The following is a 162,141-nucleotide window of genomic DNA, read 5'->3' on the forward strand; positions in this document are numbered from 1 at the left end:
TACAATTTTAGGCTCCAGGAGTGACCAGTGAAAAATCAGCATGATCTGGGCCGAAGGGATGGAGACTTCATTCTGTCCAAACCTACAGAAATTGAAAATGAACTTCCGTTTCAATTAATCGGTGCCGGTTGTGATTTTTACCAATACCCCATTGAGCGCCCCTTCGGCTTTCCGGTGTTTCAATGGATTCAGACTATCCGGGGAAGGGGAGCACTGGTATCACGGGGAACAACCTATCCAGTCGATCCCGGTCAGGGCATGCTGCTGTATCCCGGAAAACCCCACAGCTATTATGGAGTTGAAGATTCCTGGTATGTGCACTGGATCACCTTCAGCGGAAACAGTGTGGAAAGCATGCTCCACTATCTGGGAATGACCGAAACCGGTGTGTACCAGCTTAGTCACCCCAATGCGGTGGAGACCCTTATTCGCCGGGCCCTGCAGACCCTTGGAAGCAATGCCCTTATGCGGGGCATTGACGGATCGGCCATTGTGTACGGCCTACTTCTTGATTTTTTGAAATATCTTGAACGGGACGGGGAAGATTCCCATATCGGAAGCATACACCGCCTCCAGCCGGCCCTGGATCTCATAGAGCAGGAACTTCACCGCCCGCTGGGGCTGGAAGACATGGCCAAGAGTATCGATGTGACCCCCCAGTACTTTTGCGAACTCTTCAAATCGGTGACCACCCAGCGCCCGGTGGAATACATTAATCAGCGCAGGATCGACAAAGCAAAGGAACGTCTTCTTAAAGAGCCCCACAGCCGAATTCATGACATTGCCGCCGGCCTGGGGTTTGAAAGCGACAGTTACTTCGGAACGGTGTTTAAACGATTCGAAGGGATCAGCCCCCGGGAGTACCGGGAAACCAACGGCGCATCCTAGCCGGAAGACCCCCGGCTTCTTCTGAGCGCTGGCTCCGTTTGAGTAGAAAACCGGCGGCTTGTTCTGACCGGATGACCGCCGGCTCCAGCCTGCCCTCTGTCTCTTTCCCCTCTGTTTCATTCCCCTCTATCTCTTTCTCCGAGATTCTCCCTCCCAGGCTTTCTTCCTCAGTCCCCTGCAATCTCCACGGTAAGATGCTGCAGGTCGAACTCTTTCATAATATCACCCCGAATCTGTGCTGTAAGCTGGGGGCTGGAATTTTTCTGCTCCTGGGGGGAGGGTATTACGCTGAGAACCATGGCCCGTCCCGCTGGGGATGTTTTCCAGATGTGGAAATCCTGCAGCTTCCGGTTTTTGGATTTCAGGATGGTCCGCACTTCATTCAGTTCCTGTTCTCCGTCATAAAAGTCAACCAGGATTTTGCCGCTTGAGATAAGCAGGTCGTACGCCCATTTGAGAATCACCATGGCCGCAAGAATTGCCACCGCCGCATCCGGCCAGGTCACCGAAAAGATTCTCCCGCTGAGCAGTGCCAGGATGGCCAACACCGAGGTGAGGGCGTCGGTGATCACATGAAGATACGCAGCTCTGAGATTTTGATCCTTTTCCCCATGGGAATCCCCTTTCCATGGAGGAGAGAGAATGAGCGCACTGGCAATGTTGATGAGCAGACCAATGAGTGCAACCCCCAGGGCCAGGGTAAAATCCACCTCTTCCGGCGAGATGAGCCGCTCCACCGATTCAACGGTCATGATGATGGCGGTGATAGCCAAAAACGCCGCATTGCTGAAGCCCCCGAGAACTTCCACCTTGCCTGAGCTGAATGTGAATTTTCTATTTCTACTGTGTTTCCCGCTGATGTAATATGCAATAAGGGTCACCCCGAGAGCGAGTCCGTGGGTTCCCATGTGAATTCCGTCCACCAGTAGAGACATCGAACCGGTGAGCAATCCGAAGATTATCTCGCCGAACATTGCTGTGAGGGTTATTCCCACCACTATTGCCGTACGCCTCATGTTCGATGCTCTTGATGCCTGCCGATGCTCCTGATAACAAAGCCGCCGATTCATCTGTTCTCCTTAAATATTTCTGTGGTCCCGGTACGGGCTGCGCCTCGCTCGGACCCACTCGGACCCGCTCCGACCCGGTCCGCTTTACAGTACATCCATGACCGCTTCCATGGTCCGGAAGAACCGTTCGCTCTCCTGTTCACCCAGACGGTTCATCAGTTCGCCGATAAGATCGTCATGGAGGCTGTGATGCCGTTGATACAGTTCCTCTCCCAGGGGACTCAGTGTAATAAAGCTGGATCTCCTGTCCTGTTCATCCTGGATGCGCCGGATCAGATCCTTGTGCAGGAGACGCTGCACCATCACCGTGAGGGTCCCGGTGGTGACTCCAAGCTTCTCCGCCAGTTCCTTCATACGCAGCTGCCTGTGGTTGCCCAGCACCTCAAGGGTATGCATCTGGGCCAGGGAAATTCCGCTTCCCTCAACCAGCCCCTGCTCCCAGGAGCTCATGCGTTCAAAAAATTCAGTGAGAATCCGGGAATAATCCTGCAGTTGATCCACAGCAGCCTCCGAAAAATGGTTTGATACTCAAAGTAATATCAATGAATACTTTGATAGTCAAGGTAAGTATCCGGGAAATATAAATTCTGTGCTTTTGAAATTGCCTCAAAGAAGGAATTGCTTCATATTATACAGAGATGTAAAAATATAGCCGGGCATCCGTGTAAACCCGAACGATGATCGCCGGCCAAGTAGAAAAGGAACCCGAATGAGTGATAAGCGACCCAACGGACAAAGTGCAGCCGCTGCAAAACGTATCGACCTACTGGCCAACGGCCCGGTGCCCAAAACCCTGTTCAGTCTCGCGGCCCCCGCAATTGCCGGAATGCTGGTTTTGGCGGTGTACAATGTGGTGGATACCATTTTTGTCAGTTTTCTCAGAGATACCACGGCAATTGCCGCCACCGGAGTGGTTTTTCCCCTGTTCCAGCTTATCGGCGCGGTGGGGCTCACCTTCGGCATGGGTGCCGCCAGCGTAATCAGTCGGCGAATGGGTGAAAATAAATATGATGAAGCCGAGCAGTCCGGAGCAACCGCTTTTTACTCATCCCTTGGAGTGGGGCTGCTCCTTTCCATTACCGGGGCGATCTTTATTGAACCCATCCTCCGGGCCTTCGGAGCAACCGATTCCATTATTGCCCAGGGTAGCCTCTACGGGCGGATCATACTGGGCGGTTCGGTGTTTCAAATTCTGAATATGACTCTGAACAATCTTTTGCGCTCCGAGGGAGCCTCCCTGTACAGCAGCATGGGACAGATCCTCGGCGCAGTTCTGAATATCATTCTGGATCCTATCTTCATTTTTGTTCTGGACATGGGTATTACGGGAGCCGCAGTGGCCACCATTATCGCCCAGTCTGTCTCCACGGTTTTTCTTCTCAGTTTCTATTTGCGGGGCAGGGGAGCGATGAATCCCCTCCGTCCCGGAAGTGTGCGAATCAATTTACCCACCTACCGGGCGATTATGGCTTTGGGCGCTCCAACCCTGGTACGGCAGCTTTTGGGCAGTATCTCCTTTGGAATTCTGAATAATGCTGCGTCGGCGTTCGGAGATGCTGCAATCGCGGCCATCAGTGTAACCATGCGGATTTTCATGCTGCTGCTTATGGCCCTCATCGGACTGGCCCAGGGGCTTCAGCCCCTTGTGGGGTATAACTACGGTTCGGGAAATATTCCCAGGGTGAGGGAAGGAATCCGTGTGGTGTACATTACCGCTGCGCTGGTGGGCTTGGTAGCGGGAATCATCGCCATGATTTTTGCTCCTGGGATCATGCGCTTCTTTGCGCCCCAGGACCCGGATGTAATCAGAATGGGAAGTATGGCTATGCGCTATATGGCGGTGGTGATGGTTCCTACCGGGCTGCTTCTCATGTTCGGGGGGATATTCCAGGCTCTGGGTGACGGCAGGTCGGCGATGATCCTGGCGGCCGGTCAGCAGGGCGGCTTTCTGATTCCCCTGGTGATCCTTCTGCCGAAGCTGTTGGGAATCCATGGAGTGTTTTTGGCTCAGCCTGCGGGTTTTCTCTTCAGCTTTTTTATCGGGTTGATACTGATCCGCAAAAGTTCCCGGGCTCTCAGGAAGGCGGAGAGGGATCTCTCCGCTGCCATCCCATGATTTTCCAGCCGTAGAGACTCAAACAGGTCCCTGGATTGCCATATCGGGGAGAAGATTCTTCATCTTTGGAAAATAGTGTCAGCCCATTACCTCCCATGCGGATATACTGTATGAAGTGAGATTAATTCAGTGCAGGGAACATGTTCAATTTCTCCCGTATCTGCAAGGTCATCTGGGTGTACTGCGCACAGGCGCAGCAACCCTTTTGCACAATGAGAGCAGCAGGGTATCTCATGCTCCATGCCTGCTGCTTATCCCGCCGTCCAGAAAAGAAAAAATTGAACTAATGGGTGAAAACCGCTTTCTTTCCCTACCAGGACCGATATGGCGGGAAACCATGGATGAACTGGCGGAGGCGGGAATATATTATACCAGGGGAACCCAGCAGGTGGAAACCGGATCTGGAGACTGTGATTATGTCTCCCGGTGCATAGAACACAGTGCCGGAGAGGTATGGGCGGAATCAGCTTCCGGCGAACATTTGCTTCGCAGCATTGCCGTTCACCTGATCTGTCTCTTTCACTCCAGATTGTATGTCCGCTTGGAAGATAAATCGCCCTGGAGCATGGAAGATGCCATGAATTTCATTCAATTGAAATATGACAGTCAATTCACTCTTGAGTTTTTCTGCCGCAGGTGTGCCATGAATACCAGCAGTTTCAGCAGGGAATTCAAAGCCCGCAGCGGGTATTCGCTCTTTGAGTATATTAACCTGGTACGGGTAAAAAAGGCATGCAAAATGCTCAAACAAGGGGAATCAAGTATCCTGGAAATCAGCATCTCCCTGGGATACAACAATATTTCCTTTTTCAATCGATATTTTAAAAAAGTCATGGGGCAGACTCCCGGAGAATTCCGGCGGTCCAGCTGACACATTATTCCACAACGTGGATGTCCGCGAATCAAGCGTTCAAAACACTGCGTCACTTTCCAACCCGTCGGCACTCTCCAATCCATGGAATTCAAAATCGTGTAAGCCTTCTGCCTCCTGTCGGGACACAATAGAAGAGTAAGTATTGAAGGAGGCAGAATGGGAAAAACAGAAAAAAAGCAGGGAAGGTCTCCCGTATCCAACATACGACTGCAGCCCCGGATCCGTATTGCCGAGTTTACCGCACGGGCGGGAGAGCTGGAGCATCTGTTTCCCGGACCGGGAAACAGAGAGTTGAAATGGGATTCCCGGGAATGTCGGCTGATGCTGAACGACAGCGTGATAGCCGTGGGTGAAGTGGAAGCCGATGAGCATGGAATGCGCTTTGTTATACGGCGGATGAAAGAGGAGTGAATATGAAACTGGACGGAGTGAAGGATGTGACTGTTCCGGTCACCGTGGTGCTGGGAGAAAACAGAATCAGAATTGAGGATCTGCACCGGATGGGGGAAGGATCTATTGTGGAATTAACCTCCATTGCCGGAGAACCTGTGGAGTTGTATGCCGCAGGTGAAAAGGTCGCAGAGGGCGAAGTTGTGATTATCGATGAAAACTTCGGTCTTCGAATTACCAAGATCAGTGACGAAGGAGGCAGCTATGCCGGAATACCCCGATTATTATGATCCTGATAAGATATTGGGCCACAAGGGGGCGGCGGGGGAAGCGCTGAGGATCAAGCCCTATGATTTTAAACGGCCGGACAAATTCAGCGTGTTCCAGATTCGTACCATTTCTCTGGTACATGAAACTCTTTCCCGGAAGATCACCGATCGGCTGAATTCTATTCTGGAAGTAAAACCGGAAATATCTGTATCCCTGGTGGATCAGGTGAATTTTCAGGAATTCATGGACCTGGTTAATCCCCTCTCCCTTTTCGCCGTGTACCGCTTTCATGAATCTTCCGGAACCTTCCTGCTTCAATGTGATCCGCAGGGTAACAATGTGCTTCTCGAGAGTTTTGCCGGGGCGGCATATCCAAAATCTGAAAACGACGGTATGGAACGCCCCGATACCGCTGAGAACGGCCGTTCCCTTACGGAACTGGAGTCTCACATTCTTTCACCTCTCTACGATTCCCTGGCCGTGGATCTGGGTTCTGCCTGGTGGTTTTTTGATGAGAATCATATCCGTCTTGAAGAGATGGAAACTGACGCCCAGTTTGCCCGGATTATTCCTCCCAATGAAATGGTGGTGTATGCGGAATTGGAAATCAGTACCTCTCTTGGCAATTGGAAAATTCGCTGTGTCTATCCGTATATCACTCTGGAACCCAGACTGGAACAGCTGAGCTTCAGCTACTGGTATACCCGGATACGGCCCGGGGGCAGCAGTCTGGGGCGAGACCGGATAAGCCGCCTCCCCGTGCAGGCGGGGGTGGAGCTGCTTCTGGAGCCTGTCACCCTGAGTGAACTGGAACGGCTGAAACCCGGCGACAGCCTTGAAATTCCAATTGAAGCGAAGGAGCAATGCCGCATCCAGGCCAATGGGCGGGATGTGGAAATCTGCTCTGTAGCCTCGCTGCTCGGGGAGCGGCTTGAAATTGCTCCGGTCTTCCCAGACGACGCCGGTAGTGAACAGGACCGACAACTTCTGGCCATGATACGACGGGAAATCCGGGAAGGCTTGGAACACCGTATTCCTCAGCTTCAGGAAATGACTGAAGCTGGCGTTGTCCGGGGAAGTGGAAAACAAAGCGGTGAAAATGAGGATACCTCCCTGCAAAAACCCGGCGACAGGGCGGCTATGAAACACTGGGTTCAATCCAGCCGGGGCCTGCAGAATGGATCCATGATGGACCGGGAGGATTATTTTGAAGAATCCCGGGGGATAATCCAGACGCTTACGGTGAATAAGGGAGCCTTTCTTCATCAGCTAATGAGCTTGGAGCGGGAGAGCATTCAAGCCGCCCTGCTCATGCATCTGGGGCATGCCCTTGGCGCGGATTATCTGGCCCGCTGCGAACCGGGTTTGAGGGAACAGATTGTGCGCAGGCTGAGCACCTGCCGATCCCAGCCTGATTTTTTCCATGCAGCCCTAAACGGCTATATCGGGAGTAAGCTGGAGGATTACCGGAATCCTGTGGACATGAACTGCAACGGTATTGAGAAAACGGTGGAAATTCTCAATTACTCCCCCCGAACGGTTGAAATGGAGCTGATAACCGACCTTGAGAGCAGTGATCCAGATCTGGCGGAGGAAATTAAACGGCGAATGTTTGTGTTTGAAGATCTGGTAATACTTGATCCCGCTGCGTTGGGAAAACTTCTTTCCCAGGCAGACCCCGGGGATCTCGCCCTGGCGGTGAAGCGCATACCCGAAGAGTTGGCCGCTCATCTCAGGAATGTGATGGGGGAGGCGGAATTTACTTCCCTCAAGGAAACATCCGACGGGCTTGGAGCGGTGCGGGTACAGGACGTGGATGGGGCCCGTATGCGGATTATTCAGGTATTGAAGGAGCTTGAAGAGGCCGGTGAAGTGCTGGTGGGACGGCAGGGTGAAATGATCGATTAAGCAGTTCACGGACCGGCATACTTGACCGCCCCAAAAAACCAGTGGCATTCAGGAACACCCCGGGCGAGGGCAGGTGTTGTATATGGTAAGCCACGGCCCTCCCATGCCCCTGGGGAGGCCGAAGGGCATGTTTCTGGAGGCACTTATGAAAAAAATAGTAGGCGGGCTCACTGTCGCTGCTCTTCTGCTCAGCTCCTGTGTAACGGTGAATAATCTTGACGAGTTCAGTTTTACCGATGCGGAGATGAATCAACGGGTTAGCGTTCCCCATGCACCCGAAGTACATCTTTCCCGAACCAGCATTCCAGGTTCTTCCAATGACGGTATTCTGCAGGCGGTGGAAATCGGGGCGAATATCGTAACCGGTTTGAAGGAAGCCGAATATGAGCAGAGGCTGTATGAAACCCTGGACTCCCGACTGGTTGAGGCGGCATTACGGGATGAATTTGTCCCCCCTAGCATGACGCTCCTTGGAGCCAGGGAGGCGATGGAGGGAGCAAGAGGCGAATATCTGCTGGAAGTGGAGGTGAGAGAATACGGAATCCACAGCTCCGGCGGAGGAATATACTTTCATCTCACCCTGGAGGCCAGGATCCATCATTTTGCCAGCGGGAATCTGGTGTGGAGACGGAGAATCAGCGAAGATTATGCCGCCAGTCCCTCCTTCTTCGGCTTGAATGATGTCATATCAACGGCAATCACAATCCGCACGTTAGATACCCTCAGCGATGAACAATTAAGCGAGGGCTTCGACCGTCTGGCAAGAAACAGCGCATACGAGATGTCCAGGCGATTGCGGAGGGATTTGTTCAAGAAGCGTTCCTGAAACTGTCATCCGGATACTTACATGGGAGGCACTCCGGTGCCCCGACGTGCCCCGATGTCCCCGGAGTGCTCCGATACCCTCGACGTGCCCCTTTGCCCCTGGGTGCTCCCAGCCTTGCGAATGCCTGAGGGATTCCGGATGAATGCTGTATGTCTCTTGCAGTTCATGATATGATATTCGTATGCAGTCTATGGCTATACAGAGCATGGAAATGAACCGCCTCATCAGTTATGATGCCCTCTTTGCCACTCTGGTGGTGATGGTGCTGCTTCATGTTCTTTTAATCCGCTCCAAGCGCTGGAGAGCCCTGGTTCTCTTTCACTCGGTAGGTGCGGTAAATACTCTGGTGGAGTTTTTCATGGTTAACCGGGGTATCCGTGTACTCCAGGGAGAGGGGTGGGCGCGGGCTCTGGCTCTTTTTGAACTGGCCTGGCTGGATTCGGGCTGGTTCGTGATGCTCAGCTATTTGAACAGTCTTTTTCTCTTCCGCCTTCTCGCAAGGGTCCGGAATCATTCGGCAGCCCCGGGGCAGTCGCTGCCATCCGGGCCCGATCAGGCTCTCCGACGGCCGGACATTAATTTCCTTCTGTATGTAAATCTTCTGTTTTTTGCCGGAATGGTGCTGGCAAGCATTAATTACGGCATGTTTGACGGATCAGTGCTGGCAAAAAGAATTTTTCAGCGTCCCAGACTTGTGCAGACCTACCAGATACTATCGGTGGCCATACCATTTATGGGAATGATTTTCCTGGGCTTTAAGAGGGTCGCCCTGGCTGTTCTGGTCCAGGGGGTTGTGTACGGGTCGGCGTTTCAGTTCCGGCTGCTTCTCGGCGGCATCCGTCAGGCATCGGTGGCCAGGCCCTGGGATCTGATGGTGGACGCAATGACGCTGGCATCGTCCTTAATAGTCACCATTGCATTCTTCTCCGTGCTCATGGGAATTATTGATATGGACCGTCACGGCGACCGAAGACGTCTGGGACCTGCAGCCCGATGGATCCGAATCAGGATTGCGGCGGTCCAACAGATGCGCCGGAGCGGGCAGGGTGTTCTTTTGTGGCTGCCGGTACTCTCTTCAATGTATCTGCGAAAATTTCTGGGACGGCTGTGGAAGAATGTTCCCCCGCCGAAAGGCTGGAAAGACCGCCAATCCAGGGGACTTATATCCGATGCGGTGCTCATGTACCGGGAACTTCTCAAGCGGCTTCCCGCCGCCCGCGCCCTGGAGATCAGTCGGGAGATTATCTACGTCTCCGCCATGCGCTTTCTCAGCGACAGCATACCGGTAATGGGCCGGGATTTTTTCAAAAAGAGCGAACGCCGGCTTGAGGAGGATGTAATCTCACTGGTTGACCGCTTCCCCAACACCGACTACCGGCTGGATACGGTGCGCTATCCCCGGCTGAGGTACCTTGTAACCCGCTGCCGCTTCGTGGAGCTGGTGCAGCAACTGGGGCATCCCGAGCTGGCCACCGCCTTCTGTGCCGCCGACGGCGCATACTTTACTGAGCGCCAGCCCATGATTTCCATGGACCGGCCGAAAACCATCGCCGAAGGCTACGATATTTGTGATTTCGATTTTACCGTTGTGGATTAAGCAGAACAGGTGTGCCTGATATCTGTACCCGAGTATTCGCCCATGCAGCTGACCACAGCCGGGGGTGGGGAATGAGTATGCCCCGGGATACGCGCCCCCTCAGCAAAACGCGCCCCCGGAACAATCCGCCCGGCGCTGCCGTGTATACTCCTGTACTCCCCGGCGGATAAAAAAACGCCCTCCGTCCTGGCGCCGGTGGCGCTGCAGGAAGGGGGCGTTTTTGTTTGAACGTCTGCTCCGGTCGCTTACCCGGCGGTCAGTTTCGGGTCAGTCCCGGGTGAGACTGCGGTACACAATCCGGTGGGGACGGTCGGCCTCGGCTCCCAGCCGTTTCCGCTTGTCTTCCTCATATTCGCTGTAGTTTCCGTCGAACCATACCACCTGGCTTTCCCCTTCGAAAGCGAGAATATGGGTGCAGATCCTGTCCAGGAACCAGCGGTCATGGCTGATCACCACCGCCGAACCGGCGAAACTATCCAGTGCTTCTTCCAGCGCCCGCATGGTGTTCACATCCAGATCGTTGGTGGGCTCATCCAGCAGGATCAGGTTTGAGGCGCTTTTTACCATCATGGCCAGGTTCACCCGGTTTCTCTCACCTCCGGACAGATCGCCGATTTTCTTCTGCTGGTCCGAGCCGTTGAAATTGAACCAGCTCACGTACGCCCGGCTGTTGATCTGCCGTTCGCCCAGCTTGAGCATATCGTTGCCTCCGCTGATCTGCTCCCAGACGGTCTTGCTTCCGTCCAGTTCGCTGCGCATCTGATCCACGAAGCCCATTTTTACCGTTTCACCCACCCGGATATCTCCGGAGTCGGGCTGTTCGTCCCCGGTGATCATTCTGAAAAGGGTAGTTTTCCCCGCACCGTTGGGTCCGATTACCCCGATAACCCCGCCGGGGGGAAGCTCAAAGTTCAAATCGTCGTAGAGAAGCCTATCTCCATATGATTTTTTCACGCTTTTGGCTTCGATTACGATGTCACCCAGTCTGGGACCGGGAGGAAAAAAGAGCTTTATGTCTTTCTGCTGTTCCCGGCCTCCCTGACTGAGAAGCTGTTCATAGCTGCTGATCCTGCTCTTGGCCTTGGCATGCCGTCCCTTGGGAGTCATGTTGATCCACTCAAGTTCCCGCTGAAGAGTCTTTTGCCGCTGACTTTCGCTTTTCTCTTCCTGGGCCAGCCGCTGACGCTTCTGTTCCAGCCAGCTTGAGTAATTGCCCTTCCAGGGGATACCCTCGCCACGGTCCAGCTCGAGAATCCAGCCCGCCACGTTGTCCAGGAAGTACCTGTCGTGGGTTACCGCGATAATGGTGCCCGGGTACTGTTGCAGATGCCGCTCCAGCCAGGCGATGGATTCTGCATCCAGGTGGTTGGTGGGCTCATCCAGGAGCAGAATGTCGGGCTGCTTCAACAGCAGACGGCAGAGAGCCACCCGCCGGCGTTCTCCCCCAGAAAGGGTGTCAACTGTCTGATCCTGAGGCGGGCAGCGCAGAGCGTCCATGGCCAGTTCAAGCCGGCTGTCCAGGTTCCAGGCGTCAAGTTCATCTAGGCGTTCCTGCACCTCCCCTTGGCGTTCCAGCAGCTTCTCCATGTCCGCGTCGGGATCGGCGAAGGATTCATTAATCTTGTCATATTCGGCCAGAAGGTCTACAGTTTCCTGAACGCCTTCGGACACAATCTCCTTGACGGTTTTCCCAGCTTCCAGCTGAGGTTCCTGTTCCAGGTAGCCCACAGTGAAGCCCGGGCTGATGGAAATTTCACCGTTGTACTCGGTATCCACCCCGGCCATGATCTTTAAAAGGGTGGACTTCCCCGATCCGTTGAGACCGATCACTCCGATCTTGGCGCCGTAAAAATATGATAGACTGATATCTTTAATAACCTGCCGGGTTCCGTGGTGCCGGCTCACCTTGTGCATCGAATAAATTACTTTTTTGTCTTCACCATTGCTCATTACCCGGCAGTATAACGAAAAACGCTTCCCGGAGGAAGGTTCCATGTCCAATATCGTACTTACCAGCGTGAATGCCGGGTACAGCCATCCCAACTTCGGTCTCAGATACATTCTGGCGAACATGGGCGAGCTGGAATCTTCCACATATATTGTGGAGGGTACCCGCCGGGGCGGCCTTGAACCCATGATCCGGGAGATCGTGAGCTATGCTCCGGCGATCATCGGCATTTCCGTTGCGGTGTGGAACCATCAGGATTCCCGGGAGCTTACCGCCGAACTCAGGAAGCTGATGCCGGATTCGGTAATCGTGATGGGCGGTCCGGAGGCAAGCTATCTGGCCGGGGACGGCCCGGGCTATGCCTCCCCCCCCCTGTTTGAACATGCCGACCTTGTGCTCAGGGGTGAGGGGGAGCTTCTGTTCCACGAGCTGTGCAGGAAGATTTTGTCCGAAATTGATAAGGCTGGAAGGCCCGATCAAACAAGCTTGAGAGGGCGTGCAAAAGAGCTGATTCCCGAAACCCGGCGGATTCAGCAGTTGAGCCCCCGGCAGCTGGAGGAGATACGGCTTCCCTACCATTTACTCAGCCCCCACGATATTGTTCACCGCCGGCTTTACATTGAAACCAGCAGGGGATGCCCCTTTCGCTGTGAGTTTTGTCTTTCCAGTGTTCAGGGGGCGGTACGCGACATTCCTTTGGATGAAATATTTTCCGCAATCCGGCGCTACTGGGAGGCCGGCGGACGCTTTTTTAAGTTTATTGACCGGACATTCAACCTGGATATTTCCCGGGCGTCGGCGGTTTTGGATTTGTTTCTGGAATTGTTCAACGGGGAGCGGCGGAAGGACGCCTACGTCCAGTTTGAGGTGGTCCCAGACCGGCTGCCGGATGAGCTGAGGGACCGGCTGCGCCGTTTTCCTCCGGGGATGCTCCGTCTGGAAGTGGGAATTCAGACCTTTAACCGAGAGGCCGCCGCGAGGATAAACCGCCGTCAGGACTACGAACGGAGTGTGGATAATCTTAACTTCCTGGTGACCCAAACCCATGCGGTGATCCATGCCGATCTTATTGCAGGGCTGCCGGGGGAGGATATGGAGAGCTTCGGTTCGGGTTTCAACCGCCTTTGGGACATTCTCATTCAGCCGGGAGCAGGGAATTCCGCGGAACTTCAGCTGGGGATTCTGAAATATCTTCCCGGTACCACCCTCGGGCGGCATATTGAGGGCTGGGAACTGGATTTCTCGCCGGATCCTCCCTATGCGCTTCGTTCCTCTTCCAGTATTTCATCGGATGATATGCAACGGATTGCCCGGGCGGCGAAGTATTGGGAGCTGGTGGTGAACCGAGGCCGCTATCCGGCTGAGGTAGCACGGCTTTTCCCCGCTGGAGGCAGAAGCTTCGAAACGCTCCTTGCATTGACCGATTACCTCTTCGACAGTCTGGGGCGGACCTGGGGGATAGACGCCTCAGAGATGGGCGAACTGCTGGGGATTTTTTTGGGAGATGAGTCGGTACGTGGGCAAAACCTGTAAAATATATTAGAATTGTACATATGAACTATCTGGGTGTTTCCCGCCGCAAGCTTTCGATCTCGGTTTTCGTGGTACTCTCAGTCCTGTTCAATGCTCTTCTGAACTATCTCACCCAACTCGCCGGCCTGCCCATTTTTATGGACAGCATTTTCACCGTTCTCGGCACCGCAGTCCTCGGTCTGGGCTGGGGGCTGGTAATCGGGACCGCCACAAACCTGTTTATGGATTTTCTCCAGGGCTTCCCCGGCATTCTCTGGCCTTTTGCGGCGGCGCAAATTGTCAGCGCTCTGGTCACCCATGTGATGGTCAGAAATAAAGCACTGAAAACCGTCTCCGGGGTCACCCTGTTCATTTTGATCCTCGCCCTGCTGAATGCCCTTACCGGCACGGTGGTGGCGGTGTTTGTTTTCGGCGGCTTCACCCTGGAACGCTTCGATTTCATCGTACATGCCCTCATACAGTCAGGACAGAGCATCTTCTCCTCCGCGTTTCTCACCAGGCTGGTGATAAACATTGTGGATAAGGGAATTGCGGTGCTGGTCCTTATGGCTCTCTTTCCGAAACTTCGGCAATATGGAAGTACCCCCGGAGAGGAGCAATGAGAAGGAATCGTCCGGTCTCTGAACGCACTGAAGTCACAACATTGGGGTCAAATATTTTGTTAATGCTCGTATTCCCCCTCCTTCTCATATCCTTTGCCAGCAGTATGGTTTCCACCGGTAGAATGGAGCGTTCTCTCAAGGAGAGTATGGAAAAAACCATGGTGGGTCTGAGTCGAGATATCGGAATGGATATGATGCTTCTGCTGGAAAGCATGGAGGATGGCGCTGAAATTCTTGCCGGAAGTGTGGGCGCTTCCTTCAGCCCCGCCCAGGCCGATTCCGAAGCATACCTGCAGAGTTTCCGGAACTCCCACGCCCGCACACTTCTTAGCACAGCACGGAGCAACTCCAGCATTCACGGGGTATATTTCATGTCCGCACCGGCCTTCGGGGATCCGCCGGGGCAAATTTGGTATTACCGGAAGGAGGGACAATGGGTGCGGGGGCCGGAGTATCCAAATCCGGATCATATGGATCCCTCAGACCCCGGGATGCAGTATTATTACCGTCCCCTGAATGACGGCACAGCATATTGGAGCGAACTGTACCGGGATATTGATATCCAGGTCGATATGTTTTCCTATACCGTTCCCGTATACCCCGGGACATTTGAGTCCAACAGCAATGAAGACCCTATCGGTGTAGTGGGAATAGATATCGCTGCGGCCGACATCTTGGATGAAATTCGGGAATACCGGCTGCACACCAGCGGACATGCCTTTCTCATGACCGATAATATCAGCATCTATCCCGAATCGAGATTTGCGCCGGGTAGATTGAGTGAAGAATCATGGAGGAGATTACGGAATACGATTTTCAGCCCCCAGCAACCGCAGAATGAGCAATTTCTGGAATTTGAGGCAGATGGACAAAATCATCTTATCGGGTACTCCCGGCTGCAAAATTCATGGGTTCTGGGGGTGATCGCCACGGAGACGGAGGTGTATGCGGAAATCGGTCTCACATGGTTCACGGTGCTCTCCATTAACGGAATGGCGATTTTCTTTTCCATCATCTTCTCGATCTTTATCGTCCGCTATATCAACACTCCCCTTCAAGTGCTGAGCCGTGAAATGCGGAAAGTGCGGGAAGATCACCGTCACAGGGTGCCCCGCATCCAGCTGTATTACCGGCAGGATGAAATTGGAGAACTGTACCGCACCTTCTATGGCCTGCAGAGATTCACCACAGAAAGCCTGAGCCGTCTCATTGAGGAAAATATTGCCCAAGAGCGTCTAGCATCCATGGGGGAACAGCTGGCAGGCTTTGCCCATGAAATTCAGACACCCATCGGCAATATCAATCTGGCGGTTTCCTCTCTACGGGACGGAATCATCAGTCTGGACCGGGAATTCCAGAATCAGAATCTGACAAAGAGTCAATTCAACGAATTTATCGGCCGCAGCAACGAAATGCTCGGCAGCCTGGTGTGGAACATCAGTCAGGTCCGGAGAGTTGTGCAGGGCATTAGAACCAGCGCCAACGCACAGCTGAACATGCAGCTTGAAGAGTTCTCTCTCCGGGAGATCGTTGAAACCACCTATGAAAACGGCCGCTACAGCCGAAAATCCCTGGATGTGGAACTCAGCCTGGACATACCCGGGGAACTGAAGATGCGCAGCTACCCCGGGCTGCTCATACAGGTATTCAGTAATCTCATACAAAACTCAATTCTTCACGGGTTTCAGAAAAAACACGGGGGAATCATCAGCATATCGGCAAAAAAAATCGCCTCAGGGGAAGTGGAAATTCTGTATTGCGACAACGGAAGCGGAATACCCCGGGAATATCAACAGCATATATTCACCCGCTTCTTCACTACCGCCAAATCCCGGGGGGGGACAGGTCTGGGATTGTCGATTATCGATACTATTATCCGGGAGTTACTGAAAGGCTCGATTATCTTTGTGGATGGTGAAGCTCAGGGAGTTTGCTTCACCATCCTCCTGCCGGAAAACCTGCAGGATAGTTCAGGAGAGCACACAGAAAAACAGGAATAGATCCGGATTATGCTTGACCTTGTATTGAGGAATCGGTATTATTTTATCGATTCCCCATCTCCAGACCCAGTATCCCGGGTTTGGCGATGGTGACTCTGACACGGATTGTTCCGTGTTCTTCCTGTGAATTTGTCCCGGTTGCTGGTACGAGCATCCGGGACGCTTTTTATAAAAAAATCCCTGAGACTCTGCCACTGAATTAGCAGGCTCTAAGTATTGGAAAGAAAAATCTCTCACCGTGTGCTGCACACCTCGCGGGTAATGGTCTTCAGATCCCGGGCATCATTGGCGATAATTTCGTCATCCTCCACCCGTTCCCGGATACTCACAAGAAGGTTCCGAACCGAATTGTCCTTCAGATCATATTCGATCCATTTCCCCTCCCGGCGGCTTTTCACGATTCCCGAATATTTCAGAATTTTCAAATGGTTGGAGAGTGTTGCTCCCGAGATGTCCAGAAGCTGATGCATTTCGCATACGCACAGCGGTCTGCTCAAAAGCATCATGGCAATTCGAAAGCGGTTATCTTCACCCAAAGCTTTGAGCTGGTCAATTAACATGCGCATAGAAGCATATAATATCACGAAGCGGCTGACACCGCAATTTGTCCTGCCTGACTATGAATCGAGTCCGCCGAAAGGCAGAGACTCTGCTTTCCCTACCGGTGCCTAAGGGAGGTATCACGGATTTCCCGGAAGAAATTCTCCAGATGGTGCGTTCCCGTTTCCGAATAGCTATACCCGTCCCCGTTTTGCCATATCCAGAAGATCCTTCATTTCCGAGAAAAAGCCTGTGGTGCGGACAAGGAGCGAGGAGAGCGGGGCTGCGGCCGGTTCCAGGAAAAAGCGTTCCTTTGCGGCAACCAAGCCGGACCGGGTAAATTCAGCTTCGCCGAAAACCGAAATGTAAGGGAAGCTGTGGACTCTACCATTATTTTTCCAGCAAGGAGGAGCTGTTCTCATACTGAGAGCGTCAGCTGCTGAATGAAATTGACCAGATTTGCCCGCCTGAGCCTTCGGCGGATGATCCGGCGGCTTATTTTCTGCCAGTCAGTTTGATAATATGAAAACCAAATTGAGTTCGTACAATGCCGCTCAGTCTTCCGGGGCTCAATTTGCTGCATGCCTGTTCGAATTCCTTCACCATTTTCCCCGGGCCGAACCAGCCAAGATCACCGCCCTTGCTTTTTGAGGGGCAGGTGGAGAAGTCTTTCGCCAAGGCTTCAAATCGCGCGCCCCCTTTCAGCTGTTTGAGCAGTCGTTCGGCCAGTGATTTATCTTTTACCAGTATGTGGCTTGCTCTGTATTCCATGGTTGGAAATATATCTGTCCCGGGAGAGTGAATCAAGGGCTGAACCAGGATACGGCCGGGTGCATCGCGGCAGGACGCGGGCAGCTGCCGGAGCTAAAGGGAGATGCGGTAACCAATATCCCCTTCAAATTTGAAGATGCTGAAAATGGCAACAATCAGGGTGGCAAAAAAGCTTTCCAGGGCATCTTCGCTTTCCACAACCGGGACATCCGTTATGGAGAGATCCAGGCTGGCCCCCAGCATGAATTTCCCCGGTCCCAGTTTGAATGAGGGGTGAAGTCCGGCGGATATGTAGAGAGGCAGATCATCTCCGTCGTAGGATGCGCTGTTGATGTTGCTTTCCCTGAGTCTCAGGCTGAAGCCCAGGTCGGCGGAAAACCAGCCCAGTTCGGCGGTGGCATAGGGCACAATGTACGCATCCCCCAGGGTGAGTCCTGCATATCCTTTCACCCCTGCACCGATGCCCCAGAATGAGGGACGGTAGAGCACGGCGATATCCGGGCTGAGTAGAGCCGATCCGGTGGACAGGGCAAGGCCGGTCTGGCTGCGGAGAGTGATGGCCTTCTTCTGCTCAGGCTCTTCTTCTGTGGTGTTTTCTGTGATTTTTTCCGGGTTTTGGGCGTCCTGGGCAAAGAGGGGAATTGATACGGCCATTAAAAAGATGAGAACTGCAAAAAACACATGGCGAAAATTCATATGTACCTCCTGCAGATACCGGCGGTATGACCCCGGCAGCAATGTGTTTATAAGTATATCAGTCGGAGGGTGAAATTTCATTGCTATTGGGGCTCATTTCCCGATGCCCGGGGGGAAGATGGGTCTCCAGCCATGGGGTTATGGAGCTGTGAGCCTTTAGGTCGGCGAAGGGATCTCCCCGGGTGGCCCCCCGGTTCACGATAACCACCGGCGTTCCCGCTTTGTCGGCATATTCCACGAAGCGCAAACCCGAGCGCACCGCAAGGGAGCTGCCCAGAACCAGAAGCAGGTCGCAGTCATCCACCATGGCGTAGCAGCGCTCAACCCGGTCAAAAGGCACGTTTTCTCCGAAGAACACCACATCCGGCTTGAGAATACCTCCGCATGTGAGGCAGCCGGGAGTACGGAACTCCCGGGTCACCTCCTGAGGAAGCTGAGCATCTCCGTCGGGGGAGTAATTACTGCTGAGCCGTTCCCAGCGGGGATTGTCCCGAAGCATTCGTCTTTGAAGCTCATCCCTGCTGGAAATTCGGCCGCAGTCCATGCACCTGATCCGTTTCAGATTACCATGAAGCTCAACCACATTACGGCTTCCTGCTTTAAAATGCAGGTCATCCACATTTTGGGTGATAATGCCGTTGATGTGTTCTGCCTGTTCCAGCCCGCCGAGTATATGGTGTGCCCGGTTGGGTTCTCTGTCCCGGATCCACGGCCAGCCCAGGGCGCTGCGGGCCCAATAGTGCCGCCGTTTTTCCACACTGCCCATGAATTGCGCATATGTGACCGGGCCGGAATCACCGTCATTTCCCCTGCGCCGGGTGCGGTCTTCCCCCCGGTAATCGGGAATCCCCGAATCGGTGCTGATCCCTGCGCCGCTGAGTACGGTAATAAGACCTTCGGCTAATACCCTATAGATATCTTCCATAGGCTGAAATATAGCCCTCCGCTCCAGTTCGGGCAAAGACCTTCACGGATTTTACACAGGGAATTCTCTCCGGTGGAACAGACCGTGTTGACCCCCATACCATCCTGCCGTATGCTCCAGCTACCATGTATCTTTCAAAGACCCCTTCACCGCGGAATTACCGCTACGACCATCATCTGAACCTGAGACAGACCTGGTACCGTGCATCCGGTTCATTGCTCGCTCTGGAGTTCAGCGACGACCGCTGGCCGGCTGAACCGGCGGTTATTAATTTTTCCCCCGGGGAAATTCCCGGGTTTCTGGAGCTGCAACCCGGGGATGCCACTCCGGATTCAGGAGGTCTCCATGCTGCGGCGGGGCAGCCCGAGCTTGAGCCCGAGCTTGAGCTTGTGCACAGCCCGGAGAATGTCGGGGATTCGGATGCTCCCGTGCCATGTCGGGGAGGGTTCTCCCTACTTTGGCGGGGGCATTCGCTCCTGGAAGCCGGTCCTCTGGGGCTGGGGGGAGAAAATCTCCGTTCATGGATTCTGAATTTCAACCCCAATCCCGAGTTCCGCTTCTACGGTCTGGGGGAAAAAAACGGCGGGCCCGAGTTCAGCGGCAGAAGGGTGGGGTTCCGAAATACCGATGTGCTGGGGGACTTCCCCTGGCAGCAGGTGATCAGCGGCGAACCGGACCCCATGTACATTTCCATTCCTTACATTCTGATTCACAGCCACGCCGGATGGCTGGGGGTGTTTTCCCACACTCTCTACAGAAGCTGGATGTCCCTGGGGAGCAATCCCCATATTGAAATTATGGACAGCGGCGACACTGAACGGCAGCTGTTTATCGCAGCCGAGGACGGGGCGCCGGTATTGTTCTTTTTTGCCGGTGACACTCCTGATGAGGTGACCCGGCAATTTCACCGTCTACTTGGCACCCACCCCCGACCTCCGCTTTGGAGTCTGGGGCATCATCAGAGCCGCTGGGGGTACGCCGGACCGGAAGATCTGGATCATGTCCGGGGGAAGTTCCTGCAGTACGGCATACCCAACGATGGCCTCTGGCTGGATATTGATTACATGGACGGATACCGGGTTTTCAGCTTCAATCCGGAACTTTTTCCCGATCCCCGGCAGGAGATTCAGCAGCTCCAGTCCGGGGGGCAGCGGGTGGTGCCGATCATTGATCCCGGGGTGAAGCTTGATCCCCACTATGCTCTCTATCGGGAGGGCAGTTCCCGGGAATTATTCTGCAAGAACTCCGCCGGCGGGGAATATGTGGGTTATGTGTGGCCCGGTGAAACGGTGTTCCCTGATTTTTCCATGCAGGAAACCCGGGACTGGTGGGCGGATCAGATCTCGGAAATTGCGGATCTGGGAATCCAGGGTATCTGGCTGGATATGAATGATCCGGCCACCGGAGACGCTTCTCCCGATGATATGCGTTTTCAAAACGGACGTCTGCCCCACGGCTACTTCCATAACTCCTATGCTCTTGGGATGCAGAAGGCCAGCCGGGAAGGCTTTAGCAGGAGGGCTCCGGACATGCGGCCGTTTATTCTCAGCCGCAGCGGCAGTCCGGGAAGCTCCCGCTATGCTGCGGTGTGGCTGGGAGATAATGCAAGCAACTATCATCATCTCGCCCAGACAATCAAGACCGGAATGAATCTGGGGCTTTCGGGAATTCCCTTCTGGGGGGCGGATGTGCCGGGGTTTATTGAAGATGCTGATGCCGGGTTGATGATCGACTGGTATAAGGCGGCCTTTCTGCAGCCGTTTTTAAGAAACCATTCCTGCAAGGGGACAGCCGAACAGGAGCCATGGAAATTCGGCTCCAGGGTGAGAAACATTGTTTCCCGATATATTCGGCTGAGATACCGTCTGCTTCCGTATCTATATAATCTTCATGTTACCCACCAGCAGCATGGAGGCCCCATTCTTGCCCCTTTGTGGTACCACTTTCCCGAAAGCATGGAGGAGAGCTGGAATATCGGCGATGCATTCATGGTCGGCCCTAATATTATGCAGGCTCCTGCGACCCGGGAGGGGCAGGAAAAACGGAGCGTATATCTACCCCCGGGTGGATGGCTGGATGCGGGAGACGGCAGCTGGAAAAAAGGGGGGCGGTGGATCCAAAGCTCTCTGGATGAGGAGGGTACCCCCCTCTATTTCCGGGAAAACGGCATTATTCCCATGCTTCATAAGGAGCCTAAGAACAATCAGAGTGATATCAGTAACGTGGAATTTCATGTGATCATCCGCTCCAACTCCAAGGCGACCCTTGAATACGCCTATGTCAGCGATGACGGTCTTACCAGGGGATATACCCGTGCCAACCAGACGCAGATCAGCGTAAAAGCCCATGTGAGAAAGCAGGCCCGCGGCGGCTCCGGGAAGGGAAAAAAAGAGACCACCCTTCAGCTGTATCTGGAGCATATTCTTCAGGGCTTCGGGCCGGTGCGTATTTCGTTTTTCCTCTACGATCATTTCGACGGAGTGGAGCTCTATTCATCCAGCGGGAAGCTTCACGGCAAACGTTTGGATCTGAAGAGTACCACCAGGCGGTTCAGCGGAGAATCGTTGAAACTGTATAAGACCAAGAATATCACCTTCAAATTGCAATAGCTGTCCGTGCGAAGCTTGACATCATTGAGAGACAGCGGTAGGCTGTTTCTAACATAGCAAGGGGAGCTGGATAGTACCGGCTGAGAGGAAGCAACGCTTCGACCCGTGACCTGATCTGGATAATGCCAGCGTAGGGCCCGCAACGGTCTGATGCAGCGGTGAAACGCTGTATCTGCTCAATCGCAAATCCCCCAACGACTGTTGGGTTTTTTTGTGCCTGCCGGATTTTTCCTTCATCCCCGAAGGAAATGGAATATGCAAGCGAATACTTCTCATGCCGCGGCCGGATCTCAGGAGCCGGATATTCACCTCAGCCTTCAAGTTCTGCCCAGGGTTGATGATGAACGTCTCTATCCCGTTATAGATAAGGTGATCGCCCACATTGCTGCCTCAGGATTTAAAAACTGGGTGGGCCCCATGGAGACCACCATCCAGGGCCCTCTTACAGCCCTTTTGAACCTGGTAAAGGAAGCTCAGCAAATCTGTGTAAAAGAAGGTGCCGAGAGGATCGTTTCCTACGTGAAAATCGATTATAAGACCCGGGGGGTGGCCTATGAAGAAAAAATGGCCAAGTATTCCTGATTCCCGGCTCCTGCGCTTTCTGCTGCCCGCCGGAATTCTGCTGATACTGATTGCACTCTGGCAGATGCTCTCGCCTCTGCTGCCCCCCTATGTTCTTCCCAGCCCCGTTGCCATCGTGGGCTCATTTGTCCAGGTGTTCCCCACTCTCATGGAGCATTCGGTGAGCACCCTTCATGCTGCGGGGCTGGGACTGCTCATTGCGGTGGGAGCCGCCCTGGTATTCGCCCTTCTCATGGATAGTCTGACCCTTTTCTACCATCTCTTTTACCCCATGGCGGTTGCAAGCCAGACCATTCCCCTTATTGCAGTCGCCCCGCTTTTTATTCTGTGGTTCGGGTTCGGGATCGTGCCGAAAATTCTTGCGGTGGTACTGGTATGCTTCTTTCCTATTCTGGTGAACCTTTTGAAAAGTTTTACCGCCCTGGACAGGGATTACATTGAATTAATGAAGAGCATGGGTGCAGGAAGGCTGCAGATCTATCGGCATGTAAAGCTTCCCGGTACTCTGCCGGCGTTCTTTGCAGGAATGCGGATAGCTGCAACCTATTCCATTATGGGGGCGGTGATCGGCGAATGGCTGGGGGGAAGTTCGGGGTTGGGAGTGTATCTGATCAGAAGCCAGAAATCGTTTGCCGCCAGCAGGGTGTTTGCCGCAATTCTGATGATCATGCTTCTCAGCGCCGGCTTTTTTCTTCTGGTAAAGCTGATGGAATATCTGTTTCTGCCCTACCGCCGTGAAAACGGAACTGCCCAACCTGCGGCGTGAGACATATGAGCCAGAAATACATGAAATGTAGACAAATGAAATATAGATACAAGAACACAACTGGTGGGTTCACTGGCCGCCCCGTTTTCCAAAAATGGGGAGCAATTTTGGAAAACAAAGCACTACACCCAATGCAAGCATGCAGCATGGATCTGCAAAAATTATAAGGAGTAAAGATATGCGAAAAGACACATATCGACACATCATTGTTGTATTAATAGCAGTTATCGTTTCCGCGTCCCTCTGGGCCTCAGGGAGCAGCGAAGGATCAAGCGCCCAAACTTCCGGAGATTCTACCGAACCGGAAGAAATTGTTCTGACCCTGGACTGGGTGCCCAATACCAACCATATCGGGGCATATGTTGCCCGTGATCTGGGGTTTTTTGAAGAAGCCGGCCTTGATGTTGAAATCATTCAGCCCTCGGAGGCCAGTGCGGAGAGTCTGGTGGCAATCGGCAAGGCCGATTTCGGATACTCCTACCAGGAATCAGTCACATTTGCCCGGACCGGTGAGGATGAACTGCCTGTTGTTGCGCTGGCGGCGGTTATTCAGCACAATACATCGGGTTTTGCCTCCCCTGCAGACAGGGGAATAGAAACCATCGCCGATCTTGAGGGGAGGACCTACGGAGGCTGGGGATCCCCGGTGGAAACCGCCATGCTGGAAACCCTTTTGGAGGGGGAGGGGCTGTCCCTGGACGATATCACTTTGCTGAACAGCGGCTCTGCGGATTTCTTTGCTGCAACCGACCGGGAAGTTGATTTTTCCTGGGTATTCGAAGGATGGACCCTGGTGGAAGCGGACATTCGGGACGTTCCTCTCAACTACCTTGATCTGGCTCAGTTGAATGAAGTGTTCGACTACTACACTCCGGTAATTATCGCTTCGGAAGCTCTCCTGGATGAGCGGGGGGACAGCGCCCGGGCGTTTCTGTCCGCACTTTCCCGGGGATACCAGTATGCGGTGGAAAATCCTGAAGAAGCAGGAACACTGCTGGTAAATGCGGTTCCAGAAATTCCCGCAGAGCTGGCGATTCAAAGCCTTGAGTTTCTGAAGGATGAATTTATTGCGGAAGCACCCCGATGGGGAGAAATGCGCAGCGTTGTCTGGAGCAGGTATGCGGATTGGCTCCATGAAAATCAGCTGATCAACACTGAGCTGGATGTTGAAGCGAGCTTTACCAATGAATATCTCCCGAAGTAATTCAGCTAATCCGGTCCCGGGCATTGAAGTCCGGGATCTGGATTACTACTACGGCGGACTGAAGGTACTGGAAAATATTCACCTTTCGGTTGCCAGGGGCAGGTCGGCCGCCGTACTGGGCCCCAGCGGCTGCGGCAAAAGTACGCTTCTCCACATTCTCGCGGGACTTCTGAGCCCCGAGCAGGGAGAGGTGCAGTTTCAGGGCAGAAGCGTACTGAACCGTCAGGGCTGGATCAGCTACATGCAGCAGGATGATCTGCTTCTTCCCTGGAAAACCGTCGCGGATAATATCGCCCTACCCCTTATTCTCAAGGGGCAGAAGGCCCGGGAAGCCCGGAGGAGCGTTCTTCAGCAGCTGTCCCAGTTCGGTCTGGAAGGCTTTGGTCACCATTTTCCCGATCAGCTGTCCGGCGGTATGCGGCAGAGGGCCTCGTTCATGCGCAGCTGCATGTTCCGCCAGGATTTTTTCCTGCTGGATGAGCCCTTTTCCCGTCTGGATTATCTTACCCGAAGCAGAATGCATGAGTGGTTTCAAAACTACGTGGAAGAGCATCAGCCCGGCTATATTCTGGTCACCCATGATCCCGAAGAAGCACTTCTGCTGGCGGATGAAATTATCCTTCTCAGCAGCCGTCCAGCCCGGGTCATTGAACGCTTTCGTGTGGATCATCCCCGGCCCCGGAGCCGTGAGTTGATTGCCCGGGAGCCCATGCAGGAGATTCTCAGGACTATCATTGCCAAAGCAACCTGATTTTCGTAAGATACATGCATGACACTCCAGTCGGGCAGACTATCACAGGTAAAAATATATATGATCGGCGTCAAGGGTACGGGAATGGCCGCCCTGGCCGAGCTTCTGGTTCATGAAGGTGCAGATGTATCCGGTTCCGATGTGGCGGATGAATTTTATACTGATGCCATTCTGAAAAAAAACGATATTCCGGTGTATCAGGGATTCGATGCTGATCAGGTTCCATATGATGCGGAACTTATTGTGTATTCTTCTGCATATGATCCCAAGACCCATCCGGAGCTTCAGCGGGTTCTCACTCTGGAGCTTCCCATGATGGAATACTCCACGGCCCTGGCTGCCTACGCCCAAAGCATTCCGTTTGCGGCAGTGGCGGGTGTGCACGGAAAAACCACCACCACCGCCATGATCGGCACCATGATCCGGCAGCTCAAACTTCCCGCCAAGGTATTGGTGGGAAGCGGAGTGAGCAATTTCGGCGGCAGCCCCACCTACAGCGGGGGGAACGATTTTTTTGTTGCCGAAACCTGCGAGTACCGCCGGCACTTTCTGAATTTCAGCCCCCAGGTGTGTCTGATCACCAGCATTGAAGCGGATCATCTGGATTATTTCGAAAATGAAGCGGATGTGCGTTTTGCCTTCACCCAGCTTATGGAAAAACTTCCCCCCGGGGGAACCGTGGTCTATTGTGCCGACGACCCCGGCGCAAAACAGACTGTTGAAGCCTACGCCGCCGGGAATCCCGGATTGAACTTCATTCCCTACGGATTCAGCTGCACAGAAACGGAACTGAGTCATCTGAGAAGCTACCGGATTAGCAATCACCTGGTTGAATCGGGAGCTCAGAGCTTCACCCTTGAACGTATTCCCGGCACCCAAGCGCCCATCCAGCCTGAATGGGGCGGGGCATATGTGGACCCGGAGCCTGCCCGGAGAGATATCAGTCTCCAGTATCCCGGGGTTCACTCGGTGCTGAATGCCGCCGGGGCCCTTGCTCTCCTGGAGTCCATAATCTCCCTGGGAGGAGAAAGCGCGGGGAGCATACCCTTCGCCGACCTGGCGGACGCCCTGAGTCTGTTCACCGGCACCACACGGAGAAGCGAAGTTGTGGGTCAGGCAGGAGGGATCACCATCATTGACGACTACGCCCACCATCCCCGGGCGATCGCCGGCACCCTTGAGGGATTCCGGGAGTTTTATCCGGGCAGGCGGATCGTAGCCGATTTCATGCCCCACACCTATAGCAGAACCCATGCCTTGAAGGATGAGTTTGCAGAGTGTTTTACGGCTGCGGATGTTCTGATTCTCAACGATATTTATGCATCCGCCCGGGAAGAGAACAGATGGGGGATCAGTGGCAAGGATTTTGCAAATGCGGTCTCCGCTCATCATCCGGAAGTTCACTATCTCCCGGATTTTTCCCAGGCTGCTGATTTCGCGGAAAAACTTCTGCAGCCCGGGGATTTGTTTGTTACCATGGGAGCCGGGGATAACTGGCAGCTAGGTCGAATGCTCATGGACTCCCTTCGGGACCGGAGCGAAAAGGGCTGATTTTCTGCTTCCCTTTCGTATCCGGTTTCGTATTCGGACCGGTATGCCAATGCCGCCGGGATCTATGCGCCATGCCCTTTTCCGGGTACCCCGGCAGCCAGACAAGGAGTTTCAATGATTCACAGTATGACCGGCTATGCCGGCAGGGAATACAGCAGCGAACGTCACAGCCTGAGCGTGGAAATCAAGGGATACAACAATCGCTACCTGGATCCCCAGATATCCCTTCCCTCGACTCTTGGCAGGCTTGAGCAGGAGCTGCGGGATGAACTGAAAAAGCATATCAGCAGGGGACGGGTTGAAGTATATATCCGCCTCCAGTCAGACTCCGAACAAACACGGGTGAAAATTGACGACTCCCAGGCGGAAGCCCTGGTTGCTGCGATGAAACGGCTGAAACGGCAACACGGATTAAAACACAATCCATCCATTTCCGATCTCATGGCCTTTGAAGGAATTATAAAACTTGAAAAGCAGAGGAGCGGGGAAGAAGTGCTCCCTATAATACGGAGCACATTCTCCCAGGCACTGAACGATTTTAATGCCAGCAGGCAGCGAGAGGGAGAGACCACCGCCCGCGATATTATGGAACAGCTGGAGCGCTTCCGCGGTTCGTTTCAGATAATCCGCCAACAGGAATCCCGGATTGAAGCCCATATTAATACCCAGCTTCGCAGCCGGTTTCAGGAAGTTCTGGGAGATCAGGTGGAAGAAGACCGGATTCTCAGCGAATTGGCCGCACTTCTTGTGAAGCATTCCATAAACGAAGAGATTAGCCGTCTGCTGGCCCATATCCAGCAGTTCAACGATGAATTTGCCCAGGGAGGGGCTGTGGGCAAGAGACTGGATTTTCTCTGCCAGGAGATGAACCGGGAGACCAACACCATTGGTTCCAAGAATCTCTTGAAAGAAATTTCCGCAGCGGTTATCGACATGAAAGATGCTCTGGAAAATATCAGAGAACAGCTGAGAAATATTGAATAGGTTCCCTAAAAGAAGGAACAGAGCATACCGCATATTCCCGGTACCTAGGTCCCGGCAGCGGCATTTGCAGAGGGCGATCCCCGGCACAGGTGACATATGAAAAAAATCGAAACATTACGGAAATCCATACAGGGACAGGATATTTGCATTGCAGTCTCGGGGAAGAGCGGCTGCGGCAATACTACCACCAGCAGTCTCATAGCTGAGAAGCTTGGGCTTACACTCATTAATTATACGTTTCGCAGTCTGGCGGAAGAACGGGGTGTCTCCCTGAAGGAAATTATGGCCCAGGCTGCAGCCAGCGACGAAATCGACCGTATCGTGGATCGGCGGCAGGTTGAGCTTGCCGAGCAGGGCAACTGTGTTCTGGCGTCCCGGCTGGCAATATGGCTTACCAGGAGCAGCGCAGACCTGAGTGTATATCTTCATGCACCGGATGATGTACGGGTTCAGCGCATTCATCAGCGGGAGGGTGGAGAAATAGCTGAAATTCTCGAATTTACCCGGGAGAGGGACAGGCAGGATCACGAACGCTACTTGAAGGTCTATAATATAGATAACGATTCGTATGAATTTGCGGATTTGATCCTGGATGCAGGTTCACACACCCCCCGGCAGCTCCTCGATCAGGTGGTTGATGAACTTCTCAGGAGATTCGGACCCAAAAAGGAGAGACTATGAATCAGGCCGTCTGGTTCGGAATTCTCATGCTGTTACAGCTGAGCGCACAGGATGCGGGGCTGTCCTCCGCACTTTCACAGAGTCTTTCAGACAGTTCATCAGATAGACAGACGTTTGAGCTGGATGTGTATATTAATTCTACGCTTCAGTATTCCGGTTCCATCCGGGGTACGGCGGCGAATGGGGCGATCCGGGGAGAGGAAGGCCTGCTGGGCAGATATGAATCCTCGTCGAATTTTCGTCAGGTATATCTGGTGTTTCCCTCCATGAATCTTCCGACAGCGGGCGAAACTCCGGGGATCTCTACCGGGAATGGGATGACACAAAGGGATTCCGCCCCCCGGGCTCCTTCCGGTCCATACGCCCACGGTTCCATGGCACCCCTTTTGTTCGACTTGACTCCTGCATTGGCGGGACGGTCCCTTTCTCCGGGAAGTAACGGTATTTCCATTCCCCGGGGATATTCTGTGCCGGCGGATCTCGGGGAAGAGAGTTCTCCCATGCCCTCCCGGGAGAGGGAGGACGTTCCGGAGGACAATAAGTCGGAGAATACCGGGCAGGAAGACAATGAGTCGGACGACGCCGGACGGGAAGACAATGAGCCGGAGGATACCGGGCAGGATGTTCCGGATCCCTCCTGGATACTCCGCCGGGGAGCGGAGCGCCTCAGTGCTTCCAACCCCTCCCTGGGCGTATTGGTGATTCTGAATCTTCCCCGATAGGAACCGGTCAATCATGGGATGTTTTTTGTATGTAGAAGTAGAGGTGAATCCGGCAACAGTTCTTCGGATTGCCGTGAAATCTGTGGCACGTGAAGCAGCGAGGTTATGATGTCAGATCCAACAAAGGTACTGTTTGTCTGCACTGGAAATATCTGTCGCAGCCCTTTGGCTCATGCGGTTTTCCAGAATATGATCCACAGCCGGGGTGTGCAGAAGGAGTTTGAAGTGGAGTCCGCGGGAACCCACGGCTATCATGTGGGTGAGAACGCAGACCCCAGAATGCGAAGCACCGCCGCCCGGCGGGGGGTTCCCTTTTCCCACCCTGCCCGGAAGCTGATCCAGTCGGACCTGGAGTATTACGATGTGATATTCGCCATGGACCGAAGCCATTACGATAGGCTCATGCATATGGCTGCATCCGCAAAAAACCCGGCGAAAATCCATATGTTCAGGGAGTTTGATCCCCTGGGAGATGCTGCCATGGATGTTCCCGATCCCTATTACGGCGGTCAGAACGGATTTGACGATGTGTTCGATATTGTTGAGCGCAGCAGTGAAAGACTTCTTGATGCATTGAGATCCGGAGAGACTGCGGGGCGGAAATGAGTACCTTTCGCCTGGAAGATGTGTCTGAGGGACTGGATCCTCGACTGCAATTCACCTCACTGGCCGAGGCGCTAACACAGCTATCCAACGACGCAATTTCGGATCCCGGTGAATGCCGCAGCCGGGATCTTCACGGAGGCTGCATTAATCGGGCCGTGGTGCTCAGCCACGAATCCCTTCCTCCTGTTGTATATAAGTATCAGTCCAGGGCCGACTCCTCCCTGTTCCGGGCCGAGGCCCTGGGACTCCAGGCTCTGAAAGCCTGTGCCGCTGAAGCGGGGTGCAGCAGCCTGATCGTCCCCGAAGTGTACGGGGTAATGGATACCGGAATTCTCATTTCTTACATTGAATCCGGTCGTCCCGGATCAGATCAGGCATGGGAATTCGGCGCCCAGCTTGCAACCCTTCAGAGTCTGGAGCTCTATTCCCGGCTTTCCAAAACTCCGGGAAAGGGCGGTTACGGGTTTTTCCAGGATAATTATATCGGACTGAGTCCCCAGAGCAACGGGGTCGAAGCGGACTGGGTTGAATTTTTTCGCGTACACCGTCTGGAGTATCAGCTGGAGCTTGCCCTCCGGGGGGGATATGCCGACTCCTCCCTCGAACGGCGCGTAAAACAGCTGACGGCCCGGCTTGGCGACTTTCTGCCCCAGCACCCCCGGGCATCCATGCTTCACGGAGACTTATGGTCGGGCAACTACTTGTTCAGCAGCCGGGGGGAAGGGGTGCTCATTGACCCTGCAGCATATGCGGGGCATAACGAAGCTGACCTTGCCATGACCGAATTGTTCGGCGGTTTTCCGTCTGCATTTTACCGGGGCTACCGGAATGTACTCCCTGTGGAGAAGGAGTACGAGACCCGGAGAGATATTTATAATCTGTACCACATGCTGAATCATCTGAATTTATTCGGCGGCGGATACCGCTCATCTGTTCACGGCATTCTCTCCCGCCTGGGGTTTTAATATCTGATGCGGCAAGCAGCCGCTATTTAGAGCCGCGTAAGGATTTCATCCTTTTTTGCCTGATATTCTTCAGGGGAAATAAGCTTGCGATCCAGCATCTTCTTCAGACTTTCCAGCCTCTGCACCAGTTCATCTGATTCCCCGGGAGAGCTTTGCTCTGTTCTGTGTCCACCCAAAGCTTCTTCCCCCCGGTTCATGGCGCGGTCGGTGACAGCTGGGGCGGAATCATGTTCGCTGCTTTCGGCCGAAGCTTCGCCTGTCTGGTTTGCATACACCATTCCTTCAATCCGGGTGTCGTAAATTTCCAGTCCCAGGGGGGCGCATGAGCGTTTCATAACATCTTCAAGCTGTAGGGAAAGTTCCTCCCTGGATTCATTGAAGTCGGTATGACTCAGATCTGCTGTTTTTAAAAAGTTGCCGATAATATCCGGCATTCGTCCGGTCATGGCATTCCGGAAACGGGAGAGGGAGTAAATTCCGATATCCTCCCCCAGGTTCACAAAAAAACTATCGGGTTTTACGAGTTTTACCCGGTAGCTCCCGAAGAGTCTGATCCTCAAGAGCCTGCCTTCCCGCGGTTCTTCGTACCTGAGATACTTGCCGCTGTTCCAGCTCTGAGGGGGCAGTTCACCGGTGCGTGCGAAGAAGAGGGCGGGGGGGGATCCGTTTACTCCCTCTTCCCCGGAAGCATCGTTCAGTGCTCCCTGCACCTTTTCCCAGAATTCGCTCCCGTTCTCCTGAAGATCGTAGAGGCCGGGCTCCTCCAGGATTGCCGTGCACACCGAATTATGAATGCACATAAGGCTTTGTCCCGGAAGGATACGAATCTGCTTTATCTGTGCAATTTCCCGGGCTGAGCCGCTCCAACGAAAAAAGAGTACGTCATTTCCCGGGCGTATCCATTCAACGTTTGAATCGAATCTCTTTTGCAGAGTAGAGCTTCTGTGCATCCTGCCTCCGAAACCGCATCCCATTCTATTTCCAACGTTCCCTGAAATAATGACGGATAAGGTTCAATACATAGTTTAATGCCATAATACCTGCTATGGCAAATCCCGCCAATCCAATTACCGGGACTCCTTTCCAGAGGGGAGGCAGTCCGGAAGAGAATATCAGGGACGAACTCACCAGCACCGCAGTCAAAATTATGCCGTATATGAGCCTGGAGCCAAGTTCGTCCAGGGTCTTCCGCAGGGGCTCTATGCCTTCGATTTTGAATAGAATTCCCAGACGGCCCCGGCGCAGCTGACGGAGAATATCTCTGCTTTCCCTGGGAAATGCTTTTACCAGAGAGGCGTAGTCGCTGGTAACTTCAATCATTGCCCGTCTTGCCCGTTTGGGGTTGAACTGTTGACGCAGAACTTTTCGAACCACCGTACTGATGAGGCCTGCAAGAGTAAAGCCCGGCTCCACCTCTTTGGCCACACCGTCGATGGTGATAATTGCCTTGTTCATGAGAAGATACTTGCTGGGAATGATGAGCTGATGATTACTGATAATACGGAATATTTCCTGTACTGCGGTACTCACCTGGATGTTTTCCAGCGGAAGGTTGATGTACTGATCGATTATTTCGAATAGATCGGTGCGGAAGGCATCGCCGTCCACATCTCCGCTGTGCCCCACCAGGCTTAGTACAATTTCTGCCAGACGCTCATAGTCGTTGCTGGTCACAGAAATAATGGCCTGGTGCAGCTGCTCCTGTTCGCTGGGACTAATCTGCCCCATAATCCCGAAATCCAGAAAACAGAGGCGGCTGTCGGGGAGTACCAGGATATTTCCCGGATGAGGGTCCGCATGGAAAAATGCATGAATGAATACCTGGTCGATAATTGCCCGGCTTCCTTCCCGTGCAATCCGGTGCCGCTCCTCGGCGGAAAGTTGATCCGATTCCCTCAGCAGACCGGTGAGTTTTTTCCCGTGAACAAACTCCATGAGAAGCACTTTCTCCGTACTGATATCAGGATAGACCCGGGGCACCTTAATGCTCTTGGAATTCCGAAAATTTCTGGAAAACCGGATAATATTCTGGGCTTCAACCCGGAAGTTCAGCTCCTTTCTCAAGGTTTTGGCGAATTCCTTCACCAGGTTCACCGGCTGCAGAGGTCGGAGAGCCGGAATGTAGTGTTCCACCTGAGTGGCAATCCAGAGGAGAATGGAGATATCCTCTTCGATGATCTGCCCGATCCCCGGCCTCTGAATTTTCACCGCCATTTCGCCGTACCCGCCGATGCTTACCCGGTGCACTTGGGCGATGGATGCGCTGGCCTGGGGCTCATCTTCGAATTCAAGAAGGCGGTATCGGGAGCCAAGCTCCTCCTTCAGGATTTTTTTGGCCTCCTGTGAGTCTATGGGAGCTACATCATCCTGTAGACGGCTCAGCTCGCGAATATAGGGTTGGGGAATAATATCCTTTCGAATGGAGAGCAGCTGACCGAATTTGATGAATGTGGGTCCCATCTCTTCAATTGCCAGGCGGATCCGTTCCGGACGACTCTGCCCCGTGCCCCTCCCGGGTTTGAGTTTTTTCAGTCCCCGTGGTCTGATGTGTATGGAGGAGAGCCAATCCTTGAAACCGTAGCGTACGAGAATGCTTACAATATCTGTAATGCGCCGTGCTGGTCGTCTCATATTCCCAATATACACTGTTTCGTCCTTATATGTGACACATTTCCTGCCGATCTGTGTTTCAGATACAGGAATATGAAACGTGACCACAGGGGAAACACATTGTTCCGGGGAGGAAATTTATGGAAAATAGAAATAGAAGTAACAAACGGCTGCGTGTTTTCGCGCTCTGCCTTGTATTGCTTTCAGCGGCAGCTCCGATTATGGCCAATGGAGGAGGGGGCATATTTTACGCGGTGAACAGTCCTTTTGCCGATAGCCTGGGCAATTCGGAATTCCAGCCCCGGGCTCTTCAGCAAAGCGGTGGGTTCGGATACGGTATTGATCGGGACGGTACGAAAATCGGCGGATTCGGGCTGAGTTTTTTGGATGCCAGCAGCAATGAGGCGGCCGGAGGCTTTGGAGGCATGCTTCTTGGATCATACAGTACCATCGGCCCATTCAGTTTCGCAGGGAACGGAATGCTGGGGATCGGCGGTCTGCATCTTCCGGGGCTGCTGGACAATGGTGGAGCCCTCTCCTTTCTGGGGCAGCTGGACCTTGAGTTGGGTTTTCCGGTTACCGACTGGTTCCAGATCAGTGCGTTCGCAGGGGTGCAGTTTCTTCTTCCGGTCACTTCTGCGTACAAAGGCAGCATTCATTACCCTATGATGGGGTTGCGTCTTACCTGGGGAAGTTTCCGTTGAACCTGAGCTGAGCTGGACTTCTGAGGATGTCCGGCTCTATTACTTTGCCGCAACGACAATCTGACATCCGATTGCAATTCGCCTGCATTTTTAGTATCTATTTCCCATGAAGCAGAAAACAATTGCGGAGACCCGGGAATATCTTGAAGAAATGGCCGAGGAGTTGAATGCTCTGGCCGAAATGGACCAGATGGAGATGTACCGCATGCTCACTGAAGTGGGTAATGAGATTCCCTCCATCCCTTCGGAGGAAAAGACCGAGGAAAACTACGTCCAGGGCTGCATCTCCAACGTGTATGTGGCGGAAAACATTCAGGATGGTCATATAGAGTTTCGGGGGTCCAGCGACGCCATGGTTGTACGGGGCTATGTATCTATACTTATTCAGGCTCTCAACGGTTTGAGCATCCGGGATCTTCTGAATGAGTCCGAACCCCTGGTATCAAAATTCGGAGAAGATACCAATATCAGGGCCAACCTCACCCCCAGTAGGGCCAACGCATTCGGAAATATCTATGCCCTCATGCGGGAAAAGGCAAAATCAGCCGGCTGATTTCAGTTTCCCGGGCTTGAAAAACAGAAAGATAATTCCAGCCACAACAAGAGCCAAACTCAAAGGAATGCTCCAAAATCGCTGCATTCCCAAAAGGCTTTGGTCCACCCCGTTGAAGGTGATGCCCGCAAGACTGTTCCCCGAGAATCCGGCAAATCCGGTGAAAACCATCGCTATATACTGATGAACCGCAGGTCTGTCCCCGGGACTGGTCTTTTCATCCACGAAGATGGTCAGAGCGGTGTAAAACATGGCAAAGACCGGTCCGTTCATCCCTATGGCCAGTATCACCGCAGGAAGCGCTCCCCCATGGGATCCGGTTGCGATCAACAGCAGCACATATCTGAGCACCAGAAACAGAGCGCCGGTAATAATGCCCCTTCTGAACCCCAGCCTCCTAAGCAGAGGTTTGAGCATCAGCAGCATGAAAATTTCTGTTGCCTGACCCAGACTCAGGATGGGCATAAGAAGGGACTCGGGGATTCCCATGAAATCCAGGTGGGGCCCGGAGCCGAAGATATAATATCTGTCCAGCATGCCTCCCAGAAAATAGCAGAGAATTAATACCCTCACCACAGGAGAGGCGAGGGTGCCCAGGGCACCCTTTTCTTTCCTGGTTTTTTCGGAAAGATTGTCCGCGGCGGTACTTCCGGCAAGCCGGGCGGCGGGATGAGTCCCTCCATCCGCTCCCGGCAGCATTGCGGCCAAAAGGGTGAACAGCAGTGAAGCTGCGGCCGGAAGGGTGAAAATCAGCGAAAGGGAGCTGGAAATTCCCGGCAATAGCCGGACCATTGCGCCGTTGGTCCAGCCCGCCGCCATCCAGCCGATGGTTCCCCAGACCCGAATGCTGCCGAACGCCGATGGATCGCTGAGGCGCTTGAATGTGACTGCGTTCATCAGGCCTACTGCGGGACCGAGAATCATATTCAGTGCGAAAAATGAAAGAAGCATACCGGTAAAACTGCGTTGAACCGAGGTGAGCAGCAGCAACGCCCCGCCTGCAATATAAATAATAATGAGCAGCCGTCGCTCGCTGACCATTTTGCCTGCCACCCTCCCCACCAGAATCGGGGAGATAAGCATGGAAATCTGGGAAACTGAGATTATCAACCCCGCCTGGCCTCCCCCCAGTCCGAGAAACCGGGTAAGATAAAGACTGATGAGGGGGTTGAACGATCCCACCACGAAGAATTGCAGAAACATTAGGCTGGAAAGGAGAAGTCGGATCATGTCATCCTCCCGGGATAGTGGGCGTTGATGGCTTCGGTGGATCCCTGCATAAAATACAGTTTTGAAAGAGTGTCAGTTGACAAAGAGATTCCAATTTGCTACATTCTGCGAGCATTTTCAAGCCATGCCTCTGTAGCTCAGTCGGTAGAGCACCACCATGGTAAGGTGGGGGTCATCGGTTCAAGTCCGATCGGAGGCTCTCTGGATGATTTTTTCGAAGGGCCGGTGCCAATCCGGTCCTTCGCAGCATTGTCCGGGACACAGGCCTATAGCTCAATTGGCAGAGCGTCGGTCTCCAAAACCGAAGGTTGTAGGTTCGATTCCTACTGGGCCTGATCGTTATCTGCGCCGGGAACCGACGGCGCCTACGGGTGATAAACTGTAAGAATTGAGCAAAATACCCCGAGATCGGCTGATTACAGCAGTGATTCCGGGGATTTTTTGTAGAGGGAAAGTACATGAAACGGATTATTCAGTTTTTTAAGGACAGTATCGCGGAGTTGAAAAAAGTTGTATGGCCTACACGTGAAGAAGTTGCTTCCAATACCCGTGTTGTTCTTGTGTCCATAGCTCTTTTTGCGATCGCGCTCGGTGTGGTGGATTTTGTTCTGGCCAATCTGGTTGATCTGATTTTCTAGAACCTGCGGTGTTTCTATCCCCTTGGGGGTGCTGTTTTTCGGACGGGTTTTTGAGGATCAGGAGGTTATATGGCCAAGAGTTGGTATGTTCTGCATACGTTTTCCGGACATGAAAACAAAATTGAGAAGACAATCCGCCGGATGATTGATGACGGTGAGTTCGGGGAAGCTGTGAACGACATCAAGGTGCCTTCGGAGAAGGTTGTCGATGTAAAAGACGGTAAGCGGAAAGAGCGGATGCAGAAAGTGCTCCCCGGCTACATTCTTTTGGAAATGGATCTTCCCGACCTGGGGTGGAAGCCCGTTTGTTCAAAGATCCGCAGGATACAGGGGGTAACCGGTTTTGTGGGTACCAGTCCCAGTGCCAAACCCCAGCCTATAAGTACCGAGGAAGCACGGAATCTCCTGGCTCGAATGGGTGAAATTAAAGGCGATTCAAGCTACCGGCCCAAGCAGACCTATGTTGTCGGGGAGACGGTACGGATTATCGATGGTCCCTTCGAGTCATTTACAGGAACCGTTGAAGAAGTTCAGGACGAAAAAAACCGGCTGAAAGTGATGGTGGGGATTTTCGGACGGAACACCCCTGTGGAAGTTGAATATCTTCAGGTTGAAAAACTCTAAACGTGAGGAGGCAATTTCATAAATCAGCGATTTTGGAAATTGCCAAGACTAATAAAAATCATATACGGAGAGTCCGGGATTCCGGACTCTTCGCATGAAATATATGCTGCCGTAGGCAGTAATTAATCTGGTGGGAGGGCATGCATTGTGTGTGCCCGTTAATACCACGAGGAGTGTACATGGCTAAGAAAAAAGTCACTGGCATGATCAAGCTTCAGGTGCCTGCACAGAAGGCCACGCCGGCCCCTCCAGTGGGTCCGGCCCTTGGACCTCACGGTGTGAGTGCGCCTCAGTTTGTTCAGCAGTTCAATGATGCTTCAAAAGATGTGGAAGCGGGACTGCTGGTTCCTGTTGTAATCACCGTATACGCGGACAGAAGTTTTTCCTTCGAAATGAAGAGCCCCCCGGCTGCCGTTCTGATCAAAAAAGAGATCGGTTTGTCCTCAGGATCCGCCGAACCCCACAAGGTGAAGGTGGGTAAAATTACCCGGGATCAGTTGAAGAAGATTGCCGAGATGAAGATGGCGGACCTGAATGCCAACGATATCGATGCGGCAATCAAGATTGTAGCCGGAACAGCCCGTTCAATGGGCGTAGAGGTTGAGGGGTAATATATGAAGCGAGGAAAGAACTATAGAAACGCCGTAGCCGCCTATGATAAGACACAGCAGTACAGCACGGAAGAGGCGGTGAAAATCATCAAGGAACATGCGTTCGCAAAGTTTGATGAAACTGTGGAACTCTCCATGAAATTAAATGTGAAAAAGAGCGCCACCATCCGGGATACCCTGGTGCTTCCCAATCAGTTCAAGAGTGAGAAGAAAATTCTTGTTTTTGCAAAGGGAGACAAGGCGCAGGAGGCCAAGGATGCGGGAGCGGCATTCGTAGGTGATGATGATCTGATAGCAAAAATCAAAGACGGCTGGCTTGATTTTGATGTTGCCGTTGCAACCCCCGATATGATGAAAGATGTGGGTCGACTTGGACCCATTCTTGGCCGTCGGGGTCTCATGCCTAATCCCAAAACCCAAACGGTAACCTTCGATGTTACCGCAGCAATTAATGAACTGAAAAAGGGTCGTGTGGAGTTCCGTTCAGACAAAACCGGGGTAATTCACCTTGCGGTGGGTAAGGTATCCATGGAGCCGGCTGCCCTGGCGGAAAACATCAATGTGGTAATCGGTGAAGTTGAGCGCAAGCGCCCCGCCGATACCAAGGGTGATTTCGTGAAGAGCCTGGCAATTTCATCCACAATGGGTCCCGGCGTAAAGCTTGCCCAGAGTGCAGAATAAGGGAGGGCTGATTAAATGACTGAATACGTAACACGAGTAAACAGTGCAAAAAAAGAGGCTGTTCAGTCTCTCAAAGACAGTTTCAGCGGGGTGAATGATTATATTTTCACCGATTACCGCGGGCTGACCGTTGAGCAGATCACTGAGCTGCGGACTAAACTCCGGGAACTGGATGCAGAGTATCATGTAATCAAGAACAATTTCGCAAAGCTGGCGTTGAAAGATATGGAAATGCCGGTTGTTGACGATTATCTTGTGGGTCCTACTGCAGTGGCTCTAACCCGGGATGAATCCGGTCCTGTTGCCAAAGAATTGCTGAAGCTTGCCAAGGACTGGCCTTTGGAAGTGAAAGGCGGTATAGTGAACGGCAATGTTTTCGATGCCAACCAGGTTATTGAGTACAGCAAGCTGCCCACACGTATCGAGCTTATTGCAATGCTTATGGGTACAATGAATGCGCCAGTGCAGAACTTTGTATACGGTCTCAACGGAATTGCAACCAAATTGGTTCGCACCCTGCAGGCTGTGGCGGATCAGAAGTCCGGGGAGTAATTTCCGGCGGCCGTTATCCGGGGCTGCAATATGGGCTGCGGGCGGCGTAAAAATGTGAGAAAGCGGCGTTAGTCTTCTTATTGCAAGAGGTGCTATGCTATCGCCGTTAAAAAAACTATATTACAAAAGGAGAAGATAATATGGCACTTTCTACTGAAGAAATTCTCGATGCAATTGCAAACATGACCGTTCTGGAAGTTTCCGAACTGGTGAAGGCTATGGAGGACAAGTTCGGCGTAACTGCCGCTGCTCCCGTTGCCGTTGCTGCAGGTCCTGCAGCTGGAGGCGCAGCCGAAGAAGCTGCTGAAGAGCAGACTGAATTCACTGTTAAGCTTGCCGGAGCTGGAGAAAAGAAGATCAACGTTATTAAGGCAGTTCGGACCATTGTTTCAGGTCTCGGCCTCAAGGAAGCAAAAGAGCTGGTTGAATCCAACGGTGTCATCAAGGAAAATGTTTCCAAAGATGAAGCTGCTGAAATCAAGAAAACTCTTGAAGAAGCTGGTGCTACTGTCGAAGTTAAGTAAGGGGACTGTGTCCAACGAAATCGACAAGCGACTGGAATTACAAGATTCTCACCGTAAGCTCACTGCGGGTAAGGCCTGCATTGAGCCTGCGGTGCTTCTGTGTCTACAGAGGATGACAGTGGTGTAACCCGAGCAATTTTATAAGTCCCGGAGACAGGATGTTTCCAGGATTTTTCAAATTGCTTTGTAATGGAGGCTTTTTTGGAAATGTATTCTGAAAGGGGCTCACTATAGGGTCTAAATCAATATCTGTCTGTATTAGCGGCGGTTAGTGGTTTCTAAAGGCTTTGGTAGTTTCAGTTTTTGAAATTACCTCAACCATTGATTTGGCGTTAAAAATAGACGGACATTTACAGCGAACAACTACCTGGTGCGGGGGAACTGATGTTTAATCGAAATACCGAAATCAAACGAACCGAGGTTGGTACTTCCAAGGGAACCGTAATGGAATTACCGAATCTCGTGGATATCCAGCTCTCATCATATGAGAAATTTTTGCAGCGGGACTGGATGGTCCAGGGGAATAATCCGAATTTACAGGGACTGGAAGAGGTGTTCCAGACCATCTTTCCCATCGAAAGTCAGGCCGGCGATATGGTTCTGGAATATGATCATTATACCCTGGATGAAGAGAATATCAAGTTCAATGAAGCCCAGTGTAAGGCCAAGGGTCACACCTACGCGGTACCCATTAAGGCAAAGATCAATCTTCTGTTTACTGAAACCGGGGAAATCCGCCAGAAAGATATTTACATGGGAGATATTCCCATTATGACTGACCGGGGCACCTTCATTTATAACGGTGCCGAGCGGGTGGTTGTCAGCCAGATTCATAGAAGCCCCGGGGTGATTTTCTCCCATGAGAAGGGGGTTTACAGTTCACGGATTATTCCCTACCGGGGGTCCTGGCTTGAGTTTGAAATTGATCAGAAAAAAGAGCTGATTTTTGCCAAAATCGACCGGAAAAAGCGGATTCTCGGTACATTGTTTATCCGGGCGTTGGGATACGATACCCGGGAAAAAATTATTGACCTCTTTTACCGTCTCAAAACCGTAGCTGTGGAAGATACCGCCGAGTCCAGAGATTTCCTGCGTGGTAAGGTTCTTGGACGGGCCGTCTATGTGGAAGACGGTGAGGAAAGCAAAAAGCTTTACAAAGCCGGTGAGAAAATTCACCCCCATGATGTGGATGAACTGATCCACTCCCAGGTAAGCAGCATCGAGATAATCGATGATGAAAACTCCGAGAGTCTTCACTCGGATATTATTCTCAACTGTTTTGAACGGGAAGAGAGCAAGCACACCAAGGAAGACGGTCTGGACGAACCTTCCCACGAGGCTGCGCTGTCAGCGGTGTATGCGGTAATTATGCCCGGCGAACCCATCACCATAGAGAGCGCCGAGAAAGACTTTAATTCCATGTTTTTCACCTCCCGCCGTTACGACCTTGGAAGAGTGGGGCGCTACAAACTGAACAAGAAATTTGACTACGAAGACGCTCCTGAAGAGCATGTTCTCACCAAGGAAGATATTGTTAACACCATGGGATATCTGATCAAGGTGTACATCGGCGAAGCCAACGTGGACGATATCGACCATCTCGGAAATAGACGTGTCCGCTCGGTGGGTGAACTTCTGGCAAACCAGATGAAGACGGCCTTCAGCCGGATGGAGCGGATTGCCAAGGAACGGATGAGTCTGAAAGAAATTGAAACTATTAAGCCCCAGGATCTGATCTCTATTAAACCAGTTGTTGCTGCGGTGAAAGAGTTCTTCGGTTCTTCCCAGCTGTCCCAGTTCATGGACCAGGTAAACCCCCTCTCGGAGCTTACTCATAAACGCCGCCTGAACGCATTGGGGCCCGGAGGTTTGAGCCGTGATCGTGCCGGCTTTGAAGTCCGGGACGTACATTATACCCACTACGGGCGGATGTGTCCCATCGAAACTCCTGAAGGTCCGAATATCGGTCTGATTGTCAGTCTTGCGGGCTATACCCGAGTGAACGACTACGGCTTTCTCGAAACACCCTACCGGAAAGTGAAAGACGGTAAGGTAACCCAGGATATTGAATACCTCTCCGCCATGGACGAAGAGAAGTACTTTATCGCCCAGGCGAACGCCAATATAAACGATAAAGGTGCATTTGTTGACGAACAGGTTTCGGTGCGGAAACAGGGCGACTATACAACCCGTCCCCCGGCAGACGTGCAGTACATGGACGTATCTCCCAAACAGGTAATCTCCGTATCTTCAGCACTGATACCCTTTCTTGAGCACGATGACGCGAACCGCGCACTCATGGGCTCAAACATGCAGCGTCAGGCTGTACCCCTGGTGAGCCCCGAACCTCCTCGAGTTGGAACGGGAATGGAGTTCAAGACCGCCTATGACTCGGGTGTACTGGTGAAAGCGAAGCGCGGCGGAGTTGTGAGCTATGTGAGCAACGCACGGATTGAAATTACTCCCGAGAAACCCGCGTTTGACGGCGACAAGGATGTGTATGAGCTGATCAAATATCAGCGTACCAACCAGGATACTTGCTATGTGCAGAAGCCCATGGTCGCCTATAAGGATAAGATTATGAAAGGCCAGGCAATTGCCGACGGCCCCTCCACGTTCAAAGGTGAAATGGCTTTGGGCCGGAATATTCTTGTGGGATTTGTTCCCTGGAACGGGTACAACTACGAAGACGCCATTCTCATCTCGGAAAAAGTGGTGAAAAACGATGTGTTTACATCGGTGCATATTAAAGAGTTCACCATTGAGGTGCGGGAAACCAAGTTGGGACCTGAAAAGATCACCCGGGATATTCCCAACACGTCGGAAAAAGCTCTGGATCAGCTGGATGAAGAGGGAATTGTACGGATCGGTGCCAAAGTCGGCTCGGGGTACATTCTCGTGGGTAAGGTGACGCCGAAAAGTGAAACCGAAACAACCCCCGAGTTCAAACTGCTGAACTCCATCTTCGGTGAAAAAGCCAAGGAAGTGCGGGATACCTCTTTACGGGTTCCCCATGGTACCGAGGGCACCGTTATCGACGTTCAGCGGATGCGCAGAAGCGAAGGGGACGATCTTTCTCCCGGTGTGGAAGAGGTTGTGAAGGTTCTGATTGCCACCAAGAAGAAGCTCCAGGAAGGGGACAAGATGGCCGGTCGCCACGGGAACAAAGGGATTATCGCCCGGGTACTTCCCGAGGAAGATATGCCGTTCATGGCCGACGGTACGCCTCTGGAGCTGTGTCTCAATCCCCTGGGGGTACCCTCCCGAATGAATATCGGTCAGCTGCTTGAAACCATGCTGGGCTGGGCCGCCGTTGAGAACGATGACTGGTACACGACTCCCGTGTTCCAGTCCGCAACAGGTGAGGAGATCTCCGGTCTTCTTGAAAAAGGCGGGCGGCCGGGATCATCACAGATTACCCTCTATGACGGACGAAGCGGCGTAGAGTTCGAAAACGATGTAATGGTTGGGTATATGTATGTGATCAAACTTCATCATATGGTTACGGATAAAATGCATGCACGTTCAACCGGACCCTACAGTCTGGTTACCCAGCAGCCGTTGGGCGGTAAGGCACAATTTGGTGGACAGCGTCTGGGAGAAATGGAAGTGTGGGCCCTGGAAGCATACGGTGCGGCGAACACGCTGCAGGAGCTTCTTACCATCAAATCCGACGATATGAACGGAAGGGCGAAGATCTACGAAAGCATAGTTAAGGGCGAACCCGGCACAACCGCCGGGGTTCCCGAATCCTTCAACGTACTTGTACAGGAGCTGCGGGGTCTTGCCCTGGATGTATCAATTTACGATTCGAAAGGTAAGCAGATTCCCCTCACTGAGCGTGATGAAGAGCTGATTAACCGTCAGGGAAGCAATTTCTAAGGAAGGTCAAGGTGCGAGAAATACAAGATTTCGACAATATTATGATTAAGCTCGCCAGTCCGGATCAGGTCCGGGCATGGAGCTATGGTGAAGTGAAGAAACCCGAAACCATCAACTACCGGACCCTCCGGCCTGAAAAAGACGGTCTTTTCTGTGAGCGGATTTTCGGAACCACCAAGGAATGGGAGTGTTACTGCGGTAAGTTTAAGAGCATCCGATACAAAGGGGTGATCTGTGACCGCTGTGGTGTTGAAGTAACCCATCCCAAGGTACGCCGCGAACGAATGGGGCATATTGAGCTGGCAAGCCCGGTGAGCCATATCTGGTACTACCGGTCGGTTCCCAGCAGAATGGGGCTGCTTCTTGACCTGACTGTGGCGGCACTGCGCTCTATTCTTTATTACGAGAAATATATTGTAATTGATCCCGGTGATACCGACCTGAAGCAGATGGATCTGCTCACCGAAGAAGAGTACGCCGAAGCTAAAGAGCGCTACGGAATGAGTTTTTCGGCGGGAATCGGTGCGGAAGCCATCCGAAGCCTTCTGGAAACCATCGACCTTGACGGTCTGAGTGCGGAGCTCCGTGCAAAGATGATCGAGAAGGGCGAGAAGGCCGATAAGCGTTTGCTGAAGCGGATTGAGATTGTAGAAAATTTCCGGGATTCCAAGAACCAGGCAAGCTGGATGATTCTTGATGTGATTCCCGTAATTCCCCCGGAACTGCGCCCAATGGTTCAGCTGGACGGCGGCCGTTTCGCCACCTCCGACCTGAACGATCTCTACCGCCGGGTGATTAACAGAAATAACCGTCTGAAGAGGCTCATGAACCTGAATGCTCCTGATATTATTATCCGGAACGAAAAGCGAATGCTTCAGGAAGCGGTTGATGCCCTCTTTGACAACAGCAAGAAGAAGCGGGTGGTAAAAGGTGCTTCAAACCGGCCTCTCAAATCTCTTTCCGATATGCTCAAAGGTAAGCAGGGGCGTTTCCGCCAGAACCTTCTGGGTAAACGTGTTGACTACTCCGGACGATCGGTAATTGTCGTGGGTCCCGACCTTCAGCTTCATCAGTGCGGGCTTCCCACCAAAATGGCCCTTGAGCTCTATAAGCCCTTCATAATGAAGAAGCTTGTGGAAAAAGACGTGGTGTACAACATCAAGCGGGCCAAGACCCTTGTTGAACAGGAAACCCCCGAAGTGTGGGCGGTGCTGGATGAAGTGGTAAAAGAGCATCCGGTTCTGCTGAACCGTGCGCCTACCCTTCACCGCCTGGGTATTCAGGCATTTGAACCGGTTCTTGTGGACTCCAAAGCCATTAAACTCCATCCGCTGGTGTGTCATGCATACAATGCGGACTTTGACGGTGACCAGATGGCGGTCCATGTTCCCCTTACCCAGGCTGCGCAGATTGAGTGCTGGACGCTCATGCTTTCCGCCCGGAACCTGCTTGACCCGGCGAACGGGAAACCCATTGTATTCCCCTCCCAGGATATGGTTTTGGGAATCAACTACCTCACCCGGCATAAAGAAGCGGGAAAAGGCCACGGTAAGCGCTACTCTTCATTTGATGAAGTGGTGTACGCCATCGAAAACCGGGACGTGGATTATCAGGCACTGATTAAGGTTCCTGTGGACAAGGCTCCCCACAACGGCGAACTGGTGGAAACCACCCCCGGACGGATGATCCTCAACGATGCCCTTCCCAAAGAAATTGAATTTGCAAACTATGCAATGGGAGATAAGGAGCTTCGCGCACTTATCGCCAAGGTGTATTCAAAACACGGGCCCTATCTCACAGTTCTGATGCTTGACCAGGTGAAAAACCTGGGATTCCGCTACGCCACCATCTTCGGCGCCACCATCGGGGTGAACGATATAATCATTCCCAGCAAGAAGCCGGAGATGATTGAACAGGCGAACAGCGATGTAATTGCCATTCAGAACCAGTATCTCCAGGGGCATATTACCAACGAAGAGCGCTACAACCGTGTAGTCGAGGTTTGGTCCAAGACCAACGAAGAGCTCACCAATGAAATGATGCAGAAGCTGCAGAATGACCGGGAAGGATTTAACCCCGTGTACATGATGGCAAACTCCGGAGCCCGTGGTAGCCGGTCACAGATCCGTCAGCTTGCCGGTATGCGTGGTCTGATGGCCAAGCCCAACGGTGAAATTATTGAGCTGCCTATCCGGTCAAACTTTAAAGAAGGTCTGTCCATTATTGAGTTCTTTATCTCAACCAACGGTGCCCGAAAGGGTCTTGCGGATACCGCACTGAAGACCGCCGACGCCGGATATCTTACCCGCCGTCTTGTGGATATCGCCCAGGATGTGGTGGTTAATGAAGAGGACTGCGGCACTATCAACGGTATTGACTACACTGCGCTGAAGGACGGCGAGGAAATCGTAGAAACCCTTCAGGAACGGATCGTGGGCCGCTTTACAATTGAGCGGGTAAAACACCCTATCAGCGGTGAGATTCTGGTTGATGTGAATGAGGAAATTTCAGAAGACACCGCAGAGGCCATCGAGGAAGCGGGGATTGAGTCGGTCCGTATCCGTACGGTATTGACCTGTGAATCCAAACACGGCGTGTGCCGGAAGTGTTACGGCAGGAACCTGGCCACCAATAGGACCGTAGAGATTGGTGAAGCGGTAGGGATTATCGCCGCCCAGAGTATTGGCCAGCCCGGTACCCAGCTCACCATGCGTACCTTCCATATCGGTGGTGCTGCCACCAAAACCAGTGAGGAAAACCGGACATTTCTGCATTATCCGGTGATGATTAACAGCATTCACGGTAATACGGTAACCCTGAAAAACGGTGACCGGCTGTTCACCCGGAAAGGCTTTATCATGGCCAGCAAGGTGCTGGAAGTCCTGGATACCTCGGGCAAGGTGAAGATCCTTGTGGAAGACGGCGGTAAAATCGTTAAGGGGCAGGATGTTATCCAGAAGGGCAAGGAAGTGATCCAGGCCCAGGAAAATGCCTACGCAGTTATCCGGGAAGACAAACTCTATCTTATCGCCCAGGAGCAGAAGATAGAAATCCGGAACGGTGCGGATCTTCTGGTGAAGGTGGGAGATATTGTTCCCGCCGACGAGTCCATAGCAACATTCGACCCGTTCTCCGAGCCGATCCTTGCCGAGCATAACGGTACGGTATTCTACGAAGATATCGACAAGACCACTTTGAAAGAAGAGGTGAATGAAGATACCGGAAATATCGAAAAGAAAATTGCAGAACAGACAACAGAAAGTCTTCAGCCCCGGATTCTCATTAAGGATGACGAGGGTGAAGAACTGGCGACCTATTACCTGCCCGGCGGTTCCTATGTGAATGTAGCCGATGGGGAAAAGGTTGAAGCCGGACGGGCGCTGGCCAAGATTCTGCAGGAATCCGCCAAAACCCGTGATATTACCGGTGGTCTGCCCAGGGTAGGGGAGCTTTTTGAAGCACGAAAACCCAAAATTCCCGCAGTACTCGCGAAGGTCAGCGGTACGGTTCAGTTTGAAGGCATTGTAAAGTCCAAACGGGTAATTATGGTTGAAGATGATTTCGGACAGCGGCAGAAGCATTTGCTGCCCATGGGTCGACACATGCTGGTACGGGAAGGGGACCTGGTGGAAGCCGGAGAACCGATTTGTGACGGCGCCGTGGACCCCCATGATATTCTTCAGATTCTCGGCGAAAATGCCCTCCAGCGATTCCTGGTGAATGAAGTTCAGGAAGTCTACAGGCTTCAGGGTGTAGATATTAACGATAAGCACATCGGGGTAATCATTCGCCAGATGATGCGTAAGGTTGAGATTATTAAGGTTGGAGATACCAACTTTATTTTCGGCCAGCAGGTGGATAAGTACAAATTCGGTGAAGAAAACCGCAAGGTTGAAAAGGAAGGCGGTCAGCCGGCGGTGGCACGGCCTCTGCTTCTGGGAATAACCAGAGCCTCCCTGAACATCGACAGCTTCATCTCCGCTGCATCCTTCCAGGAAACCACCCGGGTTCTGACCAACGCCGCAATTGCCGGATCCGTGGACGGACTCAGGGGACTGAAGGAGAACGTTATTATCGGGCACCTGATCCCTGCGGGAACGGGTATGCGCCAGTATAATAATCTCAAGCTTTACGATGAAAACCGTTCGGATCTGGACGCCCATGTTCAGCAGATTGTTGAACTGAGGGAAAAAGAAAAGGCGGCAGTTGTTGCAACAGAAGGAGCGCCAAACCCGGCTCCGGGCAACGATGAGTAAGCAATTGCCATATCTGTGGTATGCTGCATCCCCCGTGGATGTTGACCCTGCAAAGAAAAACCTGTTATTGTAAGATCCTTCCGCGGCTTTGGCTGCGGAAGGTTTAAGAGATAGTTCGACAGCCCTTCCGGAGTGTGGCGTAAGCCGCTCCTGGCGGTGAAAGGATTGAGCTCAGAGCCCTATGGCTCTCTGCTCAGCCGGGAACCCGACGTGAAGGGGTTGAGTCTGTCGACCCGGAAATGGACAACTACATCAGGCGTTGCCGATGGTCCATCGGGAGATATTTAGGAGTAAGCTCAATGCCCACTATTAATCAGCTTATCCGGAAGGGACGGAAGACCACCTGGAAGAAAACGAAATCTCCGGCGCTTCAGTCCTGTCCCCAGAAACGCGGGGTATGTACCCGTGTAATGACCGTTACTCCCAAGAAGCCGAACTCTGCGCTCCGTAAAGTTGCCCGTGTTCGCCTCAGTAACGGTATCGAAGTAACCGCATACATCCCCGGTATCGGACACAACCTCCAGGAACACTCAGTTGTTCTTCTGAGGGGGGGGCGAGTAAAAGACCTTCCCGGTGTTCGTTATCATATTGTTCGCGGAGCCAAGGATACTCTTGGTGTGGACGGTCGTCGAAAAGGCCGTTCCAAATACGGCGCCAAAAAGCCGAAGGCGTAAGGGGGATTAGAGATGCCAAGAAGAAGAATTGCACCGAAAAAACCGGTTCTCCCAGATACCCGCTACGGTTCCACCGTACTCACAAAGTTCATCAAACGGATGATGCTTGATGGAAAACGCAGTACAGCAACCAAAGTGGTATACGGGGCAATGTCAGTGGTTGAAGAAAAAATCAGTGATGCCAAGCCCATCGAAGTGTTTCTGAAGGCACTGGACAACGTAAAACCTATTATTGAAGTAAAAAGCCGCCGTGTCGGTGGTTCCACCTATCAGGTACCCGTGGAAATCCGTGAAAGCCGTCGTGAGGCACTGGCCATGCGCTGGATTATCGCAGCGGCCAGGGGCCGAAACGGGAAATCCATGGCTCAGAAACTCAGCTCCGAGCTGATGGATGCGTACAACAATACCGGGAACGCCTTCAAAAAGAAGGAAGATACCCATAGAATGGCCGAGGCGAACAAAGCATTCGCCCATTACCGCTGGTAGTCATTTAGATTGTAATGCGTGTAATCTGATATTCGAACCGGTATACTGCTGGAACGGCTCAACGGCCAGCATGTATACCGGTTTTTTTTTCCTGTCACATTTGATACCATATTAATATGAACCCAATCAAAGAATTACTGCGCGGCTTCGCATATCCATTCAAAGCCATTGCCGTGGTTCAGCGCCATGGTCTCTGGAAAATCCTTCTTATCCCCGCCCTGATCCAGCTTGTTCTGCTGGTTGTCTCTGTCTGGTTGGCAATCCGTTTTGGTGATGATGTACGGGACCTGATATGGGCTGCGCCAGGGGAAGATATGTCTGCCCTGCTCAAGGTTCTCCGGTCGGCTCTCAGCGGGTTGTTCACTTTCGTATTTATTAGTATTGGGCTGATATTATTTCTCATTCTCGGGCCGGTGGTGGCCGGACCTTTTTTGGATATTATTAGTGAAAAAACAGAAGGAAGGGTACGCGGTGCCAGTGCAAGTCCACGGGGAATCGCCGGCCAGGTTAAGGTGGCCCTGTTTTCAATGGGAGATGCCGTGCTGCTTCTGTCAATAACCCTAGCAGGGAACCTGCTCATGTTGGTATTGCATCTGATACCGGTTCTGGGCGGCGCAGTTCAGGTAATTCTCAGCTATTTGTTCACCTGGGCAATGCTCACGTTGGAGTACACCGGTTTTTCCGGTAATAGACGGCTGGTGGGAATACGCAGCCGTTTCAGTGTTCTGAGTAAACATCCCATGCTCATTTTTGGATTCGGATTATCAGTTTATCTGATGATGTTTATTCCGTTTCTCAATATTTTTCTGCTTGGTTTTGCTGCTTCAGGATCCACTCTTATGTACCTTGATTATTTTCCGGAGCAGACTGCTCCCGGATAAACTCCTCCAGGGCAATTTTGAGTCTCAGGTGAGCCCGGGATAGCTGTTCTTTTTCTTCCCGGTGGGTTTCGTCCTGTCCCCTTTCCGCATCTTGGTGCTCAGCCAAATGTTTGCTCATACGCTCAAACTCTTCGGCCTTTTCTGCCAGTTCGATGGCCATGAGATTTATTGCTCCGCCCTTTATACTGTGACATTCCCGGTGTAAATCCCTAAGCTCCTGTTTCCCGATTGCCGTTTTTTGAAGAATCTTTTCAATATGATTCATACCGGTTTCCGATGCTGCAATAAATCCGCCGCAGAGCTCAGCGATCAGTCCGGGATCGCCGTATTCCTCCAACAGGCCCTGATAATCAAATACTCTGCTTCGGGGTGATTGTCCGGAGAACACAGCCTGGGAAGAATGGGGCATCACGCCTGAGTTTCCGGTTGCATGGCCCTGCGGGCTATATTCAGTGCCGGGACCGGGTATGGTGGTTTTCTCCTCTGCTTTGTGGGACCGAAGAAGCCAGTACTCCAGCGCGCTTAACAGCGTCTGCTGTCTGATCGGTTTGGTGAGAACATCGTTCATCCCCGCCATGAGACAGTGTTCCCTGCTTTCCTTTAACACGTCTGCGGTCAGTCCCAGGATAACTGTCCGGGAGTTCATGCCGCCGCTGCGCAATCGGCGGGTGACTTCCAAACCGTCCATTCCCGGCATGTGGAGATCCATGAGAATCAGATCATAGTTGTATTGTTCGCTCAGCGATAAAGCCGTGGGGCCGCTCTCGGCGGTGGTGAGCTGGGCGTTAGTGGAATCCAGCAACGCCTGTACGATTGCCTGGTTCGGCAGGTAGTCTTCCACCAGAAGAATTGCCTTCCCTTCAAGATCAATCTGCATGGGGAGATTATTTCCCGGGTCTTCCAGTTGAAGTTCGTTTTCTATCTCATACAGGGGTATTTCTATGGTGAAAACGCTCCCCCGGCCGGGTTGTGAGGTGAGAAGGATTCGTCCGCCCAGTGTTTCTGCAAGTTCCCGGGCGATGGACATTCCGAGTCCCGAACCCGGGTACTCTCTGTTCAGGGATTTATCTATCTGTTCGAAGCTGGAAAATATCTGTTCCTGCTTCTCTTCCGGAATCCCTATGCCCGTATCCCATACAACAAAGCGGAGTGTTTCCTGTGGTAATTCACCCTCCGTAGGGGTGGCCCTGTCTGTCCTTTGCCGGGAAGATTCCACATCCAGCCGGATTTCTCCGGTTTTGGTAAACTTCAGAGAATTGCTTAATACGTTCTCAAGAATCCGGCTGAGATTTACCGGGTCTGTAACCACATAGGGGGGGAGCTTGGGATCGATGCTTGTGGCGAATGAGAGCTGCTTTCGGGCTGCTTTGTCATGGTATGAAGCGGTGATCTCCCTGATAAACTGATCAAGATTTACCGGCCGCAGTTCTACAGGCATTTTCCGGGACTCGATCTTTGAAAGGTCCAGAATCTGGTTAATAAGGCTCAGCAGTTTATTGGATTCGGAAAAAATGGTTGAGGCGTACTCATCCAGTTTGCTCCGGTCCTCCGTACGGCTGATCATTTCGGAGAAACCGATAATGCTGTTCAATGGTGTACGGATATCATGACTCATATTTGCCAAAAATCGGCTTTTGGTTTGAAGACCTTCTTCGGCAGCCTGTCTGGCACGTTGCAGTGCCTTGGTTCGCTCGCTGACCTTCTGTTCCAGGATGCGGTTTATCCGGGCTTCCTCTTTCAGCCGTTCATTATTGAGCTTCCACCGCACCCTGAAGTTTGCGATCATCAGACCAAGAAATACGGTAATAAAGAGAGCTGCGGAAATCAAGGACAGGGGAGACAGATACCAGGGCGGGTTGATTCGGAAGCTGAAAGATGCCGGACGGGGATTCCAAACTGCGTCGTTGTTGGATCCCTTAACCAGGAATCGATACTGTCCGGGGGCTAAATTTGTATACACTGCGAAGTTCTCAGCGCTCACCGGGCTCCAATCCTGATCAATTCCTTCCAGTTTGTAACTGTATCGGTTCTTGTCCGGGTCGCTGAAATCCAGCGCGGCGAAATGGAAGGTAATGAAATTTTCGTTGTAGGGCAGCTCAAGCTGATTACTCCGGGAAGAAACAAGCCGTTCACCGGCTACTTCGATGCCAGTGATCTCCATGTTGGGAATATACTGGTTGTTTACATAATCGATGTTATCAATGCGGTGAATAGCTGCAACAGAGGCAAAATACATATCCCCGTTCCGGGTTTTTTCTGCGGCTGAGGTCATTTCATAATTTATGAGGCCGTCATCCTCATCCAGGTTTACGAAATCTTCTTCCTGGGGATCCAGAATGGATATCCCCCGGGTGGTACTGATCCATAATCGGCCGTCATCATCCACCGTAATTGCGTGAATAGTGTTGCTGGCCAGCCCGTTCTTAGTTGTATAATGGGTGAAATTTCCCTGGTCGGGATTAAAAAGGTTGATCCCTCCGCCGCTAGTTCCCACCCATAACTGACCGTAGCTGTCCTCCTGAATGGAAGTGATTTTGTTACCCGATATGGATCCAGGGTTATCCGGATCGTGAAAGTACCGGGAAAATCCGCCATCATGATAACGGTTCAGTCCGTTGTTGGTTGCCACCCAGAGGTTTTCATTCTCATCTATGAACAGACTGCTTATCAGGTTATCGCTGATGCTTTCAGGATCTTCGGGGTCATTGGTGAAGTGACGGAAATCGCCCGATTGGGGATCATACATATAGAGTCCGTTGTAATATGTCCCCACAATGAGGCGGTTATCCGTATCTCGTATTACGCTTTGGATTATCCGGTCCTGAAACGGGGCCTCAAAAAGCTGAAAAGAGTCGCTCGACGAATTATATTGGTGCAGACCCTTCTGGGTGCCCACCCAGACATTGCCCGCGTCTTCGGTATAGATGCTTAAAATAAAATTATTCCCAAGATATCTTCCATCCTGAGTCTCCCGGGAATAGCGGGTGAACTGTCCGGTTTCAGGATTGTATTTGTTAATACCGCTGTTATACGAACCTATCCAGATATTGCCTTCATGATCTTCCTCCATGCTTGTATAACTGCCTGGTAAAAGTCCGTTGCCGCCCCGTTCATGCTCAAAAACCTGGAAACGGCTTCGTTTAGGATCATAGAGCTGAATTCCTCCTCCCCGTGTACCGATCCAGATAATCCCCCCATGGTCTTCATGAAGGGAATACACAAGAACATGATACTGGTCTTCTTCCATCCACTCCCTTTTGAATTGACGGAAGCTTCCGTCCCTGGGGTCCATGGCGTAGAGCCCGCTGGACCAAGTCCCTATCCACAGTATGCCGTTTGAATCGAATAGCATGGTGTACACGCCTTCGGCGGGAATAGAATGGGTGACAAAATCCTGCTGTTTCTGTCTGAAATGGACGATATGTCCCTCCCACAGACCCAGCCAGATATCTCCCCGCTCGTCCCGGGTAATATCCATAACGAATGAGCCCGGAAGCACCCGATTCTCAGGATCCGCTGTACCGGAATCTGAGGAAGGGACGATATTCAGAAAACCTCTTTGGCTATTATCCCAAATACTAACACCGCCGTAGTGGCCGATCCAAATACGGCCCGATGGACCTTCGTGGATGGCTCTGATCGTATTGTCCCCCAGACTGAAAGGGTCTTCGTCATGATGAAAAAATCGCTGAAAGCTTCGTCCGCCATCGGTGCTCAGGTTCAGCCCATTGGATGTACCGACCCACAAACGCTCCTGACTGTCACGAAGGATGGATATAATCAAATTACTGCTGAGGCTTGTATCATCCTCCGGATCATGTTCGAACCGTGCAATTTCCTCTGTCAGGGTATTCAGCCGGTTCAGACCGCCGTATGTTCCCACCCACAGGTTATTCTGTGTATCCAAATGCATTGTTTGAATCTGACTTTGGCTGAGGGAATTTTTCTCAAAGGGAATATACGAGAAGCTGCGGTACTCGTAGCCGTCATATCTGTTGAGCCCCTCGGTAGTCCCTATCCAGATAAAGCCCCGGTCATCCTGGAGGATGGAAGATACTTTATTGTTTATCAGACCATCCCGGATATCGATGCGCTGAACCCGTGGGGCTTCAGGGAGCTGTGAAAGGGATTGGGAGTATAGCATGCCGGAGATGAGTGCGAAAAAAATAACGAATGGGGCTGCAGCCCACAGCCGGGCACGGCTGAAGGAAATTTCTGTATGTAATCTCATGGTTCTACTGTTGATCCTTATTCTTAAAGTATATGCAATTGGGCAAAAAATTCTCAGGTTTTGATCTCGTATAATGCGAACTCATAGGGTGCAAGAATAGGTGCGGGAGATTCGTCGCTGTTGAGGGAAGCCGCTTCCCCTGAGCTGCTGAGGAAAGAAGCTGAACCGAGAATTTTCCGGAACCCTGCATTGCGGAATTCCCGTGGGAAGGAAATCCGATCCACCGTATGTGTCCGGTCCGAAAAGTTCCCTGCGGCGAGATAGCATTGCTGCCCGTCCAGTCGGAAGTAGGCAAGAACATTGTTTCCGGTTTTCAAAGGAGGGAATACAATACTGCCCCCATGGAGGGCCGCTGTGCTGCGGCGGAGAGCAAGCAGTTTGCGGTACCAATTAAGCAGGGAGCCCGGATCGGCTTTTTGCCCCTCAACGTGTACGGCTGTATGGTCGGAGTTCACCGGCAGCCAGGGTTCGGCGGTGGAAAATCCAGCATGGGAGTCTCCATTCCATTGCATGGGAGTGCGCTCAGGATCTCTTCCGGGATGAAACGGCCAGTATTTCTTTCCCAGTGGATCCTGCAATTGTGTTCTGTGGATTCTGCCGTCCCGCATCCCAATCTCTTCACCATAATAGAGGAAGGGAGTACCCTTCTGTGTCAGGGCAATTCCCGCAAGAAGGGCTGCCTTTGCCCTATCGTGGCCGCAAAGCCGTGTCATGGCACGGCTTTGATCGTGATTGCTGAAAACATGACAGGGCCAGCGTTCTTCTCCCAAAACCCCATACCATTCCGCCAGTTTTTCATGAAACTCCGCTGCGCTGAAACCGGTAAACATGAACGAAAAGTTAAAAGCCATGTGAAGCTCGTCGTTTCCATTCCCCTGATACTCCGCCGGATAACGGGGTTCACTGACTCCTTCATTAGGGTAGACCTCCCCCACCAGCATGCTTCCGTCATACTCATCCATGACCCGTCGCAATTCCCTGAGGTAGGTATGGCTCTCAGCTTGATTTCTGTCGAAGCGATGGTCCTGCTGATCGTGCAGTCTGGGTGGGGCTTTGCGAAGCCGGTAGGGGTTGGATCTGAACTGGGTATCTTTCACAATATAATTGATCACATCCAGGCGGAACCCGTCCGCTCCCCGTTCCAGCCAGTACCGTGCAATGTTCAGAAGCTCTTCTCTGAGCTCAGGGTTTCTCCAGTTGAAATCCGGTTGTTCTTTCAAAAATAAATGAAGGTAGTAGCTCTTTCGCTGTGAGTCCCAGGTCCATGCCCGCCCGCCGAATGCAGCTCTCCAGTTGTTCGGGGGTCTGCGGAACACCAGAAATTTCTTTCCCGGATGCCAGATATACCAGTCCGCTTTGTCTCCGTCGGCTGATTTTCTGGATTCCTGAAACCAAGCGTGGGAGCTGCTGCTGTGATTCAGAACCAGGTCCAGAATTATTTTGATATTCCGTTGATGCGCCTCTTCAACCAGCCGGTCAAAATCGTTCAGATTCCCGAACACCGGGTCAATATTCCGGTAGTCCCGAATGTCATACCCAAAATCCAGCATTGGAGATGGAAAAACGGGTGAAAGCCATATTGCGTCTATTCCCAGCCATTGGAGATAATCCAGGCGGGAGATGATTCCCGGCAAATCTCCGGTACCGTCACCGTCGCTGTCCTGAAAACTGCGGGGATATATCTGATATATAACTCCGTGCTTCCACCAATCGTTTTCGGCTTTGTTCATGTTCTTGCCCTGTGTTTTATAATGATTCCACTATTATACTATGGAAACATGAAATTGTAATTAAGGGAGGTAATATCAAATATCATAAATTCGTTCTATGAGACCCCGTGTTTCCAGTCGCCGAAATTCTGTGCAAGCAGACGGGTTGCAAGCTCGGAGAATACCCGGGCGGCGGGGGATGGGCGGTAGCTTGTCCTCCAAGCCAGAAGCAGGGTTCTTGAGGGAGCGGACTTGCCGCCGGATCTGTAGACAATGTTCCGGTTTCCACACACCATTCTGGGAACCAGGGATATGCCCAGACCGGCTTCCACCAAAGATTGAACTGTTTCTATTTCACTGCTTTCATAGACGACACGGGGTTCAACTCCATTGTTTCGCAACGCCGACACCACAATACTGTGAAAACCGTGTTCCCGCCTCATGAGAATAAAATCTTCATGTTTCAAATCCTCCAGCTTGAGATTCTCCGAATGGGAAAGATGGTGTTCCGGGGGCAGGGCAATATAGAGGGGCTCGCGAAAGAGAAGGCTGGACTGGAGTCCCGGTCTGATTCCCGCCTCATCGATGATGGCCAGATCAATATCAAAATCCAACAATGCCTGGGCGAGAGCCGGGCTGGAACCTTCCCGGAGCTGAACCTTCACATCCGGATAGCTCCGGGAAAATTCCGTAAGCAGAAGGGGCAATACATGTGCGCCGGTGGTTGGCAGGCAGCCAAGGGATATTTTTCCTCTTCCGCTGTTGTCAAACTGATGAACGGCCTCCCGCAGCTCCTCTATTTTATGCTCAATCTCCAGCACATAATCCAGGAAGAGCTCCCCCCGTGCAGTGGTTCTGATGTTTCTCCTGTTCCGTTCGAACAGCTCCCCGCCCATTTCCTCCTCCAGCTTGCGAATTTGAGCAGAGAGTGAAGGCTGGGAAACATTGCAGGCTTCGGCGGCCCGGGTAAACGATTTTTCTCTCTGAACAGCCAGAAAATATCTGATTTGGTGTATTTCCATAGTATAAACCTATGCTGAGTATAGTGAATATATCTTATACAAATGAAGGTTTTTTGAATATACTCTTCAACATATCAGGAGGCGAAAATGGCAGAACGTACCCTTTATAATAAAATATGGGAAAACAACCGGGTGGCCGGGTTGCCCACAGGACAAACGCAGTTGTTTATTGGACTGCATATGATTCATGAGGTGACCAGCCCCCAGGCATTCGATATGCTCAGGGAACGAGGCCTGGAGGTTGCGTATCCACAGCGGACCTTTGCAACCATGGACCACATTGTGCCCACCCACAGCCATCAGCGGCCCTTCGCCGATACACAGGCGGAGAGCATGATGCAGGCAATTGAGAATAATACCCAGGATTACAATATTGAGTTTTTCAATTTTCAAAGCGGACGGCAGGGTGTTGTGCATGTTGTGGGACCGGAGCTGGGACTTACCCGGCCCGGGATGACCATTGCCTGCGGCGATTCCCATACTTCAACCCACGGCGCCTTCGGCGCATTGGCATTCGGAATTGGAACCAGTCAGGTTCGGGATGTTCTTGCCACCCAATGCCTGGCAATGGATGAACTGAAGGTACGCAGAATAGAAATTAACGGAAGCCTGGGTGCGGGTGTTACTCCCAAGGATGTGGCCCTCTTTATTATTAATCGTCTGGGTGTAAAAGGCGGTATAGGATTTGTATACGAATATGCCGGTGAGGTCTTCGACGCAATGAGCATGGAAGGGCGGATGACTGTCTGTAACATGTCTATTGAGGGAGGCGCCCGTGCAGGATACGTGAATCCTGATGAAACCACCTTTGCATATCTGGATGGACGAGAATATGCTCCCCGGGGAGAGGACTGGGACAGGGCGGTTGAGAACTGGAAACAGTTCGCGTCGGATTCCGATGCCGTGTATGATGAGGTTGTGCGTTTCGAAGCATCCGAAATAGAACCCATGGTGACATGGGGGGTTACTCCGGGCCAAAGTGTAGGCATCCACCAAAATCTCCCCGATCCCCGGGAACTTTCCACTGAAGGAGAGCGGAAGTCTGCAGAGCTGGCCTATTCCCACATGAAACTCACCCCAGGGCAGAAACCCTCGGACATATCCATAGATGTGGCCTTTATCGGCAGCTGCACCAATGGGAGAATAGAAGACCTCCGGGCGGCCGCAGCGGTGCTCAAGGGCCAAAAAGTTGATCCTGCGGTGTACGCGTTTGTGGTCCCCGGTTCCATGCAGGTGAGAAAGCAGGCCATGGAAGAGGGATTGGACAAGATCTTCACTTCCGCAGGGTTTGAATGGCGGGAAGCTGGTTGTTCCATGTGTCTGGCAATGAACCCTGATCAGCTGAAAGGAGACCAGATATCCGCAAGCTCTTCTAACCGAAACTTCATTGGAAGGCAGGGGAGCACCACCGGAAGAACCCTTCTTATGTCGCCGGCAATGGTAGCTGCGGCGGCCTGCCGGGGCCGTGTGAGCGATATTCGTAAATTTACCGCCGGAAATGTTTAACAGAGGAGGAGAATTATGAAGAAAATTGAAACAGTACAGGGCAGAGCCGTAGCGGTTGTGGGAAATGATATAGATACCGACAGAATTATTCCCGCCCGGTTTCTCAAGGAAATTACATTCGGCCGGATGGGGAATTATCCGTTTTATGATGAACGCTACGATGGAAAGGGTAAACCCACGAAGGATCATCCGTTTAACAAGGATGAATATCAGGGAGCGAATATTTTGTTCGCCAACTCCAATTTCGGCTGCGGAAGTTCCCGGGAGCACGCCCCCCAGAGTCTGGTACGCTGGGGCATCCAGGCGATTGTGGCCGAAAGCTTCGCAGAAATTTTTGCCGGTAACTGTATTATGCTGGGCACGCCGGTGGTTACGGCCTCCCCCGAAGATATTGAGCTGCTGCAGCGCCAGGCCGGCGAAGAGCCCGACACGGAATTCATCCTGGATATCCGGAAAGGTATCATTAGCTTTGGCAACACCGGGGTGAAGATATCCATGCCCGACAGCCGGCGAAGTGCACTGCTTGAGGGCACCTGGGACAGTACATCCTTGCTCATGTCCAATGCTGACATGGTCCGGAAGACCCATGATCGCCTTTCACATCAGTATATCTAATATAGATTTGAGCAGCTAACACGTGGGAGGAAAAAAACGGGATGTCTGGAGAAACACACAGACATCCCGTACTATGCTTGGGCCGATTTCTCGTCCCAACCAAACCGGATCCCGGAAAAACCCGGGATCGGGGCAGGGCTTTTAGAAAAATGGTACTGAGAAGGGAAGTTCAAACCCGAAGCTGCTTGAAGGCAGATCTTCTTTGGAATGACCCAGGGTGGGAACGCCTTCGGCAAGGGGTTCGGTGTAGCGGATGGCAAGGCCGTTGGCATAGTAGGTGTACACCTTGGTGTGGCCGGTCAGCCACTGGAAGGGGCTGGTATTCCCTTCTTCAAGCACATCCACACGGACATTGATTACATCATCAGCGCCGATTTCCATTGCAGCTGCGATGAGTTGATCGTAGGTAATGGTGTTACCTTCGATGGTGGTATTTATACCCAGAGGCGAAACTGTTTTAGTTTCCGTAGCTTCAACCCGGATATGGCCCACAACTTCATAATCTTTGCTCAAGATTTCCGCATAATCCGACCACCCGGTTTTATTGGTGGTGAGATTTGTGCTTGTACAGCTTGCCAGCAGTACTATAAGAAGCAGTGGTATAACGAAAAAACGTGTTGCCTTTTTCATGGCATCCTCCATAGAAATAGATTCTATTAAATTATGAGAAATATTAAATATGATTACAAGGCAATCCGTGCAAAAAGCTGATAATTTCTCATTGGGGTTTCACCTAGAAGCATCTTTCAAAATTGAATCTTGAAATTGCCTCTTAGTTTTGGAAATCCACCAACTCGCTTATCTGCGTTTCTCCTGATCCAAATCCCCCGGCCCCTTCTCGCTTCAGCAACTGATGGGGAGCTTGGGAGTTGAACCATAGATAGTTCTTGGGTATTGCACCCCGGAAAATTGACATGGCTCCGGGAAGTCGGGTCACCACTTCCAGCTTGTGGGCGGTAAAATTTCCTCCGGGAAGCTCGAGACGTTCCTGTTTCCGGTATTCCACACTCAAACTGAACCCGCTGTCATCCCCTCCCTGGCCGAGAATTTTGATCTGAAGACTTTGGGGATTTTGGAAGGGGTAGCCCCTCAGAATGACCGAAAGATCCTCCAGGCCGATGAGAAACACTTCATTTGCTGCAATCCGGGGATGAGTGTTCACCTTTGTGCTGCTGCTGTATTCCGAGTCGCCGTTTCTGTTGAGTGAGTAGGTTTCCATGGGAATAAGTGCCTGAGAATCCAGGATCAGAGTGCGTTCTCCGTTTTCGTTGAAGCTGGTGATTTCATAGTATAGGCGTTCATCGCGGACAATACGGTTGATCACTGTCCTGCTATAGCTGACCTCATCTCCGGATCGAATAATATAACGGGACTCTTCTCCGTGGATGAATCCCGGATCCCGGATAATCGGCGATCCGCTTTCAGAACTGAGGTTCAACCCTGTGAAAACAAGAAAGAGGGAAAGCAATAATATGCTTTTGGGCAATTGAAATATTTTCATCTGTATAATTTCCTGATTTGACGGCGAAAATACAAGCACTTTCAGCCAGCAGTCAGATTCGAACTGACGACCTGCACTTTACGAGAGTGCTGCTCTACCTCTGAGCTATGCTGGCGGGTACCACGCCTGATGTTCTTAATAGTATCATGTGTACAGTAGACTGTGAATGGATACTGGCGTATACTAAAATATCAATAACATTAAAAAAGGAAGTAGATGTGGACAGCCCGGAAACATATGAATTCAGCTTTGACATTCACTCTCTCATAGACAAAATGCGGGATGTGGGACTCTTCATTCATGATCTTCGTGCCGGACGGGTGTACCCGAACCGGATGTGGGAAAGCTGGGGCTACAGTTCCGACGATATGAGGAACTTCGGGTTTATTGAACTGGTTCATCCGGAAGACCGCAGTGTGGTGCAGCTCCAGCTTGACAATCTCCATGTGGACGACAGTGCATTCAAATCGGTGCTGTTCCGCATTCGCACCAAATCCGGGGAGTGGAGGTGGATCCATTCCACCAGCCTGATTGTTCAGCGGGAAGAGAATGGGGATGTGGCATCATATGTGGGCTTTGACTACGACCTTAGCGATGAGATCCATGCCAGAATGCAGGCGGAAAAATCCGCGAGGGAAATTCGTACAATTCAGTCGGTCGGGCAAATCATCAGCTCCCGCCTGGATTTACAAGAGACCATACAGGCCATATTGGAGCAGGCGGCCAAGGTGTTCGTCTTCAGCAGCGCATCGGTGCAGACGCTCATGGAAGGGCAGCTGGAAATACTCGGGGGTCTGGGGTTTTCCAGCGGCGAAAAGGCAATCCAAGGCGTCCGTTTTCCGATCCCCGGAGATAATCCGAATACACGGGTCATAGAAAGCAGAGCCTCGTTGATAATTAATGAGAACCTTGCGGACAAGTATCCGAGATTCAAGGAAATTGCCAATCCCGATACCAGGCATTGGCTGGGAGTACCTCTGATTTTTGCCGACGAGGTACTGGGCATGATTACCTTTGACCGATGTGACGAGGGGGTCTTCACAGCGGATGACCGACGGTTGGCGGAGCTTTACGCAACCCAGGTTTCTATCGCCCTGAAAAATTCACAACAGTACGAGGAAATACGAAAGCAAAGCATTACCGATCCTCTAACCAATTCCTTTACCCGAAGATGGATGGAGGAGCTTCTGGCAGAACAGATCCCTCTCGCCCTGCGGCATGGTTTTCCCCTGTCTATTGTCATGTTTGATATTGATGATTTTAAAAATGTGAACGATCAAAAGGGGCATCTATTTGGTGACCATGTCCTGAAAGGGGTGGTGCTGTCTGTTCGGGACGTACTCAGAAAAGGGGATACCCTTTGCAGATTCGGGGGGGAAGAATTTCTTGCCATCCTTCCCCACAGCCGGGAGGCAGAAGCAGCTGAAGTGGCCGAACGGATGAGACAGGCAGTAGAGCGTAACCCTGCTTCTGAGGTGACCATCTCGCTGGGCTGCGCCCAGCTGCAGGAAGCGGAAGCTGGAGACCGCAGCAGCCTGATCTTCAGGGCCGACCAGGCTCTGCTTTCCTCCAAAGCCCGGGGGAAAAACCGGGTTACCTGCTATTCATCACTCCCATTTGAACAGGAATGATGCCAGGATCAGAAACACCACCGTCAGACCACCCAGATACAACATGTTGGGCAAAATCTCAATAAGGCCGGCGCCATCCAGCATAATAGAGCGGGCACCGTCTATAAAATGAGTCAGTGGGAATATTTGGGCTACCGCACCCACAAATGCAGGAGCGTTCTCCAGACTGAAGAAGACCCCGGAGAGGATGAGCATGGGGAAGGTTACCAGGTTGAGCAATCCTCCTGCCAGCTCTTCACTTTTTATTCTGGATGCAAATACCAGCCCCAAGGCGATCATGCAGAGTATTGCCATGGTGGTTATCAGCAGAAGATTCAGATAACTTCCGTTCATCATGAAGTTCAGAAACAGATCTGTACCGGCGAACACCACCACCGATGTCACAATGACAATCATGAGACGGGAAGCCGCCTGGGCGGAGACGAAATTCAGGGCGGAAACAGGTGTGGCCTTCATCCGTTTTAGTACCCCGTTTTTCCGGTATCGGACCAGAACAAACCCCACACCGAAGAGACAGCTGAACATCATGTTCATCCCGATTACTCCGGGAACAAGCCAGTCCACGTATCTGATGGGTTCGCCGGAGACGGTGGCTGAGCTGAGAGGTGAATGCGGAGAATCGTTCTGAAACCCGGTGAACAGCTTCAACAGGAGTTGGCTGCCCTGGGCTTCACGGTTCACATAATAGGTCTGGCTATCGAAGTCCAGCAGCATGTCTATCTGATGCCGCCGAAGCCGTTCCACCGCCCCATCCAGCGTTTCATCCCGTTGGGCGTAGTCTATTTGTTCAATGCCTTCGGTTTCCAGAAATTCGTAGTTTTCCGGTGGCTGCCCCAGGGTGCCGACGGTAAAAATTCCTTCAGCATCTCCGGAAAAGGCAAAGGAAAATCCGAACACCAGCAGGAAGGGAAACAGTAAGTTCCAGAAAAAGGTGCCTCTGTCCCGGACGAATTCCATGGTCCGGGCTTTGACCATTGCGGTGAATGATCGAAGAGGAATATTGGGCCTCATGTGTACTCCTATTTTTTTTGGATCAAACCCGTAGAGTTGAACCGGTGAGTTTAATGAAGAGATCTTCCAGATTGGGTTTGTGAATACTCAGTCCGTCGATATTGATGTTCGCTTCCAGAAGCTGTTTAATGGTACGGTCCATTGTGGACGTGATAATTTTCATCCCCCCGGGACCCAGTTCCGCCCCCAGTTTTCCGGCTGCTTCCTCTGCCTCTTTCCGGGTGAAACCCTCTTTCCAGGGAATCTGGATTATCGCTCCTTCAAAATGGCGGTCCAGCAGGGTATCCGGCGTATCCAGTTCCAGAATCTTTCCATGATCCATAATGGCAATCTGATCGCAAAGAACATGGGCTTCATCCATATAGTGGGTGGTGAGTAAAACTGTGGTGTTTTCTCCGCGAATCCGTTGAATCAGCTCCCAGAAATTTCTGCGGGATTGGGGGTCCAGGCCGGTGGTTGGCTCATCCAGAAATACAATTTCCGGCTTGGGCAGAATTGCCAGGGCAAGGAGCATTCTCTGACGCTGGCCGCCTGATAGTTTCCGGTTATCTCTGTCGATTATATCTTCCAGGGAACATAAATCGATAACTTCATCCCGGGGACGGGGGTCGGGGTAAAAGCTTGAAAACAGATCCAGAGTCTCTTTCACGGTGATAAATTCAGGCAATGCAGTGTGCTGAAATTGAATTCCCACTTTCTCCCGGAAGCGCTGATCGGTTGGGTGCCCCCGGAAGCTGATTTTGCCGGAGCTGGGTTTTTGAATACCCTCCATAATTTCGATGGTGGTGGTCTTTCCCGCCCCATTGGGTCCAAGCAGCCCGAAACAGCTTCCTGCGGGTATACCGAAGGAAATTCCCTTTACAGCATGCACGCTGCCGAACTTCTTCTCCAGAGCTTCAACTTCCATTATGTAGTTCATGAATGAGAACATAATGCTCCAGCTGAACCCGGGCAATCAGTTTCTGCGGTTTTACCCGTTCGGCTCAATCGGATTCGTCTGTTTCCAGTGCTGTAAGCTCCTGTGGAGGCTGTTTTTTCATGTCCTCTCCAGGGCCATTTGTGGTATCGGCGGCTTGTTCCCCATCAGCACTATGTTCCCCATCAGCTCTATGCTCGCCATCAGCTCCATCTGTGCCCTTTTCAGTTATGAACTTGTGGGTTTCGATATTCAGCGCCTTTGAGGATTCGGAAAGCCGGTAGCTGACTTCCCGAATATGATCCGAGCTGATGGAAACCTCATTCACTCCTGTTGCAATTTCTGCCATTGCAGAGTTCACCGACCTGCTGATATCTGCAATTTCATTGGTAGATCGGGTCACCATATCCACGGTGCTTTCCATCTCCTTGGCGGATTGCTGAACCGAGGAGGAAACTTCATTCAAGGCCAAGTTGGCCTGGATAATCTGTTCCCCTCCTTCGGAAAGTTCCTGGGTGGAGCTGTTAATCTCGTCCAGCGCCTGAATGGTGGATTGGGTTTCATCCCGCACCTGCTCGAAGGCCTTGCTGGAGTTATGTGCAACTGAGGCGGCAACATCCACCTTGCGGGTAATATCATTTACCACATCGGTTATTTGAGTGGAGTTGGTCTGGGCAACCTCCGCGAGTTTTCTGATCTCCTCGGCCACAACTGCAAATCCCCGGCCCGATTCACCCGCATGGGCGGCTTCGATGGCCGCATTCATTGATAATAAATTGGTTTGACTGGCAATATTTTGAATGACCTCAGACATCTCCGAGATCCTGTCCGCAAGCTGAACAACTTCGTTATAGGCTTCTGCGGCGTCATTCACCTTGGACCCGGCGTCCTCAATAACCTGTTGCAGTTCCGTGGCGGTATCCCGTTTGGCCTGGACTATCCCTGCAACGGAGCGGAGGGAAGCAACCATCTGTTCAATAGATGCGGTGGCCTGATCTACCGCCAGCTTTTGGGTGTCGGTGTTGGAGTTCAGTGAGAGCACGGTGGCCTGAATTTCCTCCATGGCCGAAGAAACCGCCTGAATCTGCTGATCCAGGTTCCCAATCTGGGATTTCACCGATTCCACGTTTGCGGTAATTTGGGTGGCGGCACTGGCCGATTCCTCGGTGTTGGAAAGAAGATCATCCTTTTCCCGGGTAACTGCCCCGGCGGCATGTTTGATGTTCACCACAATTCCGTTGAGTTTGGAAATAAATTCATTGAAGCCCGATGAGATTTTCCCAAACTCATCTTTCCGGTACACGTCGATGCTGCTGGTTAAATCTCCGCTTCCCTGGGAGAGCTCCTTGATGGCGATAGTCAGCTGGTTCAGCGGGCGGAATACCGATCGGCCGATATAAAATACACCAGCCAGCTGGACCAGAATGGCCACAAGAATCCCAATGAAGATGGGCGGAAATACCCTGCTTCGTACCCCTGCAACCACCTCATCAAGACTGCGTCCAACCATAATCCCAATGGGAGCTCCCCGCATTTCCGTGGTCTGAATCATTGATACGCCGAATTGGACGCTGTTCCCTTCGAAATATACTTCTCCGGTGGTCTGAACTTCCTCAACCAGATCATCCACCCCTTCCGGATCGTATCCTAAATCCAGGGCTACATTCCTCAATGCGTTTTCCTCATCATTTGGATCCAGAAATCCGCTTTGCAGGCTGAATATTTGGCTCATGCTTTGTGGATCGTAGAGGGTTATGAGAATTTCATGTTCCCGGGCCAGATCTCCGGCAACCTGGGAAAGTTCTACGATGTCGTAATCCAGGGCGGCAACCCCCCGTATCTGCGTTCCCTGAAGAATGACCGCAGAGGCCGTGACGGCATAGCTTTGTTCTGCACCCTCTTCGGCAGTGGGGTAGGGAGGGGTGAAGAAAAAGAGAGAATTCCTGTCTCCGGTCACCGTATTTCCACCGCTACTGAGCTCCTCGTTGGAAGCGCCGGCACTCCGGAATTGACGGTATTTTTCAACCGCACCGGTATACCATGGCCTTTCCCGGGGAACATAGGATTCGGGCAGTTGGGGTTCCCTGTCTGAAAAGAGAATCTGGGCATTTTCACTGGCAACATAGAGAAGATCAATGGGAGTTCCGCTGGTTATATCGATAAGACGGTTTCTCAAATCCTCATAATTGGGTACCGCATTGCGCATAACTTCATACTCAACGGTATTCGGGGGAAGAAGCTCTATGGCCTCTTTGAATTGTCGGTCGGAGCGGAGGCTCTGAAGAACTTGATATTTCTGTGCAATGGGAATATAGAGTTCTTCGGCCACCAAGTTCGCAAGAGACAATAACCCCTGCTTTTCCTCTTCGTATACCTGATTAAAGGTACTGGTATACAATGCAAAGCCGAAAGCTCCCAACAGCAATACGGGGAGCACGATCACTCCCACAATGATCCTCAGTTTTACGGTTACCGTCATGGTGTGAACTCCTTAGTTAACCGCCGGTCAGTGCAAGTATCTGGAAAATCAGGCTAAGATTTACACTGACGTATATATTATCTCGTTATTCAGTATAGAAGATCACTGCCCTTTTTGCCGGGAAAAAGTTTATGTGTAAGTTGAGGGGAGCAATTGAACAGCTTTTCCATTGGCAAAAACACGATCCGGCTTATCAGCTGCCGCCCAGGGCATCAATTACGTTTTTGAGTTTTTCCCGAATTTCCCGGGCAATGGGTTCCAGCCCCGGGTTTTCCACAGCAGACATCGACTGTAGAGGATCCACGGCGGCAACTTCAATGTTTCCCGGGGAGCGCTCCTGTACGATCACATTGCAGGGAAGCATGGTGCCGATTTTGTCTTCCGCCAGCAGTGCCTTATGAGCATACGGAGGATTGCATGCACCCAGGATCCGGTAATTTCGGAAGTCCACGTCCAGCTTCTTTTTCATGGTTGCAGCCACATCGATTTCGGTAAGTACTCCGAAGCCCTCCTCAGCCAGGGCATCTCCGGTTTGCCGGATCACCTCTTCGAAATCTCCGGTCAATTCTGTATTGATATAGTAGCTCATATCCTCTCCTTATAAAGAAAATCATATATATTATAAGTAAAATACTAAAGAATGGAAGACTTGTCACTAGGTGGATTAGGAGCATTAGAGCTAGAATAGGAGCATAGGAACTCACCAGATTAGAAGGATCGGCTCTGGATCCCGGAGCGTCGAATTCAGGTAACGGGGATGTGGATGGAAAACCGGGTGCCTCTGCCCTCCTGCTTTCCCCCACCATTTTCTTTTGCCGGGAGGGATTCAGTCAGGGCATTGTCTATCGGCAAGGATTCGGACCGGACATTCTCTACTCTGATGCTGCCGTTTAGCTGTCCCACCACGAGGTTATGAACAATGCTCATGCCAAGACCTGAGGAGCCCTGGAAGCGCTTACTGCTGACAAAAGGCTCATAGATCCGGGGGAGGATTTCGGCGTCTATACCTCTTCCGTTATCTTCAACCAGTATTACCAAGCTCCGATTCAAATCTGCGGGGGCCGAAGTACCGTGAATTTCCTCGGTATAGGCGGTTATCTGAATAAGCGGGGAGTCGGGTGTTGCTTCCGGATCACCAAAGGCGTGCACAATTGCATTTTCAAAGAGGTTTGTGAGAATTTGCGCAATTGCCCCCGGACGCACTTCTAATTCTGCATCTTCGGCTTGAAGCCGGTAATCAATGCGGCTCCCCTTCAGGCGGGGAGAAAGACTGAGCAACACCGATTCGCAGTATTCCCGGAGATTGATACTCCGGGCTTCATCCACCGCTTGATCAACGGATATCTCTTTAAATGACTGGATCAGATCCCCTGCCCGAAGCAGATTGCTTTGGATCATTGTGCTGGAGCTCTCGGCCTGTTCTATAAATTCATGAAATGAACCTTCGCTTAATGATTTGTTCCGATAATTCCTGGCCAATTTCTCTACCTGTTCCTGGAGATAGCTGGAGGCGGTAATGGCCACACCCACCGGGGTATTCACTTCATGGGCGATGCCTGCCACCATATTTCCCAGTGCTGCCATTTTCTCCTTCTGGACCAACTCTTTTTGTGAATTTTCAAGGAGTCTGCTCCGCAATTCAATCTTTTCTTCCAGGCGTGCATTTAACTCTTCCAGCCTGCTCTTGCTCCGGCGCAGGGCCAGGGTAAGCTTTCGGACAATCAGCCAGGAAAAAAGGGCGGTGAGAGTGAGAATTATCAGCAGGGCCGTAAGCCAGACCGGAACGACAATTCGTTCAGTCAGCCCGAAATACCGGTTGAGAATTTGGTAATAGGGTGATGGTTCCCCGGCCTTCCATCTCTCAATGAGGCCTGCCATTTCTTCCAAGACTTGGGGGATATTTCCCGAAGCAGTAGCAAAACTGGTGTGAAATGGGTTGAATATGATGGCGCTTCGTCTCAGGCCTGGATACTGCTCCACCTCGGTAAAACTCTGAACAACTCCCGCATCCAGATTATTTGCAGAAAGTGCCGAAAGGATTTCAGGGAAACTATCGTAGAGCTGGAGCTGAGGTGGGGGGATATCAAAACTGTCTATAAATTCAACAAATGCTTCACCATTATTATCTCCCCGCATTATGCCCACCGAAAGCCCCTGAAGATCGATGACGCTTTCCACTTCGGAGTTTTGCGGGATAATTACCTGTGTCCAGCCGGTCAACACATGCTCGGGGACAAAGTCCAGAAATTCATCTCTTTCCGGGGTATAGGTAACACTGGGGAGAAGATCGATCTCTCCGTTCACTGTTCTTTCGAAGCTCTCCGCCCAGCTGCCCTCAATATAGCGTATTGAATAGTTCAGCTCATCTGAAATAGCGTTCAAAAGATCAATATAGAAGCCGGTCCTGTTGCCTTCCGCATCTATAAACGACAGGGGGTACAAATCGGGGATAAACGCCGCACTCAGTTCCTGGGCATGCACAATGGAAAACGAACTGAATGCCAGGAGAAGGAACAAAACGAGTCGGGGGCGGGGTATTTCACGAATCTTTACCGGATGCACCTTAGTCCCCACAACCCTGACTATCATCCCGGTTTCGGGTTTCCTCGGCCTCATTCGTTCTGGCTTTCTGAATATCCCGAAATGCTCTGAGGGCCAGGGTGACCGCATCCTTTAAGTCCTGATAGCGGAGGTTCTCCTTCCTGATAAAGTCATTGATGTCGAACTCCTGGATAATTCTGGATACATTTGCGTAGCCTGCCTGTCCGCTTCGCAGGAGAATCCGGATTTCCTGATTGTGAAACCTTTCCCGTATCTGGCTTACCACATCCAGGCCGGCGGTGTAACTTTCCATTACAACATCAAGCAGCAGCACCGCGGTGTTCGGATGCTCTTCCAATACCTGGAGGGTTTCTTTTCCGGAATAACTGCTGAGAATTTGAACCGGGCGGTTATCGAATCGGAAATTCTCGAGTACCAGTTTGGTAATCATATGTACATCACCCTCATCGTCGGCGATAAGAATTATCCAGGGATTGTCATGCTCATCCCCGGCATTGTACCTTTCCGATTGTTCTTCTGGTTCATTACTAAAACGGATGGTATCCATATTTACAGGGTAACCACCGGAAGGATTTTTTTCCAGTCGAATCGTTATGAGAACCCAGGAAAACCATTTTGAAAAGAGCGGAAATCGGCGCAAAAAAATATGGAGGAACCATGATCTCAGCTGCAGTGTGTCTCTCACCTTCAAAAACACAAAAAGTTCCCCAGGGGATTGCTCATTCACAGCAGTCATTGACTCCCAGGTTTATGAAGGAAGCGGAGAAGATAGCAGGTATCATGAAAGAACGGACCCCTGAATACTTCACCTACGGTTCAAAAATCGGACAGCATAAGGCTGAAGAAATTCATACCCTCTGGCAGAGCTGGGGCAAAAGAGAAGCTCCCTGCCTTCCCGCAGCCAGACTGTATAAAGGCCCCGCATTTTCTGCATTGAATGACCGGCAACCGGAGGGGATCTCCCGGCTCTTTATTCTTTCCGCCCTCTATGGAATTCTTGAGCAGAATAGCTGCATACAACCATACCGGCTGGATTTCACCCACCGTGATGTACGGCCGGAGAAGAAGAGCCTGCTGGAGTTTTGGCGCCTAAGGATCGATGCCTATTTCAAGGGTATGAGGGACGCAGGTAGTGTTAATTATATAATCGACCTGTGCTCCTCTGAATTTTCCAGAGTGATACCCGCTGATCTCCTCCCTGTAACAAGGGTGGATTTTCGACAATGGAAACAGGGGCGCTGGAAGGCGGTAAGTGCCACCTCCAAGCAGCTTCGGGGTCATATGGCTGCATGGATACTCAGCCGGAAGGTGTTGAGTCCGGAGGATTTGAAGTACGCGGAAGTAGAGGGCTATGGGTATAATAACGAATTGTCCAAGGAAAACACTCTGATATTCACTCCGGTTGAGGATCGAGGATTGATGATTGAGGATAACCCGGAAATTATCTTGGAACAGGTGGAATCTGCTCTTGGCCGGCCGGATTCGGCTCTTGGGTGAACGGATTCTTTTCTTGGCTGGCCGGATTCTTTCGGGTAATATATACTCCTGATTATGAACCATTCCCTTCACAGGAACAGCAGGGCGTTTTATTGGCATGCGGCGCTTCTTGCCGTAACGGTAACCTTCACCGATATCAACACCATTCTTCCTTCATTAATTTTGGGACAGGGCGGCAGCGAGGTCCATGTTGGAATAATGACCGCTATTATGGTGGGTGTTCCACTTGGTGCACAGTTGCTGTTTGCCGGATGGCTTCACACCCGTTCCCGGAAAAAGCCCGCTCTGCTGGGAGGCATTTACCTGCGTGTTGCTTCTCTCGCCGGCCTTGCCCTTCTGCTGTTTCTGGGAGGGGGAAGCTCTCTGTCTTTGCTTCTGATCTCGCTATATTCCCTCCTTTTGCTTTTTACCCTGGGCGGGGCATTTGCCGGTGTGAGCTATATCGATTTAGTGGGGAAATCATTTCCATCGGGAGACCGTCAGAAGTTTGTGCTTCGCCGCCAATTGGTCATGAGCATGGGGATTCTTCTCTCCGCACTCCTCACCCGTCACATTCTGGCTTCCCGGGGAGCCAATGACAGCTATCCGCTGTTGTTCGCCCTGTCAGCGGCCAGTCTTCTCCTTGCCAGTCTGGGGTTTTGGTTTCTCCGGGAGAAGCCCGTCGTTCCCGAAGGGGATGGGGAAACAGCCGGGAGTATATTACGGAAGATTCCGGAATATCTGAGAAAAGATCCCACCCTGAGACGTTATGTAATATCCGCAAATCTGTTGGGATTCGGCACCGTACTGCTTCCTTTTTATGTGGCTCTGGCAAACAGGATGTACGATGTAAGTCCACGAATGCTGGGGAATCTGGTGCTCATTCAGATTGGCGGAATGGTTCTCGGGAACCTTATCTGGCACCGTGTGGTGAAACGGTTCGGGTTCAAGGGGATGCTTCGGGTTTGGAGCGCTCTGGGATGTGCCGTTCCCATTCTTGCACTTATTGCAGCTCGTATTTTCCCCTTTCAGGGTTTCTTGCCGGTATTTATCCTTACCGGACTGTATTTGGGGGCTCAGAAAATGACAGATGATGCAGTGCTAATGGAGATCAGTACCGATAAAAACCGGGCCCTGTACAGCAGGATTTTCGGTACGTTCAATATTTCCCTGGCGGTATTTCCTTTGATAATAGGGGGATTAATTTCAGTCACCGGATACACTGTTGTGTTCCTTTTCGTTGCCGCTGCAGCGGCAACGGCACTTCTGTTTATCCAAAAGATGCTGTGCCCGGTGGATGTGCCCCACAACTCTCCATTGAGTGATGATATAGTGAGAGAGTGATCATCGGCTCACACCAGCTCTTAATCCAGGCCGTGATGTTCAACGACCTGCATCATGATGTATTCCAGAAGCTGGATGTCCAGATCTGAATCATACTCCCCTGCAAGCTCCGAAACGTTCTGCCAATCCTCGGTTTTCAACGGGTCGGCGTTATCGTCGTACTGCATGGCAAAGAGATCGGCGATATCGCCCATGAAGTCCGGGCGGTTTCCCCGAACCGCCGTCTCCCAGCTCCATTCGAAAAGCTCATCCAGCAATGCGTCGGGAAGTTGCTGCCGGGACAGCGCAGAACGGAACTGTTTCTCCAGCTGACGGTATTCTTGTAGCTCACCGTCCTCTTCAGGCAAAGAAGGGGGAACTGTAGCTTCCTGCGACGATGGATCCTTGCCGGCGTTTTTTTTTGCCAGGACCCTGCGGGTGTTGTGTACCTGCGGGCTGATACTCTTTGAGGGAATCATTATCTACTCCAGCTGCTGCAGAAAATCATGGGTACGCCGGGCAACTGCCCCGGGGCGTTCTATGACTACAGCATGACCGGCACCAGAGATTATTTCAAGGATGGAACCGGAAATATTTTCATTGATTATCCGGGCAAAGCCCCCATGTTTGAGAATATCCTTCTCTGCCACCAGTACCAAACAGGGTGCGCTGATTCCCTGAAGCCTGGGCGTCAGTCGAATATCTGCGAATGCATCGCAGAGGGAGGCAAAGGCGCGGAAGTAATCATCCGGCAGACCGGCAACCATATCCTCCCGCTCTTTCAGCTTTGACAGATGCCCTTCCAGATACTCTGCCGAGTAGTTCCATGGTATCAATCCCCGGTAGAATACCCGTTTGTCCGACAATGCGGCGCTTTTCCAGCTTTCAACTGCTGCGGACAGGAGGGGGTCCAGCTCACTTACCCCGTCAATAATTACCAGGCTTCTGGTTTTTCCGGGATACTTCAAGGCGAACTCCATGGCCACCTCCGATCCGTAGGATGTTCCGATAATGTCCGCCTTCCCAATTCCTGCATGATCCATCAGTACGGCCAGGTCGTCACTGTGACTTTCCAGAGAGTACCCTCCCTGTGGTTTACCACTGAGCAACTGCCCCCTGAAGTCGTGGAGCAGGAACGACCCTTCCCCGGGAAATGCATCAATGAAGGGCGTCCAGTGACTCATGGACATAGCTATACCGTTGAGAAGAATTTTGGGTACCCCCGGTCCCGGCTGTAACTGATACCCGATACTGCAACCCCGTATGTTGACTGTTTCCGGCATGCTTCCTCCCTCCGGCACAGATAATCCTCGGTATAGATAAGCTCCCATTTCCGCCAATTATCGGATAAAAGCCGCTGCTTCCAGTGTAGATCCCCATGAGTCATCTTGCCAGATATTTTAGAAAATCACAAAATGCAATATTTACTGGAGCAAAAAGTTTATCATTGGTGTAAAATTTTTATTGATTTCAAAACGTGATTTTTGTAGATTCATTCCTAATGACGGAGATTCGTATACCGTCGTGAGAATGAAGGGGTGCAACGACGCCGTTCTGCCCGCTTCTCCACACTGAATATTATGAGGTGAAATATGATACGCAACATACCGAGTTTTCGCAGATCCCTTCGTCCGTCGCTGGCGGCCGTGTTGTTTTTGATTGCATTGATGCTCCTTCTTTCCTGTACGCCGGAAGGCGGAGATAGCGACGCTCTCCAGGTTCAGGATCCGGGATCGGCGGCGGATCAATCTACAGCTGAAGAAGCGCCGGCTGTAGAAACGGCAACCATAGAAAAGGGGCGTCTGAGAAACACCATATATGCCAGCGGAATTATTCAGGGCGTAGAAGAGGTAATTCTCCGTCCGGTAACACCCGGCATTATTACCGATGTGAACGTTGAGCTGGGCCGGGATGTTCAGGCAGGCGAGATGCTGTTGCAGTTGGATGATCGAATTGCCCGTTTGAACTTCCGGCAGCTGGAGCGGGAATACGAGAGTGCGGCGGCAGATCTTGAATCCCAGCGGTCGTTGTATGAACGGGGCTCCATTTCCCAGACGGCGTACAATCAGGTTCAGGCCCGTGTGGACGGCCTTGCTGCAAGGCTGGAGCAGGCCGAAGATGCACTGGATAACACACGTATTTCTTCACCGATTAACGGGAAAATTGCCCAGAAAGGAACCGGCCTCATTCCCGGAGACAGGATCACCGCAGGGCAGCAGTTAGCCCGGGTGGTTAATCTGGACCGGCTGAAGGTGGAGCTTTCCATGGGGCAGGATCAAATTTTTCTGATCCAGGAAGGGCAACCCGCCGGGATCCGTATTTCCAGTCCCCGGGGACAAATACTGGGAGACGGTTTTGTCACCGCGGTTGCAGCAGGGAGTGATCTCCAAACGGGAAGTTGGAAGGTAATTGTTGAGTTTGAAAACCCTGAGCCCTCAGTCCTCAAGGCGGGCATGAGCGCCGGAGTGGAAATTGAAAGCAATCTTGAACTGCTTCAGCCCATCGTTCCCGTGGCAGCTCTGGTTCGTGAGGAGGAGGATTGGATATTTCTTCTCCAGGAAGGCAGGGCAGTGAAACAGGGGGTTGAAGTGCTCGACCAATACGGCTCCATGGCGGCGGTTCGCTCCACGGCGGATGAGGTGCAGCTTCCGGGACGGAGAGTCCTGGTCAGCGGTTTGAGCAATCTCAATGACGGAGATGCGGTACGCGCCGATGACAGGATAGCCCGGCTGGATTGATTCTCAACACAGAGCCCGGATGGGCGGAACCATCGCCCTAAGGGCAGAATACACAAACATATCTTGACTACGGAGACTTGAAATGAGCAAACACGAATCCAATGAAGGATCCGGAGGCACAACATATTCTGACGGTATTGACAAATCCCGTCTGCAGAGAGGAATCGGAGCATTAAGTGTGAAAAATCCGGTTCTGGTGAATATTCTCATGTTCACCGTGATTGCCCTCGGCGCATTCAGCATGCTCCAGCTTCCCCAGGAGCAATTCGCAGAGGTGCCGTTTTACTGGGTGAACATTATTGTGCCCTATCCCGGCGTATCGGCGGAAGATCTGGAAACCATCGTCACTATCCCTGTTGAAAATGAATTCCAGGGTATAGACAATTTGAAAACCATCAGCTCCACCACCAGTGAGGGACTTTCGGTGGTGCGGGTCGAATTTGATGACGGCATCAGCCAACAGCGCTTTGAAACCCTTTTTCAGGATAGCCAGACCCGCTTTAACCGGGTTGATCTGCCTGACGGCGTGCTGAATCCGTTGGTGGATGATTTTTCGTCCGCAGACTTTGCTCCGGTAATTGAGGTGGTGCTCAGCGGGGATCTTCCCTATTCCCAATTACGGAATCAGGCACTCCGTTTTCAGGAAGATATTCTTGGTATCAGCGACGTTTCTTCAGCGGATATTGTAGGGCTCAGGGACCGGGAAATCACCCTGAATGCAGATCCCGCCCGGATGGCATCCCTGGGACTCAGCAGCCGGGAAATACTCCAGGCGGTGCAGGATAGGAATTCAAGCATTCCCGGCGGAACCCTGAATACCGAAAGCAGAGAATTTATTCTGAGAACCGTGGGCAGCATTCAGGAGATAGATGATTTTCAGGATGTGATTATCCGACGAAGCGGGAACGACGGAAGCGGAATGATCCGGGTTCGGGATGTGGCCTCGGTAAGTGACGGATTCAATCCCGATTCCGGCATCAGCAGAATAAACGGAGATACATCCCTGGCGCTTCGGGTAACCAAGGTTCCCGGAGGAAGTTCTCTGGATGTGGTTCAGGGAATCAGGGATTATCTGGGAGAACGGCAAGAAGATTTGCCTTCCCGCCTCAATGTAACCCTGTTGAACGATTCCACGGTGCAGATCAGAGACAGCCTTTCGGTTCTCACCGGCAACGCACTAATGGGGCTTGCGCTTCTGGTGGTTATTCTTGCACTGTTTATCGGCCTGAGAAATGCGTTGATGACTGCTCTGGGAATACCGGTAACCTTTGCCCTTACGTTCATTATCCTGGAGCTGCTTGGGGAAACCATCAATACCAACACCCTTTTCGGATTAGTGCTGGTGCTGGGACTGATAGTTGACCATGCTATCGTAATAATTGAGAACTCCTACCGGATGCAGCAGAACGGGCTTTCCCGGCACGATGCGGCAATTGCTGGAACCAACCAGGTGGTGCTGCCGGTAATTGCTGCAACAGCCACCACCGTCGCGGCATTCCTTCCTCTGATGATCATTCCTGGTACCATCGGCCGCTTTCTCAGGGTAATTCCTCTGACGGTAGCCATCGCCCTGATCGCAAGTACCTGGGAGGCTCTGTATATTCTTCCATCTCATTTTGCCGATTGGGGAAAAGAGAGGAAAAAAGGCAGCAAGCCCCGCCGGGAACCCGGTGCATGGTTTTCCGCAATTCGTACCCGATTCGACCGCTTGTTCAAGCGGATATATCCCCGGAGAGCCTGGCTTCTTTTGACCGCTCTGCTGGTTGCCGGAGGGAGTTTTGCCCTGGTCCCCTTCCTCAACCAGGATCTCTTTGCCGCCGAGGATTTCAGTTATTTTACCATCGATATCACCATGCCCCGGGGAACACCCCTGGAGAAAACCGATTCCATGCTGAGCAGAATAGAATCCCGACTCATGAATCGGGTGGGTGACGGAGAAGTTCTCTCGGTTCTTTCCACCGCAGGGAGTCTGGCTTCCAGCACATCCGTGGATTCATCTTCAAATGTTGGGCAGCTAACGGTAGATTTGACAGACGTGGAGCAGGGGAGAAGCCGAAGTATTGATGCAATCATCGCAGATGTGCAAAGGGATTTGGCGGGTATTGCAGGGCCCGAAGAGCTGGTGTACCGAAAGGCGGTGAACGGACCTCCCACATCCGCCCCCCTTTCTTTTACCTTGAGCGGTGATAATTATCCTCAGATTATTTCCTCATCGGAAGATGTACAGGAGTATCTCCGGGGAATTGAAGGGGTTTTCAATGTCGAGGATAATTATCAGCCGGGAAATCCTGAAATACGCATTCAGGTAAATGAGGAACGGGCAACTGCCCTGGGTCTCTCGGTTTCACAGGTGGGGAATTTTATTCGGGCAAAGTTTGACGGATTGGTGTTGGGCAGGTATTTCGAAGATAACGAGGAGATTGAAATAGTACTCCGATTCGGCAGCCCCGGAACGGCACGCTATGAGGATCTGGTGCAGTCTTCCATACCAACCCAGGACGGAAGGCTTATCCCCTTTTCCTCGGTAGCCTCCGTGGACTTTCCCAGTTCGGCGGGAAGCATCCGCAGGGTGGAGGGCAAGCGTCAGATAACCGTAACCGCAAATGCAGCGGATGGTCTTGATCTTGCCGTAGTTAACCAGGAAGTGGAAGCGTATTTTGAAAACGTACTGGCCCTGGAATATCCCGATGTGGAATTCGGGACCGGGGGCGAGTTTTCCGAGTTTCAGGATCTGATTATTCAAATCCTCCGGGTGTTTCTCCTGGGCATATTTCTCATTTATCTTATACTTGGGGCTCAATTTAAGAGCTATTCCCAGCCTCTGATAATTCTCTTCTCCGTACCCTTCTCGTTTGTAGGGGTGGTGCTGTACCTTGCCCTCAGCGGGACTGCATTTTCCACCACCGTGCTCTATGCAGGCGTGGCGCTGGCGGGAATTGCGGTGAATGATGCAATCGTCCTTATCAGTTTTATTAATGAATTGAGGGAAAAAGGAGCCTCGGTGGCTGAAGCAGTGAAGGAAGCCGCCGGAACACGGCTGCGTCCCATTATGCTTACCTCTCTCACCACTATTGCAGGCCTTCTTCCCACGGCCCTGGGCATCGGCGGCAGCTCGGTGGTATGGGGACCTATGGCCAGTACCATTATTTTCGGTCTGATATTTTCCACCATCACCGCCCTGCTGATTATTCCCGGGCTCTACGGACTGCTTTACGACCGGAAAACCGCTGCTCCCGGACCGGCCAGAGGGGTTTTGACCCTGGCTCTGTTTGCCCTGATGTTTCCCCTTCTCTCACCATCCCCGTTTGCCGGGGGGCTGTATGCACAGGACGGCGGTGCTGCCGGGGACGCCCTTGAGTCCGCCGGTGGCGAGGAGTTCAGTATTATGCTTCCCGCATACCCCATGCTGCCCGCTGCGCCTTCTCCCGGATCCCAGGACGTCTTGCCCGGGGATCCGGAAATCCTGGCCCGCAGGGGCAACTCCATTGTCCGGCGCCTCACCGGTGAGGGCCTTCCGGAACACAGCGACGCTGACGGGCTCCTGGTGGGGATTCGCCGGGGATTGGCCGAATCCCGGGGGATGAAGCTCATGGATTCTTCTGTGGAGTCGGCAAAGGCCCAGTACCGATTCCAGAGAAGCAACGCCTTCCCCGGATTGAGTATCGGCGGCGGAGCTTCTCCCGCAGGGGGAAGCGGTATGGTGGCGTACAGCCAGGGTCCGGATTTCAGCGCAGCACCGGTTCCCGGAAACGACCCCGGAGATGATGAGGCCATCGATTGGTCTCTGAGTCTCTCCGCCGATCAAGCGTTGCCCAGTGGAGGACAAATCTTTGCCACTGCTTCAGCCGGGCTGTCCCAGAACAGGTTGTCCGGGGACGAAGAATGGTCGTACCGTCTTTCTCCAGGGGTGTCTGCGGGTCTTTCCCAGCCCCTTTTTCTGGATGGTAAATTTTTACGCTTCGATGTTCTGGCTGCCGGACTGCAGGCGGCGGAGAACGGAGTAGCGGCGGCACGGCTGAATTATCGGGAGGGTCTGAATCAGCAGAGCCTGTCAATGATGCAGCGGCTGGATCAGCGGCTTCAGTTGATTCAGGAACTCTATCTGCTGGATGAGAGTATTAAAATTCAGGAAACTGAGCTTCAGCAGATCCGCGAGGATGTGTCGTTAGGGCTTGTGTCTGACAACGAACTGAATTTCGCCATCGATTCATTGGAGGTGCAGAATTCCCGGTTTAGAGAACTGGAAAACCGAATAGGCGACATACAGCGGGGCATTGAATCGGATCTGGAAGCATACGGTGATTTTACAGACGAAATTCTCCAGAACCGGCTTCTCCCCTCGGCCGACAGTCTGGCCAGCGTACCGGACTGGGAGAGTCTGCGGCGAAGAATGCTGGAACATGATCCTGACATTCTCCAGAGCAGCTACGATATGGGAAATGCCCGAGCGACCTTGATGGATGCCGGCAGGGCCGACGCACCCAGACTGAATATCAATATCAACTACCAGGCGCCGTTTGAGGAAACCGAAGAGGGGGCAGATTCCGGGGAACTTCTGGAAAACCCCGGCGATGACACACTGACCCTGAGCGCCGGCCTGGATATTCCCGATCCCTTCCGGAGGGGATTTAAGCTTCAAAAACGTCTGTATGAACAAAGGATGAGAAGGAACCGCCTTCAGATCGGCAGGGCAGAGCAGGAGATTGAACTGGAACTGAGGCGGCTGAAAGACCGTTACAGTCAGCTCATATCAACGGCACAGAATGCCGCCGACAGCTTTGACCAGAATCTTGAGGCGTATGAACAGGAACGGATTCTCTATCGGCAGGGGGGAAGCAGTGATATTTCCATGCGAAGAGTTATCAGGAGTTTGCATGCATCAGGATACAATCTCTTTTCTGCGCTCCGGCAGCTGAATATTTTCTATGTGGAAATTTCCCTGCCCGGCGCTTGATTATGTACTGATATACCCTGTAGGGTGAAATATGAACCTCACGATACGACAACGCCTTACAGGTATTTTAATGATCACGTTTATATCCCTGGCGCTTATTGCGTTGGGGATTATTTTTATTGCACAGCAATCGGAACGGGATCTGGTCTTTGAAAAACTCTCCGCAATCCGGGATATCAAGGCATCCCAGGTTGAGAATTATTTTGAGCAGATCTCCAATCAGATCGAGGCAAATGCGGAAAACCTGATGGTGATCCAGGCCATGGAGGATTTCAGGAGAGAGTACGAAGAGCTTCGAGACAGTCCTCCGGACAGACTGCTGGATATGCGCAGGCGGGTATCTGAGTATTTGCGGACCGAGTATCTCATGCGTATTCCCGAAACTGTCCGTCCAAGCGAAACCAGCCGCCTGCTGCCGAGGAATGTGGCATCATTTATTCTCCAGGAAAGATTTCTTGTCAACAATCCCAACCCTGTGGGAAATAAGGAGAATCTGATTGATCCGGGTATTGACGGATACGACCGCTCCCACTCCCGCTATCATCCCGTGTTTAGATCGTATCTTGAAAAGTTCGGGTATTACGATATGTTTCTGGTGGAACCGGAATACGGAACCATTGTCTACTCGGTGGAAAAGGAAGCGGATTTTGCCACCGATTTGAAAAACGGTCCCTACACATCCAGCGGCATAGGCAAGGCATTTCAGTCAGCAATGAGCGGTGAAAAGGGAACCAGCTATCTCATCGATTTCCGCCCCTATCTTCCCTCATACGCCGCTCCCGCTTCATTCATTTCCACAGGGATTTACCGGGGTGAAGAGCTGATCGGCGTACTCATTTTCCAAATGCCCGTTGAGGAGATTGAGCAGGTGATGACCAGAGACCGCTCCTGGGAGCAGGAGGGGCTGGGAGCCACCGGAGAAACCTATATTGTGGGAACCGACCGGATGCTCCGTACCGAATACCGCATGTTCCTGGAACAGCCGGCGGAGTTCTATGAACTGCTGAATACCGAACTGGATAAAGGACCTCTGGCAACAGAAATTGCAAGCTTCGAAACTACCATTCTCCATCTGCCTATGCGGACCGATACGGTGGACCTGGCCCTTCAGGGAGAGAAGGGGGTGACCATAGGCGAAAGCTTCCGGCAGACCAATACGCTGGGGGCTTATGCCCCTCTGGATATTCCCGGGGTTCAATGGGTGGTTGTGGCTGAACAGGATGTGGATGAGGCCCTTGCGGCAGTTTTTAATATGATCCGGCTTGTTGCCGTCCTTGCTGCGGTTGTATTACTGCTGCTTATTCTCCTATTTGCGGCGGTGAGTCGGAGCATCTCCCGTCCCCTAAAGAGTACCGTAGAGATTCTCAGAGAGATTTCCCAGGGAAGGGGCGATTTGACAGTTCGACTGGATATCTCCCGCAAGGATGAACTTGGAAGTATGAGCAAATACTTTAATGTGTTTGTGGGTAAGCTGCAGGAAATTGTCAGCAATATTCAGGCCACAGTGGTTCAGGCGGATAATCTCTCGGATACTCTTCTGGCCAGTTCCGAGGAAAGTTCAGCCGCTGTGTATCAGATATCCCGGAATCTCAATTCTATATCCGATCAGGTAGCCGGGTTAGATGAACATGTGCATTCCAGTTTTCAGGCAGTTGAGGATATCCGGGGCATAGCGGGTACCCTCAGTGAAGCGGTGAACACCCAGAAAGCGGCTGTTGACTCATCCTCCTCTGCAATCGAGGAGATGGTTGCCTCCATTCAGTCGGTGAGCAGCAGTATCCGTGAACGCCGGGAGCGCAGCGATGAACTGCTGAGTATTACCCGGCTAGGGGGAGAGAATCTTGAGTCCACTGTGGATCTCATTACCCAGGTTCAGCAGGCTGCGGATAAAATTACCGAAGCCACCGAAATTATCCAGTCCATATCCGAACAGACAAACCTTTTAGCCATGAACGCCGCCATCGAGGCCGCCCATGCCGGAGACGCCGGCAGGGGCTTCAGTGTGGTGGCTGACGAAATCCGTAAACTCTCCGAAACTACCCGGGAAAACTCCGTGGTGATCAGTGAGAGCATTCATAGTTCCGTGGACCTGATACATCGAGCCATGGAATCCTCCCGGGAGACGGGAGATAGTTTTTCCGGAATACAGCAGGAAGTTGAACAGTTTACCTCTGTGTTTGGGGAAATCGGGGCCAGCATGGAAGAACTGAATCAGGGCAGCACCCAGATTCTGGACACCATCAGCTCGCTCACTGAAGTATCCACCCGGGTGGAAGAGGAAAGCACCCGGCTCAACCGGGGTGCTGAAGGTATTCACCGTAATGTCAGCAATGTTCTTGAAGTTTCAAGCTCCGTCTCCGGAAGCATCAGTGAGATTGATGCGGGCATAAAGGAAATTCGGGATTCAACCAATGAATTAGCCCGGCTGGGTCAGGAAAACCGAACTCAGCTTCAGAACATTCGCAGCCAGGTGGACGGTTTCAAAACCCGGCAATCGGAAACTGATGCTCAGGCCTCGGAACATGACCCTCAGCCCACAGATGGCAGCCAGCCTGAGATAAAGGAGGGCGGCCTGCCTAAAGTGAAGGATGGCATCCAGCCTGAGATAAAGGAGGGCAGCCAGCCTGAGATGAAGAAGGGCGGCCATCCTGAGATGAAGGAAAGCAGCCAGTCAGAAACGGGCCCCAAAGAGAAAACAGAAGCGAAAGCGGAGCCTAGAACACAAAGGAAACCGGAGCCTCAATCAAAAGAAGGGACAGACCCTTCCCCAGATTGATACCGGATGCCCCTTTAAAAAAACCGGGGGCCGCCCCCCATCCTGAAAAAAGCGCCCCCCCACTATACCAGTGGGGTGAAAAATCGGCTTTGAACAGGAGGTGGGTATTCAGCCCCGACCTAACCCTTCATGATCCCCCCGAAGCAGTCCCGGATGGGAGAACGGCATCCGCACCGGTAATTCCTCATTACCCTTTCTGAGGTTCTTTTTTCATGAAGATCAGTACAACGACCAGCGCTGCAAGCGCCAACCCCAGGGTGGGAATGAAGGCCAGACGGTAGGATCCGAAGGCGCTGCGGATCTCGCCGGAAATGAGGGTGCCCAGGATGGCGCCTACACCGTACGCGGTGTACATTATTCCGTAATTTTGGCTGTAATATTTCGATCCGAAAAGCACCGTGGTGGCCGCAGGAGCAATAGCCAGCCATCCACCCAAAAGCAGCCAGAATACCGCAAATGCCAGGGAGAACAGAACGGGCGATCCTTCGGGGATAATCAGCATCAGTCCCGAAGCTGCTGCCACCAGAATCGCTGCCAGAGCGATGCTGTTTCGTGCTCCGAATTTGTCGGTAATGCTTCCGAATAACGGGCGTCCCAGACCGTTGAAAACTGCCATGACACTCACAAGAATTGCCGCCGCCGGGCCGGTGAGACCGGCAATCTCCTGTGCCGCCGGCGATGTTATGCCGATTACCATAAGTCCGCTTAAGGTACCGATGACGTAGAGAGACCAGAGCACGTAAAATGACGGCCGTCTCAGCATTTCGCCGGGGGGCACATCTTCCTGCTGACTGTGCTGGTGGGAAGAGTTCTGAGCATCAGTTTTGGGGTACACCAGGAACTGTCCCAGTACGGCGATGATAACGAAGAATGCCGCCCCAAGAATCCAAAAACTGGAGAGTACCCCCTGCGAAAGAATGAGATACTCAGCCAGAGGGGCGGTAATAAACGGAGACAGCCCGAAGCCCACCAGGGCAATCCCCATTGCCAGACCCTTCCTCCGGGGAAACCACTTCCCTGCAACCGCAAGGGGTGCACCATATGCGAGACCCACCCCAACACCTCCAAGAGCGCCATAGGCTGCTACTATTACCGTGAAGCTGCCGGAGATTCCGGCGATCACCCACGCGCTGCCTAAGAGGACGGCACCGATGACCGTGGTAAGGCGGGGTCCGATCTTTCCAATGACCCAGCCTCCCAGAGGCATGCTGAAGGCAAACATGGCAAGAAATATCATGTAAGGGAGTCCGCTCTGGACTGCAGTGAGGGAAAACAGCTCCTCCATGGGGGTGCGGAATACACTCCATGAATAGATGGTGCCCATGCAGAGATTAATCAACAGGCCGGCGCCTACACGCAGCCAGCCTTCCAGCGATTGGTTTTTCATTGCAAAGCTCCTGTGTACTAAGACCCCTTCAAACCTGTTCTTTGAAAGGGCCTTTGCTGAATGTGGTTCGGGAAAAACTCTGACCACAATACTCGTAATTCCCTCTGAAATCAAGCTTAAAGGAACTGAAAAGCAGAGGAACGCTTCTGTATCTCCAAACAGGTTTTTCGTGAAAAAGGCAGAGGCAATTTTAAAAATGGTCATTGAGAAATTGCCAAAGCCTCGAGAAATCAGGTACTATTGATGGAATACATACATGGTGTATATCGATCCCATTTTGAGACTCTTCCAAATTGCACTGTTGAAAGAGTCTTTAATGTGAATATGTATACGGAAGACCCGAACCTGTTTAAAAAAACGGGAAAATATGGAGGTGGGTATGAAGCGCGTAACAATTCAGACGGCGGCGGTTCTTGCGGCTGTTATTTTGGTTTTCGCCGGTTGTGCCGGGGAACAGAAAAGTGTAACCGTGGGAATTTCCAAAATTGTGGAACATCCTGCATTGAATGCGGTTGAACAGGGCATTAAGGATGAAATGGCGGAGCTGGGTTATGATGATATCAGCTTCGATGTGCAGAATGCAGCGGGAGATATGAATACCGCCGGTCAGATTGCCAGCAAATTCCTCTTCGATGATGTGGATATTGCCGTTGGAATCGCCACTCCCACTTCCATCGCACTGGCAACAGCTATTACCGACCGGCCGGTGATATTCACTGCGGTTACCGATCCGGTGGATGCAGGGCTGGTGGATGACCTTGAAACGGGGAAAAATAACGTTACCGGTGTAAGCGATCTCACCCCGGTGGCTGAGCAGATAGATCTGATCATCGAACTCACCGGTGCACAGAGCATCGGGACGGTTTACACCTCAGGGGAACCCAATGCGGTAAAACTGGCGGAATTGGCGGAAGAAGCGGCAACTAATCGCGGGCTGGATTTCGTTTCCACTACCATTGCTGATTCAGGGCAGGTGAAACAGGCAGCTGAAGCGATCATGGACCGTGTGGACGCGGTGTACGTATCAACTGACAATACGGTGTTCTCCGCACTTCCTGCACTCATTGAGGTGGCGAACCAGAACAATGTGCCGGTAATTACCGCAGACCCTTCAAGTTTCACCGATTATGATGTTCTTGCTGCCTATGGCTTCGATTATTATGCCATGGGCCTGGCCACCGGACGGCTCATCGATGAGGTGCTGGAGGGAGCGGAACCTGCGGATCTTCCCACCCGATTTCTCACCGATCCGGAAGATCTGCTGCTGGTGCTCAATCTGGATGTAGCTGAGCGACTCGGCATCGATGTTCCTGAAGACGTGATCCAACGGGCGGGCTCCATTGTCCGAGACGGTGAAGTGGAATAATGATACAGACCATCCTGGCCGAAGGGCTGGTATACGGAATTATGGCGCTGGGAGTGTTTATCAGCTTCCGGCTCCTTGAATTCCCGGACCTCACCGTCGACGGCAGCTTCCCTCTGGGGGCTGCCATTTATGCTTCCGCCATTGTGGCCGGTCTTCCCGGACCGCTTACCCTGGCGCTGATTATTTTTGGCGGTTTCGCAGCCGGTACGGTGACAGCACTGATTCATACCAAGCTCAAGGTGCCCCATCTGCTGGCGGGAATTCTTACCATGACCATGCTTTATTCGGTGAATTTGCGTGTGCAGGGAAACCGTCCCAACATCAGTTTCCTTAAATACGATACGCTTCTGGATGGGGTGCAGGCTCTCCTGCCGGGCTTAAGCCGGGGTGCGGTAATTCTCATTGTCTTTGCAGTGGTGGTGCTGGTGGTGAAGCTGATTCTCGACCTGTTCTTTCACACTGATATGGGACTCACCATGGGCGCCATGGGGAGCAATGAGCAGATGGTGAAAAGCCAGGGTGTGAATCCAGAGACCCTGAAAATTATCGGGCTGGGACTTTCAAACGCCCTGGTAGCCCTATCTGGGGCCCTGGCAAGCCAGTATCAGGGTTCGGCGGATGTGAATCTGGGGAGGGGAATTGTGATTGCCGGTCTTGCTTCGGTGATGATCGGCGAACTGGTGCTCCGCTCCAACCGGATATGGGTTCTCACCCTCAGGGTGATCGTGGGCTCCATCCTTTTCCGTTCGCTCATGTTTCTTGCCAGACGGGCGGTGTTTATCCAGTTGCGGCCCAGCGATCTCCAGCTGATTTACGGTCTGTTTATCGTGGGGCTTTTACTATATACCCGGGTTCAGGAGGATCGGCGGCAAAAAAAAGCGGCCGGTATTGCCCTGGAACATGCACTGCAGGAAGAATTTCTGCCGGATACCGATGCTAATGGGACTCAAGCTAGACCTTCCAAGGAGACCGATACATGATACAAATCTCCCATCTCAGTAAAGTGTTCAACCCCGGTACTGCCGACGAGCATACCGCCATTCACAATCTGAATCTGGATGTCCGGGAAGGGGACTTCATTACCATTATCGGTTCCAACGGAGCGGGAAAGAGCACTCTCTTTAATCTGATATCCGGAACCCTTCCCCCGTCCCGGGGAACGGTTCAGTTAGGCGAACAGGACATCACCCGGCTTGCGGAACACCGCCGGGCGAAATATATCGGAAGAATCTTCCAGAACCCCACCATGGGTACCGCCGGAAACATGACACTGGAGGATAATATGATGATAGCCTCCACAAAGGGATTCAAAGGGCTGAAAATATCTCTGAACGATACACGCAGGGAGTATTTCCGCAGTCAGCTTAAACGTCTGGATATGGGTCTGGAACATCGGCTTAAGGAAAACGTTGAACTACTTTCCGGCGGTCAGCGGCAATCGGTCACCCTGCTGATGATGGTTCTCAGTCAACCCCGCCTCATTCTGCTGGACGAACATACGGCGGCCCTGGATCCCCGGAATGCCGGCAAGATTCAGGAACTGACCAGGCAGTTCGTCTCCGAGTTCGGTCTCACCTGCATGATGATCACCCACAACATGCAGCATGCCATCGATCAGGGCAACCGTCTGCTGATGATGGACCAGGGGCGGATTATCCTGGATGTTGAAGGTGAAGAAAAACAGCGTCTCACTGTCTCTGATTTGGTTGAGCGTTTTCATGCTGTAACCGGAACCGAATTTGCCCGGGACGATGCTCTTCTTGGAGAATAGGAAATGTAATTCTCTTATTTTGCCCGGAAACGGGTAAATATACTGTAAAATATTGAAATAACTGCAGCATTGGTCTACATTCTCTTCTGTGGAAGGCGGCGAAGCTCTGCCAGGGGCCGCCCTTTCCGAGGAGGGATCAATTCTTCGGGTCGATACACGTCTAAAAAAGCATCTGCTGGATAACTACTCCATAGGCGAACACGAGCTGGATATGCTTGTGGACGATATCAGCGAGTACTGGAATTGCAGCCTTCAGGAGTTTGTGGTTCAGCGGCATGGTGAACTCCAGCGTTCTGGGCTTTCCAACACGGAGATCTACCGCCGGATTGAACAGGAACTGCCCCAGCGCCGATTTACGGCCCCCCCTTTGAGCATCCGGCAGATCCGCCGGATTATTTATGGATAAACCAATCAGGAGAAAGATATGTGCGGAATTGTAGGCTATTGCGGCCCGAGAAAGGCCATGCCGGTGTTGATGCAGGGACTTCGTCAACTGGAATACCGGGGCTATGACTCATCGGGTGTGGCCCTGCTCCAGGGTGAAAGCATCAAGGTGATAAAAAAACAGGGCAAGTTGAACAACCTTGAGCAGGCATTGCCCTCCCGGTCGGCCAGCAATCTTGGCATCGCACACACACGCTGGGCAACCCACGGCAGAGTGTCTGACGAGAACTCCCACCCCCATGAAAGCGCCGACGGCAGCGTTGCGGTGGTTCATAACGGAATTATCGATAACTATGTTGCGTTGAAGGATGAACTGATCGCCAAGGGGTACAGCTTCCTCAGCGAAACAGACTCGGAGGTTCTGGCCCACCTCATTGAAGATTACCTGAAGCAAAACCCGGAAAAACCCGAGGAAGCGGTGAAGAGTGCATTGCGACGGATTGAGGGAACATACGGTATAATCGTTTTATTCCGGGATCACCCGGATCTTTTAATCGGAGCTCGAAACGGAAGTCCCCTGATTGTGGGAGTCGGCGAGAAAGAGATGTTTCTTGCTTCCGACGCCACTGCGTTCATCGGTTTATCCCGTCAGGCCATATATCTGGAAGACGGTGAAATGGCAATTCTTACACCCAAACAGTATAAGACTATCAACCGTCAGGATCGGGAGGTTGAAAAGACCGTCGAACAGGTGGATATTGACGAAACCCAGGCCTTGAAAGGGGAGTATGACCATTTTCTGCTGAAAGAGATATTTGAGCAACCTACAGCGGTGAGCCGGGCCATGGGTGAGGGTGGCCGCCTTCTCCACGATTTCGGCACCGCCAAGCTGGGGGGGCTGAACCTTGATAAGCGGGATTTCTTCGATATTGAACGGATTCATGTGCTGGCCATGGGAACCGGATATTACGCCGGCTGCGTGGGCGGTGCCATGATCGAACATCTGGCAAGGATTCCCGTGCAGGTGTTCGATGCTTCGGAATACCGGGTGAGCAATCCCATTGTGAAACGGGATACCCTCTATCTGGCAATTAGCCAAAGCGGCGAAACCGCCGACACCATTCTCGCGGTGAAGGAAGTTCAGAATAAGGGCGGCAGGGTGCTGGGCATCGTGAATGTTGTGGGTTCAACCCTTGCCCGGCTTACCGAAGGCGGGGTGTACACCCATGCGGGGCCGGAAAAATCGGTGGCCTCAACCAAGGCATTTACCTCCCAGGTAACCGTTATGGCATTGCTGGCGCTGCTTCTGGGGCGGATGCGGGACGTGCCGGTTCGCCGGGGCAAGGAGCTGGTGGATGCCATGATGGAGCTGCCGGATAGGATTCATGAGACCCTGGGTCTCAGGGACAGAATTAAGGAAATTGCGGAGAAATATAAAGGGTACGGCAGTATGCTCTTCATGGGACGGGGTAACTACTATCCCATCGCCCTGGAAGGCGCGTTGAAGCTGAAAGAGATCAGCTATATCCATGCAGAAGGATTTTCCTCCGGAGGCCTGAAACACGGACCCCTGGCTCTCATATCTCCCCACATGCCCTCCCTGTTTATTGCCATGGAAGGGGATTTTCTTGATAAGGATATTGGGAATATTCAGGAAGTGCGGGCACGGGAAGGCAAAGTGATTGTCCTCACCGACTCGGATGATCCCCGGCTCGAGGATCTGGCAAGCGATATTATCAAAATCCCCGCCACCGATGAGGTGCTTGCACCCATTGTGGCAGTTGTACCTCTCCAGCTATTCGCCTATTACGTCGCCCTGGGGCTGGGGCGGGAGATCGATCAGCCCCGAAACCTGGCCAAGAGTGTGACGGTGGAGTAGGCTTCCTATGACAGGAAATTCGGAGAAACTGATTCCCTTGAACTGGAATCAGTTTCCTCTGGATTGATCCTGGAAAGATGTTGTCGTAAAGTTCAATGCCACGGTCACTACACGATCTCTTTCATTGAAACATATTCCGGACAGGCAGGAATATCGATATGAACTCATCATGAGATTTCATGATGAAGGTTTTTCTGACAAAGAAATCTCAGACTATCTCAACAAGAAAACACCTCTCCGACAGGTCTATATTATTACCCGAAAGTCGTTTGGGTTTCCCGGAAGCAACTGAGGGGCCGGAAGAATCGGAAATTAGATTATCATCTTCAGATTGGACCAATGAGGTTCTATTTGATGATAGACAGTTACGCTTTGGTGGTTCCAACGATGGGGCCATCTGTTATTAATTATGTATAGAATTGATGTGTGATTTTTTGTCACGTATAATGATGATACATAAAGGGGGTAATCAGTGGACTTCTCTATTTACACTTCGGCTCAGATTGAAGAAATCAGGAATATGTTTGTTAAAACATTTACAGATTCAGAAGGAGAAAGTGAAGGTAATTTAATCGGCGATTTGACTCACGATTTTATGACATATACAAAAAATGAAGATCTATATGGTTTTGTGGCGATGGATGATAAGAAAATTGTCGGGTGCATCTTTTTTTCACGATTGACGTTCGAAAACAAAACCAAGGCATTTATTTTGGCTCCGGTGGCTATCCATACAGATTATCAGGGGCAGGGAATTGGTCAGGAGTTGATCAATTACGGTCTTAAAAAACTCAAAGATGAGGAAATTGAAATAGTTGTTACCTACGGAGACATCAATTTTTACTCAAAAGTTGGATTTCAAACAATAACCGAAGACATCATTGCGGCACCTGTAGAATTATCATATCCCGAGGGATGGTTGGCTCAATCATTGCTCGGCAATACACTTCATCCGATACCTGGCAATACATATTGTGTGGAAGAGATTAATAAACCCGTATATTGGTAAAATGGAATTCTATATCGGACATCACATGAAAGAAACGGAGATTGAGGAGTCCGGGGCCGGATCCTGCAGCCCCAGGGTAAAGAACGGGGCCGAATTACCCAAGCGTGTTCGGGATAAACAGAAGTCGAAAGGTGATTTTCAATGGGGAGATGAAGAGTGAGCGGAGTCGTTTACGTTCAACTCTGGGGTATCAAAGTCGGTTCCCTGGGATATGCTCCGGACAACCCCGCATAGCTTCGTTCGAATACGAACCGGGGTTTATGGAATCCCGTATCCAAATCGCCCCTGTCCATCTAAAGTATCCTCCGAGCCGTTTTACTTTCGACGGGATTAGTTTTAAATCATTCCAGGGTGTTCCCGGCTTTATTGCGGATTCTCTGCCGGACAAATTCGGCAGCCAATTGATCGACATGTATATGGCCGAAAAAAATATACCGGCATCTGAGGTTACCACGCTGGACAGACTTTCATATATAGCGGACCGTGGTATGGGTGCCTTGGAATATAAACCCGGGGAAACTCTTCCGCTGCAGCGTTCGGCGTTGGATGTACAGCAACTTTCGGAACTGGCCGACCGTATTCAGCAACGTCAATCAGCATTGCATGGAAACCTGCTATCAACTAATGAACGGTCTGCTGCGTTAACCATGATTCGGGTCGGATCCAGTGCGGGAGGTGCCCGCTCAAAAGCCGTGGTTGCGAAATCAAGTACAGGGAAGCTCTTAGATGGGACGGTAAACCATGGACCCCATTACACGTACTGGCTTCTCAAATTCGATTCAAGTTCCAATCAGGATATGGACAAAACGGATCCCAGGGGATTGCCCGTCCTTGAATATATTTACAGCCTGATTGCCCGCAAGGCCGGTATCAATATGCCAAGGACAGAGCTCATTGATGATTCCAAGGACCGACATTTCCTGATAGAGCGCTTTGACCGCATAATCAGAAACGGAAATATTCAGGCGAGCCGTTTTTAATGTTTTTGGAAGGAACCAGGATGATCATACCAAGAACACCGGGTTTCTCATGGATAGGGCCGGGCAGTGGAGCCTTTCTCCGGCTTTCGATTTGACATATGCATATGATCCGGCAGGTAAATTCACAGGTAATCATCAGTGCTGACTGAACCGGAAAAATAATGATTTCCTGTACGAAGATTTCCTGCAATTTGACCGCTATTGTAATCTCAGCGATAAGAAGAGCCGAGAGATAATCGACCGGGTGGGTGAAGCGTTTTCCCGGTTCTCACAATTGGCGGGAGAACATCAATTATCCAGAAATTTGCGTGAAACGGTGGAATCCAACCTACGATTAGGATTACTTTCAAAAAAAGTATGGAAGGGGAGGTAATGGCTATGGACGAACCCGGGGAACATGATTCACATAACAATCACAACGACCATCATCGAATGATGATTCGGGACTTTCGGCGCAGGTTTTATATTACTCTGGTGCTGATGATCCCGGTACTGGGTATGGCGGAACTGATTCAGGAAGCGTTGGGATATTCCTTGAGCTTTCCCTCAGACGGATATGTGGTGTTCGGATTATCCACAGTCATTTTCTTGTACGGCGGATGGCCTTTTCTCTCTGGTTTGGTGCAGGAGCTGAAGGTCAAAACACCGGGAATGATGACGCTTATCGGTCTGGCGATTTCCGTGGCGTATGTATACAGTTCGGCGGTAACCTTCGGTCTTGAGGGTTCTCCGTTTTATTGGGAGCTTGCAACCCTTATTGCCATTATGCTTGCGGGCCATTGGATAGAGATGGCTTCGGTTCTCGGAGCGTCCTCTGCCCTTGAGAAGCTGGCCCAGCTTATGCCCTCTGAAGCCCACCGCAAAACCGATGACGGAGTGGAAGATGTGTCTCTGTCTGAAATCAATAAAGGGGATATTCTGGTTATTAAGCCGGGGGAAAAGATCCCTTCCGACGGTCTGGTAATCGAAGGATCCAGCTACTTGGATGAATCAATGCTCACCGGTGAGTCGAAACCGGTGGGAAAGGAAGCCCGGGATGAGGTGATCGGCGGATCGGTGAACGGCGACGGTTCCCTTGAAGTATGGGTGGAACACTCGGGAGACGACAGTTATCTTTCTAAAGTAATTGCTATGGTGAGGGACGCTCAGGCGGCGAAATCCAGAACCCAGGCTCTTTCGGACAGAGCTGCCTTCTGGATTACCATTATCTCCATTACTGTCGGCCTGACGACTCTCGTTTCCTGGCTGCTGTTGGGACAGGATCTTCAGTTTTCCATCGCACGAATGGCCACCGTAATGATTATCACCTGTCCCCATGCTCTGGGGCTGGCGATTCCCCTGGTTGTTGCCCAGTCCACCACTAAATCCGCACAGAACGGATTGCTTATCAGTAACCGCACTGCCTTTGAGAACGCCAGAAAAATTACCGCCGTTGTATTCGATAAGACGGGAACCCTCACCGAGGGAAGTTTTGAGGTAACATCTGTGGACGTGTACGATTCTTCTTCCAGGAGCGAAGCGGCCGGAGATTCCATGGGCGAAGCGGCCGGAGATTCCAGGAGCGAAGCGGCCGGAGATTCCATGGGCGGGGCAGAAGACCGGACCTCAGAGAAGAGTGATGGGGAAAAAGAGATGCTTGCTATTGCCACAGCATTGGAGGGGGGGTCCGAGCACCCCATTGCCAAGGGCATTGTGTCTTATGCTTCTCACAAAGGGGTCCACATCTCTTCTGCGGAGAATTTTCAGGCCCTGAAAGGGAGAGGGGTCTCGGGTACCGTATCCGGCAAAGATGTGAAGGTGCTGAGTCCAGGGTACCTGAGAGAGAAAAATCTGAGCGTTCCCGAAGGTGCTGAGAAGCAGGGCGGTGTTACCCGGGTATTTGTAATTGTGGATGACGATCTAAGGGGATCCATTGCCCTTTCGGATACTATCAGACCGGAGTCCTATCAGGCGGTGCGGGCTCTGCAAAAACGGGGTATTAAATGCTGGATGCTCACCGGTGACAACCAGGAGACCGCAGGTGCAGTTTCTGATCAGCTGGGCATGGACGGGTTTTTCGCCGAGGTGCTGCCCGATCAGAAGCAGGGTAAGATTAAAGAGCTTCAGAATCAGGGTGAATTTGTTGCCATGACCGGCGACGGAGTGAACGATTCGCCGGCTCTGGCCCAAGCACAGGTGGGAATAGCCGTGGGCTCGGGAACCGATGTGGCCGCCTCCTCCGCAGATATTATTCTTGTGAACTCAAATCCTTTGGATATAACCTCCCTTATTCTGTTCGGCCGGGCGACGTACCGGAAGATGGTTCAAAACCTGATCTGGGCCACAGGTTACAACGTGGTGGCCATTCCCCTGGCTGCCGGGGTGCTCTATGGCACAGGATTTATTTTGTCACCGGAAGCGGGGGCAATCCTTATGTCAATATCCACAGTGGTCGTTGCCATAAACGCAAGGCTTCTTCGGGTGAATCGGGAGGAGCTTCAGGTATCTACGGTATCCGCCAGCCGGAACGATTCCCGCTGAATAAATCGGGGCTGCAGGATCAGCTGTTGGGGAGTTGAGCCCCCGTCGAGCTGACACAGTATCCGTTCGGCTGCAAATTCGCCGATCTCCTGCAGGGGCTGATGGAAGGTTGAAATTGATGGAGTGGTGAAGGGTGTGAACTCTTCATTATTGTCGAATCCGCAAATTTCGTAATCCCGGGGACATATCATCCCCCGTTCAGCTGCAGCACGCATAAAGCCGATTGCCGAAGCATCGTTTACCGCAAAAACTGCGGTGAAGGGCGGAAGTCGCTCCCATATTTCCCTGGTGGCCGCGTATGCGCTGCCGGCGGTGAAATCGCCTCTTATAATTCTCTCCTCGCCGCAAGAAATTCCATGGGTGGCCAGTCCGTTGATGAATCCGGATTTTCGCTGAGAAGCTGAGTATGAGGTTGGGAAGGCATCGATAAACAACGGCTTTCGGTGATGCTTATCGGAGAATGCTTCAGCCATATAGCTGCCGGCACTGTAGTTATCTACTATAATCTGATTGACGTCGGGAGTGTGTACATCCCGGTCGATGATCACCAGGGGGTCTCCGCCTGCCCGGAGCTGATCCATGAGAAGATCATCTTCACGGGTGACCAGGGGAAAATGAATGTATCCTTCTATTAAGTTATTTCGCAAAAAATCGCTCAGTTCATGGAGCGAACTATGATAATTGGCATCCACATCCCGGGTGTAAAACACCGAAGTATAGTACCCTTCTCTGGTTAAGCGGTCCTCGATTGCCTGGAGGATCTCCCAATAAAACGGACCGTTGCCCGGTAGAATTATTCCCACCGTATAGCCCTTCCCAGTTTTCAAACTTCGGGCAAAAAAATCAGGACGGTAATTGAGCTGGGTTATGGCATGCCGAATGGAATCAGCGGTGGCCGGTGCCACCAAATCAGGATTGGAGAGAAAACGGGATACGCTTGCCGAAGATACCCCTGCCAGTGTTGCCACATCTTTTTGGGTTGCCATTGAGGGTAGTGTAAACCAAATGTATGGGAATTACAGCATGTATACGTATACATTTTTTGTTGACAGCTAAATGATGTGGGCCTACAATTATGAAAATTATCCCGAAATACTTGGCATCATCCCGGTAACAATCGGTGATATGGAAGATATTTCGATGTATACGTATACACAAAGCATCCGAGGACCGGCGGGATGGCCGATGCGGTCTTTGCCGATTCCCATCTGCATACATGCCAAAATGTTTGCGCAAACATTTTGGCGGAGTTCTGCCGGTGAATAATTGTATGCGTCACACAGGAGAGAATTATATGAATCCATTAATTACCGCCGCCGGAGGGAAGGCCGCGCATATGCGGATCGGCGGCTATTCGGCATTGCTGGTGTTGCTGCCCGTGCTGGTGCTATCTTCCTGCCTCTCAACCAATGCCACCCAATCAATAGACCCTCCCTGGCTCCCGGAAATTGAGCAGGCGGTTGAAAATCTTGAGCCGCCCAAAGGCGAAGTGGCTCCGGTCTTCTGGCTTGAAGAGGGAGCGAAAATTGACGGTGATTTTTCAGAATGGAACGGCCTGGTGAGCGCTTCGCCCCATGTGGTTGTTTACGGAGGAGGGCATGTTCCCTCCGATGCTTCCGGGGACTTCACCCTGGCTACAGACGGCAGCAGCCTGTTTATCTATGTTGATATTACCGATGACGTACCCAATGAAAACAAGCTTCCTCCTGCAGGTGCATGGAGAAGCGATTCGGTGGAAATTTTCTTCGGTACCGACACGTCACCCCATCAGAATCTCACTGACACGGACAACCATCTCAGATTGGTTCCTGTTTCCAAGACCGACCCTGACGCGTTTTCCTTGGCAATCAATGATGTTGATTTTTCCCAGCAGACTAGCGCCGCCGTAAAATTCCGGGAAGACGGATATCAGATCGAAGCGGAAATACCTTTGACCCTTCTGAATATTTCCGATCTGGAACCGGGGCAAAAAGTGAGGGTGGAATTCCAAATAAACGACGGTGACAGCAGCGAACGGGACCGTCTGATCCATTGGATGGGTGAGAAGGATAACTCCTATTACAACGCCGCCGGCTGGGGAGACGGCGAGATTGTCCCCAGCGGAGAGGAAACAGAATGAAAAAACTACTGATAATTGCGCTTCTTTTAACTATGGCCTCTGTGGCGGGCATCTTTGCCCAGTCCGATTCTGAAGGTGAGGGCACATACAGCGAAATACGTGAAGATGAAAACGGACTGCGTCTCTTTGTGGAAGGAAAGCCCTTTGAAGTAAAAGGGGTGGTCTGGTCCTACATTCCCATCGGGGAGAATTATACCTACAACCTGTGGGATCAGCCGGAGCCCATCATCCGGAGAATGATCGACAGAGACGCCAGGCTGATGAAAGCCATGGGTGTGAATGCGATCCGGGTGTTTTCCGATGTTCCTCCACAATGGATCCGCTACTTTTACGAACAGTACGGAATCTACAGCATCGTGAATCCCCTGTTCGGACGCTACGGTGTGAGCGCCAGGGGTATTTGGTACCCCAATACCGACTACTCGGATGTATACAGCAGGGAAGTGATCAAGGAAGATACTCTTGAGATTGTCCGGACCTATAAAGACGTACCCGGGGTTCTCATGTTTCTTTTCGGAAATGAAAACAACTACGGGCTTGAATGGGACTCGGGAGTTATCCAGGATCTTCCCGTGGGGCAGCAGTCCGAGGTACGGGCAGGGTATCTGTTCAGTCTGTTTGAAGAAGTGATTGCCGAAGCGAAGCAGATCAGCAATAGACATCCCTACGGTCTTATAAATGGTGATATTCAGTATTTGAACCTGATCGACGAACTGGTTCCCAGTCTTGATGTTCTTGGTGTGAACACATACCGGGGCGGTGCCGCCCAGGATCTGTTTTATGAAAGCGTGGAAACCCTAGGAGTCCCGGTGGTTTTCACCGAGCTGGGCGCGGAAGCGTATAACGCCGCAACAGAACAGGAGGATCAGTACAATCAGGCCCGCTATATCTGGCAGCAGTGGCAGGAAATCTACCTCCAGTCTTACGGCAAGGGGAAATCCCAGAATGTTATCGGAGGCTTTGTCTTCGAATGGATGGATGAATGGTGGAAGCATCTTCAGACCGAAAACCTGGATGTACACGATACCGAAGGGACATGGAGCAACGGGGGGTACACCCACGATGCGGTTCCCGGTGTAAACAACATGCAGGAAGAGTGGTTCGGAATTGTGGCTCAAAGCCCCCGGAAAGAGGATGGAATTCACCGAAGGGTTCCCCGTGCCGCATATTATCTTCTTCAGGAATTATGGGAACTGCCGCTGTACCGCTCCGATGCCAGGGAAGTGTACGCCCACTTCGATTCCGTCCAGCCGGGCACCGTTCTTTCCCGGGGTGAATCTGCAGCCATCCGGGAGAATATGGCCTGGAATCCGGTGGAGATTGACCGCTTCAATGCCCGGGTGGAAGGAACGCTTACCGCCAGCGACGAGACCCTTGAAGGCGACTGGAAGGAAAATGGGGAGTTCACCAACGGACAGGAACTGACTCTACGGGTGGGCTTCCACCCCCTGAGTAATCTCAGCGGCTATGCGGAGCTCAAGGCCTGGGCGAACCCGCTGCTCCCCCAATGGGGTGAAGCTCCAGCCTATCTTCAGTATGACGATGTGAGCGGCGAAACAGATGCAAACGTAAGTCTGTACGCCGGAGAATTTACCTATGAGGATCCCCTCTTTGACCTCACCGGATATTATCGCACCGGAAGAGCAGACTGGCTTCTCCAGGGAGATGCTTTCAATCTCATGCCCGAAGCCTGGGATCGAGCCGGTATGGATACCGACGGTTCCGATGCGCCGTTCGGTCTGATATTCGAAGGCTCCAATGCGTTGAAAGGTCTGCGTGTGGCGCTAGGACCGGAAATTTACTGGGGAGCCCTACCCCTTGCGGCGGTGAATTATTACCGGGAGTTCGGCTCTGAGATTGTTCAGGGCTCCGCCGGTCTTGTATATGTGGAAGAATTTTCTGCAGGCGAATCTGCCTACCCCAGCCGTCAGCCCGGCAGAAAGGCCAGTCTTTCCGCAACTCTGGGAATCGGACCCTATGTATTCGCCGAAGCGGCGGGGTTGTTCGCCGGCTCCGAATATGTGGGAGAAACCTATCAAGTTGCTGCTGATGCAGAACCCGGCGAAGGGGTGAACGGATCGGATATCTCCATCAAAGAGGGCGAAATCGGATACCCCAATACCCTGGCGTTCAGGGTGCTGCTGGGCACTGACATTCTCCGTTACACCCGCATATATGCAGAATATCTCCAGGCGGGGCTGGTAGCTTCAGGGGAACCCATGATACCCCGGGCCGGCTTTCAAACCGCCGATTCGGGTTCAGGCAATCGTCGGGAACTCACGGCGGGAACACGCTTTATATACGGAGATTTCACTGCAGAAGGAAAGTTCCGCTGGAGAACTCCATTGGTGGACCCCATGGTGGCAGTGGGAAGCTATGATCTGCGTTCGGTTCTTTCCGATCCGTTCGCTGTGTTCTGGAACCGGGAAACCCTGGAAGGAGAACTGGTGGCAACCTATGATCCCCAGGGCGCTACATGGTTTCACGACTGGAACGCCGAAGAACGGGAAAATGCCCGTATCGCAGCCTCAATCTCCCTGCTCTATACATTTTACGCCGGACCCACGGATGCCGGGGTGTTCAAGGATGCAACAGGTGCATGGATGGCGTTTCCCCAAGGCCTGCCGGAGGCCCGGAATCTCTGGCAGTTAAACGCCTCGCTGCTCAGTAACCCTTTACCCGGACTGAAAGTAAATGCTCAGGGACGGATCGGGACTCAGCAGAGCACAGGATTCAGTGACAGGCTGGTGAATTTCATCGGATACGGCCTTGATCTGCGCTACAGAAAGTTCTCCATGGGGGGAAGCATGGATCTGGGCGCATGGGGACCCCAGGTATGGCAGCGCCAGTTCAACATCACCTATCCCGTTCAATGGGAGGCAGAACTGGCTTACGGTTTCCACATCCCCAGCATGATTACAACGGAAAACCGCATTGGAGTGATGGCCGCAGGCCGCAGTTACGGTGACTACTCTGCGGATGATGATCCGTCCGAAGGAAGTCTCAACACTCTGACACTGTATGTTGATCTGAGTTATTGATGTGCCCTACCGGGGACAGCCCCGGAAAAGACGTTCGGTTGAACGATATAACAAACAAACGTACCGCCTTCCAGAAGAGAGCGGTACAAGGAGGAATTATGAAAGCCTACAGAAATTTACTGTACGGATTGATCCTTGCAACGGTTTTGATTTTCAGCGGCTGTCCAAACCCGGCCCTGGACGATGTGGACGATCCCGATATAAGCGGGGATGGTGTACTGGAATCTATCTCGTTGAACACTGCAAGCATCTCCCTTGAAGCCGGTGCCACCCGGACCCTTACCGCCACCGCCAATTATGACGACGGCTCGGCAGAAGAGCTGGATGCAGCGGATGTGACCTGGAGCAGTGATGCCTCAGCAACCGCCAGCGTATCGGATGGTGTTGTGACCGCGAATGCCGTTGGATCTACAGTGATTACTGCAAGTTATGATGAAGTTGTAGCAACTGTTGACGTAACCGTAACAGCTGCTGGCTCTTCCAGCAATCTTATAACCAATGGGGACTTTTCCAGTGATGTGAGTGCCGACTGGAATCTTTGGTCACATGATGATGGCACTTCAGTGTCGGTAGCAAACGGTGAGGTGGAGCTCGTAATTGCTTCAGTGGGGACCGATTGGTGGGGCGTCCAATTTGATCAACAGAATATATCTGTTTCTAGCGAGGGTACGTATACTCTATCATTCGATGCGCGTTCAGTCATTGCAAGGGATCTAAGGGTTGAAATTGTTCCTGCGGAAGTCGCAGCAAGTCCAACTCAACTTGATTTCATGCTGTCAACAGATATGACCAGCTATGAAGCAACGGTTGATTTCACCGGTCTGGGTACATCACCTGTTATCAAATTGAACTTTGGATTGGGTAATGTGTCAGCCTCCAGCGCAGCAACGACGGTCTATTTGGACAACATTTCTCTTGCACCTCAGGAGTCGGCAATAGCGACTTCTCAATTAACCGTAAATGTTACAGATGGCACAAACCCATTGGAAGGGGCATCTGTTAACCTGAATCCCGGTATGTCTGCGACTACAGATGCCTCAGGAGTAGCAAGTTTTGATCTTGAATCGCGACAATATCCTCTTAACGTGACAATGTCAGGGTATATCGGGGAGTATTCCGTTGTTGATTTCACAGGGGATGCAACTGTAGATATCCAGCTTTCAATTGCCGCACCAACTGAAGATTCCTACCTCTACGGCACCACTGAAGCTATAGATGTAACTAATACCTTGGCCCATTGGGATTCCGGGTCTAGCTTTGATGCTGCATATGCTGATTCTGTCTACGATCCGAGCATCGAAGTGACTACTGCAGCTAGTCTATGGGGGGGTGAACCCGGTTTCGCGGTAGCTTTTACCGGGTATCAGGCAGGTTCAGCAGCCGGTTACGATAATTTGGTTTTCAAGTTCAAAACTACAGAGGTTATAAGCGTATCGGTGAAATTCCCAGGAGCAGGAACCCAGGAAGAGATAGCATTTACCCTTGCTGATTACAGTATCGATCTCGGAAATGGTTGGATTGAAGTGAGTGTACCTTTGGCGGGATTCGGTGATCTGGGGGCGAATTCAGAAGTCGGGCTGCTCACTTTTCAAAGTGGTTTGACAGAATCTGCAGTCTACATAACTGATATTTATTTTGATATTGAGTAATGATTATTGGACCGTAGATGATTCATGACGTATCCCGGCCGGACAGCAGCCCGGCCGGGTTTGTTGGAGAAATATATGAAAAATAAGAATATGCTATATAAGGTCGGCCGGGGAATGATTTTTGCGGTCGTACTGATGGGGGTGACCATGAGCTGTAATTTTGTGAACCCCGATCCTCCGGGGTCCTCGGTGGATGTACGAACTCTGGACGATAGTATTTGGGCGCGGAAGGCAATTGCTTACTCCGGTTATCGGGACGGACAGAGTCCGGATGATCAGATATACCCCTCCGAAGCGGAAATACTTCAAGATTTGAATTTATTGGTAACCAAAGGCTTCGGGTTAATCCGGCTTTATGATACTTCCATCCATGGAAAGCGAACTCTGAAGGTTATTTCCGACAACAACCTTGATCTCAAGGTAATGCTGGGCGCCTACCTTTATGGAGGGGATACCAGCTACGGAAGTGCGAACCGTGAGCAGTTGGATTCTGCGGTCAAACTGGCCAATGATTATCCCGATACGGTTGTTGCGGTCAGTGTTGGAAATGAGGTCCTTGTGGACTGGTCCTTTGTTGCAGTTCCCCCGGATGATATGGTTGAGTACATCCGCTATGTGCGGGAGGCTATTGAGCAGCCGGTAACGGTGAATGACAACTTTGAGCCCTATGCCATGGGTTCTGGTTACAATACCGAGAAGGTGTGGCGGGAAATTGATTTTGCCGCCGTTCATACCTACGCCTACTGGGATGCGGGCTACAATCTGTGGGATTGGCGGCAGGAAGATGCTGCGGAAGCAGACCGGGCCCGGGCAATGATGGATGCGGCGCTTACCTATGCCAAGGCAAACTTTTCTGCTGTTCGCACTGCTTTGGATGAAGCTGGCATCGATATTCCTATTGTTATTGGCGAAACCGGATGGCAGAGCGTACCTAGCGCCACTGTCGGATCCGCCCAGTACACAGGGCATCCGGTGAACCAGGCCATGTACTATACCCGCATGCAGGAGTGGGCGTACGGAAGCGGCGGCGGCAGTCCCGGAGACGGTTTTGAACGGCCCAAAGGCGTGTTCTACTTTGCTTCATTCGATGAACCCTGGAAGCAGGCGGACGATAACTGGGGGCTGTGGGATGCGGAACGACAGGAAAAATACGTTCTGTCCGGGAGCGGCTACGGAAGCAGCGATGCCGTGTACTACATTCCACCGGCTGAGGCCGCAGTGATTACGGAAAACACCTTTGTCATCTTCCGTGATGCGGAAGCCGGTGCCGGAGAGCAAACGGCAACCCACTCCTGGAATCCCTGGGACGGAAGTACCGCTTCCATATCCACCGGAAGCAGCGGAGCCCCTGAAGGTGCCGAGTATGGAATTGTCACTCCCTCTCCAAAATCATGGGGCTGGGGCATGACGCTGAGTCTCACTGATCCGGTGGACCTATCGGCTTTTGAAGACCCGGGCAGCATAGAGTTTGAGATACAAAGCGATTATCCCGGAAAACTGGAGATCGGATTCTTCACCGGTAATACCACGGAACAACAAGGCGTGGATGTGTATCTGGTAGTAGATCCCGCATCCAATGCCTACGGATATGCCAATGACGGAGCTTGGCACACTGTTTCCATTCCGGTGAGCGATATCACTCCAAATGCAACACCTGCATACGAACAAGATGCAACTGCCGCATTGAATATGACAGAGGTGTATGCAAGTTTCGTGATTGCCGACCGATATGCGGAGACTGGAACCACCGGTTCTCCCACAAATGTTATCAACCTGGACAATATCCGCTGGATGAAATAAGCAAATATGTAAAGTGAAATACCCCCTGCCGGTCCGCCCCCCAATGGCGGGCCGGCTTTTTTCTCTGAATGAGGTGATATATGGGCAATACAGACACAGGCTGGAGAGGCGGCACAGGGCGGGCGGCCTTGATCTGCTTATTTTTTCTCATTTCTACAGTGTCCTGCGGCTTTATAGAATTAGAACCGTCTTCTGATGAACCGTCCGGAGAAGACAGCCAGATCCCCGCAACCAATGAAAACCTGGTATGGGCGGATGAGTTTAATGGAACACAAATAGACAGATCCAAGTGGGGCTTTGAGACCGGAACCGGAGCCGAGCAGGGCCTGAACGGTTGGGGCAATAATGAACTGCAGTATTACACCGACCGGACTGAAAATGCACGGATTGAGATGCTTTCCACAGGCGAATCCGTCCTGGTGATCGAAGCCCGGGAAGAGAGTTACGGGGGAATGGACTACAGCTCGGCCAGGCTGCTGACCAGAGATCTTCATAGCTGGACCTATGGACGGATTGAAGCCCGGATGAAACTCCCCGCCGGGCAGGGATACTGGCCTGCTTTCTGGATGCTTGGGGAGAACATTACCCAGGTCGGGTGGCCCGCCTCGGGTGAAATTGACATCATGGAGAACAAGGGGCAGGAACCCACTGTTATTGGTGCAGCGATCCACTTCGGCGATCCCTACATGTACCGGGAGGAGAAGTTCATTCTCAGCGAAGGAAGTTTCACCGATGATTTTCACATCTTTGCCATAGAGTGGGAGGCCGAAGAGATCCGCTGGTATGTTGACGACCGACATTTCGCCACCCAGGATGATTGGTGGACCTCAGCACCTGATGACGAATATCCTGCACCTTTCGATAAACCGTTTTATATACTTTTGAATCTGGCAGTGGGAGGAAACTACCCCGGCTCACCCGACGGAAGTACGGTATTTCCCGGAAGGCTTCTGGTTGACTATGTACGGGTGTATCAATAAAACCTCTAAGGGATGTCTAAGGGATGGATTGAGGCCAGGTCTGGCCCATGTCGAAAGGATTTTGCATCAGTTCCGGGGGGAGGGGAATACGATGAGTTCCATGGGCTTAATCGCTCCAGTAATTCTCAAGATAATCCCTGAGAGCCGGAGATGTGCCGCTGTCCCAGGACCTTCTGTCAGAAGCGGATTGGGATCTCTGAACAGATTCAGGCTCCGTGCCATCACCGCGTTCCGGATCGGCCAGGAAGGGAAAGCGTTCCGCCATCTCCGGGGAGAGGGCACTGAGCTGCCGGTATGCCCGGCGGGCGGAGGCGGTATTGCCTGAAAGCAGGTGTTCTGCGGCAAGACTGAGCTGCACCCGGGGGTTGTCAGGCTGGCGTTCACCCGCCTCCCGGAGATATTCCAACGCAGTGGGGCTGTCTCCCGAGTCCGAGGCAAGACGGGCCAGGTGAAGCAGCGGCTCTATTGAGCTGCCACGGCTGGCCGCTTCCTGAAAATCAGAGGCTGCCCGGGAATTCATGCCGAAGCGGGCATAAATTATGCCCCTGCGGGTGAGCTCCCTGTGGTTTTCAGGGGTTTGCAGGGACCGCAGACTGATCAGTTGCTCCACCTGCCGTTCTCTGAAGTCCTCAATTTGAGATGGCAGCTCATGTTGCCGATCAGCCCAGGTATCGGCTATGGAACTATCTCTCTGTGAAAGTAGCGCTTGAGAAAGTAGCGATTGAGGAGCCTGACCCGGAGGATAGATTTCCCAGGATTCTTCTGATGTGAAAAACTCTGCATTGTCATTCATGCCTGCACTGCGCCACTGTTGAGCACCCTTCTGCCATGCCCGAAAGAAGCCTTCCTGAAGGAGGGTTGTTTCCACAGGAATCCACAGTTTTCCATTCCGCCGGATTACCGTCCCCGGATCTGGGAAAAAGCCGCTCCTATGTTCCGCCGATATCCCGCTGTCCAGGGCAAGAAAAATATGTCCCGGTGTGGTAATAAAAGCGGTGGAAATTGATGCGGATTCCAGAAGGGAGGCGTACAAAACCGACAGATCGTCACAGTCTCCTGAGCGAAACAGAATGGTCTCCCTGGCAAACTGGATGAAGTCAATCTCTCCGGGGTGGACTGATACCCCTGCGTAGGGTGTAATCGGATCCGGGCGGTACACGATTCCCCGGGACCCCATCCATTCAAACAGGGCTGCGGCCCGTTGAATATTGCCTTGGAACATGTCAGTAATATTTCGGGGCAGGGCAGCAAGAACGGAGCCGCTTGTTTCCATGATCAGCGGATCCTGGGATGTGTGAATATATGCGGCAATCTTTCTGTCATCATCCCATTGCAGGGCATTGTTCCCCAGGCGGGTTAGGGGAATTCTGACGGTTTCCTGGCGTTCCCGGCCTCCCCTGCGGTACGAAAATTCAAGGGTGAGTCCCAGGCTGTCAGTAGACTGGTTGTTGATGATTTGCCTGTTGAAATTGATGGTAATCGGAAGATCCAGGTTCTCCCCCGGGGAAATGAGAGCACTGCCGATTACTTCCTCCGAGGAGGCATAACCTTCAATGCCGGCCTGAACACGGAGATTCTGGATGGGGCGATCCCATTTGTTTGATATTTCCATTCTGACAACAGGCTGCCGGGCATAGCTCCGGTATAATATGGGAAAGACCGGTGACGCCTGAATATTCTCCATAAACATTCTCTCGTCAATTGAGAGCCGGGGAATGGTACGGGTTTCGCCCTCTGAGGAAGTCCCCATAATGGGGTCCCGTTCAAAAATTACTGGATACTCCCTGTTCTGAACGGGATGCAGAAGCAGCCATTCATACCCCGTTTCCCGGGAAGGCCTGGCACGAACCGCCGCCTCCTGCCAGTTCATATACAGCTGCTCCGCCTCTGTGGGGGCAATGTGAACTTCTGCGTCTGTGCCCGACACCGGCAGTGTGTAGATCATGCTGTCGGCATTATAGGCTCCCCGTCCCTGGAGGGGAAACAGCAGGCCGCCGCTTCCGTCCCCGCTTCCGTCCTCTTCCTGAGCCTGGAAGTGCTCAAGAATGAGTTCCATGACCATCTTGAAGGCCCTCTCCGCCGCATCCCTGCGCCGAAGATTATATGCGTCGCCGGTCTCAAACATGCCCCGGGGTGCCAGGGCTTCACTCCCCAGACGGCCAAGCAGTTCTCCGGCCTTCTCTTCTGTGAGGACCTCAAGCTGTGCGTCACCGGGGTGTTCGGCCCCGCTGTGAAGCATCAGAAGTTGAGAGAGGGTTCCCAAACTTCCCGGTGAAATGCCCTTCAGTTCCCAAAGTACCACGCCGTTTTGTGAGATGCTCAACGTTGCCAGGCTGTGTCCCATGGGGTGCAGCGCCAGCCCTGCAATATATTCCTGCCCGGTGGAAAAGCCGGACTGATATTCCCAGCCTTCCTCTGCTGCGTCTGCTCCGTTTTCTCCTTCTGGTCCTTCGGCTGCCCTGGCGGCCTCCGTTTCGGGAAGATTCCCCAGCCTCCAGATGCCCACGGTTCCTGCGCCGAACCCGGCAAAAAAGCTTTTCCCGTCGGGGGCGAAACTCAAGGAATATACATACCCGTCATCCAGTTCGGAAATTATCTGGAAGGGTTGAAACCCCGATTCATCTTGCCGGTAGATGGTGATCTCTTCCCGCACGCCGGCTGCCAGCCATTTTCCATCGGGTGAAAATGCAAGGCCGTTGAGATACCCGGTGTTGGAGAAATAGCTGTTTGGACGCAGCTCCCCTTCGGGAATCAGTCTGTGGTGTTCGTCTTCCACCTGGTACAGTTTGATGTAGTCGCTGCTGTTGCCTAAAGCAAGTAATTTTCCGTCGGGGGAGACTGTCATGCTGCTGATCCTGAGGTCGCCGGTATTCAGTTTTTGACTCAGGGTGTAGCCCCTCCCGTTTTGTCTCCAGAGAAACAGTTCTCCCGGTGCAAAACTGATCAGGTACGAGTTATCCGGGGTGAGAATAAGCGAACGAATTTCGCTGCTGTGGCCGTTGAGAATCTGTATCAGCTCGCCGTTTGAGGTGGAAACCATGGCAATGCTCGATTCCGCACCGTAGCCGGGAAAAAACGCGTACTTTTCATTCCTGCTGATTGAGAGGGCGGGCGCAGTACCATGATGTCCCCGTCCACGATATGTCCAGAGAAGCCGGTGCTTTGAATCGTACATTCTCACCCGGTTATTTCTGCTGATGGCGGCGAAATAGTTTCCGAAGGGCGAGTAGACCCCGCTGCTGAGCATATGTTCCTGGTTCAGGGTTTCCCGCTGAATTGATTGAATATATCCTGAAGCCTGAGCACCCAGTACAGAATGAGAGAAAAGTGCCAAGAACAGCACTATGGCCGGCATTACCGTACGGAAGTAGTTTCCTGAAAGCATGAAGTAACTATAGCAGATCTGATGGGTACAATCTGCCATCCATCAGGAAAAAACCTCTTCCAGTACGTAGAAATAGCCTTCATCGGATCCGAAGATAATCCAGGGCCCGGCGATCACCGGAGAGTTGAGAATGCTTCCTTGAATTTCCATGGTCCAGTGGATGCTGCCGTCTGCCGGAGAGGCGCACACCAGCATGCCGGTGTTGGTTTCTTTGTCCGCCTCCAGTCCGAAGTAAATTCGGTCGCCGGCGAGAGTGGGAGCTGTGGAAACCGGACGCTCATAGGATTTTCTCCAGCGCAGTTCGCCGCTGGCGGCGTGGAAGGAGCGCAGCTGCAGGTCTCCCATGGCATATATCACCTGGTTCCGCCATACCACAGGGGCTGCATAATCCAGAAGCAGGCTGTTTTTCAGCAGATAATCCACCGCAAGCTGAGGATCCCCGGCGCCGGGCATATCTGCAGGCTCGGTCCGTTCCCACAGAAGTTCACCGCTGTGCAGTCCGATTGCTCCGAAGTAATGCTCCCAGCCCCGGTCGGGCAGCAGCCCGGTGACCGAGAAGAATAGCCGGTCATTCTTTACCCCGGGAAAACTGTACCAGTAGTACTGATCCAGGCTTTCATCCAGGCTCCAGAGATATTGCTCGGTCTCCAGATCGTACACTGTGAGATTGTAAGGATCCTGGGGGCTTCCGGGAGCGAAGGCCAGAATATCATTGAAGATTTGAAATGAGTTTCTGTGCCATACCTGATTATCCAGAGAGAACTGTAAATTCCCCTGCCGGTCGAGAAAGTACATGGCATCCGCATCTGCGGCGGCGACGATCATATCTTTATAGGGGATCACCGTGGAATTTACCTGTCCCCGGGTGGGGAATCGCCAGGCTTCTTCACCGCTTTCCCGGTCCAGTGCATAGATATTGCCGTCGCTTGAGCCGAAATACACCTGTTCATGGTCGGCATAGGCTACCGAATTAATGGGTCCTCCGCTGCGGAACGTCCAGTTCATATAGCCGCTGTTCAGATCCAGAGAGTAGAAGTTCCCGTCGGCGGAACCGAAGTATATGGTGTTGTCCAGAACCAGGGGCTGGTTGAACAGTCTCCGCTCCCCTTCCTGTTTTTGCAGCAGCAGCTCCCATTTGACGGCGATGGGTGGATTTATGGCGGTTTCCGCCTTGCCGATGCCCCGGTTTCCCCGGAACTCTATCCATTCACGTCTGCCGGAACAGGCTGATATGAGCAAAAGTGATAGGATCACCATGATCACCGGGAGCAGTTTCCGGTGATCATGGCGGGTTTTAAGGAATTTTACCTTAGATTTCGAGGGATGGAACATTACAGATACCTCATATCTTTGAGCCCGAAGAGAAGAACGAAAATCTGTCCCGGGCCGCCGCCCTTGAGCAGCCTGCGGTATTCGTTTTTCAGCCGGGTTTTCAGCTCCGGATCCACACCGGTACCCGAGACCCGGGGTGAGTAGATGGCTCTGGTGTAGAGCCGGGCGAAGGTCTCAAGCTCCGGGTATTCCCGGGCATATTCCATGGGGGTCCGGTCGGGGCTTTTCAGATGCCAGCCCCGTGCATGGAGCCGCACAAGCAGGAGACGGTACAGGGCCTTCAGAGCCGTTTCACTACTTCCCCGGGAGATGATTCCAAGAAGGAGGATCCGGCTCCAGCGGAACCCGTACAATCCCGCTGCGGTAAGCAGGCCGATGATCACTGCCAGCGAGCCGAGCAGCTCCCAGGGAATGGGAACCCGTCTATTATATACGGTGCGTTCCTGAAGGTCGGGAATTACCACATTCAGGGAGTTGGGATCCATGCTGCCCTGGGGGGGAATGGCCTGGCTTGTGGCTTCAAAGTCCACCCAGCCGTACACCGGAAGATAAAATTGCGCCCATGAGTGGCGGTGCACGGTTGTGACCAGATACAGGTCTGAAGGATCCTCCTCCTCAAGGGGAGGGAACTGTTCCCTAAGCTGGGCAAGAGCCTGTTTGTGGGAGTTGGTCTGGAGACCGTCGGAAACCAGGTAGCCGGTTACCACCCGGGAGGGTATCCCCGCCATTCTTGCCAGAATCGCCGCACTGTTTGAGAACTCTGTGCAGTCGCCGCTGCGGTGGTTAAAAAGGAAGTCGGATATTGCGGGGATACTTACATCATCTGTGAATCCCAGCTCATACTGGTACTCCCGGTAATGGTTGAGGATGGCGATAATCCGTTCCATATACTCTGCATCTTCAGGCATAAATGAATCCAGATGCTCCCGGTAACGTGCCAGCTCGGGGGGGCTCAGCTCCACTTCCAGGTACCCGGACAGGTTTTCCCGGTCTTCGCTGGTCAATTCTCCGCTGCGGGGGAATATTCCATGTATGGAAAGATTAGATATAAGAGAACGGGCACGGTAGCTGAAGCTTAAGGGATAGTAGCGGGTGTCCATGACGCTGGGTTCGATCTCCAGGGGCTGGTAGGAACTTACCTTGTCCCGGATGGTGGAGTAAACGTCGATCCACACAGGGCTTCTGTTTCTCAGGGGCACGGGATCGGGGTTTACCCAGCTTTCCAGGTACTGGGCACGGGGAAGCCGGTTGAGCTGGAATTCCGGATCGGAATAGAACCCTCTGGCGGGATCAAGATGGTTATAGTAACGATCGGCAAGATACACGGGACTTGCCGGAGAAGAGACCACCATCACCATGTACTGATTTTGAAGGGAGCCCTCGCCGCTTCCTCCCTGATTACCCCAGCTGTCGGGGGACATGACGTACACTTCACCTTCCCGGCCTTCCTGTCCTTCCTGGCCATCTTCTCCTCCGCCTCCCTGTAGGTTGCCCCCCTGCTCAAGGCTGTTGCTTTCCCGGTTGAGCGGGCGCAGACGGGGTTCGATAATATCATTCAACCCGTTGAATACCCGGGGATTGCTCACTGAATTTCCGGGAATGAGAAGGGCAATGAGAACCGCCATGGTGGTGAAAACCCCCAGGGCTCCGGCAAGCTCAGCCCCCCGGGGGCTGCGGCTGCGGGAACTGAATTGGTGACGATATATTAAGATGCCGTAGGAGATAAATCCGGAAATTAGAATGATAATCCCTCCGGTGTTGAACCCCCGGCTTGCCTGAAGCATTTCATCCGAAACCCGGCCGTACCCCAGAAGCCGTATGAGAATGTACGCGAAGTAAAACAGATCCACATACATTATCCTGAGAATGCCATGTTCCACCGCCAAATACATGCTGATATACCCGTACAGCCACAGCGAGGTGAGCCTCAGAGAGGTGGCGTTGATTCCGAAAATCAGAAATACAAGGGGTATCGCAGCTGCGGCAAGGAGATGACTGACGGCAATTCTGCCGTTGAATATGCGGTTCGGGGAAACCAGGACTTTTTGCCCCAGCCGGTGGTGCAGAAAACCCAAAACAACTGCACCGGGAAGCAGAAGGAATGACTGTACCAAATATGCCGGGTCTGAAAAGCGGAGAATTCCAGGGTGAAAAGCCGGAATAATACCCAGAATCGCGAGCAGGAGCAGCCTGCCGACTAATATTGCCTTCATAGTACCTCCGTTCGCACCAGGCTGCTCTCCTGACCCTCTGCCAGGACCGGGCAGGGGAGAAGATTTCCATGTTGGCGGGCTAGAGGAGAGAACCCCCCTCCGGGGAAAAAGTTGTAGACCGGTGCATCTGTCTGATCTGCAGATGTGCGGCATACACAGAACACCCGTGCACCCTGAAGAAGGGGGTGGGCAAACAATGCCTGCGAGACTCCCTGCCGGGAAAATGCCCCTGCATGGGTGAACACCGCAGAGTAGCTTTCGTAGCCTCCTCCCCCCAGCACGGCGTTGGCCAAAAGGTCCTCCCCGGGATCACCCATGGCGGGGGGCAGCCAGGCAGCCAGCCGTTCAATGCAGGAGTCAAGCTCGTCGCTGTGGTTTACCTCAATTTGCTGCAATCCCAGAACCAGGGTGAAGCTCAACCCTTCATCCCGCTGCAGCCCCTGTTCCATGTATCCCCGAATCAGAGATTTCAGCCTGGCCAGCTCAGCCAGGGTGCTGAAATCGGGACGATTGCCTCCCCTGAAAGCGAGAACGCCCAGCCGGAGTCTGGGGGACGGGCTTTCCGATTCCGGAGGAATGCGGGTCAGCAGGCTATCGATCCTGCTGGATGCCTTCCAGTTGATATCCCGGGCAAGATCTCCCGCCTGATAATCCCTGATAAATATTTTCTCCTCATCCGCAGGTTTTACCCGGGTATTATCATCGCTGCTTTCACTGCTCTGTCTGATATGCATATTGCCTGTTGCCCCGGATAAGGGGAGTACGGGAATGCTGCGGTCCCGCACCTCTCCCAGCCTGCGCCGGGATAGACCGAACATGTCGCAGATGTAGATTCTTGCTTCAAGGTGAAGAACGCCCGGCATGGGGGGCGAGATGAGAATACCGCAGCGTTCTGCGCTGTCCAGACGATATTCTTTCCGGTAGCGGTAGAGAATCTCATCTCCTGCCTCAAGATACCCTCCCAGCTGAACATGCATTCTAAACAGGGGGGGCAGCGGCCAGGCTGCGGCTTCAAGATGGTGGCTGTGGTTTTCCCGGCCGGCATGAAGGGGAGGGGCGGAAAACCAGTTCAGAGAGTCTTCCGTTTCCCGGGCGGGCAGGGCATACAGAACTATGGTGAAGGCCATGCTGAATACCAGGGCCAGAATACCCAGCGCCAGGCCCGGAGGATCGCTCATAAGCATGCCCCGGGAAGTGAGGATAATCCCGCCGATAAAGCTGATCATCCCGAATATCCGCAAAGGAAACCGCTCCATGATCTCCCCTGCTGCTGCCAGGGGCTCGAAATGCCGGGTTCCGGTGAGTCGGGGATTGCCCTTCATGATCACCTCAGCTTTTTACCGAGGAGAGGCCGCCCTGCTTTGCCACACGGGGAGATTTTTTTCCGTCCACGGGCTGGGTGGCCAGAATATCCCGGATAACGTCGCCGGATTCAAGGGACGCATCCTGACATTCAATTCTGTGGGCCATGGCTGGCACTGCAATCTCTTTCACTGTATCGATGCTCACGAAATCCTCCCCCCGTACAATTGCCAGTGCCCGGGCCAGACGTGAAAGTTTCACCCCGGTACGGGGACTTGCTCCCAGTTCAACCTGCCGGTGACTCCTGGTCGCCCGCACCAGGGAGATAATATAATCCAGCACATCCGGATGAAGTTCCATCCCATCCACCCGGTTCATCCAGCTGAGAATTTCCTCCTCGCTGACAACCGGGGCGAAGTTGTCCCAGGCGTTGCTGGAACCGTGGGTGGCCACAATATTCAGCTCGTCTTCAGCACTGGGGTATCCTAAGGATATCTGGATCATAAAGCGGTCAAGCTGGGGGGCGGGAAGGGGAAAGAGATGGTTCCCTTTCAGATTCATGGTGGAAATCAGGAAAAAGAGCCGGGGCAGACTGTAGGTTTTCCCTTCAATGCTCACATGCTTCTCCTCCATGGCCTGGAAAAAGCTTCCCTGGGTTTTGGGAGTAAGAAGGTTGATTTCATCACAGAGTATGAAGTGGCTGAAGATGGGCCCCCGGTTGAAGATCATCTCATATTCCGAGCCCAAAATTCTGGTGAACCCCAAAATATCCTGGGGGAGGAGATCAACCGTACACTGAATACGGCTGAAATAGGATATCTCAACTCCTTCCAGGGTGCGCATCTGCTCCGGCCAGCGGATGCTCCCCGCAAGGGCCCGGGCGAGGGATGTTTTTCCCACACCATGGGTGTCCGCCAGCATTACATGTCCTCCGGCAATCATGGCTGCCACAATATATTCAAGTTTGGTCCGATCTACGTAGATCACTGACTGAATATTATCGATCAGTCTGTCAATTTCCTGTTTCATATACTCAATTATACAAATCGTCGCCGCCGCTGACCACCTGCAAATCCCTTTCATGGATCTCACTGGCCAAAAAGTGCTTCTATCACTATGCTTAAAGTTGGGCGAACTGCGTTGCGTTAGCTGCTGCATCCATTGCAGTCTTTCAACCATGGAAATTGCAGAACGCCCAGGGAGGAATTTCAATGCTTCGCAAACGAGGAAAGAAAACAGAAAAACGGACCGAACCATCGGGCAAAACAGGAGTCTCCGGCTCAGCTACTCCCGGCCCCGGTATTGCCAAGGGCGGCGCATCCAACAGAATAATGATGATTTCAACCCACGGATATGTGGCGGCCGAACCTCCGTTGGGAGCTCCGGACACCGGCGGGCAGGTGGTATATGTTCTTGAGCTTTCGAAAAAAATCAGCCACTTCGGGTATCAGGTTGATATCTGGACCAGGAAATTCGAGGGACAGTCTGAAGTTGAAGAGGTGGATGAAAATGTACGGATTATCCGCATGCCCTGCGGCGGAGAAGATTTCATTCCCAAGGAGTATCTTTACCGTTCCATCCCCGAATGGGTAAAAAATGCCAAAAATTATATTCAGCGCAACGATCTGAACTACAGCTTTGTAAACAGCCATTATTGGGACGCCGGTCTTGCGGGTCAGCTGCTGTCGGAGCAGCTGGAGATTCCCCATGTTCACACCCCCCATTCCATCGGCAGCTGGAAGAAAGAACAGATGCTCACCGATTATCCCGAGGACGCGGACAGTTTCGAACAAAAATACAATTTTACCGAGCGGATTGCCCATGAAACCAGCATCTACCGCACCTGCGACCTGCTGGTGGCAACCACACCGATCCAGGTTGACAAAATTCAGGAAGATTACGATGTTTCCCATACAGATATGCGGATGATTCCCCCGGGATATGACGATAACCGCTTCTTTCCTGTGGGTGAGTCTTCCCGGCAGGCAGTGCGCAGCAGGCTCGGCTGGGAGGGGCCCACGGTATTCGCCGTCTCCCGGCTTGCGGAAAATAAGGGCCTGGACCTGCTGGTGGATGCATTCTCCCTGGTTGTGGAGCGTATTCCCGATGCAAAACTGGTGTTGGCCATCGGTCACGATGATCGCAGCCCGTCTGAGCAGGCCATTTACGATAAGCTCCAGCGGATCAGCAAGGAGGCGGGAACCCAGGACAACATTGAATACCTTGGTTTTATCAGCGATGAAGACCTTCCGGATTACTACCGGGCCGGTGATCTCTTTGTGCTATCCAGCAGGTATGAACCGTTCGGCATGACTGCCATTGAGGCCATGGCCAGCGGTACACCCTGCATTGTGACGGTAAACGGCGGGCTCTACAGGGTGCTGGAGTACGGGGTGCATGCCCTCTTCGCCGATCCCTTCGACCGGCTGGAACTGGGAATTAATATGTTTGAAGCCCTGCATTATCCCGCATTGAGGGACCGGCTGAAACTCAGGGCAGCCCAGCGGGCCCGGGCCCGGTTCACCTGGACGGGAATCGCCCAGCGACTGTTAAACGAGGTGGAAAACCTCACTGATGTGGTGAATCGTTGACGCTCCGTCCGTTCATTCACAGCCGACGCGTATATCCGACGTAAGATACAGGCAACCTTAGGAGTTAACCCAATGGCCGAGCAGAAAAAGGAACACCGAAAGCATCAAAACCGGGAACCGGCGAAAACCGGAAAGGGTACCAGAATTAAGCTGTTTTCCTCAGATCTGGACGGGACCCTCATCGGGAAGCCCGACGCCACCCTGGCCTTCCAGCATACCTGGAAGGCGTTGAGGGATGACAGCGGGGATACCCGGGGACATTCCTCGGGAGATTCCGCACCTCTTCTGGTGTATAATTCAGGCCGCCTTCTTCCCCATACTATTGAGGCCATTAAATCAAGTTATCTCCCGGATCCCGATTATCTGATTTGCGGAGTGGGAACGGTGATCTATGATTACCGGAAGCGGGAGTATATCAAGGTATTTTCCGACACCCTGAATGCAGGCTGGGATCTGAATACGGTTCAGAAGGTGATGCGGGGATTCCCGGAACTGGAATTCCAACCCAGTAAATATCAGAATCAATTCAAATCCAGCTGGTATTTTCATGATGCCCCGCCTAAGAGAATCGATGAGATCAAGAAAGCACTGGAGGAAGAGGGCCTCTCAGTGAATGTGATCTATTCCTCCAGCCGGGATTTGGATATCCTCCCCCTCTATGCCAACAAGGGCAATGCCCTGAACTGGCTTGCACAATGGCTGGGAATTAGAGTTGAAGAGACCCTTGTGGCAGGAGATACGGGTAACGACAATTCCATGTTCCAGATATCCGGAGTGCAGGGGATTATCGTGGAAAACGCCCAGCCCGAGCTGCTTCTGGAAACCATCAAACGTCCCACCTATGTGGCCACCAAACCCTTCGCCGACGGCGTTCTTGAAGGGCTGATCCATTTTGGTGTGATTACCGCAGTGGTAGATGTTAGTGACGAAGAGCTGAGTCACAAAAACTTCGATCCGGTACTTCACAATGTACTGCGCTCCGATTCGTTCAAGGCTCTCAGTTCCGAGCAGAGTGAATATATCAATACCGCATACCGGGAAGCCGTCGAGGTGCTGAAACGGAACATCACCCCCATCGGGTTCTCTGCCTGCAGTCTCAATGACAATACCTTTGATACCACCGATGAAAACTACCGGAGCATCTGGGCCCGGGACGGATCCATTACCGTTATCAACTCCCTCTCGGTGGACGACCCGGATATCCGGCGCTGCCAAAGAGCCACCCTCCAGACCCTTCTTGAGCATACTTCCACCAGAGGACAGGTTCCCAGCAATGTGCGTATTGATTCGGTGACCCCCGACTACTCCGGTGTGGGGGATATTGCATCCATCGACAGCGGTCTCTGGCTGGTGATTGCGTTTTACCATTATATCCGCCAGACCCGGGATTACGAGTATCTACGCAATTGGGAAGATGAGATCAAGAACATTATGAACTGGCTGGAGGCCCAGGACAGCAACAACGATTCCCTCCTGGAAATACCCGAGGCCGGCGATTGGATGGATCTGTTCGGCCGGAGCTACAATGTTTTGTACGATGAGGTGCTCTGGTACTATGCAAATCTCACCCACGGCAGGCTTGCGGAATTGCTGGGGGACTACAACCTCGCAGGCTACCGCCTTCGGCAGGCCCAGCTGATTAAGGAAACCATCAACCGGAAATTCTGGCCTTCAATTCACAACGATCAGGCCAGAAATTTTTCCGAGCAGCAATACACCCTGGGAGACACCCACTATCTCCTGGCGGAAATTACCCCCTTCGATTTTGACTGGCGCTGCGATGTGTATGGAAATATTCTTGCCGGACTCTTCAACGTTCTGAGTAATGACAGGGCAAAGACCGCGTTTAATTTCATGTGGGGGGTTGGAGTGAACGAGCCCTCACCTGTGGTGAACCTTTATCCGCCGGTCCAGTCAGGGGATCCCCACTGGCGGACCTACTATACGGTGAACCTGTTGAACCTTCCCAATCATTATCATAACGGGGGAGCCTGGCCGTTTGTGGGCGCATACTGGGTAATGTTTATTAACCGCCTGGGGCTGCGGGATCTGGCTCAACAGGAACTCTACCGGCTGGCCCAGATGAATCATCTGGGAATTGAGGCTGACTGGGAATTTAACGAGTGGGTGCACGGTAAAACCGGCAGACCCATGGGAAAACGCTACCAGGCCTGGTCGGCGGCAGGATTCATCGGTGCGCACTATAATTTACAGCTGGAGCTCAGCGAGTAGTTCTACCGGGCAAAATCCGCCGCCATGGCTGCGGCCCCGAGCATTCCTGCATCGGGTCCCAGATGGGTGCGGCGGATTTCCAGATCTTTCAGTGCCATGGGCATAAGAAACTCATGAATCCGCTCCTGCACACCCTGAATGACCACATCCCCGGCGGCAAGAACTCCTCCCCCCAGGACAATTACCTGGGGGTTCAACATGTGGGCAACCGCAGCCACTCCCTGGGCCAGACGCCGGGAGCTGGAATCGTGGACTGCCCGGGCCAGAGGGTCCCCCTGTGCCAGGGCTTCATATACCCGGCGGGCAGAGCTGCTTCCCGGGCTGTGGGCCCCGGATTCCCGGCGGCCATGCTGAGATGCGAAATCCTGGGATGAATGATTCTGGGAGGAAGGGGTATGGGCGAAAGAAGTCCATGAGGACGATTTCTGCAAAGTCCCGAAGTGTGAGAGAATGGCCGTTCTCAGCGGGCCGTTCAGCTCTTTTTCCCCCTGTTCTGCCAGGATTTCTGCGCTGAGGGCGATCCCCGAGGCCGAACTGTAGCGCTCCAGACATCCTTTGAGACCGCATTTGCATTGCCGGCCCCCGGGTTCCACCACCAAATGGCCGATCTCCCCGGCCATGCCAGTATGCCCTGCAGCAGGGCGGCCGTTGAGAATGATTCCCGAGCCGATGCCGGTTCCCAGGGAGATAAATACCATGGATTCGCTCCCTCTCCCCGCACCCAGGCGCCACTCTGCGTAGGCGGCCATGTTTACGTCGTTGGCGACCCGGACATCCACTGCGGCGTAGGCGGATACTTCGTCTTTCAGCTGGACGCCCGTCCAGCCGGGAATATTTACCGCATCTCCCCGGAGGTACCCCCGGTTGTCCACCAATCCCGGTGTGCCAATGCCGATCTGCATCTCTTCACCCGACTGTTCCCGAGGGATGATCCCCAGATGATGGTCGATAATGCGGTGGAGCAGATCGAGCATGCTTCGGTAGGATCCGTCGGAGGGGGTGGGGTATCTCAACGCTTCTGCCACCGGGCTGAATGTGTCGGTATCTTTTTCCTGACGGTACAATGAGGCTTTTATACTCGTGCCCCCGATATCAATTCCCAGACTATACATTGAAGTTCTCCGATTCAGCTGGTTTTCAGCAGGGGGGAAGGGGGCTGGCCCAGGATATCAAAGACATGATCCCAGTCGATATGCATGCGCCCCCTGCTGCTGCCCAGTTGGGGGATACTGTAGAGGCGCTCTAGGACCATGCATGCCGCCCCATAGGGCATTTCCATATCTCCTCCCCGGGAGAAACTGAGTTTCTCCCGTTGCCGCGGGTTCCCGAACCAGCTGTCATCCTGGAGAGCTTCCAGTACATCGGGAATCATATCCCGGTATTCTTCCACGTCACCCGCAAGAAATACCTCCGAAGGATCGAGAATGCTGAACGCCTGGGAAAGTTTGCGGAAAAGCTCCTCCAGAAATTTCTTCATGAGTATGGGCTCTTCCTTGATTCTCAGCAGTTCTTCGCCGCTCATATCAAGGTATTCGGTACCCTCCCGGTCCCATAGATTGGAACCCAATTCCCCGGATCTGAAACTTGAGCCATAGTACACCTGCCCGTTGATTACCAGCCCCAGACCCACACCGGGTTTTTCGGTTTTTTCCAGATTATGAAAATGGAAGCGGATTAGAAGATAGATAAAGTTAACCTTTTCATCGTTTCGTCTCCAAAGCTCCCCCCAGGCGCCGCAGTTGGTGTCGTTTTCCAGAAATACAGGGATGGAATACTTGGATGAGATTTTCTCTGCAAAGTCGTAGTCCTTCAGCTTGAAGGTTACACTTTCAATAATCCTGCCTTGCTGCAGATCTATGGACCCGGGAATGGCAACCCCGATACCTGCGGGGGGGACGCCGGTGGCTTCGATATCCTTCCATACCTGCTGAATGATGTAGTCGAACATCTGTTCCAGGGGGAGGGGCGGAACCTCTGCAAAACTGCTCCACAGCCGGTTTCCCGAAAGATCCAGGTAGACCGCCCGGTAAAACCCAAGCTCAATTTCCAGCCCCAGAATTCCTGCGATTCCCGGGCGGATTCCCAGGTAGACAGGTTTCCGGCCGCCCATGCTTGAGGCTTCTCCTTCCTTCCGCTGCTCAACTATTCCCCGTTCCAGCAATTCGGCGATAATATTGGTTACCGTGGATTTCTTCAGACCCAGAAGCCGGGAGAGTTCAACCCGGCTGATCATGCCGTGTTCTCTGATCCGTCTGAGAACAAGTGAAAGGTTTGCCTGTTTTTGAAACGTCTGATTTCCCGCCGTCATTGTTCGCCGCCTTCGTTTTGATCCTGTGGATATTGCAACTTATAGCTTGTCCAGCATGCTTCGGTGGTCCAGGTTGGGTGCTTCAATATCCTTGAAATATTTTACGGTTCCCACTTTCAGCTCATAGGTGGCTTCCTCATCGCTGACAATAATTGCATGGGGATGCAGTTGAAGACAACTCACGGTGCACATGTGATTGACTCCCTGCTGAATGGACTGCTCCAGGGCCCGGGCTTTATTGTGGCCGCTTGCCAGAAGCAGAATCTCCGATGCGTCCATAATTGTTCCAACCCCCACGGTGAGGGCTCTGTCAGGTACCTGATGCACATTTCCGTCGAAAAAGCGTGAGTTCGCTTCTTTGGTATCTTTTGTGAGTGTTTTGATTCGAGTACGGGAACTGAGACTGCTGCCCGGTTCGTTAAACGCAATATGCCCGTCGGTGCCGATACCTCCCAAAAAGAGATCTATGCCTCCGGCTTCCCGGATGGACGTTTCGTAATTTTTGCATTCACGATCAAGATCCTCCGCCATACCGTTCAGAATATGGACCTGCTCTTTGGAAATGTCGATATGGGAGAAAAAGTGTTCCCACATAAAATAGTGATAACTCTGAGGATGAGTTTCTTCCAGTCCCACGTACTCATCCATATTGAAGGTCACCACGTGTTTGAAACTTACCAGACCTTCCTGATGCATGCGTATCAGTTCACGGTACATTCCAACCGGTGAAGATCCGGTGGGAAGACCCAGAACGAAGGGGGACTCGGGTCCGGGGTTGAACTGCCGGATTTTCCGGACCACATAGGCTGCGGCCCATTTACTCATGCTCTCATAATTGTTCTGGACGATCAGTCTCATTTCGCATTCTCCTGTGTCTTTCCTGAGGCACTTTCAAAAATCAGCGATTTTGAAGGATGCCCACCTCTGTTTCAGACTATTGTATCCTGTATATCAGATCTCTTTCTTCAGAAAGCTGCCGTTCACCAGAGTGGCTACTGCGTTGAAATCCCGGTCGAATACCGCCAAATTGGCCTTCCTGCCGGGTAACAGGCTTCCTATCTCTTTATGGAAGCCCAGAATATTCGCCGGGCTGTAACTTGCCATCAGCAATGCATCTGTGGGGCTTATTCCCCATTCCACCATATTCCCCACTCCCCTGTTGAGGGTGAGTGCGCTGCCGGCAATCACATCATCTTTCTTTCGGTGAAAGACCTTGTCTTCTCCAAGATACACTTTTTCCTGGTTGGCAAGGAGGCAGCCGCCATTCTGATTTGTCGGTTTAATGGCGTCGGTAACCAGACAGATCTTGTCCGCCGCCTTTTCCTTTACCAGAAGCTGAACAATGGCCGGGTGCACATGTTCACCGTCGGCGATCAGTTCACAGGTCAGCTCGGGGTGGATCAGAATGGCTCCCACAAGACCCGGGTCCCGGTGATGCATTTTCCGCATGGCATTGAAGAAGTGGGTCGCATGGGTGATCCCCGCTTCCATCCCTTCCCGCATCTGGTCATAGCTTGCGCTTGAATGGCCCGCCTGGAGCACAATTCCTTTCTTAGCGCAGTAGAGTGCAAGTTCGCGCATGTTCTTCAACTCGGGAGCTACCGTCATGTTGGTTATCTGCCCCCGTGCCATGCGGTAATATTCTTCCATGAGGGAAAGGTCAACGGCCTTCATGTATTCGGGAATCTGCACGCCCCGCTTTTCCGGGTTGATAAAGGGCCCCTCCAGGTGGAGCCCCAGAATTTCGGCGCCGGTTTCCCTGCCCATGGCATCGGTGCTGGCCTTAATAGAAGCAAAAAAATCCTCATCCTGTTGCGGGTAGATGGTGGGGCAGAAACTGGTTACCCCGTAGTCCACCAGGGCGTCGCTCATTGCCACAATCGCCTCCACTGTAAGATCATCTGTCCCATGGCCGTGGAGGCCGTGGATGTGAGTGTCAATGAGACCGGCACCCAAATACGCTCCCTCCAAATCGTAGAGGTCGGTTCCCGGGGAAAAGGATTTTTGAGCGAAGCGCTTCTCGGAAAATACATCCGCAATAATACCGTCCTCTATGAGTACGGCACTTCGTTCCACCTTGGTGACACCGGTGAATACCGTGGCGTTATATAGTACGATTCTATTCATTCGTTTCCTCCGGGGAAGCGGTCGAAATATTCAGCTCCCTCATGTTGGTTAGTTGTGTGTACTAACTATATACAATGTAGCCCCCGAAACATCAGCTGTCAACCGGAGCAAACAGCTGAATAGAGAATTAATATTGACATATCCAGAACTACCACCTAACATTGGTTTGTTAGTTAGGGCAAAAAACTAACCAAATTCAGCCATTACCAGATAATCATAAGCTGAAAAGGAGCGTGCCATGAATGAGCTGCAAGGTGTTTTGGAATCATTAAGCCTGGAGGAGAAGATCGCCCAGATGTTTCTCCATGATTTTGTGGGGAAGGACGATCTTACCCCTGAATTGATCGAAAAGGCGGAAAAGGGTCTGCTTGGGGGAGTGATATTTTTCTCCGGAGCTAATGTGGATAATATCGAGCAGCTCCATACCCTCTCTCAGAAAATCCAGGATCACGGATCACGGAGTCACCATAAAATTCCTCTTTTTATTACCCTCGATCAGGAGGGGGGCCAGCTTTCCGCACTCTACCGGGGCGTTACCATATTTCCCGGCAATATGGCCCTGGGATTTGCCGATCATTCTGAGCTTGCAGCCCGGGCGGCAAGCCAGATCGGGAAAGAACTGAAGTATGCGGGTATCAATATCAATTTTGCCCCGGTCCTGGATGTGAGCTACGATTCCCGGAACGGAGTTCCTGTGGTGGACAATCGGATGTTTTCCTCAGATCCCCGGGTGGTATCGGATATGGGGTCAGGTTTTGTATCGGGTATTCGGGAAGCAGGAATTATGGCCTGTGCCAAACATTTCCCCGGGCAGCGACTCACCGAGCGGGATACCCATCATGCTCTTGACCGGATCGACTACAGCATGGAGCGTCTGGAGTCCGTTGAACTGGCGCCCTTTAAACGGGCGATTTCTGAGGGACTGGATGCAATAATGACTCATCATGCAATATATGAGAGTTTTGAAGATCTGCCGGCAACCTTGAGTCCCGCCGTTCATTCATATATCAGAAATACCTTGGGCTTCCAGGGATTGGTGATCAGTGACGATCTCATTATGAAGGCCATCATGAATATGTACAGCAAGGAAGAAGCAGCGATTCTGGCGGTGAATGCAGGTGTCGACCTTGTTATTTTTACCGGGGCCGGAGAGTGGTTCATACCCGCCATCGCAGCCGCCGTGGAGGAAGGAAGAATTCCCATGGAGCGGATAGATGAGTCGGTGGGACGAATTCTGGAAAAGAAATTTCAGTTTGATATCGGCCGGGTCGGAGAAACCAAAGAGTTCAGTAAGGAAGAAGGGGATAAAATCAGCCTGGAATTGTCCAGGGAAGCTCTGGTGAAATATCATGATCCCATGAATATGTTCCCCGTTACCCCCGGTCCGAAGGAGCGGATTTCGGTGGTGCTTGCCAACCCCGCCCGTCTTGTGATGTCCGATACGGTCAATTTCTACGATATTTCCCTGAAACAGGCTATTGAATCCGCAGGAATCCTCCCCTATGTGAAGGAGGTGATTATGCCGTGGAACCCCACCGAGGAGGAGATCCTTTCCTGTTTCGACATCGGCTTCGTCTCGGATGTGCTCATTTTCACCACCGTGAACGCTTATCGCTTTGACCGTCAGCTGGAGGTGCTTAAGCAGATATCCCAGGTGGCCCGAAATCGGGAAAACCGCAAGCCACGGATAATTTCCCTAGCCACCAGAAGCCCCGACGATGCCCCCCTTCTAAAACCCTATTCCGATGCAGTAATCGTTACCGGCGGGCTGACCCCCCATATCATCACCGCTCTTACCGAGGCAATTTTCCAGACCGGCTATTTCAGTGAGAAGGAGAGCAAGAAAATATGAGCTCAGAACAAAAATTCGCGGAACACTGGAGAATGGAAGATGGAAGGTTTATCCTCACTTCACCACTGCGATACCGCCCCTGGTATAATTTTATTTCCAACGGAGAGTACGGCCTGAAAATCAGTCATGTGGGAGACGGCTTTGCCACCACTCTCACCGAACCCCGGGTGGTGGTTACCAATTATGACTTTTTCACCCCCAACAGGGGCCGCTTTGTATATGTCCGCGACCATGAGGGGGTGTGGAATCCGAGCCTTTACCCCACGGCCAATCCTCTGGATGAATACCGTTGTGTCCATCAACCGGGAATGACTTCGCTAGGGGGAACCAGGGATTCCCTCTCCGTGGAGAGCAGCCATTTTCTTCCTTCAGAGGGGCGTTATGAAATCTGGAGCATTCGGGCGGAGAACCTCTCTCCGAAGGCGAAATCTTTTCAGCTTTTCACCCTGGCGGAATTTCTTCTCTACGATACCCATGGCGTAGATCCCGTGTACTTCAGCTGGTTCACCAATTCCCGCTACCGAAGCGATATCCATCAGCTTGAGTTTTTCCGCACCGATGCCAAACCCGTATTCGGGTTCTGCCGCACGGATGTTCCCCCCCGGGCATTTGAATCGAGTCTGGTTGAATTCACCGGGGAGGGAGATTACCGGGATCCCGAGGCTATCAGAAAGGGTCTTCTGGGGAACAATCCCTCGGCAGGTGATCCGTATGCCGCATCGTTCCAGTATGACCTTCGCCTGGAAGGCGGTGAATCACAGGTGATCAACATTTTCCTCGGCCAGGGGGAGGGGGCTGCAGAGGAATCGCGTAAAACCTTTCCCGATGCCGATTCGGTGCAGCGTCGGGCACTGGCCGTTCCCGGCGAATGGAAGGAGAAACTCCACCGGAAGGAGTGGCTGCAGGTGGTCGAACCCCGGCTTCGCTCATATGTATCCAGCTTTCTTCCCTACCAGATCATCCAACAGTCTCAGGGGATGGTGCGCTCAACATTCCGGGGATACCGGGATGTAGCCCAGGATGCCATGGGCTTGAGTTTCTTTGATCCCGGGGGCTCAGCGGATCTGATCCGAACCCTCTGCAGCAAAATGATGGATAACGGCCGATGTCTCCGACAGTGGAATACCGGCGGGGGAATGAACGACGAGAGAGATTTTCGGGATCTCCCCTTGTGGCTGCCCCCGGCGGTTCAGCGCTACCTTGATCAGGGTGGCGATGGGACCTTCCTGCTGGAGGAGCATGGGTTTTTCCAGAGCGAGGAACGGGCAAGCATCTGGGAACATATGCTCAGGGGGCTTTCATATGTCCTCAACTACGGCCCCCATGGCCTGCTTGAAATCGGGGTGGGAGATTGGAACGACGCCCTCAGCGGTATGGGCCTCCGGGGTGAGAGCCTCTGGCTCAACGAGATGGCGTATTATGCCATTTCCATTCTCCAGGACCTGGGGGAACGCTACGGGCTGGAGCTGGACTTTGACGCTGAGAAGGAAAAGGACACTCTCTATGAAGGGGTTGTGAATAATTGGACCGGGGAATGGTTCCTTCGGGGATACCATGAGAACGGCAGTGCCGTGGGAGGGGAAGAACGGATATTCCTCCTCCCCCAGGCCTGGTTTACCATCAGCGGCATGGGTGAACGGGATCCGGAAAAAGCCTCCCTGGCACTGGATGGCATGCTCTCCCGCTTGGCGAACGACAACGGCTTGCTCATCTGCCATCCGGGATTTGAAGAATACGATCCGGATGTGGGAAATCTCAGCTGTCTGGCACCGGGGGTGGGGGAAAACTATGCAGTGTATAATCATGCTTCCGCGTTTGCCGTGTACGCCCTGCTGAAGGCAGGCCGCAGTGAAGGGGCACTGGAATATCTTTCTCGGCTTCTGCCCTTCCGAAAGGATCCGGCAAAAACCAAGGCCGAACCCTATGTTTTAGTGAATTATTATAACGGCGGGTATTATGCTGCAAAAGACGGGCAGGGAGGCATCCCCTGGCTTACCGGTACGGTGAACTGGCTTGCACTTTCCCTGTTTGATCATATCTTCCCTGGAAACATCCGGATATGATGCTCCCTGGTCGGCTCGAATCGTATCTTTATTCAGACGAGCCGGGCTGAATCCCCTTTATTGTAAAAAATATACAGTTGTCTCTTGATTTTATACAGCTCTGTTGGGTAGCATGAAGAATAGTTTGTAAAAGGGAGGCAGCATGAAAAAGATTTTTGCCATACTCATGCTCATCAGTATTTCAACTGCAGTATTTGCAGCAGGTTCAGCAGAGGGTGTAGAGGCCATTCAGCAGCGGGGTACGCTGATTCTGGGCACCAGCGCCGATTACGCTCCATACGAGTTTCATACCATTATTGACGGCAAGGACACCATTGTGGGATTCGACATCGAGATTGCCAAGGTGATTGCAGCGGATCTGGGAGTGGAGCTGGAAATCCAGGATATCGGCTTTGACGGTCTTCTTCAGGCTCTGAATAGCGGTAAGGTGGATATGGTAATCGCCGGTATGACTCCCACGGAAGAGCGGAAAAAAAGCGTGGACTTTTCCGACGTATACTACATCGCCCAGCAGGCGGTGATGGTTCGGTCGGAGGATGCGGATACCTATACCAGTATCGATGCCCTGGCAGGAGAACCTGTGGGTGCGCAGCTTTCTTCCATTCAGGAGGGGCTGGTGCAGGATGAAATGACCGAATCCCGTCTTGTAGCCCTGGGGAAAATTCCCGATCTGGTTCTGGAGCTGAAGAATGAAAAGGTTGAAGCCCTGGTGGTTGAGCTTCCTGTTGCCAATGGCTATGTCCAGGCCAACGATGATCTGGCGATTTCTCCCATTCAGATAGGGGATGTTGAAGGCGGTTCAGCGGTTGCCGTACGAAAGGGCTCGGAGGAACTGCTCGCCAGTATCAATGAAACCCTTCAACGGCTCATGTCAGATGGATCTATTGACCGTTTTGTTGCAGAAGCCAATGAGCTGAATGTTACAAACTGACACGTTGTATTTTTTGGAAATGTCTGACGGGCATAATTATGATGCGCCCCTGCTGAGTACAGGCAGGGGCATTTTTATTTTCCGGCAAATGGGAGGGCGGATATGGATTTCAGCTTTCTAAGGGAGTATTGGAGCTACTTTGCCTTCGGTACGGTAAATACGGTGGTTCTTGCCCTTTTCACTGTGCTGCTGGGTACAGTCATGGGGCTGCTTATTTCATTGCTGCGGCTGAATAAAAATCCCCTTGTATCGTTTCCCGCCAAGGCCTACATCAACGTTATCCGGGGAACCCCCGTACTGGTGCAGATTTTTATCATCTACTACGGGTTACCCATCAATATTCCCCAGACCATGCTTTTGGGGGTGGATCTCTCACGCTTCATTCCCGGGATTATCGCCCTGTCCATCAATTCAAGTGCATACGTTGCAGAGATCATCCGGGCGGGGATTCAGGCGGTGGACAAAGGGCAGATGGAAGCCTCCCGCAGCCTGGGCTTTAATCACCGGGAGAGCATGCGTCTGGTAATTCTTCCCCAGGCGGTGAAAAATATTCTTCCTGCCTTGGGAAATGAGTTTGTGGTGGTGATCAAGGAATCATCCATTGTATCCGTCATTGGAATTTCCGAGCTGATGTACAATGCGGGAATTGTCAGGGGGGCGACGTACCGTCCCATGGAACCGCTGATTATTGCGGCGGTAATCTATTTTCTCCTGACGTCAACTATATCCCGGCTTTTGGGGAATGCGGAAAGGAGGCTGAGAAGCGGTGATTAACGTAGAAGGACTTCATAAAAAATTCGGTGAGCTTCATGTCCTCAAAGGTCTGGATGTTGAGGTGCAGACCGGCGAGGTGGTGGTGGTGATCGGACCGTCGGGTTCGGGAAAGAGTACCTTTCTACGCTGTCTGAATCTTCTGGAGGCTCCCACCCAGGGGCGAATACTCTTTGAAGGGGTGGATATAACCTCAGGCACCAACGACATTAATCAGCAGCGTCAGAAAATGGGAATGGTGTTTCAGAATTTCAATCTATTTCCACATCTGGATGTGATGGGTAATATCACTCTTGCTCCCATCCGTCTGAAAGGGCTGAGCAGGGAAGCAGCCCAGGAACGGGGAATGGAGCTTTTACAACGGGTTGGTCTTGAGGATAAAGCCCACGAGTATCCCTCCAGGCTTTCCGGGGGACAAAAGCAGCGTATTGCCATTGTCCGGGCCTTGGCAATGAATCCCGATGTGATGCTTTTTGATGAACCCACCAGCGCCCTTGATCCTGAAATGGTGGGGGAGGTGCTGGATGTTATGCGGCTCCTTGCCACCGAAGGAATGACCATGGTGGTTGTGAGTCACGAAATGGGCTTTGCCAGAGAGGTGGGTAACCGGATTCTTTTTATGGATGAAGGGGAAATTCTGGAGGAAAATCCTCCATCCAGACTTTTTGCACATCCGACCCATCCCCGGCTTCAGGACTTTCTCTCCAAGGTTCTGTAGAACCTCCGGGAATCTCCCCCGGGCGCCGGGAATTTCACCCCCCCCGGCTTGCTCCCGCCTGCTCCATAGGCTACCATGAAAGCATGGCAGAGCGGGAACGGCCTCTCAGAGGCATGGAAATAATTCACGATTCACGGAGCAATAAGGGTACCGGCTTCACCAGGGAGGAACGGCGCAACCTGGGCTTGAGGGGGCTCCTTCCCTACCAGATATCTTCCCAGGAGCTTCAAGCCAAACGGGTTATGGAGAATTTCCGGAGAAAAGAAAACAACATGGAGCGCTATATTTTCCTGCGCTCCCTGGAAGAGCGGAATGAGCGTCTGTTCTTCCGGGTTCTCATGGATAATATCCGTGAGCTCATGCCCATCGTGTACACTCCCACCGTGGGGCAGGCATGCCAGCAATTCGCCAACATTTTCCGGCACGCCAAGGGTTTTTACATCTCTCCCGAGGACAGGGGACATATCCGGGATATCCTCAACAACTGGCCGGTGGAGGATGTGCGGATTATCGTGGTAACCGACGGTGAGCGGATTCTGGGGTTGGGCGATCTGGGGGCCAACGGTATGGGCATTCCCATCGGCAAGCTGTCCCTATACACCGCAGCCGGAGGTATCGACCCCCGACGCTGCATGCCGGTGATGCTGGATGTGGGAACCGATAACACCCAGCTTCTCAACGATCCCCTCTACATGGGCTGGCCCCACACAAGACTGCGGGGCAGGGAATACCAGAGCCTGGTGGAGGAGTTTGTCTTTTCCGTACAGGATAAATACCCGAAAGCCCTTATTCAATTCGAAGATTTTGCAACCCCCAACGCCTACCATCATCTGAAGCGGTTCCGGGAGGCGGTGCTTTCGTTTAATGATGATATCCAGGGCACCGCGGCGGTGGCAGTGGCAGGTTTGAAGGCCGCCCTCCGTATTAGCGCTACGCCCCTTGAAGAGCTCAGGGTGATATTTCTTGGAGCCGGTTCAGCCGCCACGGGCATAGCCCATCTGCTCACCCGTGCGCTCATGGAAGCGGGTTTGAGTGAAGGGGATGCCAGGAAACAGGTTCGGTTCGTGGATGAGCACGGACTGCTCATCAGTTCACGGAAAGACCTCACCCCTCAGAATATCGAGTATTCGGTGGATTCTGAAGCCCGGGATTTTGTTTCGGCAATCAGGGAGTTCCGGCCCCATGCATTAATCGGGGCAACCGGCGTACCCGGCACCTTCAGCCGCGAAGTAGTGGAGAGTATGGCGGCGGTCCAGGAGCATCCCGTCATTTTTGCCCTCTCCAATCCCACCGAGCGGGCGGAATGCAGCGCCGCTCAGGCCTATGAATGGTCCGGGGGACGGGCGGTGTTCGCATCGGGAAGTCCCTTCGCACCCGTTGACTATAATGGGAGGCACTTCGAGCCTGCCCAGGGGAATAACGTGTACATATTTCCCGGGGTGGGGCTTGGAGCCATATCGGTTGCCGCAAGCCGGATCAGCGACAGCATGTTTCTCGCCGCCGCCGATGCCCTTGCGGCCCGGGTGAAGGGTGAACTGCTGGAACGGGGCTCCATATTTCCGCCCCTCACCGATCTGCGGAATATCAGCCTGGACATCGCCGAAGCGGTTGCGTTAAAAGCCTATGAGCAGAATCTGGCCCGGTACCCCCATCCGGATGATCTGCGGGCCATGATACAGCAGCTCATGTACAACCCGGCATATTGATTTCTGCTTTCATAATTTCTTTAAAGAGGCCATAATAGGGGAAAGAGGGAATAATATGTCTATGCGATGGAAAACCATTCTGGCCGTGGCGACGGTATCTTATATAAGCACCTTTTTGCAGTGGAACTTCAGCATTTTTTACGTTCAGCGGGACTGGAGTCTCTATTTTCATCAATTCGGCAGTTTTATGCTCATCGTGACCGCATTGGTTGTGCTTGCCTCCATTGGACTCTTTATTGCAATGGCGGGAATTTCGGGCGTTGAGAGAAGATTGAAGCGTGGAGATACCCTGGAACCCTGGGAGGAATCCCGGCTGGAGCTGCAGCTCAAGCGGGTTCCCGCCATTCTCGTGGGGGTGAATATCGTGGGTTTTCTTTTCGGTCCATCCGCCCAGTATGCGGTTCGGGTCTCCTCCCTTGGGAATCCCTTTTTTAGCTTTGATCTTCTTACCATTCTGGTGTACTCCGCTTCGTTTGGCTTTTACGCACTCTTTGTGGAACTGCGCCTGTTTGAACGCTACAGTCTGGGCCTCTACCGGCTGCGGGGCAGAACCCATCTTCAGGGGCACCGGAAAAATGCCTGGGAGAAACGCCAGTTCATGATGGCCATGACAATTATTGTGTTCGCTACTGGACTGCTCCTTTCCTCGGCAATGGGGTATTTGGAAGAGGAGCTGCTTGCGCCTGCTCATGCTGATGCGGGATCCGCAGCAACTGCGGTTGCCGACTACCGGATGGAACTCTGGGAGCAGGCCCTGGAAGGAAATGCCCCGGATTTGAGCATCAACAGCCCACAGCTGCGGCCCCGGCTTACGGAATTTTTCGGTAAGATGTTTCTCCTGGCGGGAATTATCACCGCCATGTCTGCCCTGGCTGTATTTATTGAATCCCGGCCGTATTCAAGCCGCCTCACACTCCTTGAGCAGGGGATTGGTGAGCTCTCCCGGGGACGGGCGGAGAGCCGGCAAAAACTGATTGTAACCGACGACGATGAACTGGGGCTGGTTATCAGTCATATGAATTCCTTTATCGACAGCCAGGCTGCCCTTTTCTCCACCATTGGCAGTTCGGTGCGGGACGCAGGGGAGCTTTCCTCCCGGCTTGATCAGATCAGTTCAACTGCCGAACGGCTGGGAGAGAATATCGGGCATGGCATCAGACAGATTCAGGAACATGCCGGTCTGCAGCATACCGCCCTTGAACAGGCAGACACGGACGTTCAGAAGCTTATTGAAAATATCCGCACCTCATCCGCTAATCTGGAAAAGCAGAATCAGGCAGTGGAAGCCAGTTCCTCCTCGGTTGAACAGCTCATAGCCAATATCGCATCGGTAAGCAAAAATGCCCGGGAGACTGCCGAGAGCACCCAAATCCTGGAGGGGAAGGCTTCGGCCGGTGAAAAGGATATGAATGAACTGATCCAGGGTATTGAAAATATCGACCAGGCGGCGGAAGAGGTCAGCAGGAGCATCGGCCAGATTGCGAAGATCGCCGCCCAGACCAATCTACTGGCCATGAATGCTGCCATCGAAGCGGCCCATGCCGGAGATGTGGGCAGCGGTTTTGCGGTTGTGGCCACGGAGGTGCGCGCTCTGGCGGGGGATGCTTCCAAGACAGCGACAGATATCACCCAGCTCATAAAATCCATGAATAGTTATAGCAGTCAGGGGCTGGAAAGCGGCAGACGGGCCATGGAAAGTTTCCATGAGATCAGTTCCGCTGTGAAAATCAATGCCCGGCTGAATGAAGAAATTTCCCAGGCAATGGTTGAGCAGGAACAGGGCAACAAAGATATTCAGGAAGCGGTATCCACCCTTCTGGATCTGAGCCGGCAGGCAGCGGAGCTGACCCGCAACCAGGCCGGTGAAAGCACCCAAGTTCAAAACCGAATGCAGGAACTGGATGCCGCCGCCGCAGATATCCGGCAGGTGGTGGAGGGCAACCTCCAGTCTCTAAAAGATGTTGAGCGCTTTGTTGAGCATCTCAAGCAGCTGATTCATGAAAATAATCAAATTGTTACCCGTTTAAGTGCCGCCAACTCCAATCAGGAGGCCTGATTTCCCGGTTATGGGAGTATGAAACCCTACTCACATAACACGGCGGGAACATTCCGCCATTTTTCCCGGTCTCTGCCGAGCATGCTGCTTTTGTGCTCGCTTTGTATTTGCCTGGTTTTCCCTCCCCTTGCCTGTACGCCTGAGCGGATTCTTCATCCGCTGGATGAAGATGGTCCGCCCGTGTCAGCGGATTCCGATCCAACAGGCACCCACTCTTCTTTGCTGCAGATCCTCTATTTTGCATGGGCGGATAACGGCGATTACCAGGCCGTGCTTGCCGACCTGGATGAAATGTATTCCGCTGCCCGGAAATCTCTTTCCGGCTTCGGAGATCTGAGAGTCGCCTATGCCTGCGGGGATAGAACCGGTCACGAAAAGCTACCCGAGGGCTTGAGTGTATTTGGGCAGGGGGAGTGGAAGCAGGAGACGTTCCCCGGATGGGAGCAGGCCCAATGCCCCGGGGATGCCCTGGCTGCAGCCCTTGATTGGTGCGGCATGGCAGGGACGGAAGAAGAGCAGCTACGGGTGCTCGTGGTAGCGGGAGAGTCGGGGCTTCCGTATCGGGGAATTCTCTATGACCGTCTGGAAGGCCGATATTTGGATGCTCCCAAATTTGCCGCCCTGCTGGGTGAAAAGGCTCGGGCCGTTGACCTCGTCTGTTTCGATTCCGGCTTCAGTTCCTCTATTGAATTGAGCTATGAAATCTATTCCGCCTGGCCCGAAGGGGGGAGGCCCGTTCCCCGGCTTCTGGGCATGTCCGGCCAATTTCCCCTTGAAGGAAGGGATTATTTCCGGGTGCTGGAGCTCCTGGAAGCCGAGTTTGCAGGTAGGGACAGGGTGCCGGATCTTTCATCTCTGGCGTCCTGTTTCGCCGATGCTGTAGACCATGGTTCGCTACAGCCGGGGAACAGCTCGGTGCTCCTTTCCCCCGCAGCCTGGGAGCTGCTGCTGCCGGAAATCAACCGTCTCTGCGGGGAAGTTTGCATCAGGCTGAATAACTCCCAGTTGAGGGAAGCATACCGGGAGGAGCTCATGCAATCCTCCAGTTGGTACACAACCCCGGGAGATCTCCGCATCTCACCCCGAAGCCTCCTGGAGGGAGTTGGAGAGAGTCTGTTCATTCCAGAGGGAGCTTCACCGGATCTGCGTCTGGAGGGAACGGCGCTCCTTGAATCTCTGAGAAGCTCATTGGACAGCGCAATGGATGTGCTCATACAGAATACCTATGCTCCTCAGGCGGTTGACCCGGTACATATGCTTCTGGTTCCTCTCTTCAGCAACGGTACTGCAGATCCCCGCTTTCCTCTGGAGTACAGCAGTGAAGATATGGGCTACTGTCCAGGCCGGTTGGGATTCTGCAGAGACAGCTTGTGGGCTCCCGGAAGCGATCCTTCCCTCCAGGACAGGCTCTGGTTCGACCTTATTGAATAGCCCGCCGGCCTGCCGTATACTCAGGGGTAATGCAACATGACGCCCGGGAAGAATCCCACAGCGAAATTCGCCGACTCGTAAGCATGCTGGGAGCCGACCCAGGTTTTTTCATGCTCAGCCTCCACTCGTATGCTGAAAAGGTGATGAATCAGCGCCTGGGACTGGATGAACCCCCACAGGCCGGGGGAGGGGAACGGCGGACTCCCGAGAGTTACAGCTTTGCCGAGAAAATCGGAATGTACCGCCAGTATTTGCTGAGCACAGGCGGTGATAGCCGGGCGCTGAGGCTCAGGGGGATCAGTAGGCTATCCCAGATGGAGGCCAGTCACAAGCTGCTCCAGGGGGTGCTTCGCAGATTTCAGGAAGTGAGTATCGATGAAGCCAAGGCGGAAACCTGGTCGTTTCTGGAATTCTGCCGACTCAGCGGAATTGAGAGTACACAGCTGCAGAAGATCAGGGATAACCTGGATATTTGGGAAACCCGTCAATCTGCGGAAGCGGAATTCAATGAACTTCGGAAAGCCCGCCTTGCCCTTCAGATGAAGGACATGGAGATTAAAGATCTTCGGCGCAGAGCGGATCAGACGGAAGCCTCCGGTTCCGGGGGCAATGAAGGGGGGGAATTTGAATGGCTGAACAGCTATCGGGATGAGCTGCTCCGTCTTTCAATTTTTACCCGTACCAGACGGGATTTCGAACAGAGCATTGTCCGACTCAGCCGTGAGCAGCGGGAGGCGGCGGCGGATATTGCCCGGGAGCATCAGCTTCTCATTAGGGGTCCGGCAGGGAGCGGAAAAACCGTGGTGCTCCTGGAGAGTCTTCGGCAGCAGGCCGCCCAGAACACCCTGGGATTCGAAGAGGAGCCCCGGCTGGGGTTGTTCACATTTGCCCGAACGCTGGTGAAGTACGACAAATATATCAGTGAAATTCTGGGAATTCAGTCTGAGCACATGCATATTCAAACCGCAGACAGCTATATTGCGGGACACCTGAGGAAGCTTCAGCCCGGTGCGGAGATCCGCTACGGCCGCTTTCTCCCGGATGCGCTGGATGTTCTTATCTCATCGCTGGAAGATGAGGCCTATGGTGAACTGTTTGCAATCCTGAATCAGCGTCAAATTGCCTTTGAAATAAATGAGGTGATCTGGGGATATGCCCTGAGCCGGGAAGAATATGTGGATGATATGTACTCCAGGAGAGGGCTTCCGGGGAAGCTTGATGGTTTTCACCGCTCCCTGTTGTGGCGGATCCAGGAGAAGCTGGGGGAACAGCTGGAAGAACAGCAGCTGTACACCCGGAATCTTGCCGCCCTGGTGCTCTCCTCCGCTCTTCCTTCGCCGGACAGTCCGGGATCTTCAGAATCCCCGGCCCCCGCTGAGGCGGAAACGGGTAAAGGGAAGATTTCCCGCTTTCATACCCTCTATATTGATGAAGTTCAGGATCTTCCTCCGGTGGTGCTCCGGTTTTTCCGGGGGATCACTGCCCGGATGATCATGGCAGGCGATGACCGTCAAAGCATCTATGGGCTGCAATCACCCTTTGCCAGGGCAGGGATCGATATCAGGGGTAAAAGCCGTTACCTTTCCCTGAATTTGCGTAACAGCCTTCCCATACAGGAATTTGCAGAGCTGTATATGGAGCTTTCCGGGTTTCAACGGCCTGATTCCGGAGATAACGAAGCAGCTGGGGAACAAACGCCTCCAGGATTCCGTGAAGGCCCTCCTCCGGTAATTCACCGTTTTGAGGATGAGCTTCGGATAACCGGTGCTCTGGCCGAGCGGATCCGTCTGTATGTGGATTTTCTCGGCTATGAACCAAGCAATATCTGTATTCTTGTCCCCGATCGCAGGCGTCTGGATCAGCTTCGTAAAGACCTGCCTGATATGACAGGTCTTGAGCTTCAATCGATCCGGGATCCTGACTTTGAATTCGGGGAGTTGCCGGACCCGGGACAGGTTCCCGCCTCCGCCCTCCGGATCTCCCCCATTCACTCGGCAAAAGGACTGGATTTTCCCGTTGTGCTGTTTCATCTTCCCACATTAAGCACCGCCGAAATGCTGAGCAGGGAACATGAACTGAGGCAGAAGCGGAATCTGATCTATGTGGGAATTACCAGAGCCATGGATCACCTGGAAGTGTTTACCACCCGCTCATTTCTCGAATCTCCTGAGGCGGAGCCCCTGAGCCGGGCCTGGGAGAGCCTCATCCGTGGACGAAAAAGATCTTCTCAGGATCAACATAGCGGCTCAGCTGATCGGTCATGAACTCCCTTACTTCCCGGATAAAGTCGGGAGCGTAGCTCACAAGATCCCCGCTTTTCCGAAAGTTCCCGTACAGCACGGTGGAATCAGGGCGTACGCTTCGGATCCGCTTGAGAAAATCCCTGTTCATTCTGAATACTCCGAAACTCACCTCCTGTACCCTACCTGGAGGGATTCGCCGGAAGGTTTCTTCGATCATCTCCCCATAGAGCTTCCGCCAGTTCGCCACTTCCAGAACGGGATCGAATGTAAGCTTTAACGGCCAGCCGTCTTGCGCAGCACGTGATGCGGCGAACAGACGGTTCCGGAAACTTGCCGTTCCCCGCTCATGATCCCTGCTCACCGCTTCGGGACTCAGACTCCATACAAGGAAACTGTTAGGGGAGGGTTCCAGGTCTGCGATTGCCTGGTAATAATCGCTTTTGGTGCGAATCTCCAGTGCGAAATCTTCCCGTCCCCGGGCGAACTCAAGCCACTCCCGTGCGTAGGGGTACAGGGGTTCGAAAGCAAGAATCTCGCTGAGATATGAAATGCTCATATATACCGGGCCCTCATCCAACTGGCGCTCTGCAGCCCGGATAAAATCCTGATTGTTTACAAACATAACGCTGTGGGCGGAGCCATGCATGCCTTGCAGAAAGCAGTAATCGCAATTGTAGACGCAATTGCGCACCAGGGCATTGTAGAATAGGCCGCTTTGCTTCCAGGAGTTAATACGCTCATTACCTTCATACAGAAAGTGCTCCCTTTCCCGGGCAAGGATGAGAGCGGGCTGGTTTTTCTGTACCCGAAAACTCTGCCGCGGGCGGTTAAACACATCTTTGTAATGATTCACCGGGATAATCCGTGGGCTTTGCCCCGAATCGTACAGTCGCTGGAGTACCCCTGTGCTCAGGGGTGAGTCCAGGATATCCCGTTCAACATAGACGTGGCTGAACTGATGTACCGAACTTAGCATGGGTTTATGCCTCCCCCGCCGGGTTTCGTTCCAGATCGCTGATGTTGTCTAGGTAGGTCATGAAGCCGTGGAGTGCAGGATACAGCAGATGCTTACCCATCCGGGGGTTCAGAACTAAACAATGAAGCTGATGGGGTGCGCAAAAGGGGGTGAAACAGCGGTAAAACTCCCTGAGAAACAGCTTTTCCTCCGGTTCACCGGGAGCTGCTGTCTGATGCCCTGCCTCCTGCTGAGTTTCTTTCTGTTGCACTGCTTCCTGATGCCCTGCTTTCTGTTGCACTGCTTCCTGATGCCCTGCTGCACCCCCGGAATCTATGTCCCTGGGGATACGCAGGTCCAGGGTCATCTCTTCCAACCCGTGATTCAACACAATATCCGGGTAATACTCTCCTCCGGGAAGGACCACTCTATTGACTATAGCCGCGGGAACCGGAATATCCGGGCTATGTGCCAGGGCGGCAAAGAGATCGGTCTGCCGGGTGCTCTCTCCCGGTGCTGTGCGGCCGGCAATGTATGCCATTCTCCTGGCTGTCTCAATATCCGGCTCGCCGGCTCCATTTTCTGATATGTCTGATTGGCCATGGGTTGATAATCCCGGGTTGCCGGGAGGCCGGGAACCGCTGCCCCGGGGCTGTAGCTCCCAGTAATACATGCCCGGCTTGCTTCCCGGGGGAGTGGAGGCGTAACTCCAGCCGAAGGGAATGTGTCCTCCAGATATCAGCCCCAGGGCGGATTTTATTCTCAGGGGCTCTGGGGAAGGGGCGTTTTCGCCATCAGCGGGGACAGGCCTTTGTACCCGGGAGGGGGCTTTGCTGCCGAGTTGAAGAATGTGGATCATCATTCCGGGGGACAAGGAGGGGAATCCTCCAGGCTGTACAAAAGAATCCCTGTGAGATCCGGATCATCCCCGCCATCCAGGGCAGTGGTTTCAACCCATGCGAAGCGGTTTTCGAATGCTTTGGCCCGGGTTTTCCCGATCCCCGAAGGGAGGGGGAAGCGGACGGGAACGTAATGCTCTCCCAATCCTCTGGCCTGATATTCTGTTGTACCGTCAGCATGTTTCACGGTCTTCACCCGCTCCACCAAAACCCGCTGGCGGCTCCCCACCAGGGTTTGACGGTACGCCCGTTTCGCCTTCTCCGCTTCCACCCGAAGCAGTTGGGAACGGCGGTTCTTTTCGTTTTCCGGAACCTGATCCTCCATGCGTGCAGCCCGGGTTCCTTCCCGAACCGAGTATTTGAATGCGTGCACATGACCGAAACCTATGGAGGTCACCGCGTCCAGACTTTCCTGGAACTCATCTCCCCCCTCACCGGGAAAGCCGATAATAATATCGGTGGTGATATTAAAGTCCGGGCGCTGTTTCTTCAGCCTGGAGGCAATACGCCGGTACTCTTCATAGCTGTACTGTCTTCGCATTTTCAGAAGAATCTTTTCCGATCCGCTTTGAAGACAGAGGTGAAGATGGGGGCACATTCGGGGGTGATTCATCAGTTCGAGGAATTGGTTATCCAGCTGATCCGGTTCGATACTGGAGATGCGCAGACGGTAGTCCCCGTTCAGCTCCAGCAGCCCCTGGATAATATCGGCAAAGACAAGATCACCGTGACGGTAGCGGCTCATATTCACCCCGGTAAGCACCAGTTCATGGTATCCGTCATCGATCATCTTTTGGGCGGAGCTGAAAATATCCTCAGGAGAACGGCTCACCGCCCGCCCTCTCACAAAGGGAATGATGCAGAAGGTGCAGAAATTGTCACAGCCGTCCTGAATCTTCACCATCCCCCGGGTCCGGAAAACCCGGCTGGATGCATCGTACTGGAAACGGTCCCCCTTAAGGGATTCGGGATGAAGGATTTCGCCCTTTCTGTGTGCGTCCACCAGCTCGAAAATTGAGTTTTTTCTGTCGTTGTCAACCACAAAACTGCGGCCGTCTTTTTCCAGCTCATCCCGGTGGCTGTCCACAAAACATCCGGTGACCACCACCATTCCCGAATCCTCGGCTTCTGCGGCTTCCGGAAGATCGATGTGGGCGGTTTTTCCGTTCAGCCGTAATGCTTTGTTGATGGTATTCCGGGTTTTCCTGTCCGCTTTGTTGGTGACCGTACAGCTGTTTACGATGCTCACATCCGCATTGCGGGAAAAGGGAACCACCTTCCAACCTTCCCTGATAAAACGTGCCGCCAGAGCATCGGTTTCGTACTGGTTCAGTTTGCAGCCCAGGGTATTGAAGGATACGGTAGGTGTACCCCCCTCGCTGGAGGTGATTGAGCTGTTGCGGGCTGCGGGGGGTAAATCTGCGTGCTCTAGATCAGGCATGGAGAACCTCCCCGGAGCTGAGCACTTCACTCAATTCCCCTTCAAGGCTCAATTCGCTTGCAGAACTGATGTTCACCTGTACAAACTCACCAATGAGGGTGTCATTATCATGGAGAAAACGCACCGGAAGTTTTCCCTCGCTTCGTCCCGCAAGGTAGCGGCCGCTTCTGTCCCGTCCCTCAACCAGAACTCTCAGCTTCCGGCCCACCAGGCTTTGATTGTAGCTCAGGCTGGATTTCTGGAGTTCTTCGCTGAGTATATGCAGCCTTCGTTTTTTTTCATCCTGGGGGATGTCGTCATCCCATCGGCTGGATGCGGCCCCGGGTCTGGGACTGTACATGGCAACAAATGCCATATTGTATTGAAATTCCTCCATGGCGCGTCGGGTCCGCTGAAACTGCTCTTCGGTCTCACCGGTGAACCCCACAATGATATCGGTAAAGAGGGTGGCCTCAGGCAGGATCTCCCGAATATTATCTACAATTTCACGGTATCGCTGCAGGCTGTGGTTCCGGTTCATTTTTATGAGCAGTTTATCGTCCCCCGACTGGAGGGGTAAATGGATCTGTTTGGCCAGACAGCGGTATTGGGCGATAATTTCCAGAAGGTCCCGGGTCATATCCCGGGGATGGGGTGAGGTGAAATATACGAGAAAATCGTCTTCCTTCCCCATGCTGCGTCCCAGTTCGCCGATTCGGCGCATAAGTTCCGGGAAGCGGATCTCATCCCGCTCTTTGTCCAGACCGTAGGAGTTCACATTCTGTCCCAGCAGGGTGATGCTTTTGTACCCCCGCTTCAGAAGATCTTCCACTTCCGCAAGGATTTCTCCGCTCGGGCGGGATACTTCCCGTCCTCGGGTATAGGGAACTGCACAGAAGGTGCAGAATTTATCGCAGCCGTTTTGGATGGGTATGAAGGCCTCGAAGGGAGAGCGATAATGGGGTTTGATATGCCAGAACCCGCTCATGGGATCAGGAGTCTGAGAACCCTTGACATCGGGAATAATGCTGCGGCGAATCTCTCCTCCACCGCCCCGTTTCTTAACTTCATCCTGCATGGCCCGGATGGCAGAAAGGGTGTTCTCCCTGCGGGTCTCATCTCCATAGAGAGCATTTCGATGGTTCAGAGATTCCCCTGATGGGAGCTTCGCCGTGCTGTTCCGGTGTTCAGCAAGTTTCAGGGCAGGGCTTTCTTTGGGATCTTTCAGCCACATGGGCCCCACCGGTCGACCCCCGGAAGCTCCGGGAGCCCGGGGGGCGGGTGCGAGATCCATATCGTTTGCAAACTGACCGCCGGAAAACGGGGTGGTAATTCCGTACTGGCTGATCATTTCGGGAAGATCGGGCAGTTCATTGATGCTGAACAGAAGATCGAAACGGTCCAGAAATTTCTCCCGGTCAGCGGGGAGAATGCAGCCTGAAACGAAGGTGAGCAGGCTTCTTTGGTTCTTCCACTTATTCCACTGATGGATTTTTGAATAGACCTTATCGATGGCTTTCTGCCGAACGGAACAGGCTACAATACCCAGAAGTTCGGCTTCCTCCTCCCGGGGTGTCTCTTTGTATCCCATGGCCTCGATCACCGCCTGAATCCGTTCTGTGTCGGACTGGTTCATTTGACAACCCAGATGTATTATATGGTACTTCATATTTTGTTCCTTATTCAGCTGATTCCGTCGTCCTTGAGGCCGCCGGGGTATCTGTATTTCCCTGGATTCGACTTTTTCCCTGAAACTGTTTTCCCTGCAGCCGTTTTCCTGGTCACAGGGCGCTGAGCAGATTCCCGCTCAGAAATACACTTCTGCAAACATCCGTTCCCGGGGAATTCCCTGTTCCGAGAGGATATCATACGCTTCGTAGATCATATCGCAGTTGCCGCAAAGGTACACGCTTGCATTGCTGTCCACAGGATTGGCTCTCAAAAAATCGGTCACCCGGCCGTGAAAATCGCCCCCTTCTTCCCGGGAGACGCAGCGAACCACCCGGGAAGAATCATATTGATCCAGCTCGTAGCCTTCCTTCAGGCGGCGCACCCCGTGGAGGAGGGTATAGTCCAATCCACTGTATGAATTGCAGAAGCTGTGAAAGGGGCTTATTCCTGTTCCGGTACCGATGAAATACAGCTTGTCTTCCCGGCGGGACTCGTCTATGAGGAAAAAGCCGAAGGGGCCTTCCACATAGAGCTCATCACCGGGTGTGAGCTGTTTCAGTTTCCGGGAAACATCTCCTCCCTCCACTTCCTTGACCAGAATTTCCAGGTAGTCGGCTTCTCTGGGAGAATATATCGAATACTCCCGCATATGGATATCACCCTTGAGTCCCACGCTCACATACTGACCGGGTTGAAAATCCATTCCCAGGCGGTCGAATCGGAGGACATAACTCTCTTCGGTGAGGTTTCGTACTTCCTGTACGCTGTGATGAACCCTGGTTCGGGTAGAAATCTTTGACATGCATGCCTCTTTTGCCGTTTTGTTACATCAAATACCGAAAATTCCGCCGGGAAACCGGATACGTTGGTCAATTTTGCTGAGTAGACTAACTTATTAGGAGGCAGGATTATAGAGTAGATAAGTGAAAACATCAAGATTATCGCTGTATGCATCCCACGCATCAGCTTGACAGCTCACGGGACTGCTCTTATTCTGTTAAGATCATAGAGATTGTTTCAAAATACCATTTTCAAAGAATCTCTATATGAGTTCGAAATCAGTAACCCGGAAGTATCCGAAGCTGCTGATTTCCATGGGCTTTGGCAATTTTAGTGGCAGGAATATCTGAAGTTGCCTCCTCCAGAATAAATAATGCAGCAAATAGAATAATGTAAGTCTAGGAATATTCATGCCAAAAAAAGTAACCATCCACGATGTGGCCCGGCACGCCGGCGTATCCCACACAACTGTGAGCTGGGCAATTCATGACGACCCAAGGATTACGGTTGAAACCAAACAGAAGGTACTGAAATCTGTGGAAGCCCTGGATTATTTTCCGGCATTTCTGGGGCGCAGTCTGGTCGGCGGGCATACCAAAACCATTGCGGTGGTGGCTGCAAGTTTTTCCACCCTTTTTGAGATGGAATTGATACGGGGTGTGGAGGAGGCTCTTGAAGCCGGGGGTGATGAGTACACTATTCAGCTGTATTCCTCCAACAGAGATAAAAACAGTAGAATGAAGACCTTTCAAAAGATTCTTCAGGGAAGAAGAGCGGATGCGGTTATTACGGTAAACCTGCGGCCGGGTCATACCTTTATTGAAGAATTCAGGGACAGCGGTGTTTCCCTGGTGCTTGTTGAAGATCTGTTTGAAAATGTAAGCAGCGTCTATTGTGACAGCACCATCGGTGCCAGAAAGGCGGTTGAGCATCTCATAGACCGTGGCTGCAAAAAACCCGGACTCCTGGTGGGGTACCATAATGATCCTCTCGGCAGCCTCTCTCCCAAAGCCCGCTATGACACATATATTCAGGTAATGAATGAGCGGGAAATAGCGGTGGACGAGAAAGCCATTGTGGAAATTCCCTCCTACCACCCCGAAGAAGCGATCATGACATTCAGACGGTTCATGGACGCAGGCTGTGACGGCATATTCTGCGCCGCAGGGGATCTGGTTGCCCTGGGGCTGCTGAAGGCTGCCAGACAGCAAAATATCAGCATTCCAGACGATATGCGGATCGTGGGCTACGACGATGTCACCTTCTCAAGCCTTACCAATCCCGCACTTACCACCATCCATCAGCCCCTGGGCAAAATGGGGGCAACCGCCTACGAGCTGTGCGTCCGGGGAATTGCGGCGGAAAAAGAACACAGCTGGTTCGCTGAAACCGTTCGGCTGGAACCGGAACTGATTATCCGTGAGTCCAGTTAAGAATCCCCGCACGGCAGCCTCGAATTCTCCCCGCAGAATGTCGGGCGTTCAGATCCGGTACGCGGGTGCGCGGTTCATACTGGCCTTGGAAAGAAAAATCTAGTAGCTTAGAAACTCAGAACGATTCGCGAAATCCTGGAAACAGATTGGAGTATATATATGTCAGACAGCTTTACCATACCTGAAGAGCAGTTGAAGAAACGTACCGATCCACGGCAATCCGGCAGAAAGCAATCCGGCAGAAAGCAGACCGGCGGAAAGCAATCCGGCGGAAACAGGCCGGTGACCCGCAAACCTGAATGGCTGAAAATTCAGCTGAATACCAACGACAACTTTAAAGATCTCAAAAAGATGGTAAAAGAAGAGCGTCTGCATACTGTGTGTGAGGAAGCCCGCTGTCCCAATATTCACGAATGCTGGGGGAAGCACAAAACCGCAACCTTTATGATTCTGGGAGATACATGTACCCGGCGCTGCAGATTCTGTGCGGTGAAGACCGGACTTCCCGGAGCGGTGGATCATGGCGAGCCGGCACGGGTGGCAGATTCGGTTGCCAAACTGCAGCTGGCCCATGTGGTAATTACCATGGTAACCCGGGACGATTTGAAGGATGGCGGCGCCGCCATTGTGGCCAAGACCGTTCAGGAGATCCGGAAGGCTGCACCGGACTGCGGAGTGGAGCTTCTCACGTCAGATCTTATGGCGGATCCGGAAAGCATCGCCGCCGTACTTGAGAGCAAACCGGATATTATGAGCCATAACCTGGAGACCGTTGAGCGTCTTACACCCATTGTCCGCTCCCGTTCATATTATCAGCGGAGCCTGAAAATGCTGAATATGAGCAAAGAGCTGGCACCGGATATTGTAACCAAATCCAGCCTTATGCTTGGGCTTGGGGAAACCCGGGATGAGATTCTTATGGCCATGGATGATTTGCTAGCCCAGGGTGTGTCAATGATGAATTTGGGGCAGTATCTGCAGCCCAGCCGGAACCACCAGGCTGTGCAGAAATACTGGACCCCCGAAGAATTCGCAGAGCTCAAGGAACGTGCTTTGGAGAAGGGCTTCGATTTTGTTGAAGCAGGTCCTCTGGTCCGCTCCAGCTACCATGCCGGAGAGCAGTATGAAAACTACCGGAAGAAGATTCACCCCCTTTACAGGAAGTAATATTCCGGTATCAGCCGATTTCCAGCATTCGTTCCACCGCTCTGCGGCCCCGGCGGATAATATCCTCATCCACCTCCACCTTGTGAACCATGTTTTCCAGTGAGTAGAGGATTTTATCCAAAGTTATCTTCTTCATATGGGGACAGGTTTGACAGGTGCTGATAAAATTCTTTTTCGGAAATACCGATCGAAGATTATCTCCCATGCTGCACTCGGTTATGAGCATTACATTCTGTTTTCCGCTTTCGGCGATTACCCGCTCCATCTGGCTGGTGCTTCCCGCAAAATCTGAAGCTCCGGTCACATCGGTATCGCATTCGGGGTGACTGATCACCACCAGATCCTCGAACTGGGCCCGGGCCGCATCTATATCGCTCTTGGTAAATTGTTCGTGAACCATGCATGTACCTTTTTCCCAGCTGATAATCCGCTTATCGGTCTGAAGAGCCACGTTTTTCGCCAGATATGCATCGGGAAGGAAAAGTACTGCATCGCTTTCCAGGGAGTTCACCACTTTTGCCGCATTGGCGCTGGTACAGCAGATATCCGTTTCCGCCTTTACCGCTGCCGAACAGTTCACATAGGTTACAACCGGTACTCCCGGGTGCTCCTTCTTCAGCATCCGCACATCTTCGGCGGTGATGCTCTCAGCCAGGGAGCAGCCTGCTTCCATATCCGCAATGAGTACGGTTTTTTCCGGGCTCATAATTTTGGCGGTTTCCGCCATGAAATGGACGCCGTTAAAAAGAATGATATCTGCAGATGTTCGGGCGGCCTCCCGGGCAAGCCCCAGACTGTCACCGATAATGTCGGAGACTCCGTAGAAGACGTCAGGGGTCATATAATTGTGGCCCAGTACCACCACATTCATTTCGTTTTTCAGGGCACGGATCTTCGCGATCTTTTCCATGGCTTCGTCAAGCTCATGGGGCAAAACAGAGACCTCAAGCTTGGAGCGTACCTCGTCCAGTGTTTTTGCAATTTCCATGGCAAGAAGATACTAAAGGGCGTGAATTAAAGCAAGAAGGGACGGGCATCAGCCCAGGTCGGCAGCAGTGGTGGTGCGGTTTCGTCCGCCCCGTTTGGACTCATAGAGGGCCTTGTCTGCTTTCTGGATAAAAACCTGGGTATTTAAATCCACATAGGGGTCAAATTCCGCAAGACCCATGGATATGGTTACCGAGCACTGCTCCTTTTCATAGGTGAAGACCGCATCCGCCACCGCTTTGCGTATCCGTTCAGCAATAGCCAGGGCAGTGCTGCGGTCCGCATCGGGCAGGAGCACAACAAACTCTTCACCCCCATAGCGGGCGGCCATATCGGTCTGGCGTACATTATCCAGGATAATCCGGCTGACCCCGATGATCACCTCGTCTCCAACAACATGTCCGTACTGATCGTTCAGAGTCTTAAAATGATCGATATCCATCATTATCAGACTCATGGTTTTTCGATTTCGCCTACTGAGAGCGATTTGACTGCTCAGGGTATCCAGGAAAAAATGTCTGAGTTTCAGACGGGTCATTACATCGGTTGTGGTGATTTCATAGAGAAATGCGTTATGCACTGCAATTCCCGCAAGAATGGCGATGTTTTCCACATAGTCCCTGTCCTCGGACGGGATCGCCGTCTCCTGTATCGGATCACCCAGTACCAGAATCCCGTTAATTACATCCTTGGCCCGCAGGGGGATAATCAAAACCGGCTGCAGTTGGGATACGGGCTCCAGGGGCTCTTCCCCCAGTGCTGAGCGTAAATCTTCCAGAGTCTGGCTTTTGGGATGGTCATGAAGATAATCCAGGAGTGGATTCCCTTCATGGATTACGTACTGTTGATGGGCATGCATATCAAAACCCACCTGGCTTCTGTGGAGTACCAGATCCTGGCTGCCGATATCTTTCCGGGCAAAAAGGCCCGCTTTCAGAACTTTCAGCTGTCCCATGCAGATATACAGTATGGATTGTATCAGAGCATTATAATCCAGGTTTGAGTTGAGACTTTTACTGATTTCAATGAGCTGAGTGAGGTCGAAAATCTTCTTTTCATACATTTCGATCTGTTGCTCGGTTTCTTTTCCCTGGATCATAGCTGTCTAAAAGTATAGTAATAAATGGAATTGGTGTATATGCGAAGTGGAGAAATCCAGTGTCTTTTTTGCTGCGGCTGCTTTCAGTTGAATATATGGCGGATGTCGGAATTATCTCCCAGGATTTTTAGAAGCTGATGATGAGCTTCGGAGCGCATAATTACCCGTTTAGCCGTGGTTATAATGCTCTGCAGCCGGTTCGCCGTTGAACTGGTTTCCAGGTTTTCCTGTTTATCCTCAAGATTCATCATATCGCTTGCGGATATCAGAAAACTGAAATCCACCGGGTTCAAGCCTGCAAGATACTTCCTGTCCAGCTCCCGGTTATTCAGGGATGCCAGTTTTATGACCGCTTCAACGGCCTCGCTTTTCATCCGCTCAAGATCCTCAGAGCTGGTTGCGGTACTGCAGTCAGAGAAGAATTTTACCTCAGCGGTGAGATATTCTCCCGAATCATCAACGTTTTCCAAAGTGAAGCGGTCAGAACCCTGAATAATAATGTCTTTTCTGCCGTCTTCGTATTCTTTCAACACATTGGTTATTTTTCCGGAACAGCCGGTGGACTTAAAACTGCTTCCATCGTAATACACGATCCCGAAGGGCTCATCGTGTTTGAGGCAGCGGGCCACCATCAGCCGGTAACGCTCTTCAAAAATATGCAGGGGCAACTGCATTCCCGGAAGGAGTACAACCCCCAATGGAAAAATCGGTATTATTTGTTTCATCTCAATTCAATATACAAAAAACCCGGGGAAAAGAAAAACATGGATTTCATAAGACGGGGCTGCCATCCTAACCGAGAAACACAGATTCAACACGGATGAAGGTTTTAGCTAAATGACATTCAAAAAACCGCCGAAACGGGTTCTCCCTGGCGGATTGAACTGATAGAATACCCGCCAATCGGTGTACTTCGGAGCAGTACCTCACATTGACGGTGGTATTGGAAAAAACTATACTTCGTGGTGTACCGAGTGTATTAATCCCAATCCCAAAACGGAGTACGACCGTGAAAAAGTTAACCAAAATAGTCGCGACCATATCTGATATGAATTGCGAACCGGATTTTATCCGATCCCTGTACGATGCCGGAATGAGCGCAGTGCGCTTGAACACCGCCCACCAGGAGCATAAAGACAGCCTGAAAGTGGTGGAAAATGTCCGGAAAGTATCCGATGCAATCCCGCTTGTACTGGATACCAAGGGACCCGAAGTCCGAACCACGAAGAAAGAGTCCGATATCAACGTAGAAACCGGCGATATTATCAAAATGATGGGCGATCCCGATAAGCTTTCCAGCAAGGAATGCGTGTATCTGAACTATGAAGGGTTCGTGGAAGATGTTCCGGTGGGCAAGCTGATTCTTATTGATGACGGAGATGTTGCTCTTGTGGTGAAAGAAAAGAAAGACAACGCCCTGATTTGTGAAGTCCAGAACGACGGCGAAATCGGGGGAAAGAAGAGTGTGAATGTTCCAGGTGTTCATATTCATCTCCCGGCTTTGAGCGAACGGGACAGAGGCTACATTGATTTTGCGATAGAACACGAAATAGATTTTATCGCCCATTCTTTCGTGCGCAATAAAGAAGATGTGAAAGCCATTCAGGACATACTGGATGAGCATAACAGCGAATCAAAGATTATTGCCAAAATTGAAAACCAGGAAGGTGTGGAAAATATTGATGAAATTATTGATCACGTCCACGGCATTATGGTTGCCCGGGGAGACCTGGGAATAGAAATTGCTGCTGAAAAAATTCCTGCAATCCAGAAGAAGATCATCCGGAAGTGCCGGGAAAAATGCAAGCCTGTTATTACCGCAACCCAGATGCTTCACACCATGATCAAGAAACCCCGCCCCACCCGTGCGGAGGTAAGCGATGTGGCGAATGCCGTATATGACGGTACCGATTCACTGATGCTCAGTGGTGAAACCGCGTATGGGGATTATCCCCTGGAGTCGGTTCAGACCATGGCGAGGATCGCTAAATCCGCCGAAGAAGCTACGGATGCGATGGTGAATATCGATGTAGATGCCTCCAGCAAGCAGATTCCTGCGTTCCTTGCCCGGACCGCGGTGAAAGCTGAATCAAAGATTCCCATGAAAGGAATTGTTATCGATACTTCAACCGGGCGCACCGCCCGCTATATTTCTGCATTCCGGGGAAATATTCCCATCTACGTGGAATGCTATGATCCCAAGGTGATGCGCCAGTTGGCAATTACCTACGGCGTTACAGCGAGCTATATGCCTGCCCGGCAGGAAGGGGTTGAAAAATTCATTAATAAGAGTTTGAACCACCTTGTGAAGGATAATCTGCTGCAGAAAGAAGATACGGTTCTTGTTCTGGCGGGTAACTTCGGCCCTTCAACCGGAGCTTCCTTCCTGGAAATTTCCACAGTGCAGAACATGCTGCAGCTCTAAAATTCCCGGAAAGATCCATTTTTCAGCAGGGCAGGGGAGTTTTTCCTCTGCTCTGCACCAAAGACCCGGACGGAAGTTTGCAATGCTTCCCGCCGGGTCTTTTTTTTTCCGCAGAATGGGATATAATTTCATCAAGGGGAGAGGATTGGATCCGCTACGAAAGGCACGGGACCTCATGCACTTGGGTAATTACCGCGCTGCAAAGGATATATATCAGGACCTCAGCAGAAATGATCCGGAAAACGAACCGGTGCATTTTCAGCTTGGGCTATGCTACAGCGCGGATCGGGACTATGAGAACGCCCGGCGGGAGTTCGAATCCTGTATTAAACTGGACCCCGGCCACCTGGAAGCCCACATCGAGCTGGGAGACCTTTATTTCAAATTAGGGGATGACAACCGCGCCCTGAAGCTCCTGAAGAAATCCTGTGATATCGATCCGGATAATGTGCGGGCGAGAACCTACCTTGCCCGACTCTATGAACATATCGGAGAATACGACAGCGCAATTATCCAGTATAAAATGGCAATTGAGGGATCCGAAGCCAATGAAAGTCCCCGACACGATTTGGCACTGGCGTTTATTCATAACGGAGATCTGCTGGAAGGCTACCTGATCCTCCAGGAACTGGTGGACGAGGCTGATCTGGGTCTGCTGTGGAGCCGGATTAATAAGACCGAACAGGATCTTGCCGAGCTGAATGTAAGTGCAACTGCGGATTATATTTCCATGCTCAGAGATGATATGGATACCGTGGAGGCACGGTTTTTAGAGACATACGGGTACTCAATCCGCTACACGAAGGGCATGCTTGATGCTCTGGAGCGTTTTCTCCAATTGGAAGAAGAAGAAATTGTTACCGTCCGCAATGAAATTCGGATGCTCATCCATCTCGGGGTGGGGTTCTCAGGAGATACAGAGCGCTTCGAACTGCAGAGCCTGCCGGGAAGATTCAGCGGCTTTCAATTGGGCTGCTATTTATATAGTTCTGAACAATTGACCCGATCCGAATCCCGTCTGCCTGGATCGTATCAGAAGGCGTTTGCCCAGGCCCTTACATTTCTGCAGCATCATCAATGAATATTTCGGCGAAAAAGCGGTCTTTTATATGCCGGGGACCCGGTTTACCCGACCCCCCGGCGGAAAATCTCTGCATCGCTTCATTTATAGGTGTTAAACAGAATTTCTGGATGCGTTAATAGAAGCCATGAGGCTCTTGATAATCAGTTTTTCCAGAACATCCTTTTGTTTGTCCCTGTCACCTTCCATGAACCGAGCCGTGTCTGAGCCGGCATCTTCCTGAAGCTGACGAATTTTCTGCAGGGCGTACTGCTGAATTACAATAACCGGTAAAATCAAACGTTCACGCATTTTAATCGATTCCCGTATTACCTGGTCGGTATCCAGCAGGCTGTTTTGCCCGGTAATGGCAAAAAGATTCCGGGTGCTCAGTTCAGCTTCACTTTTCAAAATATTCCAGAATTCGCCGTATTCCGGGTCTTCGTTCAGATAGGAGGTGAGGGGGAAATAGGATTTGCTCAAGCTCTGCATGGAATTTTCCATAAGAGTGCGGAAAAAGAGGCTGTTATGATACAGTTTCTGCAGCTTTTCCTTCTCCCCCTGTTTAATCAGCTCCTCCAATGCAGTGCCCAGGCCGTAGTATCCGGGAATATTCTGCTTCATTTGACTCCAGGCACCCACAAAGGGGATGGCCCTGAGGCTGTCCAGGTTCAGCGGGCCCTCTTTGCTCCGCTTGCTTGGACGGCTTCCAATATTAGTTCGGCCGTAGTAGCTCAAGGGAGTCATGTGTTCCAGGTAGGGCAGGAATTTGGGGTGATTTCGCAGCGCCATGTAATGGGCGTTTGCCCGTTCGGAGAGCCGCTCAATAAGATTTCGTTCTTCCTCGTTCAGGTACATGATGTCTGAAGGGAAGAGATTATTTTCTAGTCCCGCGCTTACCAGCTGCCCCAGGTTGTGGGAGGCAATATCCTCGGTACCGTAGCTCGAACTGATGGTCTGCCCCTGAATGGTGAGCTGGATGGTCTTTGAATCAATCTTGCTCCCCAGTCCCCGGTAAAACTTATGGGTGTTCCCTCCGCCCCGTGCCGGTGGACCGCCCCGGCCGTCGAAGAACAGAACCCGGAAGCCGTGATCTCCGGTGGTCTGGGTGAGTGTTTCCTTGGCTTTGTAAATCTCCCAGTTGGCGGTAACATACCCTCCGTCTTTGGTACCGTCGGAGAATCCGAGCATAATGTGCTGATGTCGGCTGCGGTTTTCAAGATGGCCCGAATATTCCGGGATTTCATAGAGGCTGTTCATGATACCCGGTGCGTTATGAAGGTCCTCAACTGTTTCAAACAGGGGGACTATATCCAGGGGTAGAATATCGGGATCAAATCCGCTGAGCAGAGAGAGAAACCAGACTTCAAGTACATGGCTTGAACGTTCGGTATGACTGATTACATAGCGGTGGGCGCCTTTCTCCCCGTTCCGGGACTGAATTTCATGAATTGCTTTGAAACTCAGCAGACAATCCCTGCTGATGGCATCACTGCGGCTGTCAAGAATTTCCTCCATCAGCTGCTGCCTGCCGAGGTGGTCCAATTTCGCGATGGATTTCGCCGCTTGCAGCAGAGCTTCAATGCGCTGTTCTTCTTCTGCTTCTTCATAGCCCTGCCCGTTTAACATTCGGGTTTCAAGCTCATGGAGTTTGCCCCAGCGGCCTGTATCCAGCCCTTCAATAATATTGGAGCAGAGGGTTGTATGCACTGCCGAATCCTGCCGGATATCGAGACTTGCAAAGTGAAAACCGAAACACTGAATTTTGTATATGAACCGGTTCAACAGTTGTACAAAGAGGCCGTTATGCTCGCGGATTATGAGATTCCTGATTTCAAAGAGTTCTTCCAGCAGCTCATCGGCGCTGTTGTATCCTTCGTCGGATACCTCCACATGGAACACCTTTCCCTCAACCTGCTTGGCTTCATAAAGTTTCTGCACGTTGAGATATCTGCCCACGGGATTCAGGGTGCTGTCCAGCTTTTCCACCACCCTTTCTATTCGTTCCAGGACGCCGTCGAAGGTAAGCCTTCGGGTTAAATCCCTGGCATCTTCAAGGTAACTGCCTATCACCTTCCGGCGAAGCATCTGCCCCACTTCAGTAGTGATTTCATGGTTTACGAATGGATTGCCGTCCCTGTCGCCTCCGGGCCAGAATCCTAGCTCAATTATGGCAGGCAGATTGAGTGCGGCATCCTCATCCGGGCATATGTCCTCCACAAGATGTGCGTGCAGCTTTGGTATTACACTGTACATTACGTTTTCCAGCGTCCACATCAGTGACTGGGCTTCATCCAGAGGGGTGGGCTTTTTCTGTTTCTTAAAGCGGGTATTTCCCATTTGGAGAAGTAGGTTATTGATCTCTTGAAGATCATTTTTCTGCAGCGATTCCACCAGATCCACCAGAATGCTTAATACCTGGTCGGTGTAAAATTGGGTAGGATGGGCGGTGAGCACGATGCGCACCCGGTACTCGTCCAGCAGCTTCTGGTAATCATCCACAATTTCACTTCGCTCGACTCGGTTGAGGGTATCTTTTATGGAGCCCGGCCCTTGAGTGTCCACAATTCGAGTGAATGCAGAGTCCTCCATTGCATCGAAAAGTACAACCTGGCGTTCTGTCAGTCTCAGGAAACGAAACAGGTCATTTTTCAACTCCCGGAACGATTCGGTACCCACCCGCTGGGAGAAGAACTCCTCAACCAACTCGATTGGGGATCGGCCTTCTTCCAGTGCGTCGTGACAGTATGAGGTAAAAACCGGCAGAAGAATGCCGGAGGATTGTACGTCCGGGAAGGGCAGGTTCAGAAATAAGCCGTTATATATCTGATACTTCATGCCCACATGTTCCTGAAATGCAGAAAGCGTGTTCATAATATTGAGTCTCCTGAGTTGTGAGTAATATACGCCTGTGGGAAAATTTCGAAATCAAGAATTTTGAAATTTCCTGGATATTCAGAGATCAGTTATTTCCGGGAGACTCTGAATAATTCCACGGGCTGAGATTTATTCTTCAAATCGTAGGTGCCTGTGGATTCAACGGCAAACTCTCCGGAAATTTCACCGCTGATATTTCCAGGGAACAGTATATCACCGCAGACGGCCTTGCTTTCAACCCTGGCCGCGGTATTTACCACATCACCGATAACGGTAAAATCCAGGCGGCCCAGTCTGGGGCTGCCGTAATTTCCGCTGAGCATTTCACCCGAGTTGATACCCGCAGAGATTCCCGGATAGCTGAATCCCGGTGCAATCTCCTGGTTGAGAAGATGGGAAAGATTGTTTTGGACTTCCAGACATGCCCGAACCGCCTGGAGAACATGATCTCCTTCCTGGAACACAACCATTGCGGCATCGCCGATAAATTTATCGATGGTGCCCCCGTATTTGGTAACCGTCCGGGCAATTTCATCGAAGTATAAATTCAGCAATGAAGAAATACTGTCCGGGGGAAGGTTTTCGCTGAGTTTGGTGAATCTGCAAATATCAACAAAGGCCACCGTGGCATGGATTCTCTGGCTGAACTGGGTGAAATCTTCGTCATCCTCTGCACCTGAAGTTTCATGCTGCCTGGCTTCGGAAGAGTGGAGGGCCGACGATGAGCCGCCGTTCAAGGCGGTGAAAACCGAAGGATTGACGTACATTTTGAGCAGATTATTTTCCTTGACGGTTCGAAGACTTTCCTTTAATTCGGTAACAAAGCGGATTGTCTTATCCATGGTGGCTCTAAGATCTTCAAAATCTATGGGCTTGGTAATGAAGTCGAAGGCTCCGCGGTTCATGGATGCTCGGATATTTTTCAGATCCCCGTAGGCGGAAACCATGATTGTTTTCACCATGGGATTGATTTCCTGAACATGGTTGAGCAATGTGAGACCGTCCATTCGGGGCATATTGATATCTGTAATGACAATTTCGATATTAGGATATTCTCTGAGAATTTCTATGGCCTGTTCGCCATCACCGGCGAAGTGAAAGCTGTACTCTCCGCTTCGAATTTCTTTCCTGAAGCGTTGGCTGATCAGCCGTTCCACGCTCTCTTCATCATCAACCACAAGAAAATTATGCATATTATTCGTCCAACTGAAGTAATTTTTTTAATCCCACAAAATCCAGCGGCTTGGGAATAAACCCGTTTGCCCCCAGTTCTGTGCTTTGTCGGGAATATTGTTCGTTCTCATAGGCACTGATCATATACACGGGAATGGAGTCATCCATTACCCGGATCTTCTCAAGCAGTTCCAGACCGCTCATTCCCGGCATGTTAATATCTGATAGTATCATAACAACTTCAGCCTTTGAAGAGTTGAAAATCTCCAATGCTTCAGCGCCGTCGGAAGCGAAATGAAGGGTCAGTTTTCCCGCCCGGATGTCTTTCCGGAAGCGCTGCTGAAAGAGTCGTACAATTGCCGGTTCATCATCTACTACTAATATCTCCATACATGGCTCCTGATTTGGTGCCCGGTGCTCTGAGCTGAGCCCCGGATTCAGCGGTTTTTCCTGCTGGTTACCGGAAGATTAATGATGAACCGCGCGAAGCTGCCTTCGTCGCTTTCAACATCCATATGGCCTCCGTGTTCATCCCTGATGATCTCAAAAGATATGGAGAGCCCCAGCCCGGTTCCCTTTCCTGTGGGTTTGGTTGTGAAGAAGGGGGTGAAGATTTTTTCCAGGATGTCTGGGGGTATTCCCTGGCCGTTATCTTCAATTATCACCTGCACTTCCTCCGGAGACAAAAGCTGGGATTTTACCGTGAGTTTAGGAAGGAAATCCCCGTTTCCGGACTCGTTGTATTTTTGGTACGCGGAGTAGAATCCGTTATTCATAAGATTCAGAAAAACCCGGGAAAGATCGGCCCGGATCATATCGATGTGGGGAGTGTTGGAACTCAGATCCATATCAATATCGCATTTGAAGCTCTGATCCTGGGCACGCATCCCGTGATACGCCAAATGGACACACTCTTCAATGAGAATATTCAGATCTTCCCGGGAAAAGCTGTTGTTTCCACCCCGGGAGTGCATGAGCATATTTTTCACAATCCGGTCGCCCCGCTTTCCATGCTCATTAATATCCTTCATATTTTTTCCCAGTTCATCAAGAAGGTACTCCACATCCTCCTTATCATCCGGTTCAAGATGCGAGGTGAGTTTCCCCAGGTGGGCTTTCAGTTCATCCATGAGATCTACTGAGGATTCGCTGAAATTGGTGACGAAGTTCAGGGGGTTTTTAATTTCATGGGCGATGCCGGCGGTGAGTGCTCCCAGGCTGGCCATTTTTTCCTGGACGATAATTTTTTTCTGAGCGCTTTGCAGCTGTTCCAGCGCCTTTTCCGCTTTCTGCTGCAGCTGTGTGGCTTTTTGACGTTCCTCCCGTTCCGCTTCCCTGCTTCTGTGGAGGTTTCTCACCAGACGTTCCAGCTGAACCCGGTAAAAAACTATCATGTAATTCAGACCCACAATTGCCAGGGAAAAGTACACCATTCTGGTTTGGAGCAGCGGGCTGCCGTAGCTGAATACAAAATACCCGACGAATCCCAGAGTGAGAACTGAAACGGCGATGGATACAAATTTGGAAACCACAAAACCGGCGATTGCAATGAGACTCACCGTCATCACCAGCGAGCTGTAAATCTGATTTTCAAGCATGGCCGGATCGCCCAGTACACGGAATATCTCGCTGAGGAACGTGTACATGGTGGCATACATAACCAGGCCCAGACCATTATTTCGGTCGCTGCGCTTGCTTATCACCAGAAGAAAACTGACAAGGAGAATTGCCAGGGTAATTCCGTTGTTTATGACCGAAGCCGTTTTTCCGGCCAGGGCATCCACAATGAGACCATATGTCCCCCCCACACCGATTATCAGCAATCCGCCGTAATAGAGTATGGGGGCAATTTCGAAGGATTCTTGTATAAGGGAGGATTGGTTTTTGCCGTGCTGTTTCATAATCTTCTCCAGGTTGCATCGTTGCCCCTCGGGTGATCAGCCGCAGGGAATATGTTCCAGACTCATTGATGCATTTTTACAACAGATATTCTGAAGCTGCATCTTGTTGAGAATGTGTCAGTTAGAATGAACAAGAGAAATAATCTTTCTCTATCGTTATTTAATGTTCCATGACAACATGAAAAATCCTGATTTTTGATGCCGCCAGGGCCGTGAGAAATAAGCAATTACCGCTGGTAAAGATAATTGCTTATTTAGATCTCCTGCCCGGAATCAAGCAAAATGGAATTTTGAGTGAATCCGGCCTTTGGATTCAAGTATATTACAGATACAGGAAATTCAACACGATAATTCCGGGAAACCTCAAATCCATGGGAAAATTTCATGAAAAACGGGAGAAAATCTGGGAATGCCTGAGGATGATCTTCCATGAAGCTTTAATATCCCCGTCGGGTATCAACAACGGGTACGGGCTTTTGGAGATAAATATCGCAGATACGCCGGGCCAATGCTTGCAGGCGCATCCTCTGCACTTCGGGGTTGGGCCATTCACCGGCGATATGGGGGCTCATAACCAGGTTCTCCAGTTCCCAAAAGGGATGACCGGCAGGAAGGGTGTTCGCACCGCCCCCCTCCCCCCGGGGGTAGCGGTACCACACATCCACCCCGGCAGCCTGGATGCTGCGCTCCGCCAGAGCGGTGTACAATGCATTTTCATCGATTACCCGGCCCCGGCCCACATTGATCACGATGCCCCGGGGGCCCAGGAGTTCAAGCTCCTTTTCAGCGATCATTCCCCTGCTTTCATCGCTCAAAGGAAGGGTGGAAATTAGAACGTCACTTTCTTCCAATAGCTCATGCAGCCGTTCCCGGGGAAACTCATCCTCAACTCCCTTCCGGGGATTGCTGCGGATGAAGCGCAGATCCATCCCCAGCGCCCGGAGAGCCGCCTCCAGCTCCCCGGAGATTGCACCCCGCCCCAGAATGAGCACCCGTTTATTTCTGAGAATCATGCTGGGAAGATGGTAGGATCCCGTCCAGTCCCCTGTTCTGAGTAAACGGTCTCGAAGGGGAATATGCCGGGCGGCGGACAAGAGCAGTCCCAGGGTCAGCTCCGCTACGGGAACCGCATTATGATGAATATTGTATAACTTCAGGTGGGGGCGTTCCCCAAGCAGGGCAATGGTATTCTTCGGCGGACCGGCGAACGGCACAATGACCGAATGCAGCCCCTTCAGCCCGTCCAGCAGATTCTGATCCGGTCTACCGGCAACCAGCACTTCGGCCCGCATATCATCCGGATCGGCGGCGAAACCCAAGCTGATGTGTGAATCCAGTTGCCTCCGCAACACTTCCCTGTCGTCATCCGACCAATTATCCTGAAAATGTACATGCATGGTTTCAATATATCATCTGCAGGAGGCGGGGGAAAGCCGCCATACAGCTAAGGGAAAGCCCCAAGCCGCTAAGTGGAAAGTCGCCAGACAGCTAAGGGAAAGCCCCAAGCCGCTAAGTGGAAAGCCGCCGGTGTACCAGGGGAAAAGCGCTGAATTTGAACCGCGGTTCAAAAAAGTTTCATATAGAGCATCGTTTAAAATCGAATTGTGAAAGATGCCGAGTAATAGGTGAAACTATAACCTATTACCAATAAAGGGATTATGATTTCAAAGGTCTTGCCAATTTCTAAAATTGCCGGTTTTTGAAATTGCCTCAGTAAAACACTCAATTTTCTTGCTTCATATTTGGAGTCGGTTTACACTGTTGCTTCAAAAATACACAACATTACTACTGCTATAGTGGGAGACTGAATTACCTCTCACTTTTAAAAGGAGAATCTATGTCGCTATTGAACATGGGACTCATTGCCCTTCTGGCGGGCTCGGTTCTGGCTCTGGGCTATGCGATGAACCGCACCCGTTGGGTGTTCAAACAGCCGGTTGAGAATGAACGGCTGAAGAGAATCAGCGGTTATGTATCCGAAGGGGCCATGGCGTTTCTGACCCGGGAATTCAGCGTGCTGCTGCCCTTTGTGGCCATCGTTGCAGTATTTCTTGCAGTCTCAAACCAGGGACTTCTCCGGTTTCAGGCATTGAGTTTCGTTCTCGGTGCCGGGACCAGCGCATTGGCTGGATTTATCGGCATGAAGGTGGCCACCGCCGCCAACAGCAGAACCACCCATGCGGCCCGTACCGGCATTAACGAGGCGTTGAAAGTGAGTTTCACCGGCGGAAGCATTATGGGTATGAGCGTGGTGGGGCTTGCCATGTTCGGAATACTCGTAATTCTGTTTGTATCCGGCCTGTTTATTGATTTTTCCATTGAGGTTTTCTCCGAGCAGATCCTCCAGATTGTATCGGGATTCAGCCTGGGTGCAAGCTCCATGGCGCTTTTCGCCAGAGTGGGGGGTGGTATTTTCACCAAGGCCGCAGATGTGGGAGCAGACCTGGTGGGAAAAGTTGAAGCGGGTATTCCAGAGGACGACCACCGCAATCCGGCAACCATTGCAGATAATGTGGGGGACAATGTGGGCGATGTGGCCGGCATGGGAGCCGACCTCTTTGAATCCTATGTGGGTTCCATTGTGGGTGCCATGATACTTGGTGCCGCCAGCGCGGGTTCCGAACTTCTGCGTTTCCGACTCTCCATATTTCCCCTTATTCTTGCCGCTAGCGGCGTGCTGGCCAGCCTCATTGGGATACGCTTTGTGCGCATCAAGAAAGGACGCAGCCCTCAGAAAGCCCTGAACACCGGAACCTTCTCCGCAGCCGCCATTTCCGCAGTGTTCACCTTCGTTGCAGCCTGGTTTTTACTTCGGGGTGAGAGTTTTGAATTCGGCGGATATATCAGGATATTCATTGCATCGGTTCTGGGAATGGCAGCCGGGCTCAGCCTCGGTCTTCTCACCGAATACTATACGGGAACCGGAACCCGCCCTGTGAAGAAGATCGTGAAAGCCTGTGAAACCGGACCTGCCACAACCCTCATAACCGGAATGGGTGTGGGCATGGCCTCCAGCTTTCTTCCCATAGTGGTGATTGTGATCGCGATCATTCTGGGAAATCTTCTTGCCGGCCTGTACGGTGTGGCCATCGCAGCTCTTGGGATGCTCATGACCCTGGGAATCCAGCTCGCGGTGGACGCGTATGGTCCAATTGCCGACAATGCCGGAGGACTGGCGGAAATGAGTGAATTTCCCCCTGAAGTGCGGGAAATTACCGATGAACTTGACGCCGTTGGGAATACCACCGCGGCAATCGGGAAGGGCTTTGCCATCGGCTCAGCCGCCCTTACCTCTATTATTCTGTTCTCCGCATTTCAAAAACAGGTTGGCATTACCCTTGAAGATGTCTCTCTCCTGAACCCTCTGGTAATATCCGGTCTGTTACTGGGAGCGGTAATTCCGTATCTCTTTTCATCCCTGGCCATGAGCGCTATCGGCGATGCGGCTTTCGCCATGATTGAGGAAGTGCGCAGACAATTCAGGGAAAAACCCGGGATACTGCAGGAGACTGAAGAACCTGACTACAAGCGCTGCGTGGACATATCCACCACATCCGCCCTGAAAAAGATGATGCTTCCCGGTGTAATTGCCATTGTAACTCCCCTCCTTGTGGGCTTCCTGGGCGGGGTAAATATGCTTCTGGGGCTTCTCCTCGGGGTAACCGCCAGCGGCGTGGTGCTGGCTATTTTTATGGCAAATTCCGGCGGGGCATGGGATAATGCCAAGAAAATGATAGAATCGGGAGACAGCCACGGCAAGGGCAGTGAAGCCCATAAAGCTGCGGTTGTGGGCGATACCGTGGGCGATCCGTTCAAAGATACCGCCGGACCCAGCTTGAACATTCTTATTAAAGTGATGGCGGTTGTATCGCTGGTTATCGCACCGATTCTCAAGAATATGCAATAAGGGGGCTGAAATGGACTATACCAAACATCTTTACATGACCTTGTATCCCAACAATGCGTTGATCGGCAGTCATCTGGAACCTGAGCAATTCGCCAGACATTATACTTCCGGATCCAGCCGACATTACAGCGGCAAAGTGATCTTCGCACAGATCGATCCGGAGTACCGGAACGAGTATTTTCCCATTGATGAAGTGTATGCCGACCTGGTGCCCCACGAGGACGGCCGGCCGAAGGCCACGAAATTCATCAAGTCATACCGGGTTCTGGAACATGTTGAGTTCTCGGCCATTCAGCGTCTCTACCTGGTCACCCAGGAGGGCCATGCCCTGGGGCTGGATGCGGCCCCCCATGATGCTGAGCATGAAAAAGACAAAATTCGCCTCTATGCGGAAATTACACCCATGCGGATGATGGCCCTCTCCGAGCATGATTTTCCCAGCTTCGGAAAATACATCACCGATCCCACCAAGAGCAAGTCGGCACCCAGACAATTTTACACCCAGATTGATGTGGATCTAGTCGAGTTCATCAATAATTTCGAGAAAAACCCCTTCGCTCCCAGCCCAGTACGGAATATTCATCCCTCCACACTCCGGGATGGCTTTTACGAGCTGAAGAAATATATCGATAAGCATAACAAAGGCATTGCCCTGGATAGCAATCTTGACCAGTTCAGCTTTGCCATTATCAGGCATGGGTTTATGTTTGCTTCCCAGGACAAAACCAAGTTCTTCCCCATGCCTGAACTGGGTGCAATAGAGAAAGAGCATTTCAAGTTTTTCCGCACCATGTGAGGATGCAAATGGAATTAACACTGCAGCAGGCGAAGAGTCTGGTACAGGACGGCGCTCTGGATGCTCAGCTTGCATCCCTCTATTCCTCCCCTGCAGCCGGAGGGGAGGCTTCAGGCGTTCTGGACGCCCAGCGCCGGCGCTACATAATGCTTCTGGACGCCCTGGGGGAAATCAGCGGTCTGGATTCCGGAACTTCCGCAGCCTACCGGCTGTTATCCGCCCCCGGGCGTACGGAACTGGGGGGGAATCACACCGACCACAACGGAGGCAGGGTTCTGGCCGCATCGGTGCATCTGGATATTGGAGCGGCTGCGGTTCCCCGGTCCGACGGCCGGGTGATCGTCCGCTCACAGGGCTTCGATGAAATCGTTCTTGAGTTGACCGATCTCAGTCCCCGCAGCCGGGAGGAGGGAAGCACCGCTTCTCTCATCCGGGGTGTTGCCGCCTGGTTCAGCCAGAACGGCTACGCAATTGGCGGATTTTCCGCCTCCATGCACGGGCTGGTTCCCCCGGGTTCCGGGCTGTCTTCTTCAGCTTCATTTGAGGTGATGATCGCCCAGATTTTCAGTCAGCTGTTCAACGGGGGCGAAGCGGGCACCCTATCACTTGCACTGGCGGGAAAGTACGCGGAAAACATCCATTTCGGGAAGCCTTCCGGTCTTATGGATCAGATCGCCTGCGCCCATGGCGGCATCGTGGAAATCGATTTCACCAATGAAGAAACGCCGGAAATTTCGCCTTTGGACTACGATTTTGCTTCCCGGGGATATGTGCTGGGAATTGTGAATACCGGCGGAAGCCATGCGGATCTTACCCATGAGTATGCTGCGGTTCCGGAAGATATGAAGGCGGTGGCTTCAGTCATGGGGGAAGGGCGGCTGGCGGACGTTTCGGAGCTGGAATTCTATAAGCGTCTACCAGGACTGCGGCGGGATCCATCTATCAGTGACAGGGCTCTGCTGCGAAGCATGCATTTTTTCCGTGAGAATCGAAGGGTGGAAGCCATGGCACAAGCCCTTAGCCACGACCGTATTCGGAATTATCTGGATCTTGTGAGGGAATCTGGAAGCTCATCAATGCGTTTTCTCCAGAATGTCACTGCAGCAGGGGCGGTGAAGGAGCAAAACCTGGCCCTCACCGGCGGCATGGTGGAGAACCGCTACGGAAAGAGCGCGGTAATCCGGGTGCACGGCGGCGGCTTTGAAGGAAGCATGCAGTTTTATGCTGATATGGAAATTGCCCCGGAACTCATTCAGGATCTCTCCGGCTTATGCGGTCATGACAGCGTGGAGCTGCTGCAGATCCGGTCTCGGGGCGCGGCTGCATTGGAATGGCCCTAAAACGGGGCCATAATACGGGACCCGAGACCAGGGCCGGAACACTGAGCAAAACACTTAGCCGGAACATCGAGCAAGAGCACTGGGCCGGAGACCGGTAAACGGGAGCCGAAAAGGAACCAGAGAGGCGGAGCGGCCACTCCGGTTTCATTAGCCTGAGACCGTCTTGCGGTCCCCGGAGTCTTACTCTTCGAATTCCTGACGTTTTTTCCGACCCCGGGCAAATCCCAGACCGCCAAAGCCGCTGACAATTGCCATGTAGAAGCCCAGGTCATACCAGAATCCGCTGTTAATCACCTCATATACTCTGATATTTTCGGTAAACAGACTTCCGATCAGGCTGATGGGTGCAACCCAGCCGTGCCAAACGCCCCAGAAAAATCCTGCAGGATTCTCTGCCTCAATTGATCCGTCACCCGGCAGACATGAACTGATGCTCATGACGATAATCAGCACAACTCCCAGGTATATCCATCTCTTTGTCTTCATCACATCTCCTGAATTTTACTGGTCTTATCAGCCTGTAACAGTTCATATGCATCAGGCTGTCCCTTCATTGTACCGTTGGGATGGATTTTTATTCAGATTCCATTGCCCCGGGTATGAAAAGTTTTCCGGCTGCAAGATATTTATATCCTGAGGTGTTTCTACCTGGAAAAGTGAACACCTGAAGTCTGCCGGCATAATAAAACTCCAGCTGATTCTGATACACTACGTTTAAAGCCCGCACTTCCTTCCAGGGAAAGGTATGCACTGCTCTGCCGTCATGGGCAAAAAACTCTAAGCCTGCAGCCTTCAGTATAAGCCGCCCCTCTGCCTGGTGCTTCAGGGATTTAAACTTGTACCCTGTGGCGTACTTCACAGGTTCATCCTGAAACAGGGGCGCACTGGAACCGTTGGATTCCAGCAAGCCCGACACTTTCTCCTTGAGCAGCTCCTTTTGCCACTTTGACCATTGTGAAATGGTTTCGAAGGGCGGGGAAAAGCCGTTTACAGCACGGAACCGCCCGTAGGAACTGAACGCAGTGGTAAAACCGCAACTGCTGCAGCGGAATACATCTCCTTCTCCATGCATGCAGTTCAGGTTCCGGCATTCCGGGCAGCTGAACAGCACCAGCTCCAGGGGTTCTGCCGGAGCGTGGGAAATATAGGGAAGATTCTGCCTGATCTGATACTCATGCTCGTCGTGAAACAGTGCGCTTTGTATTCGTTCCTGAATCTCATCCAGTGAAAGGCGGGGCAGCTCATGGGCAGAAATCGCAAGCTTGTACTCAATGCTGATGGGCCCCCGACGGCTTTGAAACGACCAGCGTGGAAGACTGAGGTAGCCGCCCTTAATGATCGGTACCACCACCGGACGCTTCGCAAGGCGGGCGAGTTTGGCGGTGGCGGGAATAATGGGTAGTGTCACGCCGTCCCAGGTCCGCTCTCCCTCGGGAAAAAGCCCCACATGCTTTCCTTCCCGCAGTAAGCTCAGCATCTGCTTCACGGTGGTAAGGTCGGTGGCCTGTTTCGATGTGGGGATGGCACCCAGCCTTCGAAGCCACCAGGACGCCACCGGATTGCGGAAATTGGCATCCGAGGCGATAAAGTACACCGGCTTTCGGATAAACAGGGAAACCAGCACCGGATCCCAGGTCATCACATGGTTGGGAAGCACGAGCCAGGGACCGGGCTGCTTCCCGATATTCTCAAGCCCGGTGGCTTCAACCCGGTAGCGCCACCGGAGGAATCTGCCGAAGCTGAGCTTTAAAATTGTGTGAAACCAGTGATATGCCCGGGTTTTCCGTTTCTGATGCATGACCTCTCCGAAAAATATCGCTCAATTTATCCCGGACATTAGGATATTGCAAGGAAAAATTAATGATTAATTTTCTCAGGAATCTTGAAAAGAACTGCAAAAGCGCTACATTATAAATAGTTGACTAAAAAACCCGGGCTTTTACCTGAAGATTCCCCGGGGTTGAGAAACAAGGGGATAAAGTATGAAACGGACAAGAATTTTGTTTGCAATATTGATATCGGCGCTGGCTCTTTTAATGAGTTGTGACCCTCTGGGCACCTTCGATGATGTGTCCAATCAGAAACCTGTGGCGGACGCAGGAGGCGATCAGACGGTGGTTCAGGGTGAAACCGTGTATCTTGACGGTTCGGGCTCCAACGACCCTGACGGTTCTCCCCTGGATTATCTCTGGGAGATCTTTTCGGTACCCGAAACCTCCTCCATTACCGATGACAGTCTGGCAAACCCGACATTTGTCAACATAGATGTCACATGGTCCTTCGGTCTTTGATATAAATTATGCGACTTCCTGTTCCTTTTTTTCCTGCTTGTGGAGTATCACCTTTCGGTCCTTCAACAAGTTCCTTGTTCCCC

General features: G+C 52.3%; 127 protein-coding genes, 3 tRNA genes and 1 riboswitch. Of the genes, 79 read left to right on the plus strand and 51 right to left on the minus strand.

Annotated elements, in window-relative coordinates:
* The first annotated feature begins 27 nt into the window (after window positions 1-27).
* Entirely contained in the window at window positions 28-888 is an 861-nt protein-coding gene (locus AC52PS_RS00510) for a helix-turn-helix transcriptional regulator (RefSeq protein ID WP_495561067.1), read from the plus strand.
* Window positions 889-1,055: 167 nt separating this feature from the next.
* Here the strand turns inward: AC52PS_RS00510 and AC52PS_RS00515 are convergent, their stop codons facing one another.
* Window positions 1,056-1,958 (minus strand): cation diffusion facilitator family transporter, encoded by a 903-nt coding sequence (locus AC52PS_RS00515; protein ID WP_495561068.1) that lies wholly within the window; start codon window positions 1,956-1,958, stop codon window positions 1,056-1,058.
* A gap of 84 nt (window positions 1,959-2,042) precedes the next feature.
* A complete protein-coding gene (locus AC52PS_RS00520; protein WP_495561069.1) occupies window positions 2,043-2,459 on the minus strand; it encodes a MarR family winged helix-turn-helix transcriptional regulator in 417 nt (138 codons plus the stop codon).
* Window positions 2,460-2,667: 208 nt separating this feature from the next.
* Here AC52PS_RS00520 and AC52PS_RS00525 point away from each other — a divergent pair, with 208 nt between their 5' ends.
* The 7 genes from AC52PS_RS00525 (at window position 2,668) to AC52PS_RS00555 (ending at window position 9,939) form a co-directional block, all read left to right on the plus strand.
* Window positions 2,668-4,074 (plus strand): MATE family efflux transporter, encoded by a 1,407-nt coding sequence (locus AC52PS_RS00525; RefSeq protein ID WP_495561070.1) that lies wholly within the window; start codon window positions 2,668-2,670, stop codon window positions 4,072-4,074.
* A gap of 115 nt (window positions 4,075-4,189) precedes the next feature.
* A complete protein-coding gene (locus tag AC52PS_RS00530; protein WP_495561071.1) occupies window positions 4,190-4,945 on the plus strand; it encodes a helix-turn-helix domain-containing protein in 756 nt (251 codons plus the stop codon).
* Window positions 4,946-5,104: 159 nt separating this feature from the next.
* Entirely contained in the window at window positions 5,105-5,359 is a 255-nt protein-coding gene (locus tag AC52PS_RS00535; protein ID WP_495561072.1) for a hypothetical protein, read from the plus strand.
* 2 nt (window positions 5,360-5,361) lie between these two features.
* Window positions 5,362-5,628 carry a FliM/FliN family flagellar motor switch protein gene (locus AC52PS_RS00540; protein WP_495561073.1) on the plus strand — a complete coding sequence of 89 codons (267 nt, stop codon included), beginning with the start codon at window positions 5,362-5,364 and terminating at the stop codon, window positions 5,626-5,628.
* Window positions 5,603-7,516, plus strand: coding sequence for a FliG C-terminal domain-containing protein (locus AC52PS_RS00545; RefSeq protein ID WP_495561074.1), 1,914 nt, complete (start codon window positions 5,603-5,605; stop codon window positions 7,514-7,516). The genes AC52PS_RS00540 and AC52PS_RS00545 overlap by 26 nt, the downstream gene beginning before the upstream one ends.
* A gap of 145 nt (window positions 7,517-7,661) precedes the next feature.
* Entirely contained in the window at window positions 7,662-8,342 is a 681-nt protein-coding gene (locus AC52PS_RS00550; protein ID WP_495561075.1) for a hypothetical protein, read from the plus strand.
* Between the two features lie 190 nt (window positions 8,343-8,532).
* Window positions 8,533-9,939, plus strand: a complete 1,407-nt coding sequence (locus AC52PS_RS00555; protein WP_495561076.1) for an L-2-amino-thiazoline-4-carboxylic acid hydrolase — start codon at window positions 8,533-8,535, stop codon at window positions 9,937-9,939.
* Between the two features lie 267 nt (window positions 9,940-10,206).
* Here AC52PS_RS00555 and ettA read toward each other — a convergent pair whose 3' ends face one another.
* Window positions 10,207-11,889, minus strand: coding sequence for an energy-dependent translational throttle protein EttA (gene ettA, locus AC52PS_RS00560; protein ID WP_495561077.1), 1,683 nt, complete (start codon window positions 11,887-11,889; stop codon window positions 10,207-10,209).
* 43 nt (window positions 11,890-11,932) lie between these two features.
* Here ettA and AC52PS_RS00565 point away from each other — a divergent pair, with 43 nt between their 5' ends.
* The 3 genes from AC52PS_RS00565 to AC52PS_RS00575 all read left to right on the plus strand — a co-directional run bounded on the left by AC52PS_RS00565 (window position 11,933) and on the right by AC52PS_RS00575 (window position 16,022).
* Window positions 11,933-13,420 (plus strand): B12-binding domain-containing radical SAM protein, encoded by a 1,488-nt coding sequence (locus AC52PS_RS00565; RefSeq protein WP_495561078.1) that lies wholly within the window; start codon window positions 11,933-11,935, stop codon window positions 13,418-13,420.
* A 20-nt stretch (window positions 13,421-13,440) separates the two neighbouring features.
* The gene (locus AC52PS_RS00570) at window positions 13,441-14,022 is read left to right on the plus strand and encodes a hypothetical protein (RefSeq protein ID WP_495561079.1); all 582 of its coding nucleotides are present in this window, start codon (window positions 13,441-13,443) and stop codon (window positions 14,020-14,022) included.
* Between the two features lie 62 nt (window positions 14,023-14,084).
* Window positions 14,085-16,022, plus strand: coding sequence for an ATP-binding protein (locus AC52PS_RS00575; RefSeq protein ID WP_495561080.1), 1,938 nt, complete (start codon window positions 14,085-14,087; stop codon window positions 16,020-16,022).
* A gap of 233 nt (window positions 16,023-16,255) precedes the next feature.
* On the opposite strand, the gene AC52PS_RS00580 is transcribed toward AC52PS_RS00575, so the two are convergent.
* From AC52PS_RS00580 to AC52PS_RS00600, 5 genes are all read right to left on the minus strand, one after another.
* Window positions 16,256-16,588 (minus strand): ArsR/SmtB family transcription factor, encoded by a 333-nt coding sequence (locus tag AC52PS_RS00580; RefSeq protein ID WP_495561081.1) that lies wholly within the window; start codon window positions 16,586-16,588, stop codon window positions 16,256-16,258.
* Window positions 16,589-16,756: 168 nt separating this feature from the next.
* The gene (locus AC52PS_RS00585) at window positions 16,757-16,984 is read right to left on the minus strand and encodes a hypothetical protein (RefSeq protein ID WP_495561082.1); all 228 of its coding nucleotides are present in this window, start codon (window positions 16,982-16,984) and stop codon (window positions 16,757-16,759) included.
* A 73-nt stretch (window positions 16,985-17,057) separates the two neighbouring features.
* Window positions 17,058-17,333, minus strand: a complete 276-nt coding sequence (locus tag AC52PS_RS00590) for a peptidylprolyl isomerase (RefSeq protein ID WP_495561083.1) — start codon at window positions 17,331-17,333, stop codon at window positions 17,058-17,060.
* A gap of 93 nt (window positions 17,334-17,426) precedes the next feature.
* Entirely contained in the window at window positions 17,427-18,029 is a 603-nt protein-coding gene (locus tag AC52PS_RS00595; RefSeq protein ID WP_495561084.1) for a hypothetical protein, read from the minus strand.
* Window positions 18,030-18,087: 58 nt separating this feature from the next.
* Window positions 18,088-18,954: an NAD-dependent protein deacetylase gene (locus AC52PS_RS00600; RefSeq protein ID WP_495561085.1), complete on the minus strand. Its 867-nt coding sequence runs from the start codon at window positions 18,952-18,954 to the stop codon at window positions 18,088-18,090.
* Window positions 18,955-19,079: 125 nt separating this feature from the next.
* On the opposite strand from AC52PS_RS00600, the gene AC52PS_RS00605 reads away from it, so the two are divergent.
* From AC52PS_RS00605 to AC52PS_RS00655, 11 genes are all read left to right on the plus strand, one after another.
* Window positions 19,080-21,563 carry a glycoside hydrolase family 31 protein gene (locus AC52PS_RS00605; protein ID WP_495561086.1) on the plus strand — a complete coding sequence of 828 codons (2,484 nt, stop codon included), beginning with the start codon at window positions 19,080-19,082 and terminating at the stop codon, window positions 21,561-21,563.
* Window positions 21,564-21,612: 49 nt separating this feature from the next.
* Window positions 21,613-21,718: riboswitch (TPP riboswitch) on the plus strand.
* A 100-nt stretch (window positions 21,719-21,818) separates the two neighbouring features.
* Window positions 21,819-22,145: a thiamine-binding protein gene (locus tag AC52PS_RS00610; RefSeq protein WP_495561087.1), complete on the plus strand. Its 327-nt coding sequence runs from the start codon at window positions 21,819-21,821 to the stop codon at window positions 22,143-22,145.
* Window positions 22,117-22,911, plus strand: coding sequence for an ABC transporter permease (locus AC52PS_RS00615; protein ID WP_495561088.1), 795 nt, complete (start codon window positions 22,117-22,119; stop codon window positions 22,909-22,911). Before AC52PS_RS00610 ends, AC52PS_RS00615 begins: the two co-directional genes overlap by 29 nt.
* Window positions 22,912-23,089: 178 nt before the next feature.
* Window positions 23,090-24,115, plus strand: coding sequence for an ABC transporter substrate-binding protein (locus tag AC52PS_RS00620; protein ID WP_495561089.1), 1,026 nt, complete (start codon window positions 23,090-23,092; stop codon window positions 24,113-24,115).
* Window positions 24,096-24,866: an ABC transporter ATP-binding protein gene (locus AC52PS_RS00625; RefSeq protein ID WP_495561090.1), complete on the plus strand. Its 771-nt coding sequence runs from the start codon at window positions 24,096-24,098 to the stop codon at window positions 24,864-24,866. The genes AC52PS_RS00620 and AC52PS_RS00625 overlap by 20 nt, the downstream gene beginning before the upstream one ends.
* Before the next feature lie 18 nt (window positions 24,867-24,884).
* Window positions 24,885-26,417 carry a UDP-N-acetylmuramate--L-alanine ligase gene (murC, locus tag AC52PS_RS00630; protein ID WP_495561091.1) on the plus strand — a complete coding sequence of 511 codons (1,533 nt, stop codon included), beginning with the start codon at window positions 24,885-24,887 and terminating at the stop codon, window positions 26,415-26,417.
* 114 nt (window positions 26,418-26,531) lie between these two features.
* On the plus strand, window positions 26,532-27,401 hold the full coding sequence (locus AC52PS_RS00635) for a YicC/YloC family endoribonuclease (protein ID WP_495561092.1): 870 nt from the start codon (window positions 26,532-26,534) through the stop codon (window positions 27,399-27,401).
* 96 nt (window positions 27,402-27,497) lie between these two features.
* On the plus strand, window positions 27,498-28,082 hold the full coding sequence (gene cmk, locus AC52PS_RS00640; protein WP_495561093.1) for a (d)CMP kinase: 585 nt from the start codon (window positions 27,498-27,500) through the stop codon (window positions 28,080-28,082).
* Window positions 28,079-28,804: a hypothetical protein gene (locus AC52PS_RS00645; protein ID WP_495561094.1), complete on the plus strand. Its 726-nt coding sequence runs from the start codon at window positions 28,079-28,081 to the stop codon at window positions 28,802-28,804. The genes cmk and AC52PS_RS00645 overlap by 4 nt, the downstream gene beginning before the upstream one ends.
* Before the next feature lie 108 nt (window positions 28,805-28,912).
* The gene (locus AC52PS_RS00650; protein WP_495561095.1) at window positions 28,913-29,410 is read left to right on the plus strand and encodes a low molecular weight protein-tyrosine-phosphatase; all 498 of its coding nucleotides are present in this window, start codon (window positions 28,913-28,915) and stop codon (window positions 29,408-29,410) included.
* Window positions 29,407-30,375 (plus strand): fructosamine kinase family protein, encoded by a 969-nt coding sequence (locus tag AC52PS_RS00655; RefSeq protein ID WP_495561096.1) that lies wholly within the window; start codon window positions 29,407-29,409, stop codon window positions 30,373-30,375. Before AC52PS_RS00650 ends, AC52PS_RS00655 begins: the two co-directional genes overlap by 4 nt.
* Window positions 30,376-30,401: 26 nt before the next feature.
* On the opposite strand, the gene AC52PS_RS00660 is transcribed toward AC52PS_RS00655, so the two are convergent.
* Both AC52PS_RS00660 and AC52PS_RS00665 read right to left on the minus strand, forming a co-directional pair.
* Window positions 30,402-31,325, minus strand: a complete 924-nt coding sequence (locus AC52PS_RS00660) for an SPFH domain-containing protein (RefSeq protein ID WP_495561097.1) — start codon at window positions 31,323-31,325, stop codon at window positions 30,402-30,404.
* A gap of 25 nt (window positions 31,326-31,350) precedes the next feature.
* Window positions 31,351-33,006 (minus strand): ABC1 kinase family protein, encoded by a 1,656-nt coding sequence (locus AC52PS_RS00665; protein WP_495561098.1) that lies wholly within the window; start codon window positions 33,004-33,006, stop codon window positions 31,351-31,353.
* 119 nt (window positions 33,007-33,125) lie between these two features.
* Here AC52PS_RS00665 and AC52PS_RS00670 point away from each other — a divergent pair, with 119 nt between their 5' ends.
* Entirely contained in the window at window positions 33,126-33,689 is a 564-nt protein-coding gene (locus tag AC52PS_RS00670; RefSeq protein ID WP_495561099.1) for a hypothetical protein, read from the plus strand.
* A gap of 106 nt (window positions 33,690-33,795) precedes the next feature.
* Window positions 33,796-34,242 carry a SufE family protein gene (locus AC52PS_RS00675; RefSeq protein ID WP_495561100.1) on the plus strand — a complete coding sequence of 149 codons (447 nt, stop codon included), beginning with the start codon at window positions 33,796-33,798 and terminating at the stop codon, window positions 34,240-34,242.
* Here the strand turns inward: AC52PS_RS00675 and AC52PS_RS00680 are convergent.
* A complete protein-coding gene (locus AC52PS_RS00680) occupies window positions 34,231-35,472 on the minus strand; it encodes an MFS transporter (RefSeq protein ID WP_495561101.1) in 1,242 nt (413 codons plus the stop codon). The genes AC52PS_RS00675 and AC52PS_RS00680 overlap by 12 nt on opposite strands.
* A 126-nt stretch (window positions 35,473-35,598) precedes the next feature.
* On the opposite strand from AC52PS_RS00680, the gene AC52PS_RS00685 reads away from it, so the two are divergent.
* From AC52PS_RS00685 to AC52PS_RS00745, 13 genes are all read left to right on the plus strand, one after another.
* A tRNA-Thr gene (locus AC52PS_RS00685) sits at window positions 35,599-35,671 on the plus strand.
* A gap of 63 nt (window positions 35,672-35,734) precedes the next feature.
* Window positions 35,735-35,807, plus strand: a tRNA-Trp gene (locus AC52PS_RS00690).
* Between the two features lie 123 nt (window positions 35,808-35,930).
* Entirely contained in the window at window positions 35,931-36,110 is a 180-nt protein-coding gene (gene secE, locus AC52PS_RS00695) for a preprotein translocase subunit SecE (RefSeq protein WP_495561102.1), read from the plus strand.
* Window positions 36,111-36,179: 69 nt separating this feature from the next.
* Window positions 36,180-36,734, plus strand: a complete 555-nt coding sequence (gene nusG, locus AC52PS_RS00700) for a transcription termination/antitermination protein NusG (protein ID WP_495561103.1) — start codon at window positions 36,180-36,182, stop codon at window positions 36,732-36,734.
* 179 nt (window positions 36,735-36,913) lie between these two features.
* Complete coding sequence (rplK, locus tag AC52PS_RS00705; protein ID WP_495561104.1) at window positions 36,914-37,345, plus strand: 50S ribosomal protein L11; 432 nt, start codon at window positions 36,914-36,916, stop codon at window positions 37,343-37,345.
* 3 nt (window positions 37,346-37,348) lie between these two features.
* The gene (gene rplA, locus AC52PS_RS00710; protein WP_495561105.1) at window positions 37,349-38,026 is read left to right on the plus strand and encodes a 50S ribosomal protein L1; all 678 of its coding nucleotides are present in this window, start codon (window positions 37,349-37,351) and stop codon (window positions 38,024-38,026) included.
* Between the two features lie 15 nt (window positions 38,027-38,041).
* Window positions 38,042-38,578, plus strand: a complete 537-nt coding sequence (gene rplJ, locus AC52PS_RS00715; RefSeq protein WP_495561106.1) for a 50S ribosomal protein L10 — start codon at window positions 38,042-38,044, stop codon at window positions 38,576-38,578.
* Window positions 38,579-38,718: 140 nt separating this feature from the next.
* On the plus strand, window positions 38,719-39,102 hold the full coding sequence (gene rplL / locus AC52PS_RS00720; protein WP_495561107.1) for a 50S ribosomal protein L7/L12: 384 nt from the start codon (window positions 38,719-38,721) through the stop codon (window positions 39,100-39,102).
* A gap of 384 nt (window positions 39,103-39,486) precedes the next feature.
* Window positions 39,487-42,984: a DNA-directed RNA polymerase subunit beta gene (gene rpoB, locus AC52PS_RS00725; protein WP_495561108.1), complete on the plus strand. Its 3,498-nt coding sequence runs from the start codon at window positions 39,487-39,489 to the stop codon at window positions 42,982-42,984.
* Window positions 42,985-42,995: 11 nt separating this feature from the next.
* Window positions 42,996-47,240, plus strand: a complete 4,245-nt coding sequence (rpoC, locus tag AC52PS_RS00730) for a DNA-directed RNA polymerase subunit beta' (protein ID WP_495561109.1) — start codon at window positions 42,996-42,998, stop codon at window positions 47,238-47,240.
* A 299-nt stretch (window positions 47,241-47,539) separates the two neighbouring features.
* Window positions 47,540-47,914: a 30S ribosomal protein S12 gene (rpsL, locus tag AC52PS_RS00735; protein ID WP_024268951.1), complete on the plus strand. Its 375-nt coding sequence runs from the start codon at window positions 47,540-47,542 to the stop codon at window positions 47,912-47,914.
* A 12-nt stretch (window positions 47,915-47,926) separates the two neighbouring features.
* Window positions 47,927-48,400 (plus strand): 30S ribosomal protein S7, encoded by a 474-nt coding sequence (gene rpsG, locus AC52PS_RS00740; RefSeq protein ID WP_495561110.1) that lies wholly within the window; start codon window positions 47,927-47,929, stop codon window positions 48,398-48,400.
* Window positions 48,401-48,516: 116 nt separating this feature from the next.
* Entirely contained in the window at window positions 48,517-49,281 is a 765-nt protein-coding gene (locus AC52PS_RS00745; RefSeq protein WP_495561111.1) for an EI24 domain-containing protein, read from the plus strand.
* Here AC52PS_RS00745 and AC52PS_RS00750 read toward each other — a convergent pair.
* The 3 genes from AC52PS_RS00750 to AC52PS_RS00760 all read right to left on the minus strand — a co-directional run bounded on the left by AC52PS_RS00750 (window position 49,238) and on the right by AC52PS_RS00760 (window position 56,243).
* Window positions 49,238-53,512, minus strand: a complete 4,275-nt coding sequence (locus AC52PS_RS00750; RefSeq protein ID WP_495561112.1) for a two-component regulator propeller domain-containing protein — start codon at window positions 53,510-53,512, stop codon at window positions 49,238-49,240. The two genes, AC52PS_RS00745 and AC52PS_RS00750, sit on opposite strands and share 44 nt — an antisense overlap.
* A 53-nt stretch (window positions 53,513-53,565) precedes the next feature.
* Window positions 53,566-55,242, minus strand: a complete 1,677-nt coding sequence (locus AC52PS_RS00755; RefSeq protein ID WP_495561113.1) for an alpha-glucosidase — start codon at window positions 55,240-55,242, stop codon at window positions 53,566-53,568.
* 95 nt (window positions 55,243-55,337) lie between these two features.
* Window positions 55,338-56,243 carry a LysR family transcriptional regulator gene (locus tag AC52PS_RS00760; RefSeq protein ID WP_495561114.1) on the minus strand — a complete coding sequence of 302 codons (906 nt, stop codon included), beginning with the start codon at window positions 56,241-56,243 and terminating at the stop codon, window positions 55,338-55,340.
* A gap of 87 nt (window positions 56,244-56,330) precedes the next feature.
* On the opposite strand from AC52PS_RS00760, the gene leuC reads away from it, so the two are divergent.
* Window positions 56,331-57,749 carry a 3-isopropylmalate dehydratase large subunit gene (leuC, locus tag AC52PS_RS00765; RefSeq protein ID WP_495561115.1) on the plus strand — a complete coding sequence of 473 codons (1,419 nt, stop codon included), beginning with the start codon at window positions 56,331-56,333 and terminating at the stop codon, window positions 57,747-57,749.
* A 15-nt stretch (window positions 57,750-57,764) separates the two neighbouring features.
* Window positions 57,765-58,364, plus strand: a complete 600-nt coding sequence (gene leuD / locus AC52PS_RS00770; protein ID WP_495561116.1) for a 3-isopropylmalate dehydratase small subunit — start codon at window positions 57,765-57,767, stop codon at window positions 58,362-58,364.
* 141 nt (window positions 58,365-58,505) lie between these two features.
* Here leuD and AC52PS_RS00775 read toward each other — a convergent pair whose 3' ends face one another.
* The 3 genes from AC52PS_RS00775 to AC52PS_RS00785 all read right to left on the minus strand — a co-directional run bounded on the left by AC52PS_RS00775 (window position 58,506) and on the right by AC52PS_RS00785 (window position 59,980).
* Window positions 58,506-58,994: a DUF6567 family protein gene (locus AC52PS_RS00775; RefSeq protein WP_495561117.1), complete on the minus strand. Its 489-nt coding sequence runs from the start codon at window positions 58,992-58,994 to the stop codon at window positions 58,506-58,508.
* Window positions 58,995-59,136: 142 nt separating this feature from the next.
* On the minus strand, window positions 59,137-59,865 hold the full coding sequence (locus AC52PS_RS00780) for a hypothetical protein (protein WP_495561118.1): 729 nt from the start codon (window positions 59,863-59,865) through the stop codon (window positions 59,137-59,139).
* Window positions 59,866-59,908: 43 nt separating this feature from the next.
* Window positions 59,909-59,980 (minus strand) — tRNA-Thr (locus AC52PS_RS00785).
* Window positions 59,981-60,083: 103 nt separating this feature from the next.
* On the opposite strand from AC52PS_RS00785, the gene AC52PS_RS00790 reads away from it, so the two are divergent.
* Entirely contained in the window at window positions 60,084-61,496 is a 1,413-nt protein-coding gene (locus tag AC52PS_RS00790) for a sensor domain-containing diguanylate cyclase (protein ID WP_495561119.1), read from the plus strand.
* Here the strand turns inward: AC52PS_RS00790 and AC52PS_RS00795 are convergent.
* The 6 genes from AC52PS_RS00795 to AC52PS_RS00820 form a co-directional block, all read right to left on the minus strand.
* Entirely contained in the window at window positions 61,473-62,507 is a 1,035-nt protein-coding gene (locus AC52PS_RS00795) for an ABC transporter permease (protein ID WP_495561120.1), read from the minus strand. The genes AC52PS_RS00790 and AC52PS_RS00795 overlap by 24 nt on opposite strands.
* Window positions 62,508-62,529: 22 nt before the next feature.
* Complete coding sequence (locus tag AC52PS_RS00800; protein ID WP_495561121.1) at window positions 62,530-63,426, minus strand: ABC transporter ATP-binding protein; 897 nt, start codon at window positions 63,424-63,426, stop codon at window positions 62,530-62,532.
* A gap of 64 nt (window positions 63,427-63,490) precedes the next feature.
* Complete coding sequence (locus tag AC52PS_RS00805; RefSeq protein WP_495561122.1) at window positions 63,491-65,902, minus strand: methyl-accepting chemotaxis protein; 2,412 nt, start codon at window positions 65,900-65,902, stop codon at window positions 63,491-63,493.
* Between the two features lie 193 nt (window positions 65,903-66,095).
* Window positions 66,096-66,491: a DUF302 domain-containing protein gene (locus AC52PS_RS00810; protein ID WP_495561123.1), complete on the minus strand. Its 396-nt coding sequence runs from the start codon at window positions 66,489-66,491 to the stop codon at window positions 66,096-66,098.
* Window positions 66,492-66,646: 155 nt separating this feature from the next.
* Complete coding sequence (locus AC52PS_RS00815) at window positions 66,647-68,491, minus strand: ATP-binding protein (protein WP_495561124.1); 1,845 nt, start codon at window positions 68,489-68,491, stop codon at window positions 66,647-66,649.
* On the minus strand, window positions 68,466-69,011 hold the full coding sequence (locus AC52PS_RS00820; protein WP_495561125.1) for a response regulator: 546 nt from the start codon (window positions 69,009-69,011) through the stop codon (window positions 68,466-68,468). The genes AC52PS_RS00815 and AC52PS_RS00820 overlap by 26 nt, the downstream gene beginning before the upstream one ends.
* A gap of 110 nt (window positions 69,012-69,121) precedes the next feature.
* Between AC52PS_RS00820 and AC52PS_RS00825 the strand changes: the two genes are divergently transcribed.
* Both AC52PS_RS00825 and AC52PS_RS00830 read left to right on the plus strand, forming a co-directional pair.
* Window positions 69,122-69,961 (plus strand): YaaA family protein, encoded by an 840-nt coding sequence (locus AC52PS_RS00825; RefSeq protein ID WP_495561126.1) that lies wholly within the window; start codon window positions 69,122-69,124, stop codon window positions 69,959-69,961.
* Between the two features lie 54 nt (window positions 69,962-70,015).
* Entirely contained in the window at window positions 70,016-71,284 is a 1,269-nt protein-coding gene (locus tag AC52PS_RS00830; RefSeq protein ID WP_495561127.1) for an MFS transporter, read from the plus strand.
* A gap of 20 nt (window positions 71,285-71,304) precedes the next feature.
* On the opposite strand, the gene AC52PS_RS00835 is transcribed toward AC52PS_RS00830, so the two are convergent.
* Both AC52PS_RS00835 and AC52PS_RS00840 read right to left on the minus strand, forming a co-directional pair.
* On the minus strand, window positions 71,305-71,742 hold the full coding sequence (locus AC52PS_RS00835) for a hypothetical protein (RefSeq protein ID WP_495561128.1): 438 nt from the start codon (window positions 71,740-71,742) through the stop codon (window positions 71,305-71,307).
* 3 nt (window positions 71,743-71,745) lie between these two features.
* Window positions 71,746-72,546, minus strand: coding sequence for an alpha/beta fold hydrolase (locus tag AC52PS_RS00840; protein ID WP_495561129.1), 801 nt, complete (start codon window positions 72,544-72,546; stop codon window positions 71,746-71,748).
* A 309-nt stretch (window positions 72,547-72,855) separates the two neighbouring features.
* On the opposite strand from AC52PS_RS00840, the gene AC52PS_RS00845 reads away from it, so the two are divergent.
* From AC52PS_RS00845 to AC52PS_RS00855, 3 genes are all read left to right on the plus strand, one after another.
* Window positions 72,856-74,001 carry an efflux RND transporter periplasmic adaptor subunit gene (locus AC52PS_RS00845; protein ID WP_495561130.1) on the plus strand — a complete coding sequence of 382 codons (1,146 nt, stop codon included), beginning with the start codon at window positions 72,856-72,858 and terminating at the stop codon, window positions 73,999-74,001.
* An 82-nt stretch (window positions 74,002-74,083) separates the two neighbouring features.
* Window positions 74,084-78,955: an efflux RND transporter permease subunit gene (locus tag AC52PS_RS00850; RefSeq protein WP_495561131.1), complete on the plus strand. Its 4,872-nt coding sequence runs from the start codon at window positions 74,084-74,086 to the stop codon at window positions 78,953-78,955.
* A 31-nt stretch (window positions 78,956-78,986) separates the two neighbouring features.
* A complete protein-coding gene (locus tag AC52PS_RS00855) occupies window positions 78,987-81,731 on the plus strand; it encodes a methyl-accepting chemotaxis protein (RefSeq protein ID WP_495561132.1) in 2,745 nt (914 codons plus the stop codon).
* 187 nt (window positions 81,732-81,918) lie between these two features.
* Here the strand turns inward: AC52PS_RS00855 and AC52PS_RS00860 are convergent, their stop codons facing one another.
* The gene (locus AC52PS_RS00860) at window positions 81,919-83,118 is read right to left on the minus strand and encodes an L-lactate MFS transporter (RefSeq protein ID WP_495561133.1); all 1,200 of its coding nucleotides are present in this window, start codon (window positions 83,116-83,118) and stop codon (window positions 81,919-81,921) included.
* Window positions 83,119-83,497: 379 nt separating this feature from the next.
* On the opposite strand from AC52PS_RS00860, the gene AC52PS_RS00865 reads away from it, so the two are divergent.
* The 10 genes from AC52PS_RS00865 (at window position 83,498) to AC52PS_RS00910 (ending at window position 93,027) form a co-directional block, all read left to right on the plus strand.
* On the plus strand, window positions 83,498-84,484 hold the full coding sequence (locus AC52PS_RS00865) for an ABC transporter substrate-binding protein (RefSeq protein ID WP_495561134.1): 987 nt from the start codon (window positions 83,498-83,500) through the stop codon (window positions 84,482-84,484).
* Window positions 84,484-85,464, plus strand: a complete 981-nt coding sequence (locus AC52PS_RS00870) for an ABC transporter permease (RefSeq protein ID WP_495561135.1) — start codon at window positions 84,484-84,486, stop codon at window positions 85,462-85,464. The genes AC52PS_RS00865 and AC52PS_RS00870 overlap by 1 nt, the downstream gene beginning before the upstream one ends.
* On the plus strand, window positions 85,461-86,255 hold the full coding sequence (locus AC52PS_RS00875; RefSeq protein WP_495561136.1) for an ABC transporter ATP-binding protein: 795 nt from the start codon (window positions 85,461-85,463) through the stop codon (window positions 86,253-86,255). Before AC52PS_RS00870 ends, AC52PS_RS00875 begins: the two co-directional genes overlap by 4 nt.
* An 88-nt stretch (window positions 86,256-86,343) precedes the next feature.
* On the plus strand, window positions 86,344-86,661 hold the full coding sequence (locus tag AC52PS_RS00880) for a hypothetical protein (RefSeq protein WP_495561137.1): 318 nt from the start codon (window positions 86,344-86,346) through the stop codon (window positions 86,659-86,661).
* A gap of 18 nt (window positions 86,662-86,679) precedes the next feature.
* The gene (glmS, locus tag AC52PS_RS00885; protein ID WP_495561138.1) at window positions 86,680-88,518 is read left to right on the plus strand and encodes a glutamine--fructose-6-phosphate transaminase (isomerizing); all 1,839 of its coding nucleotides are present in this window, start codon (window positions 86,680-86,682) and stop codon (window positions 88,516-88,518) included.
* 472 nt (window positions 88,519-88,990) lie between these two features.
* On the plus strand, window positions 88,991-89,527 hold the full coding sequence (locus tag AC52PS_RS00890) for a GNAT family N-acetyltransferase (protein ID WP_495561139.1): 537 nt from the start codon (window positions 88,991-88,993) through the stop codon (window positions 89,525-89,527).
* 1 nt (window position 89,528) lies between these two features.
* On the plus strand, window positions 89,529-89,687 hold the full coding sequence (locus AC52PS_RS00895) for a hypothetical protein (protein ID WP_495561140.1): 159 nt from the start codon (window positions 89,529-89,531) through the stop codon (window positions 89,685-89,687).
* Window positions 89,677-90,507: a type II toxin-antitoxin system HipA family toxin gene (locus AC52PS_RS00900; RefSeq protein ID WP_495561141.1), complete on the plus strand. Its 831-nt coding sequence runs from the start codon at window positions 89,677-89,679 to the stop codon at window positions 90,505-90,507. Before AC52PS_RS00895 ends, AC52PS_RS00900 begins: the two co-directional genes overlap by 11 nt.
* Window positions 90,485-90,652: a HipA domain-containing protein gene (locus AC52PS_RS00905; protein ID WP_495561192.1), complete on the plus strand. Its 168-nt coding sequence runs from the start codon at window positions 90,485-90,487 to the stop codon at window positions 90,650-90,652. The genes AC52PS_RS00900 and AC52PS_RS00905 overlap by 23 nt, the downstream gene beginning before the upstream one ends.
* A 227-nt stretch (window positions 90,653-90,879) precedes the next feature.
* Window positions 90,880-93,027: an HAD-IC family P-type ATPase gene (locus tag AC52PS_RS00910; RefSeq protein WP_495561142.1), complete on the plus strand. Its 2,148-nt coding sequence runs from the start codon at window positions 90,880-90,882 to the stop codon at window positions 93,025-93,027.
* Here the strand turns inward: AC52PS_RS00910 and AC52PS_RS00915 are convergent.
* Window positions 92,985-94,013, minus strand: a complete 1,029-nt coding sequence (locus AC52PS_RS00915; protein WP_495561143.1) for a LacI family DNA-binding transcriptional regulator — start codon at window positions 94,011-94,013, stop codon at window positions 92,985-92,987. The genes AC52PS_RS00910 and AC52PS_RS00915 overlap by 43 nt on opposite strands.
* A 308-nt stretch (window positions 94,014-94,321) precedes the next feature.
* Here AC52PS_RS00915 and AC52PS_RS00920 point away from each other — a divergent pair, with 308 nt between their 5' ends.
* The 5 genes from AC52PS_RS00920 (at window position 94,322) to AC52PS_RS00940 (ending at window position 102,616) form a co-directional block, all read left to right on the plus strand.
* Window positions 94,322-95,146 carry a sugar-binding protein gene (locus AC52PS_RS00920; RefSeq protein ID WP_495561144.1) on the plus strand — a complete coding sequence of 275 codons (825 nt, stop codon included), beginning with the start codon at window positions 94,322-94,324 and terminating at the stop codon, window positions 95,144-95,146.
* Window positions 95,143-98,187, plus strand: coding sequence for a hypothetical protein (locus tag AC52PS_RS00925; RefSeq protein ID WP_495561145.1), 3,045 nt, complete (start codon window positions 95,143-95,145; stop codon window positions 98,185-98,187). Before AC52PS_RS00920 ends, AC52PS_RS00925 begins: the two co-directional genes overlap by 4 nt.
* A gap of 98 nt (window positions 98,188-98,285) precedes the next feature.
* Window positions 98,286-99,836, plus strand: a complete 1,551-nt coding sequence (locus AC52PS_RS00930; protein WP_495561146.1) for a carbohydrate binding domain-containing protein — start codon at window positions 98,286-98,288, stop codon at window positions 99,834-99,836.
* 75 nt (window positions 99,837-99,911) lie between these two features.
* Window positions 99,912-101,636: a glycosyl hydrolase family 17 protein gene (locus tag AC52PS_RS00935; protein ID WP_495561147.1), complete on the plus strand. Its 1,725-nt coding sequence runs from the start codon at window positions 99,912-99,914 to the stop codon at window positions 101,634-101,636.
* Window positions 101,637-101,716: 80 nt separating this feature from the next.
* Window positions 101,717-102,616 (plus strand): glycoside hydrolase family 16 protein, encoded by a 900-nt coding sequence (locus tag AC52PS_RS00940; RefSeq protein ID WP_495561148.1) that lies wholly within the window; start codon window positions 101,717-101,719, stop codon window positions 102,614-102,616.
* A 106-nt stretch (window positions 102,617-102,722) separates the two neighbouring features.
* Here AC52PS_RS00940 and AC52PS_RS00945 read toward each other — a convergent pair whose 3' ends face one another.
* From AC52PS_RS00945 to AC52PS_RS00965, 5 genes are read right to left on the minus strand one after another with little or no spacing between them, the layout of a single operon-like run.
* Window positions 102,723-106,001: a WD40 repeat domain-containing protein gene (locus tag AC52PS_RS00945; protein WP_495561149.1), complete on the minus strand. Its 3,279-nt coding sequence runs from the start codon at window positions 105,999-106,001 to the stop codon at window positions 102,723-102,725.
* A 42-nt stretch (window positions 106,002-106,043) separates the two neighbouring features.
* Complete coding sequence (locus tag AC52PS_RS00950; protein WP_495561150.1) at window positions 106,044-107,333, minus strand: outer membrane protein assembly factor BamB family protein; 1,290 nt, start codon at window positions 107,331-107,333, stop codon at window positions 106,044-106,046.
* A complete protein-coding gene (locus AC52PS_RS00955; RefSeq protein WP_495561151.1) occupies window positions 107,333-109,546 on the minus strand; it encodes a DUF4129 domain-containing transglutaminase family protein in 2,214 nt (737 codons plus the stop codon). The genes AC52PS_RS00950 and AC52PS_RS00955 overlap by 1 nt, the downstream gene beginning before the upstream one ends.
* The gene (locus AC52PS_RS00960) at window positions 109,543-110,868 is read right to left on the minus strand and encodes a DUF58 domain-containing protein (RefSeq protein ID WP_495561152.1); all 1,326 of its coding nucleotides are present in this window, start codon (window positions 110,866-110,868) and stop codon (window positions 109,543-109,545) included. The genes AC52PS_RS00955 and AC52PS_RS00960 overlap by 4 nt, the downstream gene beginning before the upstream one ends.
* 7 nt (window positions 110,869-110,875) lie before the next feature.
* The gene (locus AC52PS_RS00965; RefSeq protein WP_495561153.1) at window positions 110,876-111,877 is read right to left on the minus strand and encodes an AAA family ATPase; all 1,002 of its coding nucleotides are present in this window, start codon (window positions 111,875-111,877) and stop codon (window positions 110,876-110,878) included.
* A 182-nt stretch (window positions 111,878-112,059) separates the two neighbouring features.
* Here AC52PS_RS00965 and AC52PS_RS00970 point away from each other — a divergent pair, with 182 nt between their 5' ends.
* Together AC52PS_RS00970 and AC52PS_RS00975 are read left to right on the plus strand one after the other, a co-directional pair.
* Window positions 112,060-113,439: a glycosyltransferase gene (locus tag AC52PS_RS00970; RefSeq protein ID WP_495561154.1), complete on the plus strand. Its 1,380-nt coding sequence runs from the start codon at window positions 112,060-112,062 to the stop codon at window positions 113,437-113,439.
* A gap of 72 nt (window positions 113,440-113,511) precedes the next feature.
* Window positions 113,512-115,671 (plus strand): HAD-IIB family hydrolase, encoded by a 2,160-nt coding sequence (locus AC52PS_RS00975; RefSeq protein ID WP_495561155.1) that lies wholly within the window; start codon window positions 113,512-113,514, stop codon window positions 115,669-115,671.
* Between the two features lie 2 nt (window positions 115,672-115,673).
* Here the strand turns inward: AC52PS_RS00975 and AC52PS_RS00980 are convergent, their stop codons facing one another.
* The 4 genes from AC52PS_RS00980 to nagA form a co-directional block, all read right to left on the minus strand.
* Window positions 115,674-116,783, minus strand: coding sequence for an ROK family protein (locus AC52PS_RS00980; protein WP_495561156.1), 1,110 nt, complete (start codon window positions 116,781-116,783; stop codon window positions 115,674-115,676).
* Between the two features lie 14 nt (window positions 116,784-116,797).
* Window positions 116,798-117,979, minus strand: coding sequence for an ROK family transcriptional regulator (locus AC52PS_RS00985; protein ID WP_495561157.1), 1,182 nt, complete (start codon window positions 117,977-117,979; stop codon window positions 116,798-116,800).
* A gap of 39 nt (window positions 117,980-118,018) precedes the next feature.
* Entirely contained in the window at window positions 118,019-118,837 is an 819-nt protein-coding gene (nagB, locus tag AC52PS_RS00990) for a glucosamine-6-phosphate deaminase (RefSeq protein WP_495561158.1), read from the minus strand.
* Between the two features lie 93 nt (window positions 118,838-118,930).
* Entirely contained in the window at window positions 118,931-120,106 is a 1,176-nt protein-coding gene (gene nagA, locus AC52PS_RS00995; RefSeq protein ID WP_495561159.1) for an N-acetylglucosamine-6-phosphate deacetylase, read from the minus strand.
* A gap of 238 nt (window positions 120,107-120,344) precedes the next feature.
* Between nagA and AC52PS_RS01000 the strand changes: the two genes are divergently transcribed.
* The 9 genes from AC52PS_RS01000 to AC52PS_RS01040 all read left to right on the plus strand — a co-directional run bounded on the left by AC52PS_RS01000 (window position 120,345) and on the right by AC52PS_RS01040 (window position 133,898).
* Window positions 120,345-121,958, plus strand: coding sequence for a glycoside hydrolase family 3 protein (locus AC52PS_RS01000; RefSeq protein ID WP_495561160.1), 1,614 nt, complete (start codon window positions 120,345-120,347; stop codon window positions 121,956-121,958).
* Window positions 121,955-124,021: a GH36-type glycosyl hydrolase domain-containing protein gene (locus AC52PS_RS01005; protein WP_495561161.1), complete on the plus strand. Its 2,067-nt coding sequence runs from the start codon at window positions 121,955-121,957 to the stop codon at window positions 124,019-124,021. Before AC52PS_RS01000 ends, AC52PS_RS01005 begins: the two co-directional genes overlap by 4 nt.
* 142 nt (window positions 124,022-124,163) lie before the next feature.
* Window positions 124,164-124,952: an ABC transporter substrate-binding protein gene (locus AC52PS_RS01010; protein ID WP_495561162.1), complete on the plus strand. Its 789-nt coding sequence runs from the start codon at window positions 124,164-124,166 to the stop codon at window positions 124,950-124,952.
* A 102-nt stretch (window positions 124,953-125,054) separates the two neighbouring features.
* Window positions 125,055-125,726: an amino acid ABC transporter permease gene (locus AC52PS_RS01015; RefSeq protein ID WP_495561163.1), complete on the plus strand. Its 672-nt coding sequence runs from the start codon at window positions 125,055-125,057 to the stop codon at window positions 125,724-125,726.
* Complete coding sequence (locus tag AC52PS_RS01020) at window positions 125,719-126,441, plus strand: amino acid ABC transporter ATP-binding protein (protein WP_495561164.1); 723 nt, start codon at window positions 125,719-125,721, stop codon at window positions 126,439-126,441. Before AC52PS_RS01015 ends, AC52PS_RS01020 begins: the two co-directional genes overlap by 8 nt.
* An 83-nt stretch (window positions 126,442-126,524) precedes the next feature.
* Window positions 126,525-128,147: an NAD-dependent malic enzyme gene (locus tag AC52PS_RS01025; protein WP_495561165.1), complete on the plus strand. Its 1,623-nt coding sequence runs from the start codon at window positions 126,525-126,527 to the stop codon at window positions 128,145-128,147.
* Between the two features lie 61 nt (window positions 128,148-128,208).
* Window positions 128,209-130,203 (plus strand): methyl-accepting chemotaxis protein, encoded by a 1,995-nt coding sequence (locus AC52PS_RS01030; RefSeq protein WP_495561166.1) that lies wholly within the window; start codon window positions 128,209-128,211, stop codon window positions 130,201-130,203.
* An 18-nt stretch (window positions 130,204-130,221) separates the two neighbouring features.
* The gene (locus tag AC52PS_RS01035) at window positions 130,222-131,634 is read left to right on the plus strand and encodes a hypothetical protein (protein WP_495561167.1); all 1,413 of its coding nucleotides are present in this window, start codon (window positions 130,222-130,224) and stop codon (window positions 131,632-131,634) included.
* A 29-nt stretch (window positions 131,635-131,663) separates the two neighbouring features.
* Window positions 131,664-133,898 carry a UvrD-helicase domain-containing protein gene (locus AC52PS_RS01040; protein ID WP_495561168.1) on the plus strand — a complete coding sequence of 745 codons (2,235 nt, stop codon included), beginning with the start codon at window positions 131,664-131,666 and terminating at the stop codon, window positions 133,896-133,898.
* On the opposite strand, the gene AC52PS_RS01045 is transcribed toward AC52PS_RS01040, so the two are convergent.
* The 5 genes from AC52PS_RS01045 to AC52PS_RS01065 all read right to left on the minus strand — a co-directional run bounded on the left by AC52PS_RS01045 (window position 133,837) and on the right by AC52PS_RS01065 (window position 139,624).
* Window positions 133,837-134,853 (minus strand): SPL family radical SAM protein, encoded by a 1,017-nt coding sequence (locus AC52PS_RS01045; RefSeq protein ID WP_495561169.1) that lies wholly within the window; start codon window positions 134,851-134,853, stop codon window positions 133,837-133,839. The two genes, AC52PS_RS01040 and AC52PS_RS01045, sit on opposite strands and share 62 nt — an antisense overlap.
* Window positions 134,854-134,857: 4 nt before the next feature.
* A complete protein-coding gene (locus tag AC52PS_RS01050) occupies window positions 134,858-135,706 on the minus strand; it encodes a hypothetical protein (RefSeq protein WP_495561170.1) in 849 nt (282 codons plus the stop codon).
* Entirely contained in the window at window positions 135,691-137,172 is a 1,482-nt protein-coding gene (gene mtaB / locus AC52PS_RS01055) for a tRNA (N(6)-L-threonylcarbamoyladenosine(37)-C(2))-methylthiotransferase MtaB (RefSeq protein WP_495561171.1), read from the minus strand. The genes AC52PS_RS01050 and mtaB overlap by 16 nt, the downstream gene beginning before the upstream one ends.
* Window positions 137,165-138,820: a MiaB/RimO family radical SAM methylthiotransferase gene (locus tag AC52PS_RS01060; protein ID WP_495561172.1), complete on the minus strand. Its 1,656-nt coding sequence runs from the start codon at window positions 138,818-138,820 to the stop codon at window positions 137,165-137,167. Before AC52PS_RS01060 ends, mtaB begins: the two co-directional genes overlap by 8 nt.
* A gap of 138 nt (window positions 138,821-138,958) precedes the next feature.
* Window positions 138,959-139,624, minus strand: coding sequence for a ferredoxin--NADP reductase (locus AC52PS_RS01065; RefSeq protein WP_495561173.1), 666 nt, complete (start codon window positions 139,622-139,624; stop codon window positions 138,959-138,961).
* Window positions 139,625-140,012: 388 nt separating this feature from the next.
* On the opposite strand from AC52PS_RS01065, the gene AC52PS_RS01070 reads away from it, so the two are divergent.
* Window positions 140,013-141,035: a LacI family DNA-binding transcriptional regulator gene (locus AC52PS_RS01070; RefSeq protein WP_495561174.1), complete on the plus strand. Its 1,023-nt coding sequence runs from the start codon at window positions 140,013-140,015 to the stop codon at window positions 141,033-141,035.
* A 159-nt stretch (window positions 141,036-141,194) separates the two neighbouring features.
* On the plus strand, window positions 141,195-142,202 hold the full coding sequence (gene lipA / locus AC52PS_RS01075) for a lipoyl synthase (RefSeq protein WP_495561175.1): 1,008 nt from the start codon (window positions 141,195-141,197) through the stop codon (window positions 142,200-142,202).
* 10 nt (window positions 142,203-142,212) lie between these two features.
* Here lipA and nadA read toward each other — a convergent pair whose 3' ends face one another.
* The 3 genes from nadA to AC52PS_RS01090 all read right to left on the minus strand — a co-directional run bounded on the left by nadA (window position 142,213) and on the right by AC52PS_RS01090 (window position 145,013).
* Window positions 142,213-143,190, minus strand: a complete 978-nt coding sequence (gene nadA, locus AC52PS_RS01080) for a quinolinate synthase NadA (protein WP_495561176.1) — start codon at window positions 143,188-143,190, stop codon at window positions 142,213-142,215.
* 48 nt (window positions 143,191-143,238) lie between these two features.
* The gene (dgcA, locus tag AC52PS_RS01085) at window positions 143,239-144,288 is read right to left on the minus strand and encodes a diguanylate cyclase DgcA (protein ID WP_495561177.1); all 1,050 of its coding nucleotides are present in this window, start codon (window positions 144,286-144,288) and stop codon (window positions 143,239-143,241) included.
* Between the two features lie 83 nt (window positions 144,289-144,371).
* The gene (locus tag AC52PS_RS01090; protein WP_495561178.1) at window positions 144,372-145,013 is read right to left on the minus strand and encodes an LON peptidase substrate-binding domain-containing protein; all 642 of its coding nucleotides are present in this window, start codon (window positions 145,011-145,013) and stop codon (window positions 144,372-144,374) included.
* Window positions 145,014-145,297: 284 nt separating this feature from the next.
* Between AC52PS_RS01090 and pyk the strand changes: the two genes are divergently transcribed.
* Together pyk and AC52PS_RS01100 are read left to right on the plus strand one after the other, a co-directional pair.
* Window positions 145,298-146,713, plus strand: a complete 1,416-nt coding sequence (gene pyk, locus AC52PS_RS01095; RefSeq protein ID WP_495561179.1) for a pyruvate kinase — start codon at window positions 145,298-145,300, stop codon at window positions 146,711-146,713.
* 145 nt (window positions 146,714-146,858) lie between these two features.
* Complete coding sequence (locus AC52PS_RS01100) at window positions 146,859-147,794, plus strand: tetratricopeptide repeat protein (protein WP_495561180.1); 936 nt, start codon at window positions 146,859-146,861, stop codon at window positions 147,792-147,794.
* Between the two features lie 93 nt (window positions 147,795-147,887).
* On the opposite strand, the gene AC52PS_RS01105 is transcribed toward AC52PS_RS01100, so the two are convergent.
* From AC52PS_RS01105 to AC52PS_RS01125, 5 genes are all read right to left on the minus strand, one after another.
* Entirely contained in the window at window positions 147,888-150,647 is a 2,760-nt protein-coding gene (locus tag AC52PS_RS01105) for a phosphoenolpyruvate carboxylase (RefSeq protein WP_495561181.1), read from the minus strand.
* 92 nt (window positions 150,648-150,739) lie between these two features.
* On the minus strand, window positions 150,740-151,843 hold the full coding sequence (locus AC52PS_RS01110; RefSeq protein WP_495561182.1) for a response regulator: 1,104 nt from the start codon (window positions 151,841-151,843) through the stop codon (window positions 150,740-150,742).
* 1 nt (window position 151,844) lies between these two features.
* Window positions 151,845-152,213, minus strand: coding sequence for a response regulator transcription factor (locus tag AC52PS_RS01115; protein WP_495561183.1), 369 nt, complete (start codon window positions 152,211-152,213; stop codon window positions 151,845-151,847).
* Between the two features lie 47 nt (window positions 152,214-152,260).
* Entirely contained in the window at window positions 152,261-153,724 is a 1,464-nt protein-coding gene (locus AC52PS_RS01120; protein ID WP_495561184.1) for a sensor histidine kinase, read from the minus strand.
* Window positions 153,725-154,161: 437 nt separating this feature from the next.
* On the minus strand, window positions 154,162-155,121 hold the full coding sequence (locus tag AC52PS_RS01125; RefSeq protein WP_495561185.1) for an NAD(P)-dependent oxidoreductase: 960 nt from the start codon (window positions 155,119-155,121) through the stop codon (window positions 154,162-154,164).
* A gap of 440 nt (window positions 155,122-155,561) precedes the next feature.
* On the opposite strand from AC52PS_RS01125, the gene AC52PS_RS01130 reads away from it, so the two are divergent.
* Genes AC52PS_RS01130 through AC52PS_RS01140 form a run of 3 tightly spaced genes read left to right on the plus strand, consistent with a single transcriptional unit; the run spans window position 155,562 to window position 159,767 of the window.
* On the plus strand, window positions 155,562-157,631 hold the full coding sequence (locus AC52PS_RS01130; protein WP_495561186.1) for a sodium-translocating pyrophosphatase: 2,070 nt from the start codon (window positions 155,562-155,564) through the stop codon (window positions 157,629-157,631).
* A 10-nt stretch (window positions 157,632-157,641) separates the two neighbouring features.
* Complete coding sequence (locus AC52PS_RS01135) at window positions 157,642-158,427, plus strand: hypothetical protein (RefSeq protein ID WP_495561187.1); 786 nt, start codon at window positions 157,642-157,644, stop codon at window positions 158,425-158,427.
* A gap of 8 nt (window positions 158,428-158,435) precedes the next feature.
* Window positions 158,436-159,767: a galactokinase gene (locus tag AC52PS_RS01140; RefSeq protein WP_495561188.1), complete on the plus strand. Its 1,332-nt coding sequence runs from the start codon at window positions 158,436-158,438 to the stop codon at window positions 159,765-159,767.
* 180 nt (window positions 159,768-159,947) lie between these two features.
* Here the strand turns inward: AC52PS_RS01140 and AC52PS_RS01145 are convergent, their stop codons facing one another.
* On the minus strand, window positions 159,948-160,253 hold the full coding sequence (locus tag AC52PS_RS01145) for a hypothetical protein (protein WP_495561189.1): 306 nt from the start codon (window positions 160,251-160,253) through the stop codon (window positions 159,948-159,950).
* A gap of 88 nt (window positions 160,254-160,341) precedes the next feature.
* Window positions 160,342-161,565: a lysophospholipid acyltransferase family protein gene (locus AC52PS_RS01150; RefSeq protein WP_495561190.1), complete on the minus strand. Its 1,224-nt coding sequence runs from the start codon at window positions 161,563-161,565 to the stop codon at window positions 160,342-160,344.
* A 184-nt stretch (window positions 161,566-161,749) separates the two neighbouring features.
* Here AC52PS_RS01150 and AC52PS_RS01155 point away from each other — a divergent pair, with 184 nt between their 5' ends.
* Complete coding sequence (locus AC52PS_RS01155; protein ID WP_495561191.1) at window positions 161,750-162,058, plus strand: PKD domain-containing protein; 309 nt, start codon at window positions 161,750-161,752, stop codon at window positions 162,056-162,058.
* The last annotated feature ends 83 nt before the right edge of the window (window positions 162,059-162,141 follow it).

This window comes from Salinispira sp. (assembly GCF_059431795.1).

Excerpts from the sequence above, each read along its gene's own strand:
- AC52PS_RS00615 (WP_495561088.1), top strand. The coding sequence starts at position 22,117 with ATGAAGAAAAAATGGCCAAGTATTCCTGATTCCCGGCTCCTGCGCTTT.
- AC52PS_RS01010 (WP_495561162.1), top strand. The coding sequence starts at position 124,164 with ATGAAAAAGATTTTTGCCATACTCATGCTCATCAGTATTTCAACTGCA.
- ettA (WP_495561077.1), bottom strand. The coding sequence starts at position 11,889 with ATGAGCAATGGTGAAGACAAAAAAGTAATTTATTCGATGCACAAGGTG.
- AC52PS_RS00900 (WP_495561141.1), top strand. The coding sequence starts at position 89,677 with ATGAAGAGTGAGCGGAGTCGTTTACGTTCAACTCTGGGGTATCAAAGT.
- AC52PS_RS00955 (WP_495561151.1), bottom strand. The coding sequence starts at position 109,546 with ATGAAGGCAATATTAGTCGGCAGGCTGCTCCTGCTCGCGATTCTGGGT.
- AC52PS_RS00760 (WP_495561114.1), bottom strand. The coding sequence starts at position 56,243 with ATGGAAATACACCAAATCAGATATTTTCTGGCTGTTCAGAGAGAAAAA.
- rplJ (WP_495561106.1), top strand. The coding sequence starts at position 38,042 with ATGACTGAATACGTAACACGAGTAAACAGTGCAAAAAAAGAGGCTGTT.
- AC52PS_RS00780 (WP_495561118.1), bottom strand. The coding sequence starts at position 59,865 with ATGAAAATATTTCAATTGCCCAAAAGCATATTATTGCTTTCCCTCTTT.
- AC52PS_RS00515 (WP_495561068.1), bottom strand. The coding sequence starts at position 1,958 with ATGAATCGGCGGCTTTGTTATCAGGAGCATCGGCAGGCATCAAGAGCA.
- AC52PS_RS00525 (WP_495561070.1), top strand. The coding sequence starts at position 2,668 with ATGAGTGATAAGCGACCCAACGGACAAAGTGCAGCCGCTGCAAAACGT.
- AC52PS_RS01115 (WP_495561183.1), bottom strand. The coding sequence starts at position 152,213 with ATGGAGATATTAGTAGTAGATGATGAACCGGCAATTGTACGACTCTTT.
- AC52PS_RS00755 (WP_495561113.1), bottom strand. The coding sequence starts at position 55,242 with ATGAACAAAGCCGAAAACGATTGGTGGAAGCACGGAGTTATATATCAG.
- AC52PS_RS00835 (WP_495561128.1), bottom strand. The coding sequence starts at position 71,742 with ATGATTCCCTCAAAGAGTATCAGCCCGCAGGTACACAACACCCGCAGG.
- AC52PS_RS01070 (WP_495561174.1), top strand. The coding sequence starts at position 140,013 with ATGCCAAAAAAAGTAACCATCCACGATGTGGCCCGGCACGCCGGCGTA.
- AC52PS_RS00940 (WP_495561148.1), top strand. The coding sequence starts at position 101,717 with ATGGGCAATACAGACACAGGCTGGAGAGGCGGCACAGGGCGGGCGGCC.
- AC52PS_RS00545 (WP_495561074.1), top strand. The coding sequence starts at position 5,603 with ATGCCGGAATACCCCGATTATTATGATCCTGATAAGATATTGGGCCAC.
- AC52PS_RS01025 (WP_495561165.1), top strand. The coding sequence starts at position 126,525 with ATGGCAGAGCGGGAACGGCCTCTCAGAGGCATGGAAATAATTCACGAT.
- AC52PS_RS00865 (WP_495561134.1), top strand. The coding sequence starts at position 83,498 with ATGAAGCGCGTAACAATTCAGACGGCGGCGGTTCTTGCGGCTGTTATT.
- AC52PS_RS00670 (WP_495561099.1), top strand. The coding sequence starts at position 33,126 with ATGGAAAATAGAAATAGAAGTAACAAACGGCTGCGTGTTTTCGCGCTC.
- AC52PS_RS00915 (WP_495561143.1), bottom strand. The coding sequence starts at position 94,013 with ATGGCAACCCAAAAAGATGTGGCAACACTGGCAGGGGTATCTTCGGCA.
- AC52PS_RS01110 (WP_495561182.1), bottom strand. The coding sequence starts at position 151,843 with ATGCATAATTTTCTTGTGGTTGATGATGAAGAGAGCGTGGAACGGCTG.
- AC52PS_RS00745 (WP_495561111.1), top strand. The coding sequence starts at position 48,517 with ATGAACCCAATCAAAGAATTACTGCGCGGCTTCGCATATCCATTCAAA.
- AC52PS_RS00875 (WP_495561136.1), top strand. The coding sequence starts at position 85,461 with ATGATACAAATCTCCCATCTCAGTAAAGTGTTCAACCCCGGTACTGCC.
- AC52PS_RS00970 (WP_495561154.1), top strand. The coding sequence starts at position 112,060 with ATGCTTCGCAAACGAGGAAAGAAAACAGAAAAACGGACCGAACCATCG.
- cmk (WP_495561093.1), top strand. The coding sequence starts at position 27,498 with ATGAAAAAAATCGAAACATTACGGAAATCCATACAGGGACAGGATATT.
- AC52PS_RS01120 (WP_495561184.1), bottom strand. The coding sequence starts at position 153,724 with ATGAAACAGCACGGCAAAAACCAATCCTCCCTTATACAAGAATCCTTC.
- AC52PS_RS00775 (WP_495561117.1), bottom strand. The coding sequence starts at position 58,994 with ATGAAAAAGGCAACACGTTTTTTCGTTATACCACTGCTTCTTATAGTA.
- AC52PS_RS01045 (WP_495561169.1), bottom strand. The coding sequence starts at position 134,853 with ATGCTAAGTTCGGTACATCAGTTCAGCCACGTCTATGTTGAACGGGAT.
- AC52PS_RS00965 (WP_495561153.1), bottom strand. The coding sequence starts at position 111,877 with ATGAAACAGGAAATTGACAGACTGATCGATAATATTCAGTCAGTGATC.
- AC52PS_RS00840 (WP_495561129.1), bottom strand. The coding sequence starts at position 72,546 with ATGCCGGAAACAGTCAACATACGGGGTTGCAGTATCGGGTATCAGTTA.
- rpsG (WP_495561110.1), top strand. The coding sequence starts at position 47,927 with ATGCCAAGAAGAAGAATTGCACCGAAAAAACCGGTTCTCCCAGATACC.
- mtaB (WP_495561171.1), bottom strand. The coding sequence starts at position 137,172 with ATGCCTGATCTAGAGCACGCAGATTTACCCCCCGCAGCCCGCAACAGC.
- AC52PS_RS00620 (WP_495561089.1), top strand. The coding sequence starts at position 23,090 with ATGCGAAAAGACACATATCGACACATCATTGTTGTATTAATAGCAGTT.
- rplA (WP_495561105.1), top strand. The coding sequence starts at position 37,349 with ATGAAGCGAGGAAAGAACTATAGAAACGCCGTAGCCGCCTATGATAAG.
- AC52PS_RS00660 (WP_495561097.1), bottom strand. The coding sequence starts at position 31,325 with ATGCACAGAAGCTCTACTCTGCAAAAGAGATTCGATTCAAACGTTGAA.
- AC52PS_RS01130 (WP_495561186.1), top strand. The coding sequence starts at position 155,562 with ATGTCGCTATTGAACATGGGACTCATTGCCCTTCTGGCGGGCTCGGTT.
- AC52PS_RS00550 (WP_495561075.1), top strand. The coding sequence starts at position 7,662 with ATGAAAAAAATAGTAGGCGGGCTCACTGTCGCTGCTCTTCTGCTCAGC.
- dgcA (WP_495561177.1), bottom strand. The coding sequence starts at position 144,288 with ATGATCCAGGGAAAAGAAACCGAGCAACAGATCGAAATGTATGAAAAG.
- AC52PS_RS00795 (WP_495561120.1), bottom strand. The coding sequence starts at position 62,507 with ATGAGGCCCAATATTCCTCTTCGATCATTCACCGCAATGGTCAAAGCC.
- nagB (WP_495561158.1), bottom strand. The coding sequence starts at position 118,837 with ATGAGACTGATCGTCCAGAACAATTATGAGAGCATGAGTAAATGGGCC.
- AC52PS_RS00595 (WP_495561084.1), bottom strand. The coding sequence starts at position 18,029 with ATGAATTTTCGCCATGTGTTTTTTGCAGTTCTCATCTTTTTAATGGCC.
- AC52PS_RS01060 (WP_495561172.1), bottom strand. The coding sequence starts at position 138,820 with ATGAAGTACCATATAATACATCTGGGTTGTCAAATGAACCAGTCCGAC.
- AC52PS_RS00985 (WP_495561157.1), bottom strand. The coding sequence starts at position 117,979 with ATGACGGCGGGAAATCAGACGTTTCAAAAACAGGCAAACCTTTCACTT.
- AC52PS_RS01090 (WP_495561178.1), bottom strand. The coding sequence starts at position 145,013 with ATGAAACAAATAATACCGATTTTTCCATTGGGGGTTGTACTCCTTCCG.
- AC52PS_RS01065 (WP_495561173.1), bottom strand. The coding sequence starts at position 139,624 with ATGTCAAAGATTTCTACCCGAACCAGGGTTCATCACAGCGTACAGGAA.
- AC52PS_RS00910 (WP_495561142.1), top strand. The coding sequence starts at position 90,880 with ATGGCTATGGACGAACCCGGGGAACATGATTCACATAACAATCACAAC.
- AC52PS_RS00665 (WP_495561098.1), bottom strand. The coding sequence starts at position 33,006 with ATGAGACGACCAGCACGGCGCATTACAGATATTGTAAGCATTCTCGTA.
- AC52PS_RS00570 (WP_495561079.1), top strand. The coding sequence starts at position 13,441 with ATGAACTATCTGGGTGTTTCCCGCCGCAAGCTTTCGATCTCGGTTTTC.
- AC52PS_RS00825 (WP_495561126.1), top strand. The coding sequence starts at position 69,122 with ATGATCTCAGCTGCAGTGTGTCTCTCACCTTCAAAAACACAAAAAGTT.
- AC52PS_RS00950 (WP_495561150.1), bottom strand. The coding sequence starts at position 107,333 with ATGTTCCATCCCTCGAAATCTAAGGTAAAATTCCTTAAAACCCGCCAT.
- AC52PS_RS00810 (WP_495561123.1), bottom strand. The coding sequence starts at position 66,491 with ATGAGCTACTATATCAATACAGAATTGACCGGAGATTTCGAAGAGGTG.
- leuD (WP_495561116.1), top strand. The coding sequence starts at position 57,765 with ATGAAGAAAATTGAAACAGTACAGGGCAGAGCCGTAGCGGTTGTGGGA.
- AC52PS_RS00850 (WP_495561131.1), top strand. The coding sequence starts at position 74,084 with ATGAGCAAACACGAATCCAATGAAGGATCCGGAGGCACAACATATTCT.
- nusG (WP_495561103.1), top strand. The coding sequence starts at position 36,180 with ATGGCCAAGAGTTGGTATGTTCTGCATACGTTTTCCGGACATGAAAAC.
- AC52PS_RS00645 (WP_495561094.1), top strand. The coding sequence starts at position 28,079 with ATGAATCAGGCCGTCTGGTTCGGAATTCTCATGCTGTTACAGCTGAGC.
- AC52PS_RS00935 (WP_495561147.1), top strand. The coding sequence starts at position 99,912 with ATGAAAAATAAGAATATGCTATATAAGGTCGGCCGGGGAATGATTTTT.
- AC52PS_RS01135 (WP_495561187.1), top strand. The coding sequence starts at position 157,642 with ATGGACTATACCAAACATCTTTACATGACCTTGTATCCCAACAATGCG.
- AC52PS_RS00535 (WP_495561072.1), top strand. The coding sequence starts at position 5,105 with ATGGGAAAAACAGAAAAAAAGCAGGGAAGGTCTCCCGTATCCAACATA.
- AC52PS_RS00610 (WP_495561087.1), top strand. The coding sequence starts at position 21,819 with ATGCAAGCGAATACTTCTCATGCCGCGGCCGGATCTCAGGAGCCGGAT.
- rpoB (WP_495561108.1), top strand. The coding sequence starts at position 39,487 with ATGTTTAATCGAAATACCGAAATCAAACGAACCGAGGTTGGTACTTCC.
- AC52PS_RS00860 (WP_495561133.1), bottom strand. The coding sequence starts at position 83,118 with ATGAAAAACCAATCGCTGGAAGGCTGGCTGCGTGTAGGCGCCGGCCTG.
- AC52PS_RS00920 (WP_495561144.1), top strand. The coding sequence starts at position 94,322 with ATGAATCCATTAATTACCGCCGCCGGAGGGAAGGCCGCGCATATGCGG.
- AC52PS_RS00800 (WP_495561121.1), bottom strand. The coding sequence starts at position 63,426 with ATGAACTACATAATGGAAGTTGAAGCTCTGGAGAAGAAGTTCGGCAGC.
- AC52PS_RS00605 (WP_495561086.1), top strand. The coding sequence starts at position 19,080 with ATGTATCTTTCAAAGACCCCTTCACCGCGGAATTACCGCTACGACCAT.
- AC52PS_RS00575 (WP_495561080.1), top strand. The coding sequence starts at position 14,085 with ATGCTCGTATTCCCCCTCCTTCTCATATCCTTTGCCAGCAGTATGGTT.
- AC52PS_RS00925 (WP_495561145.1), top strand. The coding sequence starts at position 95,143 with ATGAAAAAACTACTGATAATTGCGCTTCTTTTAACTATGGCCTCTGTG.
- AC52PS_RS00845 (WP_495561130.1), top strand. The coding sequence starts at position 72,856 with ATGATACGCAACATACCGAGTTTTCGCAGATCCCTTCGTCCGTCGCTG.
- AC52PS_RS00820 (WP_495561125.1), bottom strand. The coding sequence starts at position 69,011 with ATGGATACCATCCGTTTTAGTAATGAACCAGAAGAACAATCGGAAAGG.
- AC52PS_RS01005 (WP_495561161.1), top strand. The coding sequence starts at position 121,955 with ATGAGCTCAGAACAAAAATTCGCGGAACACTGGAGAATGGAAGATGGA.
- lipA (WP_495561175.1), top strand. The coding sequence starts at position 141,195 with ATGTCAGACAGCTTTACCATACCTGAAGAGCAGTTGAAGAAACGTACC.
- AC52PS_RS00980 (WP_495561156.1), bottom strand. The coding sequence starts at position 116,783 with ATGTATAGTCTGGGAATTGATATCGGGGGCACGAGTATAAAAGCCTCA.
- AC52PS_RS01125 (WP_495561185.1), bottom strand. The coding sequence starts at position 155,121 with ATGCATGTACATTTTCAGGATAATTGGTCGGATGACGACAGGGAAGTG.
- murC (WP_495561091.1), top strand. The coding sequence starts at position 24,885 with ATGACACTCCAGTCGGGCAGACTATCACAGGTAAAAATATATATGATC.
- AC52PS_RS00635 (WP_495561092.1), top strand. The coding sequence starts at position 26,532 with ATGATTCACAGTATGACCGGCTATGCCGGCAGGGAATACAGCAGCGAA.
- AC52PS_RS00975 (WP_495561155.1), top strand. The coding sequence starts at position 113,512 with ATGGCCGAGCAGAAAAAGGAACACCGAAAGCATCAAAACCGGGAACCG.
- AC52PS_RS01000 (WP_495561160.1), top strand. The coding sequence starts at position 120,345 with ATGAATGAGCTGCAAGGTGTTTTGGAATCATTAAGCCTGGAGGAGAAG.
- AC52PS_RS01035 (WP_495561167.1), top strand. The coding sequence starts at position 130,222 with ATGAAACCCTACTCACATAACACGGCGGGAACATTCCGCCATTTTTCC.
- AC52PS_RS00540 (WP_495561073.1), top strand. The coding sequence starts at position 5,362 with ATGAAACTGGACGGAGTGAAGGATGTGACTGTTCCGGTCACCGTGGTG.
- AC52PS_RS00830 (WP_495561127.1), top strand. The coding sequence starts at position 70,016 with ATGAACCATTCCCTTCACAGGAACAGCAGGGCGTTTTATTGGCATGCG.
- rplL (WP_495561107.1), top strand. The coding sequence starts at position 38,719 with ATGGCACTTTCTACTGAAGAAATTCTCGATGCAATTGCAAACATGACC.
- AC52PS_RS00655 (WP_495561096.1), top strand. The coding sequence starts at position 29,407 with ATGAGTACCTTTCGCCTGGAAGATGTGTCTGAGGGACTGGATCCTCGA.
- secE (WP_495561102.1), top strand. The coding sequence starts at position 35,931 with ATGAAACGGATTATTCAGTTTTTTAAGGACAGTATCGCGGAGTTGAAA.
- glmS (WP_495561138.1), top strand. The coding sequence starts at position 86,680 with ATGTGCGGAATTGTAGGCTATTGCGGCCCGAGAAAGGCCATGCCGGTG.
- AC52PS_RS01030 (WP_495561166.1), top strand. The coding sequence starts at position 128,209 with ATGCGATGGAAAACCATTCTGGCCGTGGCGACGGTATCTTATATAAGC.
- AC52PS_RS01150 (WP_495561190.1), bottom strand. The coding sequence starts at position 161,565 with ATGCATCAGAAACGGAAAACCCGGGCATATCACTGGTTTCACACAATT.
- AC52PS_RS00945 (WP_495561149.1), bottom strand. The coding sequence starts at position 106,001 with ATGCTTTCAGGAAACTACTTCCGTACGGTAATGCCGGCCATAGTGCTG.
- AC52PS_RS00855 (WP_495561132.1), top strand. The coding sequence starts at position 78,987 with ATGAACCTCACGATACGACAACGCCTTACAGGTATTTTAATGATCACG.
- AC52PS_RS00805 (WP_495561122.1), bottom strand. The coding sequence starts at position 65,902 with ATGACGGTAACCGTAAAACTGAGGATCATTGTGGGAGTGATCGTGCTC.
- leuC (WP_495561115.1), top strand. The coding sequence starts at position 56,331 with ATGGCAGAACGTACCCTTTATAATAAAATATGGGAAAACAACCGGGTG.
- rpsL (WP_024268951.1), top strand. The coding sequence starts at position 47,540 with ATGCCCACTATTAATCAGCTTATCCGGAAGGGACGGAAGACCACCTGG.
- AC52PS_RS00750 (WP_495561112.1), bottom strand. The coding sequence starts at position 53,512 with ATGAGATTACATACAGAAATTTCCTTCAGCCGTGCCCGGCTGTGGGCT.
- rplK (WP_495561104.1), top strand. The coding sequence starts at position 36,914 with ATGGCTAAGAAAAAAGTCACTGGCATGATCAAGCTTCAGGTGCCTGCA.
- AC52PS_RS00580 (WP_495561081.1), bottom strand. The coding sequence starts at position 16,588 with ATGCGCATGTTAATTGACCAGCTCAAAGCTTTGGGTGAAGATAACCGC.
- AC52PS_RS01105 (WP_495561181.1), bottom strand. The coding sequence starts at position 150,647 with ATGAACACGCTTTCTGCATTTCAGGAACATGTGGGCATGAAGTATCAG.
- AC52PS_RS01040 (WP_495561168.1), top strand. The coding sequence starts at position 131,664 with ATGCAACATGACGCCCGGGAAGAATCCCACAGCGAAATTCGCCGACTC.
- AC52PS_RS00960 (WP_495561152.1), bottom strand. The coding sequence starts at position 110,868 with ATGAAGGGCAATCCCCGACTCACCGGAACCCGGCATTTCGAGCCCCTG.
- AC52PS_RS00870 (WP_495561135.1), top strand. The coding sequence starts at position 84,484 with ATGATACAGACCATCCTGGCCGAAGGGCTGGTATACGGAATTATGGCG.
- nadA (WP_495561176.1), bottom strand. The coding sequence starts at position 143,190 with ATGGAAATTGCAAAAACACTGGACGAGGTACGCTCCAAGCTTGAGGTC.
- AC52PS_RS00815 (WP_495561124.1), bottom strand. The coding sequence starts at position 68,491 with ATGATAGTCAGGGTTGTGGGGACTAAGGTGCATCCGGTAAAGATTCGT.
- AC52PS_RS00675 (WP_495561100.1), top strand. The coding sequence starts at position 33,796 with ATGAAGCAGAAAACAATTGCGGAGACCCGGGAATATCTTGAAGAAATG.
- AC52PS_RS00600 (WP_495561085.1), bottom strand. The coding sequence starts at position 18,954 with ATGGAAGATATCTATAGGGTATTAGCCGAAGGTCTTATTACCGTACTC.
- AC52PS_RS00650 (WP_495561095.1), top strand. The coding sequence starts at position 28,913 with ATGTCAGATCCAACAAAGGTACTGTTTGTCTGCACTGGAAATATCTGT.
- AC52PS_RS00590 (WP_495561083.1), bottom strand. The coding sequence starts at position 17,333 with ATGGAATACAGAGCAAGCCACATACTGGTAAAAGATAAATCACTGGCC.
- AC52PS_RS00555 (WP_495561076.1), top strand. The coding sequence starts at position 8,533 with ATGGCTATACAGAGCATGGAAATGAACCGCCTCATCAGTTATGATGCC.
- AC52PS_RS01145 (WP_495561189.1), bottom strand. The coding sequence starts at position 160,253 with ATGAAGACAAAGAGATGGATATACCTGGGAGTTGTGCTGATTATCGTC.
- AC52PS_RS00895 (WP_495561140.1), top strand. The coding sequence starts at position 89,529 with ATGGAATTCTATATCGGACATCACATGAAAGAAACGGAGATTGAGGAG.
- AC52PS_RS00930 (WP_495561146.1), top strand. The coding sequence starts at position 98,286 with ATGAAAGCCTACAGAAATTTACTGTACGGATTGATCCTTGCAACGGTT.
- AC52PS_RS00680 (WP_495561101.1), bottom strand. The coding sequence starts at position 35,472 with ATGATCCGACTTCTCCTTTCCAGCCTAATGTTTCTGCAATTCTTCGTG.
- AC52PS_RS00565 (WP_495561078.1), top strand. The coding sequence starts at position 11,933 with ATGTCCAATATCGTACTTACCAGCGTGAATGCCGGGTACAGCCATCCC.
- nagA (WP_495561159.1), bottom strand. The coding sequence starts at position 120,106 with ATGAATAGAATCGTACTATATAACGCCACGGTATTCACCGGTGTCACC.
- AC52PS_RS01155 (WP_495561191.1), top strand. The coding sequence starts at position 161,750 with ATGAAACGGACAAGAATTTTGTTTGCAATATTGATATCGGCGCTGGCT.
- AC52PS_RS01140 (WP_495561188.1), top strand. The coding sequence starts at position 158,436 with ATGGAATTAACACTGCAGCAGGCGAAGAGTCTGGTACAGGACGGCGCT.
- AC52PS_RS00585 (WP_495561082.1), bottom strand. The coding sequence starts at position 16,984 with ATGAGAACAGCTCCTCCTTGCTGGAAAAATAATGGTAGAGTCCACAGC.
- AC52PS_RS01015 (WP_495561163.1), top strand. The coding sequence starts at position 125,055 with ATGGATTTCAGCTTTCTAAGGGAGTATTGGAGCTACTTTGCCTTCGGT.
- AC52PS_RS00625 (WP_495561090.1), top strand. The coding sequence starts at position 24,096 with ATGAATATCTCCCGAAGTAATTCAGCTAATCCGGTCCCGGGCATTGAA.